A 230686-nucleotide genomic window follows, 5' to 3' on the forward strand; every position below is an offset into this window, starting at 1 on the left:
AAGGGTAATGATCTGGTCGGCGCTGGCATCGGCCTTGGTTACTACCGGCGGGGCGTTAATATCCTGCGGCAGCTGGCGCTGGGCCTGGCCCACTTTATCGCGCACGTCGTTTGCAGCGGTTTCCAGGTCGGCATCAAGGTCAAACTCAACGGTGATGTTGCTTTGCCCAACCGAACTGGTTGACGATATGTTACGGATGCCCGGCACACCGTTGATAGATTTTTCAAGCGGCTCTGTGATCTGCGATTCAATTACATCGGCGTTGGCACCGGAGTAACTGGTTGACACCGAAATAATGGGTGGGTCGACCGAGGGAAAATCCCTCACGCCCAAAAACTTATAGCCGATAATACCAAATACAACAATAACCACAGACATTACTGTTGCCAATACCGGCCGCTTAATACTTACTGAGGATAAACTCATATTGGTTTATTTAATAACTTTTAAAATTTTCAAAGGCACTTTTGGCCGCATTTGGATCAGGCCCGATACTACCACACTATCGCCAGGCTTTAAGCCTTCAATTACCTGGATCTTTGTATCGGTACGCAGATCTGTTTTTACCGGTTTTGACATGGCCTTACCATTGTGGTAGATCCAAACCAGGCTGCTTTTCAAATCGGGAATAACCGCTTCGGTGGGTAGCAAAATGGTTTTAGGAATTTGATCAAGCGTTAAATTGATCTTGGCAAAGCTGCCCGCGGTAAGGATCCCTTTAGGGTTGGGTGCCTTAGCGCGCACAGTAATAGTGCGTGAACTGGCATCAATTGAAGGGTCAATGGCATACACTGTACCCACAAAACTCTCCATCGAGCTTTCTGTCTTGAACCTGATCTTACTGCCAGGGCCAAGTATAGAAAGGTACCTTTCGGGTACGGCAAAAGTTACTTTTGCCGGATCGATATTAACCAGATCGGCAATGGGCGATGATGGCGAGAGGTAACTGCCCGGGCTCACATTCCTTAAACCGATAGTCCCCGAAAAGGGCGCACGGATCTCGGTACGGCTTATTTGTGCCTTAATTACATTTGCGGCAGCTTTTAACGAGTTTAATGATGTTAATGAAGTATCATATTCCTCCTGGCTTATGGCTTCTTTTTGAAGCAACTGGCGGTTACGGCTTTCCTGTTGCTTTGCCAATGCCACCTGGTACTGGTTTTGCTGCAACGATGCTTCCAGGTCCTGGTTGTAGACTTTAACCAGCAACTGGCCCTTTGTTACTTTAGTGCCTTCATTAAAATAGATCCCGGTAATATTACCTGCTGTTTGGCTTATCAGGCTTACCTTTTCATTGGCATCAATGGTGCCGGTAATATCAATAATGTTGTTTACGGCAGTATCTTTAACTATCATTACTTTAACTCCTACCGGGCTGCCGCTTTTTTTCTTATCACCCTTTCCCGACGCCATAGCCGCGGCCGATTTCTTTGCCCCTTCGCTAAAAAATTTATTGTAAATTAAATAGGCAACCAGCAGGGCCAGCGCCGTGTAAATAATATATTTCGTTTTCATACTTTGTTTAATCCGTGTGTGATTTAGCTTGTAGGGTTGTTTCGGGTGATATCAATGGTTTTAAATTTTTATGCATGCGGGTAAGTACGCTTTCAAATACCTGCATATCGGCTTCGGATATGCCTTCGGTAATATCTGCGTTGATGACTTCAAACGTTTCGATGATCTGCGGAACGGCCAGTTTTGCCTTATCGGTAACGCGGAGCAATTGCTGCCGCCTGTCGTTCGGGTTGTTTTCGCGGTAAACAAAGCCTTTTGCGGTAAGCAGGTTAATGATACTTACCATGGCCGATTTATCCTTGCCCAGCAGGTTTGCCAGCGCGTTTTGGGTAAGTTGCCCGTCATGAAAGTAAATGAGCGAAAGTATATAATGGTACCGGGTAACATCCAGGTGAATGGTATGCTTTACCAGTACATTCAGATACAGTTTACCTAAGCGTATCAGCTTGCGCGAAATAGGTTCAATCAGTTCCATTTACTTAAAAATCGATGTAAAACTAATAGCATAATATCAACAATAGTTGCATGTATCAACCATTTTACAACGGTGTTTAGGGCGCTGTAACGCCACATACATAACTGATTATATAATATTTTATAAATTGCGGCCATGAAACTGACCAACCTACGCACGCTATTTTTTTTAACGCTTTTTATTATGAGTACTACCATCAGCGAGGCCACCGCCAACGCTCAGATTACCTACAATGTTTCGTTTCCTGAGGCCCAGGCCCATTATGCTGATATTGAAATGCATATTACCGACCTTCAGCAAAACACCCTTGAGCTCAAAATGCCGGTATGGACACCCGGCTCATACCTGGTGCGCGAGTTCGCAAAAAACATCGAATCATTGAGCGCCGAAACCAGTGGCAAACCAGTTGCGGCACCCAAAATCAATAAGAATACCTGGCAAATTGTTACAAAAGGAATTTCATCAGTAACTGTAAAATACAGGGTTTATGCCTTTGAACTATCTGTTCGCACCAGCTTTATCGATGTATCGCATGCCTTCCTTTCAACCACCGGCATCTTTGTTTACCCGGCCAATATGCAGCATTCACCCGCTGTTATCCACATTAAACCATATAAAAACTGGGATAAAGTTTCAACCAGTTTGGAAATGGTAAATAATGATCCTTTTACACGTTTATCGCCCAATTTTGATATCCTGTTCGATTCGCCTATTGAAGTGGGCAACCAGGATGTTTTTGGCTTTGACGCATCAGGCGTTCATTATGAGATTTGCATGTATGGCGGCGGCAATTACGATAAGGAAAAATTAAAAACCGATATCCACAAAATTGTAGACCAGGAAGCGGCCGTTTTTGGCGAAAACCCCAATAAACACTATGTATTTATTGTACATAACCGCCAACGTAATGGTGGTGGTTTGGAGCACCTGAGCTCGACAGTTTTAGGAGCCTCCCGCGATAACTACACTAACGATAAAGGCTACCAAAGCTTTTTAGGCCTGGTTGCGCACGAGCATTTTCACTTATGGAACGTGAAACGTCTGCGTCCGATTGTGTTAGGCCCTTTTGATTATGACAATGAAAACTATACTACCAACTTGTGGATAGCCGAAGGTTTTACCGAGTACTACCAGGGTATCATCGTTCGCCGCACGCAGTTGTTCCCGGTTCAGAATTATTTTGATGTTTTGGAGGGCGAGTTCAATGTTCTGGAAAACCTACCCGGAAAAAATGTACAAACCGTTGCCGAATCAAGCTTTGACGCCTGGATTAAGGCTTACCGCCCTAACGAAAACTCTAACAATACTACTATTTCATACTACAACAAAGGGGCAATCATTGGTATGATGCTCGATCTGGAGATCATCAACAACAGCAAAGGCAAATACTCGTTAGATGATGCCATGAAGTACATGTACACCCAGTATTATAAAATCAAAAAGCGCGGTTATACCGATGCTGAGTTTAAAGCTGCCTTTGAAAAATTTGCAGGCAAAAAACTTGATGATTTTTATGCCAAATACATCAACGGTTTAGCCCCGGTTGATTATAATAAATATTTAGGTTATGCCGGCTACAAAGTGGTTGATGAGCTGGCCGATAAAAACGATGCTGCCTTAGGCATTACTACTGCAACAACAGGCAACAAAAAAATCATTGTAACCGGTGTACAGCGTGGTACTGCGGCTTACATAGATGGCATTAACGTAAACGACGAGATCACCGCTATCGACGGCACGCCGGTTACTAATGCTGCAACTATGATTAATGGTAAAAATCCAGGCGATAAAATTGAAGTTACTGTAACCCGCGACGGGCAAGCTATGACCTTACCGGTTACCCTGCTGAAAAGCAACCGCGTTAAATACAATATTGTAACTGTTGACAGCCCAACCGAACAGCAAATGGTTGTGAGGAAAAAGTGGTTAAGTATATAACATTGCTTTTTTAGGAAAAAGGCCGGCTGAGAAGCTGGCCTTTCTTGTTTAACGCCCGTCTCCAATCGTCATCCCGAACTTGTTTCGGGAACCCACAGGACAAGCCGCCGATTGCCTGGCAAACGTGCTACTTAGCGTGTGGGGTGCTGAAACAAGTTACCCATGACAAGAAAAAAAATGTGGTTTTTCGCAGCAGATCAGCTTCGGGTGAAAACGAGCAGAACGATGCTGGGCGGTGCGGCTGCAGGGGCATAGCAAGTTTTTGCAGAAGCGGAGGCATTGCGTGCGAGTCGGGGCAAAATAATTGCAGCCCGTGGTTCTGTTCGTTTTGCAGGGTGAAGGCCGCGCCGAGGGCTATGGGGCCAGGTTGTGCGCAAAGAAGCCTCTCTGCTGCAAGCCTTTTTGGTTACTTTTGTGGCGACAAAAGTAACTGGCCCCGCGCGGCCAAGAGCGCGACGATGTAAGTCAAATACTAATGAAGCCCGTTACCAGCCTGTCGGGGATTGCTTCATTCCTTACAGCAATGACGTGAACACAGATGTCATTTCACCTTCAGAGGCCACGGATTTAAACACTCAGCATGACGGTGAAAGGTTAGCATTTTAGAATATCCCCGTCAACAAAAAAATTAAAATATTAACACATAAGTTATATTTTTATAGCTTATGCCCTCTGCAACCTCATTAAAAAAAATACGCCCTATACAGCTTGTCGCTGTTATTTTTTTTACTGTATCCGGTGGCCCTTACGGCCTTGAGCCGCTATTAAGTTATGCAGGCAATCATGGGGCATTGATAATCCTGCTCATAACCCCGTTAATGTGGGATGTGCCAGCCATATTTACCGTGCTTGAGCTTAACAGCATGATGCCTGTTACCGGCGGCTATTACAAATGGGTAAAATATGCCCTCGGTACCCACTGGGGTTTTATTGAGGGCTGGTGGACCTGGCTCTATACTTTTGTCGACCTTGCCATTTACCCTGTGCTGTTTGTACAATACGCCGGTTTCTTTTTCCCCGAATTATTGGATTTTCAGATCCCGGTTTGTTTGGTGATCATCTGGGCATCAGCCGGGTTAAATATTTTAGGCATTATGCCGGTGGGTAGGGTATCGCTGTTTTTAAGCGCAGCTGTACTTGCGCCCATTATATTAATGATAGCATTAGGTATTTATCACCACAGCGGGCCAATGCACATTCCCACAACATCATTAAAAGGACTTAGCTTTCCGTCGTTTGGTATGGCTTTGTACACGGTAATGTGGAACTGCCTGGGCTGGGATAATGTAACCACCTATGCCGAAGAAGTTGAAAAACCCGTACGCTCATATCTTATTTCAATTTTTACAGCTTTCGCGCTGGTAATGGTGGTATACTTTTTTGCCATTTGGGTTGCCCAACAATCGGGCATTAACCACGATACATTAACCGAAAATGGGTTTCCTGCATTAGGCGTATTGATTGGCGGGCACTGGCTGGGTATAGTAGTAGCAGCGGGCGGTATGGCCAGTACCCTCGGCATCTATACCGCTGTATTGTTATCGGTATCACGAGTACCGCAGGTGATGTCTGAAGATAATTTACTCCCAAAAGGTGTTAACAAACTGCACCCGCGTTTTAAAACACCTTTTATTTCCATCATCATTTGCTCCATAGTAGTAAGTTTTATGGTATTGTGGACTTTTGCCGATCTGCTCATCATTGATGTAACCGTTTACGGCGCGGGGCTTTCTTTAGAGTATATCGCCCTCGTAAAACTCCGCGTCAAGGAGCCGATGAAAGAGCGGCCTTTCCGCATCCCGCTTAGTGTTACCGGCCTGTGCCTGGTTTTGCTGCTGCCATTTATTGTTTACAGCGTAGCGCTGGGCGGGGCATTAAGCTCAACACCGAAGGCCCTTTCGGCGGCTATATTTGCTTTGGTAGCATTATCAAGTGCGGAAGTGGCCTGGCAGGTTATCCGGCTATGCAGACCGGAACTAAAGCAGTAATTATACACGAATTGCTATCTCTCCCATAAAATTCGTGTCTTAAATTTCTTCAACGTTTCAATGATTGGATAATTGACCGGGATTTGCGTAAATTCGATCCTTTCCCGAAAACTCACATCATATGAAAATCAAACACCGATACCTGATGCTTATTGGTGGCCTTGCCATTTTAGCAGGCTGCCAGAATAATAAAAGCGTGCCGGCCGAAAAAGCTATTACCGCTGCCGAAATAAAAAAATATATCTCGGCTTTAGCCAATGATTCCATGATGGGCCGCAAACCTTTCACCGCCGGCGAAGACAAGGCGATTAAATACATTTCGGAGCAGTTTAAACTGGCCGGGCTCGAACCGGGCAACAATGGCAGTTATTTCCAGGATGTGCCCATGGTGCAGATCACCAGTACCCCATCCCCTGCCATGGAAATAACTGGCGGTAAAACGCCGCTCAGCCTGCATGCCACCACAGATTTCGTAACATTCAGCCGCCGCGAGGTTGATTCGGTAGCGCTTAAAAATTCGCCGCTGATTTTTGCGGGATATGGCGTTGTTGCTCCCGAATATCACTGGAATGATTATGCCGGACTTGATGTTAAAGGGAAAACGGTTGTGGTACTGGTGAACGATCCGGGATTTAAAAACGGCGATCCTACATTTTTCAAAGGCGATACCATGACCTACTACGGCAGGTGGACTTACAAGTATGAGGAAGCCGCGCGCCAGGGTGCTGCAGGCGTGCTTATCATCCACCAAAAAGAACCTGCAAGTTATGGATGGGAAGTGGTATCCAACAGTAACACAGGCGCCAAACTTTACCTGCAGCAAAAAGACAAGCATATGAACCGCTGCAAGGTTGAAGGCTGGATCACCGAAGATATGGGTAAAAAACTTTTAGCTGAAGTGGGCATAACCGGCGATTTCCGCGCCCTGGCCCGTAAAAAAGATTTTAAGGCCATCCCGCTTAAGCAATCAGTTACTTTAACCATCAACAACCAGTTAAAGTATTCTACATCGCACAACGTTATCGGCACACTTAAAGGCAGCTCTCAACCGGGCGAATATGTATTATACACCGCCCATTGGGACCACCTGGGCGTAGGTAAGCCTAACGCCAAAGGCGATAGCATTTACAATGGCGCGGTTGATAATGCCGATGGTGTGGCTGCTATTATCAGTGTGGCCAAAGCATTTAACATGGCCAAAGAAAAACCCAAACGCTCCATTGTATTTTTAGCCGTTACAGCCGAAGAACAGGGTTTACTGGGTTCGGAATATTATGCCACCCATCCTATTTACCCGGTTAACAAAACAGTTGCCGATCTCAACATGGATGCCCTGGGCGATTACGGCGAAACCAAAGACATAGCTGTAACCGGTAAAGGTCAAAACGATTTGGAAGATTATGTTGATGAAATAGTAAAAGCACAAGGGCTTAGCACTGTTGGCGACAGGCACCCCGGCTCTGGCAGCTACTACCGGTCGGACCATTTTAACTTCGCTAAGGTTGGTGTACCGGCTCTTGATATTAACAATGGCAGCATCAGCGCAGTACATGAGGGCAGCTACGGCGAAGCCAAACAAAAAGATTATGGCGACAACCGCTATCACCAACAGGCCGATAATTATACCGACACCATGGATGCCACCGGCATGGCACAGATAGCTAATATCCTTTATGAAGTTGGTACTAAGCTGGGCAACGAAACAATCTTCCCCGGCTGGAAAAATGGCTCGGAGTTTAAGGCGATAAGGGAGAAATCGATGAAGTAAAGGCTTTCTAATCTTAATCGTCATTGCGAGGAACGAAGCAATCCCGAACTATACAGGGCGGCCTTGCATGGTTTACCTTGAAGTCGGGGATTGCTTCGTTCCTCGCAATGACGATTATTTTTAAAAAAAAATCCACCCCGTAACAGAAGGTGGATTTTTTTATTATATAGTGAAACTATACCCTTAAAGGGATTTAGTTGCTCATTTTAGCTATGTTGAAGCTTTCGTAGGCCATTTGCCTGTTGTAATCGTTGGCGATGGTTTTGTAGTTGATGAGGTCGACAATGGTACCGATGAAACAAAAACCGGCTGTGAAAAAGTACAGGATCCCCATCCCAATCTGGTCAGTCATGAAACGCTGTACGCCTGATACGCCAAGAAAGCCGGCAAGCGTAGCAAACATGATGTCTTGAGGGTTACGCCTTTTGCTGGCATAAAATGACATGAAAGTGCGGGCCTGGTCTTCTGTTAATGAGGCGGTAGCCTGTTGCAGAAATGTATATTCTTCGGGAGTGATACCGTCAAAAGACATATATGGATTTTGATAAGCGTTCATTTCAGTAAGTTTTAAAGTTTGTGATTGTTTTATGATATAAAGGTACAGCAGCAGCCATGAAACGCCTACAGGAGATAGGTTAGCGGAGATAAGTAGTCGGTGAAATGATGGGTTTTGACGGTAAAAGTAGCGTGGAAATTTTACCGAGGATAGGAGTAGCAATAAAATGTCATTGCTGTAAGAAACGACCTGAGAAATCCCGGAAAAACCGTGATGACGTATAAAGTATATTTTGGCGATAGTGCGCTGGGGTTGCGTTAGTGATAGAAGCGGATACCAGCCTCGTGGCTAATGCCTGTGCAGTATGAGCACGGGCCGCAGGCAACGCCCAAATTTATAATATCGATCAAAAACGCACCTAATAATCAAAAACTTATAATCACATCATTATACAGAAAGAAGCAATTGCACGGAAACATGGCCACTCTGTGTAGCATGCGATTGCCACGTCGCGCCCTGCTCATACCCCCCCCGCTCCTCGCAATGATATGATTTATAAAATTTAGGTAAGGCTCTTAAACTGATTCCTTTCCAGCAGCCTTGCTTTGGTAAGCACATAAATCCGGTTAAAGATCACTGCTACAGCAGGGATGCCAAGCCAGTGGGCGCGGAACGAATTGCTGATATCGCCGTGGAAAAGATAAATAATGCTATGCCCAAGGCCGCAGCCCGGACACCAGCCTATGCCCATCAGCTTAAGAGGGCACAGAGTAAAGTGCGATGCTTCGGTTGGCGAGGTCATCGCCAATGAAAGCATCGCCGCTATCCAGAACAAAAGTTCAAAATATTTTGAAAAAAATCGTTTAATCAAGTTTGTTCGCTTTGTTGGTGAATAATAATGATACCGCGAAGGCAAGCAGTACGCCAACTATCAATGCACCAAAGATTCGTTCAGAAAAATCCTTTATGTTAGCATCTGCCGACGATATGTAGCTGATATAAAGTATTGAGCCGAAAACGGCGATGATGCCGCCTACAATTAATATCTTAAAGCTTTGAAAAAGGGCTTCCAAAAAGCCCATCTGGCCATTACACTCGTTTTTCCGATAACTCATGATGCCGAAAAAAAGACCGATAGCCGGTATAATAAATGAAAAGTATTCGACTGGGGCCACAACGTCTTTTTGCGGCATAACGCCAAGCCGTGGCATAGCAAAGATCCAGATGATACTTAGTACGCCGATGATACCCCCTGATAACACTGCATTCTTCATAATTATATAATTAAGATTGATTTATAAATCGGTATGCGCGTTTACATACATAAATTTATCATTAAAAAGTAAATAAGCCCTCATATTGTTTGCATTAATTTTTAGCCAGCGCTTTTTTATTTTGGCTTTTCTTTTTTGTTTATCTTTGCGGCGGTTTGAACATCCGTGATATATTAGACAGATATAAGGCTGATGACCGGATAAAAGCGTTGGCTACCGCGCTTAACGCATCAAAAAATCCAAGGGTACAGCTACGTGGTTTGGTGGGATCAAGTGATTCGGCCATGGCGGTAGCATTGTATTTTTTGCAGCACAAACACATGGTATTTGTACTGCCCGACCGCGAAGAAGCAGGCTATTTCCAGGCCGACCTGGAAAACCTCACCGGCAAAGAAGCCCTGCTGTTCCCCTCATCATACCGCAAGCCATTTGAGTTTACCCAGCCCGACAGCAGCAATGTGCTTGCCCGTGCCGAGGTTTTGAATGAGCTTAACCATAGTACAGAATACGGCCAGCTCATTGTTACCTACCCGGAGGCCCTGGCCGAAAAAGTAATTGATCGCTCTTCGCTTGAAAAAAACACACTTGAGATAGCCGTTGGCAATAAGCTCAGTATTGATTTCATTAATGAGTTTTTGATAGAGTACGATTTTGAACGGGTTGATTTTGTATATGAGCCGGGGCAATTTTCTATCCGTGGCGGTATTGTTGATATCTTCTCTTTTTCGCATATGCTCCCCTACCGGGTTGAGTTTTTTGGTGATTTCATTGAGTCGATCCGTACGTTTGAAATCGAGAGTCAACTATCGGTTGAGCATGTTAAAAGCATTACCATTGTTCCCAACGTACAATCTAAATTTCTAACGGAGAATAACATCTCCCTGCTTGAATATGTGGAAGCAGGCACGCAGGTATGGATCAAGGATGTTCAGTTTACGCTGGACATTATCCAAACCGGTTATAAAAAGGCTGTAAACCTTTGGAAAGCCCTCTCTGCAGATGAAAAGGCACAAAACCCCGATTGGATTGACCCCAAATTTGGTTTTACCGACGAAAAACTGATCGGTGATCAGTTGCATGATTTCCCTGTGGTAGAGTTTGGGAAGCAGTTTTTTTACCATGACGCTACCGCTATCAATTTTGATATGCGCCCGCAGCCATCGTTTAATAAAGATTTTACGCTGCTCATTCATAATTTCAAAAACAATGAGTCTGACAAGATAGAGAACTTCATCTTTACCGATTCAGCCAAACAGGTTGAGCGTTTATACGCCATTTTGGACGACCTGGACAAAACGGTAAAATTTACGCCGGTAAGCATCTCCATACGCGAAGGTTTCATTGATCACGAACAAAAGATAGCCTGCTATACCGATCACCAGATCTTTGACCGTTACTATAAATACAAAACCCGCAAGGGCTATCAGCGTTCCCAAGCTATTACGCTGAAAGAGCTCCGCGACCTTAAACCCGGCGATTATGTTACCCATATCGACCACGGTATAGGCAAATATGCAGGCTTGGAAAAGGTTGACGTCAACGGCAAACAACAGGAAATGATCCGCCTGATTTATGCTGATAATGACCTGCTGTATGTGAACATCAACTCGCTTAACCGCATCTCCAAATTCAGCGGTAAAGAAGGCTCCGTTCCCAAAATGAACAAGCTGGGTACCGACACCTGGGAACGTTTGAAGAAAACGACAAAAAAAAAAGTTAAGGACATAGCCCGGGACCTGATCAAGCTTTACGCGCTCCGTAAAGCCCAGCATGGCAATGCTTTTTCGCCCGATAGCTACCTGCAAACCGAACTGGAGGCATCATTCCTGTACGAGGACACTCCCGACCAGGAAAAAGCCACTGCCGATTTTAAAAAAGATATGGAGTCGCCCCACCCTATGGACCGCCTCATTTGCGGCGACGTGGGTTTTGGTAAAACGGAAGTTGCTGTTCGCGCGGCATTCAAGGCAGTTGCCGATAGCAAGCAGGTGGCCATCCTTGTACCAACTACTATTTTAGCCGCACAACACTACAAAACTTTTACCGATAGACTCAAAGGTTTTCCTGCCAATATTGATTATGTTAACCGCTTTAAATCAACCCGGCAGATCAAGGATACCCTGGAGAAACTAAAAGAAGGTAAAGTAGATATCATCATAGGCACACATCGTTTGGTAAGCAAGGATGTGAAATTTAAAGACCTTGGCCTGATGATCATTGACGAAGAGCAGAAGTTTGGCGTATCAACCAAAGAAAAACTGAAGCAAATGCGCGCCAATGTAGATACGCTTACCTTAACAGCAACTCCTATCCCGCGTACGCTTCATTTTTCGTTAATGGGCGCACGTGACCTTTCTATCATATCAACTCCGCCGCCAAACCGCCAGCCGGTTGTTACCGAGCTGCATGTGTTTAATGATAAGCTCATTAAAGAAGCGGTTGAATTTGAGATTGACCGCGGCGGGCAGGTGTTCTTTATCCACAACCGCGTGGCCGATCTGCCGCAATTGGGCGGCATGATCCGTAAGCTGGTACCGAAAGCCCGTATAGGTATAGCCCACGGCCAATTGGAAGGTGACGATCTGGAAGATGTAATGCTTAAATTCGTGAACCACGAGTATGATGTGTTGGTAGCTACAACCATTATTGAGGCCGGCCTGGACATTCCCAATGCCAATACCATTATCATCAACTACGCCCATATGTTTGGATTGAGCGACCTGCACCAGATGCGCGGCCGTGTGGGCAGGAGTAATAAAAAGGCGTATTGTTATTTACTAAGTCCGCCGTTGTCAACGTTGACCAGCGAGGCCCGCAAACGCCTGAGTGCCATTGAAGAGTTCAGCGACCTGGGCAGCGGCTTTAATGTGGCTATGAGGGATTTGGATATCCGTGGCAGCGGTAACCTGCTTGGCGCCGAACAAAGCGGCTTCATTGCCGAAATTGGCTTTGAAATGTATCATAAGATCCTCGACGAAGCCATACAGGAACTAAAGGAAGATGAATTTAAAGGCGTTTTCCCCGAGGATAAGCCCCGCCCATATATCTCCTTTACCCAAATTGATACCGACCTGGAGATCCTCATTCCCGATGAGTATGTAACTAATCTCTCCGAGCGATATAACCTGTATACCGAGCTTTCCAAACTGGAAAACGAGGTAGAATTACAAGCCTTTCAACAAAAACTGAACGACCGCTTTGGGCCTGTCCCCGCACAGGTTAACGGGTTGCTTAACACCCTGCGGTTGCAATGGCTGGGGAAAGCTATTGGCTTTGAAAAGATCTCGCTCAAGAAAAACGTTTTGCGTGGTTATTTTATCACCAACCAGCAATCAAGTTACTTTGAAACCGAGGCCTTCCGTAATGTGCTCGACTTTGTGAAGAACAACCCAAGGCGCACTAATTTGAAAGAAGTTAAAAATACGCTCCGTTTGGGCATTGAGGGAATTGATAGTGTTGATGAGGCGGTGAGAATGCTAAGCGAAGTGGCGGGGATAATATAATCATCTCCTGTTGTCGTATCCCCACGACAACATAATGTCTTTCTATGTATTGGAATTCCAACAATGGTGAAAAGTTTTCATGAGGACATGCACACGCAACAGCACGTCTTTATATTAAGTTCGCATAATGCGTTAACCAATCAAACTTAATGACTAAATTTCATCTGCTAACATTATCTACGGCAGCATTACTCAACAACAAACTCACTAAAAGAAACCACGGAATGCTGAGCGCTGTAAGACCCATTAGTTTCATAATTTAAAGGTATTATTATCTTGGTTTTAAGGGGAATTCCATAGTATTTGTGTGGCATCCAGCCGCTTTCCCTCAATAATATCGCGGCTATCTTTTCTTTTATGGCGCTGTCCAAATCGCCCAGTACTTCGGGATGGGAAAGCGAACCATCTTTCTCAATAATAAACGAAACGCTTACATTCTTCAATGAAATTTTTTCGCCATTTGAACCCCGGAAGCCTTTAATCTTTCTGTTTATTAAATCAATAAAAACCATGAGGCTATTTTTATACATACCCAAAGTGTTTTCTTCTGTAAAAGGGTAGGCAACACCGTTTCTATCAATCCCTGTCCCTCTGATGAACTTTCCTTTTTCGTATTGATATGTATATTTAATAGAATCGGCCTCTCCTGTTTTTCCGTGCCATATTCCTTCGGGAAGTCCATTTATAACTTCGCCTTCAAGTATCATGTTTTTAAATTCATCGTCATACACAGTCCAATGGCCTCTTCCATTTTCGCAAATTAATTTACCAGAGGGATCATAACAATCAAGGTAAAGGCTCTTGACGTAAAAAACTATCTTACCGTGTACGTTTTTTGTTCGCGAAAACAACTTACCTGTGGGATAGTATAGATACTCGTCCCCATCTTTATATCCGTTTGAATAGTGTAGTATACCTTTTCGCTTGCCATTCGGGTAAAAACTAACGCAATCTCCAGTCAATAGCATTGTAGCCTTTTTGAAATAAAAGGGCCCATCAAAATAAGACTTGCCTATAAACTTTACATTTCCGTTGGTATAGTACTCTTTAACATTTGGCATAACATCCCCTGAATCAGCGGGCAAAATGGCCCTGACATAATCGGCGCTATCAATTGTGGTTACAAGTATATCCTTGCCGTCTCTATTTAAGTTATGCTTGAAATAATAAACAATTGTATCGCGCTGCTGACAACTGGCAGATGCGGCAAAACAAAATATTGAGATAAGGAATAAAAAGGCTTTAAACATAGAATAAAAATATAGAAAATAGTCTTATTCTGAAACTCTTAAACTTTCACTGTCGAGATTGCCCCAAAATCTACAAAAAAGCTCGCATTTTAAATATGCGAGCACTTTTGTTGCTTCAATATCCACTGTAAGACGAAACTGAGTTAGCGTTCCGCTTATAAAAAATTAATAAACCGCTAAGCTGTAATTAAGCGTTTGTCCTTCTTGCAAAAACAAATTCGGCGCTTTTGCTTTGTCTGAGTCGTTGATAACGCCATCGTTATTGGTGTCTTTAAATTTCACGGAACCAATTATCGCTGCAGGTGTTTGTTTAGGGCTGCTGTCAATATCGGCCTGGGTTTTAAAAATACCTATCGGAATCAAACCATTGTAGTAGCTTTTCTGGGTTCCTTTTTCAGCAACAATGTAATACTCTCCTATATAGGCAACTACTGCAGTCGCTTTTCCTGACGCATCCGTAGTAAGTGTGTATGAGGGCGCTTCCCCGGTATTGGGTTTATTTACATCATCATACAGTTTTACTGTTGCACCTGCCGATGCAGCGCCGGTCTGGCCATCAGTTATGGTAATAGCAACAGTTGAAGTAGCCGACCCTTTTTTATCACATGAAGAAAACAAAAACGATGCTGCCATGCAGCCTGATAAAAGTAAAGATGTATATTTCATAAACCCTAAAACGAAACAAGGGAGCTATTGTTTTAATCAGTTGTTAAAAAAATTACCCATAATGTGCTATACATCAATAGCAACCACCAAATTTCCTGTTAATATCCGTTTAATCTTATCCTACTTTTTTATAAATATCTTTTAAATTACGCCCCATTTCCTTGTAATCAAGGCCATAACCTACTACAAACTCGTTTTCTATTTCAAAGCCCACATACTTAAGCTCCTCTATCTTTTTTTGAAGAGCGGCCGGCTTTAATAATAATGAGCATAACCTTAATGACGCGGGCTCTCTTTCCTTAAGTTTCTGAATTAGATAGTGAGCTGTATTGCCCGTATCAACAATATCTTCAATAATAAGTACATCGCGTCCCCTAATATCAACCGTTAAATCAATATCTTCCCGTATTTTTAGCGTACTGGAGGTGCCACCATAGTATGATGCTAATTTGGTGAAGTTAATTTCGCAGGGAATGCCCACTTGTTTGATCAGGTCGGCTATAAAAAGAAAACTGCCGCTGAGTACGCCTATAAAAACCGGTATTCTATTGCTATAATCCTCATTTAATTGTATGCCAATTTCTTTCACACGTTCTTCAATCTTATCGGCAGTTAGTAGTATCTCAAATTCCAGATCGGCTATTTGTTTTGTCATTGGGTTTAGTTTGTTTTTTAAAGGCAGTATAGTTCCGCGGTTTACATTAATCCCGGCGAAATTTGATTTTAAGCGCCTAAAATACTATTAATCACTTACAATAGCGTGAAAAATAATTGTGACATATAAGCTTATCTTTGCAGCCGAATGATTGACTATCACCTTTATACTTTACCTAATGGTATCCGCATACTGTATAAGCACTGGCCATCTGCAATTACACATTGCTGCTTTATTGTAAACGCGGGATCGCGCGACGAAGCTCCGGGACAGGAAGGCCTTGCCCATTTTATTGAGCACCTGCTGTTTAAAGAAACCGAACGCCGTAACACCAATCAGATCCTCAACAGGCTTGAGCTTGTTGGCGCCGATCTTAACGCTTATACCACTAAAGAATATACCTGCATCCACGCATCGTTGCTTAACCAGCACCTTGACCGCACTATGGATCTTTTTGAGGATATATTATTTCATTCCACGTTCCCCGATGATGAACAGGAGAAAGAGCGCGGTGTTATTTTAGATGAAATAGCTTCCTATCTTGACCAGCCGGAAGAAGCCATACAGGATGACTTTGAAGAGCTGCTATTTAAGGAACACCCCATGGGGCAAAACATTTTAGGGACGCCCGAAACTGTTGGCAGGCTTAACGGGGACGACATCCGGGGGTTTATAGCGGCAAACTATAATACAACCGAAATGATCTTCGCCGTACACGGCAATTATGAGTTCAGGAAACTGGTGGCTATGTCTGAAAAGTATTTCGGCCATGTTCCTTTAAATGAGCTTCAAAAAAATCGGGTAAAGCCAGTACAAAGTACGGGTAGTATCCATATCGTTAACAAACCTATCTCACAAACGCACTGCATTATAGGCACACAGGCTTATTCATCATCGCATGAGCATAAATGGGGTTTATTATTGCTTAACAACCTGCTGGGCGGGGTGGGCATGAGCAGCCGGCTCAACCTCGAGATCAGGGAAAAACATGGTATAGCCTATACTGTCGAATCAAATTACACCCCCTTAACCGATACCGGCATCTTTTCTATTTATTTTGGTACGGATACCGAAAAAGCAAACAAAGCCTCAAAACTGATTCATAAGGAGCTGAAAAAACTGCGTGAACAAAAGCTGGGCAGTTTGCAATTGCACCAGGCCCGGCAAAAGTTTATCGGACAAATAGCATTAGCAGAAGAAAACCGCATGAGCCTCATTATTGCCATGGCCAAAAGCATGATTGATTTTAACCGTGTTGACACCCTCGAAGAGATCTTTGCTAAAATTAACCAGGTAAGTGCCGAGCAATTGCTGGAGATCAGCAATGAAATTTTTGATAATGACCGCCTGATCACTTTGCTATTTGAGCCTAAGCAATAATCCTTTATTTTTGCAAGATGAAGTATCCTATCATTGCCTACGGTGATCCTGTTTTAAGAAAGAAAGCAACAGCCATTGAGCCCGACGAGTATCCGCATATAAAAGAACTGGTTGACAATATGTTTGAAACCATGTATGCGGCCCGTGGCGTTGGACTGGCAGCGCCGCAGGTAGGCATGTCAATGCGTTTATTTGTAGTGGATGCCACCCCCTTTGATGATGACGAACCGGAGCTAAAGGATTTCAAAAAAGCGTTCATCAACGCTACCATACTGGAAGAAACCGGTGAGGAATGGGGCTTTAACGAAGGCTGCCTGAGCATTCCGGATATTCGTGAGGATGTATACCGCAAGCCGGTTGTACGCATGTCATACTATGACGAGAACTGGAAACATCATGAAGAAACGTTTAAAGGCATGGCCGCGCGCGTTATCCAGCACGAATACGATCACATTGAAGGCAAATTGTTTACCGATAAGCTAAGCCCGTTACGTAAACGGCTTATCGAAAAAAAGCTTAACGATATATCAAAAGGCATGGTTGATGTGGATTATAAAATGAAGTTTCCCAACATTAAAAAAGGAAGATAATACTTTACCCAAAGCATATGAAGAGCCGCCACACAGCGGCTTTTTCTTTTTGTATATTTTTATAAATATTCAGCTAAACCTGTAAAAATTACAATACTATACCTCTGCATTAAACCAATCGGCGTAATTTCGGTCTTTGTTTTGGCATTTTTAATGCGTTATATTTACACAACCAATCATAAAAATCATAAACCAATGACTACCAGACGATCTTTTCTAAAAACTTCGGCGCTACTTTCAGCAGGCCTGTTGGCAGCTCCTAATTTGTTTGCATATGATAAAAAATATATAGGCTTACAATTATATACTGTGCGTGATGCTATGGCTGCCGACCCTGTTGCTGCATTGGCAAAGGTTGCCAAAACAGGTTTCACATCTGTTGAAGGTGCAACTTATACTGGTACCGAATTGTTTTATGGCATGCGCCCCGGCGATTTTGCAAATGTTTTAAAACAAAACGGCCTCATCATGCCGAGCGCGCATTACCGTTTAGGCGAGGAGCTGGTTAACGGCGAACAACAAAAAGGAACCATCATGAACGACTGGAAAAAAGCCGTTGATGACGCTGCCGAAGCTGGTGTGCAATACATGGTTTGCGCATATCTTTCACAATCTGAGCGCGGCAATCTTGACCATTATAAAAACGTGGCCAATATGCTTGATATAGCCGGCGAAACCTGTAAAGGCGCGGGTATCCAGCTTTGCTATCACAACCACGACTTTGAATTTATACAGGAAAACGGTAAATACCCATATGAGATCCTTTTGGAGAACACCGATAAAGACCTTGTAAAAATGGAAATGGACCTGTATTGGGTTAATAAAGCAAACCAGGATCCTATCGCCCTTATTGATAAACACCCGGGCCGTTTCCCTTTATGGCATGTTAAAGACATGGACAAAACGCCTGAAAAGAAATTTACTGAAGTTGGTAATGGTGTTATCGACTTTAAAAAGATCTTTACCCAGGCTAAAAAATCGGGCCTCAAATATTTCTTTGTTGAGCAGGATGTTTGCCCGGGCGATCCGTTTGTGAGCATTGCACAAAGTATCAGCTATATTAAAAAGAACCTGGTGTAATATTGCTTTTACACTGATATCCTGAAGGCCTGCATTTAAAACAAATGGCAGGCTTTTTTTATTCTACAAGGGCAATTGTTTTATAACACATTTAACGGCAAAGGAAAATGAGCGCAATCATAATCAAATACGTCATAGTCATTTTGATGGCTTCTCTTCTTTTTGCCTGTGTTGCTGAAGCGCAAACCGATAAACAGCCGATTCAGGCCCCACAGCAACATGTTACCTGCCTTTAAAGGCCCGGCGGGACTTGAAGCTCAATGATGGGAGGTTCTCTTTTTGCCCCTGTTCCTGCGCTCCCTGAACCGGTTAAAGAAAACAAAAGCCAGCAAACAAAGCACACAACCGCAAATGCCGTTCAGGCGCAGTCCATAATCGTTGCCTGGGTCTTTTCCATAAATGGTTAAAAACGCGAACAATGCAATACCCAGTGTTTGGCCCAGTTTTACAAACAGGTATTTAACCGCAAAGAACATTCCTTCCCGGTTCTCACCGGTACGTTTAGCCTCGTTCTGTGCTATTTCGGCAAGTATAGCATTGGGTAAAATACCCAGCGAGGCCAGCGGAAACGACGCACTGATAACCAGCGTATAGATTTGCACCTGTGGTGTAAATGGAAGTTTGCCCAGGAAAAATATCGCTACAAAAATTAAACTCAGTAACCCGAACGAAAAAAGCACGATAGGTTTTTTGCCAATCTTTTGCGATAGGTAATTAACCAGCGGATAAAACAGCAGTGATACCAATACCATCGTAGCCATAAGTTCTCCGCCCATAGATTCGGGCAGATTTAACAACGATTTTAAAAAAAACAGTAAGCCACTTGATATGATGCTTAATGCCATATAGTACGAAAAATCGGATATCAGGTAATATTTGAAATTCCGGTTTTCAAAGGTTTTTTGAATAGCAGGCAATAGCGGCAAGTGCGATGGGTGACCGTTTGAATACCGTTTTTCGTCTATGGTGAATACAGGCACGAGCATCACCAGCCCGGCAAATATGGCCAGCCCCCAAATGGTGTACTGTACGGCGGTATCGCGATTGAGGGTACCGGCAAAGCGTTGTACCCAGTCGGCAAAGTTATTGACCATGGCCGATAGGATAATCCCTATCACAAAACCCACCTGTTGTAATGATGATAGTTTAACCCTTTCGCTGCCCGTACGGGTAAGCTCCGGCAGCAGGGCGTTGTACGGGATAATATAGGCCGTAGCACCCATAAAAAAGCAAATAAGCGTAAAGGTAAGCCAGTAAGCGTTATGGATACTTTCGCCCTTTACCATGGGGTAAAAGGTTAATCCGCAAAATAAAGCTGCAGGTAAAACAGCCCATTGCATAAAAGGAATGCGCCGCCCACGACGGTTTTCGCTTTTATCACTTAGCGAGGCAATAAAAGGATCAAAAAAAGCATCCACCAACCGCCCGGAAGCTGTAATCACAGACATGATATTGAACAGGCCAAAAAGCAACAATTGAGGTACCAGCGTAGTAAGCCCGGCATTGTTTGGCGGCAGGTAAAAGTAAGGCAGCATCACAATGATAATATTGGTCATGATGCTCCACCCTATCATTCCGCAGGCATAAGCAAGCTGTTTGGAAAGTGGTAGTTTATTGGCTGGCATTTAATGCAATATGCAAATATTACATCAATATATAATGGAGGTTTAACCGGTTGTTTTACAACCCGGCGTAATAATCATACCCCTGTTCGGCCCAGTAATCTCGGGGTCGGGTGTTACTGAAAGAAATACTGCCTATCCGCTTCAGGTTTTTGATGCCATATTTTACAGGGATAATGAGCCTTAGCGGTGCGCCATGCTTTGGAGGTAAGGGTTTTTCGTTAACCTCATAGGCCAGCAGGGTTTGCGGATGCATAGCGCTTGGCATGTCAACGCCCACGTAATATTCCCTGTCGGGCGTTTCCATGCCTACATACTCAAACCGGGCTTCGGCATCAAGCTTAAAATGAGCTATAAAATCGCTGAATTTTACGCCGCCCCAGTGCGAAATCTGGTCCCAGCCTTCTACGCACTTAAAATCATAAATGATCTCGGTTTTAGGAAGTTTCTTTATTTCATCGATACCGATATTCAATAGCTCACCGTTCTGCTTTTTGACCGACAGTTTCCAGTTGTCTACATCAATCAAACCATCCGAGCCTATATCACTGTTGTGGCGCACCACCTTCGCCGCCATTTCCTTTGGATAGGTTTTTACCAGGTTTTTATTGCTGTATAGCTGGCGAACCACCTTTTCGTTGGCATTAAGCACCGCACGTAATGGCTTGTGGGCATCTCCTGTAATGCCCGGCACCTCATTGGGCGAAGTATAAAGCCAGCGCCAGCCGCCATATGCGGCACCGCCCAATACCAGGAAGCTGCCGAAGGAGATAAAATTGCGCCGGCTGATCTTCTGCTCAACGGTAAGCTCCTTTTTGGGGCCTTTGTTTTTACTGAAACCCTTATTCAGCTTTTTCATTAGTTTCATCGTTTTGAATTTGAATAGCGGGCTGCGGTTTTTCATCTATCACCTCAAACCCCGAAATAACCGACCTGAAATTATTCCAGCCGGCAAGTATTACCTGTACAACATGCACCAGGAAAAACAGCACATAGCCAATAGTAAGCACAAAATGCCAGATACGGGCCAGGTGGTACCCGCCGCAGAGCCAGGCCAAATAATTAAACTGTACCGGTTTGTAAATAGCCAGCCCTGTTATCAGCGAGCCAAAGCCCATAACAATAATAGCCGTATAGGCAATACGCTGGGCCGCATTGTATTTGTTTTGAGGTGGGGCCGTTTTGCGGATATGCAGGTCGTGCAAAACCACCAGCCAGGCTTCTTTAAACGAGTGCCGGCTTGGCAACAGCTCCCGCCACCGGCCCGATATAATGGTATATGTAACATACAGAAAGCCGTTCAGCGCAAAAAACCACATAAACAAAAAGTGGAAAGCCATGCCCTCGGCCAGCCGCCGGGGAATGTGCAGCGCATCATAAAAACCCTGCGGAAAAAAGCGAATAAAAGTAACACCGAAGAGCGTGAACGTGTAAGTATCGTTGGCCCAGTAAATGAGTAAGCCACTCCAGATCATGATGGTGAGGATGGGGAAGTTTACCCAATGCGTCCAACGCATTAACAGGGTGTGTTTCTCTTTAATTACTTTCATCTAAATGCTCTTAATGCTATTCAACACAACTATTGTAAGTTTTTATCTTGTTGCCCAACATCCGCCGATACTTTGAACAGGCTTTTCGATGCTGCCAAAACAACACCGTTGCTTGTATTTTGCACAAAACCTATTACTTCCCATCCCCGGGCTTCAACCCCGGCAGGTAAAGCAATAGTTGCGCTGCCATTGTTTTTGTTTAAAGGCATGGTTTGCAGGTTTCGTACAATTTGAGCGTGGGCCAATGTTCGGCCGCCGTTTTCACCACGCTCAACTTTTACAACAGCTTGTTTTTGAACCAATGCCAATGATATCACATTAGGTGCGCTCCCGGTATTGCCTTCAACTTTGTATTGTACCGAAGCTGTATTATTCGCATTAAGAGTAACACCTAAGTTTAATTGAACACTGCCGCTCCCCTGCAAGCCGCTTTTAATAGCACTGCGTAAACGCTCCTCCTGCGAGCCTACAAACTCCGTTTTACCATTAACCACAATTTGCGGTGTGTAAACCTGCGACAGGTTTAACCAACGCGCATATTCATTTTGCCGTTTAGAATAATCGGCACTGCTGAAAACGTCTTTCCAGCCAAGACGGTTCCAATAATCAACATGGTAGGCTAAAATGTAAACGGGCTTATCGCCAACTTCTTTTTGAACTTTGGCAACCAGTTCGTCAGCTGGCGGACAGCTTGAACAGCCTTCGGAAGTAAACAGTTCAACAAGGGCAAAACCTTTACCATCAAACTTTAAATTATCGTTTTGGCTGGTTTTAGCCCCGCTTTTGCAATTTATAAATGCGACAGAAACGATTATTGCACCTATAACAAACGGCACAAACGCAAATATTCTGATCTTTCTCATTTCACTTAGATTAAATGATATACGTTTTTTACTGCTTTGTCGGGTTTATGGGGATAACCTTACAATAATTTTTTACTTTTTTGACTGATATAAATATCGGCATAATATGCTCAAATCAAGGCATGTAGCGTAACTTAGCAATCATCAGGAATGTCTTGGATTAAAACAAAATAAATTTGAACTTATTTTGTAAGGATTAAGCCCAGCGCCCGACTAAGCCTGTAATTGTATTAGCATTACCGCATTTCATGTTAACCGAAACTAATGTATTAAACCCACATAAATGGGTTGCCACCTATGCCGATTACCTGTATATGTACGCCATTGTGCGCATCAACGATGAGGACACGGCCAAAGACCTTGTACAGGAAACTTTTTTGGCAGCCCTTGAAAAAGTGGACCGGTTTGAGGGCAAAAGCACCGAACGCACGTGGCTTACCGCTATCCTCAAAAATAAAATCATTGATGTGTACCGTAAAAAATCGTCGGGCTTGGCTGTAGCTTCGGCTAATAAAGCTGTGCAGGAACAGGATGAGTTTTTTGAGGAAGATAACGGCCATTGGAAAACCGAATACGCACCGCAACCTATTGCAGGAATGGACGATCAGGACCCTTTGTTAAAAAAAGAATTGAACGGCATCCTGCAAAAATGCCTTCAAAAATTACCTGCCCTGTGGAACGCGGTATTTACCATGAAACACATAGACGATGCGGCTACCGAAAATATTTGTACCGAACTGCATGTTAGCCAGGCCAACTTCTGGGTTATCATTCACCGGGCAAAAGTTAACCTGAGGGCATGCCTCCAAAAAAACTGGAATTAAACTGAAATGAGCTATTTAAAAAAAATTATATATAACTGTAAACAAGCTACTTTCCTCATCGAAAAAAAGCAGCTTAAACGGCTTACCTTCCGCGAGGAAATGGAACTTCGCATTCACCTGGCCGGTTGCGGCGTGTGCGTATTATACAATAAACAAAGCCGCGTTATTAATGATATGGTGCAGCAGCTATTTCATGATTCGCTAAAAAATGAGCTGAAACTTGATGATGCTTTTAAAGCAGATTTGCAGACAAGGATTGAAAAAGGATTGGCGTAGTCTTTACCTGTTTGCGTTTCTATTTAACATCGTCATTGCGAGGTACGAAGCAATCCCAAACTATACAGGGTGGATCTGCAAATCGGGGATTGCTTCGTACCTCGCAATGACGGGGGATTATTTTAATGGTTATCCCTATCCTTCGTATCCATTATAATAGTAACCGGACCATCATTAAGCAGGTTGATCTTCATATCCGCGCCAAAGATCCCCGTAGCTACTTTTTTGCCTGTTAATGTTTCAAGCGTTTGAACCATTTGTTCGTACATTGGGATCGCTTTATCCGGCTTGGCAGCCCGCAGAAACGACGGGCGGTTTCCTTTTTTAGTTTGGGCAAAAAGCGTAAACTGGGATATCAACAGTATATTCCCGTTAACATCGGCAAGGGCTTTGTTCATAAGCCCGTTCTCATCGCCAAAAACACGCATGCCTGTAATTTTATTAGCAAGCCACTGCATATCCTCTGGGGTATCGGCATCTTCAATCCCTAATAATACCAAAAATCCGGCACCTATTTCGCCGGTTATCTTTCCATCCACCATGCAGCTTGCCTGGGTAACTCGTTGCAGTACAGCTCTCATATTTTTTACACTAATTTCTTTTTTATTGCGGCCCACAATTTATGCTAATTTCACTAATCCTATTTGCTATAGATAAGATAATCGTGTAATTAGATCAGATTATAAACGTTATAAACTTACTCGCGCGCTATTAATATTAGTGTCAATTAGATATCATTCGTACAATTAGTGCTAATTCCATTCGTGTAATTAGTGCGTAATTAATTAAGTTCGCAACCGCTATTATGTATATCTAATTAATAGGATTTAAAATGAGTACAAAAAAAGGCTTCACTACCACCATATTACATGCCGACCGGCTTGGTAAACCCGAGCATGGTTCGTTACATAAACCCATCCACACCTCTGTAACCTACGGGCACGAGGATGTGCAGGACCTGGTTGATATTTTCCAGAATAAAAAAAGTGGCTACGCTTATTCGCGCCAGGGTAACCCTACTATTACCGCCCTGGAGCAAAAGGTAACCCAAATGGAACACGGGGTATCAAGTATCGCTTTCTCAACCGGTATGGCGGCAATTTCGGCGACGGTGATGGCCCTTATTAAAGGCACTGACCATATCGTAGCCAGCTCGTTCCTGTTTGGGAACAGCCGCAGTATTTTCCAAACTTTTATTGATATGGGCATCAGCATTGATTTTGTTGACGCCACGGCTGTTGATAACGTACGTGCGGCAATAAAAGAAAACACCCGCATGGTGTTTGTTGAAACCATTGCCAATCCAGCCACTCAAATTGCCGATCTTAAAAACATTGGCGATTTGTGCGAAGAAAAAGGCATTATGTACGTGGTTGATAACACCATGACCTCGCCATATCTGTTTAACCCAATTAATGTTAAAGCAAGTTTAGTGATTAATTCACTTACCAAATACATTGGCGGTCACGGTAATGCTCTGGGCGGTGCTGTAACCAACACCGGTTTGTTTGATTGGTCAAACTATCCAAACATTTTCCCCGGCTTTAAGGCAGTTGTAAAACCCGAGAACCTGGGCATGACCCAGATCCGTAAGAAAGGGTTACGTGACGCCGGCGGCACTTTATCACCCGAAGCTGCACATACAATATCTGTCGGCGCCGAAACACTGGCTTTGCGCCTCGACCGCGCCTGCAGCAATGCTTTAGCTTTGGCTAAATACTTCGACAATCACCCGAAAGTTAAAAAAGTATTTTACCCGGGTGTTGAATCGCACCCACAGCACGCATTGGCCGGCGAGTTATTTGCACGCTATGGCGGCTTGATGAGCATTGAGCTTGATGAAAGTATCAACTGCCTGGCATTTTTAAATAAACTGAAACTGGTGGTGAAATCAAGCAACCTTGGTGATACACGTACCCTGGCCATCCCGGTTGCACAAACCATTTTCTTTGAGCTTGGTGCCGAACGCCGCGCAGAAATGGGTATTCCTGAAAGTATGATCCGCCTGTCGGTAGGCATTGAAGACCTTGACGATTTACTCGAAGATTTCAAAACCGCCTTAGGCGAATAAATATTGGGCCTTGTGTTATTCACAAGGTCTTTTTTGTTGAATACCATTACCTGTTCACGACTATCGTAGCAGAACATAAAATAATTTTCATTGATCGATAGGGGTTTATATGCTGTTTGTTGTAATATAGACATATGAAAACCTATAAAACCTTGAAAACACTTCTTCGTGTGCTAACCCTTGCACTTATAACCGGCGGCATCCAGGCGCAAACCCGACCAGACTCTTTAACCATCAAATTACAACAGGCTTTTACGCATGAAAGCCTGCCTGGCATGTATGTGATCATGACCGATGGTAATAAAGTTAGTTACTCCCATAGTTTTGGCTATGCAGATGTGGCTAACCAAATCCCCTATTCGGCCAATACAATTCAAAACATTGGCTCGGTAAGCAAAACCTTTATTGCCGTAGCGTTGATGAAAGCTATCGAATTAAAGTATTTTACTTTAGAAACTGATATCAATGATGTTCTTCCTTTTAAGGTGACTAATCCTAACGATCCCAATGGAAAAATAACCATCAGGGAGTTAACCAACCATTCATCGGGGATTATTGACAACCCTGAAATATATCATTACTGCTATCATTTTTATCCTAAGCTGAGGACTTACGACAGTGTTTCGATAAAAACCCTGAACCAGATGGGTTTTGGTGATAAATTAAAGGATACAACTTTAGCCCAGTTCTTTTACAACTATTTATCGCCGCAAGGCCAATACTATAGTAAGGCCAATTTTGGTGAAGGCCCGGCAGGAGGCGTTTCCTCATACTCCAACATTGGCTCGGCACTGGCGGCTTATCTCATCGAGCTCAAATCAGGTCTTTCTTATGCGGAGTTTACCAAAAAATATATCCTGAAGCCCCTAAAAATGGATCATTCAGGCTGGCATGTTTCAGATATAGATTTAAAGAAACATGCCTATTTATATCTCGATCAAAAGAACCGGTTCCCATTATATGACCTGGTTACCTACCCTGATGGTGGTTTAAAAACTTCGCCCGAAGATTTGAGCAAATATTTAATGGCAATTGCCAGGCACGATAAAAAACTGCTTACTGAGGCATCTTATCAAACCATGTTCACCGCGCAGTTCAACAAGGAGCATCCGCCTAAAAATATCAACTTAACCTACCGCAACAAAGGCATATTCTGGAATTTATATACCAACGGCACCATCGGTCATGACGGAGATGATCCCGGTGTTGGTACTTATTTGTTCTTTAATTCCTCGACAGGTAAAGGAGGATTGTTTTTGACTAATAAATATTTGCTCAATAAACAGGCTATTGTTGATGTGCTGGTGAAGGAAGCAGCGGGGAAATAGGCCTGGACGAGGTGCAGTCTTAACATTGATAAACCATGTCATTGCACGAAGCAATCGCACGGAAACATAGCCGCCCTGTATAGCATGCGATTGCCGCGTCGCGCCCCGGCTTATTCCCGTTGGGCTCCTCGCAATGACATATTTTATGCTTGTTTTTCTTGTTTCCTGATTCTAACAGTCCTGGCTCTTTCCTCCTGACTCTTTATTCTTGCTGTCTTGCTTCTCTCCCTAAGCTCTTGTATCATTACCATGATAAATGCTCAGATAGCTTTCGTAGCGCGATAGGGTTATCCCCCCTTCTTCCAAAGCTTCGAGTACGGCGCAGCCGGGTTCATTGATGTGGCGGCAATTGTTAAAACGGCATTGGTTCATCCGTTCGCGCATTTCGGGGAAGAAATGGCCAAGCTCCTGTTTTTCTATGTCGATAACCCCCAATTCGCGGATGCCGGGGGTATCAATAATAAAACCACCCTGCGGCAGCTCAAACATTTCGGCAAAGGTGGTGGTGTGCATGCCTTTATCGCTCCAGTCGGATACCATGTGTGTGCGCAGGTCCAGCTCGGGCAGCAACGCATTGATCAGGCTTGATTTTCCAACGCCCGAGTGTCCGGAAAAAAGGGTTACCTTATCTTTCAACAGATCCTGCACCTGGCTGATATTGGTACCCTCAATAGCCGAAACTTCAAAACAGGGATAGCCGATGTCTTCATAAATAGCTTTATAATCGGCCAAAACTTCCAGGCCTTCATCGCTAAACAGATCCAGTTTATTAAATACCAGCCTTGCGGGAATATCGTAAGCCTCGGCAGTTACCAAAAAGCGATCGATAAAACCAAGTGAGGTACGCGGCGAGGCCAGTGTAACTACCAAAATAGCCTGGTCAAGATTGGCAGCAATGATCTGCGCCTGCTTGCTCAGGTTAATAGCCTTGCGGATGATGTAGTTTTTTCGTTGATGCAGGTTAGTGATCACGCCATCTTCCCTGTCGGGCTCCATTTCAAAATCAACTATATCGCCAACAGCGATAGGGTTGGTTGTGGTAATACCTTTAATACGGAACTTTCCCTTGATGCGACAATCTATCTTTTGCCCATCAGGGGTCTGTACCTGGTACCAGCTTCCGGTTGATTTTGTTATTAGTCCCTGCATGTTATCGAACATCAAAAGTAGCAAATTAAATTTATTGCGGATTCTGGGATTAGACTCTTATACTACCGTCAGTGCGAGGCACGAAGCAATCCCCGACTTTACAGGGCGAACCTGTAAGCGCCTCTTTACCGTTTGCGATTACTTCGTTCCTTATAATGAGGTGATTGTAAGCCATTGATTATTAAGTTTATTTTTTTGATCTGTTTTGTGATATGGGCGTTGCCTACGGCCGGGCTATCCGCTGCAAGTCCTCGCCTTTCCTGCCCGCAAACCCAACGCGCGCTGCGGGCTTTACGCTGCTATCCCTAACGCGGCCCCCACGCAATACCACTAAAACGTCATCACCTTTTTTTTCAGGATTTTCCTGATTGTTCCCAGCAATGACGCATTTTTATTTAAGGGCAGATAGTTACGCACTACTCCCTTACCCATCTTCAATAACACACAACCATTGATAAAACCTTTTACTTACCTTCCTCATTATCAAATCTATCATTTACTCACCCAACTACCTGATAATTATTACGAAAATCATAATTTGTTAAATATTCCTTGCAAATCAGAAAATAATCTACTTACTTTACAGACATTATATATGACAATTAACAACACCATTTCTACAATTATTATTACCACCGGTATAAACCTCGGAGGAAGATAATCGTATGGTGTAAAACATAAAATGAAAGCCAAAAGAAAAACCTTCCTCCGCAAAGAGGAAGGTTTTTTTGTTACAGAACGATTACAAACCCATAAATGAAAGTTTTAAAATTCGGAGGTACTTCCGTTGGATCTGTAAGCAGCATCCAAACCCTGTTAAGCATCCTGAAGGATGAAGTAAAAAATGAAGAAAAGCCGGTGGTGGTATTGTCAGCCATGGGCGGTGTAACCAACCTGCTTTCGGCCATGGCCGAAGATGCGGCAAACGGCAAAGAGTTTACCGCAGGCTTAGCCGAATTGGAGAAACGTCACTTTGATACGGTTAAAGCCCTTTTGGATGTGCAAAACCAAAACCCGGCGCTTACCCGTTTAAAAATTCACTTCAACCAGCTGGAAGAACTTTTACAGGGCGTACTTACCCTTCGCGAACTTACCCCGAAAACCCGCGACCAGGTACTGGCCTTCGGCGAACGTTGTTCAACCCTGATGGTGAGCAAAGTTGCAGCCCAGCATTTTGGCGATGTACTTTTTGTTGATGCTGCTGATGTAATTAAAACCGATAGCGCTTTCGGCAATGCCAAGGTAAACATCGAACTTACCGAAAGGCTGGTACAAGGCCTGTATACCGAAAACAAAGGCAAAACATTGATCGTTACCGGCTTCATCGCCTCAAACGATGCAGGGCAGACGACAACATTAGGTCGCGGTGGGTCTGATTATACTGCAGCCATATTCGGCGCAGCGTTAAATGCTCAGGAGGTTCAGATCTGGACAGATGTTAACGGTATGATGACTGCCGATCCCCGCATGGTGAAAAAAGCGTTCTCCTTAACCGAGCTTACTTATACCGAAGCTATGGAGCTTTCCTACTTCGGCGCCAAGGTGATCTATCCGCCAACCATGATTCCGGCATTTTTAAAGAAGATCCCAATCGTGATCAAAAACACCTTTGAGCCAGAGTTTGAAGGAACCGTGATCCGTCATGATTGCAAGGCCTCTACCCTGCCTATCAAAGGGATCTCATCCATCAATAACATCAGCATCCTCAATTTAGAAGGCAGCGGCATGGTGGGCAAATCGGGCTTTAGCGGCCGCTTATTCTCCTTACTTGCCCGCGAGCAAATCAACGTGATCCTGATCACCCAGTCATCGTCTGAGCATAGCATCACTTTCGCTGTTCAGCCGCAGGATACAGACAGGGCAAAACAGGTTATCGAACAGGAGTTTGAACTGGAGCTTGCCGCCAAAAAACTGGAGCATCTGGTTATCGAAAAAAACTTGGCCATATTGGCCATTGTTGGCGAAAACATGAAACAAACACCGGGCATGTCGGGCAAGTTGTTCCAAGCGCTTGGCCGTAACGGTGTTAACGTAAGGGCTATAGCACAAGGCTCTTCTGAGTATAACATCTCAGTGATTATCTCCGCAAACGACTTGTCAAAAGCATTGAACGCAGTACATGACGCCTTCTTTGTACAGCTCACCAAAACCCTGCATGCATTTTGCTTAGGTACCGGCAACATTGGTAAAACGCTATTTAATCAGCTTAATGCCCACACTGAGTACCTGAAAGATAACAACGGCATCCAGGTTAAAATAGCAGGTATCAGCAATACCCGTAAAATGACTTTCAACAGTGATGGCATCTCTTTAGATACCTGGCAGAATGACCTGCAATCATCACCTTACGAGGCCGATCTGCAATCGTTTATCAACAGGATGAAAGAAATGAATCTGCCAAACTGTGTGTTTATCGATAACACCGCAAGCCCTGTCCCTATCGGGTTTTATGAAGAGATCTTTAAAGCCAATATCTCGGTGATCACCTGTAATAAAATAGGTAACTCGGGCAGCTATCAACAGTACCGCACGTTTAAAGATACCGCGCGTGCTCATGGCGTTGATTTCTTCTACGAAACCAACGTCGGCGCTGGCTTGCCGATCATCAATACCCTTAAAAACCTGATGAACAGCGGCGACAGGGTGCAACGTATCGAGGCAATACTTTCGGGCACTATATCGTTCATCTTTAATAACTTTAAGGGCGATGCCAATTTCCACGATGTGGTAAAAGAAGCCCAGGACAAAGGCTATACCGAGCCAGACCCGCGTGATGACCTTAGCGGTAAGGATTTTATGCGCAAAATGCTCATCCTTGCCCGCGATGCCGGATATGCTATGGAAGAGGCCGACGTTGAAATAGAAAGCGTGCTGCCAAAAGCGAGCCTTGAAGCTAAAACTGTTGAAGATTTTTATGCAACATTAAAAACCGAAGACGCGCATTTTGCCAAACTTAAAGATGCAGCCGAAAAAGACGGCAAAGTATTGCGTTACATTGGCAAGTTAGAGGAAGGTAAAGTAACTATCACCCTGCAAATGGTTGATGAAAACCATCCGTTCTACATGCTGTCGGGCAGTGATAACATCATATCCTTCACAACCGACAGGTACCACGAGCGTCCGCTGGTTGTAAAAGGCCCTGGCGCAGGTGCCGAAGTAACAGCCGCAGGCGTATTTGCTGATTTAATAAACGTGGGCGCTAATTAGTTTAAAAACCCCCTCTTGAGAGGGGGCGCGGCGGGAATCGCGTTAGCAGGGGTGTGTTATAGTATCGATAAGTTGCATGCAGAATAACACACCCCTACCCCCTCTCAAGCGAGGAATCGCACAGCCCACGCCTAAAAGCGACATATGATAGTTTGATATTTTGAATAATGGAAGATAATAAGTTACAAGAATTAGCTCCCCCTTTAAGGAGCGGGACGCGCGATAGCATCCACGTTTTTGCTCCGGCTACTGTAGCCAATGTGGTTTGCGGTTTTGATGTGCTGGGCTTTGCAGTTGATGAACCCGGCGACGAGGTAATCATGCGTGTGACGGGCAAACCGGGCATCACCCTCAGCAAAATTACCGGCGATGACGGCAGGCTGCCGCTTGATCCGGCAAAGAATACCGTGAGCGTGAGCGTTCAGCATTACTTACAAAGCGTTGGCCGTACAGACATTGGTTTGGATATTGAGTTACACAAAAAAATGCCTATCGGCAGTGGTTTAGGGTCAAGTTCGGCCAGTACCGTTGCCGGTTTGTTTGCTATTAAGACTTTATTAGGCGATGATTCCGACCCTATAAAACTGCTTCCTTTTGCCATGAAGGGCGAAGAAATGGCCTGCGGTCACGGCCATGCGGATAACGTAGCCCCTGCTCTGTTCGGTGGCTTTGTGCTCATCCGCAGTTATGAGCCGCTTGATGTGGTGAGGTTACCGCACCCTAAAAACCTGTGGTGCGCTATTGTATTCCCGGATGTGGATGTACCAACCCGCGAAGCCCGCCAGATCATTCGCAAAAACATCCAGATGAAAGATGCTGTAACCCAATGGGGCAACATTGCCGGTCTGGTGAGTGGCTTGTTTATGCAAGATATCGACCTGATTGGCCGCAGCATGAAAGATGTGCTGGTTGAACCGGTACGTTCTATGCTGATTCCAGACTTTTATAAAATGCGCGAAATGGCTATGGAACTTGGTGCTGTAAGCTTTGGCATCTCAGGATCAGGCCCTTCAGTATTTGCCTTTACCAAAGACGAAGCCACCGCACGAGCCATCACCCAAAAGCTGCAACAGCACTTAACCGGCCTAAAGATCGGCTCAAACAGTTATGTATCAACTATAAATGACGCGGGGCCGAAGGTTTTGGGATAGTCCCAAGTCTGAAGTTCTAAGTCGCAAGTATTAAGTCAACATCATAAAAAGCCTCGTCATTGCGAGGCACGAAGCAATCCCCGATTAGCAGAGCCGCTTTGTATAGTTCGCGATTGCTTCGTACCTCGCAATGACATGGTAGGATGAGCTCTAATAAACCTAATTAAATCCGAAATCGAACATCCGAATTCCGAAATCAAAAATGAAACTCTACAGTACCAATAATACCCTATCTGAAGTATCGTTCAAAGACGCGGTTTTTAACAGCATGCCGCAGGATAAAGGCTTGTATATGCCTTACAGCATTCCACGTTTGGATGCTGATTTTATCGACAATCTTGATAAATATACCCTGCCCGAAATTGCTTTCAAAGTAGCACAAAACCTGCTTGGCGACTCTATTCCGGAGGCAGATTTGAAAGCCCTGATCGATGACGCCATTAACTTTCCGGCTCCTATCGTAAAGCTGGAAGACAATGTGTATGTCCTCGAGCTTTTCCACGGGCCATCACTGGCATTTAAAGATTTTGGCGCCCGCTTTATGAGCCGCGTCATGAGCTATTTCCTTGAACCCGGCGAAAAACAGCTTGACGTACTGGTTGCTACAAGCGGCGATACCGGCGGCGCGGTAGCCCTTGGTTTTTTAGGTGTCCCCAACACCCGTGTAACCATCCTTTATCCTAAAGGCAAGGTAAGCGGCGTGCAGGAGCAGCAGCTCACCACAAACGGCCAAAACATCCGAGCCCTTGAGGTTGACGGTACCTTTGATGATTGCCAGGCGTTGGTGAAACAGGCATTTGTTGATGATGAGCTAAACGAAAAATTCCGCCTTACATCGGCCAATTCCATCAATATTGCACGTTTGGTGCCGCAGACGTTTTATTACTTCAACGCCTATGCACAGCTATTAAGACAGGGCATCAAAAAAGTAGTGTTCTCGGTACCGAGCGGCAACTTCGGCAATATAGGCGCAGGTTTGTTAGCCTGGAAAATGGGCTTGCCTGTCGAAAAATTTATTGCGGCTACCAATGTTAATGATACCGTGCCTGAGTTTCTAAAAACCGGCGTTTATCAACCCAAACCATCGGTAGCAACTTTATCTAACGCAATGGACGTAGGCAACCCAAGCAACTGGGTACGTATTGCCGACCTGTTTAAAAACGACGCCGAAGCGCTTAAAGAATTGGTTGTTGGCTTTAAGTACGATGACGAGGAAACTGTAAAAGCCATCAACTGGGTATTTGATAACTATAATTATGTGGTTTGCCCACACACTGCTATCGCATGGCAGGCTTTAACCGATTATAAGCAGGACCATGCCGCTGTTGACACCGCCGGTGTATTCCTTTCAACCGCACATCCTTGTAAATTCCCTGACGTATTTAGCGATGAGGTTGCTGCTAAAATTGAAGTACCGGAACAGGTAAAAGAACTGGAAGCAAAAACCAAGCTCGCAGTAGCCATCAGTAAAGATTTTGCTGATTTTAAAGGCTATCTTTTAGGGGTTAATTAATTTCAGTATTTTTAGCTGCTGGAAAACCATTTCCTCCTCGTCATTGCGAGGTACGAAGCAATCCCCGATTAGCAGGTCCGCCCTGCATAGTTCGCGATTGCTTCGTACCTCGCAATGACGGGTTAGCATCAATACCGAAACATAAAATGCTTAGCAAAACCCTGATATTTATCTGCCTCCTCGCAGTTTGCCTAACCGCCTGCAGCCGTAAACAAAAGTTCGACCGTGATAAATGGGATGATGGAGATGGCCTTACGTTCGCTTATCGCCCGGGTATGGTTAATGACCTGATTGAAAGTAAACAGCTTAATAATCTTAAATATCAACAGGTGATCCATTTGCTCCACCGCCCTCAATTAAGCAGTAAAGACAGCATGGTATACGACCTTGACAGAGAATACAGCAAAGGCAAATTGATTTATACCCAAACGCTTGTTGTTTTTTTGAAAGATTCAGTAGTTACAAAAGCCGAGGTTCATGAAACCCACGCAAAGAAAAAATGATCAACACCATAATATTCGATCTGGGGGCCGTTCTAATCGATTGGAACCCGCATTATATGTACCGCACCCTGTTTGCTGATGAACAGGAAATGATAGACTTTTTGGCTAATATTTGTACCTCTGACTGGAATGAGGAACAGGATGCCGGCCGCTCTCTGCAGGAAGGTACCGATTTGCTTGTTGCCCAATTTCCAGAACACGAAGCTAATATCCGTGCTTTTTATTCCCGCTGGATAGAGATGCTTGGCGAGCCTTTTCACGATACGGTAAAGATCTTCAAACAATTAAAAGAAAGCGGTAAATACAAAATCTACGCATTGACCAACTGGTCGGCCGAAACTTTTCCGATGGCTCAGGAGCGTTTCGATTTTTTAGGATGGTTTGATGGCATTGTGGTATCCGGCGCCGAAAAAATGCGTAAACCCACCCCTGCCTTTTATCAAACCCTGCTTGATCGTTACCATGTAAATGCAGATGAGGCTTTATTTATTGACGATAACTATCGTAATATTTTAGCGGCGGAAAAAATGGGAATTGAATGTATCCATTTTACATCGGCAGAAGCTTTAGAGATAAAGCTGAAGGAGTTAGAAGTGTTGTAAAATCTTGCAAACCGGCGGCGAGAACATCTGTGATGAAGTTCTTAAAACGGGCCTATATTTCTAACGTAAGCGCCGGTAATTGCGTTACAAACGCCATACCATATTAAGTACCCGTTACAAACGGGCGCAAGTTTATGAACAATACGTATTTATTTCTGCGGGGCAATTATCCATGCTATAATTACCACAGCCAGTAATCCGCCTATAATCAAATAACTTAACGGGTGGGCAAAATTCACTGTCCAGCCCATGTACTTAATTCTTTTGGGCACAATGATCCGGCTATCATCTTTGTTGTAATAAAATACGCCGTATTTATAATTATTACTATCCTCTGTCGGTTCCATCGGTATTTATCCAAATAACTCGCTGCTCAAATACCTGTCGCCCCGGTCACAGCAAATAAAAACGATTAGCCCCTCTTCCAGTTCCTGCGCAAGTCTTACAGCCGCAGATAGTGCACCGCCGCTGCTCATGCCTGCAAATACGCCTTCTACTTTGGCCATCTGACGCGCCATTTGGGTAGCGTCTTCCTGTGAGATATCCATCACCCTATCAACCCGTTTAGCATCAAAGATCTTGGGCAGGTACTCCTCCGGCCATCTGCGGATGCCCGGGATAGACGAACCTTCAACGGGTTGGCAACCAACTATCTGCACATCGGCATTTTGCTCTTTCAAGTATCTTGAGCAACCCATGATGGTGCCGGTAGTACCCATCGCACTTACAAAATGGGTGATCTTGCCTTCGGTATCCCGCCAAATTTCGGGGCCGGTGGTTTTTACGTGGGCCATGTAATTATCCGGGTTGGCAAACTGGTTCAGCAAAAAATACTCGCCAGTGGCGGCTTTTTCTTCGGCATAATCACGGCAAAGCTCTATCCCTTCAAGCAACGTAACTTTAGCGCCAAAGGCCTCCATTGTAAGCGTACGCTCGCGGGTGGAGTTGGACGGCATCACCAGCTCTATTTCCAGGTCAAACAACCTTGCAATCATAGCCAATGCTATCCCTGTATTGCCGCTGGTAGCTTCAATCAACTTTGTGCCGGGTTTAATATCGCCGCGCTCAATAGCACTTCTGATCATGTTGAGCGACGCACGGTCTTTTACGCTGCCGCCCGGATTATTGCCTTCCAGCTTGGCGAAGATCCGCACTTTTGGATTGGGGTTCAGCTTTTTAATTTCTACCATAGGCGTGTTGCCTATCAGGTCTATCAATGAAGCCATTATATAATTTTTATAGGTAAATGTTTTATTTCTTGTGTCCGAACAATTTAATGCTCAGCCTTTTCAGGATCCGGTGATTGGGAGTATGGTATACCCTTGAATTTGGCGGTAAACTCTTGGTGAGCCAAACGTTCCCTCCTACCACACTGTTGTGCCCGATGATGGTTTCGCCGCCTAAAATGGTGGCCCCCGAGTAAATCACCACATTGTCCTCCACCGTTGGGTGCCGCTTGGTATTGGCCATACTTTTATCCACACTTAAAGCACCTAAAGTAACGCCCTGGTACAGCTTTACATGCTTACCTATTCTACAGCTTTCGCCAATAACAATACCGGTACCATGATCTATATAGAAATACTCGTCTATTTGGGCAGCAGGATGGATATCTATCCCTGTTTTAGAATGCGCATATTCTGTAAGGATCCTTGGTAACAGCGGAATATCATCGATATAAAGGCTATGCGCCACCCGGTAAAGCGAAATGGCATAAAAGCCCGGATAAGTACGGATTACTTCAAACTCACTGCGCGCGGCAGGGTCTCCGTTAAAAATAGCCTGAATATCGGTATTCAGAATACGGAACAAGTCGGGAAGGCCTTCAAAAAACTTTTTGGCCAGCTTTGAGGTATCGCAATTGCTACAGGCCTTTGTTGCATGCATAATGTCACAAAGTTCATTCTCCAGCCTTAAAAATTCATCCTTCAGTTCCTCAACCGAAGCGTATTGCTGCCCGGTTTGTTCGGGATATAGCAAATGGATCACTTTTAGCGCCCACGCTGTAATCTCCCTGTTTGAAGGCACAGCCTCCAGCCTTTGCTGTTTGGCAAATATATGTTGGTAAAAATTTTGACTCATGTTTTATGGTGGGGCTGTTTTGGGAAAACAACCAATAACAGTACAAGTTTATATAAAAGATTGTTGTTAATATGTAAAATGAGCTGGATAATTGATATTTGAGTGAATTTAACCTACGCAAAACCATGAAAGAGCAGATAATCGAAACGGTAATAAGGCTGTTTGCCGGAGCTGACGAGCGCGACTGGGGCAAAGTTAAAAATACATTTGCCGAAAATGTCGAGCTTGACTATAGTTCGATGACCGGCAATCCGGCAAGTGTTGTACCATCCGAAGGTATTATTACGGCGTGGCGCGGCTTTTTGCCCGGCTTCGACAAAACCCATCACCAACTGGCCGATTTTTATGTCATGCAAAACGGATCGGCAGCGCTTGTTCATTATTATGGCAAAGCCGATCATTTTATTGGTGATGAACTGTGGATTGTTGAAGGCACCTATGATACCGAACTTATTGAAACTGACGGCAAATGGATCATTACCAAACATAAACTTAACCTCATTAAACAGGATGGCAATCTGGACTTACCGGCGCGGGCCGCAGCCAGGATATCTGAACAGGGCTGAAACAACATGTCATTGAGTGTAGCGCGGCAATCGCACGGAAGCATAGCCGCTCTGTATAGTATGCGATTGCCGCGCTACGCTCAATGACGTGCTTCTTGATTACATCGCCTGCTCCGTCCTTTTCCTTCGGTTTAACCCAGCCTGTAAAACTACCGAGATTATAATCATCAACAGGCCTGCATAAAAGGATACGTTGAGTTGCCGGGATTCATTAAATAAAATCATTGCCAGTAAAATACTGTAAACAGGCTCCAGGTTAAAGGTTAGATTAACCGTAAAGGCAGACATTTTCTTTAAAACCTCGGCCACCATAACATACAGGCCAACCGTGCAAAAAAGCGATAAAAGCACCAAATAAATGATATCTAATGTGCCTGGTAGTATCGTTTTTGAAGGAAAAAAATAAAGATATATCGGCGAGGCCAGTATCAGCGCGACAGATCCGGCCAGCATCTGATACAAGTTCATAACAGTTGCGTCATACTTTTTAACCAAGCGCTCGTTAAAGATGGTATAAAGTGATGCCAGGAAAGATGATATTACACCGAGTATGATCCCCGTTCTGAATGAGGTATCAAAATGAAAGATCAGGCCAATGCCAGCCAGCGTAAGCATACTTAATAGTAGCTCGGTTATATTAAACGGTTTTTTGTTAACAAGCGGAGCCAGGAACGCCGTAAAAAAACTGGTGAGGCAATAGCAAACTACGCCTACAGAAACGTTGGAATATTTGATGCTGGCATAAAAGAATACCCAGTGAAAAGCTATCAATAGCCCGGCATTGCCCATTTTCCTGATATTGCTCCACGAATAATTAAATTGTGGCTTTTTGATCCACACAATAACAACCAGGAATAAAAAAGAAAACAGTGTACGGTAACAGGTGAGTAAATATTCATTTAAAGAGATTAGCTTCCCAAATACGCCTGTAAAACCCGCCAGAATGACTGCTATATGTAATAGAATAAGTGTTTTTTTCATTTCTTGCTAAAATTAAGATAGACCGGACAAACACAATGACTCATGCAATTGTCCGCATTGAATTAAATTGTTGGAAAAATGGTGTTGGAAAAAACTCAAATACAGTTGCACAACAACTGGTTTTGATTAGCAAAAAAGAAAGGTTGGTGGATCATTAAAAAAAGGCTCTGAGACAAGAAATGTCGTGATAAGGGATTTGAGGTTCTCCCCGGTGCCATATTTAATGATTGTTGCTATCATTTGTTGATGAACCAAAGATAGAAAAAGTTTTGTTTTAACTAAGGTTTTGTGATTGTCTTGTCACTTTGGCTATTACCATAAATTGAAAGTCGTTTTATAGATAACTTCTACCGAAGATAGCTTAAGCAGAAACCGGTGCATCCCCACAAGCCGAACGGCATGACACACCCATACCTTGTGTGTATAAGCGGGACACTTATATAATAAATATTTATAGTCGAGCTGCTTATATTTAGATGGACATAATTACACATTATTTCTTTTTAAATTTATCACGTGATATAGCAACACAAAAGCCGTACGCTCCGTATCATTGCATATTGATAAAAAAGCAGCAGTGTTAAATTGATACAAATTATAGAATGCCGCTAAAAAGCCCTTTTTTTAAACTTTTAATATTAACATTGTTTCTATTCCCGGGCCGGGTATATGCCTACATTCCATATCAGTTAGTTTACCTGAAAAATTATAGCGCGCCTGATGGCCTGCCCAGTTCAAGGGTTAACTATTTAATGCAGGACAGCAGGGGTTTTATCTGGCTGGCCACCGATAAAGGCGTGAGCAGGTTTGACGGCCAGCACTTTAAAAACTTCACATCGGCCGATGGGCTGGAAAACAATGAGTGTTTCCGGATTGCCGAGGATAATTATCACCGGATTTTTTTTTACTGTAATAACTACCGGGTTTGTTACTATGAAAACGGACTTATACATAAGCTTAATTCATCTCAAAAAGTAATCGTTTCACCCTTCGCCAATTTCTTTTTTAACCGTTATAATGAACTCTGTGTAAATTACAGGCTTAGTACCAAAGTATACCATTTTGAAGAGTTAAAATCGGAAAGACATGCTATCCGGCATTTGAACGGATACATTTATGGTTCTGACGGAGAAGAGATCACCCTATCTGAAAACGACCTTGACATCCTCGAAGAAGAGCTTAAGGCCGGCCAGTTAAGTTTTCAAACCGCCAATAACAATATCAAACCTTACCGGTTGGCTTTACAGCAAAATTATTTGTTACTGATCACTAAAGGCTGGGTACATGTTTATCGGTATCAAAAAAGCGGGATCATCCCGCTCAATAAAATCTTTTTTACCGGGAATGTGACTTCGGTGTACCTTACCGGCAAAAATACATTTGCCGTTACAACGGTAAAACAGGGCACCTACATTATTAACTATCTTACTGGCGAGCGGAAAAATTACCTTAATAATAACATCACTACCGCTACGGTTATTGACCGGGAAAATAATTTATGGTTTGGCAGTTATGACAAAGGTTTTTTTCTGTGTACCAATCCCGAAATAAAAATCATTAACAAAGAAAGCGGGCTGGCCAATGAAGATGTTTTAAAACTGGGTATTGCAGGAGGATATCTTTTTGCCGGGCATGTTTTAAGCACCCTCAGCTACATGAAGCTTGGAACAAATCAATCGTCATTAACCGGCATCATATCCATTAATCAAAACCGGTCTGACTTTAACCGGATAACCAGCCTGCTTACAATTCCGGGCAACAGGCTCATGATTGGTACCGATAATGGCTTATTCAGATTAGATATTTCCAATAAGAACCCGGCGTTATGGCATTCTGTAAAATACTTCTTTGGCCCTATAAAAGGAATTGCTCAACGGCCTGATAAAGAAATCTGTTTTATTTCACAAAATTCCGTTATCGCATCGTCAGGTCAGCTCAAGCATAAACAAGGCTATGCATTTGAAAACCTGCGCTTGACATCTCTTGCCTGGTATAAAAACAACATGCTAATAGGTTCACTTTACGGATTATATAAGTTTACACCTAACACAAGCAAAATTCCCTATTATGCCAAGATACTGCCCAATAAAGGGATTGATGTTGTTAAATGCCTGGCATCAAATAATGATGTATGCGCTATAGGTACCGAAGCCCAGGGGGTGTTTTTGTGGACTGGGGAAAAAATTGTTCAATTTAGATCTCCTGCTATTTTTTCAGGCGATATCCGTAAACTGGTATGGACAGATGCCCATACACTATGGGTCTGTACCGCAAACGGTGTAAGCATTATCAGTTTCCATAATAATTATCAAAATTACCGCATAAGTTTACTCAATACCAGTAACGGGCTCCCCTCGGACAACATTGCCGATGTGGTGCAGAACGGCCATGATTACTATATAGCCACAGATCAGGGCATAGCCGTCACTCAAAATTTAGGGAATACGAGCCTGCCTAAACCGGTGTTGATTAATGACGGGATAACCGGTACTCAAAGCAGCTTTACTTACGGCCGCCCTGTTGTATTTAACTGCGTTGCCCTGTCCTACAAAAGCATGGGTAAAATACAATACCGCTTCAGGCTTAAAGGGGTTGACAAAAATTGGAGCGTCGCGCCGTCCGGCGAAAAACGGTTCGACCTGCTGCCCCCCGGAAACTATGAGTTAGAAGCCCTGGCTGCCGACCGGTTTAACCAGTTAAGCCCGCCGCTCATTTTTAAATTTGCTGTTATGCCTTTATGGTACCAGCAGTTATGGCTGCAGGTGCTGGCTGTATTAAGTGCCATAATCATCGTGTTCCTGCTGGTACGGAAATATTATCAGTCCATCATCGGCTTACAAAAAAAGGATTATGAAAATGCCCTTGCCCTCCAGCGCGAACGACAGCGGATCAGCAGTGAGGTGCATGATGATTTAGGGGCAAGCATCTCCGGCATTAAGCTCAGGACCGAATTGCTCAGCCGCAAAGCGGCCGATCAGCCGGCTTTTAAGGAGATTGACGCTATTCATGAAGCCATTACCGATATATCTACCCAGGTAAGGTTAATTATCTGGAGCCTTGATGCCGAAAACGACGAAGTAAGCAACCTGGCCGGTTTTATTCATAAACAAGCCATTAAAATATTTGAATACAGCAATATTGATCTTCATGTAAATGCCGCCGTTAACGAAACCCCGGCTATCATCAGCGGCGAAAAAAGGCGCCAGGTATACCTCCTTGTTAAAGAAGTATTGAACAATATTGTCAAACATTCGGAGGCGAAAAACGCGTTTCTGGAAATCAATCTTTACAAAAACCGGCTGCAGATCAGCATCCGTGATGACGGGCGCGGATTTGACCCTGATGTGCGCAAACACGAAACCATGGGCATCCGCAATATTTACGCCCGGGCAAAAAGATTGAACGCCGAACTCAAAATTGATACCGCCCTCGGTAAAGGCACATCCATCGGCCTTAAACTAAACCTTTAGCATATACCCCATAATAGGTATTAAGAAAACCGGGATATTTTAGGAAATTAGCATTTTATATTTACCGCAAAGCATGCTCCAGATAATTTTATTAGAGGATAATTTACATTACCGGCACGGGCTGGAACAGATTATTCATGATATGAGCGGCGTAACTTTAATTGGTTCTTATTCCAATGCCGAAGCCGTATTAAAAAAAATTGATCTGCTTAAACCGGATATCTTTATCGTGGATATAAACCTTGAAGGCATGTCGGGCATTGAATTTATACGGCGGGCCAAGCCCTTTGTCCCGGATGCCGAATTTTTGATGTGCACCATCAACGACGACAATACCAATATTTTTGAATCTTTAAAAAGCGGCGCAACCGGCTATATGCTCAAAGAATCTTCGGCCGATGAGATCAGGAACGCCATTATCGAAATCGCCGCCGGCGGTTCGCCCATGAGCGCCTATATCTCGCGAAGGGTCATCGCATCATTCAATGCCGACACCGATAAACCACCTGCCCCTGCTGCCGAAAGCCTCACCGAACGCGAGGTTGAAGTACTTAACCACCTGGCCCGCGGCCTCCAGTACAAAGAAATCGCCGATCGCCTCGATATCTCTACCGGAACCGTCAAAAAACACATCCGCAATACCTACATCAAACTGCAGGTACAAAATAAAGTAGAAGCTATTAATAAATTCCGCGCATTCTGATATACCACTTTTTCAGTATTGCAGGGCTGATTGGTTAACCCTAATTTAGCCTCATAAAGAAACTAAATGGACTTGTTTAAATTAACTTCCCTGTTAGTGATCTTTAAAGCCTAAACCTTATCATTACCATAATTCGTTGCCGCCCGGCTTCGCGACCGTTTGTTATTTCACCTTTGCACATTATAATCATCAGCCTAAAAGATCAATCCCGCTTTAACAGTAAAGGGACAAACAACCAATTGGTTATTGCCCCTTTACTTTGTTCAAAACTATCTTGCGCTACCGGCACTACCGCCGGTAGCCTGTGCCGTAAAGGCAAAGCCTTAGTTTAAATACTTTGTGATATCTTCAGACAGCGGCGTAGTTTGTGACCTGAAACGGTGGATCAGCTTGCCATTTTCGTCTATCAGGAATTTTTCGAAATTCCATTTGATGTCGCCGGTAAAATCAGGGTTTGGAGCAGTTGTCAGGTATTGGAACAACGGATCGATATCCAAACCTAAAACGCTTACTTTACCGCTCATCGGGAATTTTACGTTAAAGTTTTCTTTGCAAAAGGTTTTAATGTCCTGGTTTGTGCCCGGCTCCTGGCCGCCAAAGTTATTGGCCGGGAAACCTACTACAACCAGTTTGCCTTTGTATTGCTCAGATAGTTTTTCCAGATCGGCGTATTGTTTGGTAAAGCCGCATTTTGAGGCTGTGTTTACAATCAATACTTTTTTGCCTTTGTATTTAGCCAGGCTAAAATCTTTGCCGTCGATGGTTTTCAGTTTAAAATCATATACTGAAGATGGCGCGGTGGCAAATAATAAGGCGATGATGAGTGCCAGTGTTTTCATGGTTTTTACAATTGATTTTTAATAATCTACTATAAAAGTAAAGCTAAAAATTTCTTTTAGCTAAGTACTCATCTTCTTTTTGTGTCATTTTTTGTTTTGTAACAACACTTTTATCCGTATAGCCCAACAAGTGCAGTGCGCCGTGAATAATAACACGGTGCAACTCATCGGTTTCGCCGGTTTTAAATTTGGCGCCATTTTCACGGATGCGGTCTATCGAAATAAAGATATCGCCAACTATCTCCCCCTCTACTTCCGAATTATCAAAAGTTACGATATCAGTAAAAGTATCATGATCAAGGTATTGCTGATTTATTTGCAACAGGTAGGCATCTGAGCAAAAAATATAATTAAGTTCTTTTAATTTAAAACCTTCGGCAATTACAGTATCCCTGATCCACTGTCTTAACTGCGTTTTTTGTTTTGGCTTAAAGGTCGTGTCTTCTTCAAAAAAATTAATCGCGGGCATCAGATCTTAAAATGAAGTTCAATTTCATTACCCGAGGCGTTAAAGATGCACTGATCGGCAAGGTGTTTAATGATAAACACACCGCGCCCGGTCAGGTTCTCGAGATTTTCGGGAGCTGTGGGATCGGCAAGGTTATTATAATCAAAGCCAGGGCCTTCATCGGTAACAGTCCAGATAATACGCTTGGATTCAACCTCGGCATTAACAATCACCTTTTTAGTTTCGTCCTGCTTGTTCCCATGCATAATGGCGTTAATAACCGCTTCGTTAAGACAAGTCATCATGTTGGCAAAAGTATCTTCCTCAACATGATATTTATCAGCAATTTCTTCTATCAGCTGCTCAAGCAACGTTATGCTCTCCGTTTTTGACGGCAGCTGCAACGTGTATAGCTCGCTGGTTTGAACATTTGCCTCTTCCATATTATTTGGCATTAAGTTGATCAAAGTAAGATTTTATTTTTTGTTTATAATACAAATTAAGTGCCGGAGATACCGTTCTGATTTGCTCCGTTTGCTTTGCTTTTTGTTGCTGGTACTCCTGCAGTGCCTTTATATATCCCGGTGGCAAATCCTTACCCGCATTGCTTTCCCGTTGCTGATCCTGATCTCGTTGCTGCTCGGCCTTTTCGGCCTCCAATAACCGGGTTTGTATTTGCTGCTGCCTTTTTAGCGCATCATCTGTAATCCTCCTGTTTACGAGATCACGTTCGGTTTGTTCCATTTCTTTCGAAATTTTATCTAAATTGCCCAATCTGCCGGTTCCGTCTTTATTTTCAACCTTGTCAATTTGTTGCAAAGCTTGTCTTATAATCTGCTGTTGACGCGCCATTTTGGCAAACTGCTCGCTCATATTACCATTATTATCCTGTGGGCGTTTGCCTTGGTTGCCTTGTTGCTGCATCTGCTCACGGGCCTTTTGCATATTTTGATTAAGTTGTTGCTGCATTTTTGCCAATTGTGATATGGATTGCTGCTTACCTTTACCTCCCTTGTTCATCATTTTTTGCATTTGCTCAAGCGCTTCACTCAGCATGAGGGCAAGATTGTTCATGGATGTCATGGCGTATTGCTGATTTCGATTTGCTTCCAACGTGCGCCTATCGCCCAAAAATTCGAGGGCCTGGTCAATATGTTCGTTAATACTGGTAATCTCCTTATTCACTGTCGACTGGATTTGCGGCACCCTTCTGCTAATGGCGTACAAACTGTCTTCGGCCGTTTTCAGGTTGTCTTTGATATCTTTTTGGTTTTGCGATAAAGTAACATATGAGGGATCGGTAGGGTTGGTGTTTTTAAGCGTTTGCATCAGCTTTTCCTGGTTAAACGAACTATTAACCAAACTCTTTAACAATTCCCTTAGTTGCTGGGCATCAACAGCATTCTCTTTTGATTCGCCTTCGTCGCTATCCTTTTGCATTTTTGCGGAAAGCTCCTTCATCTGCTTTGCTGCCTGCTGCTGCGATTTTGACGCCCTTGAATTATCCTTTTTTTGCAGGTCACCTATGCTTTGATCCATCTGCTGCTCAATATCTTTGGTTTCTTTTTCAGGGTTTTGATAGTCGGATTTGCGTTCGGACTGCTCATTGGCCTTCTGCAACTCATCAAAGCTTTTCTTCACATCCTGAAAATCCCGCTTCAGCTTATCTTGTTGTTGCTGCAGACCCTTCTGATCGGCAACGGGCTGTTTGGTTTGATCAGATAGTTTTTGCTGCTCATCGGCCAATTTATTCAGCTGCTCGAGGTTTTGATTGAGCTTTTGCTCAAACTCCAGCTTTTTGTAAAGTTCCAGCACCCTGTCGAGCTCCTTTTTTAACGATTTATTATCCATCTGCATTTTGGATAATTCATCACGGGTAACATCTTTCTGTTGTTCATTTAACATTTGCTGCAGGTTTTGAAGCAGCTCTTTGGTTTTTTGATCCAGCACATTATTAAACAGGTCTTCTATCTGTTTTTGCTTAGCCCTGATCTCATCCGTTTGTTGTTGGTTTTCCTGGCGGTTGTATAAATTCTTTTTGTTATCGGCCTGGATATCTTTTACAAGGTCTTCCAGGTCTTTCCTTTTTTGCATCAGGTCTTCCACCTGCTTTTTGTCATCAAACGACAGCGTGTTTTTGTTCAGCAAATTTTGATTAAGTTTTTGCGCATCGCGCTCAACCTGCCCGGCCAGCTTAATGGCCGATTGCATTTTTTCTTTTATAGCTTTTGATCCGGCATTTAACTGTTGGTTAACCTCCTTGTTATCAGGGATATTTAGTGTATGTTTTGCTGTACGCGCTGTTTTATGCCCGGCCACATCGTCGTTATCGGCAACCTCAAAAAAGTAGCTTACATGATCGCCGGGAGTAATACCCATTTCCTTGAGGTTCCAGTAGTAAAAGAAGCCGGCTTGCGTTTGGGATAGATCGGCATTAACCCTTTTTGTAAACTCCTTTGCTTTACCATTGCCTGAGGCTTCAATGCTGTAATGAAAAGTGAGTGCCGAAAAGCCATGATCGTCCTGGATCTTGCCGTTAAAATAAAACGCTTTCATGCTTACTGAATCGGGCTTTTCATCAACAGTAATAGATGGCGCTTCGTCAGTAATAACGTTGATGCGATATGTAGCCGAATCAGTTTGGTTCACTTGGGCATTAACCGGTAAAAGTTTGTAGACCGAATTTTTTAACACTCGTTCGTGATGTTCAAACAAATCGGCGCTGCTTTGCACAGCCGGATGGCTTCGGCCATTCATATCAAACATAAGCGCACTGGCATATTGAGTATGCAATTGCCAATTCACAGTTGTACCTGCAGGAATAGTCAGATCACCGGCGTTGAGCAACTTTTCATTCTTTTTATGCAAATAGGCCGGGTAGTTCAGTTCAACGTCAAAGTGCAACAGTGCCGGCTTTTGATTTACTTTGATTTCGTAAACAGCCGAACTAAAGCCATTACCCGAAAACTTAAAGCGGGTATTTTGCTGCAGGTTGCTGAACTGGTAATGAAAACGGCTGATGTTATCTTTATCCAATTTAAACGTATTCTCCCCTGTTTCAACATAAACATCCGAGGGCAGCTTATCGCCTTCCAGTTTAAGGTCGAGCTTTAAATCACTCCCCTGCACAACTGAAAGTGTTTTGTTTAATACAATAAACCTGAACGGAGCAGCAGGCACAAAATATTCGTTATGCCTGATCAATCTTTTAGTACTTTCGGTTAATACCGATGGCGCCGCCAATGCAATGATGATAATTACCCCCAGCGGACCAAGTGCCCATTTCAAATATTTGGTGTTTTCTTTCAGATTGATGGCCGATGGGAAGCTTACCGGTTTAAGCGCCTCTATCTTTTGGTCGATACTGGCTTCAATCAATGCGCGATGGTTCTCATCTTCGGCAGCAAGCTTTTTAAGCTGCAGCGTGTTAAGCAATTTATCATGAACATCATTAAAATGCCTGCCAATAATTTCGGCAGCTTCATCATGCGTTAAAGTTTTGCCCAGCTTAAGCCAGGCCAGCAGTGACGGTAAAACAAGCCAGCAAACAAGCACTGTATTAAGCAGGATAAAAAAGTAAAAAAGAATAGTACGCAGCAGGATACTGAAATTGCCAAAATATTCGCTCAGTGTTATAACCACATAAGCAGAGAAAAGACCGGCGCCTAAAAATATTAATCCACGAAGAAAATTATTGAAATAATACTTCCGGGTGAAAGTATTGATTTTGCCAAGCAAAAGTTCATAATTTTCTGTCGAGGCCATACTACATGTGGAAAAACGTTAAATACACACGCTTTATTAAACGCAAAAGCCATGTATTATATATAACACGTGTTGGTTTAAGTTAAAAATTAAAGCAATAATAATAAAATGTTAATTGTTTATGACAATTAAAAGTTGAATGTGCAGGTAAACGCATTTGAACAGGGCTAACATGGGTTAATCCTGTTCAAATTTCATGCTTATAAACGACATGAAATCAATGAATTAATTTTTTACAGAGTTAACACAAGTTGTTTTTTGAACAATTAAGCAAGCTCGAATATTCATTGTTATCGAAAAAATCAGGTGTTATCCTATTCGGTCTCTTCTACCGCTTCTTCTTCTATCCCGGCGGGCTCCAATTTATGCAACCAAATCCCGGCTATGCCGGTAATTGAATAGGGAAATATAATTACAGCAATTGAAGTTACTGCCGAAACATTTTTTTCGAAAAGCAGCTCAAAAAATGGGAGCATTGTAATTATAAGTATAGCCGTGGTTAAAAACTGCTTTACATAAAACGGCTCCTTTTTCTTTGATAAAGAATACACCGTTATCCAAAACACAAAGGCGAAGGGAATTGTAATCAGCAGGATCATATCTGTAAAAATGATATAGTCCTTTTTTATTTCGTCGATAAGGCTTATTTCTGGGTTCTCAATAATAAACCAGGATAGTGCAAGATGCAGTAATGGCGCTATGATCACCATCAGCAACCAAACTTTTAAGCTATATGTAAATGACCTGTTCATAATTTATTAAGGAAGTTAAACAAGATACAGAGCCGTCAATAAAATAACAATAGTAGCTTTTGCTATAAATGCCCGCTTAACGCAGTATTATAACTACGCGGATTTTTAAAACACCATTTTCAACGTCGATACGTGACCTCATACCCACCGACATTGATATTTTTAAAGGTTTACAGGTAAAATATAAACTGATTTTTTATATAAAATATTATATCCCTCCCGCCGAAATTTTTCTTAGGCACATAACTTAGTCGGCCGTTGGTGTTATAAGTAAATTATAAAGGTTTATTACAAAATAGCGGATACAATACGCTATTGGTGTTTTAATCATGGATTAATCATTGCTGTGTAAATTAGCGTAGAATAGGTGTTTTCACGGGTTGTTAAGCGTATAGTTAATTATTACCTTGCGTTAATTCAACCGCTACCCTATCATGACTATGCCGATCCATCTCAATACCGCCATATTGAACCATTTTAGCGTAGGCAGCGCTTGGCAAAATATTTTATTTTACGCCACCATATCAGGGCTTATATATGTCAATATTTTTTTAACCCGGCGAAAGAAAACTTATAAGGGAGCCCCGACTGCAGGGCTACATGGCGAAAAAGACGGGGCCGCTATGACGGCATCAGATAGCGCCGGCCCCGAAACCAACGCTGCTTTAAATAATGAAATAGCTACACTAAGAACCGAGCTTTTGGCTCTGGGCGAAAAATTGGAGCTTTCGTACGTGAAATCGGAAAAACTTAATGGCCAGTTATCGGAAATATTGGATAGTGTTGAATTAACAATGGTCTACGATCATACCCTTTGGGACTGGTCGCTGGATTTCAGCAGCAAAGAGATTACGCTTTCCGAATATGGCTTAAAGCTTTTCGGCTTTCCGGAAAATACAAAGCCCGTTTTAAATGAAGCCATCCATATTGTTGATCCCCGGCACCAGGCCGCACTTATGGATGCTGTTGAAAAATCATTTAACACCGGTGCCGACTTTTCAATAACCTGCCTTGTTCATCCATTAAACGGCAGCCGGTCGAAAGAAATAAAGGCAGCAGGCAGGGTTTATTATAACGAGTACGGAACACCCCTAAAACTATCCGGGAAATTTTCAATTACCCATACCGAGCTATTGATGACGAGGTGATTCGGCTTTACAGGCTCCGTTTCCGGGCGGATCTGCAAGTGTTCAATTTTTAAAAGTGTGAACACTTGCTTTTCTTTTGCAAAAGAACGCAATTGATTATCAACAACTTACATTTTGGCTAAAATGCTTTAAATGCCAACTTGAACAAAGATGCCTTGATAATCAACGAGTTACAAATTTTCATTTTTAAACGTTGAACACCCGGTTTTTAAAAATTGAACACTGACAAGATCCTGTCAGTTTATTGGGGTAATAGAGCCTGTTAAGTAACCGGCTTAATCAGCCTGGCACTTACACTTCAATCCGTTTAAAGCGCTAAGCCTGGAGATTTCGCTCAAACTGACCACCTGATTCCGTTTTAAAGTGACCACCCATTCCGGGTTCAAACTGACCAGGATATTCCGGAGCAAACTGACCACTTCTTTTTTGTGGTTAAGCTTGGATACTGTTGTCCTGTTTAAATTCCAAATTCAGTTGCCTAAAGAACGAGTTGACCGGAAGCCTCTTTATGCATGTTAAGTCGCGCTGTAAAGCCTCTATTAAAGCGAGGAGCGACCATCATAGGCAAGGGGTATCCGGTAACTCCCCAAGTACAAGAGCTTCGAAAAAAAGAAAGATGAGATAGCTTGAGCAGCATCAGGCTAAATGGAAATCGGTAAATAATTATCTTTGTTTATCCTCCTAAGGCATCGTTTGCATTTCTTTGCCAGCCAAAAGGGTGGTCAGTTTGCCACGGCATACGGTGTAACATATCTCCGAAACGCCCAATTCGTATGCAGATGGCTATAATAAAGCTACTCACTAACATAAAACTTTAAGCACAATATTCTATGTCTACACCCAAGCAACAATCAAACAAATGGATACTTCCGGTAATATTAGCAATTCTCGGAGCCATATTTGCTGACCACAATAAGGATACTCCAATTATTTGGGTAGGAATAATTGGTGGAATAATTCTCGGTGTTGTTATCAATTTTATAATCGACGTTGTGAAATCCTTTAAATAGGTTTAAAGTGTTCATTAGTTATCCATTTTGCAGCACAAGTTTAATATATGAGTCTTGAAATTAACATTACTACGGTAAACCGCAATGAAATCACTGCACCGACACCTTTGTACAAATATAGATCATGGACAAATGACCATCATAAATCTATTTTAACAGCACGAACCGTTTGGATGGCACCTCCGTCCTCTTTTGAAGATGAGAAAGAGTTTAGAAACTTTAAGCGGTACGATCTAATGAGTAATACTGAAATTTATAACAAATATCTGGCAATGTCATTAGACCATAACCCAAGTTGGACACGTCAACAGCACCGTGCTCACGCAAGAGAAATGACCAAGCATCCACCATTCAGAAATCAAAAATATCTAAAAGAGCATCAGGAAAGATCTTATAATGAATACGATAAAAGAATTGGAGTGCTTAGTTTAACAGCTATTAAAGATAGTTTTGAAATGTGGGACTATTACTCGGATAAAGGTAACGGCTTTAGTGTAGGGTTTGACACCCTAACATTGTTTAAATATATGGGTAGTGGAGGCGAGGTGGTTTATCCGCCAGATGGGCTACCTGTTATTTATGGAACAGACGATTTTATGGTAGAACGTTGGAAACAGGTTTATAATAAGGAACAGAAATGGGAATGGGAGCAAGAATATAGAGTGGAGCTATTTAATCCTAATGGATTAACCTCAACTTTAAGAAAAGTTGTCCTCCCTCCTGAATGTTACCGTGAAGTGATTTTTGGATGGAAAATACCAGAGGAACATAAAATTGCAATTCGAGAAGCATGTAAGCAAAGTGGTTTAGCAGTTAATTACTTTCAGAGCTCTCTTAAAGATGGCGTTATTATTATCGAAGCAGTAGAATAAGCTATACGCTAACCTTACCCTCTTGGTTGCTTAAGGAGGGAAAGGTTAGCTATGCTTATTTCCCGCAATAGCCATGCGCACATGCCAACGCACAGGTTATAAAGTGTTCGTTCATCAAAGCCAGGCAAATAGATATGCGAAGTTACGCTCCGTGAAATAACTGCTACGCATATATTTCCCTGCACCAATCGGAGATTGACTTGCCATACTTTTTGCGCTGTCAGATTCTGCACTCACATTCGCTCTCTCTGCCTTTATATAAATTTCGTTTATGCTTCGCTTACACTTGGTCTATCGACCAAGTGTAGCTTGCAACGCTCAATATCTATAAAGTCAGTCGCTCATAGTTAATTTGAGCTCACCAGCTAATCGCCAAAGGCTGCACAAACACAAGCTTTTATTTATAGGAAGTAATTAAATGGTTTTGTGTTTGTTTGTGTAAAACATACTTCATATCGCACTACTTGCTTCTTTATGAAGACCTTTGGCTCAATTCGCTGTGGTGAGCTGGATATACATGAATACAGTATTGAATCTGATTGAGTTCGCCCTATGAATTATTTGTCAAATTTATAAGAGTAAAATTACAAGTAGTCAAAGTCCACATAGCCCTAAGATGAATATTATTAGCGTTTCATGCCATAAATAATTAAGAATAAGAATTTATATATTTATAAAGCAAATCATCGTAAATAAATTACTCCATTTCCTAAACACAATTAAACCTTAGTTAATATGGCAAATGACAATCCCGTTTATCCTGTCCTTACAGCAACCACCTGGTGGAAGTTAAGAAAGAAATTTAATGCGTCAATACCTAAAGAGGTGTCAGCAAGCTATTTGGCAGCCGCATTAGATATGACTGAAAACTCTGCTAAAACAAACGTCATAGCTAAATTAAGATTGATAGGGTTTATTGATGAAAACAACAAGCCGACTGAAATCGCTGTAAAATGGAGGGATGACGTCGAATATCCAAAAGTTTGTGAAGAATTAATTGAGAAGCTTTATCCGTCAGAATTAACTGATGCGATTGATTCGCCATTAGAAAATAAAAATAAGGTTGTCAAATGGTTTCAGAATAAAGCGAGGGTGGGTGAAAAAGCGGCGATGATGATGGCTGCCTTCTATTTTTTATTGGTAGAAGCCGATCCCTCTAAGCAGATTAGTGCCACCCAAAGTAAGCCAGAAAAAACCGCTAAAAATGTTAAAGCAAAAGAAATAAAGGTTAAAGAAACTCCTCCAAGGATAGAACAGGACTCCCAAGTCCACATGGATTCAAATCCTAAATTAACAGGAGCATTTAAACCCACAATTCATTTAGATATTCAAATCCATATATCTCCGGACTCCTCAGTGGAACAAATTGATAAGATTTTTGAAAGTATGGCGAAACATTTGTCTGGATTTAAATTATAATAATTGTGAAAACAGATTCGATTTTAAATTTAGCTCGAACAATTAAAGAAGATATCTCCGAGTTAAATAGACCTTCTGCCCAAATCACATATGAGTATGGTCATCAAATAATTCCATTAAATTTATTTGAAAACACTCGAGACTTCCTATATAAAGTGGCTATTCAAATCAATCAAACTTATGAGCATGCTTGCTATGACGCTTGTGCTGTTATGATTAGAAGAATGTTAGAAATGCTAATTATAATTACATATGAAACATATAAAATTGATTCAGTAATTAAAGATAAAGCAGGAAATTTCATGATGCTTAGTGGACTTTTACCTCTATACATAAATCAGAAAGAATGGAATCTAAGTCGCACATCCAAAACAAGTTTACCACAAGTTAAAGACTTAGGTGATTTTTCGGCGCACAGACTCCACTACAACGCGCAAAGAGGTGATATTGATAACATACTAAATAAATTACACCTTCGTACAGTGCTTGAAGAAATGCTTTATAAAGCCAACCTGAAAAAATAAATGTAATATAGATATGAGCGAAGGCGAAATTAAAAATGAAAAAAACTGCTTTATAATAATGCCCATCTCCGACGCTGAAGGATATGAAATTGGGCATTTCAAACGAGTTTATGAATATATAATTAAGCCCGCTTGCATTGCTGCGGGATTTACACCAGTAAGAGCCGATGATATAAAAAAGACCAATGTCATTGTAATTGATATTCTCCGAAGATTGCTTAATTCTGATATGGCAATATGCGACCTGAGCGCCCAAAATCCGAATGTTCTGTATGAATTAGGAATTCGACAAGCATTTGATTTACCTGTAACCTTTATTAAAGACAATATCACAAATCGAATTTTTGATATTCAGGGATTCAGGGATATTGAATATAGCAATTCTTTAAGGATTGACGATGTAAACAATGCGATAACAAAACTCAGTGCTAACATTATTGAAACATATGAGAGCAAAGGGAATGATGTAAACTCCATTATAGAATTATTAGGAATAAGCAAAGCAAAAGTCACAGACAAAATAGAAATTTCGACAGATACAGAAATCATTTTGAAATCTTTAAACGACATATCCCTACGCTTAGGCAGCCTTGAAAATAAGTCGTTAAAATCTGTCACCAAGGAAGTAATACTTGACTTCGGCGAAACAACTCCTTTAGATAACTTTAGAATAGAAAATGAAGTTTTCGAAGTGGATGACCCCGTTGAACACGAGCGATTTGGCAGTGGTCGGATAATAAAAATAGAGCAGGACAGTATACAAGGAACCGTGGTAACGATAGATTTTATCAATGTAGGGAAAAAGCAATTGATGACTAAGTACCTTTCTCTTTTCAAGTTAAGAAAGCAGTAAAACCGCCTTTGGATTTGTTATAGTTCAAGTAGTAGATCGCGGATTTTAAACAGAAGTTCATTTCCGAAACTCATTTTAGGAAGCAAATTGCCAGAGAGTACAAAACAACTATCTCTTAAATTAATAGCTTTTAATGAATCAAGACCAAATAATTAAAATTGTAGACCCTATAATTCAACAGAGTTTAGGCGGCCAGGAAATCGAAAATTTAAAAATCGACTGTAAAACTAAGTGGTGGGATCTAAAGGATCTGTCGGGTCGGAGTGAGTTTTTAAAAGATACCTCTGCAATAGCCAACACTTTTGGTTTAGATGGTTTTATTATCATTGGCTATAACGATAAAACGAAAGATTTCAATCCTGCCCAGTTTTCAGATTGCGGTTTAAAAGACAGTGCAGATATAAGGAATTTAATCATAAGATCTATTGATATGGTTTTCGATCTAAATACATTTGATGTTACTATAGGTGGAAACAAATTAAGTGTAATCCATATCCCTCCATCAGTAGATAAGCCACATGTCTTGAAGGTATACAATCGAAGCGATAAACAAGGAATAAGAGAAGAGTTTAATAAGATTTTCATTAGAAAGAACTCTTCGAATCATGTCGCATCTAAAAATGATATTGACATAATGTACTATGATAGGAAGAATATAATTCCAGATTATAAAATATTAGTCAGTGTGAAAGCCCAATGTTTAAAAATCCTCGCTGGTCGACAAGCTGGGGTTGTCACAGATATGCACTTAGATCCGGTTTTAACATTTGAAAATCAGGGTTCAAGGCCAATGGCAATTATAGGGATCAAAATAAGATTAAGTGAATATAATGACCCTCGGCCTCATGAACAGTACACTTTCGAATCAATAAGTCTTGTCATTCCAATCATAGTACCTGTCAATAATATCGTTAATCAAGTTCCTTCTTTATACGCATTAGATCTTAATGGAATAACAAAGGAAGTAGTAGACTCGATTAACAGAAACATAAAAAATATAAAAGCAGATAATATCCAACTTACTTTAAACAGCGGAGAAGAAATCATTGTCCCTATTATAAAATATTAGAATTTATAATTATTCAGCAAAGTTAGGGCTGGTGCTTCTGAAGCGCAAGAAAGACTACGGCATAAACCCACAGGCACCACACAGCCTATTTATTCCGTTTCCCTTCTTGCTTTATCGCACCAAACCTGAGTGTTGGCGAAATAATTATTTATTCACTTAATAAAATAATCAGATGAAAAACAAGGAAAAATAACGGCATTAAATTTGTGTACTACCAGACTACTTCAAGAAAATTAACAATCATTTATTAACTACACATCAATTGGTAGATACAAACAAGTCCATAAAGTACAAGCAAGAGATAAAAACAGCTTATAACGCTTAAACAAAGCATTTACATTTTGAATTATCCCGCCAACAATTATATTTGCAGCCCGGCTATACTTAATTCGGGATGTAGCGTAGCCCGGTATCGCGCCAGCATGGGGTGCTGGAGGTCGTGGGTTCGAATCCCGCCATCCCGACTTGAACACAAACTTTAAAGAGCATGTCTCAAAGGTAGTTTTACTGATGAGGTATGCTCTTTTGATTTCTTATTGCCTGGGCTTCGTCCTTACTGCTGTCCTCAATGTTAGCTTTACGGGTTATAAAAAATCCGGATAATGATTTCATTCACAATTTCCAATATTCAATACTTTGCATGCTGGCCACAAGGCACAGCCTTGCGGCAGCGGGGGGCACTTTGATTATGCGTTTAGCTAAAAACATAGAGGCAATTATTTAGCCTGATTATCTCTTACAAACCTCACCGATTTGGGAGAGTCGATGTTATGTCCGCCGTCCACAAAGCAACCAAAACATTGCGTATAATCATCACTGGAAGTGGTTCCATACAGCCTGCTTAAAATAAACGAATAATAAGTGGCATGAAAATTAACTTTTGCAGCCGGCAATGGAGTGGAGGTTAAAAACAACGCAAGGTTTCCTGGGGTTTCGTTATATGGGCTGGCATAATATCCCGCCGGATAAGCATTAAACCCAGAAGTATTAGTTCCCTGTTTATCAGATGCCCCACGCACCTCCCATCCCGACGTAGATTTAAGCACGAGGGCCTCATTGTAATCCATTACAAAATTGCCCTCAGTATCTTTCTTGCTGGTAAAATTGCTCATTAGTTTATTAAAATCGGCAACAGTCGGTATACGCCAGCCAGAAGGCAGTTTTAAGTTCGCTAAATCGGCTTGAGTATAAAATTTCTTATAATTGGTATTGGGCACATAAAAAGTACCCTCTATACCTCCCTGTCCGTCATAGTTGACTGCCGTCCATTCTTGTTGCCCAATTTTAACAGTTGGATACACAGTGCCTGATATGATCACTCCTGAAGCTTCCTCTTTTGTTGTGCTATCTTTTTTACAGGCGGCAAATAGCATTAAAAAAGATAAAAACAAAAGCAGAAGGGGTTTCATTGGTAAGGTTTTATCCAAAACTAAACAAAAACTTAGATATTCAAAACGACACATTTTTGGGTTCGAATCCCGCCATCCCGACTTAACCACAACGTTAAAGAGCATATCTGAGCAGTTTTTTACTGATTGATTATGCTCTTTTTTGATTTTGTTGACGGTAGTGTTTAAAGGGACGTTTACGGTTTACCTCTTAACAGCAAATATAAACTGATCGATTATATCACCAATTGTTTTGACAAGCCATTGGTGATCTCTTACCGCGGAGGTAACTGGATACGGGCGAAAAATTATAGAGCAGTTCAAATAGATTGTGGCCAATCATGGCGCTCAGCTAATCGTGAACTTATATTCCTTGATTTTTTTTAACTCCGAATTAATTTGAATAATCTGCAAACCTCATAGAAAACATTTCAATCAGGCATATTCTATTAAATTAAAATAAAAAAAAAGATCTTTTTTATAGCTTAGCGTTATGTTTTTAAAAACACAACGAAGGGTCAAAAACAAACCGACATGTCAAAAAACACGATCATTCTATGAAAAAAGCTTTCCTTACCTTTCTCCTTTTCTTAATACTTACCCATGCTTTTTCCCAATCAACCGGCAATATTAAAGGTAGCATCACCGACAATTCAAAAGCCCCGTTGGAGTTGGTGAATATTATTCTTTACAAAACAAATTTCAGCGCCACCACAAATAATAAAGGCCAATACAGCATCAATAATATTCCTGCCGGAAATTACCAGGTCATTATTTCGCACATCGGCTATAAATCTGTTAAACAACATATACTCGTAAAAAACAATGACACTACTGAATTTTCCTATACGCTTCAGGCCGGCGTTATTAAGATATCTGCTGTTGAAGTACAAGGCGAAAGAGGGGTAGGGAGCATCAAGTCGTTACCCGAGATCGGCGGAACAAATATTTATTCGGGCAAAAAAAATGAAGTTGTTTTGGTTGACAGCGTCAATGCAGATATCGCACAAAATAAAGCCCGCGATGTGTTTGCAAAAGTACCGGGTATCACGTCGTGGGAGTTGGATGGTTCGGGCATTCAAACCAGTGTAGCGGCAAGAGGATTAAGTCCGCACAGGTCATGGGAGTTCAATGTGAACCAGAATGGCTACAATGTTAATAACGATCTGTATGGTTATCCCGAGGCCATGTATAACCCGCCATTGGAAGCCGTACAGCAAATTGAGATCATCAGGGGATCAGCCGCTCTTCAATATGGCCCTCAGTTTGGAGGAATGCTCAATTATGTAATTAAACAACCCGATACCACGAAGTCATTAAGCATTGAAACCGAACAAACGTACGGCTCGTTCAATACCTCAAATTCCTTTGCTTCGGTAGGTGGGAAAAAAGGCAAGCTCACTTTTTATGCTTTCTTTAATTACCGTAGCAGCGATGGATGGCGCCTTAACTCCAACTATAATTTCCTGAATGTTTATGCAAGCTTGCACTATAAACCAACAGCTAAAATGGATATTGGCCTTGAATACTCAAGAGAAAACTATATGCAGAAATTTGCTGGCGGGCTTACCGACGCGATGTTTGCTGCCGATCCGCGCCAATCAACCAGGAGCAGAAATTATTTTAACCCGATACTTAACCTCCCCGCTTTGCTTTTTAATTACGCCATCAATAGTAAAACATTATTGAATATAAAAGCCTATACTTTGTTCGGGCAAAGGAACATGGTTATTGCCAGCCCAGGCTTAGCCACCAATGCAGATACCATCAGCAAAACTACAGGCTCCTACGCGCCAAGAGAGATAAACAGGGACTTTTACAACAGCTATACTGTTGATGCACGAATGATAAAAAAATACGATCTGTTCGGCCATGAGAGTGCCCTATCGGGCGGCTTAAAATATTCCAACGCTGCTACCAACAGAAAACAAAACGGAGAGGGAAGTACAGGAACTAATTTTGACCTCACCCAAACCGGCAATTACGGTATTGCCCTGCTCTTTAAAACAATAAACTACGGGGCGTTTCTTGAAAACCTTTTCCGCATTACCGATAGGCTATCCGTTACCCCCGGCATCAGGTATGATAACCTCAAATCAACTTTAAACGGAACGGAATATAAAGTATATAAAAATTTTAATCCCGTAGCACTTTCAACCTCCAGGAACATAGTGCTGGGTGGAATCGGTGCGCAGTATAAGATCACTGAAAGCATTAATATTTATGGCAATTACTCGCAGGCATACCGACCTATTCTTTATGCAAATCTTATCATCGGATCGAGCACAGCGGTGATCGACCCGAATTTGAAAGACGCGAGCGGCCATAATGCAGATATTGGCATTAGGGGAAAGATTAAAAAGATATTGACCTTTGATCTAAGCGCATTTGAACTGAAGTATAACAACAGGATAGGAAATATAACGCTGACTGATGGCAGCGGAAAACCGTACACCTACACTACCAATGCAGGCAATGCGCTCACCAGGGGAGTAGAAGCTTTTGTTGAAGTTCACCTGCTTAATTTCAATACCGAGGACACTAACAATGATCTTTCCATATTTTCTTCTTACGCTTATAATCACGCCAGGTATTTGAATGGCAAAACAGGCGTGGTTGATCTGACTGGAAAAACGTTGGAAGACGTTCCTCAATTTGTTAGCCGCTCGGGCATAAATGGCTCTGTACATAACCTCTCCGCTACCTTGTATTATTCATATGTTGGCGGATCATGGTCGGATGCGAATAATACAGCTGCTACCAAAACAAGTCCCAATATAGGTTATGTCCCACGATATCACGTGGCCGATTTTGCCCTGGGCTATAAGTTTTCCGACAAGTACAACATCAGGATCGGTATCAATAACCTGACAGATAATAAATACTTTACCCGCCGAACAGAAACGCTCGTTTACCTTGGCAATGGTATATTACCCGGCGACGGAAGATCATGTTATGTTACATTAGGTGCTAAATTCTGACAGCAGGATATCAATCCTGTTTAGCGGCCCCGCCCGGCCTTGACTTTTCCTGGGTCGCGCTTTCGTTTGCTTACATGGTGATTAACGCGTTATCATTCAATTGCATCGCCGGGGAGCCAACTACAAAATCTTTTATTTGTAACAGACATTCTTTATGTTTTATAACAAGTTCATTGATTATCAACTATAGGGTAAATAATTATCAAAGGCCATCAAACCGAAGCACAATATATGTTCTCTATACGGCGCCCGCCCTGAATATCATAGATATAAATGCCGGGGTAATCGCCTCCTCATCCCGACTTGAAAACAACAAAAAAAGCATATCTGCACAGTAGTCTTACTGATTGGATATGCTTTTTTTATTTAACAAATGCTTATATGCCGTAATTGATAATTAGAAATTTACAGAATCATCTACTGCTTGTAATTTTAAACGTTTCCGGTCTTTCCAGCTTTTTATCCAATCTTTTGCCGGAATTTCAATGAAAAAATAACAGGCAATAGAAATACAAATAAGCGCGATCAAAAAGGTATAAAATTGCACTTCAGGATTTACTATCCGCATTTTTTTGAAGAAAAAACTCAGGAAAGATTTTATTGGGTATTGAAGTATATACATGCTATAACTCGCTTCGCCCAGCAGCATCAAATATTTATTTGAGAAAACCTTTGTGATTTTGCCGTTATTTAAGGCCAATAATAAAATAAGAGGTGCAAACAACACGGCCATTAATCCGTTATGAAAGCTAAAGTAATTATTAACGGATAATACAACCAGTAAAGCCATTACGATAACTGTAATATACCAATCATAGTTCCCCTGCCTTTTTGCCGATTTTAAATAAACAAAGCCGAGAATGTTTCCAATCATAAACTCATTAATATGCATTAATGGGAAATAGAATAACAGATCATGAATGGTTGATGGTGGAGCTGCATAATATGGTGATCGGTAAAAAAAGTTTAGTATTACCTGGGTTGTAAGCCATAAGCATAAAACCATTATTGCAACAGATTTAAAGGAAAATTTACTGTAGTAATAATTAAAAAGTAATGGAAACACAATATAAAACAATGCCTCAACAGATAATGACCAGCCGGGAGGGTTAATCTTACTGATATAACCAGGGAACCATGATTGAATAGCAAACAGCTGTAATATAAATTCCTTCACCGGCAGCGTATCTGTTATCAATAACCTAAATGCTGCCAAAATAAGCGCAAAAAGGTATACCGGATAGATCCTGGCTATCCTGTTCAAATAATAGTTTCCCGGCTTAACTTTAACATGTTTTTGCTGACCATAGGCAATGATCATCACAAATCCCGACAATATGAAAAAGTAACTTACACCAACATTTGCCTTATTGAATACATTTTGTAAAACTGGCAAATTAAACGGCCAAATATTGCTCCTGGTGTGGTATACAATAATAGCAACCGCTGCAAGAAATCTGGTAAAAGTGAGTTGGTTTAATTTCATATAGGGTAGAATATATTAATTAAAATTTTACCACAAAGGTAAATTTTTAATCTTTTATTTCTCCACGAGATATTTAATTTCCAGAAAACACCTTTTCAGCCGGATAGCTCTGGTAAATTTCTCCATACGTGCACCCGTTTAACATCAAAGAAAGTTAAATCATTTATACTATTTGCGGTATCAGCCAGGCAAATAACTGCCTGGTTCGCCTACTGGTCGAAGTTTAACGCCAGTGTAACTTCGTCCCCCAATAAAGCAAGCATCCTGCTTGAAATCTGAAGCATTACCCTGAGATCCCGCCAGATAAAAATAAAGCCTCACTATACCATAAAGTCAACCAGTGAACTTAAGCCATATAATGCGTCGGGAACTCAATACCAGTTGTTTTAGCCACATTGAATATCTATTTTAGCATCGCATAATACTAACCTTATCCATGCTACGTTACTTTCGCCTTGTCATAGTTATTTTACTACAATTACTAATATTGGGTTGTAAGGCCCAGAACAAGCATACCATTTTTCCTCCCGAAAGTTTTTCAGTTATTGAAGCAAAATTACCTGACGGGAGGCCTGTTGTTGGATCTGTTAACACCGCCTATAAAAATTACGGCGAAAAGAAAAGCTATCCGTGGTGCCTGCAAATTCACGTTGCGCTTAAGCATGATAGTGTTATGAAAAATGGGCTACCGCTTGAGTCAGAAATAGACGTTGCTAATACGCTTGAGGACGAACTAATCAATGAAACGGGTAAAGTAGTAACCCTGCATTACATTGGCCATGTCTACAACGATTCCTTCTTAGATGTTTATGCTTATATTGATCATCCCGGGAAAGCAAACCAATATCTTCAGAAAAAAACAAAAGCGCCCGATGTAAAGCGTGAGTTTTCATTTGAAATAAAACAGGATAAAGAATGGGTAGAGGTTAAACCGTTTTTAGAGTAAGTACATGACCTCTAATATTTGAGTTCCCAACTCAAGCGACTGTGCAAAAGAAAAACTCAAACCCTCAACGCCCCTCTAAAGCCCCTGGCAGCATAATATGACTCCGCCCCATTGTGGTAAATAAATATGGTGCCATAACGGAAATCGGCAAAAATGGCGCCACCAAGCTCCCTGATATTGGCCGGTGTTTTTATCCAGCTTGAGGTTTTGGTATCAAACTTTCCAAGCTTTTGCAATTCGCGGTATTGTTCTTCATTTAAAAGTTCAATGCCCATATCCTTCGCCATTTCCACAGCGCTGTTTCCGGGCTTGTGTTCTTTTCTGGCTTCCAGCGCTTCATGATCGTAGCAAACACTTCTGCGGCCTTTGGGGCTTTCTGCGGCACAGTCGAAAAAAATATATTCGCCCGTATTTTTATCGTAAGCAACAACATCGGGTTCTCCGCCGGTTATTTCCATTTCATTAAGTATCGATAGTTTTTCGGTATCGGCTTTCAGCTTTACCTGTACCCCGGCCCATTCTATGCCGGTGTGGCGGTTCATGTTTTTTTCAAAACGCGTTTTCAGTATGCCGATAAGTTCTCTCTGTAGTTCTGGTGATAGCTTCATATTTATTGCAGGTTATGGTTTATTGGTTTTTAGGTGATTTTTCAATTCCCCTCTTGAGAGGGGCGCGTAAGACAGCGCGGTGGCAGGGGTGTGTTTATGCGATTGCCTTTTCAAAGCGGAAACACACCCCTACACCCCTCTCGGGAGGGGAATCGCACAGGCCCCCGCTTTTTATTCTTCAAAACGGGCTGCATTACAAATCATTCAACCCTTTACCGTTAAGGATTTGCGGCATCCATTTTTCAACCCTCGCCTCGCGGGTTGAGGCTTGTTTGGGTTGGGAAAAATGAAGGAGATACGCTTTTTGTCGTCCGGGTGTTAATGCTTCAAATGCGGTTTTAAGGGCGGGTATGGTATTTAATTTATGTTGAAACTCCTGAGCGACGGCAAAATCTTCCGTTTGCTTTAAATTTACTTTTAGTCCTGCCTTTTCCACCTCAATGGCTTCATAAATATAGGCTTTCAGGATACTTCTTTGCCCGGCTATTTCCCCGGCATTGGTAAACCTGATCTGCCGCGCCGCTTGTACGTTTTCGGTTTGCTGAATAAGGATGTTATGGGTATCACTTAATAAAGCTCCCTTGAAAAATAAAAGCGCGCAATATTCTTTAAATACATGGATCAAAACGATGTTGCTTTCCCGAAAGGTATAACAGGGACAGCCCCATTTTAATTCTTCGGTCAATCCGCAATCAAGAACAACCGATCTCAATTGCTCTACTTCTTCCTGCCACTTCCCGGCTTTATTAAAATAAAAATCAACTTTGGGGTTCATATCGTTCATTTATTGGTTTCCCGAAATTACTTTTCTTTCGGCGGGTCTGAAATACCATGATATTACAGTAAGTACCAGTAATAGCAGCGCGGGAAATATCTCAGCTATAGCATTCCCCGCTGCAATATGCGAAAAAATCGCGCCCGACATAGCAAAGAAAAAACCCGCGTACGCCCATTCCTTTACCACCGGAAATTTAGGAATCAATACTGCTATAACGCCCAAAACTTTCCAGATGCCCAATATAGTTAAAATATAACCCGGATAACCTAAATGCGTCAAGCTATCGGCCCCTCCTGCCCCGGCCTTCGCTTTTAATAACTGTACCATTCCCGTTGATATCATCCCTAAAGCAAGCCAGATGGTAGCTATCCAATAGATAATTTTATTCCGTTTCATGATATGTGTTATTTCAATTTGTTTACTACTTCCTGCAGGCGGTTATGGGCCATATTTATACCATAGGCAAAAGGCAGCTTAAGCATCTGGTCCCTCAGTTCGGGCGTTCGGTAAACCACATGCATATTGAGCTTGCTGGTATCGTCGGTAAGTTTTTCAAACTCCAGGAACTCGAGTTGCACATCAAACGGCGCGTTATCCATTTCAAACGTGCGGGTGATCTTTTGCCCGGGGATAAACTCATGAATTGTTCCGTTGGCTTTAAAAACAACGTTACCATGCGGGTCTTTTGTTTCAAATTGCCAGCTGCCGTGCTTTTTATTTTCAAGCTTCAGCACTTTTGTTCCCATCCATTGCTCAACAATTTCGGGCTCCATGTAGGCTTTAAAAAGCAGTTCCACCGGTAAGTCAAACACTCGTGTAATGGTTAAATCCTGTTTGCCGTTTTCAGCATCTATTTTTGTTTTTTGTTCCATGTTATTTGCCTTTATAATTTTTCATAATAGTTTCTAATTTGTTGAACCTGTCTTCCCACATTGCGCGGAACGGTTCAATGAAGTCGGCCACATCTTTCATTTTTTCTGCATTAATATGATAATAGATCTCCCTGCCGTTTTGCTCCTGTTTAAGCAATTCGCACTCGGTAAGTATTTGCAAGTGTTTGGAAACGGTAGGCCGGGCGGTGTCAAAGTTTGATGCAATTACACCAGCGGTCATCGCTTGTGTGGCAACAAGTAAAAGAATGGCCCTTCGGGTTGGGTCGGCTATGGCTTGAAATACATCTCGTCTTAAATTCATCGTGTAGCTATTTGACTACAAATATAAATGTAGCCATTTAACTACGCAAATGTTTTTGTTTATTTTTTTTGGAACCTTTATCTGATGGCCCTGAATATCAAGCCCGAATATCTGTCAAAAACACATTAATTTATTTTCTGAACGTAATAAAACGAGCCCATTGCTTATTTTGTAATACATTCTTATCACGCCTTCGCTTAAAAAAGTGTAATTTTAGACCTTCTTAGCAAGGTTATACTACTGGTAACAGTAAACTATAATAATTTAATGGGTATGAATGCCATTCACAATAAAGATATTGGGACCAAACAAAAAGCGCTGGCCATTAATCTTAACCCCGAAATTTATGGCTCATTTGCCGAAATAGGTGCAGGACAGGACGTAGCAGCAAACTTTTTTAAAGCCGGGGCATCATCCGGCACCATAGCCAAAACCATGTCGGCCTATGACATGCTTTTTTCAGATGCCATTTATGGGGTACAACAAACCCGCCGTTATGTAAGCGAACCGCGGCTGATGGCCATGCTTGGTCATGAATATGGGCTGCTCATTGAACGCCTTGGTACTCAGCGTGGCGATACTTCAACTTTTTTTGCTTTTGCGGATACCATATCGGCCCTCAATTACAATAAAACAAATGAAGGCCACGGTTGGATGGGCGTACGCTTTCAGCTGGAGCCGAACGGGCAGTACAATGATGTGGTGATCCACGTTAAGCTGCTGGATAATGATAATAACCTGCAGCAGCAGGCTGTAGGGATATTGGGTGTAAACCTGATGTATGCCTGCTTTTATTATAATGAGATTCCACCGGTATTCCTGCTTTCGCTGATGGATAACCTCTCGCGCGACAGGATCCAGATAGACATGATCCGCTTTGAAGGCCCAAACTTTACCAAAGTTGATAACCGGCTCATGAGCCTTCACCTGGTAAAATACGGCTTTTCGGATGCGGCGCTATTTGGGCCCGATGGTAAAAACCTGCAACCATCTGAGGTTTTATACAAAAAGCATATCGTAATGGTACGCGGCCGTTTTCGCCCGGTTATCAACGTGCATATGGATATGTTGAACACCGGTGTTAAACAGTTTTTACAGGAATCGGATGTTGATAAGGACAATGTTGTTGTTGTTACCGAGCTTACCCTCCAGGCCCTTAAAGAACGTAACGCCGATATCAATGCCGATATTGACGAGAAGGACTTTCTCGACCGTGTAGATATCCTCGGCTCGCTGGGCCAAACGGTAATGATCTCTAATTTTCACGAGTATTATAAACTGGTGGCTTATCTTTCAAAGATCACCAAACTTAAAATGGGCGTGGTACTTGGTTTCCCTAACCTGGAGTATATCTTCTCTGAAGAACATTATAAAGATTTGCCGGGCGGCATTTTAGAGTCGTTCGCTACGTTGTTTAGCCGTAAGGTGAAACTGTTTATATACCCTACCCTGCGCGATGGCGTGATCTGGAATTGCCTGCGTTTTTACCTTCCCCCTCACCTGATTGATCTGTACCGGTACCTGATAGCCAACAATAAAATAGAAGATATCAGGCATTATAACGAAAATAACCTCAACGTTGAAACCGACAATGTGCTTGAGCTGATAAAACTTGGCGCCGATGGCTGGGAAGAGTTTGTACCTGCGGAGGTAGCTACGATAATCAAAGAACGCCGCCTGTTTGGATATGCCTCCGGGTTAGAACCGGTAAAAACACTTGATGTGCCTCCGGTGGATGGTGATCGTACAGAAATAGATATAGCTTAAAGCTAACAGCATAAGGCTCAAGGCTTTTCTTAACTCCCCTTTTGAGAGGGAGCGCGGAGGGGATGAGCGGTAGCAGGGGTGTGTCTTTGCGATTGACTTATCAAAACAGGAACACACCCCCTCCACCCCTCTCAAGAGGGAAATCGCACGGCCCCAAAACTATAAAAAGCTCATTCTATTGCTACGGCAAAACAGAAGGCTTTTGCCCAAGAATATATTTAATCCTTTCAAACTGGCCCGAAGTATCTGCTTTTAAGTCGAGCGCCTTACCATTAAGTTGTTGATAATTAACAGCTACGCTATTACCAGACGATGTAGTTTTAATCACTTCCACCGATTCAACATCCGAAGGGATCTTCGCGCCAAACCAATGATCGTCATCCTGTTGCTTCCAGGTTACTAATGTAAAAACTTCATTATCCCCAACTGCTTTGTTTCCATCAATTGCCGATTTCAAAGCCAGGTCATTCCCGTAAAGTGTTGAGGCTGTTCCTTTGGTCTTATTAACAAATGAAGTGATTACCTTCAAACCATCGAGATTATATTTCGGGGATGGTGGCAACGCAGCTTTGGTGTTGTACAATTCAACCGGTTTGTTATCGGAGCAGGCCGCAAACATTAAGCTGCATACAGCGAGTAAACTATATAATGCTTTCATGGGGTTAGTGTTTAATTGGTTGGGTAAATACAAAATCTTCGGCAGCCATCGGCTTGTGGCAATTCATACATTCTGTGGTAAACATTACATTTGCACCGCCGTACGGCACCATCTTCGGGGTCTTAAACCTCGCCCATCCCCAGCCATAGGTAGATGCATATTTTTTATCGTCTTTTATCATGTACTCCACCTGCTTAAACTCGCCGGTATGGGTGGTCCCGTCTTTATCCTGTAGTTGCGCCCAGGCCACTTTAGCAAATATGGCGCCGTTTGGCCAGGGGTGGATCTTGTTTTCTTTGATCGCTTTCACGGCAATATCATTACCGAAGATTACGCGCAGGGTGTTATTATCAAAACGCTCAGTAGTACTGATAGGCTGCCAGTTTTTATAATCGGGGATATAAGAGATGCCGTTGGCCGCTATCGGCAATTTGCTTACTGCTGTTTTGTTTTTTTGCCAATACTGATATTGCCTGTCGGCGGCATTGATAACCGCCGTATCGGCAGGCTTGCTGTGCACCATTGAAGCAAGATAGTTCTTCAAAACAGCAAGATCGGCTGCGGATACTTTTGCGCCGGTATGAGCAGCGGTATAACCCGGCAAAGGCATTGCTCCGGCTATTATTTGATTTACCGACTCCCAGAGTTTGCCTTTCTGATCGGCCGGCGCGAGCCTATTCCATTCGGAAAAATTAAGGTCGGCCCTGCCCTGTTTGATATGGGATGCCACCCCCCAGTAAATGGGGACTATTTTATCGTACCAGCGTAAATTGGTGTTGTTTGAATGGCAATCATAACAGGCACGTTGAATAATAGCCTTAACATCTGCCGGGGCTTCCAGGTCGCCCGTTACCGGCGGGTTAGGAACATCCGGGCGCACAAACTGGATGCACAAAAAGCCTGCAAATAAAATCAGGATGATAAGGAACGCTTTTCGTTGATACAAGGGTTTTCTGTTGGTTTTCATAGCCATTCGGTTTGCAATACAAAGAAAAGTACAATCCCTTATAATAAATGTAACAATTAGTTAGGCGGGTGCAAATAATCGTTGAATAAAGAAAAAAGGAAGGTGAGACTACAAATCGCGCTGCTTTTGTGCTCGTCGCCATCAATATAATCAGCATGTATGAATAAACTTTAAATTAGCGTAGCAGTCAAACGAACGCATCAATCACCCTCAAAAATGGAAGCAAGATCTATCTTACTACTAATAATTATTTCCTTTAGCGCTATTAAAGTAAATGGGCAATACAATTTTACCAAAGTTGATAACTGGCTAAATGACCACGCATCCGAAATGGGTGGCCGGGTGGTGCTTGTTGTTTATAAAAATGGCCGGGTGGTTTACAACCACGCAGTTAATGATATGAACATGAGGCAAAAATTTGTTGCCCGCATGGTAGCCCGCAAACAAGGCAAAAAGGCTGATCTGGATGACTATAAGTCTACCTCAAAGGTGGCTATTGCCAGCTGCAGCAAATGGCTTAGTGCCGCTTTGGTGATGACCTTTGTTGATGAGGGAAAGCTAAAATTGAGCGATACAGTTGGCAAATATTTGCCTGTACTATCGCAACATGGCAAGGGGGGCATCACCATTGGTCAATGCCTGTCGCACCAAACCGGGATCAAAACGCCGCCATTAAAAGAAAGTTTAGAAGATATGCGCCAGGATAACTCGATGGATGATGCAATAGCCGATATAGCAGCCTTACCGATGGAAGGTACACCCGGCAAGGTTTTTCACTACAGCAATGCCGGCTTGCAAATTGCCGGGGCTATCATCGAAAAAATCAGCGGCAAAAACTTTGAAACCTTATTTGCCGAACGTATTGCCCGGCCGCTTAATATGCAGCATACTGATTTTGGAAATACCAAAGTAGCCCTGCCCGCGGGCGGCGCCTACAGTACTCCCGAGGATTACCTGAACTTTTTGACCATGATCATGAACCGGGGCATTTTTAACGGAAAGCGTATCCTGAACGAAAATAGTATAGCCCAGATGCAGGAAAACAGGATCACCGCTGACGTTAAGATCGCCTATTCTCCTGCCGAGGCCGGCGGTTTAGGTTACGGTTACGGCAAGTGGGTATTTGATGCCCATACCGTAAGCAGTCCGGGGTTGTTTGGGAGCTTTCCGTGGATAGACAAGGATAAAAAGTACGCCGCCTTTATGATGACTTTTTATATTAAAAACGATGGCAGGCAACAGCGTTATCGCGAACTGAAACAACTGGTGGATGAAGTAGTAAAATAGTAGTTTTGCAGCCATGAAGCTGTACATAAAAAACATGGTTTGCAGCCGCTGCAAAATAATGGTGAAAACCGAGCTGGAAAAAGCCGGGCTGCAGCCAGTTTCCGTTGATCTTGGTGAGGTAGAGATTAAAGAAGCCCCTACCCCGGGTCAACTTAAACGATTGGAAACATCGTTAAATACCCTTGGTTTTGAACTCATTGACGATCAAAAGAGCCGTATTATTGAACAGATCAAAACCCTCATCATTGAGCATGTGCATTACGCCGAAACGCAATCGCCCTTAAAGCTTTCGGCGCTGCTTACTTCAAAACTTAATTATGATTATGGGTACCTGAGCAACCTGTTTTCGGCTGTAGAAGGCTCAACCATCGAAAAATACTACATAGCCCAGCGAATTGAAAAAGTGAAGGAACTCCTGGTTTATAATGAACGTAGTCTTTCCGAAATCGCTTTTCAATTAAACTATAGCAGTGTTGCCTACCTATCCAGCCAGTTTAAACAGGTAACGGGGATGACGCCATCTGCCTTTAAAGCCCTTCAGGGTAGTAAACGCACAAACCTGGAAGATATTTAAAGCACGAATTTTTCGAATTGAAACGAATTACACGAATTTATTCTGCAATGGTTCGTGTAATTCGATCAAATTGTGGCCGGCTTGCTGAGCGTTTCGTGTCGAACTGTAAATCTTATAAATCATACCCATAATACCGTAATAACTCCACTGCCGGCTCATGGTAATTTTGTATCAACAAATACAAATTATCATGACACATACCTATAATATCACCGGCATGACCTGCACCGGCTGCCTGGCTAAAGTGCAGGGCCTGTTACAGCAGGTTCCCAACATCGAAAAAGTTGAGATCTCTTTAGCCGAAGGCACTGCCGACATCACCATGAAAAAGCACGTATCAACAGGCGATCTTCAACAAGCTCTTGCTGCTTATCCTAAATACCAGCTTAGCGAAGCAGAGGTACATCATCACCATATGAGCACGACAGATGCTGCTGAAAACCGCACCTGGCTGCAAACCTACAAGCCGATCCTGCTCATTTTTGGTTATATTTTAGCAGCAGCAATAATTGCCGGACGCTATACAGGCGGATTTAACATCACTACGGCCATGCGCGTTTTCATGAGCGGCTTTTTCCTGGTATTCTCCTTTTTTAAACTGCTGGATCTTGCGGGCTTTGCCGATAGCTATGCCATGTATGATGTGGTGGCCAAACGCTGGCGCGGATGGGGCTACGTATATGTTTTTGTTGAACTGGGTTTAGGCCTTGCCTTTGCGCTTAACATTGCGCCGGTAACGGTTAACGCCGTTATGGTTGCGGTGATGACGATAAGCCTGATTGGTGTGCTGCAAAGTGTTTTCAGCAAAAGGCAGATCCGTTGTGCATGCCTTGGCGCGGTGTTTAATTTGCCCATGAGCACAGTAACTATTATTGAGGATGGGTTAATGATTTTGATGGGTGTTGTGATGTTGGGAATGATGTAAGGCAGCCAGCAAATGTCATTTCAAGGGAGCGGAAGCGGGTTTCCTCGTCCTGTTCGTTGAAATGACATTTTTTTTGTACTTTAATCTAATGCAAAACACCGCACAATTCCTTCTACAGGATTGGTTTAATATTACTGGTCGCGGATTAGTTATCACCGGCGAGATTATTCGGGGAACAATTGCAGCCGGAGACTTCGTTTGCTTTAATGATGAGGTCATCAAAATAAAAAGCGTAGAAATTGGCCATAAAAGTTCCGGCGGGTTTTTTATTGGATTGATCCTGGAAATAGAAAACCAAACCCCGATATTATCCTCGCTCAAAAAATTAAAGGGAGAGAATTTTTTGATATTAACGGCTGTCGCCGTTAATTAACTCGTTTACATCCTAAACCTCAAAGCAACCGAGCGTCCCAAAGCTTGCGCAAATTCGGGGTCAATTACCGGGCCTTCGCCTTTTTGTACCCATACACGGCGGGCGTCTTTTTGAAGGATTATTTTCTCGCCATTTAACATGATCTCAAGTTCGCTGGTGGTTGGGGTAATTGGCGAGGTATTAATTTGATACACGTGGTCGGTATCGTTAAAAGTTATTCTTAGTGGCAATCCCATCTTTATCTTCTCTACGGTAAACATACGTATCCCATGTTACAAAAGCAACAACAGGCGGCGGGCGATAACAAATTTCTACATTAACAGGTTAATTTACAGATCATTATTTTGCACATTTAATCAGGCCGCCAGCTGCAACTGAACCTTATGGATCAGGCTGTTCATGCCAAACGGCTTGTGCAAAACATCATCCGGCGCTCCTTTTTGCGGTTCATGTGCTTCGGTTTCCTCATTTTCTGAACAAACAATTACACGAAGATTTTTAGTGGCCCGGTTCAATTTAATGAGCCGGCATAGCTCACGGCCGTCCATGCTTTTATTAACAATATCCAGGATCACAAGGTCAGGGTGGCATGCTTTTATAATCCTGAAAAGTTCATGAGCATGGGTTGACGAGGCTACTTCGTAACCTTTACCAAGCAGGATGTAGGTCATTACCTCTATCATCAGCTCACTATCATCAACTATCAAAATTCGTTTTGCCATAAACCAGGTCCTGCTTTTTGTACTAATGTCATGCAAACCGCATGCCACTGATTAACTTACAGTTAACCTCTTGTCGTCCAGGCAGGGAGCTATTCCCGATAGAGCTATCTTTTGTAATGATATTTTGACAATTATGGCCTTAATGTTTAAACACAATTGATCTGTTTTATTACATTTGGCCTATAGGAAATAGATTTAGCGAGCGAAAATGGACAATATCAATATCAAAAAACTGGCAAAGGAACTCAATATCTCCACATCAACCATCTCGAGGGCCTTTAATGGAAATACTGATATTAATAAAGACACCAAAGAGCGGATCTTAGCATACGCCAAACAACATAACTATTTGCCCAACCATTATGCCAGTAACCTCCGCGATAAAAAGACCAAAACCCTGGCTGTTATCGTTCCCGAAATAGCTAACGACTTTTTTTCGCAGGCTATCAATGGCATTGAAGAGGTTGCCCGTAAAAAGGGATTCTACATTTTGCTTTACCGCACCGACGACGTTTTTGAAAAGGAAGTATCGTTTGTAAATTACCTTAACAATGGTAAAGCCGATGGCATTATCATGTCGGTATCCGGCGAGGCCAGTGACCACAACTATCTGCGCCAGCTGGAAAAAAAGCATGTGCCTGTGGTTTTTTTCGACCGCGTTTATGAGGATATTGAAGCCGCCAAAGTAACTACTAACGACTATGACGCCAGCTTCGCCGCAACCGAACATCTTATTAAAACCGGGTGCAAAAAAGTTGCTTACCTGGTGGTTAACAAAAGTATTTCGATAGGTAAAGTGCGGATGCAGGGTTATATGGATGCGCTGGCTAAGCACAAGATCGTGTTTGATGATACCCTGGTTATTGATTGCAGTAACGATGAAAAGGAAAATTATAAGATTTTGAAAAAGGCCTTACAGGTAATCAAGCCTGATGGTATTTTCAGTTCGGTTGAACGTTTGGCTTTTGCCACCTACTACGTTTGTAATGACCTTGGCATTTCGATACCTAACGATCTGAAAGTGATTAGCTTTTCAAGCCTCAGGGTAGCCCCGCTCCTTTCTCCTCCTCTTTCAACCATAACGCAACCCGCTTACGAAATGGGCGTAAAGGCAGCAACTTTACTGTTCGATGTGCTGGAAAACAACGGCTCCGCTCCTAAAAAGCAACATGTATTGAAATCAAAACTGTTTATCAGGAAGTCTTCGATTGGTGAGTAGTGAATAGTTGATTAAGAGAGTGGTTTTGTTTCGGCAGCCGCAACCACTTAACTCAATCAACCACTCACCTAATCAACCTAAAATTATGCTTCAATAAAAAGCTCGCTTTGCGGCCTGCGTACTTTTAGCATTTTGCTGTAAGCGTCGTCTTCGGCACGGAAACCTACTGCGGCAATTACCGAGGTAGTTAAGCCTTTTTCTTTCAAGCCCAGGATCTCGTCGAATTTCGCAGCGTCAAAACCTTCCATTGGACCCGCGTCTACCCCAATTTCTGCAGCTTCAGCCAATAAAACCCCTAAAGCGATATAAGCCTGTTTGTGTGACCATTCAACTTTTTGCTCATCAGTACGGCTGGCGAGGGTGCCTAATACCATTTGCTCATAACCGGCAAGGCTTTCACGGGCAATGCTGCGGGTTGAAGCAACAAGGTCAATGAATTTTTTACCAAAATCCTCATCAAGGTTAGTTAATGAAGCAAACACAAACAGAGCCGATGAATCGGTAATCTGCGATTGGTCGTACCCAACGGCACGTAATTTCTTTCTTGTCTCTGCATCCTGCACAACAATCACCTTATATGATTGCAGGCCTAATGATGATGGTGCTAACTGAATGGCTGTTTTTAAAGCCTCTAACTGTTCTGCGCTTATTTTTTTGTTGGGATCGAATTTCTTAACGGCCGATCTCCATTGTAATTTTTCTACTAATGACATGATTATTTTCAAATGTTGAAACAAATGTAGATGTTTAAACATATATGTTTAGCCATGCAATTGTAAATAGATAATTATTCCCCCTATTAAGTGGAAATAGATGACATGCCTTTAGTGCATCCTTACATACAGCTTTGGGGGTGAATTTCGCCTGACTTATCCTGTTGTTAAGCATTCGTGTCGATCACTAATTTACTCCACCCTTTATTTCCCGCGTTTTTGATCTCTTTTTTACGCTGCTCCATTACTTTTTTTATGCGCGAGCTGTAAGCCCAGCAAGTGCTTTGACGGATAGAAAGAATTTCGGAAAGTTTATGTGACGAGATCTTACCCTTGGTTGAATACATCAGGAAGATCATATAAAAAGCTTTATTGATAGGGATCCGGGTATTTTGCAGTATGGTGTAAGCTATTACCGACTCCTCATAACCACATTTTGAACACCGGCGACTGTAAGGGAGGTGGCCGCTGCCGTAATGTGTATTGCTGCATTTGCGGCAGGCATAGCCTTGCTCCCATTTCAGGTCGGACAGGAATTTGAAGCAGGTTTCCCTATCGGGATAAATACGGCTAAACTCTTCAAAGTCAACTTCGGTGAGCATTACCCTATCGTGGGTTACTTTTTCAATGTCATTATGCAGGATAATGTTATCTTTTTCGAGGAGTACATTCATGCGCGAGATCTCTTCGGCCTGTTGTTGCAGCAGCTCATTAACTGATTTAAGCTCCTCATTTTGCTCCGCTATCATTGATGACTTTTCAACCAGCTCGCGGGTGCGTTCCTGCACCTGGGCTTCAAGGCTGCGGTTCAGGGTATCTTTCAGCTCTTCGTTTTGTTTCATCTGAGCAATAATGTCCTGCTGGGCAACATCCTTTTCTTTTTTAAGGATCCGCACTTTATCGCCTATAGCAAAAGAGATGAACAGCATCTCCATAATAAAACAAATACTAAGACTGTAGTAATCAAACTCGGTAACGGGCAGCCACCAGATATTTAGTGCTATACAGCTTTTAATAACAAAGCCGGTAAGTAAAAACGTATACCCGATAACAAAGAACCGCGCCGGTTTATACCCTTTTATCAACACATAACAACCCGCATAAAAAGAAATGCACAGCGGCAAAAACTCGATGATCTTGTAGTTAAACCAGGCCATATTAATGGTAATGCAGGCCAGGAAATAAATACACCTGAAAATGATCACCCCTTTGATCACTTTATTTAAGCGCGGGGCATTAACTTTTAAATTGAGCAGGCTTTGAGCAAAAAGGATGGCAAAAATACTGGCCGAGAACAGGGCGATACCATACGCGTAATTGTTCCAGCCGGGATAGTTTGGCCAGATATACTGGTAAGCTATGCCATCGGCACACATTTCATAAAGGCCAATACTTAAGTTATAAATGATGTAATACAGGTATTGCACCTGGCGCATGGCTATGAACATCATGAAATTGTACAGGCCAAAAACCAGGATCATACCGTAAAAAACACCAAAGAAAAAATATTCGTCGAGCGCGTAACCAATAAAGCGGCTTACCGTACGCAATACCATGATCACATTAACCGAATGCCCCGAACGGATGCGGATATAATAAGCGTCATCGGGGCCCTGGTTGCTGTTGATATTAAAGCTAAAGTTTTTGTGTTTGTAAAAGCGCGCGGCAAAAGGGCGACTGCTGCCAAGCGAGGTTGCCCGGTAAGTATTGTTAACGGGCGAATAAACGGTAATACTATCGATAGTTTGATCAAAAAACTCCAGGATCCAGTTGTTGCTGGTGGCATTGGCCTTACCAATTTTTATGCGGTACCAATAAGCCGAATTGTTGTGATGAGTAACGGGGGTAGGCTCCTGGTTAGCTGCAAATTTGCCTGCTAAGTAAGCGTCGCGAATACCATCGAGGCTAAGTTTTCCGGTTGTATCCTCAAAATAAACTATCTGCTTATATTCAAAAATGTGCTGGTTTACTTTGTCGCTTATTTGAACCGTGGTTTGAGCTATGCCTGTTGAAAAGCATAAGCAAAACAATATAATACCGATAAAAGATCTCAGTAAAAGTTTAAACATAGGCTTGGGAAATGGATGTATTCCGCACCTGTAATGGTGGTTTCACTACAGGCGCGAAAGAAATGGTTGTTTGGTTAGCGTCAGGCCGGATACAATTATAATATTTTTATTTTTCTATTCCTATTAAAAGTACATTAAACAGTTATTTAAAATGTTAATTTTTAGCTATTTGTTGTTAATATCCGGGAATTACTATACATAAATAGTCACAGGCCCATTTACTAAAGTGTTCGAAGCGGTTTTTCCATCTATTTCATATTAAAGGGCCACGCCTAAAAAACAACAATGACATTTCTCATCAGGCGTATTTTTAAAGCCGGCGCGCGGTGCCTGAGCGTTTTATCATTGTTAAAACTTGATTTATCAGATAACTTAACATGACTAATATATGAACCGCTATTGGTTATAACAAGCGTATATTTGTAGTGTTAGGGCATCAAAACATCGCTTTTCAAAAATCACGATGTGCTTCATTACCAAAACGAAAACTGTTGCCTGCAAGCTAAAAACTATAAAACCGATGCAAAGCGAACATTACAATACCGGGCTTAAAAAAAGCATTCTTTTTTTATTCGCCCTGCTATTTACAGCAAGCTTAACCGTAAACGCCCAAAATATCCGGGTGGCGGCAGCTGCTAACCTGCACCCGGCAATGGAGGTTTTACAAAAAGATTTTAAGCAAAAAACAGGAATTACTATTGATGTTGTTATAGGCTCATCGGGTAAGCTGGTAGCTCAGATCAGTAATGGAGCTCCGTTTGATGTGTTTCTATCGGCAGATATGGCCTTTCCCGAAACGCTTTTTAAAAATGGTTTTGCAAAGGAAAAACCGGTAGTGTATGCCTCGGGCAGCCTGATCATTTGCAGTACGCAAAACATTGGTTTTGAAAACTGGGAACGCCTGCTGCTTTCGGCAAGGATAAAAAAAATCGCCATAGCAAACCCGGCTATAGCACCTTATGGCAAAGCCGCCGAGCAATTGCTCGGGGATAAGGGGATTTTGGATGATGCCAAATCGAAGGCCGTTTATGGAGAAAGCATATCTCAGGTAAATACTTACATTACCACAGGCGTGGCCGATATCGGTTTCACTACCCAATCGCTGGTAAAGGAACTGGGAGATAAAACACCGCTGTTTTATACGGTCGTCGATCCCAAAACTTACGACCCCATACTGCAGGGCATGGTGATCCTGAAACACGGTGCGGCAAACCCTGCGGCCGGAAAATTTTACCGGTACATTTTAAGCCCGGCCGCTAAAAGTATTTTTAAAGCCTATGGTTATAGGGTACAATAATTTGTATTTTTATCGATGGACCTATCGCCCATATGGCTCACATTAAAATTAGCAGGCATCACCACGCTTTTGCTACTGCTTATCGGGCTGCCATTTGCCTGGTGGCTTTCAAGGGGAAGATCGTTTATCAAGATCATTTTCGAAGCAATTATTACTATGCCTTTGGTGTTGCCGCCATCGGTACTGGGCTTTTATCTGCTGCTGGCTTTTAGTCCGCAGCATGGTTTAGGGAAATGGCTGCATGACACTTTTGATGTGCAACTGGTTTTTTCCTTTCCGGGCTTGGTCCTGGCTTCGGTAATTTATAGTATGCCTTTTATGGTGGGTCCTGTAAAATCCGCTCTGCAGCAATTGCCGGTTTCATTAGCCGAAGCGTCATACACATTGGGTAAAACCGAATGGCAAACGTTCAGGTATGTACTGCTGCCCAACATCAAACCATCATTATTAACCGCCGCGGTTTTAACCTTTGCCCATACGCTGGGTGAGTTTGGTGTTGTGCTGATGATTGGCGGCAATATCCCTGGTATTACAAGGGTGGCATCCATCGCGGTGTACGATTCGGTAGAGAAGATGGACTATGCCTCGGCCAACAACTATTCGCTTATTTTATTTTCCATCACTTTTGTGTTGGTGATAGCTGTTTTTATGTTCAATAAATACCAGGCGAAAGGCCCCTTAGCATGATCAGCGTAGATATTGAAATAAAACTGAAAGCCTATCATGGCGGACAATTGCTGAAGATAAAACGGCAGTTTGTTTCCGGCAGCGTTACCAAAATTTGGGGGCCTTCGGGGTCCGGAAAAACCACATTGCTTAAAATGATAGCCGGTCTGTCAGCGCCCCGAAAAGGAAAGATCGTAGCGGACGGAATTACCTGGTTTGATGATGAACAACTGATCAATTTATCGCCGCAAAAAAGACATATTGGCTTCGTATTTCAAAACTATGCCCTGTTCCCGAACATGACGGTGCAGCAACACCTGGAGTATGCCAGCAATGATACCGACTGGATAAAGCGCCTGCTGCAATTGGGACAACTGGATAACTTTACCACTCACAAGCCCGATCACTTATCCGGCGGGCAACAACAGCGGCTGGCCATTTTGAGGGCATTGGCTACCAAACCCAAACTGCTTTTAATGGATGAGCCGTTTTCGGCATTGGATAGCAAGATGAAAACTTTGCTGATGGAAGAACTTAAGCCGCTGATTAAGCAATTGGGGGCCACAACAATTATTGTAAGTCATAATTTGCAGGAGTTGGAAATATTTGATGGTGAGGTAATGAATTTTGAGGGATTGGTTTAACCCTTCATAAGCATTCCGCCTCCGCTCGGCTCCAGCCGGGTGTCAACTATAAACGGCCTCTGGCCGCCGAAGTAGACATACTTAAGTTAATAGAAAAAGTGGTGGCGTTTAAACCTTGATTATTTACTACTCTTATCTCCGTCAGATATTGACTTGATGAGGCTACCCCATGCCAGCGGGTTTAACAGCGGATTGGGTGTAAGCGAGTGCGAATTCAGGATGCTGGTGTGCATAGCCTGCGCATTGGCCGATTGTATTTCCTGGGCATCGCGGGGCAAAGTGTTATACAAGGCCGATAGGGTTGCTTTGCTGATGTTTTTGCGGGCAATCTCCAAATCATCATCAGCAAGTTTTATAGCCAGGAAATCTTTTTTAAACTCATCAGTGGTGGCCCATGGAAACACGTGAAATGTAGGCAGGTTGATGATCTGCGCTTTCAGGGATACCTGGGTAGTATAACTTTCATTTGGCAGATTGGACGGGATAACCACGGTAACCGGGGCATAGCCAACGCAGGTGAAGCGAAGGGTATCGCGCTCATGTACTACAAATGAAAAGTATCCCTTATAGTTTGATACGTTAATAATATTATGTGCCGAAGTATTGGTAATGGTTACATAAGGGATAGTGATCTTTACGCTATCGGCATTATGTGTAATACCGGTAAACTGCACAACGGGGCGGTCTTTGCTTTGTGCAAAAGCGCCCATTGAAACAAATAACAGCAGTAAACCAAATAAATATTTCATAAAACCATTAACTACTTAGCTCAACATATATTACGCTGCGAGCGCCAAAATAGTTTTTAAACTTCATCAAAAATAAGTCATATCCCCCAATTGAACCGGGGATTTAACAAATCTTAACAACTACCTTAAATTTTCGGGAAGCACGGCATTGGGGTCATCAATGTCCGTTAGGTTTATGGCCTCAATGGCGGAAATTTCGGGCACAGCTTTTTTAATAGCCTGCTCAATACCTGCTTTAAGGGTCATGATACTCATTGGGCATGATCCGCATGAACCCAACAGCTTTAATTTAACGACATTTTCAGGAGTTATCTCCTCAACAGAAACATTCCCCCCATCAGCCTCCAAATACGGACGGATAGTATCTAAAGCTGCTTCAACCTGATTTAATAAACTCATTTTTATTAATTTATAACGTTATGTAAAGTTATTAATTATTTACAATATTTTCTGCACTCAATGCTTTGGCATTTGATATGGCCACCTGCTGGGCAACACGCTCGGCCATTTTCACAAAAGCAACGGTCATCGGGCCGTCTTCTTCAAGCACCGTTGGCTTGCCGGCATCGCCCGAATCACTGATGCCTTTAATCAGCGGGATTTCGCCCAGGAACGGAACATCAAGCAGTGCCGCCAGTTTTTGTCCACCGCCTTTACCAAATATGTAATACTTGTTTTCGGGCAGTTCGGCAGGTGTAAAGTACGACATGTTTTCAACCACCCCCAGTATAGGCACATTAATAGCTGGCATCATAAACATACCAATACCTTTTTTAGCATCGGCAAGGGCTACATTTTGCGGCGTGGTAACAATTACAGCGCCTGTTACCGGGAAGCTTTGCGTTACCGTGATGTGAATATCGCCTGTACCCGGCGGCAGGTCTATCACCAGGTAATCCAGCTCACCCCAGTCGGCATCATTGAACAGTTGTTTTACAGCGGTAGATACCATCGGTCCGCGCCATGGCACCGGCTGATTAGGATCGGTAAAGAAACCTATCGACAGCAATTTAATGCCGTATTTTTCAATCGGCTCAATTCGGGTTTTGCCGTCAACCTGGCTGGCCATAGGGCGCGCTCCTTCCAGCCCAAACATAATGGGTACCGAAGGACCGTAAATATCGGCATCGATCATTCCCACCTTTGCACCAGATTTCGCCAGACCCAAAGCAAGGTTTGCCGCAACCGTTGATTTACCAACACCACCCTTGCCCGAAGCTACGGCAATGATATTTTTTACACCCGGAACCCCGGTATTTTTTTGAGTAGTTACGCGCGAGGTCATGTTGATATTGATAACGGCCTCTTTGCTTACAAAATGCAGGATAGCATTACGGCAGGCATTCTCGATCATGGCCTTAAGCGGGCAGGCCGGCGTAGTCAGGATCACCGAAAAGCTAACGTTGTTGCCATCAATATGAATATCCTGGATCATGTTGAGCGTTACCAGGTCTTTTTTTAGATCCGGTTCTTCAACGTTGCCCAGTGCCTGTAAAACTTGTTCTTTAGTAATTGTCATAATATGAGGCAAATTTATGAAAACAGGTGGTTGATTAAGTTTATCAGGAAACAATTTGCAAAAACAACCGTTTGCAGGGGATAAGATTTAGTTTAGTTTTGGATAAAATTAACAAATGAAGCGCCTTAATCCTAAATATATACGCATAGCCGCATACATTCTCGTTCCCTTAATTCTTATTCTGCTTATCGGCGGATATGTTGCCTACTCAAAACGTGGAGCCCTGCTCGAAAAAGCCATTGACAAAGCTAAATTAAAAGCAAAGAGGGATTATAATTTAGATGTAAAAATAGGATCGGCAAAGTTTACGGGCCTCAGCACCGTTTCATTCTCGGATATCAGCATCGTACCGGATGGCCGCGATAGTTTGCTGAACATCAAAAATTTTGTGGTAAGTGTACGGATAATGCCGCTGGTGCTTGGTGAGGTAAAACTATCAGATGTGGTATTGCAGGATGGCTTCATTAGCCTTGTTAATAAAAACGGGGTCAAGAATTTCGATTTTCTTTTCAAAAAGAAAAAGGACTCAACAGCCACCGATACCAAAGCCGATTTGAGCCATCTTGCCGATAACCTGATCAACCAGTTGCTTTATAAGATTCCGGATAACTTATCGCTCCATAATTTCAGGATCAGTTTTAAGAGCGACAGCGATCAGCTCAAACTTTTAGCGCAAACCGCCCAGATCAAAGACGGGCAGCTGAGCTCAACCATAAAAGTTAATGACGGGGAAGCCACCTGGCATTTCGCCGGCAAAATGCATCCGTCGGATAAGGATATCGACGTAATGCTTTATGCCGATGGCAAAAAAGTAGAGCTACCTATCATTGAAAAGAAATTTAACCTGAAGCTTAATTTTGATACTCTGCAAACCAAACTTACCGAGGAAGACCACAGCAGCGGTGAAACCAGGATCTCGGGTTCATGGTCGGTTAAAAACCTGCTTATTCGCCATCCGGGCATTTCGTCTACTGATATTGTACTCCCTGCAGCAGCAATTGATGCTGATGTTAAAGTTGGTACTAATTACATATCTATCGATAGTACTTCGCTTATCCATATAAAAAAGTTAACCGCGCACCCATACGTTAAGTACACGCTTAACCCGGTAAAAATTTATGAGCTGAAGCTCAATACCGGCTGGCTTAATGCGACCGATATTTTCGATTCATTCCCTACCGGGATGTTTGATGCCCTTGACGGGATCCAGGTTGCCGGCAAGCTGAATTACCACATGAATTTTTACATGGATTCTTCAAAGCCCGACGATTTGATATTTGACTCGGGCATGGATAAAGATAATTTCCGGATCCTGAAATTTGGACGTACCGATTTAACCAAGCTTAACAGCCCATTTGTATATACACCATATGAAAAGGGCAAACCAATGGCCCCACACCTGATAGGCCCCGAAAACCCAGAGTTTACTCCGCTGCAGCAGATCTCACCCAATTTGAGAAACGCGGTAATGACGGCCGAAGATCCATCTTTTTACACCAACCATGGCTTTGTGATGGAAGCCATCCGCAAATCAATAGCTACCGATTTTAAAACAAAGAAGTACAAACGCGGCGGCAGCGGCATATCGCAGCAGTTGGTTAAAAACGCCTACCTGAGCCGGGAGAAAACCCTGTCGCGCAAAATAGAAGAGATTCTGATTGTATGGCTTATTGAAAATAACCGCATCATGACCAAAGACAGGATGCTGGAGGTTTACTTTAACATTATTGAATGGGGCCGTAATATTTACGGTATCGGCGAGGCTTCGCATTATTACTTTGGCAAATCGCCGTCTGAACTTAGTTTGGGAGAAAGTATTTACCTGGCCAGCATTGTCCCCTACCCTAAAGGCGGTTTATACGCTTTTCAGCCTGACGGTACCTTACGACCGGGACTGCATGGCTACTTTAACCTGATTGGTAAACTGATGGCTATGAAGGGTTATACCGCCCGGGATACCAATGCTTACGGATTTTACGAAGTGCGGTTAAGGGAAGGTCTGCGCCGCCAGATTGCCCCTGTTGATACTGCTACTGCCGATAGCCTTATGAAACAAGGCGGAGCAGATGACGATGGTATTTTACCAGTTGTTGAAGAGCCTGTAAAAAGGCCTAACTTTTTCCAGCGCCTTTTTGGTAAAAAAGATACCACCGAAGAAAAGGCTGAGGAAAAATTGAAACAAAAAGAACAAACGATAAAGGAGCAGATCAAAGCCCAGATAGAAGAACTTAAAGCCGAATATAAACTCAAGATTGACGCTGTGGATACCACCGGCGGCCGGACACGAAAAGACGTACGGCAGGAAAAACGGCGGCTGAAGGATGAAGAACGGGAAAAGGAAAAAGAACTGAAAGATAAGATGCCGTAACTGAGCGTAAATGAGACGCAAAAACGGACACTCTGCTCGACAGAATGTCCGTTTTTGCGTCTTCCCTTTTTTGGCGCAAGCCTTGTGCGGCTGGCATGAGAGATGATGACTTGTGCTTTCTGGAAAAAGTTAAAATTTATATGATACCTCAACCTACATTGTATCGTCCCAAACAGTTTACAGATTAATTCATATCTAAATATATCCGCGCATATATAGCCCGAGGCTACCATCCCCCCATTTTTTCCTTAAAATTAATTGTGAAGTAAGCGTATCACAAAAAAAATTTCATCGCAACAGAAACGTTGCACAGGCTATTTAAACTAATTTTTGCCCTTTTTAACACTGTGATGCAAGCGTATTAAATTATACATAATACACTATAAATCAATTAATTATGAACATTTTTCTTGATTGATCCGTTTAAATTACTGTAGATTTGTAATGCCAATTTTAAGCTACGCATAAACCTGCTTCATGGAAAACAGTAACGGTCGGGCGTATTTACCCTGACCAATGCTTTGATATTCTTAAGCAACAGTTAAATATTGTTACAAATATTGAATTGTTGCATAGGGGCTTATGTGATATTTTTTTGAATATCAATCAACTAAATAAACAACTCAATGAAAATCAATTACCAGTTAAAGCGGTTCGCAGTCCTCACCCTGCTCTCCACCGCTGCTTTTTACTCTTGTAAAAAGAATGTGAACAACAACGAAGCACCCAATCAAAAAACAAGCGGCACCGTAGCACGGGCCGCTAACGAAGTAGTGAATGCCTGGGTTACTACTGCCGATCAATCAAAGCTTTTACAGGCACAAGCCAGCTTTAATTTTAGTGCCGATGCCGGTACTAATGCAACAACTATTACAGTAGACGAAAACCAAACCTACCAGGGAATAGACGGTTTCGGCTTTACTTTAACCGGGGGCAGTGCCGGACTACTTAACGGCCTTGGCGCCAACCAAACCAATGTGCTTAACGAGCTTTTCGGCACAGCTAACGGCCAAATCGGGATCAGCTATATCCGGATCAGCATCGGTGCCTCCGATCTTAGCTCAAGCGATTTCACCTACAACCAAACGGCCGGCGATTTTAACATGAACAACTTCAGTATCAGCGCCGAAAACCAGGACCTGCTACCGATTCTGAAAAAGATCATAGCCATAAATCCGTCTATCAAAATTATAGCCACTCCCTGGACAGCCCCTACCTGGATGAAGGTGAACACCACCGGCAACAACGGCTACACAGGCGGCAGCCTCAATACAGCAGCGGGTTATTATGACGCCTATGCCCGCTATTTTGTAAAATACCTGCAGGCCATGCAGGCACAGGGGATTACCATTGATGCCATTACCCCTCAAAATGAACCGCTTAACCCATACAACAACCCAAGTATGGTAATGCAGCCGGATGAGCAGGCCAATTTTATTAAAAACAACCTCGGCCCGCAAATCAGGGCGGCAGGCTTTCAAACCAAAATCATTGCCTATGACCACAATACCGACAGGATTGATTATCCCGAAACCGTGTTAGCTGATGGCGGCGCCAATCCCTATGTTGACGGATCAGCGTTTCACCTGTATGCGGGCAATATCAGCTCACTAACCGATGTGCACAACGCCTATCCAAATAAAAACGTCTATTTCACCGAGCAATGGGTTGGCGCACCAAGCAATTTTGGCGGCGATCTGTCATGGCATGTTAATACACTCATTATTGGCGCTACCCGCAACTGGAGCCGCAATGTTTTGGAATGGAACCTGGCTTCCGACCCAAACAACAATCCGCATACACCGGGCGGCTGCAGTACCTGTTTGGGAGGTATCACTGTTAGCGGTACTTCTATTACCCGAAATGTTGGTTATTACATTATCGGTCATGCATCGCGGTTTGTACGCCCGGGCGCTGTGCGGATTTCTTCCAATTTATCGGGCAGTATCCAAAACGTGGCCTTCAAAAATTCTGACGGCAGCAAAGTACTTATCGCCCTTAACAATGGCTCATCAAGCGTAAGCTTTAAAGTTAAATGGGGCGCGGAATCTTTTACTTACACTTTAGCGGCGGGCGCTGTAGCAACCTTTAAATGGACAGGTACGCAATCAAGCGGTTCCGCTTCCGGAGCGCCTATCGGCTCAACCATAACCCTTAAAGGATTTAATAATCAGTATGTAAGCGGCGAAAATGGCACACAGGCCATGAACTGCAACCGCGCTATAGCCTCAGCATGGGAACAGTTTTTGGTTGTTGATGCCGGCGCGAGCAAAATAGCCCTGCAATCTATGAATAAATATGTATCGTCGGAAAACGGGACACAGGCCATAACCTGCAACCGCACAACCTTTGGCGACTGGGAAAAATTTGACTGGATCCCCACAACCGATGGTAAGGTTACCCTCCGCGGCAACAACGGCAAATTTATATCCAGCGAGAACGGTACACAACCCATGACCTGTACCCGTGCAACAGCATCAGGTTGGGAAGCTTTTGGTATAAACCAATAACTACTTACAAAACCAATCAATTATTTACCAATACTATCATTATGAAACAACTTTTAAATTTTGCGAAGTGTGCCGCTACTGCATCGGCATTCATGCTTTTAATTTCGTCCTGCAGCAAGGACCTGAACAAAACCTCACCTACCATTAAAACAGCCGATGAAACGGCAGGATCAACAACCACGCCAAGGGCAGGCACACTGCTATGGAGCGACGAGTTTAACGGCACCAGTGTTAACACCAACAACTGGAACATTGATAACGGCAACCCCAATGTCAATAATGAAAAAGAATATTACCAGTCGGCAAACGCCACGGTGTCAGGCGGTTTCCTTACCATTACTGCCCGCAAGCAATCCGTTGGAGGCCAGCCTTATACATCGGCCAAACTGACTACAGCAGGTAAATTCCAGCCAACCTATGGTCGTATTGAGGCAAGCATTAAGCTGCCGGCAGTACAAGGTACATGGCCCGCCTTCTGGATGCTGGGCGCAAACATCGGTACTGTAAACTGGCCGCAATGCGGCGAAATTGACATTATGGAGCAGGTAAACACCTCCAGTACTATTTTAGGTACCATGCACTGGTACAATAACGGCGGCCACGTACAATATGGAGGCAGCACTACCACCACGCCAACAGGTTTCCATACCTACGCGGTTGAGTGGGATACCAATTCTATTCGCTGGTATGTGGATAATACGCTGTATGTAACCGGTAATATTGCCAATAATATCAACAATACCGGCGCATTTCATAATCCGTTCTTTATTATCCTTAACCTGGCCATCGGCGGCGATTTGCCTGGTAATACCATTAACGATGGCGCTTTACCCTGCAACATGGTGGTTGATTACGTAAGGGTTTATGACCTGTCGGGCAGCAGCACAAACCCTCCTATTGGTCAAACTATCACTTTAAAAGGTTTTAATAACCAATATGTTAGCAGCGAAAATGGCACGCAAGCCATGAATTGTAACCGCGCCACGGCATCAGCATGGGAGCAGTTTACTGTAGTTGATGCCGGAGGCGGTAAGGTAGCTCTTCAGGCTATGGGTAAATACGTATCGAGCGAAAACGGCACACAAGCCATTACCTGTAACCGCACCACCATAGGCGATTGGGAAAAATTTGACTGGGTGCCTACCACCGATGGTAAAGTTACATTCAGGGGCAACAACGGCAAGTTTATTTCCAGCGAAAACGGTACACAGCCCATGACGTGTAACCGGGCAACGGCATCGGGCTGGGAGGCTTTTGGCGTAAACCAATAATTTAAAATGATATATTTAGCCTGCTCTTTTTAAAAGGGCAGGCTTACTTGCTATATAAACCTGCCATGAAAAAATTTACCGGCTTTTGCTTTCTGTGGTTAATAATAGGCTTGCATACGTTATATGCTCAGTCGGCCGGAAGCAAATTGGAGTTTAATCTTACCGATGGCTATCAGCGCGAGAATTTTCACTGGTCGATAGCCGGCAATAGCAATGGTCAAAGCCCCAATGTTTTTTCGGAGCTGAAATGGACAAAGCTGGGCGGGAAAAGTCTTGCTGCCTCATTACAATATAATGTATATCAACGATTTAAAATTTATGCAGATTACGCCCGGCAGTTCATAACCTCGGGTTCGGCAAATGATTCGGACTATAGCACCGATAACCGTACCGGTAATACCTATAATGAAACATTTGATGCTGGCAAAGGACATACAAAAGGCTGGGCGCTTGGTGCTGGTTATCAGTTAATTAATAATAATTGGCTTAACCTTACCCCTTATGCAGGATACAGTGATAACCGGCAGTCCCTTTATTTATATGGTAGTGGCAACCGCTTTCCGAACTTGAACAGCAGCTACCAAACCCGATGGAAAGGCGTATTCATTAAAGCCATAGCATCAATAAAACTCATTGAAAAACTGAAGTTTAATGCCGCTATCACCTATAACCAGGTAGGCTATAATGCCCTGGGCAACTGGAACCTCATTACCACTTTTCAACACCCGGTTAGCTACCGTCACCATGCTAATGGATATGGGTTAAATATGAACGGCGCATTGGCTTATTCAATCACAAATCAGATAGCCATTCAGGCTGGTGGCGGATACCTGCACTGGCAAACAGGTAATGGTACAGATGAGCTTTATCTCAATAGCGGCGAGGTGGATAAAACACAGATGAACGGGGCGTATAGGACTGGCTTTAGGGTATTTGGGGGCTTGAAGATTTCATTTTAATTATTTCAAAATCACCTGCGTTCGGTGCTGTATTAATCAATAACTATCTATATTACAGATAATTAATATCATACGCAGCTGTCTCCCCCCGGTTTATATCGCCAGCGCAGCTATAGATCGCCGAAAAGGTTCCACGTGGCACATTGGTGCAATTACGGGCATGAATTAAATATTTATTTTTCTTTTTGTAAGACTGGTATTTATCATTTAAATGGCATCGGTGGTGGCGATGAATGAACTAAACAAATTAGATCTGCATCACGTTACTACAATTATAATATTAACTTAATTAACTCATTATCAAATATTTAATTATTACCATTCTTCTTATCAGCAGCTTCCTTAGCAGCTTTTTCCTTCTGCTTCTGAGCTTCTTTGGCTGCTTTTTCTTTATCTTCCTGAATTTTTTCCTGCGCTTTGCGGATGCTGTCCTGCCTTTGTTGTTCGCGTTTCTTCTTCTTGTTAAAGAAACCTCTCAGCAAAAAGTTATGCTGGGCTGCGGTCAAATCTTCATTAAGCGTGTTAGTGGTTTTATGAACGGTTTTGATGGTAGTACGAGCCTGTTTAACGGTACCTTCCAGGTCGCGCGCCATTTTATCGCTGTTCAACAAACGGCCAATACTGCCCTGTCCATTATTAATCTTGGCGACTATGCCGGTTAAATTTTCAGTTAATGATTCGGCGTTATCGGCCACACGGGTAAGTTTATTAATGATCTTGTCCACATCAACCGGGTTTATCGAACTTAAACGGCCGCCGTCTTCAATCTCCTCGTGGCTTACAATGCCGCCGGGTGCAATTACTACCAGCTTATCCCCCATCAAACCATCGCTGCCAATACTGAGCTTCGAGTCTTTCTTGATAAACTTTTTAACGCTTTTATTCAGTGTAAGGTCAACCCGTACCGAGCTATCGGTTACGATATTAATAGATTGTACCACTCCCACGTTAATACCTGCAAAACGTACATTGTTGCCCACCTGCAAACCGCTTACATTTTTAAACCGTCCATAAACATGAAAGGTAGAATTGAACAGGCTTTTTTGGTTGCCTATTAAAAATACAGCTACCAACAGCACTGCCAATCCTAAAAAGGTGAACAGGCCTATTTTTATTTTTTGAGAAGACGTGGTTTTCATGCTGATACGTTAAAAAATGATCTGACCATTTCGTTATCTGATTTTTCGAGCTCTTTGTACGAGCCCTCGGCTATATATTTACCATCATCCATTACCAGGATCCGGTCGGCCGTAATGCGGGCACATTCCATGTCGTGGGTAATAATGACAGATGATATCTCATACTTCCTTTGCAGCCGGTTAATCAGTTCACTGATCTCGCGGGATGTTATAGGATCAAGCCCGGTAGTGGGCTCATCATACAACATAATTTCGGGGTTAACGATCAGTGTACGGGCCAGTCCTACCCTTTTACGCATCCCGCCCGACAGATCTGACGGCATTTTATCTATGGCATCAAGCAAACCAACGGCATCCAGTACACCTTCAACCTTTTTATTAATTTCTTTCTGGTCTTTCAGCTTCAATACCCTGGTAAGCGGAAACTCCAGGTTATCCCTAACCGTCATGGAATCATACAATGCCCCGCCCTGAAAAAGGAAGCCTATCTTTATCCTAAGCTGTTTAAGCTCATCATCATCCATGGTGGTAATGTCTTCACCAAATACTTCCAGGCTGCCGCCATCGGGCTGTAACATGCCTACAACGCACTGAATAGTAACCGATTTTCCCTGCCCTGATTTCCCCAGTACAACGATATTTTCACCCTTTTTTAAATCAAAACTGATATCCTTAAGCACCTGCTTTTTACCAAAGGATTTTTTGATCCCCTTAGCACGGATCACCACTTCTTCTTTTTGAGTTGATGGTTCCTTTTCGGCTTCGGTATGATGGTTTGTTTCTTTCATCTCATTTATAAAATAACAAACTGGTGATCTGAACGGCTATCGCATCAATAATAAAAATCCACAAAGAGGCCGTTACCACTGCCGAGTTTGCAGCAATGCCTACGCTTTCAGTGCCTTTATCCGAGTGATAACCTTTATAACATCCCACAAAACCAACCGCAAACCCAAAAAGCACCGTTTTGGCAACAGCAGGCAGCAGATCCGAAAAATCAAGCGAGGCTATGCATTTATTGAAATAAAGGGAAAAACTTATACTATCGGTAAAATTGAGCGCCAGGAAACCACCAAAAAGCCCAATAGCATCGCCTATAACGGTTAACAGCGGAATCATAAAGCTGGTTGCCAGGATGCGCGTTACCACCAGGTATTGAACCGGGTTTGCACCCGATACTTCCATGGCATCAATCTGTTCGGTAACTTTCATACTGCCCAGCTCGGCGCCAATACTTGAAGCTATTTTGCCTGCACATATGATAGCGGTGATCACGGGCCCTATTTCCCGTACCAGTGATACCGAAAGGGTTTTAGGCAGCATACTTTCGGCACCAAGCTCAACCAGCGACGGCCTGAGCTGCAAAATAAGCACCAGCCCCATAATGAAAGAGGTAATACCCACCAGCATCATAGACCGATAGCCTATTTCGTAGCATTGCCTTACAAACTCCGACCATTCAAAGCCGCCGGTAAATATATTGCGGAAAAAACGCGTGAAGAACAATACATAGTCACCCATGCCTTCCAGCCATTTCCTCCATCCGCTTAGTTCCTGCTGTGCTTCCATCAGTGAATCTTAAATTATAGTAAACAACAACAAAGCAATGCTCAATTGTTTTTGAACTTTCAATAATATTCACTTTATGGATTCAGGTAAGTACTGATTATGACATCGGTACGTCAATGATCAGGAAACGGGAGGGCTCTTCGGTTATAATTGTAAGTGAACTTGTATCATAAACGCCCAGCGCATCTTTTTTGTTTAAAACCTGGCTGTTTATTTTAGCTGCTCCATCCAACACAAACACGTAAGCGCCATTGCCTTTGGTTTTAATATCATAATTTATTGTTTGCCCCGCCTCAAACTCACCCATCGAAAACGTGGCATCCTGGTTTATCCAAAGCGTGTTTTCACTTTTTTCTGGCGAGATCAGCGTAGTGAGCTCATTCAATTTAAAACGGTCTTTAAAACTCATCTGATCGTAACGGGGCTGGATATTTCTTGCTTTAGGAAAAAGCCAGATCTGCAGCGTATTTGCCGCTTCTTTATGCGAGGCATTATACTCTGAGTGGTATACACCGGTACCTGCCGACATTACCTGTACCTCACCTGCATTAACTACCCCGGCATTGCCCATACTATCTTTATGCTGTAACCCTCCTTTTAAAGGAATGGTGATAATTTCCATATTATCATGCGGATGGCTTCCAAAACCGCGGCCCGCAGCAATAATATCATCATTCAAAACGCGCAGCGCTCCGAAATTCATTTTTTCGGGATTATAATACGATGCAAAACTGAAGGAAAAATTGGCCTTTAACCAGCCTATATCGTTATGTCCCCGTTCTGATTCGGGATAAAATATTGTTTTCATGTTACTATATAATTATATGTTTAAACGCACAATATTTATTCCACAATTTAATTATGTGTAATTTTGCAAAAAATCAATAAGTAATGGCAAAAAAAGCTGTTATTGCAGGCTCAAGCGGACTTATTGGCAGTCACCTCCTGCAAATTTTATTGGAACAAGCCTATTATGATGAAGTATTGATCCTGGTAAGAAAAAAACTACCACTACAGCATCATAAATTAAAACAGCTTGTTATCGACTTTGAACAGCCCGAAACATATAAAAACGAGCTGAATGGCCACGCTTTATTCTGCTGCTTAGGGTCGACAAAGAAGAAAACACCTGATTTGGCTGTCTATCGCAGGATAGATCATGATTACCCGTTATTACTGGCACAATTGGCTAAGCAAAACGGGCTTGAACAATATCATTTGGTATCCTCCATTGGAGCCGATATAAATGGTGTTAACTTCTATACCAAAACTAAAGGGGAAACCGAGGCCGATATAACAGCTACGGGTATCCCCGCTATTCATATTTACAGGCCATCTTTTTTAGCCGGCGACAGGCAGGAAAGCCGACCAATGGAAAAGTTTTTAAACGGCTTAATGAAAGTTATAAATCCATTGCTTTTTGGAAGCTGGAAAAAATACCAAAGCATTGATGCCTCAACCGTTGCCATGGCCATGTATCTACAATCAACAAAACAAACGACTGGTGTATTTATATACGAGTCGGATAAAATAAAACAACTATCGTGAGTACTTATCTTTCTGCCGAGAACCTTGGCCATCAATTTCATGACAACTGGTTATTTAAAAATGTAACCATAGGTATTAACCGCGGCCGTAAGGTTGCGCTTGTAGGCGTTAATGGTGCCGGCAAATCAACCCTTCTAAAAATATTGGGCGGTACTATAAAACCTACCGAAGGCAAAGTAGTGCAAGCCCGCGACCTTAATATGGGTTACCTGGAGCAGGACCCTAACTTTAAAAACGCGGTTACCATCAGCGATTATATTTTTCATGCCGATGATGTACAGCAGCAGCTCATCCGCAGATATGAGGAATTGATGGAGAATGATCCTGAAAATACCAAAGCCATTGAAAAGGTAATGGAAGAGATGAGCGAGGTTGATGCCTGGGAGTATGAGTACAAAATCAAAACTATTTTAGGCCGGTTAGATATACATCATCTAAATCAGCATATCACTACCCTATCGGGTGGGCAAAAGAAACGCTTGGCTTTAGCCAAGCTGCTTATTGAAGATCCGGAAGTTTATATACTGGATGAGCCTACCAACCACCTGGATATTGATACTATAGAATGGCTAGAGAAATTACTCACTGAAGGCAATAAAACCATATTGATGGTTACGCACGACAGGTACTTCCTGGATAACGTATGTAATGAGATATTGGAGATTGATAGGGGCAAAATTCAACCGTACAATGGCAGCTACGGCTATTACCTTGAAAAGAAAGCCGAGCGTGAAGCAGCAGACGAAGCGGCATTTCAGAAAAACTCCAACCTGTTGAGGAAAGAGCTGGAATGGATGCGCCGCCAGCCCCAGGCACGTGGTACTAAGTCTAAAGCACGTATTGATGCTTATTACGACCTGGAAGAAAAAACAAAGAATGGCGGGATCCGTGACAAAGTCGAGCTGAGCGTTAAAACAGCGCGCCAGGGTAATAAGATCATGGAAATGGATCACCTGTATAAATCATTCAACGGTAACACTTATATCAATAATTTCAGTTATATATTTAAAAAGGGCGACAGAATTGGTTTGGCCGGGAAAAATGGCAGCGGTAAATCTACCCTGTTAAATATCATTACCGGTGCCTTACAACCAGATAAAGGAACTGTAGTTAAAGGAGAAACCACAGTAATAGGCTATTTCCACCAGGCAGGGATTACTTTTAAGGAAGATGAGCGTGTAATTGATATTGTAAAAAACGTAGCAGAATTTATTACCATGGCCGACGGTAAAACTATTTCGGCTTCCGCATTACTTACGTTGTTCCTCTTCCCTCCTGCCAAGCAGTATGGATTTATATCAAAACTAAGCGGTGGTGAAAAGAAACGCCTGCAACTGATGAGCATCCTAATGAAGAATCCTAACTTCCTGATACTGGATGAGCCTACCAATGATCTGGATATCGATACCTTAAACGTATTGGAAGAATTTTTAACCAACTACGGAGGTGTATTGATGATGGTATCGCACGACAGGTATTTGTTAGATAAGCTAACCGACCAGCTTTTCATTATGGAAGAAAAGGGCCATGTACGCATCTTTAATGGTAATTACTCGTCATACAGACTTGAACTGGAAGAAGCAAAAAAACAAGCAAAAAAACCCGCTACTGTAGCCCAAACAACTGCTCCAGCGGCTAAAAAAAGTAAGTTAAGCTATAAAGAAGCCAAAGAATTAGAAAACATTGAAGGCGAGATCAACGCCATTGAGACAAATATAAAAGATAAAAACGAACAACTGAACGCTTCAGGTATTGATCCTAAAAAGCTTGATGAAATACTAAAGCAAATAGAGGTTTTAAACAAGCAACTGGACGATAAAAGCGCCCGTTGGATGGAATTAACCGAGCTAAACGAAGGATAATGAAGGCATCGGATATTATAGCATCAATAGGAGTAATTATACTTTTAATAGCATTTCTGTTAAATTTAACTAAGAAGTTACCTACCGAAAGCAAGCTTTACAGCCTTTTAAACCTTATTGGCGCAGGCACCTGTTGCTATGCATCATATATGGTAAACTTCTACCCTTTTGTGGTGTTAGAGGGCGTTTGGGGGTTTGTAGCTTTAATATCATTATTCAGGGTTCCACGTGGAACATCTGTTTAATTGAGGTAATTTTGCAGTTAAGTCTGAAATTCTAAACAGTAAGTTGAAAGTACCAACGAGAAAATCAACGTAAATAAAATTAAAGTTCCACGTGGAACAAACTTGAATTGAAGTACCATTAAGTCAACATAAGACTTAAAACCTGTGACTCAAGACTTACCAAAAGTGGAACAAGGAGGATAAAATGTTTAAGAAATATAATGTAATAGTGGTGGGTGCCGGGCACGCAGGCTGTGAAGCTGCGGCTGCCGCTGCTAATTTGGGTTCATCAGTTTTACTGATAACCATGAATATGGGTACCATTGCACAGATGAGTTGTAACCCTGCCATGGGTGGTGTTGCTAAGGGACAAATAGTGCGGGAGATAGATGCTTTGGGTGGATATTCGGGCATTATAACTGATAAAACATCTATCCAGTTCCGGATGCTTAATCAATCAAAAGGCCCCGCGATGTGGAGCCCGCGTGCTCAAAGCGACCGTATGCGGTTTGCCGAAGAGTGGCGTTTATCATTAGAACGCACCCCTAACGTTGACTTCTGGCAGGACACTGTCACCTCTCTCCTGGTAAAAAACAATAACGTTACAGGTGTACGCACTTCTATAGGCATAGAAATTGAAGCAGATGCTGTAGTATTAACTAACGGAACCTTCCTGAATGGTGTGATCCATATAGGCGAAAAAAGATTTGGCGGAGGCCGTACAGGTGAAAAAGCAGCTACAGGTTTAACCGAGCAATTGGTTGAATTAGGCTTTGAAGCAGGCCGCATGAAGACCGGTACCCCACCCCGCGTGGATGGCCGAAGCCTTAACTACAGCTTGATGGAAGAACAGTGGGGCGACACAGTAAGAGGCAAATTTTCCTTTACCGATGTACCGTTTATAGAAGAACAGCGTTGCTGCTGGATTACCTATACCAATACCGATGTACACGAAACATTGAAAGAAGGCTTTGAAAGATCACCCATGTTTACTGGTCGGATCAAAGGTTTAGGTCCACGTTATTGCCCTTCAATTGAAGATAAGATCAACCGCTTTGCCGAGCGCGATCGCCATCAGATTTTTGTTGAACCGGAAGGTTTAAATACTGTCGAGATCTACGTAAATGGTTTCTCTACTTCGCTGCCAGAGGACGTACAATACAAAGCACTCACCAAGATCCCGGGCTTTGAGAACGCAAAAATGTTCAGGCCGGGTTATGCTATTGAGTACGATTTCTTCCCTCCTACACAATTAGGTTTAACCTTAGAAACTAAACAGATCAGCAACCTGTACTTCGCCGGCCAAATCAATGGCACTACCGGTTATGAAGAGGCAGCCTCACAAGGCTTCATTGCGGGCATCAATGCGCATCAAAAAATTAATGATAAACATGAATTGATCCTGAAAAGAGCAGAATCATACATTGGTGTTTTGATAGACGATTTGGTAACCAAAGGTACCGAGGAGCCATACAGAATGTTTACTTCCAGAGCCGAACACCGGTTGTTATTGCGCCAGGATAATGCAGATATCAGGCTCTCTCCTATGGGTCATGAATTAGGATTGATCAGCGATGAGCGTTTGGAAAAAGTAAATCAAAAGATAAAAAACTCAGATGATATTGTGGCTTATACCAAAAGTAAGTCCATCGATCCATCAACAGTTAACAGCCTGATGGAAGAGTTAGGTACCAGTCCGCTTGCACAAAGCACCAAACTATTCAATTTGTTGAGCCGCCCACAGGTAACCTTTAATGATCTTAAAACTGCCGACGCTCCTTTAGCCGAGTTACTTTCGGCCTATGATAAAGAAACTATCGAGCAGGCTGAAATAAAAATCAAATATGAGAGTTATTTCATCAAGGAAATGGAGATAGTTGACCGGATGAAAAAAATGGAAGACCGCGAGATCAATCCAAATTTTGATTATCACACTTTGGTATCGCTCTCCAAAGAGGCACGCGAAAAATTGATGAGGATAAAACCACGCACTTTGGGTCAAGCTTCCCGAATATCGGGCGTTTCACCTTCTGATATTTCAGTTTTGATGGTTCACGTATCGAGATAAAACGTAAATACCTGATAATTAATTAATTATAAAAAGTCCTTTAAAATCAATTATTTTCATTTTTTAATAGTAATTCTCATAAAAACATAAAAATCGCTTATATCGCCTAAAAACTATGTTAAACACAAAAACGGCTATTTTTTACAAAAATTCAATACTGATTTTTATTGTTTTATTCATTTTTGGATGCGCAGCCCAACAACCACCGCAAGGAGGCCCGCGCGACCAGACCCCGCCAAAATTGGTGAAGGCAATTCCAGGAAATAAAACCCGGAATTTTGCTGCGAAACAAATCGACCTGGAATTTGACGAATTCATCAAACTCACTAACGCTTACCAGGAAATCAGCATGAGCCCGGCCATGGAAAAGCAACCCGAGTATTCATCAAACAAAAGGAAACTAAAAATTGAGTTTAAGGACAGCCTTCAAAAAAATACTACCTACGTTATCAACTTTGGAAAGTCAATACAAGATGTAAATGAAAGTAACATCCTTAAAAATTTCACTTATGTTTTCTCGACAGGTAACCATATCGACTCCCTGAACATTACTGGTTCAGTAACTAATACCCTCACCCAGGAAAAAGAGAAAGATGTACTGGTATTTATTTTCCCGGTGAAGCAGGACACACTCTTCGGGAAAAAGAAGCCGTCTATTTTTGCCCTCACCGATTCGTCAGGAAATTTCGCTTTGAATAATTTAAGGGAAGATGACTATCGCATCTATGCCTTAAAAGAAGCAAGCCCCGATAAAATTTTTAACCGCGATGAAGAGCTGATCGCTTTCCTGAAAAAACCAATTCATCTCCGGGCCGATACTTCGAACGTCCAATTAAACTTATTCAAGCAAGATCCTGAAAAATTCAGGGTATCCGAAAAACGTTTTGATACTGATGGTAAGTTATTACTGGTATTTAATAAAGGGCTGACACAGCCGGCTATCAAAGTAATTTATCCTGCCAATGTGGATGACAGAAAACAGGTATCGTTTTCACGTACAAAAGATACGGCATCTGTTTATCTGCGTAATATGAACTTTGACTCCCTGCGTGTGGCCATTTTTGACAAGGGCAAACCTATAGATACCATCTATCAGCTTAAACGTAAAAATGAAAGCTTTACACGTGTTGTAACAACAAGCTATAACATGGGTAATGACAGTAAATTAAAACCCGGCGGCAATTTGGTGATCACGGCAAGCATCCCCATCGAAAACTTCGACCAATCGCAAATTACCTTAAACGAAGATTCTGTAGCTACAAGCGATTACACCATCCAAAAAGATACAGGCAACTATAAATTGCTCAATTTAAAATATCGATGGCGGGAAAGCAGTAAATATGAGTTGGTATTGAATGAAGGCGCATTGACTGATATTTATGGCGATAAAAACAAACGCCTGTCCAAAAAATTCCAGATCAATAAACTGGATAATTATAGCCAGCTTACAGTAAAGCTAACTGTACCTGATACCTCCAAGGCCTATGTGGTTGAGTTATTAAGTGAAGACAAAAAATTAATTCAAAGCGACCCTATAACCAAAAACACTTCATTGGTATATAAAGGGATTCTGGCCGCTAAATACTATGTGAGGATTATTTACGACGAAAATAAAAACGGCAAATGGGATAGCGGGAACGTACGTTTGAAGCGACAACCCGAAAATATCTGGCTAAATGAAAAGCTCATCACCCTGAGGCCAAACTGGGAAGCGGAGGAGCCGGTGACTATTCCAAAAGAAAAGGTTACTCCTTAAACCAGCCCGAATACATGATATAATTTTGAGGCAACTGCTTCAACATAGCCCTTTGCTCATCAGTAAGGGGCTTTATTTTTTTTGCGGGGATACCGGCATATAGATATCCAGATTCGCATATGGTGTTTTCCAGCACTACAGCGCCTGCAGCAATGATCACAAACTCGTTTACAACCGCATGATCCATTACAATAGCGCCCATGCCTACCAAAGTATGATCGTGCAAAGTACAGCCGTGTACAAGCGCGTTATGCCCAATAGAAACATTATTGCCAATATTAGTCGCCGCTTTTAAGTAAGTAGCGTGGATCACAGCACCATCCTGAATATTGGTATTATTACCGATTTTTATATAATGCACATCCCCCCTGATAACCGCATTAAACCAAACCGAGCAATTATCACCCATTACCACATCCCCTACTATAGTACAGTTTTCGGCAATAAAACAATCCTTACCCCAAACCGGGCTTTTATCTTTTACAGGCAGAACTAATGGCATAAATTAATTATTAAATTATAATTTAAAAATCCGAAATCTAAATTCCGAAATCCAAAATTTTAGTTATGTTTGGATATATTATAAGCGAAAATAGCTCAGTCGGTAGAGCGTCAGTTTCCCAAACTGAAGGCCGCGGGTTCAAATCCCGTTTTTCGCTCACTTAAATTGTTACCAAAACTTCCACCAACTCTTATCCTTCTTATTTATATCCCAATAACACTCATCGAAAGGTTCATTGGTAAAATCCTTAGTTAATTGATGGCCATATACATAAATTGAATCCTCTTCTCCATTTTCAAATCTCTTCATTACTCTTTGTACAGGAAAAATTACTCCCCCATCAGGTAGGGTAATCGACATAGTAACTTCTCCATCGGCGGCTTCATCATCTGTAAATAAAACAGCGTCGGGAACCTGTTTCTTAATAGTTTCAATAATATAAGAAGCTATAGAGAATATTGTGCTACCCAATCTATTGACCAACCGCCCTCCACGTTTTGCTTTTCCAGGGACAGAATGCTTATTGAAAAACTTATCTATTTCGATAAAACTTCTAATAGAATAATCGAGTGTTAAACCCTCAGCGGCAAAAACCTTAATAATCCAATCAGATTGAGTTTTAATATCTTCTTTAAGAGTCCCCATAAGATGTTTTATATACCACAAGATACATAAATTATGTTATCTAAAACACCGTATCCTGCACCTGCTCAGCATGTTCAGGATAATCAGTAGTATAATGTAATCCCCTGCTTTCTTTACGTAACATAGCCGATTTTACGACAATAAACGATACTTGGATCAGATTACGCAGCTCGCAAAGTTTAACCGATAGCTTAGTTTTCTTATAGAAATCTTCAGTTTCCTCGTATAATAATTTTAACCTCCGCAGAGCCCTGTCCAGCCTGAAATCGGAACGAACGATACCAACGTAGTCATTCATCAGCTTCTGCATTTCGCGTACGTTGTGGGTAACCAGGATATCTTCGTTTGACAGCTGCACGCCCTTCTCATCCCAATCCGGGATATTATCAGGGATTACATTATTTTCAAAATTCTTAATTGCATCCTCGTAGATCCTGTGTGCAAAAACCAACGCCTCCAATAGCGAATTTGAAGCCAAACGATTAGCGCCATGCAGGCCTGTTGATGAACATTCGCCGCAGGCATACAACCTTAATATAGACGACTGCCCAACATGATCAACCATTATACCGCCGCACATATAATGACAAGCCGGCGCAACAGGGATCATATCTTTGGTCATATCGATACCAATCTCCAGGCATTTAGCATAAATATTAGGAAAATGGTTCAGGATATCTTTTTTACTGCGATGCCTTACATCTAAATAAACAAAGTCTTCGCCCGATTTTTTTATCTCAGCATCAATAGCCCTTGCCGTTATATCACGTGGAGCCAATGATTTACGCTCATCGTATTCGTGCATAAACTCTTCACCGTTAGTACGCTTCAACACGCCGCCAAAACCGCGTACAGCTTCTGATATGAGGAAAGAAGGATACTCGCCGGGATTATACAAAGCTGTTGGATGGAATTGCATGAACTCCATATTACGTACCTTACCTTTAGCACGATAAACCATAGCAATACCATCACCAGTAGCGATTGTTGGATTTGTGGTAACCGCATAAATATGCCCGGCACCACCAGCAGCCATTACCGTAACTTTAGATAAGATCTTCTCTACAATCTTAGTTTCGGTATTAAACGCATAAATCCCGAAACAGGTAATATCAGTACTTGATTTACCTACCAGCTCGCCCAAATGGTGCTGCGTAATTAAATCAACCGCAAAATAATGTGTAAGTATCTCAATATTAGGGTTTTTATGAATTTCCTCTAAAAGTGAACGCTCTATCTCCCAGCCAGTTACATCTTTGTAATGTAACACACGAAACTCGGAGTGCCCCCCCTCTTTAGCCAGGTCATAAACACCCTCGTTTGTTTTATCGAAATTAGTTCCGTAATCAATAATTTCATTGATGCGCTCGGGCCCTTCTTTAACAACTGCTTCAACAACTTCGCGGTCGCAAAGCCCATCGCCACTTATTAAGGTATCCTGGATATGCTTTTCAAAAGAATCTTCTTTTTTATCCACAACCACCGCAACGCCCCCCTGGGCATATTTGGTGTTGGATTCGTCTTCGTTAGATTTTGTAACTATCAGTACCTTACCATGCTTCGCGGCTTTGAGCGCAAAACTTAATCCGGCTATCCCTGAACCCACTACAAGGAAATCAACATTTCGGGTCATATTTTAGATGAATGTGTGTAAAAGTAGTACTAATGTTAATAACAGCTGTATAACCTGTTAAGTTTATGTAAACAAAAAGTGAAAAATAGTTTACAGTGTGTATAACTCCCTTTCTCAGGTCGAATATCAATATTTTTTGAGCGACTTTTACGACGCTTTAGTCATAAAGCTAACATTTTGTCAACCCTGAAAATATTAACATAAAACTTTTTTAAATAAAAATTGATTGTCATAGATATCTAAAAATCAGCATGCTTTTTGGTGGATAAATGTTTATAAGTGTTAATAAATTGTGAAAACTAACTTTTAAAACAAAAATTACTCCGACTTTTGCACATTACCAACACCCTAATAAACAATAGTTCTTTTTAATTTAAAAATTAGTTGTTATTAATTGAATTGTGGAAATGAATACCTTCGAAGAAATAAATCTGAAAGGATACGTGGATGAAGAAATTGATCCGACGCTTGATCTTTTCGCGGAAATCGAAAAATTAAAAAAGCAAAAAAATGCGGTGATCCTGGCGCACTATTACCAGGATGGCGATATCCAGGATATTGCCGATTACATTGGCGATAGTTTAGGATTATCTCAACAAGCCGCCAAAACGGATGCCGATATCATTGTTTTTGCAGGTGTACATTTCATGGCCGAAACTGCCAAGATCCTGTCGCCAACCAAGAAGGTTTTACTGCCGGATATGAAGGCAGGTTGTTCATTAGCAGATAGTTGTCCGCCACACTTGTTCAAAAAGTTTAAGGAAAACTATCCCGATCACCTGGTGATCACTTATGTAAACTGTACGGCTGAATTGAAAGCTTTAACCGACATTGTTTGTACATCAAGCAACGCTGTGCAGATTGTAGAGAGCTTACCGAAGGATCAGAAGATCATTTTCGGACCTGATAAAAACCTTGGCGCGTACGTAGCCAAAAAAACCGGTCGCGACCTGGTATTGTGGAATGGGGCCTGTATGGTTCATGAGATATTTTCGAGAGAAAAGATCACCAAACTAAAGGAACGTCACCCGGGTGCAAAGTTGTTGGCACATCCTGAATGTGAGGACGTTATACTGGAAATGGCCGATTATGTTGGTTCAACAACCGGAATTTTAAAATATGCCGGCAGCCACCAGGACAAGGAATTTATTGTAGCGACGGAATCGGGCATTTTACACCAGATGCAAAAGGAAAACCCGGATAAAATTTTTATTCCGGCGCCACCAAACAACAACTGTGCATGCAACGATTGCCCGCACATGAAGCGTAACACACTGGAAAAGTTATACCTGTGTTTGAAAAATGAAACGCCTGAGGTAACTGTACCACAGCATATCATTGAAAAAGCAGTGAAACCGATTGAGCGCATGCTTGAGATTTCGGCACAGCTGGGATTGTAGTTCTTTGGGATTACACCGATACAAGTTGACTTCACCGATTTTTTATCAGTTGGATGGCCTTGATCAGGAAGTTATAAACCGGGGAATTGTGGAAAACCGGGAGCTATAAAATTGAAGGTATTTTTAGTGTAAAAGTGCCTTCTTGCTTGTAAAAAGGCTAAAAATCGTAAAAAATTTTTCCGCCAAAGGCGGATATAAGGTATAAAGGTAGCAGCCCGAAAACTTGGGTTATCCACATTGTTGTTAAAAAGTATAAAAGCCGAAGGGTAGCGGGAGTCGATATATTTGTTGTCCGTTTTTGGCGGTGAGAAAAATCTGGTTGGTATGCGACCAAAAAGTGTAAAAAAAATTTCCCGCCTTCGGCGGAAGGTGTAAAGCGGGTTGCGGCCTAAGATGTATAAAAATGTAAATTTAAAAGTCTCCCCTTTTAGGGAAGATTTAGAGGGGCTAATATGTTTGAAAATCAGGATAGAACCAATTTAGAGGAACTTGGCGAATTTGGCCTTATCGGTCACCTTACAAAAAATATTAAGCTTACTAACGAAAGCTCAAAAAAGGGAGTTGGCGACGATGCGGCCGTACTTGATTTTGCCGGTAAAAAAGTGCTGGTGAGTACCGATATGCTGTTGGAAGGGATCCATTTTGATTTGGCGTACACGCCGCTTAAGCATTTGGGTTATAAAGCGATACAGGTAAACCTGAGCGACATTTACGCGATGAATGGAATAGCGTCGCAGGTTACCGTGTCTATCGGCATGTCGAGCAAATTTCCGCTCGAAGCCATTGAGGAGCTTTACCAGGGGATCTATATCGCCTGTGAAAAATATAATGTGGATTTGATCGGTGGAGATACAACATCGTCAAAACAGGGACTGGTGATCAGCGTAACCTCTATCGGATATGCTGACGAAGCTGATATTGTATACCGCAATGGTGCCGAAGAAGGCGACCTGATCTGTGTATCAGGTGATTTAGGCGGCGCTTATACCGGCCTGCAACTGCTGGAGCGGGAAAAGCTGATCTACCTGGAAAATCCTAATATTCAGCCCGATCTTGAAGGTAAAGATTACATCGTGGAACGTCAGTTAAAACCCGAAGCCCGACGGGATGTGGTGGAATTGCTGAAAAGCATCGAAGTAAAACCAACCGCGATGATAGACGTATCTGACGGTTTGGCTTCCGAATTATTACACATCTGCAAGCAAAGCAACAAAGGCTGTAACCTGTACGAAGAAAAAATTCCGCTTGATCCGATGACCTTTGAAACGGCCCGCGAATTTAACCTCGATCCTACTATTTGCGCGCTCAGCGGCGGTGAAGATTATGAATTGTTGTTTACCGTGAAGCAGGCAGATTATGATAAGATCAAGTTTAAAATGGACATCAGCATCATCGGCTATATCACCGAACCATCGGCGGGTTGTAACTTGATCACCAAAAGCGGCACTGTACACGAATTGAAGGCCCAGGGCTGGAACGCGTTTAAAAAAGCCGAGTAATGCTGCAAAATATTTTCGATAAATTTTACCTTAACAATCATCCCGATGGCAAGCCGCCCGGGGCTTTTGTGAAGGGAATTTTATTGCTTTACCTGGGCTTGCTGATCCAAACGTTGAATAATTACCTGGACGGTTTCAATTTTTCGGCCATCCTGTTTGTATTCGTCGCTGTCGGCTTTTTGATCTTTGTTACCGGCGAAGGAAAGAAATGGGCCCGGATCATCCTTTCGGTTTTGATACTGCTGAATGTATTTTTCCTCGGATCATCGTTGCTGTATAGTTTCGGCATTTTACAAGATAGTTCGGCTCCCAAAAAAGCTATAGAAATGCCGGTTTACCTCATCATTTTAACCCTCGCCGAGATCATTGTTGAACTATGGGGATGGGCGCTGATGTTTACCAAAGAGGCCGATTGGTGGTTTGAAAGAAAAAATAGTTAATTATTTATAATATTCTCGTAGCCACCGCTCGGCTCCTGCCGAGCGGTGGCTGTCTAACGGCCTCTGGCCACCGTAAATAAGCAGGGCGTATACAGGCCGGAGGCCTGGTAATAGTGGCCATTCGGCAGGAGCCGAGCGGCGGCGGAAAGACATAATTAAGACATGTCATTGCGAGCGATAGCGTGGCAATCTCGTAGCTGTGCTGTCCAGAATGCAAATCCGTCCTGTATGGCGACGAGACTGCCGCGTCGCTCCTCAACTAAAACCCTTTGCTGCTACTCGCAATGACATGATTTTTTAACTGCTTACTCTTCCCCAATATATTTTTGATCTATTTGCTTGTCCGCTTTTGCTCCCAACTTTTTGATCTTTTCGGCGGTAGTTGTCAGGTTGCCCCTACCCTCTGATAGTTTATTGATAGCATTATTATAAGCCGATTGCGTTTGGTTGATATTTTTGCCAATGCTATCCATATCACTCAGAAAACCAACAAACTTATCATACATATCGCCGCTTAAACGGGCTATTTCCAATACATTACGGTTTTGGCGTTCCTGTTTCCACATACTGGCAATGGTACGCAGAGTAGCCAGCAATGTCGACGGACTAACGATCACCACTTTCCTGTCCCAGGCGTAATTGAACAGCTCGCCATCCAACTGTACGGCAATGCTGAAAGACGATTCTATCGGTACAAAAAGCAGCACAAAATCGGGCGAATTGATCTTATATAAATCGTGATACTTTTTGGCTGAGAGACCGGCAACATGCCCGCGGATGGATTCCACATGGGCTTTGGCAAATAGTTTTCGGTCGTCTTCAGTATCGGCATTAACCAACTTTTCGTACGCAATGAGAGATACTTTGGAGTCGATGATCAGGTGCTTTTCATCGGGTAGGTCGATGATCACATCGGGTTGATATCTTGTACCGTCTGTGGCCTGCATGGCGGCTTGGATGCGGTATTCCTGGTCTCTAACGAGGCCTGAGCGTTCCAGTACCCGCTCCAAAATTACCTCGCCCCAGTTACCTTGTTTTTTGTTATCGCCTTTAAGTGCTTTGGTAAGATTTTGGGCCTCATCGCTAATCTGTTTGTTGAGATCCATCAGCTGCGTGATCACCCCTTTCAGGGTGTTCCGCTCGGCCGCTTCCATGTTATAGACTTTCTCTACCTTATCTTCAAAAGCCTTCAGGTTTTCTTTTAGCGGGTTAAGAATAACATCTAAATTACTACGGTTGATATCGGTAAATTCCTTCGATTTTTCTTTGAGCAGTTTTTCGGCCACATTTTCAAATTCGCGCTGAAACTGTGTGCGTATCTGTTCTATTTCGGCCTTTTGTTCCTGTAGTTTTTCCTGCTGCGATTTATAATAGGCCCGGGCACTTTCTAAGGATTGATTGGCCTGTGCAAGTTGGGTACGCTCGTATAAAAGTTCGTCAATCAGGCGGTTCTTTTCCTCCTTTAAAAAGTTGGTAATGCTTTCTTTTTCAGCAGCTAAGCCATTAGATTTTTCTTCGGCTTTAGCCAATAAAATTTTAAACTGATCATGCTCATACCGGAGTTTGCTCAACTCCTCGGCAGAGATCAGCTCAACTGCTTTTGGTTTTTTCAGGAATAGAAAAACTGCAATCAGTAGGATGATCAGGGATACAAATACTAATATAATACCAGTCATTTATTGATAAAAATATTAGTAAAGTAAAGCATAAATTTTTATAAATACTAATAAAGTTAATCAGGAAAGGCAAGTGAATTAAGGGATGGGACTATTTTCTGTTTTAAAATTCAGGATATAGTTTTGCACAGCATAGCCATCGCTTGCCCGCATCATACCGCCGGCAATATTTATCTGGTATTCGGTATTGGGCTTCAGGCTAACTTTCATAATAATGCTTTTGTTATCATTAGCAAAGGTAAATTTTGCCGACTTAGGATAATGATCTATACCCTTGGCTCCCGGGCCAAAAAAGTACTTTATGCCATCCAATTTTTTATCAAAATCAAATATAATTTCAGTTGTGTTGGCTCTTATTGTAGTATCGCCGTTTTTGAAAGGCCTTACTGCTATTACCCGGGCACAATGTTGCTGATAGTCTTCATCGTAAAAACTGATATTTGGCGCCAATTTATTGTAAAAGACGACAATAACAGGCATAAAGCTTTCAAGTGTAGGATAAGTTTTTCTGTTTGATTGATATTGACCAAGTAAATTAACCAATGGCCGCATCCAAACAAAACCTCTGGCCAATTGCTGCTTAAGCTCTTGTTCGGCCACCAATGTATCGGTATTATGAGTTTTCAGGTAACTGATTACCGATGCCCTTACTAAGGCTTCGTTTATCATTGTTTTCCACTCGCCATAAGCTTGTTTCCGCATTTTTGTGCGCTCCTTTTCGTAAATAAGCGCACCCGCATCTCTCAATTGGCTTTCATAATTATCGGTAAGATAATTGATAAATGAATGGTTAAACTCGTGGATCAATGTAGGCAGATAAGATGCCGCGTCATAAGTAGGTAAGCCTTGCTCATCAAAAGTACCAGAACCAATAATTGCATATACTTTTTTGGTATGATCGTTTAAATAAACATGTGGCCCGTAGTTTCCTCCGCCATTTCCAAATCCTATGATAATATTGAAATTTTCGGCTGGCGCTTTACCATAAAATTTATAATACCAGGATACATCCAGCTTTTTAAACAGGACATTAAAACGGCTTTCGGCTATAGCATAATCAGCTAAATGGGCATGGAAAAACCCATCGAAGTCAGTGTCTTTATAAAATTGCTTTAATAGGACAGTAAATTTTACAGCGCTTTCCAGGGTCCACCTTTTGTCTGGTAAAGAGACTGAAAAAGGTACTAATGGTTCTAATGCCGGTGGTTCATTTAAGTGAACGGCCATTGACATAACAGCATCGTAGCTAATGCCGCTGCTGTCCCTCAGTTCCCGGGCGTATTGAATGAGCGGATGGTCAATAAATTTATCAAAATGCTCGTGAATATCCGCAACGTATTTAACATTGTCAGGTGCATTGTATTCTACGTTACCCGCTAAACGGAAAACAATGCTCAGCAATTCTACACGTTTATCAATCCGGGGCGTTGCTATAGTATTATTAGTTTGAGCTGATAACACTAAGGGAAAAAAGATGATAAGAAAAGATAGGTTTAGGTATTTCATTTAATAAAAAGGTTAAAAGCAACAAAAAAGCAAGCTCCTGAAGGTAGACTGATCAGCTAATTCTTAGTTTAATCATGAACAAAAGAAATAGTGATCAGCCGGTATTAATGCACCGGATGTACAGCCGAATCGGTATCGGCACCAAGCGTAGTGGTGTCTGCTGAATTAGTTGTAGTGTCGGTGGTTCGGGCTGTTGAAGTTTTTGTTGAATCGGCAGGGCCGCTGTGGCCTTTGGTCGCGCTGGTATCGTTTTGGCGGTTCGGGCTTTTATCCGAGCTGTGGCATGAAGTAAAGGCTATTCCGGCGGTTATAAAAAGTAGAAAGATGATTTTTTTCATGGTTGATGTTTACGGCCTAATGGTAATAATATGATCGGTTTAGTATTGTAATTTTGTTCGCTGGTATAAATTAAGCATATTCACAAATAAAAAACAATGATGAAGCAATTGATTTATGGGATATTAATAAGCTTGTTGTTTGTGTCCTGCTCAAAAAAGAGCACAGATCAACCACCGCAGCCCCACACTATAAAAGTTACGGTAAGCGCTGCAGATGCCTTTAATGTTTCATTATCTGAATATAAAACAACGGATAGCAGCCCTAAAATAGTTGATGCGAAAGCTGTTGCAAAAGGATCATCATACAACTATATTGCTACATTGAATCAAAACGACCAGGTAACCCTGGTTGTTGCATCAGACGTTAGCAATACCGTAACTTACAGAATTTACGACAATGATAAAATAGTTGTACAGGATACCGACAGGGAAGTGTTGACGCATGGCTCGGTTACCGTTACCTATAATATCCCTTAGTATAAATTATTGGGCTTTCTCTATCCTTAACCCCACATCGCTGATCTCATGAAGTGGGTTATCGCGCATGTTTTGTTCTATCTGAAAACGGTAAACGCCTTTTGTGGGGAAATGATAATCTTTACGCAAAAGCACCTGGTAGCTGTAAAGGTTGCCTGATCCCTTGCCCAGCCATTCGCCATCGGGATTGGCCAGCTTTACTTCAAAACGCGTAGTATGCATTTTTTTATCGGGCGAGATTTGACTAACCAATACAAATATGTTGGAATATTTATAGTTGCCCGTAACCCGTAAATTAAGGTATTGGTTATAGGCAACTTTTTCATCATCAACTTTAACATCAAAGTTTACGCGGTTAACGTACGACCAGTTATGATCGGCAATTTCGGTGTTGGTATCAATGATCCTGTTAGGATCGGTACAGGAACCGGCAAACAGGGTTACCAATAACAATACTGCCGGGTAAATGATATTTAAAGCCCGTTTCATTCAGGTTTTGCCTGTTGATTATTGTTGTTGTTATTATTCCGGTTTGGGCGGTTTGGCCTACGGCGCCTGTTGTTATTCCCGCTTCCCTCACCCTGTGGTTTTCCTTCGCCTTGTGGCCCCGGTTCACCCTGTGGTCTTGGTTCCCTCTGAGGTTTGGCTTCGCCCTGAGGCCGGCCCTCTCCCTGCGGTCTGTTTTGCTGCGGAGGTCTGTTACCATGAGGCCTGTTACTATTTTGCTGCTGACGGTTTCCTTCAGGACGCGGCTGCTGTGCCGGTTTTTCCTGTGGATTACCCGATCCCTGCTGAGGCTGCTGATTGGCTGGTTTGCCCTCGGCTTGCGCCTGGCCTCCGGGTTTCTGGTTTTTATTGCGGTTTTTGTTCTTCTTTTTATTGTTATTGCGCCGTTCGTCGAGGCGGGTAAGGCTGTCCTGGCCAACCACGTTTTCGTAATCGAGCGCTTTTGCGGCTGGTGTTTCAATTTCAACAATTTCACCAAGGTCTTCGGGGATCACACCATCTTTATTCTGCTGCTGAATCTCTTTAACCTTTTTTATTGGTAGTGGAACCCATGATTCTTCTCCCGGGTAGCTAAACCACATTATTTTTTTAAAGATGTCGGTTTTTTGCAGGCGGGCATCCCCTTTTTGGGTTTTAAGGGTGTTTACATTATCAGGGATGTATTTTAAGGCATCCATGTAAGTATCCAGCTCGTAGTTAAGGCAGCATTTCAACTTGCCGCACTGGCCGGCCAGTTTCAATGTATTTAACGAAAGGTTTTGATAACGAGCTGCCGAAGTAGATACGGTTTTAAAATCGGTAAGCCATGTTGAGCAGCAAAGCTCGCGGCCGCATGAACCTATGCCGCCTAAACGGCTTGCTTCCTGCCTCATGCCAATCTGCCTCATCTCGATACGGATGCGGAAGGTTTCGGCCATTTTTTTGATAAGTTCCCTGAAATCAACGCGGCCTTCGGCCGTATAATAAAATGTAGCCTTGGTTTTATCGCCCTGGTAATCCACATCACTCAGCTTCATGCTCAGGTTAAGGTCAAGCGCCAGCTTGCGCGATTTGTGCATGGTTTCCCATTCCATATCCTTGGCAGCTTTCCATTTGTCAACATCGGCAACGGTAGCTTTACGGTAGATCTTTTTTACAACATCGGCTTCCTTTACATGGCGTTTTACCATTTGCATACGCACCAGTTCGCCGGTAAGCGAAACATGGCCAATATCATAGCCACCTGTAGTTGCTTCAACAGCAACCAGCTCGCCGGCTTCGAGGTAAATATTATCGTTGTTTAAATAAAACTCCTTGCGCGAGCCTTTAAACTTAACTTCAATAACCTGGAACGGCTTATAGTTAGTTGGCATGTCCATATGCGACAGCCAATCGTAAACATCTAATTTGCTGCAACCATTAGTAAGGCAACTGCCGTTACTTTTGCAGCCCGCAGGCGAACATCCGCCACCTGTTGAGCAACTTCCACATCCCATAATTAACTTGGCATATATTGATTCCCCGCAGGGACATTTTTATTTATTAGTATTTTAATAATTTGTAAAGATACATCTAAAAATAAGATTTTGGGATTAGCGTTGCGCTCCACATGATAATGTGCTTTTTCCAGCTCATCAATAATCATTTGCGATTTGCCAATGCTCAGCACATTACTCATTTTTTGAGCCGTGTCCAGTTCCTTTGCCGGTAAATGTACCAGGCTACCCGCTCCGGCAATGAGTAAACAGCACTCGCGGATAAAGCTGGTACCGTAACGCAAAAAGTTTTTTTGGTTTTCGCGCCCCATTTTGGCAAACTGCTCCACAAAAGCCATTACCTCAATTCCCTTATTGCCAAAGCAATAGCGCAGCCACTGTACAAACAGCTCATGGTAGCTTTTGTTGTCCTGTTGCAGCATGGCCAAAGCTTCGGTCATGTTGCCATTGCTCAAATAAGCTATTTCGGCAGCGGCTTCTTCGGTTTGGTGATGGACGCTTATTAAGTGTGCCTTAATTTCATCGTACTCCAAAGCGGGTATTTTAACCAGCTGCGTACGGGATAATATGGTGTTCAGGATTTGATCCTGGTTTTGGGCTACTAATAAAAACAGTGTATTAGGCTGCGGTTCTTCAATAATTTTAAGCAAAGCATTCCCCTCTTTATCGAGGTATTCGGGCAACCAGAGGATCAGGATCTTATACTCCGATTCAAAAGGCTTAAAGCTTAGTTTTTTAATGATCTGGTGACATTCGGCAATATTGATATTGGCCTGTTTATTTTCGGCATCCAGGTATCCGCGCCAAATATCCAGGCTCAAATATGGGTTAGCCGTTAAAGCGCCGCGCCATTGCTCAATAAAAGTAAGCGCTGTATCATCTTTATGTTTTGCAAAGAAAGGGTAAGAAAAATGCAGGTCCGGGTGCATCAGTTTCTGGTATTTCCGGCAGGAAGAGCATACCCCGCATGAGTCGCCGGGCTGCTTGTCTTCGCAGGAAAGGTACTGGGCATAGGCAACAGCAAGCGCCAGGCTGCCCGAACCTTCGGGGCCTAAAAATAGTTGCGCGTGGCTTACCCGGTTCTCGCTCACCGTGTTAAGCAATCGTTGCTTTGTTGCTTCCTGTCCTACTATTTCTTTAAACTGCATTTGGTGCAAAATAGTAATTAGATATGAGATTTTAGATGTGAGATATGAGACAGGGATATTTTTTGACAATGAGTGAAAGATATTACATTTATAATTTTCACCCGTTTTACAGAGGCGATAGAGATAAATCTCAAATCTCATGTCTCACATCTAATCTCACATCTCATATCTTTACCAAATGAGAGTAATGGCTTTTGATTATGGTACCAAGCGCATCGGCATAGCGGTTACTGATCCTTTGCAGATCATCGCTACCGGGCTTGATAATATCCACCCCAATAATATCATCGAGTTTTTAAAAAAATATCTGCAATCAGAACAAGTGGAGCGTTTCATCGTAGGCGAACCAAAGCAGATGGATAATACCCCTTCGCAATCGGCCATTCATGTAAAAGGTTTTGTGAACCTGTTAAAGAAAACATTCCCCGAAATCCCTATCGAAATGGTTGATGAGCGTTTTACCTCAAAAATGGCATCAGCAACTATCGCTCAGAGTGGCATGAACAAGAAGAACCGTCAGAATAAGGAACAGGTAGATATTATATCAGCAGTGATATTGTTGCAGAGTTGGATGAGCGAGAAGTTTTAAGAATAAATACTATTTTTTTTAGCAAATTAAAAATAAAGTGTATTTTTAATTTATGGAAAACAAAAGCGTTTTTGAAGAAATTAAACATTTGAATGGTATTGGCCAGGAATATTGGAGTGGTAGAGAACTATTTAAAATACTGGATTATATCAAGTGGGATAAATTTCTTAACGTGATTGCTAAAGCAAAAGAGGCATGCACAAACGTCGAACAGGATCCGGAATACCATTTTCCCCGGGTGGAGAAAATGGTCGAAATTGGTTCTGGGGCAAAAAGAGATGTTGGTGATTTACATCTGTCGAGATATGCATGTTATTTAATTATTCAAAATGCGGATCCGGCAAAAGAGGTTGTTGCCTTGGGCCAAACTTATTTTGCTGTGCAGACAAGAAAACAGGAAATTCTTGAACAAGGGTTTGAGCAACTAAAAAGTGAAGAAGAAAAGCGACTGTATTTAAGAAAGGAAATGGCTGAGCACAATAAACATTTGGCCGATGCTGCAAGGGATGCCGGTGTGATACAGCCGTGGGAATACGCAGTTTTTCAAAACCACGGATATATGGGATTATATGATGGATTAGGAGCCAAAGAAATTCATAATAAGAAAAACTTAAAAAAAGGCCAGAATATATTGGATCATATGGGCAGTACAGAATTGGCAGCCAATCTTTTTCGTGCTACCCAAACCGAAGAGAAATTAAAACGAGAGCAGATAAAAGGGAAGAAAAAGGCAAATGATACGCACTATGAGGTTGGTAAAAAAGTAAGGCAAACAATAAAAGAATTGGGAGGAACAATGCCTGAAGATTTGCCTGCTGAGAACAGTATAAAAGGGTTAATTAAAGGAAAAAACCCCGAGTAATCACATCTTCAAAAGCGCGCAGAATTTCCACTAAAAATAAATTCCGTACATTTGCAGGATGGATATTCTCCCTAATGCCTTACTGGCTTACTTAGATGACCATTGCGACCCGGAGCCGGAGGTGCTTAAAAAGCTCAACCGCGAAACGTATATCAAGGTGTTAAAACCTAACATGCTATCGGGGCATTATCAGGGCAGGCTGCTTAGTTTTTTAAGCAAAATGGTGCAGCCTAAACGAATCCTGGAGATAGGTACCTATACAGGCTACTCGGCTATTTGCCTGGCCGAGGGTTTGGCCGACGGCGGCATCCTCCACACCATCGAAGTTAACCGCGAAATGGAGGAGATCATCACTTCACATCTTAAACTAACAAATGTTGAAAACAAAATAAAGCTGCATTTTGGGCCCGCAGAGGCCGTTATTGCTGATTTACAGGAAGATGTTTTTGATTTGGTGTTTATTGATGCGGATAAAAAGAATAATTATACTTACTTTGAATTAGTTTTTGACAAAGTCAGATCCGGAGGATTAATAATAATTGATAACGTTTTGTGGAAAGGAAAGGTGTACGGCGCTGAAAAAGATGCCGATACTGAAGGAATCCGCAAACTAAATGACCAGATAGCTGTTGATAGCAGGATAGAAAAATTGATCCTGCCGGTACGCGATGGGCTGCTGGTTATCAGAAAAAAATAAATTATGAAGAAAATCTTACTGATTACAACACTGTTGATTTCAACATTAGCTGCTTCAGCACAGAAAAATACCTCACAATCTTACATTGAAAAGTTCAAAGATGATGCCATTAAGATCATGCACGAAACCGGGATCCCGGCAAGCATCGTTTTAGGTGTAGCCATGCATGAATCGGGTTGCGGCAACAGCACCATAGCACAAAACCTTAATAACCAGTTTGGAGTAAAAGGTTATAATACCGTAGTTTATACCAAACACAACAAAAAAGTTCGTACCTCTTATAAAAGATACGAGTCGGTTTTTGACTCGTTCCAGGACTTTGCACGTATCATGACCGAGCGCAAGCAGTTTAGCCACCTGGCCGACGCGCTTACCCATTATGATTATAAAGGATGGGCAAAAGGTATTCAACGTGCCGGTTATGCCGGTAGCCGCAGATGGGCATCGCAGGTTTTGGGTATCATTAACAGGTATAACCTCAATGACCTGGATGAAAATCCGGCAAACCAAACGCAATTGGCCGACGCAACAACTAAACAGCAATAATTACGTTTATAAAATCTTAATTTGGCCCCTGGTTATATGCCACATAATAAGATTTAAGCCTCATGCGAAAAACCATATACCTGTTCATTGCTGTAGTTTGCCTCAATTCATGCTCTGCCCGCAAAAAAACCACTACAGTATCAAACCGCGATGCCAAACGCAATAACAGCATTATCCAAAAGGCTAATAAGGATGCTATTGCCAATTACCGGTCATACAACTCGTTAGAATATATTGACCGCTTTAAGGCCATCGCCATTCAGGAAATGAACCAGTATGGTATCCCGGCCAGTATCACCCTGGCGCAGGGCCTGTTTGAATCGGGCGCGGGCAATAGTGACCTGGCCAAATATGCCAACAATCACTTCGGCATAAAATGCACCAGCGACTGGACCGGCAAAAGCTATTATAAGGATGACGATAACGTGAATGATTGCTTCCGCGTTTATGATAACCCGGAAGATTCCTTCCGTGACCACTCGGCGTTTTTAAAACGTAAAAATTACGCTAAACTTTTTGAGCTGGATAAGAACGATTACGAAGGCTGGGCATATGGGTTGAAAAAGGCGGGGTATGCCACTAATCCTAAGTATCCGCAGTTGCTGATCAATATTATTGTAAAATATAACCTCGATCAGTATGACCGCCCCGAAGGCGAGATTGCTAAAATTAAACGGGAAGACCGTGTATTATCGCAGATCAACGATAGCATTGGTAAACCCGTTCAGGATACCCTTTCCAAAACCCCGCCCGACGATAAGATCTACACCGTAAAACAGGGCGATACACTATACAACATATCCAAACGTTTTGGAATAACTGTTGATGACCTGAAAGCGTTAAACAGTATGAGCGACAATGGCATTAAAATTGGCCAGAAGCTTGTTGTCGTAAAATAGAGAGTCAAGACAACAAGAATCAAGAGTCAAGAGAATTTGAGATTAGTTATCACCGAATATTTATCTTGATTCTTTACTCCTGATATTTTGGCTCTGTCTTCGAAAGGTTAATTGTTGTTAAATTGTATGATCACCCGCTGTGCAACACGTATTTTTGCATCCTCAATGAAACTGTGGACGCTTTTAATATGTTTGGCCCTGACCGCAACTAAAGTTTTTGCCCAGCAAAAAACCGTTGACGGGGTTGTGTTTGATAAAGACAGCAAAGACCGCATTGCCAAAGTTAATGTACAGAACATCACCACCGGCAAATCAATTTACAACACTTTTAAAGGTGAATTCAAGATAGAAGCCCAACCCGGCGATATGCTTGTTTTTACAAAATCAGATCATCATCCTGATACTTTGAAAGTGCAAGGCGGCGAATCACTGGCCGTTTATATGAAGCGCACTGCTATCCAGCTTAAAGAAGTTATCGTGCGTGATACCCTGCTTAACCCGCAAAAACGGCTGGCTGCAACCAAAAACGATTATACCAAAATCTTCGGCCCGCTTAACAATAAAGATTTATTGAGCTTTGGTCCTGGTGGCGCCGGTTTAAGCATTGATGCTATTTACAATGCGTTAAGCCGAAGCGGCAGAAACGCCGCCCATCTGCGCGAAACTATTGAGAAAGACTATCAGCAAAGTGTTATTGACTATCGTTTTAACCGAACTTATGTTGGCGCCATAACCAATTTAAAAGATCAGCAGCTTACCGACTTCATGTTGCGGTACCGCCCCGGTTATTACCTGGTAAAAACCGCCAGCGACTATGAGTTTATAGCCTCCATCAAAACCAACCTCAATCGTTTTTTAAAGTATAAGAAACGCCCGTATTCCCTCACCCCGCTTGTTACGCCCGAAGACAGTAAGAAGGATCTTGGCCGCGAATAAGGTTGATTAACCTTAATACAACGTTCATTTTAATATCCGGAAATTCCAATATTTTTACCCAAAAGTCGTTTTCCAGACTAAACCCTGAAGCAACATTTTTGTTTATTGTGGGTAAAAAAGGAGATTTTTGCTTTAATTTGTTTACTATGTTAAAAACAAAACCGGGATTACTAATACTCGCATTATCAGTCACGTGCGTTTTATCAGCAAAAGCACAAACCGATACCCTGAAAAAAGATAGTGTTAAAATAGACACTGCCGTACTTAATAAATACCGGATAAATTCCCGCAAAAATGCCATCCCCACGCGGGTTCGCCCCATACAGATCCAGCGCGAAATGGTACCTGTTACCATGCTCGATTATAAAGTAAACTACTGGAAAAAGGTAATCACATTCGGGCTGAACTTTAGCCAGTCGGCTTTTAGCAGCAATTATGCGGCAGGTGGCGTAAGCGCGGTGGCATTGGGTTCAAATTTTATTTATCATACCGAATATAACAAAGCGCCGTTCAGTTATGTGTCGGAGCTTAACCTTACTTACGGGGTATCAAAAAACAAAGGTCAGGGCAAGCGTAAAACCCAGGACCGTATTTATTTTGATAATAAAGTAGCTTCGCAATTATCAAAAAGCTGGTATTTTTTCGGTGCGTTGACCTTCGAGTCGCAGTTTGATAAAGGCTTTAATTATGTCGATCAAGGCAATGGCAAGTTCGATCAGCAGTATATTTCAAACTTTATGTCACCGGGTTATCTTACCGAGTCTGTCGGTTTTGAGTATAAGCCAACAGGCTGGTTCGATCTGCGTTTAGGTACCGGTACTGCAAGGCAAACTTTTGTACTTGATGATAAGATTCACATCAAGAAGCCCGATAACTACGGCGTGGATACATTAAAGACTGTTAAAAATGACCTTGCGTTCCAGGTTGTGGCCCTATTTGATAAAGATATCGCCAAAAACATCCACCTTAATACGCGTTACGCGCTGTTTATCCCCTATGCGCAATCGCCTAAGTTCATCACACACCGTGTGGATTTGGTATTATCGGCAAAGGTTAACAGGCTCATCAGTGCAACAGTTAACGGTACTCTGCTTTACGATAAACACACCGCCGCCGAAGCCCAGGGCTATGAAGGTATTGGGTTGGGGATGCTGTACCGGTTCCCGTAAGTGTTATTTATAAAACACCAATACTTTCATTTTACGTTCGGCCTTATCCAGTATAAGGCCGAGCTTGTTTACAGACTGTACTACTCCCTCTTGCGTACGCAGATCGACCGTGGTTTTTATATCGTATTTTTCTTTCAACCCGGTTTCATCCACAACCGGGCGGTCAAGGTCATTGCTCAAATAATCATTTGCGAAATTTGCCAACGACACAGATGTCCCGTTATACCCTTCCCCGCTAAAACGGATCATCGATTTATTTTGCGTTGATACCTGGAATGCCAATTTTTGGTCTGGGTTTACTCTGAGAACATAAACAGGGATTAATTTTTCGGCTATCCGGGCTTTTATAGGTAGTGACGTAAGCAGCTTTTTTTGCATGATGCGGTTGAGGCTATCCTTATCTTCGGGTTTAACTAACAGGTCAAAACAATAAAGAGAATTTTTATTATCGAAATCGCATACTGCTTTTTCATCAATCTCGTAAACGATTTGTTTAGATGAGGTAATGTCAAACGCGTCTTTATATAAAACATCTGCGCAAACATTAATATAGCTAACCCTCCTGCCTTCATATGGCGCATTGAGATAATGCCTGCCCATGCTTTGCTGCCCCTTCATGTAGCCGCGAATGGTAAAACTTTCGGCAATAGTACTATCTACACCAAAAATGTCTTTGCGGTTGTTTACAGGAACCTCTTTTACTTCGGCAGATGATTTAATGGTTTTACCGCTCATCAGGTTGTTGATAAACCGCTGGTTTACCAAATCTGTTTTTACGAGTGCTACTACCATGTGCCTGCTGTTAATGATGGCGCTTTGCCCAACAGATGAAAGCCCGAATGCTTTGTATAAAAAGAACGAGGTATCGCTGGCGAGCCACAGGGCCGACGGTTTTTTGATTAGATATTTTTTCAACCGTGTAACCGGCTCGTTTGATATGGCTATAACCCTGATTTTACCTTCATTTGCTTTTTGCAGCTTAGCCAGGGTATCCATTTCGGGAATACATGGGCTGCACCAGGTTCCCCAAAAGCTCAAAATGTAGAACGGTGCTTTAGTCGGGTCGGCAAGGTTAACGTTCAATGCCGGCGCATTAATAATTGGTTTTATAACAATGGCGGGCATGACATCGCCAGGTTTTAAAGTTTGTTGTGCCGATGTTGAAAAAAAGCAGGCTGATAAAAGAATAACAAATAGTTTTTTCATGACAGGTACGGATTTTATACCTGCAAAAATGAAGAGTGTAAAAACAAAACTGTGTTATCGGGCAAGTTAACTAACGTTATATTATGTTAACAGCGGGCCATATTTAATGCCGATGTTTTACATTTGGTTATGCCTAAAAGTACCCGATTTGTTATTGTAGTATGCGCCGTAGCCATTGCCATGGTTTTACTGCTGCAATTTTACTGGGTAAAAAACTACTATATTGTAAACCAGGCCACCTTTGAAAAAGAGGTGAACATGGCTTTTGAGGACGCATTAAAAAAGGAGTTTAGCCTCCGTTGTGATACCATCCAGCAACTGCTTGCCAAACGGCTGATGGATACTACCGAGTTTCTGATTACCAGCAGGTTTGATACAGCAGAGAAGAAGAACATTTTTACCATAGCAAACGCCCATCAGCCGGGTCAAAAGTTTTCATCTTCGGCATTAAGCTTTCGTGGCATTAATAAGGCGTTATTGCCCGGGGACACGGCTTTTAAATGGGCAATAGCCACGCGTTTTGCCTACACCATGCGCACTGAAGATCTGCAAAACCATGTTGTATACTATCGTACCCAAAATCTGGGTGGTTTTATGGTAGATAACGTCAATAAGTATGATTTTGATACAACCCGCCTAAGGCCGGTGCTTGCCCATTACCTGAAGGATAGGAACATCGAGACTCCTTTCCGGTTTTATGTACGCGAAACCGACAGCACAATGAACCGGAGCCATTTTGATGAAAAACTGCTGGCCCGCTATCCTATCATCACCAAATCGTACCCAACTTACAAGCAAAAGGGAAAAGAACAATATGTAAGGGCTATGTTCAGTAATCCTTTTTCATACATCATAGGGCGTATGGGGTATATGTTTGCCGGCTCGCTATTGCTTATCGCTTTGGTGGCTTTTAGCCTTATCTATCTGTTACGTACCCTGTTCAGGGAAAAAAGGGTGTCAGCTATCAAAAATGATTTTATCAGTAATATCACCCATGAATTCAAAACGCCCATCGCTACTGCTTCGGCTGCAATTGAAGCACTAACTGGTTTTGGTGTGCTTGATGACGCTGAAAGGACCGGGCGTTACCTCGCCCACTCAAAAAATGAACTGGAAAAGCTGTCGGCATTGGTTGACAAAGTGCTGAACATTTCAATGTATGAAAACCAGGATTTTAATATCAAACCAGAACCGGTTGATCTCGACATCGAAATAAGAAAGTTCTTAACCAACGCCACACTGCTTCCCGGAAAAGAAATTAACTGGAATTATGTAAACGACACGGGAATAAATTGCGTAACGGCCGACAAATTGTATTTTGAACATGCTGTTAATAACGTGATTGATAATGCGCTTAAGTATTCGGGGACCAATGTACAATTGCAGATAAGTATCTATATAAAAAGCAGTTTTTTAGTCATTGCCGTGAAGGATAATGGGATAGGCGTAGCGGCTAACAATCTGTCGCTGGTATTTGAGAAGTTTTACCGGGTACCCACAAACGCGCATCGGATAAAAGGTCATGGCCTTGGACTTAGTTATGTAAAAAGTATTATTGAGCGGCATGGAGGCTGGTGCAAAATGGAAAGTGAGCCAGGAAAAGGGAGTATACTAAGTTTAGCCTGGCCAATATGATTAGCCATAAAGTTTTATTAGTTGAAGATGAGCCGGTACTGGCCGAAATTGTGCAGGAAAGCCTGCAGTCGCGCGGGTTTGAGGTGGTTTATGCCGATACCATCGCTCACGCAAAAGGTGTTTATTACGATAACAAGCCCGATATTATAGTACTTGATGTAATGCTGCCTGACGGAAGCGGATTTGATTTTGCCCGGCAGATCAGGAACGTGGATACAGATTTGCCCGTTATTTTTTTAACTTCAAGATCGCTGCCTCAAGACGTGGTTGAAGGTTTTGAAAGCGGCGGCAACGACTATTTAAAGAAGCCGTTTAGCCTGGAGGAACTCATTATTCGGATAAGGGCTTTACTGAGTAAAAACAGGCTGGTGACAACTAAAAGTGCGGGCATTACCAAAATTGGCCGGTATTCGTTTCATTATCCGCAAGGGGAACTCAATTTTGAACAGAACAGCCGCATGTTGACCACTCGAGAGGGCGAAATTCTTAACCTGTTGATTATGAGTAAAAACCAACTGCTTAATCGTGATGAGTTATTGTTAAGCCTTTGGCAAAACAACGATTATTTCAGTAGCCGGAGCCTTGATGTATTTATTACCAAGCTGAGGCGTTATTTGAAAGATGACCCATCAGTATGTATCCTCAACGTTCGTGGCCGAGGATATAAGTTAATCTACTAAGTAATTGAGTTAATATAGTTCAAAATCATACCTTTGCATTCTTATAAAAAGGATTAAAGTTTTTTAATATAATGTTTGAAAATCTTTCGGATAAACTCGACAGGGCGTTCAAGGTCCTGAAGGGTCAGGGAACTATTACTGAAATAAACGTGGCCGAAACTATGAAGGAGATCCGCAAGGCCCTTCTTGATGCCGACGTTAACTATAAAACCGCCAAAGCATTTACCGATGATGTAAGGCAAAAAGCGCTTGGTAATAATGTATTAACATCTATTTCGCCAGGCCAGCTGCTTACCAAGCTCATGAACGATGAGCTTACCGCGTTGATGGGCGGTACAACGGCCGATCTGAATTTTCCGGCTACTCCTACCATCATCCTTATTGCCGGCTTGAATGGTGCTGGTAAAACAACCTTTACCGGTAAGCTTGCCAATTATTTAAAAACACAACGCAATAAAAAACCATTACTGGTTGCTGATGATATTTACCGTCCGGCGGCTATTGATCAGCTGGAGGTTTTAGGCCAGCAAATAGGTATCCCGGTGTATGCCAATCGCGACTCGAAAGACCCGGTTGCTATTGCCCGCGAAGGTATAGCCCAGGCTAAGCAGAACGGTAATAACGTGGTGATTATTGACACCGCCGGCCGTTTGGCTATTGACGAGGCCATGATGGTGGAGATTGAGCAGGTAAAAGATGCCGTAAAACCACACGAGATCCTGTTTGTGGTTGACTCCATGACCGGTCAGGATGCTGTGAATACTGCTAAAGTGTTTAATGACCGCCTGGACTTTACCGGTGTGGTATTAACCAAGCTTGATGGTGATACCCGCGGTGGTGCTGCATTATCAATCAAATCGGTTGTTAATAAACCTATCAAATTTATTGGTACCGGCGAGAAGATGGAAGCGCTTGACGTTTTCCACCCTGATCGTATGGCATCAAGGATCCTGGGCATGGGCGACGTGGTGTCGTTGGTTGAACGCGCTCAGCAGCAGTTTGACGAGAAGGAAGCAGCCGAGCTTCAGAAGAAGATCCGCAAGAACAAGTTCGACTTTAACGACTTTTACGGCCAGATCCAGCAGATCAAGAAAATGGGTAACATGAAAGATCTGATGGGCATGATACCTGGCGTGGGTAAAATGATGAAGGACGTTGAGGTTGATGATAACGCGTTTAAAGCGATAGAGGCCATTATTCAATCTATGACACCGTTTGAAAAAGCTAACCCTGAAACCATTAATCAAAGCCGCCGTAACCGTATAGCCAAAGGTTCGGGCACCGATTTACAGGAAGTTAACCGCCTCATGAAGCAGTTTGATGATATGAAAAAGGTGATGAAGCAAATGAGCAATCCCGCTGCTATGGCCAACATGATGCGCAGGATGCCTAAAATGTAAAGTAGGTATATCCTATAAAAAGAACGTCTCTTGCCAAAAGCAAGGGGCGTTTTTTTTGCCCCATTGCTGATGAACAAAATGAACATATGTATAATTTATTATACACAATTTCACACTTTTAGATGCCGGAAGTCATTAAAATGTCATTTACTGTGCAATGGCACTTGCTTTGTTTTACTGCAGCGAACAGATGAGGGCCCCAAATTTACCCCACCCCTCATATATTAATGAACTAAAAAACTAATCATGAAAAAGTTAATTAAACCCGTTTTATTGACCGCCGCGTTATTTGCATTTAAAGTTGGTTCGGCCCAGGTTAATCTTGGAGCAACTACCGCAACTAAAATAGCTACGCGGGTAGCTACACCAACTGTGAATGCGGCATCTATAGCGCAAAAAGCGGTTAACACAACCTCAACCGTAACCAACCAGGCTGCAACACAGGCTCAAAGTGTAGCAGCGCGGACAGCCGCTCAAACCCAGGCTACCACCAACCAGGCCGTAACGGGCGTTGCCGCCAGTGAGGCCGCTAATGTTAACAGCAACGTTGCCTCAACCGTAAATGCTACGGCAGGTACAACAGCTGCACAAGCCGGCGTTAGCAGCAATACCTCAGCCGCAGGTACTGTGAATGCAACAGGAGTAACAGCAACAGGCGAAAAAGCATTAACCACAACCGAAGGTGTTGCCACTAACACTACCGAAAAAGTAAGCAGCAATGCTGCCGCTTTAAGGGCTGGCGCTACAACAACTACAGGTAAAACAGCGGTGGCCGCAGGTAATAGCGCCGATGCTGTTAGCAAAAATGTGAGTGTTACCTCGTCCGGTAACCTGAACAGCACAGGTAACGTGGCAGCGGGCTCTAAAAAGCTAAATACCGGGTTCTCAAATAGCAGCGCTTCCAGTACTGCTGTAAAGGCGGGAAAGAAAAGCGTTACTGTTAAAACTTCGGGCAAGAGTTCAGCCAAGCTGAGCGCTGCCAAACAGTAATAGTATTTACATACATTAAATCAAAAAGGCCGGCACCGGCCTTTTTGATTATCCGCACTTTTTTTATTCAACATTAGCTATGAAAAAACTTAAACTTATCCTGCTGCTGGCTTTGGCCGGCCCTGCGGTTTATGCCCAGCAAAAACCTGATACCGTGGCAAAAACAAAAGAGTTGTTTGTAAATGCGGGTTTGCAATATCTTTCAAACCTTACCTATGCCGGCCGGCGCGATGAAAGCAGTGTTCCGGTGCTTCTTCCCTCGGTTACATTAGTTAGCAAGCAGGGCTTTTTTGTAAACGCTATCGGCTATTTTGATCTTAATGGCTCCAAATCAGGCACCGAAGGCCTTAGCGTTACGCCGGGCTATGTTTTCGCGTTTGATGCAAAACGGTATTATGGAGGCAATGTATCGGCCACCAAATATTTTATCACCAAAAGCAGTCCCATAATACTTTCTTCATTTAATGCCACGCTCGACGGGCAGTTGTATGCTAATCCGGATGATATTGTAAAATTTACCGCGGGCATCAGCTATAGGTTTAATAAAAATAACAGTAATGACGTTGTTAATACGGCCGAATTATCAAAAGAAATTTTTGCCCTGAAAACAGGAGTGGATAAAAAAAGCGGGCTAAAAGTTACTCCTACCGCCACGCTTTATGCCGGTACACAATCGTTCTACCAAACTTATTATACCGAATCGCAGGTTACCCGCTCGATAGAGCAGCCCCAGCAGCAAACACCTATTAATATCCTGTTTCCCAGTCAGCCAAAGCAAACTATCATAACGCAAACGGTAACGCAGCAAAACCAGCGCGAGGTAAGGCAATATAAGCTGCTTGCTTTCAGCGGATCGTTGCCTTTAACCTATGCTATTAACAAGTGGCAAATCCTCTTTACGCCCTACCTCATCAAGCCATTTAACCAGGTTGATTATGTAAAAAACACCAAAATGAACGGGCTTTACTTTTTGTTCACCACAGGGGTTAATGTAACGTTTTAGCAATGTAAAAATGTGATAAACCATATGGCCGGGAAGGGCGGATAACAGCTTGTTTTTATTAGCTTTGTTGCAGTACAAAACAAACTGAACCAAGGCTATGCGCAGGATATTTTTTGTTCTTTTATTGTTACCGGCCCTGTTTACCATGCCGGCATTTGCCCAGGTTCCAGGGGCGCAGATTGATGTTAAACATTATACGTTTGATATTAAACTTAATGACGCCGATAATAATATAGAGGGAAAGGCCACGGTTTCTATAAAGTTTTTGAACGGCGCGGAAGGGTTTAGCCTCGACCTGGTGAAAAAGAATGCTGAGGGTAAAGGCATGCTGGTATCGGCAGTGACCGAAAACGGGAAGCCGGTAAAGTTTACCCAGGACGATGAACAGCTAAAGATCAATACCCGCGCCTATAAAGGGAACACCCGCGATTATACGATAAGTTATAGCGGCATCCCGGCCGATGGGTTGATCATCTCGACCAACGCATTCGGGCACCGCACGTTTTTTGGTGATAACTGGCCTAACCGGGCCCACAACTGGCTCCCCTGCGTTGATAATATTGCCGACAAAGCCACGGTTGATTTTATTGTAACCGCGCCCGATCATTACCAGGTAGTATCAAACGGGCTGCAAACCGAAGAAAAGCAACTCGACGGAAAGCTCAAACTAACCCATTGGGTTGAAGCCGTTGCGCTGCCTACCAAAGTAATGGTTATAGGCGTAGCTGAGTTTGCAGTTGACCGCCCCGGTGATGTTAACGGAATCCCGGTTTTTACCTATGTTTTTCCGGAAAGTAAAGAGGTTGGGTTTAAAAGCTATGCTGTAGCTAAAAACATTCTCCCCTACTTTATAAAAAATGTTGGCCCTTACAGCTACGAAAAATTGGCCAACGTGCAGTCGAAAACCATTTTTGGCGGTATGGAAAATGCCGGTGCCATATTCTACTTTGAAGAATCGGTTAAAAGTCCGGATATAGAGGAATTAATGGCGCATGAAATTGCCCACCAGTGGTTTGGCGATGGCGCCAGCGAGAAAAGCTTTGGCCACCTTTGGTTAAGTGAAGGCTTTGCTACTTATATGACCAATCTTTATCTCGAAAATAAATACGGGGCCGATACCTTAAAAACGCGCCTTATCGGCCAGCGTAAAAAAGTGCTGGATTTTGAAAAAGAGCGTTTAACGCCCGTGGTTGATACCGCTGTTAAAACAAAATTTATGCAGCTGCTTAATGCCAATAGTTACGAAAAAGGCGGTTGGGTACTGCACATGCTGAGGCGCAAACTGGGCGATGATGTTTTTTGGAAAGGGGTAAGAAACTATTATTCAAAATACCAGGGCAGCAATGCCAATACCGATGATTTGAGGCGGGTAATGGAACAAACCAGCGGCAAGGACCTGAAACAGTTTTTTACGCAATGGCTGCGCAACGCCGGGCACCCAAATTTGGCGGTTAGCTGGAAGTATAATGAAAAGGATGGTTACATTACCATAAATGTAACCCAAAACCAGGCCTATGTTTACAATTTGCCGCTGGAGGTGTCTGTTGACGGGCAGCTGTTAACTGTGCCGGTAAAAGAGAAATCGACAACAGCCCGTTTCCGGGTAAAAGCCAAACCGGCAGATGTTAAGGTAGACCCGAATATAAACCTGCTGGCATCGTTTGAGGAAAAGAAATAGAAGCGGTTTTTAATGAGGGCTGTCATTGTTTGACCCTCTTTTTTTGTTACGGATAGTTATAAATTAAATATATTTTTTGATCGGTATGAAAAATATGGGCGTTGCCTGCGGCCCGTGCTATACGCTCATACTGCACCGGCATTAGCCACAAGGCCGGTATCCGCTCCTATCACTAACGCAGCCCTTTGCACTATCCCTAAGAAAAAATTTATGGCATAATAGCTATCCCACCTACGCCGCTATCACCCTGTTGATCACCTTTTCCAGGTCTTCCAGATCAAATGGTTTGGCTAAATAGCTTTGGGCGCCGGCATGGTTGGCCAGGATCTGGATATCGCTGTTTGCCGAAAAATAAATTACCGGTATTTCTTTAAGCCCTTCGGTTTTTTTGAGGGTTTGCGTGGCAATGATCCCGCCCGAATCGGGGATCCAGTTATCCATCATGATCACATCAGGCAAAATGCCCGAAACCTTTTCAACAATGTTATTGCAGTCGCTAAATGTGTGCACTTCCCACCCTTGTTCCTCCAAAATATAACTGCAAATAGAAAGGATGTCCTCGTCGTCATCAAATATGACAATTTTTTTAGATGGAGTATTCATTGGATAGTTGTATGTGAATTTATAGAAATCTTTTCATAAAAACAAATGTTTTAAATTGCAAATTAAATTTGCGCAGTTAAACAAGACTTTATATCGCCCTGATTTAAATTAACCCTATGGGTAAACTACTTCTTAACCACTACAAAATTTAATTATTGACTTTGTAACCGATTAATTACTACGTTTTATTAAAAACAGTAATATTTTTACTCATCCAATTTTAACAGCCGTATTAATTCCTGTTATCCAACAAATAAACCTGTAAATCCTGTTTCATGAACATGCAAATCAAATCGATTTTATTGGGCGCCATGCTGCTTGGCCCGGCCGCTGCAATAAACGCGCAAACAAAGGCAAGCTTATGGCTTACCCGGGCCGACAGATCGGCACTTTTTGAGCAGCAAAAAGTGCCGCTTACTTTTAAAACCGGGAACGCCGGCGGCACTACTATTACTGTTAATGATAAGCAACATTACCAGCCGATAGACGGGTTTGGATTTGCATTAACCGGGGGCAGCGCTATGCACATCATCCGCATGAATGCCGAAAGCCGGGCCGCGCTGCTTAAAAATCTTTTCGCGGTTACAGGGAATGATATTGGTATCAGTTATTTAAGGCTGAGTATTGGCGCATCCGATCTGAACGAGAAAGTATTCTCCTATGATGATATGCCCAAAGGCCAGACAGATCCAACGTTAAAACATTTTAACCTTGGCCCGGATAAAACCGATGTGATTCCGGTAATGAAACAGATCCTGGCAATTAATCCGGCAATCAAGGTATTGGGTTCGCCATGGTCGCCGCCGGCCTGGATGAAAACCAATAATGATACCCGCGGCGGCAGGTTAAAACCCGATTGTTACCCGGTGTATGCAAAATACCTGGTTAAATATATCCAGGCGATGAAGGCCAATGGAATTAATATCGATGCCATCACCATTCAAAATGAGCCATTACACCCGGGCAATAACCCCAGCTTGCTGATGGTTGCGCCCGACGAAGCCGACTTTATCAAAAACAACCTTGGCCCAGCGTTTAAGGCGGCAGGCATCAAAACAAAGATCATTGTTTACGATCATAATGCCGACAGGCCCGATTACCCTATTTCGATATTGAACGACCCGGCTGCCCGTAAATATGTGGATGGTTCGGGCTTTCACCTGTATGGCGGCGATATCTCGGCCCTTACCGATGTGCACAACGCCCATCCTGATAAAAACATTTACTTTACCGAGCAGATGACCGTTGAGCCTGAAAATCAAAGTACCATCAACATAGCCTGGCCGGTAAAAAGCCTTATTATTGGCGCAACCCGCAACTGGAGCCGTAACGTACTGGAATGGAACCTTGCCGCTGACCCTGAATATAAGCCCTACACCGACAGGGGCGGCTGCCCAATGTGCCAGGGCGCCGTTACCATTGATAAAAACCAAGTAAAGAAGAACATCGCTTATTATTCAATTGCTCACGCTTCCAAATTTGTACGTCCGGGTTCAGTACGTATTGCATCAAACAATATGGATACTTTACCTAATGTGGCTTTCAAAACCCCCGATGGCAAAAAAGTACTTATCGTAGCCAACACCAGCGATGGCGCGCAGGATTTTAACATCCAGTACCAGGGAAAAGTATTAGCTGTTAAACTTGATAAAGGTTCGGTTGGAACGTATATCTGGTAATATAAACCGGTTTAGAAAATTTAAATGCACAACAACATGTTAACATCGTTAATAAAAAATATAAAGGTGAGCTCTGGGATTAAAGTTATGCTGGCCGCAGCTCCTGCATTATTTGTCTCGTTACAAGGAAATGCGCAAACCGGCTTTTTAAAAGCCGAAGGAAAAAAAATAGTTGATGAAAAGGGGCAGAATGTATTGCTGCGAGGGATGGGTTTAGGGGGATGGATGCTACAGGAAGGCTATATGCTGCACATTAACAAAGACAGCCGGCAGTACCGCATTCGTGAAAGGCTGGAAGAGCTAATGGGCCCGGCCGAAACTAAGGAGTTTTATGATATCTGGCTGGCCAACAATACCCGCAAAATTGATGTAGACTCGATGAAACGCTGGGGATTTAATTCTATTCGCCTGCCGATGCATTATAACCTTTACACCTTGCCGGTTGATAAGGAGCCCGTTGCCGGTAAAAACACCTGGCTGGATAAAGGGTTTAAAATGACCGATGACTTACTGGCCTGGTGTAAAGCGAACCACATGTACCTGATCCTTGACCTGCATGCCGCCCCCGGCGGACAAGGCAACGACCTGAACATCTCCGACCGCGACCCGGATAAACCATCACTTTGGGACAGCGAGGCTAATAAGCAAAAAACCATCGCCCTTTGGCGTAAACTGGCCGAACGGTATAAAAACGAACCTTACATAGGCGCTTATGATATTATCAACGAGCCAAACTGGGGTTTTGATGATCCTCAAAATGATAAAAACGGACTGAAGGAAAAAACAAACGGTCCGCTAAGAAAACTGATGGTTGATATTACTGCTGCCATTCGCGAGGTAGATAAAAAACACATTATTATTATTGAGGGCAACGGTTGGGGCAATAACTATAACGGTATTTTACCCCAATGGGATAAAAACATGGTGCTGAGCTTTCATAAGTACTGGAATTTTAACGATCAGAAGTCTGTTGAGCATATCGTAAAAACACGCGACCAGTATAATATACCGGTATGGCTGGGCGAAACCGGCGAAAACTCAAATACCTGGCTTACCGAAGCTATAGGCTTATTAGAAAAAAATAACATTGGCTGGTCATTATGGCCATTGAAAAAGCTGGGCAATAATAACCCGATGGAGATCCGTTCAAATCTGAACTATGATGATGTGGCAAGGTACCTGAACACCGGCAGGAATAAACCTAACGAGAGCAATACGTATAGCGGCACCCTTGAGCTGGCTACGTATGCTAAATTAGAAAATACCATTATCCATCATGATGTCGTCGATGCTATTTTCAGGCAGCCGCACACAACCGTTACTAAGCCCTTTAAAGCCAACAAAATTGGCAACGGCACCGTGATCAATGCTGTTGATTATGACCTGGGCCGCAATGGCTATGCTTATTTCGACACCGATACCGCCGACTATCATACTTCAGGCAAACCCGGCGTAGGCAACAAAGGCCATATTTACCGGAACGACGGCGTTGATATCAGCAAAGATTCTACGAAGTATGACAGTTACTATGTAGATCATATTGAAACCAAAGAATGGACCCAGTACACAATACAGGTTAAAACACCGGGCATATACTCCCTAAGCCTCAAAGCGGCATCCGCCACTGATGATGCCAAACTATCTGTTTTAGTTAATAATATAACCCAGGCAAAAGAAGTGGTGGTTCCCAACACCGGCGGGCCAAAAAAATGGCAGGTTATTGCTGTTAAAAATATTGCTTTAAAGGCAGGCGCCAACAAAATAAAGATATTAGCTAATAACGGAGGGTACAACCTGCATTACCTGCAGTTTTGGAAAGGGAAGTAAATACAGGGACGCTATACTTATTTAAACAGCCCGGAGTATATATTATTTGCTCCGGCTGTTTATTTATCTGAGATGTAACAAATGATTTTTTTCCTTTACTGGCGTAAATATGCAGGGTTTGCCTGCGGGCAATAGCTACTTGCACTTTCGAGTTTAGCTCGTGATTTTTTTAATATTATTTTTCTGATAAAAGCTATTGTAAATAAGTGCTTTTATAGTTAAATTTATTATATCAATTATCAATGTCACCTAACATAGGGAGAAGTCGTTATGAAAAAACAAGCTACGATAGTTTGTCAGCCTGATAAGACTGAAACTACCCAACCATTACAGGTAAATTGCCCGCCATCTCATCAAAAAATGTATCGCGATCATACACATTGCGATCATGTGCATGGCAGGGTTAACAAATTTCCGATTGGCAGCAACCGGGGGCCATGCTTCTTTTAAGTTAACTGGCTATTTAATATAATAGTACAGTTGGCTGTATGGCTTAAAGTTTTGCAGGTAAACTGCTAAGCTGCATATCCCAATTTGCCCGTGCCGGGCATCAGCCCCGGCTTCGCCGGCAATTGAATAGTTTTGTATTGCCCGTTATTAAATTCCAAATTAGCTGTTGTATGGGCCAACTTTATATTGGCCTACTGGTTAATGTATTTGTATTTTTTTTGCCCATCTTGTACTTCAATTGTTTTAATAGTACTTACCGGTATTGCTTTTTTCACTGAAAGAATCTTTGACTGAACACCGATAACAGAGTCCTGGATAACCCAGGTGCGGTCGAAGTAAAAGGTTGATCGCTTGCCATTGATATCTGTAAAACGTATTTCAATAGATGGCCCGTTCTTTAACTTGTAAGGAGTTCCGTCTTTGTCGAAACATTTAATCGAATCAATAGGATAAACACTATAGGTATGCTTATGCCCAAGAGGGTCCTGGGCGGTAACCTGTCTTAAATTCACCGTTTCCAGGGTTGGCACCTGCTCCAGGAAAGTACCAACAGGCATGTAATAGGTTTTGCAGGAGCTTGAAAAAATTGTTAGTGCTGCTATAGTGATAAGGAGTAAAGGTTTGGTTGTCATTTTAAAATAGAAATATCAAACTTTAAACCCATTGGGCCATTTAACCGCGTTTTCATGATGATGTTTGCGATCTCAGCCGGCAATAAATTTACATTTAGCGGAGTAACCGGCGTTGCCACTAAATGATAATTCGGATCGTTAAAAAGACCTAAGTTTGTTTTGTCGAAAGCATAAAGTCCTTTCATTGCCATGTTTATAAAAGACGATAGATACTGCTCGTCTGCCTCTGAATTTATGATGTTCTCCAGATCAGGGTTAATAACAAACTTGGTTGTATATGGCAAGCCCTCAAAGTATTCCTGCAATACCATATTGTTTCGAGCAGATTCCGCAACAGACCGCGGTAAACAAGTACCAGCAGATATCATAAAGGCGACTTCTTTTCCGTTGGTTAAATACCAATCAATATCAAAGGCTTGCTGGTCGAAGTCGGTGTACATATTTAAGTTTTTTTATTTGAGAGTTTTAATCAGTTACTTCGTAATAACATCCTTCACTTTACTGGCGCAAGTATGAAGGGTGGCTGGCGGGCAGTTACTTGTGCCTTCTTAGTTTTTCTATAATTTAAGCCAGTAACGGATCGACTAATAAAATATCAACCAAGCCCGGTAAATCATAGTAATCCCGTGCGCTGCTGTATAAGTAATCTTCAGGTTTTTCTACAAATCCGGCCTCTACTGGGTTGTTATGAATGTAATCTAATTTTTGATGCAATACTTTATGGTTAAAAAGCATAATGGGATGATTGTCCTGTTGCCATAATTGAAACTTTTCGTTATTACTGTTTTTCGTTCCGGCGCGTTTCATCAGCCATAAAAGCCATTCCTTTCGGCTTTCAATAGGATTGTTTTCAATTGTACTTCGTAATATGGCTGCGGTGTGTTTTTTCATATCACGCAATATGTCCTCCAATTTATTGCTGTTGCTTCCAATAATCATGTGAACATGACTGGTCATAACACACCATCCATATATTTCAAGACCCTTATGCTTTTGACAATGCCTCCAACTGTCAAGCAATACCTGTTTGTATTCATTTCTTATGAAAAGGTCTATCCAATACACAACAGAAAAGCTTACAAAGTATAATTTATCCTGATCGTGAAATTTGTATTTGGTACTCATATTTTCGAATATTTAGCACAAGTAGCCTTTTCACACATTGCCATCCCTTCATACTTGCGCCAGTGGGGCGGGGGCTGATCTAATCATTCACTTCGTAATACTCATCATCTTCGTTCTCCCGATATTTTTTATAGTTTTTCATTGCAGATACAGCCGTTATAAAGTCGCGTTCTATTCTTATATCAAACTCTTCTTCTTCAAAAAACTTATTGCAATGAGGGCAGAGGTTATCTCCACTATACCCATAAACATTAACAACATTCAAATTAGCTTTGCCGATATCATTACCTCCCCAAATCAGTTTTTCACCCAGCTGATATACGAGTTGCCAGGTATCGCCAAAACGAAATTGAATAACAACCGGGCGTACCTGATCGCAGTTTCCACATTTTATTTCTTTTTTTAAAATATTAAAAGTCCCCATAAGTATCTCATCTTTACCCAGCCCAACCCTCTCTATCCAAACTCCTGAAATGAATAGCCTCAGTTAAATGCTCCGGTTTATTCTCCTCACTCACTGAAAGATCAGCGATAGTGCGGGATATATGGTAAAGGTACAAATCGCCAGATTTTCATACTTGTGCCGGAGTGCGTTGAGCAATAATTCTGGTTAGTTCTTTCACAACTTTGTCAGAGGAGTTTCCGTTAAATAAATACCGGCTACCATCAATAAACTCCAATTTCATTCTGTTTATCAGGAGCCAAGAGGTTGTTAAATGCATGCATTGATTTACATCTTTTGTAATGTCTTTCCCGAAAATGCTCTGAATAATTATAGAATTTTCAGTTAAAATTATAGTCTTTGAAATGTATGAGATTGCTGTAAAAAGTATTACAAATCCCAATAGACCCCAAATCAATTCAATAAAATCTCGACAAAAAAATCCGATAATGATCACGCAGGAAACGGATATCCAATAAGCCATGCGATTATCGTTCTTATTTGTTACACTTGAAATGGATTTGTTGCTAATCATTTATTTTTGCCTTTATACTTGTACTTATTCTCCGAACAAGAATAAAACCAAAAAACGCTACCCTTGCTGTCCGAAGTTTCCGGTTCGGATTACTCTTTCCGGAGACGCTGTCTCGTTGTACCTTACCCAGCCCAACCCTCTCTATCCAAACTCCTGAAATGAATAGCCTCGGCTAAATGTTCCAGTTTAATTTCCTCGCTTCCGGAAAGATCGGCAATAGTGCGGGATACTTTCAGTATGCGGTCGTACGCCCGTGCCGAGAGGCCGAGTTTTTCCATAGCTTTTTTGAGCAGGGTTTGGCCTGCCGCATTGATCTTACACAGGTCGCGCACCATTTGAGGGCTCATTTGTGCATTGGCATGCAGATCGGGACGATTGCCGAAACGCTCTACCTGGATTTCCCTTGCCCTGATCACACGTTCGCGGATGAGTTCACTTTTTTCGGCAGCACGGTCAGATGACAGCTCGCTGAAGTTAACCGGTGTTACTTCCACATGCAGGTCTATCCTGTCCAGCAGCGGGCCGGAAATTTTGCTCAGGTATTTTTGTACCATACCCGGCGGGCAGATGCATTCTTTTTCGGGATGATTATAATATCCGCATGGACAGGGGTTCATGCTTGCCACCAGCATAAAACTACTGGGATAATCTACCGTAAATTTAGCGCGTGATATGGTTACCCGGCGCTCTTCGAGCGGCTGGCGCATTACTTCCAGCGCGCTGCGTTTAAACTCCGGCAATTCATCTAAAAATAAAACGCCGTTATGGGCCAAAGAGATCTCGCCGGGGGCAGGGTTGCTTCCCCCTCCTACTAAAGCTACATCGCTAATAGTATGGTGAGGGCTCCTGAACGGACGAATGGTTACCAGGGCATCGGCAGCGGCAAGTTTGCCTGCCACCGAATGGATCTTGGTGGTTTCTAACGATTCATATAAGCTTAATGGAGGCAAAATAGAGGGCAGCCTCCGGGCCAGCATGGTTTTACCAGCTCCGGGCGGACCAATCAGGATCACATTATGGCCGCCGGCCGCGGCAATCTCCAAGGCACGCTTAATATTTTCCTGGCCCTTTACTTCGCTGAAATCGCTGTCGTAATTGCATAGGCTGTCGTAAAACTCTTCACGGGTGTTTACTATTTCGGGCTTAAGCTCGGATGTGCCGTTAAAAAAGCCAACGACGTCTTTAATGCTTTCAACACCGTAAACTTCCAAATCGTTTACAATGGCTGCTTCACGGGCGTTTTGTTTAGGGAGGATAAACCCTTTAAAGCCATCTTTTCGGGCCTGTATGGCTATGGGCAAAGCGCCTTTTATGGGCTGCAGACTTCCATCGAGTGAAAGCTCGCCCATGATGATGAATTTATCAAGGGTTTCGGGTTCTATCTGGCCGGATGCGGCTAATACGCCAGTAGCAATAGTAAGATCATAGGATGAGCCTTCCTTTTTGATATCGGCCGGGGCCATATTAACCACTACCTGCTGGCGGGGCATCCTGAAACCGCAGTTTTTTAGCGCCGATTCTATCCTGAAATAACTTTCTTTTACAGCCACATCGGGCAGGCCCACAATGAAATATTTTGTGCCCGATGCAATATTCACCTCAACTGTTATGGTAATAGCCTGTATCCCATAAACCGCGCTTCCAAAAGTTTTAACCAACACAGTGATAAAAGTTTAATTGAAGCGAAAGATATAGAATTTTGATGAAGTGATAAAGCGGGACCATATAAAACAAAAAACCCGCCGGTACCGGCGGGCCTTCTTATAATCACATTGTTTAATCTCATCTTAAAAATGTTCCGGCCTGGCAAACAACCAGCAGCATGGTGCAGGAAACAATCACACAAACCATCAGCATTATTGACCATGTATTGGGATTGTGTTTGCTGATGCGCGCAAAAGCGGCATTCACCTTTTTAAAGTAGCGGCTGTTCAGCAATACAAAATAATTAAGTACAAACGCGCCTGTGGCGCCCAGTAATATCATTAAGCCGGATACCGGACTTAACTGAAACCAGCCGGCGGTTAAAAATAACTGTGCAACACTTACTAAAATGGCCAGCAAAATGATCATCAAAAAGCTTGCTCCAAAAAGAGCGTTGGCTTTTGGCAATCCGCCGTGACCAAAGTTTTTAACATTCCACCTGTAAAACGTTACATAAATGGACTTGTAGGTTTCTGCTGCTTTCATAATGTTATGGTTTTAGGTAATTAATTCGGTACAAACTAATATTACTTGCGTAATATTAGTTTAAAAACGGAATTGGCAAAATTTTATTGCGGACATGCTTGACTTTTATCGCATTTGTATTCATTTATTTGGTTTGATGTTTATATCGCAAAAAAACAATGCGGAGAAAGAAATAATTTTATTCTGCATGGCTCCGGGAAAAAGGACACTTTGGTAAAATCAATGTTACAATACCCAAATATCTCCCCTTTTTGTAGCATATCAGGCAATATTAATGCTGCTTTCGTGTTATTAGAGCACATTTATAGCATATAATGCTGCCTACGGGGTTATGGATGTAGTGGTTAAGCTGAGGGAGCAGTTTTTTATGCTTTAAACGTTTAAGCTTGATATTTGTCGAATACGCGTCTATCAAAAAAATTAACCAACATGCTAACATCTAAACCCTATAACTACCTCATGATTTAAGTCTCCTATTTACCACGGCCCTACATCACCTATAACACAATTTAATTAACCTTACCTGTCTGCACCTAAACCTGGATGAAAACCATCTTTCTTTCATTAATACTGTTATGCCTGTTTTCCGGGGCCTTTGCCCAAAAGGCCACAATAAAAGGGAAGGTCACCGATTCCCTGAATAAGCAAGCTCTTGAATTGAGTACCGTCGCCGTTGTCGACCTGAAAGATACCTCGCTTATAGCTTACACCCTCAGTAAAAAGAACGGGGATTTTGAATTACAGCGACTCCCTGTTGATAAGCAGGTACGCCTGGTTATTTCCTATGCCGGGTATCAAAACTATATCCATAATTTTAATTTTAAAAAAGGCGATATAGTTGATCTGGGCAATGTTACCCTCAGCAGTAAGATGCTTAAAGAGGTGGTGGTACGTGCAGAGCGGGTGCCAGTCAAAGTAAAAAAAGACACCATTGAATTTGATGCTGCCGCTTTCAAAACCCGCCCCAATGCCGCCCTTGAAGAATTGCTTAAAAAGCTTCCCGGCGTACAAATAGATGGCGACGGAACTATTACCGTTAACGGGAAACAGGTAAGCAAACTGTTGATTGATGGCAAGCAGTTTTTTGGCTCGGACCCTAAGATCGCTACCAAAAACCTTGACGCGGCCATTGTTGCACAGGTTCAGGTTTATGACGACCGGGAAAACGATCCCGATCATTTGGTAAGTGAAACCCAGGTGCAGAAGATCATTAACATCAAACTTAAAAAGGCCATTAAAAAAAGCGTTTTCGGTAAGGTATTCGGAGGTGTGGGTTCGCGCGACAGGTACGAGGCCGGCGGATTGTTCAATATGTTTCGGGATACGCTGCAGGTAAGCCTCATTGGGTTAAGCAATAACCTTAATCATACAGCTTTCTCTCGCGATGAGCTTAATGCCGAGGGTGGTTTTGACCGCAGCGGGGGTAACACATCCTTTAACGGCGGCCGAAACTGGGGCGGCGGCATTGAAAAAATTACGTCCGGAGGGTTTAACCTTAACCAAAACTATGGCGAAAAGCTAAAGCTTAACCTGCAATATTTTTATACACAGCGGAACAACAAAATTGAATCAGCCAATTTTCAGCAGCAGTTTCTGAAGGATACAACGCTGTTAACCCGTGCTTCAAGCAGCAGGTATGCAAACAATCATACGCACACTATAAGCGGACTTGTGGAGTGGAAGCCTGATACTATCCGGAACCTGCGCTATAATCCGTCATTAAGTTATAATTCTAATAATAGCAGATCCTCGTCGTTGGGCAATACTTCAAATAATTTTGATATGCCAGTGAATAAATCGGTATCAGGCTCTGTGGGCGACTGGCATTCAACGCAATTTAACCAAAGCTTTTATTTTCATAAACGATCTAAGAACAAAAGCAAGGAGTCGTTCACTATCTCGCATAACCTCAGCATTAGCCCTAATCATAACAACAATTTCAATAATAATGATGTAGTTAATTATCAACGCCCGGAATTATCAGATAGCTTGCATAGGTTATCTACCCGCACATCAAACAATGCTTCGGGCAATCTCGATTTTAGTTACCGATACCCGCTAACCAAAAAGCTTATTGTTGATGTTATCACATCGGGCATATATAATAAAACCAGCGACCAGGTCTTTACCTTCGACCGTAAAACAGGCGGCTTTGATTCGCTGCTCACTAATCAAAGCTCCGACCTTAAACGGGATCTGTGGACCGAGAATATTAAACCGGGGATCACTTATCAGCTTAATAAAAACGCACAAATCATCGCCGGGCTTAACACTCAATGGCAGCAGATCAATAACAATTTCGCGACCAGCAGGCTTGTTCAAAATTATTTTTTCCTGTTGCCAACAATCCGTATCGAAGCTTATGGAATATTCTTGAGTTATGAGCGCCGTGTTAACCAGCCGGGGGTATCAAACCTGCAGCCTATTACTATTGTTTATAGTCCGTTGTACAGCTACACCGGTAATCCAAATTTGAGGCCCGGCATAAGCAATACCTATTACTTTAATTTTTTCAAATACTTTAATAACAGTCAGCTGGGTATTTACTCGTACGGCAACATTTCTTTGCAAAAAAGCATGGCAATTACACAGCAAACCATTCGCTCAGACGGGGTGCAAAATAGTACCACCGTTAACCGCGATGGCAGGCCGAGCTATAATTTTTCAGTTGGTGTCTCTAAAGGGTTCAAAAAGATAAAAGACTGGCAGCTCGGCACATCAGCTAATTTTTACGGCAACTATTACCAAAACCTTAATTTGCTGAATAATGTGGAAGGCTGGCAAAATACTGTTGCATACGGATTGCGTGAAAATATTAATGTTAACTGGAAAGATGTGATTGACCTGAATACCGGCGTTGGTTTTAACCAATCGAACTCCAAATATCAATACGACGATTTCAGGAGTATCAGGGTAGCTACCTACAATATAAGCAACAGCCTGGTGGTAAGGTTTCCTAAAAAAATCATCTGGGAAACCAGGCAGGATTTTAATTATAACAGCCAGGTTGCGGCAGGCTTTAAAAAAGGAGTTAACGTAGTGAGCTCGTCCCTGGCCCTGCAAATGCTTAAAAAAGACCGGGGAGAACTTAAACTTTCCGTTTATGATCTCTTTAATCAAAACGTGAGCGTGTACCGTTACATTAACACCAATTCGGTTAACGATGTGCAAAACAATACATTGAAGCGATATTTCCTGGTTACTTACAGTGTCAAGTTCAATAAGCTAAGCACTAAATAAATGTCGAAGAAAAAATAAAGGAACTGTATTAAGCTATATAGCCTCTAATAATTCAAGTAATTAAACAGGGTTAATAATCAGCGAATTAAGCTTTAGGCTTTGTGCATTCTGCTTTTAGCTATGTAAAAAGAGCCAACCGCTGTTTTTTGCCTGCTTTGTGTAACTATCCTTACTAAGGTATAGTCTTACCAGTAATCAAAGCCTCCCCCATTATGAAAACCAGGACCTACCTTTTTCTATCCATTACTATGGCAGTAATAGTTAGCTTGTCAGGACGCGCTGAGGCGCAGGACCTGCCTGGTAAACGCGATTCCATCAATTCGGTTATATTAAATGAGAAACGCGTTATTCAGGTAATATTGCCCGATGGTTATAAAGCCGGTTCGGCAACCAAATATGATGTATTGTACATCATTGACGACTGGAATATAAAATTAGGGCGCGATATCCAGCATTTTATTTTTGATGAGCACACCATGCCGCCAATGATAATTGTCGGGCTACTGAATGTTGACCGTGATAGAGATTTTTTGCCGACCCATAATAACGGAAATAAAACATCGGGCGGGGCTGACAAATTTCTAAAGTTTTTTAAAGAGGAGCTGATCCCTTATATTGATAAAACCTATCCTTCTGATGGTGATAATACCCTTTTCGGCCACTCTTTCGGCGGCGTGTTTGTTACTTATGCTTTACTGAACGAGCCGCAGCTCTTCAGCAATTATATTGCCGGCGACCCAAGTTATTGGTGGGATAATGGCGTGATGCTTAAGCAGGTTAAAGAGAAGCTGCCTGCGCTTGCAGGTAAGGGTAAGGCGCTTTATATCGGCGGGCGTGAAGGACAGGGCATGAAGGAGATGAACATAAACGCAATGGATAGCCTGCTGAAAAAAGATGCCCCGAAGGGTTTTGAGTGGGTGGTTAAAGCGTATCCAAAGGAATCGCACGGGACCGTGAGGTTGAAAAATATGTATGATGGTTTAAGGTTTGCTTATAATGACTATGGCGGTAAGCCGCTGGAGTTTCACCCATCCCGCGGCATTGTGCTAAAGAATAAGCCCATAAAGATCTGGTATTTTAATGATACCACAAAAGTGCATTATACATTCGATGGCTCGCAGCCATTGGTTACATCGCCGTTTGCAAAACCCGAAATAGAATTATCCGGCCCTGCAAAAGTTACCTTGAGGCAGATTGCCAGCCGTCCTAAATTTGACAAGAGCACCAGCGGTGATTTCAGGGAGGGCACTTACCTGCCCGCAAAACCACTCAGGAACAACTACAAGCCCGGCGGTTTTCATTACGCCTATTATGAAGGCCAGTGGGATAAACTGCCCGACTTTAAGGCGTTAAAACCGGTTAAAGAAGGTACAGCCGACAGTACTTTTGATATCAATAAACTTCCCCGGCAAAACAATTTCGGCGTAGTGATGGTTGGGCAATTTGAAGCTAAACAGGACGGTTATTATATTTTTGGATTGGGATCAGATGATGGCTGCAAAGTATACCTGAATGACAAGCTGATCATTGACCTTGATGGTTTGCACGATGCCGATATACAACGGTCATACATTGCTCCTCTAAAAAAGGGATTTTATCCCCTTCGGATAGAATACTTTCAAAAAGAAGGTGGCCGTAAGCTTGATTTTGTGTACGTAACCCCCGATAATATCGCTAAAAAGAAGATCTCGCCAATTCCCTACGCATTGCAGTATGGGCCCAGATAGGTTACTTACCGTAGAGGCTATTTAAAAACAACAGTTTTTGAATGTAGAGACGCATAATTGCGTCTCCCGCCTGCAATTTACGGTAGCTAAGACGCTTTTGAAAATCGCTTGTCCTGCGGAAGACGCAATTATGCGTCTCTAAAAAAATATTATCCCTTAGAAAGAACCCGGACCGCCCGGGCCACCTCCTCCTGGACCACCGCCCGGTCCACCAGGTCCACCGCCATCGCGATTAAACCTGCGCTGGCCGGGTTGCTGATCTGGGGCCTTGCCTGCAAACTTTTGTAAACGAAGTGTGAATGTTAGCAAGTAGTAACGCCCAAGCCTATTTACGGTAGATTGCGTAGTTATATTGCCATTTACAACCGATGTATAACCTGTGTTTTGGTTGAAAAGATCATATGCTGCTAAGCGGATAGTTGCGCGGTGATCTTTCAAAAAGCGGCGTTCAACGTAAGTATTCAGAATGTTAGGGTTTTTAATACCAAGACTTGGATCATAACCATAATTTACAGTACGGGTAAAGTCATAGCTCAGGGTCCAGTCTTTCCAGAAATAATTTTTGCCGGCCAGCCCTAAATTTAACGTGCGGAAGTTTGAGCTGCCATCAATAAGCGTACTATGGATAGAGTTGGTTGTTTTATTGATGCCATAGCTGCTGCTTGCCTCCGCATCAATAACATCAACAATATTTACCCTGAATTTTAAACCCGGGGTAAAGTTGAGATTTTTGGCTATATTTTTTAATGGAGCGGCTGATGCGGCAACGTTATTGCTATCGATGCTATTTGAGAATGCCACACCATTGGTGTAAGTTAAAGCGCTATTAAATTGCAGGGTAAATTTACGTTGGGCCCATGGTTTGGCGTATACCACATTGGCAGTGCCCGAATAGTAACCATCCGCATTTAAATAGTTGGTAAGATTGGTGCCCTCAAAGCTTTTTAGCGATGGATCTGCTGCTAACACCGCCTTACTAAATTTGCGGGGATAAGAAATAGTGTTTTGTACTATTTTATTTTGCGTTGCGGTAAAGTTGAAATTGGTAAAGAAAATATTGCCGGTTTGGAAACTGAAATTGTTATATCTCAAAGAAAAATTATTGGCAAGTTCCGGCTTCAGGTTAGGGTTACCCTGCACCGGGTAAAGCGCATTTGTGAAGTCAATAACAGGTTGCAGCTGGTTAAATGTAGGCTGGTTGCTTGATCCGTTATACAGGAAGTTTAAAGCTTTTCCCCTCGAAAAATTATAGCTGAAACGAGCGGTTGGGATCACGTTAAACGTGGTTACGTGCGTAGCCGAATCGTTTTTAAGATTGAGGCCGTTTAATGCGGCCGGTTGTACGCCAATGCCTAAAGTAACGTTGTATTTCTTTTCGATAAAACGGTAGTTCAGGCCAACGCGGTTGGTGGTAAAGTTGTATTTATAGTTATTGCTCAACCTGTCGTAATGGTCGTAAGTATTGGCGGTACTCAGCGTATCGGTTTCCCTGTCGCTGGTGGTGTTTGAGCGGTTAAATGCATAATTAAGCTCCAAATACCCTCTTTTACTTATTGGCTCCAGATATGAAATGTTTGTACCAAAGCTGGTTACGCGGCTATCGGTATAGGTTTGCTGATTGGCAGGCGCCTGGCGGGGTGCTCCATCGGCATAATCATAAGTCGGATTATCGAACTGCGATGTTTTTGATGTATTAGCGCTGATGTTAATGCTTAAGTTGCGGCCATGCCCGTTGAAGCGGTGGTTATACAAGGCGTTAATGCCATAGCTTGGTGTTGTGCCATCAGTGTGCGACAATGAAGTATATGATGGATGTGCTATTCCATCAATAGTTGTTGATAAGGATTCGTTAGCATCAGTATTAGTGCTCGAGTAGGTGAAGTTTGGTACAACTTTTAAGTAATTAATGGTATCGGGTTTCCACTCAAGGTTAAAGTTAAAGCGATGATTAATGGGATTATCTGTTTGATCGCTTTTTTGCGTACTTATACTTGGCGACTGAACGTTGTTGGTTTGGATAGATGAGCTAATGGTGTTGATAGTATTATCAGTATAGCTGTAACTTCCGTAAACAGAGAGTGTTTTACCCCACTGGTCGCGAAAGTTGGCACCGATGGCATGCGCATTGGTGATACCGTTTGCGCTGGTTGTGGAGCTGCTTGAGCCACGCAATGCATTGCCCCTGCCGCCACCGCCTCCCCCGAAACCACCTCCGCCGCCACCAGTGGCGCTGCCATAGGTAAATGTATTTACGTTGGTATTGTTAATGGTACCCAATACGGCTATCTGCTGTTCGTTGTTGAAGTTAAAAAATTTCAGATCGCCTATATAACGATTGGCATTGGTTATGCCCGGGGCTTTAGGTAAAAAATCCTCGCCGTCGCCTGCTGTGGCTTGTCCAAAATAGCCATGGTTTTTATCCTTACGGATGGTGATGTTCAGGATCTTGTCCGGTTCGCCGGTTTTGATGCCGGTAAGATTGGCCTGGTCGCCGTAATCGTCAATTACCTGGATACTTTCAACCACATCGGCAGGCAGGTTCTTGGTTGCGGTTTTAACATCTCCGCCAAAAAAATCCTTTCCGTTAACCCTTACTTTGGTCACAGACTTGCCTTGCGCGGTTACGTTGCCGTCTTTATCCACATCAACGCCCGGCAGTTTTTTTAACACATCTTCAACGGGGGCATTTTCGCGTACAGGATATGCGCTTACTTTATATTCGGTAGTATCCTCTTTTAATATCACCGGGTTAACACCTACAATGGTCACCTGGCTAAGCATATTGGTTTCGGTTTTTAAAACTATAGCGCCAAGATCAACCGGTTGGGTGCCGGCATCAAGCGAGTAATGTTTTTTAATTGCGGTGAAACCGATTGATGAAATGGTAAGGGTTAGTTTGTTGCCCTTTACTACCGGGAACGAAAATTTACCTGCAGCATCGGCAATGGCTATGGTGCTATCCCCGGCATTTGAAACCAGTTTAACACTACTTCCGGGTAAGGAAAGCTTAGTGGAATCAACGACAGTTCCCTTTACCTCCCGCCCTGTTTGAGCGTAGGAACCAAAGGCAAATAAAAGGGTAAAACTTAAAATAAGAAATAGGGGTTTCATAAACGTTTTTTCGGCGTGCAATTATTGTTTTTTTGTGTATATAGACGTAATTGAACTGCAAATGTTCAACTTAAAATCTGCTAAAAGCCCTATCAATATATTATTGTTACACATTAGGCCTGTAATTGCTTATCAATCATATTATTGTTACAAATTATTACGCAAAAAAGGCCGGGGTCTCCGGCCTTGTGGTGTTATAAAGATCAGTCAGTCAATTATAAGCGGCGGGTTGTGCTAAGTGAGTTCCGTTTGGAGGTCTTAAGGTTTATTACGAATATGTGAATAATTAGTTTCAATATTTGTTGCAGCAAATACCAAATAATGCTATTGATGCGTTAATAATCCACACAAGAAATAAACTATTGTTTAAAATGAATTTATATGATAGTAACATTGTGGCATGAAATTTCGTTATACTTAAACCAAACATTAACCTATGAACAATATTAGAAACTCGCTGCATTCAAAAGTGCACAAATGGATTGATACGATCGGTTTTAGGCTGAATACATCACAAACAAACAGCAAAAGTCAGGTTACAACCAATCATTATTTTTTTGAAACCTTTAATTTTTTCGAAAAATCGAAGAAAAACAGGCCCGAGTTAACAAAATTTTTATGCTTTGATGCTTACGGCGAAAAAATAAACGTTAAGTCGCTGCTTGATTTGCAGATTGCTTTTTTTGAAAATATAAGCCAGCTTAAATAGGCAAAGGGCTTTTTACACCCTGCCGCATAATTATTTTAAGTCATCAGCATTTTGTTAAAACAAATCCATCAAATAAAAATCCCACCCTACAAATAGGGCAGGATTTTAAGAAGGATTTTTAAGGGGTGTGCCAGATTAGTTTTCAACATTGGTACGTGGCCAGCAGTTCATACTTCCTGTTTTTTCATTCAGTATATCCTGGTTGGTGGTGTTTATACCCCTAACCATTCCCCCTGCAATATTTACAACCGGCCTTGTCGGATTAAGGGCTTCCTTTATCCTGAGGTGAAGGTCGGCATAATGAGCTGCTGTTATTGCATCGCCGCCTTTTGGCAGGCCGGTATCAATTTTCTTTAATTCGGCGCGTACCATAGGCCTGATATCAGACAAAGCGATGTTGATCGGTGTAAAGCCCCAGCTTGCCAGCTGCGCGCTTGATATACCCGGGAATGCAAAGCTTGCATCTGTATTTAACAGGTTCTTCAGGTTTTCGATATACCCCCTTTGCAGGTTGCGCTGGTAGCCGTCGGGTTTGGTTGTGCCGAATATGCCTGTATGTAAATCGGTTAATAACTGCGCAACGGTATAGGCATTAGCGCCGTTTTTGGCCTCATTGTCATACATCCGCGCCAGCCTTGAAGGGTTTAGCTCATTGCCCAGCAATGAAACCTGCATGGCTTTAATACGGTTTATCATAACACCGTTATCAAACTTGGCCAATTCGGCTTTGTTAATCAGCCATAACGGGGTTGTGTATAATTGCTGGTTTAAAAATAAAGCGGCTTCGCGCTGGCGTTCCTTGCTCACAAAATCATAAACCGCGCCTTTTTGATCATATGTTTTAAAGTTTTCGTTCATGCCGCCAATGTTGGTGGTAACATGCCCCATGTAACGGTAATACTGACCTAAAACTTCATTATATAATTCATTAAGGTCGGCATAGTCCTCATCTTTTTTGTACGTCCATTTTTCGAGGTTTGGCAAAATCCGTTTCAGGTTGGCAATACCATAGGCGCTGGCTTTCATGGCATTATCACCCAAATCTTCATTTTGCAGGCGCGGATCGATAGTGGTGCCCTGGCGACCGAAATAATAAATCGGGTTACCGGCATTCTTGTTGGTCCACACGGCTAATGTTTCTTTTTCCTGCTCCGGCGTTTTATTGCCGGGGAACCAGGTATAACCCCATTTTATTGCCCAGTTATCGTACTCGCCAATTTGCGGGTACAGATGCGTAACGCCATCGCCGGGTTGGGCTATGTAGTTAAAGCGGGCATAATCCATAATGGAAGGTGCTGTACCATGTTTATCGGTGAAGGTTTTTGAGCGTAGTGAATCAACAGGGTAAGCGTAGCTTGAGCCAAAGTTGTGTGGCAATCCTAAAGTATGCCCAACTTCATGCGATGATACAAAACGGATCAGCTCGCCCATTTGATCGTCAGCAAATTGCGCGTGGCGGGCTTTGGGGTTTACCGCTGCTGTTTGGATCAGGTACCAATCGCGCAATAGCTGCATCACGTTATGGTACCAGCCAACATGGCTTTCCAGGATCTCGCCGCTGCGTGGATCGGCCACGTGGGGGCCATAGGCGTTTTCTACATCCGATGCAAAATACCTGATCACGCTATAGCGGGCATCTTCGGTGCTAAACTGTGGGTCCTGTTTTGCTGTTGGAGCTTCTTTAGCGGTTATGGCATTTTTAAAACCGGCAGCTTCAAACGCTTTTTGCCAGTCGTTTACGCCCTGTATTAAATAAGGCACCCATTTTTTAGGTGTAGCAGGGTCAATATAAAACACAATTTGCTTTTTAGGTTCAACCAGTTCGCCTTTTGCATAAGCAATTGGGTCTTTAGGCTCTAACTTCCAGCGGTGAATGTAGGCGGTAACCAGGGCTTTTTGAGCATTGGTGCCGTAATCTGTTTGGCGCTGGCCAAAAAAGCCTACGCGCGGGTCCATGATCCGGGCTTTCATCGGGACTTTGGGCAGTAAAAGCATGGAAGTGTTCAACTCAAATGTAATCGCTGCATTACTGTTGTCAGTTGGCGACTCGCCGGCCCGGTAGGTTTTTAGTGTGCGCGCCTCAATATTTATTGGGAAGCTTTTAATGGTGTCGATATAGGAACGTGAATTATCAACCCCCATGGTTTTATAAGCCTTTTTGATATCATCAGACAAACCAATAGCGGCAATATCACCGTTGTAAAAATCGGTAACATCAATTAAAACCCCGGTAGTATCTTTATTAAAGGCTTTTACCTCAAAGGAGGCCAGTATAGCATCAAGGTTTGAGTTTTTAACCGATTGGTACATATCACTGGTGCTATCGGCACGCAACGAATAGCTGGGCACCCGGATAAATACCTGCTTATCGTGCTTTTCCCATTTCCAAACCTGGTTGTTAATTTCTTCGCCGCCATATTGCTGGCCAAATGTTTTGAGGCCGCCCGGTGTTTTTACAAAACGGGTAACCACAAGCATCTCGCGGTTAATTAATGAATCGGGTATTTCGTAGTAATATTTGCCATCAACTTTGTAAGTATTAAAAAGGCCGCTATCAGCCTTTGTTTTAGCGGGGATAAGGTCGCTAAACTTTTTAATACCTTCTTTTTTGGGGGTTCCGGTTGTTGCTGTCGCAACGGTTCCGCCGGGTGTGGTAGTGGTTTTTAGGGTAAGGCTTTGGTTTGCAGCTTGCTTCCTGGCAGCGCAAGAGCCCGCCAAAACCGCAAGTGCCAATACTGAGCCGCGTAAATAAATACCCGGCAACGGATGTCTTTTCATTTATTAAAAATAGTTTAAACCGTAAACTTATATAAAAAACAGGGCTTTTTTAGCCACAAATTGTTTTATCAATAATAATTTTACAGGTATTATTAATTATATCCTGCGTTTTAATGTCAGTACAACTTTATCAACCCGTTTGTCATGGTATACCTCAAGCAGCAGGCTTCTATCATCCTTTGATTTGAATATTTCATCAATATCCTGGAGGTTCATTCTTGAAACAGGTTTAAAATTTACCGATACGATCTCGTCGTCGCGTTCAAGGCCAATTTCATCGGCTGCCGAACCCGGTTCTACGCGGCTGATAACGATCCTGTCGAGGTGGTCGCCCGCGGCATAATACTCAAGGCCGCTCATGTCATGCTCAAACGGATCATTATAGGTTGGGCCGGGTTTTAAATACATGGCACTATCCGGATAATCAAGAATAACGGTAAATCGCTTTAAGATCCCGACGCCGAGGTTTCCATCGCGCTTCACCGACAGATTGGTTTGGTTATTGCTGTCATCAGGAAATGAAGCTATTACCCTTTTCATCCTGAATTTTCCTAAACTAAATTCGTCCATCCGACTTATAAAGCCGTTTATGGGTCCGTTTAGGCCGATGCCAAGGTTGGCCGAAGCAATAAATTTTTGCGGGAGGCCATAGGTTTTGATATAACGTTCAATTGATACCGGGTGCCCGGCGCCAAGGTCAACAACCAGCTTGGTTTTAATAGGTGCTATGCCTGGCATTATAACCCGCGCATCCACATAGGCTTTCCTGTCTTCGACAGACATGGGGATCTTATTCGCTTTTCTGAAAGGTTTAAGGTCTTTAGGCCGGCAAACGGTAACTACGCTGTCCTGGAAACTGATCTTTACGGCAAGGTTGTTAAAAAACTCGTAACCCAGCAAGCCATGAATGGGCATGCCCGCGTAACCCGAAAGGTTAAAAAGATCTTTTTTTAATATGGCAGCCGCAACATCATAACTAACCAGCCCCGGTATGGCAACATCTAAGGTTGAGGTTACATAAGCTTCAGAATCCTCCCCTTCGCCAAGCCCCGGGATTTTTAATGTACGTTTATTAGGAATACTGATAGAATCGACTAATTTAGGATCGGTTATGATCATGAGGCCTACGCCGGTATCCAATATAAAGTTAAAGGGCCCTTTGTGGTTGATCTTAAGTTGAATGATCATCAGGTTTCGTTCCAGCTTAAACGGGATATTCACCTTTTTTTTATGTACATCAAGATCAAAGTACTGGGCCCGGGCTGTGGTTATAAGGCAAAATGTTAACACAAATGCCAGCCACAATGCTCCCGGATGGCGTATTTTATAATATAGCTTGTGTAACAAAGTGGTTATAGTTGGTATATTAAATTTACGAGATTTATTTGTTAAAAAATTATTTTATTATGCGAAAGTCAACAATTTCATTTTTGTTAATTGTTTGTGTTTTATCCCTTTGTTGTGATATTGTTTATGCCCGTTCCATAAAAAAACGAAAGGTTAAAAAGCTGTTTAAGCATTCGCAGATTGTTAATGATCATTTTACCGGGTTCGCCCTTTATGATTTGGACGAGCATAAAATGATATATGAATTAAATGCCGATAAATACTTTACACCGGCATCCAATACCAAGCTTTTTACTTTTTATACCTGTTTGAAAATGCTTGGCGATTCTATCCCGGCATTGCGTTATCAAACCCGCGGTGATTCGCTGATATTTTGGGGTACGGGCGACCCTTCTTTTTTGCACAGCGATTTGAAGGGGGTAAACGGGCTTAACTTTTTGAAGAGCAGCAGTAAACACCTTTTTTATTCGCCCGGCAACTATACCGGTGAGCCTTTTGGTGCAGGATGGGGCTGGGACGATTACAATGATTATTACCAGGCCGAAATAACCGCCCTGCCAATTGAGGATAATGTTGCTCAGCTGTATGCCGATAATGACGGTAACATGCAGGTAATGCCCCAATATCTAAAACGGTTTTTAAACGCGGATATTAATTATCGCCCGGCTCAGTTTAAAGTTAAGCGCGATTTTATCAGCAATAATTTTGTGTACCCTGCCGGGGAGATTCCCAAAAACTACAAACAGGAAATCCCATGGAAAACAAGCCTGCAGCTTACCATGGCCCTGCTGCAGGATACGCTTAAAAAGCAGGTATCCTTATTGCAGGAACCAATGGCTGCCGATGCGCGGGTTATTTATAATACCAATGCCGATTCCGTTTACCGGCGGATGCTGCAGCCGAGCGATAATTTTATTGCCGAACAATTGCTGCTGGTGTGCTCGTCGGCAAAGTTTAATACCCTCAGTACCGATTCGGTGATCAATTACTCAAAAACACATTTTTTGAATGACTTGCCCGATGTGCCGCAATGGGTTGATGGCTCGGGATTGTCGCGGTATAATTTGTTTACCCCCAGAGACCTTGTAGCCCTGCTACTCAAAATTCAGGATGAGGTGAAAGATGAAAACCTGTTACATAGCATGATGCCGGTAGGCGGCGTAGCAGGTACAATTAAAAGCGCCTATAAAACCGATAACGGGCATCCTTTTGTTTGGGCAAAAACCGGATCGTTAAGCAACAATCATAACCAAAGCGGCTACATAGTTACCCGCAAAGGCAAACGCCTGGCTTTTGCATTCATGAACAATAATTTTACCCGGCCAACCCGTGAAATAAGAGATGAGATGGTCAGGATCATGACGTACATACATGATAAGTTTTAATCTCTCTGTTGGGATCCCGAAACAAGTACGAAATGAGCGGGGCTAAAACCAGGAAGAGGTTTCGTGAAAACGAAACCTCTTCCTGGTTTATATCTGTTTCCTGCCCTTTGAGGGCCGGTGGATTAACCTTTTACACGCTCAACGTAAGCGCCGGTAGCGGTATCAACTTTAACTTTATCGCCAATGTTGATGAACAACGGTACACGGATCTCCGCGCCGGTTTCAACGGTGGCATTTTTCAAAGCACCGCTTGAGGTATCACCTTTAACGGCCGGCTCGGTGTAAGTGATTTCCAACTCGGCCGAACCCGGGATAGAACCCATGATGGGCTCATCGCTTTCGAAGGCAACAATTACGTTCATGCCTTCTTTCAAAAATTTAACTGCCGGGCCAAATAATGCCTTTGGTACGTTATGCTGATCGTATGTGGTGTTGTCCATTACTACTAATGAATCACCTTCGTCATACAGGTATTGATAATCATTGGTTTCAACGCGGGCTATGTCAACCTCTTCATCGGTACGGAAACGGTATTCAACCAGTTTACCTGATTTAACGTTGCGCATACGGGCCTGGTAAAACGCGCGTAAGTTGCCCGGGGTACGGTGTAAAAACTCCTCAACCTGAACTAATTCGCCGTTGAAGCGAAGTACATTTCCATTTTTAACATCTGATGCCTTAGCCATAAAATAATATTGAGGCGCAAACTTAGTTACTTAAGCGCAAAGAAACAAGTAGTTATGTTGGTGAATGGTTGATTGGGCTGATTAGGTGAGTGGTTTCTTTGCTGGTGAGTGGTTGATAGAGTTGATTAGGTGAATCGTTTACTCTTGGTAAAAGGGTATTAAATTTTCGATGAGCATTGAATATTTAACTATTCAACCATTCTCCACTCACGCAATCAACCACTCACTACACCTTATAATCCACAATACTCAACCTGTGATTACAGAAGCCGTACTCATGTTCCTGGTTGGAGCATACGATGGTAAGGCGGCCTGCGGCGAATTGCTGAACGAGGTTTAAGTACCAGTCAACGCCCTGGGTATCCAGGTTGGAAGTTGGCTCATCCAGCATAAGCATGTGGGTATCGGCACAAAAAGCAAGGGCAAGCTTAAGGCGCTGTTTCATCCCCGACGAAAAGTATTTAATAAGCTTGTTGGCACTTTTAGGCAGGTTGAGCAGCGCGATAACCGTTTCTTTATCTATACCCGGTTTAAAGCTTTTGAATTTGAAATGAAAATCGATCATCTCGCTCATGGTAAACTCTTCTATCAGCTCAAGATAGGGAGCAGCCAGGCTTAAATGAGTAAAAACGGTGCCTATTTCAACCGGCTTGCCTTCGTTAGCAAATTCAATTTTGCCTGTAGAAGGCGAAAGGCTCCCGTTTAAAACCTGCAGTAAGGTTGATTTTCCGGAACCGTTTGGGCCAAGGATAGCATATGACTCGCCGGAAGTAAAGGTATAATCCACTCCCCTGAAAATCCAGTCGCGGTTAAAGCGGCGGCCGATGTTTTGGAGGGTGATGATCATAGGGAGCTTATGGTTGATGGTTCATAGTTCATAGCCAAAGAACCTGTTTTGGCTAATGGCTGATACTGGTCTTATGGGTTATAGTTCATAGTGATTTGCAAAACGGCCGGATGTCCGGCTATGAACCATGAACTATAACCCATCAACAATTTAAGTATTCCCAAAGCCTTTCATGATACCCCTTTGCGAGTTTTGCAGGAAGTTGATGATCTCATCGCGTTCTACACTTGGGGTAAACTCGGCCTCGATGATATCAAGTGCTTTGGTTACGTTATATTTTTTGAGGAATATGATCCGGTAGATCTCCTGGATTTCGGCTATTGTAGCAGCCGAAAATCCCCTGCGGCGCAAGCCTACAGAGTTGATACCTACATATGATAGCGGTTCGCGACCGGCCTTGGTAAACGGGGGAACGTCTTTACGTACCAATGAACCGCCCGAGATCATGCTATGCGCGCCGATTTCAACAAACTGGTGCACGGCAGATGAGCCGCCGATGAAAGCGTAATCATAAACTGTAATGTGACCGGCCAGCTGCACCGCGTTGGCAACAATTACGTTATCGCCGATAACACAATCATGCGCTACGTGTACATAAGCCATCAGCAGGCAGTTGCTGCCAATGGTGGTGGTATTTTTATCAAGGGCTGTACCACGGTTAAGGGTAACACACTCACGTATGGTAGTGTTATCGCCAATGGTTACGGTGCTTTGCTCGCCTTTATATTTTAAATCCTGCGGCGGGGCGGATACAACCGCGCCGGGGAAGATCCGGCAATTTTTACCTATGCGGGCGCCATCCATAATTACGGAGTTGGAGCCGATCCAGGTACCTTCGCCAATTTCAACATCCTTATGGATGGTAACGAATGGTTCAATTACCACGTTATCGGCAATTTTGGCCTGTGGATGGATGTATGCTAATGGCTGGATCATGCTTCAGATTCTTTTACTTTTACAATTTGAGCCATCAGTTCGGCCTCAACAACAACACGGTCGCCCACCATGCCTATACCTTTCATGGTAGCTATGCCGCGGCGGATGGGGGCAATCAGGTCGCAAATATAAATAATGGTATCGCCGGGAACTACCTTACTTTTAAAGCGGGCGTTCTCAATTTTCAGGAACAGGGTAAGGTAGTTTTGCGGATCGGGAACTGTGTTTAACACCAGGATGCCGCCTGTTTGCACCATACCCTCAATTTGTAATACACCGGGGAAGATTGGCGCGCCGGGGAAATGGCCTTTAAAAAACTCCTCGTTAATGGTTACGTTTTTGCACCCTACAACGTGGCTTTTAGTAAGCTCCAGGATCTTGTCAATCATCAGGAATGGCTGACGGTGAGGCAGCATGCCCATGATATCAACGGTGTCAAAAAGCGGCTTGGCATTCAGATCGTAAGTTTTTACCTGTTTGCGGCTTTTTTCCTTTTTGATGAGCGCTTTAATCTTTTTAGCGAAGGCAACGTTAGCTGCGTGGCCAGGCCTTGCAGCCATGATATGGCCTTTCAACGGAACCCCTACCAATGCCAAATCGCCAATCATATCCAGCAATTTGTGACGGGCAGGTTCGTTCTGGTGCCTTAGCTCAATATTATTTAAAATACCCTGTGGCGCAACGCTGATATCCTTGCGGTTAAACAGCTTGGCAAGGTGGTTAAGTTCTTCTTCGTCAACATCTTTATCAACAACAACAATAGCGTTGTTCAAATCGCCACCTTTGATGAGGTCATGCTTTAAAAGCATTTCCAACTCATGCAAAAAGCAGAAGGTACGGCATGAAGCAATTTCTTTTTTAAACTCGCCAATGGTTGAGATACTGGCATGCTGGCTACCCAGCACCTGCGAGTTATAGTCAACCATACAGGTAAAACGGTAATCATCCAAAGGCATGGCAACCATTTCAACCTTTCGCTCAGGTTCAGAGTAATGAATGTTATAGGGAATATGATAGTATTCGCGGTCGGCATCCTGTTCAACCAGCCCAACTTCGGTTATTACGTCAACAAACTGGATCGAGCTGCCATCCATAATGGGAGTTTCGGGGCCATCAAGATCAATCAGCAGGTTATCAACTTCAAGCCCAACCAAAGCGGCCAGCACGTGTTCAACAGTATTTACTGTAGCGCCGTTCTGGCTTATAGATGTTCCGCGCGAGGTATCACTCACGTTATCAACATCGGCATCAATAATTGGCGCACCGGGAATATCAATCCTCCTGAATTTATAACCGTGATTTTCAGGGGCGGGATTAAAGGTCATTGTAACGCTTTGTCCGGTGTGTAAGCCTGTTCCTGATACCGAAACCGGCGCTTTAATAGTTCTTTGTTTAACGTTCATATTTAAATTTACAGGCTAAGGCTATTCGCTTGCCTTGCCTTTACGTAGTTCTTCAATTAATTTTTCAAGCTCGTAAACCTTACGGTCAAGCTCGGGTAGCATTCGCAGCTTCGCGTGGGCACGAAGGTAATCTTTATATGGCATATTTGGAGAGCCACCCCATACCTTACCTTCTTCTGTAATAGAGCGGTTTATACCGGTCTGGGCCGAAAACTGCGATCCGTTAGCTATATTAAGATGACCGGCAAAACCTACCTGCCCGCCAATAACAACCTTTTCGCCAATTTTGGTACTGCCCGATATACCCGATTGTGCCGCAATTACAGTGTGTGCCCCAATTTCAACATTGTGGGCAATCTGGATCAGGTTATCAATTTTAGCCCCTTTACGCACTATGGTCGAACCCATGGTCGCCCTGTCGACAGTAGTATTTGACCCCACTTCAACATCATCCTCCAATATCACGTTACCAATCTGCGCAATTTTAGTGTAAGTGCCGTCGGGATTAGGGGCAAAGCCGAAACCATCGCTGCCGATAACTGCTCCTGAATGCACTATCACATTGTTGCCGATAACGCAATCAAAGTAAACCGTAGCCCCTGCAAACAGCGTTACATTGTTGCCAAGGGTTACATTATCGCCAATATTAGCGTTTGGATAGATCTTACAATTATCGCCGATGCTTACATTTTGGCCGATATAAGCAAACGCGCCGATATAAACGCCCGCTCCCACCTGTGCTGTGGGATGGATAAAGCTTGGCTGTTCAATTCCTTTTTTATCAAGCCTGAAAGTGTTGTACTTATCAAGCAGGACAGTGAACGCGCTGTAAGCGTTTTCAACCCTGATCAGTGTAGCTTTTACGGGCTCCGTTAACTGCTGATCATTATTAACAATAACAATGGAGGCGTTGGTAGTATACAGAAACTGCTCATACTTAGGGTTGGCCAAAAAAGAAAGGCTGCCGGCCCCGGCTTCCTCTATCTTGGCAAGCTGGCTAACAGTTGCCGAAGGATCGCCTTCTACAGTTCCGTTGAGCAGTAAACTTATATCATGAGCGGTAAATTGCATCGGGCAAATTTAAATGTTAAAATTGAAGCAACAAATTATTAATGAGTTATGAACACGCGTTAAAAAGTTTTGACTGTCAACGCGTTTTATTTTTCACCATTTCTTCATTTGTCGCAGATGGATAATCGGTTTCGTTTTGCTATTTGTTAAATCCAAAGTACAACGCTATTGTTTTATCGTTCTTTTTAAATAGGGGCGTTGCCTGCGGCCGGGCTTTCCGTTCCAAGTCCTCGCTTGCCCAACCCCTAATTCCAACCCGCGCTGTGGGCTTTCCACTACAATCCCTAACGCGGCCAGTGCACATTTCCGGCATTTATCCATAATGCCTTTTTATGTAGAGACGCATAATTGCGTCTCCTTTAGGACAGATCGCTTTGCCAATCCCAAACTGCAGTAACCTGCATGCGGGAGACGCAATTATGCGTCTCTACAGTGAAAACCGCCTGTTAATTCAACAACTCCTTGTTATAACAAAGGATATATTTTTTCACCGTCTTGGCCAAAGCCACAAGGTTTGAATTGTCGCTGGCGGCAGCAATATCTTTCACCTCGCCGTTCTTCATCAATATACCAATGTTGCCATCGTTTTGGTTGTAAGCGTTATTACGGATAGATGTAGTAAATACAAAGTAAGCCGCAGCTTCTTCATAACTAATGCCATACTTTTCCATCGCCTTTTGACGAAGGCTTTCAACAAAAGCTTCATCGGGGCATTCATTGGTAATATCAACCCTGAAAAGGCTGCGTTGTACCAGGTTTTTGCAAAGATGAGAAAGTACCAGGTCGGGGTGATAGGCCCACACTTTTACCGATGCCATAATATCGGTATCATCCAAACATGCAAAAGTTTCCAGGTGATGGTCCTCGTTCATGAAAGCATCCCGGCTGATGCGGTTCTTTAAAAAATGCAGCAGGGCCGGAGTAGCAAATAGTTCCTTACCCTGCGAAATCAGTTCGCGGCCGCGCCTGAAGATCTTGGTTAACACCTCCTCGCCCGCTATCACTGTTTTATGCAGGTAAACCTGCCAGTACATCAGACGGCGGGCAATCAAAAATTTCTCTATCGAGTAAATGCCTTTTTCGTCAACAACCACATGATCGTCTTTAACATTGAGCATCTTAATGATGCGCTCGGAACTGATCACCCCTTCGGATACACCGGTGAAGAAACTGTCGCGATTAAGGTAATCCAGCCTGTCCATATCCAGCTGACTGGATACCAGTTGATGTAAAAACTTACGCGGATAGGTATCATTAAAAATATCAATGGCCATGGTAAGCTTACCCTCAAACCGGGCATTAAGCTTATTCATCAGCATTGATGAAATATCTTCATGGGCAATGCCATCAATAATGGTATTTTCCAAAGCGTGAGAAAATGGGCCGTGGCCAATATCATGCAATAATATGGCAATGGTAACCGCTTCTTCCTCTTCGGCAGAGATCTGGTGGCCTTTGCTTCGCAATGTTTCAAGCGCGGTATCCATCAGGTACATGGAGCCCAAAGCATGATGAAAACGGGTGTGCAGTGCGCCGGGATAAACCAGGTGCGTCATGCCCAGTTGCTTGATATAGCGTAACCGCTGAAAGTACGGATGGGATATGAGGTCAAAGATCAGTTCGGTTGGGATACTGATAAAACCGTAAACCGGGTCGTTAATTATTTTCTTTTTATTCAATGCTGCTTATGTAAGTGCAAAAATGTAAAACAAAGGTAAAATAAGCGCGACAGGTTTGTTAAATTTTGTTAATACCTTTACTGAATAACAACAAAAGCATCTATTTGGGGTTTACTGTCTGAATCAGAATTCATAGAATTTTAGGATTCACAGAATTTAATGGTAAAAAATTGATATTTGAAAAGCATTTAACCTTATACCGGATCATTCTGAAAATTTTTAAATTCTGAAAATTCTGATTCAGAAATTTAATATACATATTATGCAAGACACCACCATTTTATGGGCCGATGACGAAATTGACCTGCTAAGACCACATATACTTTTCCTGGGCGAAAAGGGCTATAAAGTAACCACTGTTACCAATGGCTACGACGCCGTCGACTCTTTTAAGAACAATTATTTCGACCTGGTTTTCCTAGATGAGAACATGCCCGGCCTTACCGGCCTGGAAACTCTGCAGCAGATCAAGAACATCAACAATGATGTGCCCATTGTGCTGATCACCAAAAATGAGGAAGAGTACCTGATGGAAGATGCCATCGGTTCAAAAATAGACGACTACCTGATTAAGCCGGTACACCCTAAGCAAATCCTGCTTACTATAAAAAAACTGACCGAAAACAAACGCCTCGTTACCGAAAAAACCACCATGGCCTACCAGATGGATTTCCGTACACTGGGCATGACCCTTAACGAAAACCTGAGCCACCAGGAATGGGTTGACGTTTACAAGAAACTGATCTACTGGGAGCTTGAGCTGGAAAAGCTGGAAGATGCCGGCATGCACGAGATCCTGACACTGCAAAAAGCCGAAGCTAATATGCAGTTTTGCAAGTTTGTGGAGCGCAACTACCTCAACTGGATCAAAAACCCGGACCTGGCGCCAACCTCATCGCCCCAGTTATTTAAAAAGAAAGTATTCCCTAAGCTGGATGGCAAAGGTCCTTTGTTTTTTATATTGATAGATAACCTGCGTTACGATCAGTTTAAGATTATTAACCCTATTATTTCCGAATATTTCAGGTTGGAGGAAGAGGACACTTATTATAGTATCCTGCCAACAGCTACGCAATACGCCCGTAACTCGATATTTTCCGGACTGATGCCTTTGGATATGGAGCGCCGCTACCCGACCATGTGGCAGAATGACGAGGATGAAGGCGGCAAGAACTTGTACGAAGCAGACTTTTTAGCCGATCACCTGAAGCGCGTGTTGCGAAAGGATTGCAAACACTCATACCACAAGATCCTGAATATTGACGAAGGCCGGGCGCTGAATGAGTCGGTGAATAACCTCATGAACAACGAGCTTAATGTAGTGGTGTACAACTTTGTGGATATGCTTTCGCATGCCCGTACGGATATGCAGATGATCCGCGAGCTGGCAAGTGATGATGCTGCTTACCGTTCATTAACCCTGTCGTGGTTTGAACACTCGCCGTTGTTCGATCTGCTGAAATTCTTAGCTCAAAAACAGGTACGGGTGGTGATCACTACCGATCACGGCACTATCCGTGTAAAAAACCCAAGCAAAATTGTGGGCGACAGGAATACCAACACCAACCTGCGTTATAAACAAGGCAAAAACCTGAACTATAATGCCAAGGAGGTTTTCCATATCCGCAACCCGCATGATGCCATGCTGCCAAGGCTGCACATCAGCTCAAGCTTTGTTTTTGCCAAGGAGGATAGCTATTTCGTATACCCGAACAACTACAACCACTTTGTGAATTTTTATAATGAAACCTTCCAGCACGGAGGGATATCGTTAGAGGAAATGATAGTGCCGGTGGTTACTTACGGGCCGAAGTAAGAAAACGCTTTATACACCCGTCATTGCGAGGAACGAAGACAACCGACTGGAGGGAGCTTATTAATAAAACAAATTATAAGTATTAATAATCCCCTATTGGCAGGTCCGCTCTGTATAGTTTAGGATTTCTTCGTGCTACTATAACACATAAAATGGGTGTCATGGGTAGGCTCTCGAAGCATGGTGGGTAGGGCCTCTGCGCGCGAGTCTTCGACAGGCTCAGACTGACAGCCCCCTTTGTCATTAACCTTTGTGTCCTATCAAGGTCCTCAACGAGAGGACTTTGATGGGACATTTAATATTTTTTAAATCTCCCCTTTAGGGGAGATTTAGAGGGGCTAAAACTCCAGCTCCAGCAACACCGGGCAATGATCGGAGTGCTTGGCCTCCGGCAATATAGCCGCACGGCGGATCTTATCTTCAAGCGAGGTGCTGGCCATGGCGTAATCGATACGCCAGCCTAAGTTTTTACCGCGTGATCCGGCACGGAAACTCCACCAGGTATAGTTATGCGGTTCTTTATTAACGTGGCGGAAGGTATCTATAAATCCGCCTTCAATAAAGTTCTCCATCCATTCGCGTTCCTCCGGCAAAAAGCCCGATGAGTTGGCGTTTGATTTTGGATTGTGGATATCAATAGGGCGGTGACAAATATTGTAATCGCCGCAAACTACCAGGTTAGGGTGCTCCACTTTAAGCAGGGTAAGGTACTTGCCAAACTCATCCAGAAAACGGTATTTAAAAATCTGCCGGTCATCACCGCTTGAGCCTGACGGGAAATAAACGCTCATCACTGATACCTCGTCGAAATCAACCCGGATGCAGCGCCCTTCGCGGTCAAAATCCGGAATACCACAGCCGTACTCAATATGCTTGGGCAATATTTTGGTAAAAATGGCCGTACCGCTGTAGCCTTTCTTTTCGGCCGGGAACCAGTAGTGCTGATAGCCCATCTGATCTACCAAACCCAGATCAGTCAATACATCTGGCGTGGCTTTAATCTCCTGCAAACAAACTACATCTGCATCGGTAGCCTGCAGCCAGGCCAGCCAACCCTTGTTTATTGCCGAACGGATGCCGTTAACGTTATATGTAAGTATTTTCATTTGGGATTTCGGATGTTTGATTTCGGATTTGATTCAAATCACAAAACTATAATAAAATTGCGCTATCTGCCGCGGGGTTTCACCCCGTGGTGTACCATGGTTTCAGCTTTCAGCTGAATTTGTGTAAGCTGAAAGCCTACATTATGCCAACCACGAGTTACGCTATCGCTAAACTCGCGACAGCCGGTTTATTTTTTATCCGGAAACAATATCTTATCCAACTGCTTACATTCTTTTTTACTTAGCAATTCAACAGTCATCGGCACATCTGCAACTGGCCGGTCGTTAGTATCCTTTTTTACCGCAGCAATCCTATTTACCATATCAATGCCCGAAACAACTTCACCAAAAGCGGTATAGTTTTGATCAAGATGCGGAGAACCACCAACTGATTTATACCAATCTCGCTGCCATGCCGGGATCTTGCGGCCTTTAAGGCGGGTATTTTCCAGCGTATCCAGTTTGCCGTCGGTAAAGCGTTTGCCTTCCACAATATAAAACTGGCAGCCGCTTGATTCTTTTTTAGGGTTATCATCCCGCGCGGCAGCAAGTACACCGCGTTTATGAAACAGGCTATCGCGAAATTCGGCGGGGATGGTATAACCCACTTCGCCGTTACCCAGTTCAGCGCCGGGTTTTGCTTTTACCGGATCTTTTGAATCCGGGTCGCCACCCTGGATCATGAAATTCTGGATCACGCGGTGAAACAGCGTGCCATTAAAGAATCCCTTTTTGGTTAGTTTGATAAAGTTATCGCGGTGCAAAGGCGTTTCATTATACAGGCGAAGGATACAATCGCCATAAACCGTATGGATCCGCACGTACTGATTTTTAGGCGGCCCGGCAAATGCAGCCGTAAGGGTTAATAAAAGAATGCTTAGGGTAAAAAGTTTCTTCATATACCATTGATTTTTTTGATTTCGATGATTACGTTGATTTTTGACTGATGAAGATAGATTAATTGTTCCGAATGTTTTAATTCCATCCCTGGGGAGGGGTGCGGCCGGCAAGTGTGATGGCAGGGAGGGGTTTATACGCGATGCCATTAACAAGTATGAAAAACCCCTCCCTACGCCCTCCCAGGGGAGGGAGTCGCGCAGTCCCTTGCTTAAAAGCCATTTACAAACACATTAATCCGTCACCAACCACTCACCTAATCAACCCAATAAACCAACCACTACTCAGCCCCCTCCATCTCCTCAAAGTAATTTACAATGAGCGATTTCATCATCATTTCCTGTTCAAGCAGGGTATAATTCGGGATTACTTTTACGCGTTTCCAATGCGGCCAGCCATCCTGGTCAAGGCCTTCCAGCTCGTAAAAGCCCATCATGCTCATTAAGCGGCAGGTGGCGATATGCATCAGCTCTTCTTTTTGGCGCTTGCTAAACTTCCGCGGACCTTGCCCCAGCTCCTGTACCCCGATCAAAAAAAGCATCACCTTTATATCGGGCTTTTCGTTATCAAAATCCTCAGCTATCCGCTGCTGCAGCGCATCCCATTTTTTATTGATCTCGGCAGGTGTCATATTTGGCAAAGATAGATTAGTTCATGGTTCATAGTTGATGGTTCATAGTAAAAATCTGGCAAATGGCTTTTTCCTAACAAACGCCAAAGCCATGAATTATCAGCCATAGACCATGAACACCACATTATTGTTACAATGTTGCATTAATATTCTCGTTTTAATACTTATTTTTGCCGTATTCCGTTAAAGGGATGTTGACTGTGAAAAAAAAACGCTTACATATTGTATTTGCGTGGCTGCTGCTTGTTTGCTTTGCGGCCGGGCAATATATGGTTTATTCGCACCAGCACGCGTTGATCAAAGGAATCACCAAACACAGGCATATGGCTGTTGGTCAGCAAACTGTTAAAGAAAAATGTTTGCTGTGCGATGCCATGCACCATACCGATGCTGTGGCCGTTAGCAACAGTTCATTTTTTATCCCTCTTGTAACTTCTGATCATTTTTTTAAACCCGGCGATTACAATTTTGTAAGCCTTGCGCTTATCCTTGCCGCCGGCCGCGCCCCTCCGGTTATTGCTTAAGGTTACCTTACGCTTTCTTCAAAACATAGCCGTTGATCACAACGGTATTTATTGATTTTTCTTAATCTTTCATCATGAAATTAAAGCTTATAAGCTTCATTATATTGCTGTTAGTGCAGGTTTCCGCATTTGCAGATGTTATTATTGTTAAAGGCCGTGTGGTCGACGCGCAATCAAAACAAACGTTACCGGGTGCTGTGATCACGATCCCCGAATTAAAAATATCTGCCATAACCGATCCTAATGGCGAGTTTTCTTTTAAATCATTACCCAACAGGGGCAGGTTCCTATTCTCGATAGAATATGTGGGTTATAAATCCCTTACCAAAATAGTTGATCTTTCGGCCGGCACCCCGCTGATTTTTGAATTGCAGTCGAGCATTATCGAAACCCACGAAGTGGTTATTACCGGCACAGCTATCAGCGCTAATAATAAACAAAACAGCACATCAGTATCAGCTGTGGGGCGCGATGGCTTGTTAAGGCAGTCAACCAACCTTATCGATGCGCTTGCACACCAGGTACCGGGCATGTCGCAGATCACTACCGGCCCTTCTATTTCCAAACCGGTTATCCGCGGCTTAAGCTATAATCGTGTAGTTACTTTGAGCGACGGGGTTAAACAACAAGGCCAGCAATGGGGCGATGAGCACGGCATTGAGGTTGATCAATACAGCTCAGACAGAGTAGAGGTGCTTCGCGGGGCTGCTTCACTGCTATACGGATCGGACGCGCTAGGCGGTGTTATTAACCTGCTTGAGCCACTTACCCCGCCCGACGGGCAGATCAAAGGTGAGTTTTTAACCAACTACTCCACCAATAACGGCCTAACCGGAACTTCACTGATGCTTACCGGTAACGAAAACGGACTGGTATGGCGTGCCCGCGGTAGCTACAAAAATGCCTACTCCTTTAAAACACCCGATTACTATTTCCCTAACTCCGGGTTTAATGAAACCGACCTGAGCGGTATGATCGGTCTTAATAAATCATGGGGTTACTCACACATCAACCTCAGCTACTTTAAAAACAATATCGGTTTTTACGACCCGGAACCTGCTAATGGCCTCAACTTTTTGCATGACGACGGCACACCATTTACGCAGGATGAATATAAAAGCCGTACGCTTGAATACCCTAAACAGGATATCCGCCATTATAAAATAAACTGGGATAACAACTTCATTACCGAAGGGGGCAACCTGAAAGTGAACCTCGGCTACCAGAAAAACCAGCGCCGCGAGCTCGACGGACCGGATCCTTCCCTGTTCTTTGATTTGAATACGTACTCGGGCGATGTAAAATATTATGTTACCGAGGCAAGCGGATGGCAACCTGTTTTTGGCGCGAGTTCGGACATCGGTCACAGTTTAAACAAAGGCTCGGAGTTTTTGATCCCGGCTTATGATACTTATGGTGTGGGCGCTTTTGCCTATATCAAAAAAACCTGGGATAAAAACACCTTTAATGCCGGTGTCAGGTATGATTATCGTAAAAACGAGGGCAAAGGCCTGGTTGAGGATGGCGAAACCAAATTTACTCCGTTTACCAACAAATTCTCGAACGTAAGCGGAGCGTTAGGTTACACCCACGAGTTTAATGAAAACCTGAATTTCAAGGCCAATGCAGGCTCTGCCTTCCGTGCGCCAAACCCTGCCGAATTAGGATCAAACGGCGTACATGAGGGTACTTTCCGCTATGAAATAGGCAATCCTAACCTGGCGCCCGAAAGAAGTTACCAGGTTGACGCTACCCTGCAATACGACGACAAAGTTGTAAGTGCCAGTTTAGGGATCTATGAAAACTACATCCACAACTATATTTATGCATCGCACAAACAGGGGGATGTAGCACAGGCCGAAAACGAAAGCGGCAGTCTGAGCCAGTTTGATGTGTACCGTTACAACCAGGTTAGTGCTAACCTGTATGGTGTTGAAGGTAACTTTACCCTGCACCCGGTAAGTTTCATCCATTTTGAAAATACCTTTGGCTACACTTATGCCCGTAATAATACGCTCGACAGGCCGCTGGCGTTCATCCCCGCCGGTACGCTGAAAAACACGCTGCGTTTTGAGCCAACTATTAAAGGTTTGAAACAATCATACATTTCGGTAGGTATTGATAACTTCTTTAACCAGTACCGTTATGATTCCGCTTTTGAAACCGGCACCAAGGGCTACACGCTGTTAAATGCAGGCCTGGGCACAACGGTTAACTTTGGCAAACAACCAGTTAAACTGTATGTATCGGGTAATAACCTGGCCAACATCAAATACTATGACGCGCTTAGCCGTCTCAAACCCGGCCGGATAAGTTCGGAAGATCCGGAATTTGGTATTTATAATATGGGGCGCAATATTACCTTCGGTATTTATTTGCCATTGTCCATCAATTAATCATTAATAATGTTTCATATAAAAAGTCCTGCTGCCCGGCGGGACTTTTTTATTTTCCTGCCCCTCGGTTGGCGCACGTATTGTGCGACTGCCCGTGCAGGGATTACATGTACCTTCCTGGTCATCACCAGGTCAAACTCGCCGGCTGGCAGGCCCGGGGGCAAACATTTACTTCTGTCTTCTGTATTTTTCTGTATGCGTAAAATACTTATACTTCTCCTTCTGGTATCAGCTGGCATGGCGGCAAATGCCCAAACCGATACGCTTTCTATTACGCTCGAAAATGTAAAATACCCGTATCCGGTAAATTTTATGCCCATAAAAGTTGAAGGGCAGGATCTGCGCATGGCCTATATGGATGTAAAACCGGCTGCTCCAAATGGCAAATCGGTAATGCTTTTTCACGGCAAAAACTTTGGCGGCTATTATTGGGCAGATGTAATCCGCGTGCTCAGCAGCAAAGGCTACCGGGTGATTGTGCCGGACCAGATAGGCTTTGGCAAATCATCAAAAGCGTTTATTCACTATAGCTTTCATCAGCTGGCAAGGTTTAACAAAAACCTGCTGGATAGTTTAGGGGTTCAAAAGGTTACTTTAATGGGCCACTCCATGGGCGGGATGCTGGCCACCCGGTTTACGCTCATGTATCCCGGCAGGGTTGAAAAATTGCTGCTTGAAGATCCGATCGGCCTGGAAGATTACCGCACATTTGTTCCCTATGCAAGCGCCGAAGACGATTACAAAACAGAATTAAAAACCAGCTACGAGAGTGTTAAGAAGTATTATCAAACATCTTACTTCACCACCTGGAAACCCGAATACGATTATTTGGTTGCGATTGGCGCCGGCGTAAGCAAAAGCGCCGATTTTCCCCGCTATGCCAAAGTCGCAGCGCTCACTTTTGAAATGATTTACGAGCAGCCGATTTGTTACGAATTTGGGCTCATTAAAGTGCCTACAGTGTTGTTTACAGGCAAAGAGGATAAAACCATAGTAGGCAAGGCCCTGCTTAGCGACGAAGAAAAAGCCAAACATGGACAGTATAAAATATTAGGGCCCGAAACGGCTCAAAAGATCCCCGGCTGCAAACTCATCGAGTTTGATAATTGCGGGCATATCCCACATATAGAGGTTAAGGAGGCTTTTTTTAAAGCTCTGACGGCTAATTTATAATTTAGGGATTTTGAGTATTTTTGAATCAGTGCCACTAAGCATAAAAACGTCATTGCGAGGAACGAAGCAATCCCCTACTTACAGGTCCGCTCTGTATTGTTCGCGATTGCTTCGTTCCTCGCAATGACGTACTTAAATTTATTACACGTGCAACTATCTGTAAATTCAACATCTCAATTACCGCAGGCTGCCGAAGCCATCCTGGCCAACTCGGCGGGGAATAAAATTTTTCTTTTTTATGGCGAAATGGGGGCTGGCAAAACAACGCTCATCAAAGCTTTATGTGAAGAGCTCGGCGTAACAGAACAGCCAACCAGTCCTACGTTTTCTATCGTAAACGAATACACCGGCCGCGACAGCAGGATCTTTCATTTTGATTTCTATCGTCTTAAAAATCAAACAGAAGCATTGGATATGGGCTATGAGGAATATTTTTACAGCGATGCCTACTGCTTTATTGAGTGGCCCGAAAAAATTCCCGACCTGCTCCCGAACCGTTACACCAATATCCGGATCCGGGTTTTGGACAGCACCTCGCGCAGCATCAGCATGGAAAATATTTAGTTTTATCATACATCGTTTTTTCTTATCTTCAACAGCCTTAAAAAAAACACATCATGAGTTCAGGGATATATAGCGGGTTTTCGGATATTGCCAAGCAAGCAATGTTGCAGCCCCAGGAGTCGTTGCTGGAGGTAAAAAGCAAAAAGAACAAGCTATACATCGGCATTCCCAAAGAGGTTTCCTTCCAGGAAAACCGCGTGCCGTTGACCCCGCTGTCGGTAGCGCTGCTGGTTAATAACGGCCACGAGGTAATGCTGGAGAGTAATGCCGGACAGGCCGCCAATTTTTCGGATAAGGATTACAGTGAGCAGGGCGCCCAGATAGTATATGATACCAAAAAAGTTTACGAGGCCGATATCATTATCAAAATAGCCCCTCCTACCACTCATGAAATTGAGCTGATGAAGCCCGGGCAGCTCCTGATCTCTACCCTGCAAATCGCTACGCTCAAGGCCGAAAGCATTCAGGCGCTGATGGCCAAAAAGATCACCGCGCTAAGTTTTGAGCATTTGCGCGATGAGGGCAATACCCTTACGGTGGTAAGGGCCATGAGCGAAATTGTGGGCGCTACTTCCATACTTATAGCAGCCGAATATTTAAGCAATGTTTTTGAAGGCAAAGGCCTGATGTTGGGCGGCATAACCGGCGTTCCGCCAACCGAAATCGTGATTCTGGGTGCCGGAACCGTGGGCGAATACGCGGCACGCACCGCCATATCATTGGGTGCCGAGGTTAAGGTATTCGATCCGTCGATATACAAACTCCGCCGCCTGCAAAACAATATCGGCAACCGCGTTTTCACATCGGTGGTACAGCCTATTGTATTAGAAAAAGCCATCACCACCTGCGATGTGGCCATAGGCGCGCTCCGTGCCGAAGATGGCCGCAGCCCCTGCATTATTTCTGAAGCTACCGTTAGCCGCATGAAACGCGACTCGGTGATCATTGATGTAAGTATTGACCAGGGCGGCTGTTTTGAAACATCCGAAGTTACCAATCATACCCACCCCGTTTTTCGCAAATATGATGTAATTCATTATTGTGTGCCTAACATCGCATCGCGTGTGGCCCGTACCGCTACCTATGCGCTCACCAATATTTTTGCACCGATACTGCTTGATATTGGCGATATGGGCGGCATCAAAAACCTCATCTGGCAAAAATCGGGGGTGCGTAACGCGGTTTATATTTACCAGGGCCAGCTTACCAATAAACACATTGGCGAGCGTTTTTCGATTCCCTGCAAAGACCTCGATTTGCTGATCGTATCGCACAGGTAAACAGTAATATGAATCGCCGGTATTTGATATTGCTGATATTTGTCGCGTGTGCTTTGCGCGTTAATGCGCAGCATTATAAATATATCGACAGTACAAAAATTTATGGTATTGCCCGCTATAAACTACAGGTTAAAGCAAGCCCGGATAAACAGCTGGTGGAAATAAAGAAATATATCCCCGAAATTATTTTAGACCTGCGGTATGCTACAACCAACAATTTCATGCACCGCCGCATGTATACTACTGGCAAAGCTTTTGCGCGTCTGCCCGTAGTGAAGGCGCTTCAACAGGTTGAAGCCGAATTAAAAATGCAGGGACTCGGTATTAAAATTTATGATGCCTATCGGCCATATTCGGTTACCGTTAATTTTTATGAAATGGCCCCCGATACTAACTTTGTAGCCGATCCACGCAAAGGCTCGAAGCATAACCGTGGCTGCGCTATTGACCTTTCCCTTATCAATATTAAAACCGGCAAAGAACTGGATATGCCAACCGGCTTTGATAGCTTTAGCCGTAAGGCCGGGGCAAACTATATGGATTTACCGCAGCAGCAAATTACAAACCGCGAGCTGCTGAAAACAGTAATGGCCAAATACGGCTTTAAAGTGCTGTCAACCGAATGGTGGCATTATGATTTTATAGGCTGGGCCGGGTATGAGTTGCTGGATATTCCCGTTCAGAGTTTATAATATGTTAGGCAGCCCTGTTTCAAAACTTACAACTTTTATTACAAAACCATACAAAAGGCATTAATATTGCTTAACCGTACATAAGCAGGGTTAATCTACAAAAAACAGGCATGAAATTTTTAAGCAAAGCATACTTTAAACAACTATGGAAGGTTCTGCTGGCATCGTTCACGGGCTTTTCAAAAGATAATGGCTTAAAATTAAGCGCCTCGCTGGCTTATTACACCGTTTTTTCAATTGCCCCGTTATTAATTATTGTAATATCGGTAGCCGGCCTGGTTTTTGGACGGGATGCCGCAACGGAGCGGTTGTACCCCGAAATTGTTCGTTATGTTGGCAAAACGCCGGCAGCACAGATTCAGGATGCCTTAAAGCACCTTGCGCTGTCGGGGAAATCGGGCATAGCGGTTATTATTGGCGGGGTTACGCTTTTATTGGGCGCGAGCAGTATTTTTATCGAGATCCAGGATTCACTTAATATAATCTGGAGGGTTAAAGCCAAGCCTAAAAGCGGCTGGATGCAATTGCTAAAAAACCGGTTTGTGTCCTTTTCGCTCATCATTAGCCTGGGCTTTTTATTGTTGGCATCGCTTATTATTAACCTGGTCATAAGTGCCCTGAAGGATCAGATCCAACATTTTTTTCCCGGTATCGATTCTTTTACGAAAGTATTTGTACAGGTGCTAAACCTGGGCATTACCCTGGTGGTGATCACTACCTTGTTTGGCATTATATTTAAGTTTTTGCCCGATGTTAAAATCAAATGGCGCGATGTGCGCAGCGGCGCGGTATTTACAGCAATTCTGTTTATGATAGGGCAGTATCTCATCAGTCTTTATATCCAATATACCGCGCAAGGGTCGGCCTATGGCGCAGCGGGTTCTATTATTGTGATATTGGTTTGGATCTATTATACATCGGCCATATTGTACATCGGTGCCGAGTTTACCCAGGTATTCGCCGAGGCCAGCGGGAGCCATATTGAGCCCGCAGATTACGCCGTTCATGTTCAACAAACCGAGGTTGAACACCGCGTAAAAACACTTCCACCTCAAAACCCGCAGCTTGAAGGGCATTTGAAAAAGAATGAGGGAGAGAAAAAAGGATAGGAAACATTAGGGACAAAACAGGTGTTATGCTGAGCTTATCGAAGCATGGCGGCCAGGCCTCTGCGCACGACTCTTCGGTAAACTCAGGGTGACGCGTCGCCACACGAGGAGAAAAAGGGGTGTCATGCTGAATGATTTAAATCCGTTGGATTCTGAAGGAGCAATGACATCTCCTCCACGTCATTGCTGAGTTATAAAGCAATCTCTTATAGCCAGACAAGGTGCTTAGTGGTATCGAACTTGCATCGTCGCGCTCTTGGCCGCGCGGGGCCAGATACGTTTTTCGCTATTGTTCATTTTTTAAGGTGCTCAAGAAGGCTCCGCCGTTTGTCTTGACACAAAAGTATCCAAAAAGTCAAGTCAGCAGATAGGCTTCTTTGCGCTCACCCACTCCACAGCCCCGCCGGCCTTTGCCCTGCAAAACGGGCAGAACCGCGGCTGCAATATTTTGCCCCGCTACGCTCGCGCTTTCCCAATGCTTCTGCAAAACTTGCTATGCCCCTTCCTGCGCTCAAGGCCACCATTGTTCTGTCCGCTTTCACCCGAAGCTTACCTGCTGACGGGAACATTCTTTATTTATTATGTCATGGGTAGGTTCTCGAAGCGTGGTGGGCTGGGACTCTGCGCGCGACCCTTCGATTGGTGCCATGACATGTTGTAGAATCCAGACTTACGAAGTTTTCAAAACTTCGTAAGTCTTCCCCGGCTTTGTTATTTGTTCTGAACTATAAAGGGAAATGAAAATAAGACGCGTACAAATCAAATTCTGTCAATCCAAGAAAAACCGTTTAATCCCGGTTCAGTTTTGCTACGATCTCATCCGCCGTCAATTTCTCCTGAACCCCGCTTGCCATGTCTTTAAATGTCAATAACCCGGTTTGCATTTCATCGTCGCCGATAACTACCACATAAGGGATGTTTTTGTTGTTAGCGTACTCCATCTGCTTTTTGATTTTCGCACCTGCCGGATAGAGTTCGGTGTTGATATTATGGCGGCGGAGCTGCTGTAATAGAGGTAAACTATAAAGTTCGCCTTCTTTATCGAAATTGCATATAAGTACCTGCGTGGTTTGATTGCTGCCGGCCGGGAAAAGGTTTAGTTCTTCCAGTACGTCATAGATCCTGTCGGCCCCGAAGGAGATGCCGGCACCGGTAAGGCGTTGTTTGCTATCGAACATGCCGGTAAGGTCGTCATAACGTCCGCCGCCGCCAATGCTGCCCATATTTACTTCGTTGGTTTTCACCTCGAAGATGGCGCCGGTATAATAGTTTAAGCCGCGCGCAAGGGTGATGTCCAATTCAAGCTTAGCGGTTTGAAGCGGGCAGCGTTCTATATAGCCGAAAACGGTTTCTATTTCGTCGCAGCCTTTTAAGCCGATCTCTGATTGGGCTAATGCTTCCCGAAGGTTTGCCAGCTTTTCGGTGTTGTTGCCTTCCAACAGGATAACAGGTTTTAGTTTGTCGATATCGGCATCGGTAAAACCTTTTTCAAGCAGTTCTTTAATCACGCCATCGAGGCCGATCTTGTCCAGTTTGTCAATGGCTACAGTTAAATCAATGATGTTATCAGCTTTGTCTATAACTTGCGCAATTCCTGATAGTATTTTTCTATTATTGATTTTAATGCTGAAGTCTTTAAGGCCAAGTTGGGTTAAAGCTTCATCATAGATCATGATAAACTCGGCTTCGTTCAGTAGTGAATCAGAGCCTACCACATCGGCATCGCATTGGTAAAACTCACGGTAACGGCCACGTTGGGGCCTGTCGGCACGCCAAACCGGCTGCACCTGGAAACGTTTGAATGGAAAAGTGATCTCGTTTTGGTGTTGAACTACGTAACGGGCAAAAGGCACGGTAAGGTCATAGCGTAGGGCTTTTTCGGAGATTTCTGAAGTTATTCTCTTTGACGTTAAGGACTCATTTATAAAATAAATCAGTTGGCTTTCAATCTCACTTTGCTTTCCTTGCGCTGCTAATATTGTTGAATTAAGCGTATCCGAATTTGTTTTTGAATCCATCGATGCAAGAACTTTGTCCTGAAGTTGTCTTTGATGGAGTGTTTGACCTGAAAGATCTAATAGCTTTTTATATGTTAATGTTTTTTCAAGATATTCTCCGCTGTCTAATACTTTAAATATCAGTCTATCCCCTTCTTCGCCATATTTCCCCATTAAGGTTGATGAGTTTTCCATGGTGGGTGTTTCTATCTGCTGATAGCCATATTTGCGGAAAACGGATTTAATAGTATCGAAAATATAATTGCGTTTCACCATTTCGGCAGGTGAAAAATCGCGGGTGCCCTTGGGTACGGATGGTTTAATGGATGCCATGCGGCAAATGTACAAAAAAGAGGGTTATGCGATGGATTGTCGTGTCTGTTACTAAGCATGCGGGCCACAAGCCGGGAGGCTTGCGGCAGCGATAAAAAAAGAGAAGCGGTTTCGCCTGCGAAACCGCTTCTCTTTTCCCCTTTGCTAACGCCCGGCTCTTGCCGGGTGTTGACTATCAAACGGCCTCTGGCCGCCGAAGCCCCGTTATACAGGCCAGAGGCCTGGAAATAGTTGCCACCCGGCTGGAGCCGAGCGCCGGCGTAGTTTTTTTACTTATGTGTATGAAAACTCAGGCTTGTTGCAAAGCCAATGGTAACATAACCGTAGCTGTCTTCGAAAAACTGGTTATAATCATCCTGCCCGCGGTAACCTCCGCCAACCATAAGGGCAGCATCAGGCATAAACGGAAACTGGTAATAGTATTTCAGGCTGACGTTTAAACGCTTCTTAAAATCAAAAGTTGAGTAATTATCGTACTTATCGACAATATAGGTAAAGTCGAACCGGATGCGCTGCCAGTTTTGGTATACTTTTTTGTTCTTGTCAATAGGGTCGGTATAGGCTTTGGCGAAGTTGTACATACGACTACCATTAATGCGGATAAAGCCATAATGATCTTTCAAGCCTTCGGACAAGCCAAGGTTAAACAAACCGGCGTGGACCTCTAAACCCAGGTTGTCATAGCGGTTGATGATCAGGTCTTTTTTATCAAAGCGTTTGCCGCTGTAATAAGTTAAAGTATAAAAGTTGGTGGTGAACTTGCCGCTATCGCGGTTAAAGCTGCCGTCGGGATTAAGTGATGGTCCGCGTACGCCGTTGGAATGATGTGAGTAACCGAACGAAAAGAACTTTGGATTGTAAGTGTCCTCGTTCACCCTGAAATACACCGTACCGCCCGGCATAAAGCTTGGCGATTTTACCGGTGCGCCATGTGAGGCCAGCAGGCGGATCTTCACCCGTGGAGTAAAGACGAAAAAGAACCGCGACTTTGGCGTGCTGAATAAAACAAAGTTCGGTGCCAGATCGGCAGTAAGCTGGGTTTTTATTTTGTTAAAGTAATCGTTTCCTCCTTCTGATACCCGCAGGTTTTGCTCGTAAATGTAATCAAATGCCTGGTTAATCAGCCGCTTTTTCATCAGTGCGCTGTCGGCCAGTGTATCGGCCGGGGTAGCTGTGCGGGTATTCGCAGCCGTTGTGAAATTGTCAACAGTAATAAAAATAAAAAGTATGCAAATTGCTTTTAATGCAAACGTTAAACCAGATTTCTTGAAACCAGGTTTTATAAAATAAAAATTGATCAATGTAGTAAGTGTTAATTACCGATAATGCTTGGGTTATAGTTATTTATGATTAATCCTATGTGTTAAAATACGGTTAACCACAATGGCGCAATATTACCTATTATAAGTTTTTTTGCAATTGGGCATATGTCAGCATTAAGTAAATGTATCGGTAATCGGCATCTTGTGACATTAACCGGAAATTATGTGCACTTGTTGGCTGTTTCTCAACCGGCCTCAAGCCGGCGCGGGTATAGCGTTTGTTAAGCCCAGGCTTATTTTGCCCCTGGGGCAAAACAACACATTTCCACCCGGAATTATGGTGACGGAATTTTGTCAGTACGCGGCCCTATTCTTTCCGTTTAATCCCAAAAACCTTTAAAATCTATGAAAAACAGCTAAATTAAATAGGGTTTTTAAGGCCCGCATATGAAACACCTAAAGCCACTTCTTCAGGTTTTACTCACTGATAATCAGTTGTTTAGTGTTGTTTTGTGGTGTTTTGTGGTGGCTGATTATCAATGTGTTTCATAAAAAAGGCGTTCCGCTGTTTCACTCTCAAAAAATGGAACATTACTGTTTTTAAAAAAATACCGGCCGATGGTTTTTCGCTTTTTTGTGGGAATCAAAAAATTGGGGCACCTCATTTGTTACAATCAGATACCCTTTCTGTGTTATCCATCTACCATAAATTATCCATTGTAACCAAGCTTTTACCTCGGTTTTCGCAGGCTTATACTTTATTTTTGCGATAATCGTTTTAGCATTAAAAAAAAGCCGATATATTTAACCCGACCTAAAAAAATGTTCACTTAATTTGCAATTAAAACGTTTTATCAAAATATGCCCTTAAACAGTTTTATACTTTTTAAGTCAGATACCTTGTACAAAGCAAAACAATGAAACCAACAGGAGCCGCCGCAACCAACCAACGCTATTTTAATGGCGGTTCTGATACTATAAAAACAACTATAATTTTATGAAAAAAATCATGCTTGGCCTGATGGCCATCCCGGCTTTTTGCCTGTCGGTATCGGCACAAACCAAACTGTTCGATGGGAAAACCACCAATGGCTGGCACACCTACTTAAAAAAGGACGTTGTGGGCTGGAAGGTTGTCGACGGTGCTTTGCAACTCGATCCGCAGGCAGCAGAAGGTCATGGCGATCTGGTTACCGATGGCGAGTACGAAAACTACGAACTTACCTTAGAGTGGAACATCAGCAAAGAGGGTAACAGCGGTATCATTTTCGGGGTGCATGAAGACCCTCAATTTGGCGCAACTTACTTAACTGGCATGGAAATGCAGGTGCTTGATAATAAAGATGCGAGCGACAACAAAAAAGCCAACCACCTTGCCGGCTCATTGTATGATATGATTGCCCCTTCAAAAGATGTATGCAAGCCGGCCGGCGAATGGAATAAAGTGAAGCTGCGTAAAAAAGATGGTCAGCTTACTTTCTGGCTTAACGGCACCCAAATTGTTGATGTAAAAATGGGCAGCGACGAATGGAACAAAGTATTAGCTGATAGCAAGTTTAAAAACTGGAAAGGTTTTGCCCAATATCCTAAAGGCCATATTGCTTTGCAGGATCACGGTCACCTGGTTAGCTACCGTAACATTAAACTGAAAGAGCTTTAATATTTTTTATGAACAGGATGCTTATATAGTGGCCTGTTCATATCTTTACCATAACTTAAATTGTGTTTTAACATGCTCCAGGCATGTGTAATTTCCTCTCCCTATAAGAAAGAAGGATACTTTGATATAATATGAGCGATCTGCAAATTAAAAAATCATCAGCCACCTATGATGTGGTGATTGTTGGTTCGGGTGCCGGCGGGGGTATGGCCGGTTACGTATTGGCCAACGCCGGGATAAAAGTTTTAATGCTTGAGGCCGGTGCTTACTTTGACCCTGCTAAAGATTCACAACAGTTAAAATGGCCATGGGAGTCGCCGCGCCGCGGTGCCGGTACTACCCGTCCTTTCGGCGATTTTGACGCTGCCTATGGCGGTTGGGAAATCGACGGCGAACCTTACACTACCAAAGATAAAACAGAGTTTTTCTGGTTCCGCTCGCGGATGCTGGGTGGCCGTACCAATCACTGGGGCCGGATCTCGTTAAGGATGGGCCCGCGTGATTTCCAGGCCAAAGACGGCCTTACCGACGATTGGCCAATCACCTATGATGATGTTAAGCCATACTATGATAAGGTTGACCGTATGATAGGTGTTTACGGGACCAAAGAAGGTTTGGAGAACGAACCGGATGGTATTTTCCTGCCTCCTCCAAAACCAAGACTTAATGAGCTTTATATAGTAAAAGGTGCTCAAAAAGCTGGCGTTAAAATTATTCCGGGCCGTGGTTCGGTATTAACAGAAGCTTTACCGGGCAATAAAGACCGTGGCGCATGTTTCTTCTGCGGGCAGTGCGGTCGCAGTTGTAAAGTTTATGGTGACTTCTCGGCATCGTCATGTTTGGTAATCCCGGCTATTAAAACCGGTAACTTAAAAGTTATTACCAATGCTATGGTGCGCGAGGTAATAACCAACGCCGAAGGCCTGGCTACTGGCGTATCATATGTTAATAAAGAGGATATGCAGGAGTACCAGGTTAACGCTAAAACAGTTATTCTTGGTGCAAGTGCAGGCGAATCGGCCAGGATCCTGCTTAACTCGAAATCGGCCCAGCACCCGGGCGGTTTGGCTAACAGCAGTGGTGTTGTTGGTCGTTACTTGCATGACTCAACAGGCTCAAGCGCCGGTGGTTTCCTTCCACAGTTGATGGACCGCAAGCGTTATAATGAAGACGGCGTTGGCAGTGTACACATCTACTCGCCATGGTGGCTTGATAATAAAAAACTGGATTTCCCTCGCGGTTATCACATTGAATACGGCGGTGGTTTACATATGCCATCGTACGGTTTCAGCGGTGGTATCCAGAACATGAATGGTGTTGTCCCTGGTCGCGACGGTAAAATGAAAGAGGCCGGTGGTTACGGAGCATCATTGAAAGATGACTACCGCCGTTTTTATGGTACCCAATTTGGTATGGCCGGTCGTGGTACTGCTATTGCCCGTTATGATAACTATTGCGAAATTGATCCTAACGTAGTTGATAAATACGGGATCCCGGTGTTGCGTTTCCATTACAAATGGGCTCCTGAAGAAATTAAACAGGCTAAGCACATGCAGGAAACCTTCCAGGAAATTATGCATAACATGGGCGGAGCCATATACGGGCCGCCGCAAGGTCCTGAAACCAATTATGGTTTGGAAGCTCCGGGTAAGATCATTCATGAAGTTGGTACTATCCGCATGGGTAACGACCCTAAAAAATCGGCGCTAAATAAATGGTGCCAGGCGCATGATTGTAAAAACCTGTTTGTGGTTGATGCCGCTCCGTTTGTACAACAAGGGGATAAAAACGCAACATGGACAATCCTTGCATTGTCAATGCGTACCGCAGAATACATTATTCAGGAAAGAAAAAAATTAAACGTTTAACAAGCTAACATAACAATTTTATGAACAGACGTGACTCCCTCAAAGCCCTGGGCTTGGGTACACTTTCGGCAGGATTATTACTGGAGGCCTGTAAAACCGATACAAAAAAAGGCGCGGAAGAAACAACCACCGCGGCAGCCGGCGATGAAGTAGGTCGCCAGCCGTTTGAAGTTGAGCGGGATAAAAAACTGCATGCCGATAAATTTTTCACCGCCGCCGAAATGGCTACCATCACTGTGCTGGCCGATATCATTATCCCAAAAGATGAAAAATCGGGCAGCGCATCTGATGCCAAGGTGCCGGATTTTATAGAGTTTATTGTAAAAGATATGCCCGATCATCAAACTCCCATGCGTGGTGGTTTACGCTGGCTCGATTTGCAATGCCTTAACCGTTTCGGCAAGCCATTTACCGACTGCACTAAAGATCAGCAGATCCAGCTAATTGATATGATCGCTTACCCTAAAAAAGCCAAACCAGAAATGGCCCAGGGCGTAGCTTTCTTCAACCGCATGCGCGATCTTACTGCTTCGGGCTTTTTCACCAGCGAAATCGGGGTGAAAGATATTGGCTACGCAGGTAACCAACCCGGCAAATGGACAGGTGTACCTGATGATATCCTGAAACATTACGGCATGGAAAATGTGAAAGCTTCGGCTTCGATGTAAGAAGTTTAATGAATCCGTCATTGCGAGGAACGAAGCAATCCCCGATAAGCAGAGCCGCTTTGTATAGTTTGGGATTGCTTCGTTCCTCGCAATGACGTTTTTTTTATTTGTGCCAGCTACTTCAGTTCTTAACTTGGGTTTGCGTTTATAACGCGACCGGCGATACAATCACCGAACCATATTAAGCGCTCGTTGCAAACGAGCGCAAGTTTTAAACGGGCGCAGGTTTTTACTTCAACTCCCAAGCCTCCACCCCAAACGCTGGCAAATTAACCGCCAGCTTTCCTCCCTTTGCTACCGGTTTTGCGTCCCCAATAATATTAACCGGATTGCCTCCGGCTTCAAAAGTCGCTCCTGTTTCTTTATCCGACAGGTTTATTGCCACCAGTATAGTTTGTCCGGCATCCTTCCTTATAAAGCTAAAAACATGATCATTATCATTGCCGATGGTTTTATAACTGCCGTCAGCAAAAGCGGGATTTGCTTTGCGGATGGCGATCATCTGTTTATAGTAATGCCATAATGAGTTTGGGTCCTGTTTTTCTTCTTCGAGGGAGATACCATCATTAGGCTTATCGTTATTAAACTGATCTTTCCAGGGGCCGGTTTGTTTATACCACAGGGCCATGCCTTTGCCTGTATCGCTTCTGTACCATTCAAAAGCTTCCCTGTCGGGAATTTCATTGGCATCGGTAGCGCCAAAATTTGCCGTGGTGCCGGTCATGCCCAACTCCTGTCCGTAGTAAATGGATGGAATGCCGCCCATTAACAGGTTAAATGCACAGCCAGCTTTTAGTTTAGCCAGATCGCCTTTAACCGCATAGCTAAACCTCGGCACATCGTGGTTCTCAATAAAAACTACCTGTTGTTTACCGGGCGGCAGCATAGTCAGCGTTGAATCGGCATTGGCCAACAGCAGCTTTTTATCAAACGATCGGATAGCAAAACACAGCCGCAACCCAAATACCCGGTCAACGCCGCCATGTTCCAGGTATTCAGTACCAAGACTAAACCAGTTGGCTTGTTCAGCTACTATTTTAATTTTAGGGTTGATGGTCCTTAGCTTGGTTAGTAAAGGGTTCCAGAAAGTATCGAATAAATGTGGAAGACGGCCTTTATTATCCAGGTCGTCCATCATATGGTCAAGCCTGAAACCGTCTACTCCATCATCAAATTTGCCATCACCATTAGGGTCTATCCAGTAGCTGAACAATTTTAGATTATAAGCCTTAGAAGCCTCGCTGTTAAGATTTGCGGTAGTTATTTTGCGGGTTACGCTGTCGTAACCTGTCAGCCCCGTGAGGTTATATACTATGGTTGACGGCTTTTTGTTGTCCTTATCATCCCATAAAATATAATCACTGTAGTTTGATTTGGGATTTCCGAAGGCTTCTTTCCACCAGCGGGAATCTTCGGTTACATACTGGGTTTCCATATCCATATAAAATTTCATCCCCCGGCGGTGCAGCTCTTTGATCAGTTTAAGGTAGTCGGCCAGGGAGCCATATTTCGGGTCGATCTTCTCAAAATCAATGGCAAAGTAATTATGATAAAAAGCGGATTGGTAAAGTGGGGTAAGCAATATTGACGTAACCCCGAGTTCCTGTATATAATCAAGCTTTTTGCGGATGCCATTCAGGTCGCCGTGATAATCGCCATTACTATCGTAAAAACTTCGCTGGAATACATGGTAAATAATTTCGTTATTACCCAGCGCTCCCGTTTGGGCCTTAACGCCGGCGGGGATAAAGCCAAACGATAAACAGCCCAGGATAAAAAGCTTATTTAGTTTCATGGTTTGTTATAATTGGAGTTTAAAGTAACGTAAAGGGTTGATTATTAACAATAACTACAGGTGTGAAAAACTGGTGTATTTTATCCGGCGACCCTTTAAAAATATTGTCAAATGCAAGAAAAAGCGCCTGCGAGGATAATATAGGCCACTTTTTGGACAATTTGCTAAAGTTTTAGAATCATGGCTTAACCTACTTTTGTTACATAGGTTTGGCGAATCCAGCACTGCTAATATGGCAAGCTATAGTGGTTGCTATTATTTGCTCAACTGGTTTAATGGCGCATGAAAAGCGTTTAACATATCCTTCAATTATGGCTATAATATGCAAGGCGGCTATTGCCAATGGAAAGGGTGGTTTTTCGGTACAGGATATTGTGGTGAACGAACCGAAAGATGATGAAGTGCTGGTTAAAATAAAAGCAGCGGGACTTTGCCATACCGATCATGACTCGTTAAGCTGGGGAAAGCAGTTCATTATAGGGCATGAAGGTGCTGGTATTGTGGTTTCGGTTGGGAAAAATATTAGCAGTGTACTACCTGGCGATAAGGTGATCTTAAACTGGGCCATGCATTGCGGCAAATGCTTTCAGTGCCTGGAGGATAATCTGCATTTGTGTGAAGTAGCCTCGCCGGTTGCAGCCGGCGGGAATGGCTACACTCCGGGCCATGCCGGCCTTGACGGAACAACGCTTAATGGGGATCCCATTTTAAGGTCTTTCAATATCGGTACCATAGCCGGATATACTTTGGTAAAAGAGTCGGCAGTGGTGAAAAACACATCGGAAACCATGTCATTCCCTGCGGCAAGTATCATCAGTTGCGGCGTAATGACGGGTTATGGGTCTGTGGTGAATGCGGCTAAACTAAAATCAGGTTCATCGGCAGTGGTGCTGGGTACCGGCGGTGTTGGCCTTAATGTGATACAAGGTGCAAAAATTGCCGGCGCAGGTATGATCATAGCCATTGATATTAACCCCACCCGGCTTGAAATGGCTGTTAAGTTTGGTGCAACACACACTATTTTAGCCACGAAAGATGATATAGGCCTCCTTAAGGCCGCCGAAGAAGTAAAAAAACTTACCGGTGGCCGCGGGGCCGATTATGCTTTTGAATGCACCGCTATTCCCGAATTGGGAGCAGCCCCTTTAGCTATGGTGCGCAATGCCGGTACGGCCGTACAGGTAAGCGGTATTGAACAGGACATCACCATTGATATGCGCCTTTTTGAATGGGATAAGATTTACCTTAACCCGCTTTATGGTAAGTGCCGCCCGCAAATTGATTTTCGGGATATAGTACAACATTATACCAGCGGGCACTTATTACTTGAAGAAATGATTACACGTACATATTCTATAAACGAACTTGATAAAGCTTTTGATGACATGCTGAAAGGCAGGAATGCCAAAGGGGTTATCGTGTTCGACTAAAAAAGCTCATGCCATTTAAAACAACAGAAATTTCCAATCCGCAATATGAAAGTAATCAGCTACGGTTTATAACTGTAAAAACGCCCAATTTAAAGGGCCGGGGTGATATTTGCGTATACGTTCCGCCCGGAGCCAATAAAAACGAGGTTTTACCTATTGTAATATTACTGCACGGGGTATATGGCAGCGCCTGGAGCTGGGCCATGAGCGGGGGCGTTCATTTAAAAACCAATGAGCTGATTGAAAAAGGCGAATTGCCAAAAATGATATTAGCCATGCCGTCAGACGGGCTTTGGGGTGATGGCTCAGGTTATTTGCCACATAGCGGCTTTAATTTTGAGCAATGGATAGCCGAGGATGTTCCAACTGCTGTAATGGAAAACATTCCCGGTGCAAAGCAAAACTCACCGCTTTTTATAGCGGGCTTATCTATGGGCGGCTTCGGTGCTTTGAGGATAGGCGCAAAATACGGGCATAAATTTAAAGCTATCTCGGGCCTCTCATCTATAACAAGCTTGCCGCAAATCAAACTTTTTGCCGGCGAGCCCTTAAAAACCTATGCACAGGATATTGTGGCCGATGAAGATGTGTTTGCAACATTTAAAAAATACAGGGCCCAGCTGCCGCCTGTTCGGTTTGATTGCGGTATAAATGATTTGCTGATTAATTATAATCGTGACCTGCATAAAAAGCTGGATAAGGAGAAGATTCCTCATATTTATGAAGAAAACCAGGGCGGACACGAGTGGTCATACTGGGCAAAACATATTATTTCAACCCTTAAATTTTTTGCCGGTAAACTGTAGATGAGGCTGTTAATATACACTAAGGACTGGCTTGTAATGTGCGAATATCATTATTTTGTCAGTTTTAATTAGGCTGACATACCATTATTGCACTTAATAACGTTTATCTACTTTGTAGGTTAACGCCTGCAAATAGTGATAAGGTTTAGGTTTAAAGCCCCCAAGCAGCGAGTGCAAGGGGGCTTTTATTTTACAGCAGTTTTTCTGCCAATAAAATTTGATCTTTTCACCTATTTTAGTCTTTTGTTTGATATCATAAATGGGCGATCTGAAGAAAGAATTACATCAATTGTGTGTTAATCATGTGCGTAAAATCATGGAGGCCGCGGAACTTGCCATAGCCGATGCCCAAAGGGCGTCAACCGATGATACCAAAAGCAGCGCGGGTGATAAATATGAAACCGGGCGTGAAATGATGCAGCAGGAAACCAACCGCAATATGGCGCAGCTAAATGAAGCCAACAAACTATTGGTGGCTTTAAACCGCATCAATACCACCGGGGTATCGATGCATGCCGAATCCGGCAGTGTGATATTTACCAATAAGGGCAATTTTTACCTGGCAATAAGCGCGGGCGCTTTAATGCTTGATGGCAAAACTTATTTTGCGGTGTCGCCGGCATCGCCTGTAGGAAACCTGCTTAGCGGTAAAAAAGCGGGGGAAGAGTTTACCCTGAATGGCAAACGCTACCAGATCGAATCGGTAGTTTAAATTTTTGCTGCTGATTTATCTCCGGAAAATAAATTTTTGTTATGTTAATATTAAAAAAATATTGACAGCGCTTTCTTTACATATTTATTTTACAAAAACAGCACGCTTTTAAAACAAAAGCAATTAACCTTTGTATTAATAGGTTGGCTTTTTTGATTTATCTTCCCAAAACGATCAAAAAAAATATTTTTTTTAAAATAAAAGCATTCATTCACATAAACATGCAGTAATCATCAAATATCTATTACTATATTTGATGTTAACAAAACGTGGGTAATTAACAAAGCATGCCCATTAAAAACTAAATATTAATGAACATATTCGTAGGAAGTCTTCCTTTTTCTTTAGGGGAAGCCGATTTAAAGCAGCTTTTCGAAGCTTATGGTGAAGTTAACTCCGTAAAAATTATTATTGACAGGGAATCAGGAAGAAGCAAAGGGTTCGGATTCATTGAAATGGCAGATGATGAGGCAGCACAACAAGCTATAAGCGGCCTAAACGGTTCTGAAGTTAAAGGTAGATCAATTGCAGTAAGCCAGGCAGAAGAGAAAAAACCAGGCGGTGACCGCAGAAGCAGTGGCGGTGGCTACGGTGGTGGTAACCGTGGCGGCGGTGGTTACGGTGGCGGCAACCGCGGTGGCGGTGGCGGCTATTCAAGAGATAACCGTGGCGGCGGCGGCAAAAGCTGGTAAAAATATAATCTAAGGTAAAATACCGGGCTTTTAGGCCGGTATTTTACCTTAAGCATTGCATCTATAATCTACCTTCAGGAAACAACTTATTTAGGGATTTTTTTGCCTACGCAAATCTTTATGCCCTATTATTCTCCGGACAGGTTCTTTTATTATTGCATTTTTTGCGGTAGCCTTACCTCAAATACAGTCCCTTCGCCAGGTTTTGAGTAGATACTGATTGTCCCTTTAAGGGTTTCAATCAGATGTTTTACTAATGCCAGCCCAAAGCCAAAGCCGGCTTCGCCAGTTGTGCCTGCTGTTGACGCTGCATTGCCTTTCAGTATTTTTTCGATACCTTTTTCATCTATGCCAACACCACTGTCCTTCACCTGGATTTGCAGTATATGGGTATGGTCGTTCAGTTCGAGACTCAGGTCTGCATTAACATAACCGCCGGCCGGAGTAAATTTTATGGCGTTTGAGATGAGGTTCCCCGTTATTTGTAATAGTTTATTCCGGGCAAAGGGAACCCGCTCCGATTCGGATGAGGTTGTAACCGTAAGCAAAATGTTTTTATTGCGGGCTTGTGGAATAAAAAGCCGTTCAATTTTATCTTTAAATACCAGCAGGTTAAATTCCGCCCCATTGGATATGCGTTTATGATCGTTTTTATCAGCACTCAGGATCTCATCTGCAAGCTCCAGTATCGACCGCCCGCTTTTATGGATCAGGTTGGTAAACTCCAGCACTTCTTCTATCTGGTTTGCCTCTCCCTGTTCGCTGATCAGCTGGGCGAGGCCGATGATCCCGCTTAACGGCCCGCGGATATCATGAGCCACCTTTTTTTGAATTTCGCTGGCTTCAGCAAGCTTACTTTTTAGTTTGTTAATTACTTTCAGGTCTTTTAACCTGCTTAGTATTTCATTAGCAATGATCTTTAAAAGTTCAACCTTTTCGGGAGTGAGTTCTTTAACGTTTTTATCAAGCACACATAAGGCCCCGATATTATGATCGTCGCCTACCTTTAGCGGTATGCCATAATAATATCTTAATTTGGGTCCGTCGGTTACATAAAATTTATCCCGGAAACGTTCGTCATTCCGTAAGTCTTCAACCTCAAAATACTCTCCGTCTATAATAGTATACTGACAAACCGAATCCTCACGCGGCATTTGTTCGATTTCTAAACCATGACCACTGATGCTCCATTGGGTATAGGAGTCGATAAGGTTAACCAGCGAAACCTCCGTACCGGCAACCTTGGCTGCCAGCTTGGCCAGGTCTTTAAAACTGTCTTTGTGTTCGGTATAATCAAGATCAAACTCCGAAAGGCTTAAAAGCCTTTCCATTTCATTATCAGGAATTGGCGGGACAGGCATATTAATATATATTGATAATTATTATATACGTGCTTTTACCCACATAAGATTCAATGGATAATAAACAGGCGTGCATTAAATTTTAGGTAATTGTGTATGCATTATCGTAAATTTATGCCGGTTAATCACATTAACCCCCGCAACTAAAACTATATTATCAACGTAATTGTTTTAACGCACATCAGCGTTAATTAACATAAAATTGAACCCTATGAAAAAACTGCTCTTATTTACATTATTTATCGGCATAGCCACTATAACTTCTGCGCAGCGCAAAATAGTTTGCTGCAGTAATCCATCGGCAACACAGCAGTTTGCCATGCTGGCCTCCGATACCCGGTTCAAATTGTCGCACAAAAATCCTTTGCCAATCCGCTTTCAAAGCAGTATAGGCGAGGTCATCACCTACAAAACATCCGACGGGAAACAGGCATCAGCATTTTTTATGAAAGCTAAAAAACCTACTAACAATTATCTATTGGTGATACATGAATGGTGGGGCCTTAATGACTATGTAAAAAAAGAATCAGAAAAGCTTTATAATGACCTGGGTAACGTCAACATCATTGACCTTGACCTATACGACGGCAAGGTAGCTGCCACACGCGAAGACGCGGGGAAATTTATGCAAGCGGTAAATGACGACAGGGCCCGCGCTATAGTAAACGGAGCCATAGCATATGCCGGCCCCAAAGCACATATTGCTACTGTTGGCTGGTGCTTTGGCGGCGGGTGGAGTTTGCAAACCAGCTTACTTGCGGGTAAAAAGGCGGTAGCTTGTGTAATGTATTATGGCATGCCCGAACAGGATGTAAATAAACTAAAAACCTTAAACGCCGATGTGCTGGGGAACTTCGCCAATAAAGATCAGTGGATTAACCCTAAGGTTGTAGCCAAATTTGATGCTGATATGAAAGCCGCCGGAAAAAAGGTTTATCTGCACCAGTATGATGCCGACCATGGTTTTGCAAACCCGAGCAATCCTATTTATAACAGCGATGCTACCAAAGACGCTTATGCAAATACGCTGGTGTTTTTAAAAGCAAGATTGAAGTAAACAAAATTAACAGTATCGTGTTGTATGGGGCAAGCTTTGGCATGCCCCATTTTTTTGTAACATTGCATAAAAATTTATCTACTTGACACGTTCTGCTAAAAAGGTTGTTTCGTATCTTCTTAAGGCCGGTATATTGATAATTGCAGGGTGGTTTATTTACCGGCAGTTCAACAAAAAGAATAACGACCTAAAGCAGTTTGAACATTTCGCATCGCAAATAAGTACTACCCATGTTGTTATTGTTATGGGACTGGTAGTTATATTGATGTTTTTAAACTGGTTTCTGGAAGCGCTTAAATGGCGCTATGTAACCAAAACATTAATCAATATTTCTTTATGGGAAGCTGTTGAGGCGGTTTTTTGCGGCCTTACCTGGGCAGTAACCACACCAAACAGGCTGGGCGAATATGGCGGACGTGTGATGTTTTTACCCCCCCGCAAACGTATTCCGGGTATTTTTGCCATGGGCGTAGGTTCATTTAGCCAAGGTTCGGTAACCAATGTTTTGGGCGTAATAGCCATGATCTGGTTCGTAGTCAATTTTATTCATGCCAATTTATTGCTGGCCTGGGGGGTAGTTGTTATCGGCGTTGTAATTGCAGCTATGCAGCTGATATTTTATTTTCATATCAAGTGGGCGGTTACTTTGCTTGACAGGGTTCCGTTCATCAAAAAATATCACCGCTTTTTTGAAGTAATGGGCCGGTATCACACCCACGAGCTTATCAACATCATGGGTTTTAGCATTGCGCGGTATATCACGTTTTCAATGCAGTATTTCCTGGTTTTTCAGTTGTTAATGCCGCATATGGTTGTTGTACCCATGATGCTCATGCTGATGCTTTTTTTCGTGGTATCATCAGCTATCCCTTCGCTTGATCTTTTTGATATCGGTGTACGCGGCTTTACTGCTTCGCACCTGTTTGTGTATGTGACCGATCAAAATATCGCCGTAATAGCCGGTGTATCGTCAATATGGCTTATTAATTTATTTATTCCTGCTATTTTAGGATCGTTTTTTGTTTTAAAACTCAAATTCTTTTGACCGCGCTGATTAGTATTATTTCATTATTTTCCATAGGGCTTTATGTGCTGTTGCTCATCTATCTCCGGATAGGCTGGGCAAAGGTCACCACCCCTCCGGTTATCGCCCAAACATTTAGCACCAAAGTTACTGTGCTTATTGCGGCCCGTAACGAGGAAGAAAAGATTCACCTTACCATTGAAGATATTTTGGCCCAGGATTATCCCAAACACCTGGTGGAGGTCATTATTGTTGACGACCATTCAACCGATAATACCGCAGCTATTATTAGCAGTTATGCGGCACAGGGCGTAAAGCTGTTGCAACTTAAGCTTGGTGAAACACTTAACTCCTATAAAAAGAAAGCGATAGCCGAAGCCATTAAACTTTCAACAGGCGACTTAATGGTAGCAACGGATGCTGATTGCCGTATGGGTAATCAATGGCTGCGTACTATAGTTGGCTTTTATGAGCAGCATGACCTGGTTATGATTTCTTCGCCGGTAACTTATTTCCAGGAGCAATCGGTATTTGAGCGCATGCAAACACTTGATTTTTCATCGCTTATTGGTATGGGGGGCGCGTTTTTAGGTCATGGTTTTGCTGCCACCTGTAACGGGGCAAATTTTGCTTATCGTAAAGATGTATTTTATGAAGTAGGCGGCTTTGCCGGCATCGATGATCTGGCCTCGGGCGATGATGAACTTTTATTGCACAAGGTTGGAGAACGTTATCCCGGCAGGATAGCCTTTTTAAAACGGCGCGAGGCAATTGTATATACCCACGCAAAGCCTAATTTAAAAGAGTTTATGCAGCAACGGCGCCGTTGGGCATCAAAATCAACCAAGTACAAAAATAAAAAGATGGTGGCTTTTGCGCTCAGTATCTGGCTGTGTAATTTTATGCTATTGCTAACAGCCGTGCTGGGTATTTTCGATAGCTGTTTCCTGAAATTGTTTTTGCTTACTATCGGAATTAAATATGCGATAGACTTGTTATACATGACACCGATCATGAACTTCTTAAAACGGCGCGAACTGCTGTTGTACGTAAGCTTTGTTTTGCCGCTTAATATCCTTTATTTCGTTATTATCGGTTTTTTAGGGAAAAATAAGAAGTATGCCTGGAAAGGCAGAATCGTTAAATAAGCCGAAAGCTCAAGGCTGAAGGCCTAAAGCTTCATCCTTTTGCGACGAAGCATAGTTTAAGTTAATAGGCTTTGGGCTTTTCGTTTTTAACTTCCATTTATGCTTTCGGCTTCAGCTGTAATTCAGCTTTCAGCCTTAAGCTTTCTGCTTTTGGCTATTTGATTGTAAAGAAACCTGTCCTTATTGCTAATTGCTCCTATTTAAGCGATATTTAGCCAATACACATGAACTATTAACACATTGGCCGAAATTACACCAGCAAAACGCACCTGGCGTGTTTTTAAGCGTAATAAACTTGCTGTAGGCGGGCTTGTATTTATCCTGCTCACGCTGCTTGTTGCGATACTGGGCTACCTCATTATGCCCGATGATACGCCCCTGGCCAATAATATGATCATACAGCTCAGTATAAAAAAGCCGGGCTCAACCTATATGATGTTAAAGCTCAGGAAAGCGGAGGCTGTTGATACCGTAAATTTTTTCAGCAGGATGCTGTATGGGCAGCCGTCGTTTTATAAAGAAGTTCCCGTTACCGGGTATCATTTCGTTAAAGATTCTATTTACGTTAACGGATATATTGGCGATGAAGATAAGCCCGAGAAAAAAGCCTACAATATTTTTGAGGTAATGACCGGGCAAAAGCCGGTTTATAAAAACGGGAGGGTTACTTTTAATTATAACGGCCAAATTGTTGTGAGGGAAGCCAATGACGGTGTTTATCGCAGGTTTTGGGGAAGGGTTTATGAAGAAAACATTGGCTTTAAAACTTTTTGGCTTGGTACTGATGGTTATGGCCGGGATATGCTAAGCCGCCTGCTGCTGGGCACGCGGATCTCGCTTGCTGTGGGTTTAATGTCGGTTATCATCAGTATGCTGCTGGGCGTAACTATAGGTGCGGTAGCGGGTTATTTTGGGGGATGGGTTGATGCCTCATTAAGCTGGCTGATGAATATTTTATGGGCGCTGCCGGCCCTGTTACTGGTGATAGCCATATCATTTGCGTTGGGTAAAGGACTATGGCAAATATTTATAGCCGTTGGCCTTTCCATGTGGGTTGAAGTGGCGCGCCTGGTGCGCGGTCAGGTAATGGGCCTTAAACAGGTGGAGTACATCGAGGCCGCAAGGGCATTGGGTTTTAGCAACAAGCGCATTATAGCTAAACATATTTTACCCAACATAACCGGGCCGATACTGGTTTTGGCCTCCTCAAACTTTGCCTCGGCTATACTTTTAGAGGCGGGCCTTAGTTTTTTGGGTTTTGGCGCACAGCCGCCTATGCCAACCTGGGGCGGCATGATCAAGGAACATTATGGTTATATTGTTATGGATTCGGCTTTTTTGGCTATCATTCCCGGTATGGCCATTATGCTGCTGGTTTATGCTTTTAACCTGGTTACTGTTGGCTTGCGCGATGCCTTTGATATAAAATCACAAAGTACTCGTATTTAAAAATTATTTCTTCTATTTTAGTCAGCGTACTTATATCAATATGCTGAATATAGACGACGGTTCCGGCGAAGACGAATTGATCAGGCTTTTGCTCAAACGGCAGTCGGAATTAAATTCTTTATTGGAAATTACGCGGGCCATAAACAAAAATACCGCTACTCCTATCCTCATTCAAATGCTGGAAGTTATCCTGCAAAACTATTTGCAGGTAGGTAAACTCAGGTTTTTGATTGAAAAGGATGATAAATTTGCCTGTATAGCCAAGTATGGCGGCGACGTTGAATCGTCGGTAGTGCTGGCCCGTGCGTGTAAAAAGCTGAGTAAGGTTAAAGCGCCTATAGCTATTGCCGGGCACCGCGACCCTGTCCTTAAAAAATATAATTACTTTATCCCGGTATATCACAAAAGCAAGGCACTTGCCTACGCCCTTATCGGCGATTTTAATACCTCGGGTGAGATGCTTAACAATGATCTTAATTTCATCCAAACGCTGATGAACGTGATTATTGTGGCGCTTGAAAATAAAAAACTTTTCCGCGAACGGCTGCAATCAGAACGTTTTTTGCGCGAGATGGAGCTTGCCGTGGAGGTGCAAAATATGCTGATCCCCATGCGTGAACATAAGGACGAAAGTGTGGAGATCGGGGCTAAGTATCTTCCGCATCAAAACATAGGCGGTGATTATTTTGATTTTATCCGCCTTAATGAGCACGAGTTTTTATGGTGTATTGCCGATGTATCGGGGAAGGGTATTTCGGCTGCTTTACTGATGGCCAACTTCCAGGCCAGCCTGCATGCCTGGGCGGCGGTTGAAGGTGATTTGACCAATATTATTGACCGTTTAAATAAAATTGTACTCAGCAATACCAAGGGCGAACGGTTTATCACCCTGTTTCTTGCGCGATATAATCAAAAAAAACGGCGGCTTAATTATATTAATGCAGGGCACAACCCAACCATACTTTATTCAGAAGGGGGAGCCATTCCGCTTAAACTGGGTACCACCATGATTGGGGTTTTTGAAGATCTGCCTTTTTTAAACGAGGGCGAAGTTGATGTGGAGCCCGGCAGCCTGATCTTTAACTATACAGATGGGCTCATGGATTTTGAATCGCCCAGCACCAAAATATGGAATGAGGATAAATTACTTGATTTTGTGCTTGCGCATGGCGAGCTATCGCCCGATAATTTTAACCAGGCGCTGTTGGATTATTTGAGCAACGTTTATAAAAGCAAGCCCATTGATGATATTACCCTGCTTACGCTAAAAATTTTTTAAGTAAAGGATGCGTTAGCCGCATGTTGAAAAACACATCATACTAATTGTTTTACTAACACGTTTACAACTCTTATTATATTTGCCGGATGTTATCAGCCAGGTACCAGTACGAATTTTTGGAAGCAGGATGCGATGAAGCGGGGCGAGGATGTTTGGCCGGGCCTGTTTTTGCCGCCGCAGTGATTTTACCCTCCGATTTTGACCATCACCTGCTGAACGATTCCAAACAAGTTACCGAAGAAATAAGGTACCAGCTTCGTGCCGAAATTGAGGAAAAAGCGGTGGCTTATGCCGTCGCATCTGTTGATAATCTGGAGATTGATGAGATCAACATTCTCAATGCATCATTCCTGGCTATGCACCGGGCCATCGAAAAATTACATCTTGAACCCCAGTTTCTGATCATCGACGGCAACCGCTTCAAAAAATACCGGAACATCCCGCATGAGTGTATTATACAAGGCGATGGAAAATATTTCAGCATAGCGGCTGCATCTATCCTGGCCAAAACCTACCGCGACGATTATATGATGCAAATAGCGGCCGAACACCCGGAATATGAATGGCATACCAATAAAGGCTATCCAACCATTAGGCACCGCGAAACCGTAATGAAGATTGGTTTTACGCCCTATCACCGCCGCACTTTCAGGGTTACCGATCCGCAGTTAAGTATTTTTTAATGAAGTTTTGAATACCACGTTCAGGATGGTATTTTTGTTAAAAACCAAATCCACCGTTTGAAGATCCTAATTTTAACACATCGTGTACCATTTCCGCAGAATGGCGGTTACGCTATTGTGGTTTGCAATACCATAAAAGGGCTGATTGCACTTGGGCATGAAGTTGCATTGGTAGCTTTAAACGGGAAAAGATATCATGGCAGTGTACAAACAAACGAAGATGAGCTGATGCAGAAGATCAGGTACACATCATATGACATTAACATCAATATATCTGTACTTGATTCCATAACTAACCTGTTCAACAAAAAATCAAACGATGTTGATCGTTATTACAATGCCGAATTTGAAAAACTCCTGCTGCGCGAATTGCGCCAGACGGCATACGATGTTATCCAGTTTGAAGGCTTGTTTGTAACGCCTTACCTGACCGCTATGCGTAAGCATACCAAAGCCAGGTTGATTTACCGGTCGCATAATATCGAACACCAGGTATGGATGAGGCTGGCACAACGAAAAAGCGACCTGTTTAAGAAGTGGTACCTGCATTTGCTGGCCCGCCGGGTGAAAGATTATGAACTGCAGCAGCTTAATAAATTTGATGCCATTGCTGTATTTACCAATGAAGATAAAAAAACGCTGTTATCATACGGTGTTACCATCCCGGTTGATATTTTTCCGGTAGGTATTTCCCTGACCGATTATAAGCCTGATTATAATAAAACGGAGTTCCCAAGTTTGTTTTTTTTAGGTTCGTTAGATTGGATGCCCAACCGGGAGGGGATTGAATGGTTTATTGAGAATTTTTATAAAGACCTTACCGAGGGCGACCTCCGCGTAAAATTTTATGTTGCCGGACATAATATCCCCGATAGCTTTGATGATTATGAAGCGATGGGAAAGATCTTTATCCAGGGAGAGGTTGACGACGCTTCTGAGTTTGTGAATAGTAAGGCTATTATGGTGGTACCCTTGCTTTCAAGTGGTGGCATGCGGGTTAAAATAGTAGAGGGCATGGCCATGGAAAAATGTATTATCTCTACCTCATTAGGTGCCGAAGGCATCAATTTTACCAATGGCACTAATATCCTTATTGCTAATAACCGGCAGGAGTTTTATGATGCCATTGAACGCTGTATTACCGACGAAGAATTTTGCCGTAACATTGGCCTCAACGCCCGCCGTTTAATTGAAGAACAGCATGATGTACATGTAATAGCACCGGGCCTTGTTGCTTTTTATCAAAGCCTGGACGTTGATTTACCTGAATAAGGGATTCCCTATGCCATTGTTGGTGTGACAACAATTTCTCCGCTGCTACCGCCAACTGAAAACTGCCACTGCCAACTGACCTACTGCTGTTGTTGCTGCTGCTGTTGAATGATCTCCATATATCGCTGATAGCTGTTTTTAGGAAATTCGGCTACCGCGTGCATAGCCGGCGATTCGTGGGTTTTATCCTCAAAAACAATAGTATCTGCATCGTCAACAATTACTGATACTTCCAGCTTGTGGCCGTAGGCGCCTTTATAAACGCCTTTAACCGGCGAACAATCTGAAAAATTGCGGCCAACAGCCAGGCGTACGTGAGTTTCATTGGCAATACAGTTATTTGTAGGGTCGATGCCAAGCCATCCGTAGTCGGGCACATACACTTCGGCCCAGGCATGGGTTGCCCCTTCGCCGCGCATAGCACTGCTATGGGTGCAGATATAGCCGCTTACATAACGGGATGGTATTTTAAGCTGGCGAAGCATCACCATTAAAATATGGGCAAAATCCTGGCAAACGCCGGCTTTAAGCTTCCACACTTCATCCAGTGTAGTTTCAACCGTGGTAACGCCTTTGATGTACTCAAAGTTTTTGTAAACCCAGCCGCAAAAACGAAGTGCTATCTGAAAGGGCGTTTCATCTTTACGCCGTTCCTGCTCAACTATTGCCTGTAGCTCGGGCAGGCCTTCAAAATATTCCTGCTTTAGAAAATCAATATAGGGCACCATGTATTGAAGACGTTTAAGATCCTCCCATTGCTGCTCCGGAAAAATATCGTTAACCGGCAACGGGCGCTGGCGGGTAATAACAACCAGCTTTGAGTTAATGACCAGCATATTGTGCTGGTCGCTGTAGGTGAAGCTGCCAACCTCGTTGCCATAGTAATCGGTATGAGTATCAACTACCGGGTTGCCGGTTATACTTAGCTCCTGTTTTACCACTTCCTGGTATTCATCTTTTATCGGGAACAGGATGATTTGGTTGGCGCTGTCACGAACCGGGCCTTCATAAGTGTATTTGGTGATATGTTGAATCTTAAATTCAGGCATTGTTTTAATTTTTTAATTTGAGGATTTGAAAATTTGAAAATGAAAAGATAGACCGGCATTTTCAAATCTTCAAATCAAAACATCTTCAAATTGTTATCATGAATTAGCAAAGTAATGTTGGTTTAATGAATTGCCTATGCCGTATAGCTCACTCCTGATCTGGGTGAGAAACAGGTGCAGGCCTTCCTGCTTGATACTTTTTACCGAACTGTATTTGATGCGGCTTTGCAACCGGCCTATCTGAAACGACATTTCCCTGTAGTCATCGGCATTGCTGTCATTCTTCAATCTGTCGAAATAGCGCTGAATATTATTTACCGAATAAATAACCGAGCGCGGAAAATCGTTGTTCAGTACAACCTGTTCCAAAACATTTTCGGCCTCAAAGCCTTCACGGTATGTTTTTAAATACAGTTCGTACCCACCCAATGAAAGCAGCAGGTGTTTCCAGTAAGTGGTATCCGTAAGCAGATCGGGGTTGTCACTTATCGAGCTGAATTTAGTATCCAAAATATCAACCGACTGGATGGCCCGCTCCAGGTATTTGCCAATGTTCATAAATGCGCGGCCTTCGCCGCGCTCCATAGTAATCTCCACTGTGCCGTAATAAAGCATTACTTGTTTTATCAGTACGTCCAGTACCCCTATCGGGTCTTCCCAGTGCAGGGCGCGTTCCAGCCGCGGATCTTTTACGGTGTGGTAATATTCATTCAGGCATTGCCAAAGGTCTTTGGTGATGTGCTCCTGTACACCGCGGGCGTTTTCTCGTGCCAGTGTAATGATGTTGAGTATTGAATTAGGATTATTTTTCCCGGTAACCATATACTTTAAAACCGACCGGCTGTCGTTGTCCAGTTTTTCGGCTTCGCCGGCGTTTAGCCCGGCAAAAATCCTCATTACAGGTTCCCAGGTAAATTCCTGCACTGTATCCTGCGATGAGGCATAATTAATTTTGAGCATCCGCAGCATACCATCGCTGCGCTCAATATAGCGGCTTAACCAATAAAAACTTGCTGCAACCCTGCTTAACATATGATCTAAATTTCGGAATTCGGATGTTCAATTTCGGATTTACTTAGCTCCGCATCCTTCTTGTTTTTTATTTTGATTTAAAAGCCTTTTACCTTTCAGGCTAACACCCACGTGTCCTTACTACCGCCACCCTGCGAGCTGTTTACCACCAGTGACCCTTCTTTTAACGCCACACGGGTTAGGCCGCCTGGGACAATTTCAATGCCATCGGGGCCGTACAGCGCGTATGGCCTTAAATCAACCCTTCGTGGCTTTAGTTCGCCCTGCATGTAACATGGCGCCGCCGAAAGACTGATGGTTGGCTGTGCTATGAAATTACGCGGATCTTTCAGGATTTCCTTTTTATATTCATCTATTTCCTGCTCGCTTGCCGCATGTCCCATCAGCATCCCGTAACCGCCGCTGCCATTGGTTTTCTTAACCACCATTTTATTGAGGTTTTTAAATACCATTTCGCGTTCATCCGGATTGCCTAACTGGTGTGTTGGCACGTTTTTGAGTATTGGCTCTTCGTTCAGATAATAGCGGATCATATCTGGCACATAGGCATAAACCGCCTTATCGTCGGCAACGCCTGTGCCTGTAGCATTTACTATGGCTACGTTTCCTTTGCGATAAGCGCCCATAAGGCCTGCTACGCCAAGCATACTTGCCGGGTTAAATACCAAGGGATCGAGAAATTCATCGTCCACCCGGCGGTAGATCACATCAACCTGTTGCAGCCCGGTGGTGGTTTTCATGTACACCTTATGGTTGTTCACTACCAGGTCGCGTCCTTCTACCAATTCAACCCCCATCAGGCGGGCCAGCGTGGTATGCTCAAAATAGGCCGAATTATAAATACCCGGCGTAAGTAAAACAATAGTTGGGTTATGGATTTGCCGGGGTGAAAGCGCCAGCAGGTTTTTATATAGTATTGACGGATATTCGGTAACGCTGCGCACACTGCATTGCGGCAGCAGGTCAGGAAACAAGCGTTTGGTGATCTCCCTGTTCTCGAGCATATAACTTACGCCCGATGGGGTGCGCAGGTTATCTTCGAGCACGTAAAAAGTGCCGTCTTCATCACGGATAAGGTCGATGCCCGAAATATGTACATAAATATCATAAGGCACCTGGAGCTGGTACATCTCGCGCAGAAAGTGCGGACACGAATAAATAATATCAATGGGTACTATGCCGTCCTTTACAATAAACTGATTGTGGTATATATCCTTCAGAAATAAATTAAGCGCGTTAAGGCGCTGCTTGATGCCACGCTCAACAAAAGCCCATTCATCGGCAGTGATGATACGGGGGATAATATCAAAAGGAAAGATCTTTTCAATGCCTTCGCCGCTGTTATAAACGGTAAAGGTGATGCCCTGGCTCATGAAAAGGCGCTTGGCAAGCTCCTCCTTTTTGTTCAGGTCGTCGGCCGATTCCTTCGAAATGTAGTCAATAACTTTACGGTAATGTTCCCGAACATTAGCGTCTAAGTCATACATTTCGTCCCAAACATTATCAATTGGGCTGTATTTGTCAAAATAAGCTGATTCTTCCATGAAAAAATTACAATAAATTAAAAATTGACAATCAGTTATCTTTCAGAATTGTAATTTATGAAGTGTTTTTGATAAAAAAGCAAATTATTTTGAAATTTTTGAAGATATTTTAATCAAATTTTCAATTCATGGCGATTTTTAAAATATAATTCTTGTTTTTGTTGGGTCGTTAATATAAAACTGACGGGCTTTAACGTATTAAACAAGGGTATGCAATTCTCCTCCCGCTTTCCTAAAATCCGAAGGGTTCATATGTCTGTATTTTTTAAAAATACGGTTCAGGTGGCTTTCATCATTAAAACCAAGCTCGTTGGCAATTTCAACCATACGCATGTTGCTGTGCAGTAAACGGTTCTCAATCAGCTTGAGTTTGTAATTGATGATATACTGCTGCATAGTTTCGCCGGTATGTTTTTTAAAATACTGGCCGAGGTAGTTTTCAGAGATTCCGGCTTTATCGGCTATGACTTTAGCTTTTAGTTTTTCGGGGAAGTAGATGTTGGCCTGGATGTATTGCAGGATATCAAGCGTTTTTTCTTCGGTGTTCTCACTAACATCATCGGGCATGCTCATAGCCACATTACGGGCGGCGATTACTATAACCGTATTGATATATTGCTGCAGGAGCGCTTTACTGTAAAGCCCTTTTTTTTCTTTTTCACTGATGATGGCCTGCATAATGGGTTTTACAACGGCTTTGTCTTCATCGGTTTTTAATATGCATCCCGGTGCCTGGCCTGCGTTTTTTAGCAAAAAATTGAGATGCTCGGTTGTTTCGCTGCTAAGGCCGCGATCTTTAATGTAAAGTTGGTTGAAACGGATAAACAGGAACTGCGTTTCGGTTAGTATCTCAAAATAATGTGAGTCATCAGGTGTAAGTAAAAACAGGTGACCGGGTTTATAGGTAAACTTGCTTTTGTTTATGCACTGCTTTCCGGTGCCGCTTACGATATAAATAAACTCGAAAAAGCTGTGTGAGTGTTCGCTGCGGGGACAGGCGCTGAGTGGTTCGCGCAAAACAACTTCAAAAGGCTGGTATAAATTATCTTTTACCATAGTGTAAATGTACAAATGTTACGAGGAATTGTACAAGGAATATGGTCGCCTCCTTGTATAATTTTGTATTGTAATTAAACAACAACACAATGGAAACTCAAAATACAACAATGCAGGCCCTTATCGCTCCTGAAGCAAATGCGCCTTTCACAATAACCGTAGTTGACCGCCCAATTGCCTCCAAAGGCCAGGTACTGGTGCGTATTATAGCCAGCGGCGTCAGCGTATTGGATAATAAGATCCGTACCGGTAAAGGCGGGCATGCCAGGCAGCCCTTACCTGCCATTTTAGGGATGGACTTTGCCGGCATAGTTGAAGCAGTTGGTGCTGATGTAAATACTTTTAAACCTGGTGACGAAGTGTATGGCCTTGCCGGTGGTATTGGTGGGCTACAGGGTACTTACGCGCAATATGCTGCCTTTGATGCGGACCTGCTTGCTATTAAACCATCTCACTTAAGTTTCAGACAGGCGGCTTCCATGCCGCTTAATTTTATTACTGCCTGGGAAGGCCTCGTAGACAGGGCAAATGTGCGTGAGGGACAAAAAGTGCTGGTACATGGTGGTGCCGGAGGCGTTGGCCATTTAGCGGTTCAGGTAGCGAAAGCTTTTGGCGCGGATGTATATGCTACCGGCAGCGCGGCCCAGCAGCAATATATTGAAAGCATTGGCGCTACCTTTATTGATTACCGTGCCTCAACTGTTGACGAATATGTGAACAATTATACTAACGGCGAAGGGTTTGACATTGTATATGATACCCTGGGCGGAGCTACTTTAGATGCATCATTTAATGCGGTGCGTTATTATACTGGTCATGTGGTAAGTTGCCTGGGCTGGGGTGAGCATAAGCTGGCGCCCTTATCATTCCGGGGAGCTACATACTCCGGAGTGTTTACTTTGATGCCGATGCTCTCCGGTAGAGGCCGCAAACATCATGGTGAAATTATGCAGCAGGCTACAAAACTTGCTGAGGCCGGCAAAATTGTTCCGCTGGTGGACGAGCGTACATTTACATTGGCAAACGCCAATCAAGCCCACGAGATCTTAGAGAATGGTAAGGCAAGCGGTAAATTGGTGATTGACGTTGCCGAGTAAGGTGGTTCGCCCTAAAATAAGTTGACCTCTCCGTTTTCAAGGCTCAGGATTTTAAAACGGCCTGAATAACGGGCGGCTGATCAACGGCGAGAACGACCAGGGGATGGAACTTAAAATAACCAGCAGGGCAATGGTTAGCCAAATGGCCGTGGTTTTAAATTTGTCCTTATCAAGTGTTTTTCGTTTGGCTTTTGATGAGGCAACAGTGATCAGCGTAATGCCGATCAGCATCATGGTAACATGCTCCATGCCAAAAAACCTGATCTGCCGCTCGTGCACCGCCTCTTTAAAATGGCTGATGAAATAATTGGCTATCGGGCTGATGAAATACAGCCAGAGCCCAATAGTTAGCTGGATATGGGCAATATTGGTAGTAATAACCCGTACGCGGTCTTCAAATTTTGAATAGCTTTTGTTAGTAAGCCATCCGCTGTAAGCGCGATAAATGGCAAAAAGCAGGCTGGCCAAAACAAACCAGCGCGTAAGAGAGTGTAATGCTAAAATAAAAGCGTACATATATTAATGTATGACGACCGGCAAAGGAAAAGATTTTATCCGAAATAAAATTATTTTGATACCAATCCCCTTATATAAATTTCACCGGGTTTATCAGTTGAGTGCCTTCCGGCAATAGGGCCTTTGCGGGCTTCAGGCACGAGCATCCATATATTGATCGTTACATCCGGCGCCCCATCTTTATTCTTTTTTCAGGTTAGGTTTATTTCGTTGATGTCCTGCGCCGAAATGAGCATACTTTCATCGTCGACAAAATAGCCGTCAACAGCAAACCTCACATTACCACTTACTCCAAACCTCCTTTTTATATCGTCAAAAGTATTTGTTTCAATTTTCACTCCTTTTTTAAGGGTTATCATTATTGTACCAAACCTGCTTAGGTTGGCGACCTTTGCTGGAACATCCTTGTCTTTAAAAACTGTCAACCAAGCAACATCATTTGGATTTATATGGCCAAGACCAGTAATGATTTTGGAGTTAACAATAATTAATGGCTGCCGTTCCTTTGCATCAGGTAAATGGCGGTATAAGGAATCGGCGGGAGACTTAGACTGGTAGCTTTTATATGCATTAGTTGTGTCTTTAAACGAGGGGCTTTGATTGGGGTGTAACAAAGCTTTGCCGGTATCTGGCTTTACCTGCAAAGGTTGAGCTGATTTAATTTGCGGCGGTGACGTTTGAGGTAGGACTGTCTGAGCAAAAGCGGTAGTTCCATAAAACAGACACACTAAAACAGTTAAAAGATTTTTCATGGTTGTAATTTTATGGATAAGATGCAGGCGCTGTTTGATTTCCATAAATTATTCAAATTATTTATAGCGGGTTAGTAATCCACCATGTATTTCCGAACGGGTCTTTTACCCCTGCACTCCTGCCGTATGGTTGATCGGCCGGCGGCATAACGCTTTCGGCTCCGTTATCAAGGGCCTTCCGGTAAGTTTCGTCACAGTTTTCTACGTATACAAACATACCTGCATTTTGCTGTTGGTAAGTATCGGTACAATCGGCAAACATGATGGTGCTGCCATTGATGTTAACCTCGGCGTGCATAATGGTGTGTCCATCGCGCATGGTTTTAATTTGTTCGGTTGCGCCAAAAACCTTTTGGGTAAACACGATAAACTGAGCGCCGTTTTTAATAATGAGGTAAGGCATTACAGCCTGGTAATTTTCGGGAATGTTTATTGTTGCCATAATTTGTTTTTTTCTCAAAATTAGCTGTCCCCCTGTTCTCAAAATTGTAAAAACTGGACATTATGTGTTCCGGTATTCAGTTCCCTCTGCCTTGCCTGAAAAATAAAAACCCGGATGATAGCCGGTAAACTCCTTCACGTCATGAATAAAGTGCGATTGGTCGTAATACCCGCATTCCAGCGCTATTTGGGTTAGTGTTTTATCTGCATTATATTGAGTCAGGGCATCCTGAAGGCGCACCAGCCGCATATAAGTTTTAGGGCTAAAGCCCGCGGACTCCTTAAATTTACGGTCGAACTGCCTTGCCGATAAATTATAGGCATCAGCCAGTTGAGCAACCGTTCTGTATTGTTTATTATGGATCACATTCCTGATCGCTACCGCTATGCGATCGTCTTTTAACACATTTTGACGTAACCGGGCTATTAAAAATGCAGACAGGATCTCTGCCCGTTTATGGTTATTTCCGGCCACCATGATCTGCTCTTCCAGCTCCTGGCCCGGCCGGCTTAAAAACGTATCGAAATCAAATGCGAGGTTACTGGTTTGGCTGCTGGGGATGTTAAAAAAATAAGGCACTGCAAAAGGATAAATATAGGCGCCAAATATGCCAAAGCTTTCGGTTGTTATAAACCTGCGATATTGTGTAGTTTGAAATTGAATGCCTGACAGGCTTGGGCTTTGCTCATTCTTCCCATTCAATTCATTAAACGACGAACGGTAGTGAAATACCAATTCGGTACAGGCATCAGCAACAGAGCGATAAATATATGACGAATGATCCGGCTTCAGTTCATGCTCAAGCACCCAGTAAAATCTTACATAAGGTTTAAGCTCGGCCGGTGGCTGGATCGTGAAATAACGCATCGTTTTGATTTGGGATTGCGAATGTTCGATTTCGGGATTAAATAAATTTAGGGTTTTATTTAAAAGATGACCATCCGCCAGTTTAGTTATTATTCCTTCACTATTGAAAAAATGTTCAATCCGTCCTCAATCACCTATAATTATAAAACCCTCCTGAACCTCTTTAAAACGAGCGAGCACCCGGCTTAATATTGCATGCTTACTCTGTATGCTATTGTTTAATGTTAACAAAGATCTCTGAATCAGTGATATCATAAGCCAGATATGATTTGCATATATCCGCGTTGTCCCATAAGGATCAATTGTTACCCCTGTTGTCTTTTTTAAACTGGACAATACCGGCTCTAAAGTTTCAATGTCCGTTTCATCTAACTCAAATAGTTTTTGACTGAGGTGGATATCATTTATATCATAAAAATCCAGAGGCATTTTATTTCAGGATAACTTTTCTCCCAAGATGTGGGATATTACTTCGTATAATGAAACCTAAGTGAGTAAACTGTTATAATATGGTCTTCTACTTTGTAAACAATACGATGTTCCTGGTTAATGCGTCTTGACCATGCACCCGAAAGGTTGTGTTTTAGTGCTTCAGGTTTACCGATACCTTTGAACGGATCAATTTGTATTGCCTGCATCAATTGACGAATCCGTTTAAGAATAATGATATTTCCGCTCTTCTTCCAGTATTCAAGATCAGTCAGCGCTTCGTCAGTAAAATTTATAGTTTCCATATGTCATCAAGGTTAAGTTTGGTGACTTTACCTTGATGCTCTTGCTCAATTGATTTTTGCAGATGCTGAGCATTTGCTTCTGAAGAAAGCAAGTAAGCAGTATCATCCGTTATTTCACTCGTTTTATAATCAACATGCAGGGCATCCAAAAAAATCCGGATAGCAGTTTCCTGATCTGCATCTGCAGGATGTATGGTTAATGTTGTCATATATCAAATATACCCGTTTTTATTTCAACCGTCAAATCTGTCTAAAATACAACCCGATACAGCCCCTGCAAATAATGGGGCAAATCCGAAATCAAAATCCCTAATTTCGAAATTCCCTTACAACCCTTTAGTTATAGCCTCATATACCACGTCCTGAATCCTCGGCCTGATATTAAGGCTGCCCAATTTACTGGACACCGAGGGGTTCACCCTGTTTGACAGGAATACATATACCAGGTTATATTTAGGATCAACCCAGATACAGGTGCCTGTAAAACCGGTATGTCCAAAAGCCTGATCTGATGCCAGTTTTGAAGGATAATGTCTTTCGGCTATCGGGTCCCAGCGGTCAAAGCCCAGTCCGCGGCGGCTCACCGGCGATTGTTTGGAGGTGAACAGGTCAACAACCTCCGGCTTAAAATATTGGGCACCGCCATAGCTCCCCTTGTTTAAAACCATCTGGTATAATATAGCCACATCATTGGCACTGCCAAACAGACCGGCATGCCCGGCAACACCGCCTAAAAGCGCTGCAGTTGGATCATGTACATATCCATCCAGTAATGACATGCGGTACTCCTTATCGTTTTCGGTAGGGATTATCCTGTCGGGCGTAAAGCGATATAAGGGTAAGAAACCTGCAGTTTGCATCCCCAGCGGAGTATAAAAACGCTGCTGTACATAAACGTTGAGCGGTACGGCGGTAATGTTTTCAACAACCTCCTGCATAAAAAGCATGCTTACATCACTATACACGTACTGTCCCCGTGTTTTCAGCGGAGAATTCAGCATGTCGGGCAGCATTACATCTTTATAATAGTCTTTGCGCAGGTAATAATGATCAGATACTTTTGTTGGGTAAGCGGCAGACGAATCGGTACTATGATCTGTCGGTTTTACCTTTTCAAACGACTGGATATCGGGGATCAGGCCCGCCTGGTGCAGCAGCACTTCGCGGATCCGGATGTCGTTTTTATTGCTTTTACGGGCAAGGGGAATATAATCGCCAAGGGTTTTTTCCAGGCTTAATTTACCCTGGTCGGTAAGCTGCATGGTTTCCATAGTGGTTGCCGATACTTTGGTCATGGAGGCAAGGTCAAAAATATCGGTCAGCTTGTCTGGGATCACATTATCATAGGTGTGATAACCGTAAGCTTTATTAAATATCACCTTACCATCTTTAGCAACCAATACCACGCAGCCGGGGGTGGCATGCTCACGGATGGCTTCCTGTGCTATTTTATCTATTCCCTGCAGGTTAGCAGCATTTATGCCGGCTTCTTCAGGAACAGTATATTGCAGTCTCGTTTTCTCGGTAGTAAAGCCCATCCCGGTTTTATAAACCGCACTGTAGTTTTTAGCTAATTTTTGAGAGATACTTACCCCGCCGAATATAGCTTCGGCACTGTACATGGCCGACACCTCGGATACCCGTTCTGTCCAGATCACGGGGGCGGTTATAACATCAAGCTTGCTCAATAGCGAACCGCTGCCGAAAGCCGCTACAACTATGTTCTTGTTTTTTTGATTGGTGCTGATAAAATCAATCACATCCGGATTGCTTAAATCGGCATCATTTACCTGTACTATAATGGTGTTGTAAAACTTCAGGTCGGAAGTAAGATTGGCCAGCGTTTTATTACCCGAATAAGCGGCACCATCAAACAGCTGTACATTGTTATATTTATTAAGCAAGCTATCAAAAACGGCGGCGTACTGGTTATTGAAATGCACACTGGCAATTTTCAAATCCTCCAGCTTTTGCAGCGGCACCAGGTATGAGGCATTGTTAAGCAACACGGTGGAGTTACCCACCAACCGTTCTTCGGCAATGAAGGCCTGCCCTGTTAACGGCGGATTTTGCGCGCAAGCGGTATTAAATAATGCAAACCCTAATAGTACTAAAGGAACACGGCCCCATTTATTTTTTATCATATACTTTAACTCCGTTTATATAGGTTTGGGTCACTTTGGTTGCCGGGATCTCGCTGCCTTTTACTTTCATAATATCTTTATCCAATATCACAAAGTCGGCGTATTTACCGGGTTCAATGCTGCCTTTTTCTTTTTCTTCAAAATTGGCTTTGGCAGCCCAAATGGTCATTCCCTTTAATGCTTCAACCCGGCTCAGAGCGTTTTCAGGTTGAAAACCACCTTCCGGAAAACCTTTCAAATCTTTGCGCTCAACCGCTGCATAGAACGTATAAAGCGGATTAATGTTCTCAACCGGGAAATCGGTACCCAAAGGGATCCACCCGTTTTGCTTTAACAATTGTTTATAGGCATAAGCCGTTTTAAGCCGTTCGCGGCCCAGTCTTTTACCGGCCCAGTACATATCTGATGTCGCGTGTGTAGGCTGTACCGATGGGACAATACTGTATTGGCCAAACATGTCCAGGTCTTGCGGCGATACTATCTGCGCATGTTCGATACGCCACCTCAGGTCGTTTTTGCCTTTTAAATTAGCCGCATAAATCTTAAGCATTACCCGCACTGCCGAATCACCAATGGCATGGGTACACATCTGGAAACCGCGGGCCGCTATTTTTGGAGCTATTTCTTCAAAATGCTTTGGGTTACTCAACAAAAAGCCGCTCCATTTGGCCGAGTCGGCATAAGGTTTTAGCAAGCAGGCCCCTCTTGAACCGAGGGCGCCATCGGCATAAACTTTAAAAGCCCTTACATTTAAACGGGGCGTTTTAACGATTCCCTTCTTAAACAGGTAGTCATAGTTCTCCTGTCGGTCGGCCAGCATCACATACAGGCGCATTTTCAGGTCGCCTTTATTTTGCAGCTCGGCAATGGTGTTTACCATGGTATAAGGCAGCCCGCAATCATCAACTGTAGTTAAGCCAGCGGCAAAACAATTTTTCTGTGCCGATAGCAGGGCTGTATCTATAATAGCGGCTGTAGGTTCAGGGATTTTACGGGTAACTATACCAACCGCGTTGTCAATCAAAATACCGGTAAGTTTCCCGTTACTGGTTTCTATTTCGCCGCCATTAATGGTTTGCCCCGGTTTAACACCGGCAATGTTCAGTGCGGCCTGATTGGCTATAGCGGCGTGCCCGTCAACACGGCTAAGGATCACCGGCCTCATCGGGAACAGCGAATCCAGCTTTGCCTTATCGGGGAAATGTTTATTAGTCCAGTCGTTTTGGTCCCAGCCATTACCAATGATCCAGCCATCGGTATTACGCTCGGCATAAGCTTTTACCGAATCGATAATTTCGGGCCAGCCATGGGTGCCTACCAGGTTTACTTCCTGCAGGCCCATACCATATTCATAAAAATGGGCGTGGGCGTCAATAAAGCCGGGATAAACCGCGGCGCCCTGCGCGTCAACTACTTCGCGGGCGTTGTATTTTTGTTCAAGGGAATCGGCATTGCCTACTGCAAGTATCTTTCCTCCGCTTACTACAAATGCGCCTGCTGTTGTAAAATTGCTATCTACGGTGTACACAACCGCGTTTTTTACCAGCATATCGGCATTGTATTCCTTTTGTTTGCAGGCCGCTGCCAGTAATAGCAGCGCGGGCAATAGTCTCTTCATAAAGTAATTGTATGTTTATTGTAATTGTATTAAACCACAAAAGTATATACAACTATCAAATCATAAAGTTATGCCTTCAAATATTTAATTTAGCATCGAAATAGAAATTGGAGGGAGTTTTTTTTAGATGTCAGACATTATTCAGCTTTTACCGGATGCCGTTGCCAACCAGATTGCCGCGGGCGAAGTAGTGCAGCGACCGGCTTCTGCGGTAAAGGAATTGGTTGAGAACGCTATTGACGCAGGTGCAGATAAGATCCAGCTTATTATTAAAGATGCGGGTAAATCACTGATCCAGGTTATTGATAATGGCTGCGGCATGAGCCTTACCGACGCCCGTATGTGCTTTGAGCGCCATGCAACTTCAAAAATACGCAAGGCCGAAGATCTGTTCGCCATCCGTACCATGGGTTTCAGGGGCGAAGCCATGGCGTCTATCGCCGCTATTGCCCAGGTAGAGCTGAAAACCCGCCGCCATGAGGATGAACTGGGCAGTTGTATAACTATTGAAGGCTCCGAAGTGATAAGCCAGGAGCCATGTGCAACTAACGCGGGCACATCCATCTCCATAAAAAACCTGTTTTATAATACCCCGGCCCGCCGTAATTTTTTAAAGAGCAACCCGGTAGAGATGCGCCATATTATTGACGAGTTTCAACGTGTGGCCTTAGCACATCCCGAAATCTTTTTCACCCTTCACCATGATAGCCAGGAAGTTTATCATTTGCCAGGCACCACGCTTAAACAAAGAATAGTACACCTATTTGGCAATAATTATAACCAGCGGCTGGTACCTGTTGAAGAAGATACAACGATTATTAAGCTGCGTGGATTTGTAGGTAAGCCTGAGTTTGCACGTAAAACCCGCGGCGAACAGTTCTTTTTTGTAAACAACCGCTTCATCCGCGATTCGTACCTTAATCATGCTGTAACAACAGCGTTTGAAGAACTATTGCCGGATGATTGTTTTCCGTTTTATGTATTGTTCATCGATATCGACCCTTCAAAAATTGATATCAACGTACACCCTACCAAAACTGAGATCAAATACCAGGATGAAAAGGCTATTTATGCCATAATCCGGTCGGCAGTAAAGCGGTCATTAGGCAGATATAACATTACGCCCAGCCTGGATTTTGACCAGGAAAACAGCATCGAGCACCTGATAACCCCCAAACCATTTGAGGAGATCATCGCCCCTACTATTTCCTTTAATCCAAACTTTAACCCCTTTGCCGATAAAGCAGAAAAACCCAGGCAGGAGCATCCCTTTTTGAGGGAGAGCGGAGGTTATAAAAAAGACCCTATTCCACAAAACTGGGATACTTTGTATGAGATCAGTAAAAAGGAAACCCTTTTTCAGCACGAGATCCACGAGGAAAAAACCATAGCGGTTGATGAGCAGGATGTAAGTAAACCAAGCGAGCGGCAACTGTTCCAGATCCATAACCGGTTTATCCTGTCGCAAATAAAATCGGGCTTTATGCTCATTAACCAGCAGGCCGCGCATGAGCGTATTTTGTACGAACGCTTTTTACAACAGCTGCAAAATCATTCGGGGGTGAGCCAGCAAAGCTTATTTCCGCAATCGGTAACACTAAACGGTGCCGATTTTGAGTTATTGAAAGAGCTTTTGCCTGATATCCGGTCGCTGGGTTTTGACATCCGCGAATTTGGAAAAAACACTGTGGTAGTAGAGGGGATCCCGGCCGAACTGAACAACGTTGGCGAGCATGAGCTTTTAGAACATTTACTGGAAGGTTTTAAAAACAATATGGCCATCCTTAAATTAGATAAACGGGATAACCTGGCCAGGTCACTGGCCCGTAACGGCGCTATTAAATCAGGAACCAAGCTATCCCTGGAGGAAATGAACCAGCTTATCGACCAGCTTTTTGCCTGTGAATCACCTAACCAGGCATTGAATGGTAAGCCCGTAATCAGTACCTTTACGATGAACGAATTAATGGAACGATTTGAAAAATAGCTGCTGGCTAAATTATATATGAACGGATACAATCAATCGCCTTTTGCTAACCTTACACCTGTTGTTAAAAACCTGCTGATTATAAATATAATATGCTTTTTGCCATTTGTATTGTTTGGGCAATTTTATGAGGCCAAAATAGTGCCATTGTTAGGCGGCTTTTATTTTAATTCGCCTTATTTTAAGCTATGGCAAATCATTACTTACATGTTCCTGCATGGGGGGTGGGGCCATATTTTCTTCAACATGTTTGCCTTGTTTTCTTTTGGCCCTATTGTAGAATATGCTATTGGCTCAAAAAAATTTTTTAACCTCTATTTTTTATGCGGAATAGGGGCAATTCTTTTTCAGATTGCGGTACAGGGCATAGAGGTGCATGGCATAACCGGCAGCTTTACCATTGCCCATCCCTCACTTCAGTCATCTTATGCGGAATATGGTGAAAATGCTGAAAAACTTATTGATATTTATGCAACACCGATTGTGGGGGCATCGGGAGCAATATTTGGTTTGCTGATAGCTTTTGGCATGCTGTTCCCAAATCTTGAACTGATGATATTGTTTATACCTGTGCCCATCAAGGCCAAATATATCATTCCTGTATATGTAGTGATAGAGTTATTTTTAGGGGTAAAGCAATTTTCCGGAGATTCGGTGGCGCATTTTGCACACCTTGGCGGTGCGCTTATCGGGTTTTTATTAGTTAAAATTTGGCGATTACAACGGCCAAACAATTTTTATTAATAACAGTAGTTATCTTTGTAATACAGCTTTATTATGAGCACCCTTTGGCAAAATATCCACTACAAAATGCTGCGCTCCGGCAATAGGCTGAACCTGCTTATCGGCATTAATGTGATTGTTTTTCTGGCGATAAACATTTCGGCAATAGTTGAACAGTTACTAACGCATTTTGGGGGCAGTATCATTTTACTTTATGCCGATAAGTATTTAAACATGCCGGCATACCTGCCAGATTTGCTTAAACGCTTTTGGACGCCGTTAACCTATATGTTCATGCATGCAGGTATACTTCATATCCTGTTCAATATGCTTTGGCTATATTGGATGGGGCAGATATTTGAAGAGTACCTTGGTAATAAACGTACTATAGGTTTATACTTAATGGGCGGCTTGGCCGGTGCTTTGTTATATCTGCTGGCCTTAAACCTGTTGCCTGCATTTACCAGTGCTAACGCTGCGCAGAACAGTACTATAGTTGGTGCATCGGCCAGTGTAATGGCCATTGTTGTGGCAACGGCCACCCTGTTGCCCAACTACACCATATCATTAATTTTATTTGGGCCGGTAAAATTAAAATGGCTGGTATTTGTAATCCTGGTTATTGATTTTTTGGGTATAGTTGGTGCAAACGCCGGCGGCGAAATAGCCCACCTTGGTGGTGCTTTAATGGGATTTGTGTATATTAAGCAATTACAAAAAGGCCATGATTGGGTAGGCGGAATAGCCGGGCTGTTTAAACGGAAACCCAGGTTAAAAGTGGTTTCAAATAATATGGGCAAAAACGCATCCGACTACCCACGCCAGGAAGAGGTCGACCGCATTTTAGACAAAATATCACAATCGGGCTACAATAGCTTAAGCAAACAGGAGCGGGAAATTTTATCGCGTGCAAGCAAACAGGAATAAATGATAAAAAAAAAGCAAAGTATTTTTAGCAGGGTATTGTTATGGATAAACCTGTTTTTCTGTTTTGCTTTACTGATAGGATATTTAGCCCCCTCGGTTGATCCGCGCAAGTATTGGTTATTCGCTTTCTTCGGCCTTGCCTATCCTCCTATACTATTGGTTAATATAATCATGATGCTGTATTGGCTGCTGCGCAAGCGCTGGCAGTTTTTATTTTCTCTGGTCAGTATTTTAATTGGCTGGGGAGTACTTAATAACAATATCGGGTTCAGATTTAAATCAAGCTTTTCGCTGCCCCCCGGGCTCAATGTTGTACATGTCATGACATACAACGTGCATAACTTTAAACATTTTGGCTTTAATAACGATATATCAACCAAGCATGAAATCCTGGAGATCATCAATAGCGAACAGCCGGATGTGATAGGGTTCCAGGAGTTTTATACCCGAAATAAAGGACAGTATGAAACGCGCGACTCGATCAACAAAATATTAGGCAGCAATAACTTTTACTTTGAACCTTTTAGTTTTAACAGCAGTGAAGCCATTGGCATGGCTATCTTTTCGAAATTCCCTATCCTATCAAGAGGTATGATCCGCCTTGCGGCCGACAGAACATCCGGCAACCAGTGCTTATATGCTGATATAAAAAAGGGAGATAAAATTTTCAGGTATTATAATATCCACCTGCAATCCATCAATTTTAACCCGGACGATTATAAATACATCGACAGCGTATCAAAAAAAGGAAAAACCGACATTAAATCAACCAAGCGCCTGGGGAGCAAGCTTAAAATAGCTTTTATGAAAAGGGCTGAACAGGTTTTCAAAGTAAAAGCACATGCGGCTCAATGCCCTTACCCATATATTATAGCCGGCGATTTTAATGATACCCCGTCGTCATTCGCTGTTAACCAAATGGCCAAAGGCTTAAACAATTCATTCCGCGAAAAAGGCTCGGGCTTGGGCCGCACTTATAACGGCGATTTCCCCAATTACCAGATAGATTACATTATGAGCAGCCAGCAGTTTTCGGTTTTCAACTACAAGGTGATCGAAAAAAAACTTTCAGACCATTATCCTTTACGCAGCGATCTCGTACTGAATTAACATAAGTCATTGCTCTTCGTTTGTAAAAATAAACCCGAAAGCCGGCAGGCAGTAACTTAAAATTGAAAAAATCGTAAGTTTGCGCTCATGCAACAAAATTTGTTTGTTTACAACACTTTAACCCGTAAAAAAGAATTATTTAAGCCCATTAACGCGCCGCATGTTGGCATGTATGTTTGCGGGCCTACTGTTTATAGCGATGTTCACTTAGGCAACTGCCGTACTTATATATCTTTCGACCTTATGTTCAGGTACCTTACAGCTATTGGCTACAAGGTGCGCTACGTACGTAATGTAACCGATGCAGGCCATCTCGAAGGAGACGCCGGCGACGAGGGCGAAGACAAAATTGCAAAAAAGGCCAAGCTTGCACAGCTTGAGCCAATGGAGATAGTACAAAAATATACCGTTGGCTTCAGGGATGTGATGAGGATCCTGAACAACCTACCCCCAAGCATTGAGCCTACAGCTACCGGCCATATCATTGAGCAGATAGAAATGGTGAAGGAAATACTTGCCAGGGGCTATGCTTACGAGGTGGATGGTACCATTTATTTTGATGTTGAAAAATATAACAAGAGCCAGGACTATGGCATACTAAGCGGCCGTAATCTCGAAGACCTTTTAAATAATACCCGCACGCTTGGCGGCCAGCAGGAAAAACATGGCAAGCTTGATTTTGCCCTGTGGATAAAAGCCAAACCCGAACACCTGATGAAATGGCCTTCGCCATGGGGCGTGGGCTTTCCCGGTTGGCACCTGGAATGCTCGGCCATGAGCCAGAAATACCTGGGCAGCCACTTTGATATTCATGGAGGCGGGATTGATCTTGTGCCAACGCACCATACCAATGAAATTGCCCAAAACGTAGCTTGCTGCGGTACCAACCCGGCTAATTACTGGGTGCATACCAATATGCTTACGGTAAACGGGCAAAAAATGTCGAAATCATTAGGTAACAGCTTTTTACCGCACGAATTATTTAGCGGTGAAAATTCGATACTAAATAAAGGCTACAGCCCCATGACGGTAAGGTTCTTCATGCTGCAGGCCCATTACCGTAGTACACTTGATTTTGGCAACGAAGCAATGGAGGCATCCGAAAAAGGGTTTAAACGCCTTATGAACGCCTTCACCCTGCTTACCGATGGATTAAAAGCCTCTGCCACTACCGAAGTTGAAATAGCACCATTAATGGAGCGTTGCTATGCGGCTATGAACGACGATTTTAACAGCCCGGTTTTAATAGCGGAGCTCTTTGAAGCATCGCGCATTATCAATTCGGTATATGATGGTAAATTGAAAATTGACGGCGCTAATCTTGAGCAGTTAACCGCGCTTATGAATTTATTTGTGGTTGACGTACTGGGTTTACAAAATGAGCAGGCGGCTAATGACGATCTGCCAAAAGTGTTAAACTTTATTGTCGATCTGCGCAGCGGTGCTAAAGCCAATAAGGATTATGCCACGTCAGATAAGATCCGTGATGGTTTATCACAGATAGGTTTCCAGCTAAAAGATAGTAAAGAAGGGACTACCTGGAGCAAAGCCTGATAACAGGCCACGATTTTAAAGCGAGTTGTAGTAGCTGAATAATTTAGCTAAGGCAGCATCGCTTTTAAAATTAACTTTGTTGGTTTTGATATACTCCTGCATTTTATCGCCCTTGTCGCTCATTGCTGCGAGGATGGTTTTTTGCGACGGCCTGATCTTTGTCATTTGGTTATTAGCAAAAAGATAATAGCTATTGGCCGTCATGAAAGTTTTGGTGGTCACCTGCGAAGCAAAGCCCGTTGACTCAAGTACTTTTTTCTTGTAATAACGGAGCAGTTTAACCTTTCCGTCTCCTACTACCTGGTAAAAAGTTTTTGAGGTTTGATCGTCCACAGCCGGGAAGCCGCTGCTAAAGTTCATATCTGTTTGGTCACTTTCTTCAAGCGCGATGCCTTTTATTGAAAAACCTTTCACCGGGTCAACAAAGGCCTGTACCGATGAATCCCGGGGGCTCTTAAACAAAAGTTCATCCCCGTAAATATTATAGTTCAATATTGCATTAGCTATTTTGCCGTTAACGAAATAAACAGTGCCATTCAGCCAGTTATCGGTAAGGAGGGCGCTGCCTTGTATGCCATCATTGGTTTTAAGATAATATGGGCGGCCGGTATAATCAGAAAGATATTGCGCTTTTGCCTTTACACACAGCAATAAAAGTACAAATACGCAGCATAGCTTATACTTTTTCATGAAAGCAATTTATATTGATTTAAACAAAAACAGATTAGTTGGGTTATGAAGTTAAGTGTTTTTTTATTCAACTTCATTATTAAGTAAATTTAAATATTTACGCATATTTTATATGATCAAACCCGCTCTCTGCAATTATTTGCCCATATCTTCGTTTCAGGATAAAACAAAAATAATGCAATTGTTAAATTATGCTATGCTGCGTAATGCATTTTGACTATTGCGTTTCCGACTTAAAATTTATTACTAAATTGCTCCCTAAAACCCGAATATAAATATGAAGAAAATAATATTAGCTGCTACATTTATTGGTTATAGTGCTTTTGCCCTGGCGCAGGACGCTGTTAATGTAAACAAGGTAGTTAGTGTTGAACAAGCTTTTGATAAGTTAGTTGAACGTAAAGGAATAAAAGATGGTTTCCTGGCAGTTGCCGATCCCGATGGCATCATATTTAAGCCCGATGTAGTAAAGATTGTTGATTTTTATAGTAAAATTGATAAACAGGCCGGAAAGCTCAGCTGGCAGCCTAAATTTGCCCGGATCTCGGCCAATGGTGACCTGGCTTTCACCGCGGGCCCTTATATATATCAAAACGGCAAAACTGATGATGATAAAGTGTTTGGCGATTATGTATCTATCTGGCGTACTAACGCCGATGGTAAATTAAAGCTTCTCATCGACCTTGGCATCCAGCATCCTGAAGCTGAGGAAGAAGTTGTTACCGATTTTAAAGAACCCGACCCGGCGCACCGTTCAGGCCCAAGTAAGGATCCATTCGGCGCCAAAAATGTTATTATTGGTACCGATAAAACATTTAATCATGGGTTAACATTATCGGCTATGGCCAGTTATAAGGAATTTTTAAGCCCTGAGGGCCGCTATTATTTTCCCGGCTTTCCGCCAATGACCGGTACCGATGTGGTGATGAAGTTTATTAATAACGAAGCCATCAGCATCACTGCCGAAACTACCGATGGCGGCCGCGCCGCGAGTAATGACCTGGCTTATACCTATGGTCACGCCCGCATTACCAAAGGCAATGTTGTAGGCAACTACAATTATGTAAGGGTTTGGGAAATTGACAAAACAAAAAAATGGAATATCCTTCTTGAGATTTTCTCACCTATTGAGAATGAATAACCATTGTCTGAATCAGAATTTACAGAATTTTAAAATTAACAGAATAAAAAAGGCCTTGCAAATTAATCGCAAGGCCTTTTTTATGACATTCTGAAAGTTCTTTAATTCTGCAAATTCTGATTCAGACAATCAAAACAACTGCTCAATAATATCAGCTGCTGATAAGCCTTCGGCTTCCGCATGATAGCTGCGCACTATACGGTGGCTTAAAATAGGTTTGGCCACTGCCTGCACATCTTCAATATCGGGCGAGTATTTACCGTTAAGTACCGCGTGGCATTTAGCACCTAATACTAAAAATTGCGATGCGCGTGGTCCTGCGCCCCAGCTTAGCAAACGGTTAATTTGTGGTGTGGCAAACTCGCTGTTTGGACGGGTTTTGGATACCAGTTTCACCGCGTACTCCATCACATTATCGGTAACCGGAATATTGCGTACCAGTTGCTGAAAATAGATGATCTGCTGGGCGTTTAATATTTTATTTACTTCTGCTTTAGTAGTACTGGTGGTGTTCTTAACAACCAGCAGTTCCTCTTTAAATGAAGGATAGCTGAGGGCTACATTAAACATAAACCTGTCCAGCTGTGCTTCGGGCAGTGGATAAGTCCCTTCCTGCTCAATAGGGTTTTGGGTAGCCAATACAAAAAAGGGCTGTGCAAGCTTATGTGTTACGCCGGCTGCGGTAACCGCTTTTTCCTGCATGGCTTCAAGCAGGGCAGCCTGCGTTTTTGGCGGCGTACGGTTTATCTCATCGGCCAGGATAATGTTTGAAAAAACCGGGCCGTGGATAAATTTAAAATTGCGGTCTTCACCTAATATTTCAGAGCCAATAATGTCTGAAGGCATCAGGTCGGGCGTAAACTGGATCCTTTTGAAGTCAAGGTCAAGCACCTGCGATACCGTTTGCACCAGCAGGGTTTTTGCAAGCCCGGGCACACCAACCAATAAACAATGCCCGTTACTGAAAATAGAGATCAGCACAAATTTTATCACTTCATCCTGGCCTACTATTACTTTACCTATTTCGGCACGAATTTGCTGGTAGGCCTGTTTTAAAGCGTTTGCGGCTTCTACATCAGAGCTGTGTTGCATAAATTATTTAGATGATGATTTGGTTTTGGTTTCGGGTATTACGGGCGAGGGATTGGTATTTACCCATTTCTTCAACACATCATATGCCTGATATTCTTTATCAATTTTTATGAAAGTTTCCTTGCGGCGTTTTTCGAACCATTGAGATACAGTTCTGTTAACCTTATCATTATAAGCATATTCCTTAAGTTTAGGGAAATCCTGCTCTAAATTGGCTTTATGGGCATTAGTGGCCGATTTAAGCATCAATATCTTGTAGCTCTTTTTACCATCGGCGCCGGTAAACAGATCGGGTTTAGAAATGCTGCCGATTTTCATCGTATCGGTAATAAGCGCCACTTTGGGATCAAGTTTATCGGTAGGGATAAATGTTGAGCGGCTTTGTACGTCTTCGGCATTAAGCATCATACCACCGTTGTATTTAGTGTCTTTGTTGTCTGAGTAATACGCTGCAGCGCTTGAAAAATCGACACCCACATTTTTGTCTTTTATAAGTAAGTTGTAAATACTATCGGCTTTTGCTTTTGCCCTATCCAAGCTGGCCTGGGTAACAACCGGTGTAATGAGGATATGCCTCACGTGAACCTGTTCGCCGCGGCGTTCAATCACCTGTAAAAAGTGGAAACCAAAATCCGTTTCAAATACCGGGGAAATTTCACCTGCTTTTAACTTGAAAGCGTTTGCGGTAAATTCCTTCACAAAAGTGGTGCGGTCGGCAAATCCAAGGTCGCCTCCTTCAGGTGCCGAACCCGGATCCTGCGAATAAAGCCTGGCCAGTGTACCAAAGTCTTCGCCCTTTTTAACACGCTGCCTTAACTCTTCGGCCTTAGCTTTGTAAAGGTCTTTTTCTTCTTTAGTTAACTTAGGCTGAAAAACAATCTCACCAACTTCAACTTCTTTATTAAATGAAGGCAAGCTGTCCTTAGGGATTCCATCGTAATATTTTTTAACATCCTGAGGGGTAACATTCAGCTTCTCGGTAATGTGCTGCTGCATTTTTTGAGCAACCATCTGCTCTTTCAGGTCGGGCCTGATCTCATCTTTGTACTGGATAACCGAACGGCCTAAAAATGCTTCCAGTTTTTCCTGCCCGCCCGCGCGCTGCGTCATTTCACGCATACGGCGGTCAACGTTGGCATCAACATCTTCTTCCTTTACTTCAATACTATCAATTGCGGCTTGCTGGGCAAGCAGTTTTTGGGTTAACAAAGTTTGTAAAATGCGGGCCTTAACAGATGGATCGGGCTGATTTCCCTGTACCAGGAAGTTAGCGTATGACAGTTCAATGTCTGATAGCAGTATCGGGCTGTTACCAACTACCGCTGCAATTTTATCAAGTGTTTTTCCGGGTGTGGAGGCAATAACCGAATCGGCTTTAACCAGTTTTTTTGCTGCTGTATCTGATGCTACCTGTGCCTTTGCAAATGTTATTGTTAAAATAAAACTTAGTACTAATACTCCTAACTTTCTCATGTAACGCTGTTATACTAAATAAAACGGGATAGTTAACCCGTTAAAAACTACGAATTTCGGTAAAATTTATTAATTATAACCGAACAAATATTTTCTGCAAAACCAACCGGCTATAATTGTGCTAATATGCCTATAAAGCTTGAAACCGTTTAACTACTTTTGGTTAAAATTTGTTAAAGTGAAAGTTGAGAACCCCGCCGCGTTTCGTTTTTTGTTAGAGGATGAACTTTACCTGCTCAATGCAGATAAGCTGTTATATGATAAAATTACTGAATCCGAAACTCCTGCGGCAGTACCACTATCTCCTGTAACTGAAAATGCCAAACCGGCACCAGTAACCATTATTCCTTCTTTAACTCCTGAACCTCAGGTAGTAATAAAAACGCCGGTTGATGACTTTAAGTATCTGGGTAAAAACTTAAAGAACTTTTTGGTGCTTACATGGTATAAAAATGCCGGGTTTATAATAGCCGAACATTTAACCGCCCTTGAAAACATCTTGAAGCGTAAAGAACTTAGCCCTGATGATGTGGCGATATTCAATCTGGCAAATTTCAGTGAAACCAAATTCAGCCAGTTGAAAACATTTTTTAAACCAACCAAGGTACTGGTTTTGGGAGGAGACGCCCTGCCACAGGATATAAAGGTGCTTAAACCAAATAAACCGGTAACCTCAAACGGGATCACTGTGCTTTACAGTTATTCATTTGATGAGATGATGGATAATGTGGAGTATAAAAAAACCTTTTGGGAGTTGGTTAAAACATTATAATAAAACACGCCACTAAGATATATGCAGCAATTAGTTTTTGCTACCAATAACCGCCATAAGCTTGATGAGGTTTCGGCCAAGCTTAATGGCGCCATCCAGTTACTAACCCTGAACGACATTGGTTGTTATGATGATATTGAGGAAACAGGTACAACTTTTAAAGCTAATGCCTCCATCAAAAGTCACCATGTATATGCCGAATATAAGCTTAATTGCTTTGGCGATGACAGCGGGCTGGAAATTTACGCCCTGAACGGAGAGCCGGGTGTATACTCGGCCAGGTATGCGGGTGCCCATGGCAATCATGCCGCCAACATCAGTAAAGTGCTCGATAATTTGAAAGGCGAAACCAATCGTAACGCCCGCTTTCGCACGGTAATTTCCCTGATCTGGAACGGCGAAGAGTACTTTTTTGAAGGCACTGTTGAAGGTAGCATCCGGCAGGAGTTAAGCGGGAGCGGCGGTTTTGGTTACGACCCCATTTTTGAGCCCGCAGGATACGATATTACCTTTGCCGAGATGAGTATGGAGGAAAAAAATGCCATCAGTCACCGGGCAAAAGCGATGGAACAGCTGATTGCATTTTTAAATGAAGCCGGTGAATGATCGTTTTAGTACACTCAGCTTCAACTTAGCGCGTTACAATAACAGTTATTTATAAATAATAAAGGTGCTTTTTTTCTAATGGTAAAACGTTTAACTAAATTTATTCGATATTAGCAGGAAGAAACGAAACCTTAGTGGTGTAAGCCCCGTAAAATAGAGCTATAAGGAATAACCTATGAACATTATTAAGCAAATCGGTAAAATTTTATCGGAAAGGGATACCAACCCTAAGTTTATTAATAGCCTTAAAAAAGTTCGGGAAGCGGACCAGATTGCCGAATCAATCAATAAAAGGTTAACTGAATTAGAAAAACGCACCCGCCAGCAAGCGGTGAATTTATAATTACACACTTTGGCAGGATTTATGCTATTTATGCATAAAATATACTGTCATGAAAAAGTTAATTCAGACCTCAATCGCAATCTTTTCACTTGTTTTGGTCATTTCGGCCTGCTCGTCAACCAAAAGCACAACTACGTCTAATGTATCGCGCGGTAAATTTGTTGGTACCTGGACCTGCAATAATGTAAGTTACGACGGCCTTGTACAAAATGCAGTACAGAGCGTATTTGATCAGGCTCCCCCCGAAGCCTTTATTGGCAGCACATGGAAGCTCACCAACAGTGGTAACGGTATCTACACTTTAACCAACGGAACATCGCAAACCATTTTCTGGTCGGTTTATAACGGTGGTACAACCGGTACACAATTCCAGTTCAAAAAACTTTTTGAAGGCGATAAAGCCAAAAACGTATCAGAAGGATATCGTTTGGATATTGCCAGCAACGATGGCTCAACCATGACCCTGAAATCGCCCGTTACCGTAGGCAATAGCACCGGATACATTGTTTATTCGTTTACTAAAAACCCTTAATTGAGGTTAAAGGTAAAAGGCGAAAGGTTAAAGGTTTCCTTTCCAGCTGATAAAATGAAAAAGGCGAAGTTCGGAATATCTCAAACTTCGCCTTTTTCATTTTCAGCGCGAGGCCAAACCTTTCGCCTTTTACCTTTATCCTTTCACCTTCTTACTCGGCTGGTGCAAATTTTAAGCATACCGGGTTTCCGATATCAACTCTGATACCTGTTTGGGCAAGTTTGCCGGTGTTTTGGTCTATTTTAAATACCCACATGTTATCGCTGTTCTGGTTAGCCACTATCAGGAAGTTACCTGTTGGGTCGATAGCGAAATCGCGTGGGTTTTTGCCATAGGTGGACTGGCGCGCTACAAAAGTAAGCAAACCTGTTTCCTGGTTAACAGCATAAATATTGATCTCGTTAGTTTCTAAACGATTTGAAGCATACAGAAAGCGGCCATCGGGCGACAGGTGGATAGCGGCACCTGCTGTTTGGCCGGTAAAGCCATCTGGCAACATGGTAATGGATTGTTTCTGTTTCAGCTTGCCGTTATTGTAATCAAACGCGATTACGTTCGATCCCATTTCAGTTACCAGGTAAACAGTCTTTTTGTCGGCCGAAAACTCCAGGTGCCTTGGGCCTTCTCCTGAGGTAACACTTACAAAGGCCGGTGTTGCGGGTACAATACGGGGCTCTTTTGAAGGGCGGTAGCGGTAAACATTTATTTTATCGGTGCCAAGGTCATTATACAATACATATTTTTCATCGGGTGTAAGGACCGCCATATGCGCGTGTGCAGATTCCTGCCTTTCCTTGTTTATGCTATGGCCATCATCATGTACCGTTTGAATTCCGTTAGCTATTGAACCATCTTTATTCAAAGGCATTACCGCAACGTTGCCGCTCGAGTAGTTAGCTATGATCAGGTTTTTCTGTGCTTTATCAACCGAGATATGGCACGGATCGGCGCCCAGTGTTGATTGCTTGTTGATAAAAGTCATTTTGCCTGTTTTGGGCTCAAATGAAAATGCGCTTACCTCGCCTTTAGGCAGTTCGTTAACCGCGTAAATAAATTTATTATTGGCGCTTAACGTTAAATACGACGGATTATTTACGCCATCAATTTCACTGAGATAAGCCAGTTTGCCGGTTTCGGCATAAAAACGGTATACCACAATACCTTTACTTTTGCCGGTGGTATAAGTACCAACCACCAGGTCGAAAGTTTTAGGCCCTGTTTTTTTATTTTGTGCAAATGTTAGCGCCGGTGAAAGCATAGCTATGATCAAAAGAAATTTCTTCATGGGTGATTATATAAGGTCTATTTAATTAATTCACAAATAGCAAAAATACTGACAATCATATAGCTTTAAGCTTTATGTATTCAGCTTAGCCTTACAATTATTGCTGTGCAAGATAACAAAATAGACAAAAAAAATGCCCCGCTGTTTAACGGGGCGTTTTATTATTTCATCAGGTGTTTTAACTGGATCACCTCTTTTTCATCAAGGTAACGCCAGCGGCCACGCGGAAGGTCTTTTTTGGTAAGGTTGGCATAAACCACCCTGTCCAGCTTCACCACTTCGTAACCCAGGTGCTCAAACATACGGCGCACAACACGGTTTTTGCCGCTGTGGATCTGGATACCAACTTCACGTTTTGATCCACCGGCTACATACGATACCGCGTCGGGCTTAATTACGCCGTCTTCCAGCTCAAGGCCGAAAGTTAATTTATTCAGGTCGCCCTGGGTTAAGCTTTTGCTCAGTTCAACCTGGTATAATTTAGTAATGCTGTTACGCGGGTGCGATAGCTTATCGGCCAAATCACCATCGTTGGTCATTAACAACAAACCGGTGGTGTTACGGTCAAGACGGCCAACGGGGTAAATACGCTCGCGGCTTGCCTTTTCAACCAGGTGCATTACGGTACGGCGCTCCTGCGGATCATCTGTAGTTGTGATATAATCCTTTGGCTTATTTAACAATACATAAACCATTTTCTCGCGTTTCAGCGTTTCGCCGTTATATTTAATAGTATCCTTAAACGGATCAACTTTGGTACCTAACTCTGTTACCACTTCGCCGTTTACGGATACCACGCCCGCGGTAATCAGCTCATCGGCCTTACGGCGTGAGCAAATACCCGCGTTTGATATGTAACGGTTCAGGCGGATCAGCCCATCGTCTTCTGATTTTTTTGCAGGAGAATTTTTACGCCCGCGCATGGTTTTAGGGGCATCCTGTTGGTTTTCCCTGTCATGCGGTCTGTGTGCCGGCCTTTCGCCAAATGGTGATTTCTCTTTAAAACCGCCTTCACGTTTTTTGAAGCTGCCTTCGGTTCCTCTTGGTGCAAATTTACGTTCGCCCCCTGCATCACCGCCAAAGCTTCTTTTAGGTTTGCCCTCAAAACTTGCTGATGAACGGGTACGCGGAGATGAGTAAGGTTTCTTTTCGCCCTGTGATTCGCCGCCGAAACTTCTTTTCGGCCTGTCGTTATCACCGGTTGTTGGCCTGCCGCTGTAAGGTTTACGCGGGCCGCCACTAAATGACTTCCTTTCGCCTGTGCTATCGCCGCCAAAGTTTCTTTTTGGCCTGTCGTCGCTGTCGGAAGCAGGCCTGCCAGAGTAAGGCCTTGGCTTAGCGCCTGATCTTTTATCGCCAGACGATTCCCCGCCCCTAAAACTGCTTTTGGGCTTATCGTCACTGAACCTGTTGCTTTGGAATGTTTTTTCCGGCCTGGAAAGTATTTTTTTCTCTCCGTTTGGAGTAGCTTTACCTTTTGGGGTTGATGCTGATTTTTTTGGTCGGTCGTCGGATCTTGAACTCCTTGATGACGACTTTCCGGGTTTGTCGTCGCGACTACCTGCTGGTCTCTTAAATACCATAATTTTTTGTTTAGCGCTTTCGCAGCGTGAGGGTCAAAGTTACGCTTTTTTGCCAATTTTTATCTAAAAAGATCAAAAAAATATCCTCTTGCAAAATCGCCGTTTAAACGGTTTTAAACACCGTTTTTGAACCAAAAATCAACTCTAAAAAAGTTAGCAAAATGGTAAGTATTTGATTATGTGATCTGTATAGCCTACCTTTGCAGCACATTCTACCAAATGTATAGTTAAATGATAGGAAAAGAAATGATTAAAAAACACTTACTTACGTGCTCCGTAACACTGGTGCTGGTTCTCATTTCAGAGCTTAATATTTTCGGTACAACGATCATCGAAAAGGCTGCAAAAGCGGCAACTTTAAGCACCCGAACCTCAGATTTTATTTTTCTCAAAAGCTCAAAGGCAGTTGCTTACAACTTTGCCAATGAGGCTTTACCGGTTAATGACGCAAGGGTTACGCGTAAACTCAACAAATCGCTCAGGCAGCATGACTATAAAAGCGTGCAAAGCAATATATTGCACCGCAAAGCCGAGCTATGGTTCCCCATTATCGAACCAATTTTGAAGTTTTATGGTATCCCCGAAGATTTTAAGTATGTACCGCTGGTCGAGTCAGGCCTTAAATCAGGTACATCATCTAAAGGAGCGTCGGGTTTTTGGCAATTTATGCCGGGTACTGCACGTACCTACGGACTTAGAGTAGGCCATGGCGTTGATGAGCGGAAAAACCTTCGCAAGTCAACCATTGCAGCCTGCAAGTATATCAAAGAACTATACGATGAATTTAACAGCTGGACACTGGCTGCTGCTGCCTACAACAATGGCTCGATCAAATTAGCGCGTGCCATTAACAAGCAAAAAGAAGATAACTACTTTCGCATGAAGCTGAACCGCGAAACCGGTTCATATGTTTACAAGCTAATTGCCATGAAAGCAGTTATAGAGCAGCCAAAAGAGCACGGGTATGATAATTACTTTATCATTCCGCCTGCATCACAGTTGCTGGCAATTAATTAACAGCAGGTAATCATACTGTAAATTAATTAAAAGATTACATTACGGAGCACTTTGAGGCCGGTCATCCACAGTGGATGATCGGCCTTTTTTGCTTATATTTGTAGCAAACTGTTGATGGTTTAAGCCAAAAATTTTAGGAAAGCAGTGTTTTGTAAAAAACTGGTAACTATAATAATTAGCTTCAAACAATGTCAATAAATCCATATTAATAAAGTATGAGTACAAAACCTCTTGTTGACCTGGGCGAGCAAAGTGAAGTTGAAGTTTATGGTGCCCGGGTGCATAACCTGAAAAATATAGATGTTTCCTTTCCGCGCAACCAACTGGTGGTAATTACCGGCTTGAGCGGCAGCGGCAAGTCATCACTGGCATTTGATACTATTTATGCTGAAGGCCAGCGCCGTTATATGGAAACATTTTCGGCCTACTCACGCCAGTTTATGGGCGGGATGGAGCGGCCGGATGTTGATAAGGTATCGGGCCTGAGCCCGGTGATTGCCATTGAGCAAAAAACTACCAGCAAAAACCCACGCTCCACAGTAGGTACTATTACCGAGATCTACGATTTTATGCGTTTGCTTTTCGCCCGTGCCGGCGATGCTTACTCTTACACCACGGGTGAAAAGATGGAGCGTATGAGCGAAGACCAGATCCTGAAAACCATAAGTGAAAAATTTGACGGTCAGCCGGTTAATATCCTGGCCCCGGTAGTAAAGGCACGTAAAGGCCACTACCGCGAATTGTTTGAATCTATCCGTAAGCAGGGCTTTTTAAAAGTTTGGGTTGATGGCGCTATCGCGGATGTTGAACCCAAAATGCAGGTTGACCGTTACAAGATCCATGACATTGATATTGTGGTTGACCGCCTGGTGGTAAGCGAGAAGGACAGCAAACGTTTGTACACATCCGTTCAGCAGGCTTTGAAAATTGCCAAGGGCATTATCCGTATTGCCGATAAGGATAATAATGTGTCCTATTATAGTAAATACCTGATGGACCCGGTTTCGGGCATCTCATATGATGAGCCTCAGCCCAATACATTTTCGTTCAACTCGCCCTATGGTGCCTGCGAAAAGTGTAACGGGTTGGGTTATATTTTTGAGGTTGATGAAGCTTCGGTGATCCCTAACCCGAAACTGAGTATCATGAACGGTGGTTTAGCCCCTATTGGCGAGTACCGTGAAACATGGATTTTCCAGGTGTTGAAATCGCTGGCTAAAAAGTATGAGTTCTCGCTCTCAACCCCTATCGAAAAACTGAACCGCGATCAGTTGGATATGATCCTGAACGGCGCACCCGAAACATTGAGCGTTGCTGTTGAATATAACAAATGGAACGTTCAAAGCTACCAGATCACTTTTGAAGGTATTATCCGCATGCTGGAGGAACAGCAGGAACGCCGCAACGATGAAGGAATGGACGATATGGAGAACTATCGTGTACTCCGTACCTGCCCGGTTTGCGAAGGTGCAAGGCTCAAAAAAGAGTCGCTGCATTTTAAGGTAGATGGTAAAAATATTTTCGAGCTGGCCTGTATGGATATCAATCACCTGCAGGAATGGTTTGATGGCCTGGAAGACCGCCTTAACGAGCGCCAGAATGTGATTGCTAAAGAGATCCTGAAAGAGATCCGCGCACGTATAGTGTTTTTACTGGATGTGGGTTTGAGTTATTTAACGCTTGATCGTACTGCTAAAACCCTATCGGGCGGTGAAGCACAACGGATCAGGCTGGCTACACAAATTGGTTCACAGTTGATGAATGTGATGTACATTTTGGATGAGCCAAGTATCGGTTTGCACCAACGCGATAACGAACGTTTGATCAACGCCCTTAAAAATCTGCGTGATTTAGGAAACACAGTACTGGTTGTTGAGCACGATAAAGACATGATCCTGGAAGCCGACCACGTAATTGACATGGGCCCGGCAGCCGGTGTACATGGTGGCCAGGTTGTTGCCGAAGGTACTCCGGCGCAGCTAATGGAAAAGCATACGCTTACCACTTCATATATCAATGGCGAGCGGGAGATTGCGGTGCCCAAAAAACGTCGCGAAGGTAATGGAAAAACCCTGAGCCTGAAAAAAGCTACCGGTCACAATCTTAAAAAAGTATCGGTCGATTTCCCTTTGGGTAAACTAATCGGCATAACCGGTGTATCGGGCAGCGGTAAATCAAGCCTGATTACTGAAACTTTATATCCTATTTTAAATCATCATTTTTTTAGGGCGAAGAAACAACCGCTGCCTTATGAAAAAATTGAGGGGTTAGAGCATATTGATAAAGTAATTGAGATAGATCAAACGCCAATCGGCCGTACACCGCGCTCAAACCCTGCCACTTATACCGGGGTGTTTTCGGACATCCGCAATCTGTTCGTGGCACTACCGGAATCAAGGATCAGGGGATATAAACCAGGTCGTTTCTCGTTTAACGTAAAGGGCGGCCGTTGCGAAACCTGCCAGGGTGCAGGCATGAAGGTAATTGAAATGAACTTTTTGCCCGATGTGCAGGTACCTTGCGAAGAGTGCGGCGGCAGGCGTTACAACCGCGAAACGCTGGAAGTGCGTTACCGGGGCAAGTCCATCAGCGATGTGCTGGATATGAGCATTGAGGACGCTACGCCATTCTTTGAACACATTCCATCTATCTATCGTAAAGTAAAAACGCTGAACGATGTAGGTTTGGGGTATATCACCTTAGGCCAGGCCTCAACCACGCTATCCGGCGGCGAAGCACAGCGTGTTAAACTGGCTACCGAGCTATCTAAAAAAGACACAGGAAACACCTTTTATATATTGGATGAACCTACTACAGGTTTACACTTTGAAGATATCAACGTATTGTTAGGTGTACTTAACCAATTGGTTGATAAAGGCAATACTGTTTTGGTAATTGAACATAATCTTGATGTTATTAAAGTGGCCGACCACGTAATTGACCTTGGCCCGGAGGGCGGTTCGGGCGGCGGTAATATCCTGTTCTCGGGCACGCCTGAAGGTTTGTGCAAAGTAAAGAACAGTTTTACAGGTAAGTTTTTGAAAAAAGAAATGGGGTTATAAGCATTAATCAAAACTTCATAAGTTTATCTCTTAACGTAAAACCAAAACAACATGTACAGAAACTTGTACATGTTGTTTTGGTTTTATACCTTTATAAAAACTAATTTGAATGGAGATCACAACTTACACTGCCTTCAGGCAGCAACTAAAATCTTTTTTAGATAAGGTGCGGAATGATCATAAGCCTTTGGTAGTGACAAGTGCCAATGCCGAAGATATTGTTGTGATATCGAAAGCTGATTACGAAAGCATGGAGGAAACTTTCTATCTTTTAAAAAGCCCTAAAAATGCAGAAAGATTACTTCATGGTATCCAGGAATATGAAAAAGGTTTAGGCAAGGAAAGAAAGCTACTTGAAGAGTGAAGATAATTTTCCAAAACCCTGCATGGGAAGATTACCTTTATTGGCAAACGACAGATAAATCTATTTTAAAGAAGATCAACTCTCTTATCAAAGAAATAGAACGAACTCCATATGAAGGAAGTGGAAAGCCCGAACCTTTAAAACATAATTTAGCTGGCTGGTGGTCGCGCCGGATAAATCTCGAACACAGGCTAATTTACAGAGTAGAAGCAGACGCGATATTTATTCTGCAATGCAGATATCATTATTGATTATATTTTCCCTTTCCGTAGCTTTATCGTTTAAACAACACCCTCATGAAAAAAATACTACTCATGCTATTCATAGCAGGTTCGTTTGCAGCCTGTAATCAACCTAAATCAACAGACACCGCCAGCGGCATTCCAGCCAATAAGGATCTCGCCAAAGTTTTTGAAGATTATTTTCAGGACGGCTTAAAACTTTACCCGCTTAATGCAACCTACATTGGCGACAGGCGCTATAATGACTTGCTACCTAACGATGGCTCTGCTGAGTTTTTGAAAAAGGCGCATGATTATAACTCGGTTTACTTGTCGAAAGTGAAAAACTTTGACCGCGCAGAACTGAACGAAGACGATAGGCTATCATACGATATATTTACCTACGAGGTGCAACTGGCCCTTGATAATTTCAAGTATCATTTTGAGTACATGCCTTTTAACCAGTTTTATGCCCTGCCAATTACCATGGGGCAGCTGGGCTCGGGCTCTGGCGCGCAGCCCTTTAAAACGGTTGTTGATTATAACGACTGGCTTAAGCGATTATCCGCTTTCCAGATCTGGGCAGATACAGCCATAGCTAATTTTAACAAAGGCATCAAAACAGGCGTAGTGCTGCCAAAATGGTTAGTTGTTAAAATGATCCCCGAAATGCAAGACCTGGTATCAAAAGATGTAGAAAAAAGCTTATTCTACGGACCGGTTAAGAATATGCCGAAGGATTTTTCGGACGCGGATAAAAAACAGCTGACCGAGGCGTTTAAAAAAGCGATAACTACCATTGTTAATCCAACCTACCAAAAACTGGCCGATTATCTGAAAAACCAATATCTGCCCCACGCGCGCGCTACTTCCGGCTTTTCATCCCTGCCGGATGGTACTGCTAAATACACCTATTTAGTTAAACAACAAACCACTACCGATAAAACCCCGGAAGAGATTTATCAGTTAGGCCTGAAAGAAGTTGCCCGGATCCGCGGCTTAATGGATAGCATCAAAACCAGTGTTGGCTTTAAGGGAGATTTGAAGGCGTTTTTCGAACACATGAAAACCGACCCTAAGTTTACTCCTTACAAAACCCCGAAGGATGTACTTGATGCTTTTGAAAACATTCACAAACGCATGGAGCCAAACCTGAAAAAAATGTTTAACCATGTGCCTAAAACCCCTTTCGAGATCAGGCAAACCGAAGCCTTCCGCGCGGCATCGGCCAGTGCCGAATATAACCAGGGTTCGGCAGATGGTACCCGTCCCGGTATTTTTTACGTGCCGATATTAGATGCCACTAAGTTTAACACTACATCGGGCATGGAATCGTTGTTTTTGCACGAAGCAATTCCTGGTCACCATTACCAGATTTCGTTAACCCAGGAAAACGCTTCATTGCCAAAATTCCGCCGCTTTGATGGCGGGGAAACAGCCTATGTAGAAGGCTGGGCGCTGTATTGCGAATCATTAGGGAAAGAGCTTGGCTTGTACACCGATCCGTACCAGTATATGGGCGCGTTAGGCGATGAGATTCATCGCGCTATCCGTTTGGTAGTTGATGTCGCCATCCACACCAAAGGAATGACCCGTGAGCAGGCTATTAAATATATGATGGATAACGAAGCCATCAGTGAGCAAGGTGCAACTGCCGAAATTGAACGTTATATGGCTATCCCCGGCCAGGCATTGAGCTATAAAATAGGCGCACTCAAAATCCGCGAACTGCGCACCAAATATGAAAAGCAATTAGGCAGCAAATTCAATATCGCCGAATTTCATGATCAGGTGTTAAAAGACGGCGCTATGCCAATGGCGGTTTTTGAGGCTAAAATGGATGCCTGGGCTGCGAAGAAGTAAAAAGAAAATTGCTATAATACAACGCGTCATTGCGAGGCACGAAGCAATCCCCGACCTACAGAGCGAATCTGCATAGTTTGGGATTGCTTCGTGCCTCGCAATGACGCGTTTAGTTTTTAGATTTATCTATCAACTAAACACCGCCAGCACCCCAAAATAAACCAGCATACAACCCGAGCTGATGAAATTCATGCGCATGGCGTTTTTAAAATTAGCATTCGCCGTTGATTGGCCTACTTTATAAAACCAATAATTGAAAAAGAAAAATATTGGTGCGGCGCATACTATAAAGAAATAAAAGTTAAGCATCATCCCGGCCAGGTGCCAGTACCAGTAGGAAAGGGCTATCCCCGCGGCAAACAATACGCCCGAAAAAATAAAGGAGCCTTTGTAGCCTAAAACGATACTAAGCGTTTTATCGCCCCGCCTGCTATCTTCATCATGCTGATAAACCTGGGTTAAGGGGTATGATGCCCCGATGAGGCATGAACTGATAGCTCCCGGAATAATCAGGCCTAAATCCCAATGACCAAACAGGCTTGTACCGGTCAAAGCCGTGTAGGTGGTATAATAAATAAAACATCCCTGGAAAATGAACACCGTTAAAAAGCTGATGATCGGATATTTTTTTAACCGGGTAGCAGGATGGCTGTACAGCTTTGACATAATACCATAAATGAGCACCGCGAAGGCAAACTCCCAGCTAATGATAAAGCCAAGCAAAAACGCAATAACCTCCAGCAGAATGGAAAAATAATACAGGCTGAGATCTACTTCGGGAGGTTTGGCTAACAGGGCAATGCTATCTTCATCCTTATCAAAATAACTGTTATAGCCATTGCTGGCCGGGAAAGCAAGGAAATGCCAGATAACAAACACAAGTACGGCTGTTGAAGCTTTCACCACATCGACCTGGCTAAAGGCAAACAGGTATACAGGCAGCAAAAAAATAGAGAAAACAAACCGCAAATGCGCCAATGCCGACCGGGTAGGGATAAATTGTTTAAACTTCATGGCGTGTTTTTACATTATAATTACTGCCGGAGGCAACATCAGGTTGCCTGATTATGGTTATAAACATACAACCTTAAGTACAAAATTCCTTCAGTATAAATTATTATGTTTGAAACAACGTTAATGTAACATGAATAAGAAAATTTATATAGTTGTACTTTTAATTTTCGCCACGACAGCGGGCTTCGCGCAAACGGTATCTAAATCAGATATCAGCTTTAAGATTAAAAACCTTGGCTTTAATGTTGGCGGCACCTTCGGCGGTTTGCAGGCCGATATTAAGTTTAAGCCTAATGACCTGGAAGGCAGCTTTATCGAAGCGTCAGTGTTATCCAATACGGTTAATACCGATAACGAAAGCCGTGATAAGCATCTTAAAAGCGAAGATTATTTTGACGTAATTAAATATCCAAAGATCACACTAAAGTCAGTTTCCTTTAAACGTAAAAGTGGGAGCAACTATACCGGCAATTTTAACGTAACTATAAGAGATAAAACAAAGTTGATTGAAGTACCTTTTACGTATACGGAATCAGGTAATACAGCACAACTGAAAGGAAACTTTATGATTTTGAGGACAGATTTTGGAATAGGCGGCAAAAACCTGATCCTTTCAAATGAAGCCAATGTTTCGGTTGAGGCGGAGATCAGCAAATAAAACGCTTAATCATTTTTAATGGAGAGTTGCATCAGTGCTATCGGGATAGCAAATCCCGCCAATCGTATTGCCCAGCAGGATATTTACCATTTCATGGCTAACGCCTTTAGGCTGGATGCAACTAATGCAGCAAGGTTAAAGGGAATTTATGACCATTCGGGAATTGATTACCGCTATTCAGTGATCCCCGATTTTGGCTACCGCGACCCTGCCGATTTTACTTTTTTTGAGCAGTCGACCGGACTCGAGCCTTTCCCCGACACGCAGAAACGCTTAAAGCTTTACGAAAAAGAGGCCATCACCATAGCCGTAAATGCAGCTCAAAACTGTCTTCAAAATTTCAGCGGTGATATTACCCGTAACATAACACACCTGGTAACCATTAGTTGTACAGGCATGCACGCGCCGGGCATTGATATTGAACTTGTGGACAAGCTTCAATTAAACCGAGATACCGAACGTACCTGTATTAATTTTATGGGCTGCTACGGCGCCATAAACGGCCTTAAGGCGGCCGACTATATTTGCCGCGCCGAAGCCAACGCCAAAGTGCTTGTAGTAAGCGTAGAGCTTTGCACTTTGCACTTCCAAAAAGTAAACACGCTGGATAATTGGGTTGCCAACTCGCTATTTTCAGATGGTGCGGCAGCCGTTTTGGTCGAAAACACGGCTAACCGTTTAGGTAGTGGCAATTACTTTTCGCTCAAAAATTTCTATTCGGAATTTGTTATTGAAGCCCGCAATGAGATGGGATGGTATGTTGGCAATACCGGCTTCGAGATGAAACTTACCTCCAAAGTATCCAAACAAATCAAAAAACATATCAAGGCCCTTACCGACCGTTTTTTGCAAAAGGCCAAAACCCATATAGATGATATTACGGCCTACGCTGTCCATCCCGGTGGGCGTACCATTTTGGAAGCCGTTGAAGATGCGCTGGAGTTGCCGGAAGAAAGCAACGCATTCGCTTACCAGGTGCTGCAGGAATACGGCAACATGTCATCGGCAACTATTTTATTTGTGCTGGATAAAATGCTGAAAGCCGGTAATCTGGTAGATCAGAAGATATTGAGTTTCGCTTTTGGGCCGGGTTTAACGGTTGAGGGAATGATACTTGAAATGCACTAAGCCATTATGAGCGACGTAATTGTAATTGGCGGGGGCCTGGCCGGATTATTCAATGCTATATTGCTGAACCGCGCCGGACTTAAAGTTACAGTTATCGAAAAAAAAACCTACCCCATGCATCGCGTTTGCGGCGAGTATATCTCGAACGAGGTGATCCCCTTTTTGTCTTCGCTGGATATCAATCTTGATGAACTGAATGTTGCCCGCATCAACCGGCTGGAGGTAACAGCGGCATCCGGCACCAAACTTTCGCAAAAGCTTGACCTAGGCGGTTTTGGTTTAAGCAGGTTTACTTTCGATAATTTTCTGTACCAAAAAGCCCTCGCCGAAGGGGTTGACATTTTAACCGGCACGCGGGTGGAGGATATCCGTTTTGCTGGCGAAAAATTTGAAGTGGTAACTCCCGGCGGAACATTAACAACCCCGTTGGCTATCGGCTCATTTGGTAAACGCTCCAATCTCGATCAAAAACTTAAACGGCCATTTTTTTCTAAGCGCAGCCCTTACCTGGCCGTAAAATTTCATTTGCAGATGGATTTCCCACAGGACCTCATCCAGCTTAATAATTATAAAGACGGCTATTGTGGGGTAAGCAAAACAGATGGCGACAGGTATTGCATGTGCTATATGGCCCACCGCGATGAGCTCCGAAAGTATGGTACTTTACAGGCTCTGGAAGAGAACGTGATCCGCAAAAACCCTTACCTGGATGAGATCTTTCGTAACGCTAAATTTTTACTGGAGAAACCGGAAGTGATCAATGAGATCTCCTTTGAGAAGAAGGCGCCTGTTGATAACCACATCCTGATGAGCGGAGACACCGCCGGGATGATAGCTCCGCTTTGTGGCAACGGCATGACTATGGCCATTCATTCGGCTAAAATCCTTTCCGAAAAAATTATTACACACTATAAGCCGGGTAGCTTTAATGCTGAAAAGCGCGCTAACCTTGAGCAGGATTATGCCCAAAGCTGGAACAAACAGTTTGCGCAAAGGCTTTGGGTTGGCAGGCAGTTACAGCGTTTGTTTGGTAACGATAATATGACAGCCTTTACTTTAAATACGCTCAATCACCTGCCTTCTGTTGCACAATACCTAATAAGTAAAACTCACGGCCAACCATTTGTATAGTTTAAGCGTATATATTATAGAAATTTAACCCAAAGTTGATAATTGGTTTTAATAATTAATTGCCAGCTCTTGGCTTTGTACATTTGATGCTATAATATATGCCTGATTTAAGTTACCGTACAGATACACTGGAGATCATGGACGATTTTAATCTCCCCTCTGCCGAAGTAGCTCCGGTGCTTGAAGGCCTGGGGAAGATGAACGCGTTATTTGGCGGCCATAAAAACATTATCAACTTATTGAATAAATTATCTGTAAGTACGGGCTATTCTGTTAGTGATTGGGGTTGTGGCGGAGGGGACACCCTGATAGCTATTGCTAAATGGGCCGAAAGCAAACAAATCGATCTTAACTTAAACGGCGTTGACGCAGCACAGGCTGCTGTTAATTATGCC

The 230686-nt window shown here is 43.1% G+C and carries 205 protein-coding genes, 2 tRNA genes and 1 pseudogene (2 of these 208 running past the window's edge); 112 read left to right on the forward strand and 96 right to left on the reverse strand.

Translation table 11 applies throughout. From position 1 onward, the window contains the following. The 3 genes in view from ACP26M_RS21375 to ACP26M_RS21385 are tightly spaced (at most 7 nt apart) and all read right to left on the reverse strand, a layout consistent with a single transcriptional unit that may run on beyond the window. Positions 1-426, reverse strand: the beginning of a protein-coding gene (locus tag ACP26M_RS21375; protein WP_426583111.1) for an efflux RND transporter permease subunit. It extends 2733 nt beyond the left edge of the window; only the first 426 of its 3159 coding nucleotides appear in the window; it begins with the start codon at positions 424-426; its stop codon lies off the left edge, out of view. A 6-nt stretch (positions 427-432) separates the two neighbouring features. Continuing rightward, entirely contained in the window at positions 433-1515 is a 1083-nt protein-coding gene (locus ACP26M_RS21380) for an efflux RND transporter periplasmic adaptor subunit (protein ID WP_426583113.1), read from the reverse strand. Between the two features lie 7 nt (positions 1516-1522). Further along, complete coding sequence (locus tag ACP26M_RS21385; protein ID WP_426583115.1) at positions 1523-1990, reverse strand: MarR family winged helix-turn-helix transcriptional regulator; 468 nt, start codon at positions 1988-1990, stop codon at positions 1523-1525. Positions 1991-2173: 183 nt separating this feature from the next. Between ACP26M_RS21385 and ACP26M_RS21390 the strand changes: the two genes are divergently transcribed. The 3 genes from ACP26M_RS21390 (at position 2174) to ACP26M_RS21400 (ending at position 7684) form a co-directional block, all read left to right on the forward strand. Further along, positions 2174-3928 (forward strand): M61 family metallopeptidase, encoded by a 1755-nt coding sequence (locus ACP26M_RS21390; RefSeq protein ID WP_426583117.1) that lies wholly within the window; start codon positions 2174-2176, stop codon positions 3926-3928. A gap of 665 nt (positions 3929-4593) precedes the next feature. Next, positions 4594-5916 carry an APC family permease gene (locus ACP26M_RS21395; RefSeq protein WP_426583119.1) on the forward strand — a complete coding sequence of 441 codons (1323 nt, stop codon included), beginning with the start codon at positions 4594-4596 and terminating at the stop codon, positions 5914-5916. A 121-nt stretch (positions 5917-6037) separates the two neighbouring features. Beyond that, the gene (locus tag ACP26M_RS21400) at positions 6038-7684 is read left to right on the forward strand and encodes a M28 family metallopeptidase (protein ID WP_426583121.1); all 1647 of its coding nucleotides are present in this window, start codon (positions 6038-6040) and stop codon (positions 7682-7684) included. A 193-nt stretch (positions 7685-7877) separates the two neighbouring features. Here ACP26M_RS21400 and ACP26M_RS21405 read toward each other — a convergent pair whose 3' ends face one another. The 3 genes from ACP26M_RS21405 to ACP26M_RS21415 all read right to left on the reverse strand — a co-directional run bounded on the left by ACP26M_RS21405 (position 7878) and on the right by ACP26M_RS21415 (position 9454). After that, complete coding sequence (locus tag ACP26M_RS21405; protein WP_091210286.1) at positions 7878-8240, reverse strand: TM2 domain-containing protein; 363 nt, start codon at positions 8238-8240, stop codon at positions 7878-7880. A 502-nt stretch (positions 8241-8742) separates the two neighbouring features. Further along, a complete protein-coding gene (locus ACP26M_RS21410; RefSeq protein ID WP_426583123.1) occupies positions 8743-9051 on the reverse strand; it encodes a DUF2752 domain-containing protein in 309 nt (102 codons plus the stop codon). Then, positions 9044-9454 (reverse strand): DUF4199 domain-containing protein, encoded by a 411-nt coding sequence (locus ACP26M_RS21415; protein ID WP_426583125.1) that lies wholly within the window; start codon positions 9452-9454, stop codon positions 9044-9046. The genes ACP26M_RS21410 and ACP26M_RS21415 overlap by 8 nt, the downstream gene beginning before the upstream one ends. A gap of 155 nt (positions 9455-9609) precedes the next feature. Between ACP26M_RS21415 and mfd the strand changes: the two genes are divergently transcribed. After that, entirely contained in the window at positions 9610-12957 is a 3348-nt protein-coding gene (gene mfd / locus ACP26M_RS21420) for a transcription-repair coupling factor (protein WP_426583127.1), read from the forward strand. A gap of 188 nt (positions 12958-13145) precedes the next feature. Here mfd and ACP26M_RS21425 read toward each other — a convergent pair whose 3' ends face one another. From ACP26M_RS21425 to hpt, 3 genes are all read right to left on the reverse strand, one after another. Beyond that, positions 13146-14207 (reverse strand): hypothetical protein, encoded by a 1062-nt coding sequence (locus ACP26M_RS21425; protein WP_426583129.1) that lies wholly within the window; start codon positions 14205-14207, stop codon positions 13146-13148. Between the two features lie 165 nt (positions 14208-14372). Next, positions 14373-14840 (reverse strand): hypothetical protein, encoded by a 468-nt coding sequence (locus ACP26M_RS21430; protein WP_426583131.1) that lies wholly within the window; start codon positions 14838-14840, stop codon positions 14373-14375. 148 nt (positions 14841-14988) lie between these two features. Beyond that, on the reverse strand, positions 14989-15528 hold the full coding sequence (gene hpt, locus ACP26M_RS21435) for a hypoxanthine phosphoribosyltransferase (RefSeq protein ID WP_426583133.1): 540 nt from the start codon (positions 15526-15528) through the stop codon (positions 14989-14991). Positions 15529-15678: 150 nt separating this feature from the next. Here hpt and ACP26M_RS21440 point away from each other — a divergent pair, with 150 nt between their 5' ends. The 3 genes from ACP26M_RS21440 (at position 15679) to ACP26M_RS21450 (ending at position 18578) form a co-directional block, all read left to right on the forward strand. Continuing rightward, positions 15679-16908 (forward strand): M16 family metallopeptidase, encoded by a 1230-nt coding sequence (locus ACP26M_RS21440; RefSeq protein WP_426589753.1) that lies wholly within the window; start codon positions 15679-15681, stop codon positions 16906-16908. A 17-nt stretch (positions 16909-16925) separates the two neighbouring features. Beyond that, positions 16926-17498, forward strand: a complete 573-nt coding sequence (def, locus tag ACP26M_RS21445) for a peptide deformylase (protein ID WP_373615639.1) — start codon at positions 16926-16928, stop codon at positions 17496-17498. 195 nt (positions 17499-17693) lie between these two features. Continuing rightward, on the forward strand, positions 17694-18578 hold the full coding sequence (locus ACP26M_RS21450; protein ID WP_090533817.1) for a sugar phosphate isomerase/epimerase family protein: 885 nt from the start codon (positions 17694-17696) through the stop codon (positions 18576-18578). Positions 18579-18835: 257 nt separating this feature from the next. Here the strand turns inward: ACP26M_RS21450 and ACP26M_RS21455 are convergent, their stop codons facing one another. Genes ACP26M_RS21455 through ACP26M_RS21470 form a run of 4 tightly spaced genes read right to left on the reverse strand, consistent with a single transcriptional unit; the run spans position 18836 to position 22613 of the window. Continuing rightward, positions 18836-20203: an MFS transporter gene (locus ACP26M_RS21455; protein ID WP_373615634.1), complete on the reverse strand. Its 1368-nt coding sequence runs from the start codon at positions 20201-20203 to the stop codon at positions 18836-18838. 55 nt (positions 20204-20258) lie between these two features. Then, positions 20259-21068 (reverse strand): molybdopterin-dependent oxidoreductase, encoded by an 810-nt coding sequence (locus ACP26M_RS21460; RefSeq protein ID WP_426583136.1) that lies wholly within the window; start codon positions 21066-21068, stop codon positions 20259-20261. Beyond that, positions 21043-21750, reverse strand: coding sequence for a cytochrome b/b6 domain-containing protein (locus ACP26M_RS21465; RefSeq protein WP_175490093.1), 708 nt, complete (start codon positions 21748-21750; stop codon positions 21043-21045). Before ACP26M_RS21465 ends, ACP26M_RS21460 begins: the two co-directional genes overlap by 26 nt. A gap of 29 nt (positions 21751-21779) precedes the next feature. Further along, the gene (locus tag ACP26M_RS21470) at positions 21780-22613 is read right to left on the reverse strand and encodes a DUF1223 domain-containing protein (RefSeq protein WP_426583138.1); all 834 of its coding nucleotides are present in this window, start codon (positions 22611-22613) and stop codon (positions 21780-21782) included. Positions 22614-22861: 248 nt separating this feature from the next. Here ACP26M_RS21470 and ACP26M_RS21475 point away from each other — a divergent pair, with 248 nt between their 5' ends. Together ACP26M_RS21475 and ACP26M_RS21480 are read left to right on the forward strand one after the other, a co-directional pair. Then, positions 22862-23437: a sigma-70 family RNA polymerase sigma factor gene (locus ACP26M_RS21475; RefSeq protein ID WP_426583140.1), complete on the forward strand. Its 576-nt coding sequence runs from the start codon at positions 22862-22864 to the stop codon at positions 23435-23437. A 6-nt stretch (positions 23438-23443) separates the two neighbouring features. After that, on the forward strand, positions 23444-23713 hold the full coding sequence (locus ACP26M_RS21480) for a hypothetical protein (protein WP_426583142.1): 270 nt from the start codon (positions 23444-23446) through the stop codon (positions 23711-23713). A gap of 122 nt (positions 23714-23835) precedes the next feature. Here the strand turns inward: ACP26M_RS21480 and dtd are convergent, their stop codons facing one another. Beyond that, positions 23836-24294 carry a D-aminoacyl-tRNA deacylase gene (gene dtd / locus ACP26M_RS21485; RefSeq protein WP_426583144.1) on the reverse strand — a complete coding sequence of 153 codons (459 nt, stop codon included), beginning with the start codon at positions 24292-24294 and terminating at the stop codon, positions 23836-23838. Positions 24295-24545: 251 nt separating this feature from the next. Between dtd and ACP26M_RS21490 the strand changes: the two genes are divergently transcribed. Next, positions 24546-25784 carry a cystathionine gamma-synthase family protein gene (locus ACP26M_RS21490; protein ID WP_426583146.1) on the forward strand — a complete coding sequence of 413 codons (1239 nt, stop codon included), beginning with the start codon at positions 24546-24548 and terminating at the stop codon, positions 25782-25784. 134 nt (positions 25785-25918) lie between these two features. Then, positions 25919-27112, forward strand: coding sequence for a serine hydrolase domain-containing protein (locus ACP26M_RS21495; RefSeq protein WP_426583148.1), 1194 nt, complete (start codon positions 25919-25921; stop codon positions 27110-27112). Between the two features lie 228 nt (positions 27113-27340). On the opposite strand, the gene rsgA is transcribed toward ACP26M_RS21495, so the two are convergent. Then, the gene (rsgA, locus tag ACP26M_RS21500) at positions 27341-28261 is read right to left on the reverse strand and encodes a ribosome small subunit-dependent GTPase A (protein ID WP_426583150.1); all 921 of its coding nucleotides are present in this window, start codon (positions 28259-28261) and stop codon (positions 27341-27343) included. A 756-nt stretch (positions 28262-29017) separates the two neighbouring features. Here rsgA and thrA point away from each other — a divergent pair. The 5 genes from thrA (at position 29018) to ACP26M_RS21525 (ending at position 35237) form a co-directional block, all read left to right on the forward strand. Further along, entirely contained in the window at positions 29018-31468 is a 2451-nt protein-coding gene (thrA, locus tag ACP26M_RS21505) for a bifunctional aspartate kinase/homoserine dehydrogenase I (protein ID WP_426583152.1), read from the forward strand. Between the two features lie 167 nt (positions 31469-31635). Further along, entirely contained in the window at positions 31636-32619 is a 984-nt protein-coding gene (locus ACP26M_RS21510) for a homoserine kinase (RefSeq protein ID WP_426583154.1), read from the forward strand. A 202-nt stretch (positions 32620-32821) separates the two neighbouring features. Continuing rightward, a complete protein-coding gene (gene thrC / locus ACP26M_RS21515; protein WP_426583156.1) occupies positions 32822-34132 on the forward strand; it encodes a threonine synthase in 1311 nt (436 codons plus the stop codon). A gap of 146 nt (positions 34133-34278) precedes the next feature. After that, positions 34279-34635 (forward strand): hypothetical protein, encoded by a 357-nt coding sequence (locus ACP26M_RS21520; RefSeq protein WP_091176136.1) that lies wholly within the window; start codon positions 34279-34281, stop codon positions 34633-34635. Then, positions 34632-35237 (forward strand): HAD family hydrolase, encoded by a 606-nt coding sequence (locus ACP26M_RS21525; protein ID WP_426583158.1) that lies wholly within the window; start codon positions 34632-34634, stop codon positions 35235-35237. The genes ACP26M_RS21520 and ACP26M_RS21525 overlap by 4 nt, the downstream gene beginning before the upstream one ends. A 149-nt stretch (positions 35238-35386) precedes the next feature. On the opposite strand, the gene ACP26M_RS21530 is transcribed toward ACP26M_RS21525, so the two are convergent. Genes ACP26M_RS21530 through epsC form a run of 3 tightly spaced genes read right to left on the reverse strand, consistent with a single transcriptional unit; the run spans position 35387 to position 37319 of the window. Beyond that, on the reverse strand, positions 35387-35584 hold the full coding sequence (locus tag ACP26M_RS21530; RefSeq protein WP_426583160.1) for a DUF5808 domain-containing protein: 198 nt from the start codon (positions 35582-35584) through the stop codon (positions 35387-35389). A gap of 6 nt (positions 35585-35590) precedes the next feature. Then, entirely contained in the window at positions 35591-36463 is an 873-nt protein-coding gene (gene cysM, locus ACP26M_RS21535; RefSeq protein ID WP_426583162.1) for a cysteine synthase CysM, read from the reverse strand. Between the two features lie 25 nt (positions 36464-36488). Next, positions 36489-37319 carry a serine O-acetyltransferase EpsC gene (gene epsC, locus ACP26M_RS21540; protein ID WP_426583164.1) on the reverse strand — a complete coding sequence of 277 codons (831 nt, stop codon included), beginning with the start codon at positions 37317-37319 and terminating at the stop codon, positions 36489-36491. Positions 37320-37444: 125 nt separating this feature from the next. Here epsC and ACP26M_RS21545 point away from each other — a divergent pair, with 125 nt between their 5' ends. After that, positions 37445-37885 (forward strand): nuclear transport factor 2 family protein, encoded by a 441-nt coding sequence (locus tag ACP26M_RS21545; protein WP_426583166.1) that lies wholly within the window; start codon positions 37445-37447, stop codon positions 37883-37885. A 99-nt stretch (positions 37886-37984) separates the two neighbouring features. Here the strand turns inward: ACP26M_RS21545 and ACP26M_RS21550 are convergent, their stop codons facing one another. After that, positions 37985-38866 (reverse strand): DMT family transporter, encoded by an 882-nt coding sequence (locus tag ACP26M_RS21550; protein ID WP_426583168.1) that lies wholly within the window; start codon positions 38864-38866, stop codon positions 37985-37987. Positions 38867-39510: 644 nt separating this feature from the next. Here ACP26M_RS21550 and ACP26M_RS21555 point away from each other — a divergent pair. Both ACP26M_RS21555 and ACP26M_RS21560 read left to right on the forward strand, forming a co-directional pair. Next, positions 39511-42336 (forward strand): two-component regulator propeller domain-containing protein, encoded by a 2826-nt coding sequence (locus tag ACP26M_RS21555; RefSeq protein ID WP_426581440.1) that lies wholly within the window; start codon positions 39511-39513, stop codon positions 42334-42336. A 73-nt stretch (positions 42337-42409) separates the two neighbouring features. Next, positions 42410-43039 (forward strand): LuxR C-terminal-related transcriptional regulator, encoded by a 630-nt coding sequence (locus tag ACP26M_RS21560; RefSeq protein WP_426583170.1) that lies wholly within the window; start codon positions 42410-42412, stop codon positions 43037-43039. Positions 43040-43362: 323 nt separating this feature from the next. Here ACP26M_RS21560 and ACP26M_RS21565 read toward each other — a convergent pair whose 3' ends face one another. The 5 genes from ACP26M_RS21565 to ACP26M_RS21585 form a co-directional block, all read right to left on the reverse strand. Then, positions 43363-43878 carry a glutathione peroxidase gene (locus ACP26M_RS21565; protein WP_091174940.1) on the reverse strand — a complete coding sequence of 172 codons (516 nt, stop codon included), beginning with the start codon at positions 43876-43878 and terminating at the stop codon, positions 43363-43365. Between the two features lie 43 nt (positions 43879-43921). Then, the gene (gene ybeY / locus ACP26M_RS21570) at positions 43922-44347 is read right to left on the reverse strand and encodes an rRNA maturation RNase YbeY (RefSeq protein WP_426583173.1); all 426 of its coding nucleotides are present in this window, start codon (positions 44345-44347) and stop codon (positions 43922-43924) included. Next, positions 44347-44769 (reverse strand): ATP-binding protein, encoded by a 423-nt coding sequence (locus ACP26M_RS21575; protein ID WP_426583175.1) that lies wholly within the window; start codon positions 44767-44769, stop codon positions 44347-44349. The genes ybeY and ACP26M_RS21575 overlap by 1 nt, the downstream gene beginning before the upstream one ends. A gap of 1 nt (position 44770) precedes the next feature. Then, positions 44771-48091, reverse strand: a complete 3321-nt coding sequence (locus tag ACP26M_RS21580) for a DUF4175 family protein (RefSeq protein ID WP_426583177.1) — start codon at positions 48089-48091, stop codon at positions 44771-44773. 314 nt (positions 48092-48405) lie between these two features. Then, on the reverse strand, positions 48406-48843 hold the full coding sequence (locus ACP26M_RS21585) for a hypothetical protein (protein ID WP_426583179.1): 438 nt from the start codon (positions 48841-48843) through the stop codon (positions 48406-48408). Positions 48844-49277: 434 nt separating this feature from the next. On the opposite strand from ACP26M_RS21585, the gene ACP26M_RS21590 reads away from it, so the two are divergent. The 7 genes from ACP26M_RS21590 (at position 49278) to ACP26M_RS21620 (ending at position 56202) form a co-directional block, all read left to right on the forward strand. Next, on the forward strand, positions 49278-49991 hold the full coding sequence (locus ACP26M_RS21590; RefSeq protein WP_426583181.1) for a hypothetical protein: 714 nt from the start codon (positions 49278-49280) through the stop codon (positions 49989-49991). Between the two features lie 1057 nt (positions 49992-51048). Continuing rightward, positions 51049-51873: a DUF2971 domain-containing protein gene (locus ACP26M_RS21595; RefSeq protein WP_426583183.1), complete on the forward strand. Its 825-nt coding sequence runs from the start codon at positions 51049-51051 to the stop codon at positions 51871-51873. A gap of 735 nt (positions 51874-52608) precedes the next feature. Next, positions 52609-53292 carry a DUF5343 domain-containing protein gene (locus tag ACP26M_RS21600; RefSeq protein WP_426583185.1) on the forward strand — a complete coding sequence of 228 codons (684 nt, stop codon included), beginning with the start codon at positions 52609-52611 and terminating at the stop codon, positions 53290-53292. A gap of 5 nt (positions 53293-53297) precedes the next feature. After that, positions 53298-53816, forward strand: coding sequence for a hypothetical protein (locus ACP26M_RS21605; RefSeq protein ID WP_426583187.1), 519 nt, complete (start codon positions 53298-53300; stop codon positions 53814-53816). A 13-nt stretch (positions 53817-53829) separates the two neighbouring features. Beyond that, positions 53830-54669: a hypothetical protein gene (locus ACP26M_RS21610; RefSeq protein WP_426583189.1), complete on the forward strand. Its 840-nt coding sequence runs from the start codon at positions 53830-53832 to the stop codon at positions 54667-54669. A 133-nt stretch (positions 54670-54802) separates the two neighbouring features. Then, a complete protein-coding gene (locus ACP26M_RS21615) occupies positions 54803-55738 on the forward strand; it encodes an AlbA family DNA-binding domain-containing protein (RefSeq protein ID WP_426583191.1) in 936 nt (311 codons plus the stop codon). A gap of 390 nt (positions 55739-56128) precedes the next feature. Further along, positions 56129-56202: transfer RNA gene (locus ACP26M_RS21620), tRNA-Pro, on the forward strand. A 252-nt stretch (positions 56203-56454) separates the two neighbouring features. Here the strand turns inward: ACP26M_RS21620 and ACP26M_RS21625 are convergent. Then, positions 56455-57147, reverse strand: a complete 693-nt coding sequence (locus tag ACP26M_RS21625; protein WP_426583193.1) for an FISUMP domain-containing protein — start codon at positions 57145-57147, stop codon at positions 56455-56457. 536 nt (positions 57148-57683) lie between these two features. Between ACP26M_RS21625 and ACP26M_RS21630 the strand changes: the two genes are divergently transcribed. Beyond that, positions 57684-60107: a TonB-dependent receptor domain-containing protein gene (locus tag ACP26M_RS21630; RefSeq protein ID WP_426583195.1), complete on the forward strand. Its 2424-nt coding sequence runs from the start codon at positions 57684-57686 to the stop codon at positions 60105-60107. 397 nt (positions 60108-60504) lie between these two features. Here the strand turns inward: ACP26M_RS21630 and ACP26M_RS21635 are convergent, their stop codons facing one another. Further along, a complete protein-coding gene (locus tag ACP26M_RS21635; protein WP_426583197.1) occupies positions 60505-61593 on the reverse strand; it encodes an acyltransferase family protein in 1089 nt (362 codons plus the stop codon). A 436-nt stretch (positions 61594-62029) separates the two neighbouring features. Between ACP26M_RS21635 and ACP26M_RS21640 the strand changes: the two genes are divergently transcribed. Beyond that, the gene (locus ACP26M_RS21640; protein WP_426583199.1) at positions 62030-62539 is read left to right on the forward strand and encodes a DUF695 domain-containing protein; all 510 of its coding nucleotides are present in this window, start codon (positions 62030-62032) and stop codon (positions 62537-62539) included. A 56-nt stretch (positions 62540-62595) separates the two neighbouring features. Here the strand turns inward: ACP26M_RS21640 and ACP26M_RS21645 are convergent, their stop codons facing one another. The 5 genes from ACP26M_RS21645 to ACP26M_RS21665 all read right to left on the reverse strand — a co-directional run bounded on the left by ACP26M_RS21645 (position 62596) and on the right by ACP26M_RS21665 (position 65119). Then, complete coding sequence (locus ACP26M_RS21645) at positions 62596-63147, reverse strand: DUF4256 domain-containing protein (protein WP_426583201.1); 552 nt, start codon at positions 63145-63147, stop codon at positions 62596-62598. A 193-nt stretch (positions 63148-63340) separates the two neighbouring features. Further along, positions 63341-63931 (reverse strand): YdeI/OmpD-associated family protein, encoded by a 591-nt coding sequence (locus ACP26M_RS21650; protein WP_426583203.1) that lies wholly within the window; start codon positions 63929-63931, stop codon positions 63341-63343. Continuing rightward, on the reverse strand, positions 63932-64321 hold the full coding sequence (locus ACP26M_RS21655; protein WP_426583205.1) for a DoxX family protein: 390 nt from the start codon (positions 64319-64321) through the stop codon (positions 63932-63934). An 8-nt stretch (positions 64322-64329) separates the two neighbouring features. Further along, the gene (locus ACP26M_RS21660; RefSeq protein WP_176626332.1) at positions 64330-64797 is read right to left on the reverse strand and encodes an SRPBCC family protein; all 468 of its coding nucleotides are present in this window, start codon (positions 64795-64797) and stop codon (positions 64330-64332) included. A 1-nt stretch (position 64798) separates the two neighbouring features. Further along, positions 64799-65119: an ArsR/SmtB family transcription factor gene (locus ACP26M_RS21665; RefSeq protein WP_090532792.1), complete on the reverse strand. Its 321-nt coding sequence runs from the start codon at positions 65117-65119 to the stop codon at positions 64799-64801. A gap of 273 nt (positions 65120-65392) precedes the next feature. Between ACP26M_RS21665 and ACP26M_RS21670 the strand changes: the two genes are divergently transcribed. Beyond that, positions 65393-66886 (forward strand): TonB-dependent receptor, encoded by a 1494-nt coding sequence (locus ACP26M_RS21670; RefSeq protein WP_426583208.1) that lies wholly within the window; start codon positions 65393-65395, stop codon positions 66884-66886. 181 nt (positions 66887-67067) lie between these two features. On the opposite strand, the gene ACP26M_RS21675 is transcribed toward ACP26M_RS21670, so the two are convergent. Both ACP26M_RS21675 and ACP26M_RS21680 read right to left on the reverse strand, forming a co-directional pair. Further along, positions 67068-67544 carry a hypothetical protein gene (locus ACP26M_RS21675; RefSeq protein ID WP_426583210.1) on the reverse strand — a complete coding sequence of 159 codons (477 nt, stop codon included), beginning with the start codon at positions 67542-67544 and terminating at the stop codon, positions 67068-67070. Between the two features lie 4 nt (positions 67545-67548). Next, a complete protein-coding gene (locus ACP26M_RS21680; protein ID WP_426583212.1) occupies positions 67549-68511 on the reverse strand; it encodes a heme-binding domain-containing protein in 963 nt (320 codons plus the stop codon). Positions 68512-68727: 216 nt separating this feature from the next. Here ACP26M_RS21680 and ACP26M_RS21685 point away from each other — a divergent pair, with 216 nt between their 5' ends. The 4 genes from ACP26M_RS21685 (at position 68728) to ACP26M_RS21700 (ending at position 71670) form a co-directional block, all read left to right on the forward strand. Then, on the forward strand, positions 68728-69798 hold the full coding sequence (locus ACP26M_RS21685) for a serine hydrolase domain-containing protein (protein ID WP_426583214.1): 1071 nt from the start codon (positions 68728-68730) through the stop codon (positions 69796-69798). 13 nt (positions 69799-69811) lie between these two features. Continuing rightward, positions 69812-70372, forward strand: coding sequence for a helix-turn-helix domain-containing protein (locus ACP26M_RS21690; RefSeq protein WP_426583216.1), 561 nt, complete (start codon positions 69812-69814; stop codon positions 70370-70372). 190 nt (positions 70373-70562) lie between these two features. After that, positions 70563-71297, forward strand: coding sequence for a heavy-metal-associated domain-containing protein (locus tag ACP26M_RS21695; RefSeq protein WP_426583218.1), 735 nt, complete (start codon positions 70563-70565; stop codon positions 71295-71297). An 88-nt stretch (positions 71298-71385) separates the two neighbouring features. Next, the gene (locus ACP26M_RS21700) at positions 71386-71670 is read left to right on the forward strand and encodes a hypothetical protein (protein ID WP_426583220.1); all 285 of its coding nucleotides are present in this window, start codon (positions 71386-71388) and stop codon (positions 71668-71670) included. 5 nt (positions 71671-71675) lie between these two features. On the opposite strand, the gene ACP26M_RS21705 is transcribed toward ACP26M_RS21700, so the two are convergent. Beyond that, the gene (locus ACP26M_RS21705) at positions 71676-71930 is read right to left on the reverse strand and encodes a hypothetical protein (protein WP_426583222.1); all 255 of its coding nucleotides are present in this window, start codon (positions 71928-71930) and stop codon (positions 71676-71678) included. Positions 71931-72026: 96 nt separating this feature from the next. Continuing rightward, positions 72027-72392 carry a response regulator gene (locus ACP26M_RS21710; protein WP_426583224.1) on the reverse strand — a complete coding sequence of 122 codons (366 nt, stop codon included), beginning with the start codon at positions 72390-72392 and terminating at the stop codon, positions 72027-72029. A 208-nt stretch (positions 72393-72600) separates the two neighbouring features. Between ACP26M_RS21710 and ACP26M_RS21715 the strand changes: the two genes are divergently transcribed. Beyond that, the gene (locus ACP26M_RS21715) at positions 72601-73611 is read left to right on the forward strand and encodes a LacI family DNA-binding transcriptional regulator (protein WP_176626316.1); all 1011 of its coding nucleotides are present in this window, start codon (positions 72601-72603) and stop codon (positions 73609-73611) included. An 83-nt stretch (positions 73612-73694) separates the two neighbouring features. Here the strand turns inward: ACP26M_RS21715 and ACP26M_RS21720 are convergent, their stop codons facing one another. Together ACP26M_RS21720 and ACP26M_RS21725 are read right to left on the reverse strand one after the other, a co-directional pair. Further along, positions 73695-74324, reverse strand: coding sequence for an NAD(P)H-dependent oxidoreductase (locus tag ACP26M_RS21720; protein WP_354485280.1), 630 nt, complete (start codon positions 74322-74324; stop codon positions 73695-73697). A gap of 167 nt (positions 74325-74491) precedes the next feature. Beyond that, positions 74492-76393 carry a 7TM diverse intracellular signaling domain-containing protein gene (locus tag ACP26M_RS21725; protein ID WP_426583226.1) on the reverse strand — a complete coding sequence of 634 codons (1902 nt, stop codon included), beginning with the start codon at positions 76391-76393 and terminating at the stop codon, positions 74492-74494. A gap of 520 nt (positions 76394-76913) precedes the next feature. On the opposite strand from ACP26M_RS21725, the gene modA reads away from it, so the two are divergent. The 3 genes from modA to ACP26M_RS21740 are packed head-to-tail and all read left to right on the forward strand — an operon-like array spanning position 76914 to position 79000. Then, on the forward strand, positions 76914-77690 hold the full coding sequence (gene modA, locus ACP26M_RS21730) for a molybdate ABC transporter substrate-binding protein (protein WP_426583228.1): 777 nt from the start codon (positions 76914-76916) through the stop codon (positions 77688-77690). Positions 77691-77705: 15 nt separating this feature from the next. Continuing rightward, positions 77706-78377: a molybdate ABC transporter permease subunit gene (gene modB, locus ACP26M_RS21735; protein WP_426583230.1), complete on the forward strand. Its 672-nt coding sequence runs from the start codon at positions 77706-77708 to the stop codon at positions 78375-78377. Continuing rightward, positions 78374-79000, forward strand: coding sequence for an ATP-binding cassette domain-containing protein (locus ACP26M_RS21740; protein ID WP_426583232.1), 627 nt, complete (start codon positions 78374-78376; stop codon positions 78998-79000). The genes modB and ACP26M_RS21740 overlap by 4 nt, the downstream gene beginning before the upstream one ends. A gap of 119 nt (positions 79001-79119) precedes the next feature. Here ACP26M_RS21740 and ACP26M_RS21745 read toward each other — a convergent pair whose 3' ends face one another. From ACP26M_RS21745 to ACP26M_RS21755, 3 genes are all read right to left on the reverse strand, one after another. Next, positions 79120-79749, reverse strand: a complete 630-nt coding sequence (locus ACP26M_RS21745) for a hypothetical protein (protein ID WP_091174856.1) — start codon at positions 79747-79749, stop codon at positions 79120-79122. A 120-nt stretch (positions 79750-79869) separates the two neighbouring features. After that, entirely contained in the window at positions 79870-80148 is a 279-nt protein-coding gene (locus tag ACP26M_RS21750; RefSeq protein WP_426583235.1) for a NifU family protein, read from the reverse strand. Positions 80149-80179: 31 nt separating this feature from the next. Further along, a complete protein-coding gene (locus ACP26M_RS21755) occupies positions 80180-81268 on the reverse strand; it encodes an Mrp/NBP35 family ATP-binding protein (protein ID WP_426583237.1) in 1089 nt (362 codons plus the stop codon). Between the two features lie 115 nt (positions 81269-81383). On the opposite strand from ACP26M_RS21755, the gene ACP26M_RS21760 reads away from it, so the two are divergent. The 4 genes from ACP26M_RS21760 to ACP26M_RS21775 all read left to right on the forward strand — a co-directional run bounded on the left by ACP26M_RS21760 (position 81384) and on the right by ACP26M_RS21775 (position 88376). Then, a complete protein-coding gene (locus ACP26M_RS21760; RefSeq protein WP_426583239.1) occupies positions 81384-83636 on the forward strand; it encodes a transglycosylase domain-containing protein in 2253 nt (750 codons plus the stop codon). Between the two features lie 626 nt (positions 83637-84262). Then, positions 84263-86146, forward strand: coding sequence for a glycoside hydrolase family 30 beta sandwich domain-containing protein (locus ACP26M_RS21765; protein WP_426583241.1), 1884 nt, complete (start codon positions 84263-84265; stop codon positions 86144-86146). A gap of 41 nt (positions 86147-86187) precedes the next feature. Next, on the forward strand, positions 86188-87417 hold the full coding sequence (locus tag ACP26M_RS21770) for a family 16 glycosylhydrolase (protein WP_426583243.1): 1230 nt from the start codon (positions 86188-86190) through the stop codon (positions 87415-87417). 65 nt (positions 87418-87482) lie between these two features. Further along, positions 87483-88376 (forward strand): hypothetical protein, encoded by an 894-nt coding sequence (locus ACP26M_RS21775; protein WP_426583245.1) that lies wholly within the window; start codon positions 87483-87485, stop codon positions 88374-88376. 308 nt (positions 88377-88684) lie between these two features. Here ACP26M_RS21775 and ACP26M_RS21780 read toward each other — a convergent pair whose 3' ends face one another. From ACP26M_RS21780 to ACP26M_RS21795, 4 genes are all read right to left on the reverse strand, one after another. Beyond that, on the reverse strand, positions 88685-89515 hold the full coding sequence (locus ACP26M_RS21780; protein WP_426583247.1) for an MlaD family protein: 831 nt from the start codon (positions 89513-89515) through the stop codon (positions 88685-88687). Further along, entirely contained in the window at positions 89512-90303 is a 792-nt protein-coding gene (locus tag ACP26M_RS21785; RefSeq protein WP_426583249.1) for an ABC transporter ATP-binding protein, read from the reverse strand. Before ACP26M_RS21785 ends, ACP26M_RS21780 begins: the two co-directional genes overlap by 4 nt. 1 nt (position 90304) lies before the next feature. Next, complete coding sequence (locus ACP26M_RS21790; protein ID WP_426583251.1) at positions 90305-91084, reverse strand: MlaE family ABC transporter permease; 780 nt, start codon at positions 91082-91084, stop codon at positions 90305-90307. A gap of 97 nt (positions 91085-91181) precedes the next feature. Next, complete coding sequence (locus tag ACP26M_RS21795) at positions 91182-91892, reverse strand: pirin family protein (protein WP_426583253.1); 711 nt, start codon at positions 91890-91892, stop codon at positions 91182-91184. Between the two features lie 83 nt (positions 91893-91975). Here ACP26M_RS21795 and ACP26M_RS21800 point away from each other — a divergent pair, with 83 nt between their 5' ends. From ACP26M_RS21800 to ACP26M_RS21820, 5 genes are all read left to right on the forward strand, one after another. Beyond that, positions 91976-92632 (forward strand): oxidoreductase, encoded by a 657-nt coding sequence (locus ACP26M_RS21800; protein ID WP_426583255.1) that lies wholly within the window; start codon positions 91976-91978, stop codon positions 92630-92632. Further along, positions 92629-94494 (forward strand): ABC-F family ATP-binding cassette domain-containing protein, encoded by a 1866-nt coding sequence (locus ACP26M_RS21805; RefSeq protein ID WP_426583257.1) that lies wholly within the window; start codon positions 92629-92631, stop codon positions 94492-94494. The genes ACP26M_RS21800 and ACP26M_RS21805 overlap by 4 nt, the downstream gene beginning before the upstream one ends. Beyond that, complete coding sequence (locus ACP26M_RS21810; protein ID WP_208102383.1) at positions 94494-94739, forward strand: CBU_0592 family membrane protein; 246 nt, start codon at positions 94494-94496, stop codon at positions 94737-94739. The genes ACP26M_RS21805 and ACP26M_RS21810 overlap by 1 nt, the downstream gene beginning before the upstream one ends. A 184-nt stretch (positions 94740-94923) precedes the next feature. Beyond that, positions 94924-96786: a tRNA uridine-5-carboxymethylaminomethyl(34) synthesis enzyme MnmG gene (gene mnmG, locus ACP26M_RS21815; RefSeq protein ID WP_426583260.1), complete on the forward strand. Its 1863-nt coding sequence runs from the start codon at positions 94924-94926 to the stop codon at positions 96784-96786. Positions 96787-96901: 115 nt separating this feature from the next. Beyond that, a complete protein-coding gene (locus tag ACP26M_RS21820) occupies positions 96902-98542 on the forward strand; it encodes an Ig-like domain-containing protein (protein WP_426583262.1) in 1641 nt (546 codons plus the stop codon). Here ACP26M_RS21820 and ACP26M_RS21825 read toward each other — a convergent pair. Next, positions 98532-99044, reverse strand: a complete 513-nt coding sequence (locus tag ACP26M_RS21825) for a gamma carbonic anhydrase family protein (protein WP_354485252.1) — start codon at positions 99042-99044, stop codon at positions 98532-98534. The genes ACP26M_RS21820 and ACP26M_RS21825 overlap by 11 nt on opposite strands. A gap of 84 nt (positions 99045-99128) precedes the next feature. On the opposite strand from ACP26M_RS21825, the gene ACP26M_RS21830 reads away from it, so the two are divergent. Then, positions 99129-99201, forward strand: a tRNA-Gly gene (locus ACP26M_RS21830). Positions 99202-99212: 11 nt separating this feature from the next. On the opposite strand, the gene ACP26M_RS21835 is transcribed toward ACP26M_RS21830, so the two are convergent. Together ACP26M_RS21835 and nadB are read right to left on the reverse strand one after the other, a co-directional pair. Next, on the reverse strand, positions 99213-99689 hold the full coding sequence (locus ACP26M_RS21835; protein WP_426583264.1) for a hypothetical protein: 477 nt from the start codon (positions 99687-99689) through the stop codon (positions 99213-99215). Positions 99690-99729: 40 nt separating this feature from the next. Next, a complete protein-coding gene (nadB, locus tag ACP26M_RS21840; RefSeq protein ID WP_090532736.1) occupies positions 99730-101322 on the reverse strand; it encodes an L-aspartate oxidase in 1593 nt (530 codons plus the stop codon). A gap of 407 nt (positions 101323-101729) precedes the next feature. Between nadB and nadA the strand changes: the two genes are divergently transcribed. The 3 genes from nadA to ACP26M_RS21855 all read left to right on the forward strand — a co-directional run bounded on the left by nadA (position 101730) and on the right by ACP26M_RS21855 (position 104661). Continuing rightward, a complete protein-coding gene (nadA, locus tag ACP26M_RS21845) occupies positions 101730-102722 on the forward strand; it encodes a quinolinate synthase NadA (RefSeq protein WP_090532733.1) in 993 nt (330 codons plus the stop codon). Between the two features lie 452 nt (positions 102723-103174). Then, complete coding sequence (thiL, locus tag ACP26M_RS21850) at positions 103175-104221, forward strand: thiamine-phosphate kinase (RefSeq protein ID WP_112653137.1); 1047 nt, start codon at positions 103175-103177, stop codon at positions 104219-104221. Next, positions 104221-104661 (forward strand): hypothetical protein, encoded by a 441-nt coding sequence (locus ACP26M_RS21855; protein WP_426583267.1) that lies wholly within the window; start codon positions 104221-104223, stop codon positions 104659-104661. The genes thiL and ACP26M_RS21855 overlap by 1 nt, the downstream gene beginning before the upstream one ends. 305 nt (positions 104662-104966) lie before the next feature. Here the strand turns inward: ACP26M_RS21855 and rmuC are convergent, their stop codons facing one another. The 3 genes from rmuC to ACP26M_RS21870 form a co-directional block, all read right to left on the reverse strand. Beyond that, positions 104967-106337 (reverse strand): DNA recombination protein RmuC, encoded by a 1371-nt coding sequence (gene rmuC, locus ACP26M_RS21860; RefSeq protein ID WP_426583269.1) that lies wholly within the window; start codon positions 106335-106337, stop codon positions 104967-104969. Positions 106338-106415: 78 nt separating this feature from the next. Beyond that, the gene (locus tag ACP26M_RS21865) at positions 106416-107843 is read right to left on the reverse strand and encodes a DUF4932 domain-containing protein (protein WP_426583271.1); all 1428 of its coding nucleotides are present in this window, start codon (positions 107841-107843) and stop codon (positions 106416-106418) included. Between the two features lie 104 nt (positions 107844-107947). Further along, on the reverse strand, positions 107948-108181 hold the full coding sequence (locus ACP26M_RS21870) for a hypothetical protein (protein WP_426583273.1): 234 nt from the start codon (positions 108179-108181) through the stop codon (positions 107948-107950). 96 nt (positions 108182-108277) lie between these two features. Between ACP26M_RS21870 and ACP26M_RS21875 the strand changes: the two genes are divergently transcribed. Beyond that, positions 108278-108658, forward strand: a complete 381-nt coding sequence (locus ACP26M_RS21875; protein WP_426583275.1) for a hypothetical protein — start codon at positions 108278-108280, stop codon at positions 108656-108658. A gap of 6 nt (positions 108659-108664) precedes the next feature. Here ACP26M_RS21875 and ACP26M_RS21880 read toward each other — a convergent pair whose 3' ends face one another. The 3 genes from ACP26M_RS21880 to ACP26M_RS21890 are packed head-to-tail and all read right to left on the reverse strand — an operon-like array spanning position 108665 to position 111788. Beyond that, positions 108665-109147 carry a gliding motility lipoprotein GldH gene (locus tag ACP26M_RS21880; protein WP_426583276.1) on the reverse strand — a complete coding sequence of 161 codons (483 nt, stop codon included), beginning with the start codon at positions 109145-109147 and terminating at the stop codon, positions 108665-108667. After that, positions 109144-110640 carry a regulatory iron-sulfur-containing complex subunit RicT gene (gene ricT / locus ACP26M_RS21885; protein ID WP_426583278.1) on the reverse strand — a complete coding sequence of 499 codons (1497 nt, stop codon included), beginning with the start codon at positions 110638-110640 and terminating at the stop codon, positions 109144-109146. The genes ACP26M_RS21880 and ricT overlap by 4 nt, the downstream gene beginning before the upstream one ends. A 2-nt stretch (positions 110641-110642) precedes the next feature. Further along, positions 110643-111788, reverse strand: a complete 1146-nt coding sequence (locus ACP26M_RS21890) for an ATP-binding protein (RefSeq protein WP_354485241.1) — start codon at positions 111786-111788, stop codon at positions 110643-110645. A gap of 178 nt (positions 111789-111966) precedes the next feature. Between ACP26M_RS21890 and ruvX the strand changes: the two genes are divergently transcribed. From ruvX to ACP26M_RS21925, 7 genes are all read left to right on the forward strand, one after another. Beyond that, positions 111967-112377 carry a Holliday junction resolvase RuvX gene (ruvX, locus tag ACP26M_RS21895; RefSeq protein ID WP_426583281.1) on the forward strand — a complete coding sequence of 137 codons (411 nt, stop codon included), beginning with the start codon at positions 111967-111969 and terminating at the stop codon, positions 112375-112377. Positions 112378-112429: 52 nt separating this feature from the next. Next, positions 112430-113239 carry a DNA damage-inducible protein D gene (gene dinD, locus ACP26M_RS21900; RefSeq protein WP_426583283.1) on the forward strand — a complete coding sequence of 270 codons (810 nt, stop codon included), beginning with the start codon at positions 112430-112432 and terminating at the stop codon, positions 113237-113239. A gap of 58 nt (positions 113240-113297) precedes the next feature. Continuing rightward, complete coding sequence (locus ACP26M_RS21905) at positions 113298-113936, forward strand: O-methyltransferase (protein WP_426583285.1); 639 nt, start codon at positions 113298-113300, stop codon at positions 113934-113936. Between the two features lie 3 nt (positions 113937-113939). Continuing rightward, positions 113940-114482: a glycoside hydrolase family 73 protein gene (locus tag ACP26M_RS21910; protein WP_426583287.1), complete on the forward strand. Its 543-nt coding sequence runs from the start codon at positions 113940-113942 to the stop codon at positions 114480-114482. A gap of 62 nt (positions 114483-114544) precedes the next feature. Continuing rightward, on the forward strand, positions 114545-115381 hold the full coding sequence (locus ACP26M_RS21915) for a glucosaminidase domain-containing protein (RefSeq protein WP_426583289.1): 837 nt from the start codon (positions 114545-114547) through the stop codon (positions 115379-115381). A 126-nt stretch (positions 115382-115507) separates the two neighbouring features. Further along, the gene (locus tag ACP26M_RS21920; protein WP_426583291.1) at positions 115508-116317 is read left to right on the forward strand and encodes a hypothetical protein; all 810 of its coding nucleotides are present in this window, start codon (positions 115508-115510) and stop codon (positions 116315-116317) included. A 146-nt stretch (positions 116318-116463) separates the two neighbouring features. Continuing rightward, complete coding sequence (locus ACP26M_RS21925; protein WP_426583293.1) at positions 116464-117486, forward strand: DUF3078 domain-containing protein; 1023 nt, start codon at positions 116464-116466, stop codon at positions 117484-117486. 3 nt (positions 117487-117489) lie between these two features. Here the strand turns inward: ACP26M_RS21925 and ACP26M_RS21930 are convergent, their stop codons facing one another. Further along, entirely contained in the window at positions 117490-118692 is a 1203-nt protein-coding gene (locus tag ACP26M_RS21930) for a DUF3738 domain-containing protein (RefSeq protein WP_426583295.1), read from the reverse strand. Between the two features lie 129 nt (positions 118693-118821). Between ACP26M_RS21930 and ACP26M_RS21935 the strand changes: the two genes are divergently transcribed. From ACP26M_RS21935 to ACP26M_RS21960, 6 genes are all read left to right on the forward strand, one after another. After that, a complete protein-coding gene (locus ACP26M_RS21935; RefSeq protein ID WP_426583297.1) occupies positions 118822-120327 on the forward strand; it encodes a sensor histidine kinase in 1506 nt (501 codons plus the stop codon). Next, positions 120324-121007: a response regulator transcription factor gene (locus ACP26M_RS21940; protein ID WP_426583299.1), complete on the forward strand. Its 684-nt coding sequence runs from the start codon at positions 120324-120326 to the stop codon at positions 121005-121007. The genes ACP26M_RS21935 and ACP26M_RS21940 overlap by 4 nt, the downstream gene beginning before the upstream one ends. A 71-nt stretch (positions 121008-121078) precedes the next feature. Continuing rightward, positions 121079-122407, forward strand: coding sequence for a signal recognition particle protein (ffh, locus tag ACP26M_RS21945; RefSeq protein ID WP_090532696.1), 1329 nt, complete (start codon positions 121079-121081; stop codon positions 122405-122407). A gap of 246 nt (positions 122408-122653) precedes the next feature. Further along, entirely contained in the window at positions 122654-123397 is a 744-nt protein-coding gene (locus ACP26M_RS21950; RefSeq protein WP_426583301.1) for a hypothetical protein, read from the forward strand. A gap of 79 nt (positions 123398-123476) precedes the next feature. Continuing rightward, positions 123477-124400, forward strand: coding sequence for a hypothetical protein (locus tag ACP26M_RS21955; protein WP_426583303.1), 924 nt, complete (start codon positions 123477-123479; stop codon positions 124398-124400). Between the two features lie 97 nt (positions 124401-124497). Further along, entirely contained in the window at positions 124498-126078 is a 1581-nt protein-coding gene (locus tag ACP26M_RS21960) for a M1 family metallopeptidase (protein ID WP_426583305.1), read from the forward strand. A 231-nt stretch (positions 126079-126309) separates the two neighbouring features. On the opposite strand, the gene ACP26M_RS21965 is transcribed toward ACP26M_RS21960, so the two are convergent. Next, the gene (locus tag ACP26M_RS21965; RefSeq protein ID WP_090532688.1) at positions 126310-126681 is read right to left on the reverse strand and encodes a response regulator; all 372 of its coding nucleotides are present in this window, start codon (positions 126679-126681) and stop codon (positions 126310-126312) included. 275 nt (positions 126682-126956) lie between these two features. Here ACP26M_RS21965 and ACP26M_RS21970 point away from each other — a divergent pair, with 275 nt between their 5' ends. Together ACP26M_RS21970 and ACP26M_RS21975 are read left to right on the forward strand one after the other, a co-directional pair. Then, a complete protein-coding gene (locus ACP26M_RS21970) occupies positions 126957-128360 on the forward strand; it encodes a glycoside hydrolase family 30 protein (RefSeq protein WP_426583308.1) in 1404 nt (467 codons plus the stop codon). A 36-nt stretch (positions 128361-128396) separates the two neighbouring features. Beyond that, positions 128397-130187 (forward strand): cellulase family glycosylhydrolase, encoded by a 1791-nt coding sequence (locus ACP26M_RS21975; RefSeq protein WP_426583310.1) that lies wholly within the window; start codon positions 128397-128399, stop codon positions 130185-130187. 641 nt (positions 130188-130828) lie between these two features. Here ACP26M_RS21975 and ACP26M_RS21980 read toward each other — a convergent pair. The 7 genes and pseudogenes from ACP26M_RS21980 to ACP26M_RS22010 form a co-directional block, all read right to left on the reverse strand. Next, positions 130829-131269 carry a hypothetical protein gene (locus ACP26M_RS21980; RefSeq protein ID WP_426583312.1) on the reverse strand — a complete coding sequence of 147 codons (441 nt, stop codon included), beginning with the start codon at positions 131267-131269 and terminating at the stop codon, positions 130829-130831. Then, positions 131266-131709 carry a hypothetical protein gene (locus ACP26M_RS21985; RefSeq protein ID WP_426583314.1) on the reverse strand — a complete coding sequence of 148 codons (444 nt, stop codon included), beginning with the start codon at positions 131707-131709 and terminating at the stop codon, positions 131266-131268. The genes ACP26M_RS21980 and ACP26M_RS21985 overlap by 4 nt, the downstream gene beginning before the upstream one ends. A 124-nt stretch (positions 131710-131833) precedes the next feature. Further along, complete coding sequence (locus ACP26M_RS21990; protein ID WP_426583316.1) at positions 131834-132394, reverse strand: REP-associated tyrosine transposase; 561 nt, start codon at positions 132392-132394, stop codon at positions 131834-131836. 79 nt (positions 132395-132473) lie between these two features. Continuing rightward, on the reverse strand, positions 132474-132818 hold the full coding sequence (locus tag ACP26M_RS21995) for a hypothetical protein (protein WP_426583318.1): 345 nt from the start codon (positions 132816-132818) through the stop codon (positions 132474-132476). A gap of 13 nt (positions 132819-132831) precedes the next feature. Next, positions 132832-132939 (reverse strand): annotated as a pseudogene (locus ACP26M_RS22000) (ATP-binding protein); the annotation flags it as partial. 554 nt (positions 132940-133493) lie between these two features. After that, positions 133494-135032: a YifB family Mg chelatase-like AAA ATPase gene (locus ACP26M_RS22005; protein ID WP_090532677.1), complete on the reverse strand. Its 1539-nt coding sequence runs from the start codon at positions 135030-135032 to the stop codon at positions 133494-133496. Between the two features lie 121 nt (positions 135033-135153). After that, complete coding sequence (locus ACP26M_RS22010) at positions 135154-135561, reverse strand: hypothetical protein (protein ID WP_176626232.1); 408 nt, start codon at positions 135559-135561, stop codon at positions 135154-135156. Between the two features lie 543 nt (positions 135562-136104). On the opposite strand from ACP26M_RS22010, the gene ACP26M_RS22015 reads away from it, so the two are divergent. Both ACP26M_RS22015 and ACP26M_RS22020 read left to right on the forward strand, forming a co-directional pair. Beyond that, positions 136105-138801, forward strand: a complete 2697-nt coding sequence (locus ACP26M_RS22015) for an outer membrane beta-barrel protein (RefSeq protein WP_426583321.1) — start codon at positions 136105-136107, stop codon at positions 138799-138801. 248 nt (positions 138802-139049) lie between these two features. Next, the gene (locus ACP26M_RS22020; RefSeq protein ID WP_426583323.1) at positions 139050-140528 is read left to right on the forward strand and encodes a PA14 domain-containing protein; all 1479 of its coding nucleotides are present in this window, start codon (positions 139050-139052) and stop codon (positions 140526-140528) included. A gap of 156 nt (positions 140529-140684) precedes the next feature. Here ACP26M_RS22020 and ACP26M_RS22025 read toward each other — a convergent pair whose 3' ends face one another. Beyond that, complete coding sequence (locus ACP26M_RS22025) at positions 140685-143639, reverse strand: outer membrane beta-barrel protein (protein ID WP_426583325.1); 2955 nt, start codon at positions 143637-143639, stop codon at positions 140685-140687. A gap of 436 nt (positions 143640-144075) precedes the next feature. On the opposite strand from ACP26M_RS22025, the gene ACP26M_RS22030 reads away from it, so the two are divergent. Beyond that, positions 144076-144348: a hypothetical protein gene (locus ACP26M_RS22030; protein ID WP_090532667.1), complete on the forward strand. Its 273-nt coding sequence runs from the start codon at positions 144076-144078 to the stop codon at positions 144346-144348. A 135-nt stretch (positions 144349-144483) separates the two neighbouring features. On the opposite strand, the gene ACP26M_RS22035 is transcribed toward ACP26M_RS22030, so the two are convergent. Together ACP26M_RS22035 and ACP26M_RS22040 are read right to left on the reverse strand one after the other, a co-directional pair. Beyond that, positions 144484-147126 (reverse strand): zinc-dependent metalloprotease, encoded by a 2643-nt coding sequence (locus ACP26M_RS22035; RefSeq protein WP_426583327.1) that lies wholly within the window; start codon positions 147124-147126, stop codon positions 144484-144486. A 96-nt stretch (positions 147127-147222) separates the two neighbouring features. Further along, positions 147223-148473, reverse strand: coding sequence for an aspartyl protease family protein (locus ACP26M_RS22040; protein WP_354485218.1), 1251 nt, complete (start codon positions 148471-148473; stop codon positions 147223-147225). Positions 148474-148532: 59 nt separating this feature from the next. Here ACP26M_RS22040 and ACP26M_RS22045 point away from each other — a divergent pair, with 59 nt between their 5' ends. Beyond that, positions 148533-149858: a D-alanyl-D-alanine carboxypeptidase/D-alanyl-D-alanine-endopeptidase gene (locus tag ACP26M_RS22045; protein ID WP_426583329.1), complete on the forward strand. Its 1326-nt coding sequence runs from the start codon at positions 148533-148535 to the stop codon at positions 149856-149858. Positions 149859-149980: 122 nt separating this feature from the next. On the opposite strand, the gene efp is transcribed toward ACP26M_RS22045, so the two are convergent. The 6 genes from efp to ACP26M_RS22075 form a co-directional block, all read right to left on the reverse strand. Continuing rightward, positions 149981-150544: an elongation factor P gene (efp, locus tag ACP26M_RS22050; RefSeq protein ID WP_090532660.1), complete on the reverse strand. Its 564-nt coding sequence runs from the start codon at positions 150542-150544 to the stop codon at positions 149981-149983. Between the two features lie 226 nt (positions 150545-150770). Beyond that, a complete protein-coding gene (locus ACP26M_RS22055) occupies positions 150771-151391 on the reverse strand; it encodes an ABC transporter ATP-binding protein (RefSeq protein ID WP_426583332.1) in 621 nt (206 codons plus the stop codon). Positions 151392-151541: 150 nt separating this feature from the next. Then, positions 151542-152327 (reverse strand): acyl-ACP--UDP-N-acetylglucosamine O-acyltransferase, encoded by a 786-nt coding sequence (lpxA, locus tag ACP26M_RS22060; RefSeq protein ID WP_090532656.1) that lies wholly within the window; start codon positions 152325-152327, stop codon positions 151542-151544. Further along, positions 152324-153730, reverse strand: a complete 1407-nt coding sequence (locus tag ACP26M_RS22065) for a bifunctional UDP-3-O-[3-hydroxymyristoyl] N-acetylglucosamine deacetylase/3-hydroxyacyl-ACP dehydratase (RefSeq protein ID WP_354485210.1) — start codon at positions 153728-153730, stop codon at positions 152324-152326. The genes lpxA and ACP26M_RS22065 overlap by 4 nt, the downstream gene beginning before the upstream one ends. A gap of 21 nt (positions 153731-153751) precedes the next feature. Next, on the reverse strand, positions 153752-154801 hold the full coding sequence (lpxD, locus tag ACP26M_RS22070; protein ID WP_426583335.1) for a UDP-3-O-(3-hydroxymyristoyl)glucosamine N-acyltransferase: 1050 nt from the start codon (positions 154799-154801) through the stop codon (positions 153752-153754). Positions 154802-155247: 446 nt separating this feature from the next. After that, positions 155248-156480, reverse strand: coding sequence for an HD domain-containing protein (locus ACP26M_RS22075; protein WP_426583337.1), 1233 nt, complete (start codon positions 156478-156480; stop codon positions 155248-155250). Between the two features lie 262 nt (positions 156481-156742). Here ACP26M_RS22075 and ACP26M_RS22080 point away from each other — a divergent pair, with 262 nt between their 5' ends. Next, complete coding sequence (locus ACP26M_RS22080) at positions 156743-158296, forward strand: PglZ domain-containing protein (RefSeq protein WP_426583339.1); 1554 nt, start codon at positions 156743-156745, stop codon at positions 158294-158296. A 338-nt stretch (positions 158297-158634) separates the two neighbouring features. Here the strand turns inward: ACP26M_RS22080 and ACP26M_RS22085 are convergent, their stop codons facing one another. From ACP26M_RS22085 to ACP26M_RS22095, 3 genes are all read right to left on the reverse strand, one after another. Continuing rightward, complete coding sequence (locus ACP26M_RS22085) at positions 158635-159402, reverse strand: exodeoxyribonuclease III (protein ID WP_426583341.1); 768 nt, start codon at positions 159400-159402, stop codon at positions 158635-158637. 188 nt (positions 159403-159590) lie between these two features. Next, positions 159591-160301: a peptidylprolyl isomerase gene (locus ACP26M_RS22090; protein WP_426583343.1), complete on the reverse strand. Its 711-nt coding sequence runs from the start codon at positions 160299-160301 to the stop codon at positions 159591-159593. A 278-nt stretch (positions 160302-160579) separates the two neighbouring features. Then, positions 160580-160930: a hypothetical protein gene (locus ACP26M_RS22095; protein ID WP_090532643.1), complete on the reverse strand. Its 351-nt coding sequence runs from the start codon at positions 160928-160930 to the stop codon at positions 160580-160582. Between the two features lie 200 nt (positions 160931-161130). Between ACP26M_RS22095 and ACP26M_RS22100 the strand changes: the two genes are divergently transcribed. The 7 genes from ACP26M_RS22100 to ACP26M_RS22130 all read left to right on the forward strand — a co-directional run bounded on the left by ACP26M_RS22100 (position 161131) and on the right by ACP26M_RS22130 (position 168668). Beyond that, complete coding sequence (locus ACP26M_RS22100) at positions 161131-161454, forward strand: hypothetical protein (protein WP_426583344.1); 324 nt, start codon at positions 161131-161133, stop codon at positions 161452-161454. Positions 161455-161528: 74 nt separating this feature from the next. Continuing rightward, on the forward strand, positions 161529-163850 hold the full coding sequence (locus ACP26M_RS22105; protein WP_426583346.1) for a TonB-dependent receptor: 2322 nt from the start codon (positions 161529-161531) through the stop codon (positions 163848-163850). A gap of 195 nt (positions 163851-164045) precedes the next feature. Continuing rightward, positions 164046-165023: an alpha/beta fold hydrolase gene (locus tag ACP26M_RS22110; protein WP_426583348.1), complete on the forward strand. Its 978-nt coding sequence runs from the start codon at positions 164046-164048 to the stop codon at positions 165021-165023. 147 nt (positions 165024-165170) lie between these two features. Next, the gene (gene tsaE / locus ACP26M_RS22115; RefSeq protein ID WP_426583350.1) at positions 165171-165587 is read left to right on the forward strand and encodes a tRNA (adenosine(37)-N6)-threonylcarbamoyltransferase complex ATPase subunit type 1 TsaE; all 417 of its coding nucleotides are present in this window, start codon (positions 165171-165173) and stop codon (positions 165585-165587) included. Between the two features lie 53 nt (positions 165588-165640). Further along, positions 165641-166867 carry an alanine dehydrogenase gene (locus tag ACP26M_RS22120; RefSeq protein ID WP_090532635.1) on the forward strand — a complete coding sequence of 409 codons (1227 nt, stop codon included), beginning with the start codon at positions 165641-165643 and terminating at the stop codon, positions 166865-166867. Positions 166868-166875: 8 nt separating this feature from the next. Then, complete coding sequence (locus ACP26M_RS22125; RefSeq protein ID WP_426583352.1) at positions 166876-167559, forward strand: M15 family metallopeptidase; 684 nt, start codon at positions 166876-166878, stop codon at positions 167557-167559. Positions 167560-167669: 110 nt separating this feature from the next. Then, on the forward strand, positions 167670-168668 hold the full coding sequence (locus ACP26M_RS22130; RefSeq protein ID WP_426583354.1) for a YihY/virulence factor BrkB family protein: 999 nt from the start codon (positions 167670-167672) through the stop codon (positions 168666-168668). Positions 168669-169456: 788 nt separating this feature from the next. On the opposite strand, the gene hisS is transcribed toward ACP26M_RS22130, so the two are convergent. Continuing rightward, on the reverse strand, positions 169457-170998 hold the full coding sequence (gene hisS, locus ACP26M_RS22135; protein ID WP_426583356.1) for a histidine--tRNA ligase: 1542 nt from the start codon (positions 170996-170998) through the stop codon (positions 169457-169459). A 269-nt stretch (positions 170999-171267) separates the two neighbouring features. Then, positions 171268-172299 carry a hypothetical protein gene (locus tag ACP26M_RS22140; RefSeq protein WP_426583358.1) on the reverse strand — a complete coding sequence of 344 codons (1032 nt, stop codon included), beginning with the start codon at positions 172297-172299 and terminating at the stop codon, positions 171268-171270. Positions 172300-173257: 958 nt separating this feature from the next. Between ACP26M_RS22140 and ACP26M_RS22145 the strand changes: the two genes are divergently transcribed. From ACP26M_RS22145 to ACP26M_RS22155, 3 genes are all read left to right on the forward strand, one after another. Next, the gene (locus ACP26M_RS22145; protein ID WP_426583360.1) at positions 173258-173920 is read left to right on the forward strand and encodes a 3-keto-disaccharide hydrolase; all 663 of its coding nucleotides are present in this window, start codon (positions 173258-173260) and stop codon (positions 173918-173920) included. A gap of 131 nt (positions 173921-174051) precedes the next feature. Further along, entirely contained in the window at positions 174052-175788 is a 1737-nt protein-coding gene (locus ACP26M_RS22150) for a GMC family oxidoreductase (RefSeq protein ID WP_426583362.1), read from the forward strand. Between the two features lie 20 nt (positions 175789-175808). Beyond that, the gene (locus ACP26M_RS22155) at positions 175809-176456 is read left to right on the forward strand and encodes a gluconate 2-dehydrogenase subunit 3 family protein (protein WP_426583364.1); all 648 of its coding nucleotides are present in this window, start codon (positions 175809-175811) and stop codon (positions 176454-176456) included. Between the two features lie 229 nt (positions 176457-176685). On the opposite strand, the gene ACP26M_RS22160 is transcribed toward ACP26M_RS22155, so the two are convergent. Beyond that, entirely contained in the window at positions 176686-178251 is a 1566-nt protein-coding gene (locus ACP26M_RS22160; RefSeq protein ID WP_426583366.1) for an alpha-amylase family glycosyl hydrolase, read from the reverse strand. A 311-nt stretch (positions 178252-178562) separates the two neighbouring features. On the opposite strand from ACP26M_RS22160, the gene ACP26M_RS22165 reads away from it, so the two are divergent. From ACP26M_RS22165 to ACP26M_RS22180, 4 genes are all read left to right on the forward strand, one after another. Next, the gene (locus ACP26M_RS22165) at positions 178563-179681 is read left to right on the forward strand and encodes a Zn-dependent alcohol dehydrogenase (protein ID WP_426583368.1); all 1119 of its coding nucleotides are present in this window, start codon (positions 178563-178565) and stop codon (positions 179679-179681) included. An 8-nt stretch (positions 179682-179689) separates the two neighbouring features. After that, positions 179690-180487, forward strand: a complete 798-nt coding sequence (locus tag ACP26M_RS22170) for an alpha/beta hydrolase (RefSeq protein WP_426583370.1) — start codon at positions 179690-179692, stop codon at positions 180485-180487. Between the two features lie 259 nt (positions 180488-180746). After that, complete coding sequence (locus ACP26M_RS22175; protein ID WP_426583372.1) at positions 180747-181199, forward strand: 3-oxoacyl-ACP synthase; 453 nt, start codon at positions 180747-180749, stop codon at positions 181197-181199. A 311-nt stretch (positions 181200-181510) separates the two neighbouring features. Then, positions 181511-181891: an RNA recognition motif domain-containing protein gene (locus tag ACP26M_RS22180; RefSeq protein WP_090532614.1), complete on the forward strand. Its 381-nt coding sequence runs from the start codon at positions 181511-181513 to the stop codon at positions 181889-181891. Positions 181892-182043: 152 nt separating this feature from the next. Here the strand turns inward: ACP26M_RS22180 and ACP26M_RS22185 are convergent, their stop codons facing one another. Further along, positions 182044-183252 (reverse strand): sensor histidine kinase, encoded by a 1209-nt coding sequence (locus tag ACP26M_RS22185; RefSeq protein WP_426583375.1) that lies wholly within the window; start codon positions 183250-183252, stop codon positions 182044-182046. Between the two features lie 211 nt (positions 183253-183463). Here ACP26M_RS22185 and ACP26M_RS22190 point away from each other — a divergent pair, with 211 nt between their 5' ends. The 7 genes from ACP26M_RS22190 (at position 183464) to ACP26M_RS22220 (ending at position 191164) form a co-directional block, all read left to right on the forward strand. Continuing rightward, positions 183464-184309 (forward strand): dienelactone hydrolase family protein, encoded by an 846-nt coding sequence (locus ACP26M_RS22190; protein WP_426583377.1) that lies wholly within the window; start codon positions 183464-183466, stop codon positions 184307-184309. An 82-nt stretch (positions 184310-184391) separates the two neighbouring features. After that, positions 184392-185354, forward strand: a complete 963-nt coding sequence (locus ACP26M_RS22195) for a hypothetical protein (protein ID WP_426583379.1) — start codon at positions 184392-184394, stop codon at positions 185352-185354. Further along, positions 185351-186481, forward strand: coding sequence for a glycosyltransferase family 2 protein (locus ACP26M_RS22200; protein ID WP_354485171.1), 1131 nt, complete (start codon positions 185351-185353; stop codon positions 186479-186481). Before ACP26M_RS22195 ends, ACP26M_RS22200 begins: the two co-directional genes overlap by 4 nt. A gap of 240 nt (positions 186482-186721) precedes the next feature. Further along, entirely contained in the window at positions 186722-187930 is a 1209-nt protein-coding gene (locus ACP26M_RS22205; protein ID WP_426583381.1) for an ABC transporter permease, read from the forward strand. 40 nt (positions 187931-187970) lie between these two features. Continuing rightward, on the forward strand, positions 187971-189209 hold the full coding sequence (locus ACP26M_RS22210; protein WP_426583384.1) for a PP2C family protein-serine/threonine phosphatase: 1239 nt from the start codon (positions 187971-187973) through the stop codon (positions 189207-189209). Between the two features lie 86 nt (positions 189210-189295). Then, positions 189296-189892 carry a ribonuclease HII gene (locus ACP26M_RS22215; protein WP_426583386.1) on the forward strand — a complete coding sequence of 199 codons (597 nt, stop codon included), beginning with the start codon at positions 189296-189298 and terminating at the stop codon, positions 189890-189892. 57 nt (positions 189893-189949) lie between these two features. Further along, entirely contained in the window at positions 189950-191164 is a 1215-nt protein-coding gene (locus tag ACP26M_RS22220; RefSeq protein ID WP_426583388.1) for a glycosyltransferase family 4 protein, read from the forward strand. An 80-nt stretch (positions 191165-191244) separates the two neighbouring features. On the opposite strand, the gene ACP26M_RS22225 is transcribed toward ACP26M_RS22220, so the two are convergent. The 4 genes from ACP26M_RS22225 to ACP26M_RS22240 all read right to left on the reverse strand — a co-directional run bounded on the left by ACP26M_RS22225 (position 191245) and on the right by ACP26M_RS22240 (position 195845). Next, on the reverse strand, positions 191245-192213 hold the full coding sequence (locus ACP26M_RS22225) for a transglutaminase family protein (RefSeq protein ID WP_426583390.1): 969 nt from the start codon (positions 192211-192213) through the stop codon (positions 191245-191247). A gap of 96 nt (positions 192214-192309) precedes the next feature. Then, positions 192310-193245 (reverse strand): alpha-E domain-containing protein, encoded by a 936-nt coding sequence (locus ACP26M_RS22230; protein ID WP_426583392.1) that lies wholly within the window; start codon positions 193243-193245, stop codon positions 192310-192312. Between the two features lie 95 nt (positions 193246-193340). Further along, positions 193341-194789, reverse strand: a complete 1449-nt coding sequence (locus ACP26M_RS22235) for a circularly permuted type 2 ATP-grasp protein (RefSeq protein WP_426583393.1) — start codon at positions 194787-194789, stop codon at positions 193341-193343. Between the two features lie 198 nt (positions 194790-194987). Next, positions 194988-195845, reverse strand: a complete 858-nt coding sequence (locus ACP26M_RS22240; protein WP_426583394.1) for an AraC family transcriptional regulator — start codon at positions 195843-195845, stop codon at positions 194988-194990. A gap of 89 nt (positions 195846-195934) precedes the next feature. On the opposite strand from ACP26M_RS22240, the gene ACP26M_RS22245 reads away from it, so the two are divergent. Beyond that, the gene (locus ACP26M_RS22245) at positions 195935-196942 is read left to right on the forward strand and encodes a zinc-dependent alcohol dehydrogenase family protein (protein WP_426583395.1); all 1008 of its coding nucleotides are present in this window, start codon (positions 195935-195937) and stop codon (positions 196940-196942) included. A gap of 51 nt (positions 196943-196993) precedes the next feature. Here ACP26M_RS22245 and ACP26M_RS22250 read toward each other — a convergent pair whose 3' ends face one another. The 8 genes from ACP26M_RS22250 to ACP26M_RS22285 all read right to left on the reverse strand — a co-directional run bounded on the left by ACP26M_RS22250 (position 196994) and on the right by ACP26M_RS22285 (position 204015). Continuing rightward, the gene (locus tag ACP26M_RS22250) at positions 196994-197458 is read right to left on the reverse strand and encodes a hypothetical protein (RefSeq protein WP_426583396.1); all 465 of its coding nucleotides are present in this window, start codon (positions 197456-197458) and stop codon (positions 196994-196996) included. A gap of 191 nt (positions 197459-197649) precedes the next feature. After that, entirely contained in the window at positions 197650-198255 is a 606-nt protein-coding gene (locus ACP26M_RS22255) for a hypothetical protein (RefSeq protein ID WP_426583397.1), read from the reverse strand. Positions 198256-198271: 16 nt separating this feature from the next. Next, positions 198272-198652: a VOC family protein gene (locus ACP26M_RS22260; protein WP_426583398.1), complete on the reverse strand. Its 381-nt coding sequence runs from the start codon at positions 198650-198652 to the stop codon at positions 198272-198274. 60 nt (positions 198653-198712) lie between these two features. Further along, positions 198713-199519, reverse strand: coding sequence for an AraC family transcriptional regulator (locus ACP26M_RS22265; RefSeq protein WP_426583399.1), 807 nt, complete (start codon positions 199517-199519; stop codon positions 198713-198715). 467 nt (positions 199520-199986) lie between these two features. Continuing rightward, the gene (locus ACP26M_RS22270; RefSeq protein WP_426583401.1) at positions 199987-200253 is read right to left on the reverse strand and encodes a Txe/YoeB family addiction module toxin; all 267 of its coding nucleotides are present in this window, start codon (positions 200251-200253) and stop codon (positions 199987-199989) included. Then, positions 200241-200462 (reverse strand): DUF2683 family protein, encoded by a 222-nt coding sequence (locus tag ACP26M_RS22275; protein ID WP_090532581.1) that lies wholly within the window; start codon positions 200460-200462, stop codon positions 200241-200243. Before ACP26M_RS22275 ends, ACP26M_RS22270 begins: the two co-directional genes overlap by 13 nt. 117 nt (positions 200463-200579) lie before the next feature. Then, on the reverse strand, positions 200580-202397 hold the full coding sequence (locus ACP26M_RS22280) for a serine hydrolase domain-containing protein (RefSeq protein WP_426583402.1): 1818 nt from the start codon (positions 202395-202397) through the stop codon (positions 200580-200582). Then, positions 202384-204015, reverse strand: a complete 1632-nt coding sequence (locus ACP26M_RS22285; RefSeq protein WP_426583403.1) for an amidohydrolase — start codon at positions 204013-204015, stop codon at positions 202384-202386. Before ACP26M_RS22285 ends, ACP26M_RS22280 begins: the two co-directional genes overlap by 14 nt. A 127-nt stretch (positions 204016-204142) precedes the next feature. Here ACP26M_RS22285 and mutL point away from each other — a divergent pair, with 127 nt between their 5' ends. The 5 genes from mutL (at position 204143) to cysS (ending at position 210316) form a co-directional block, all read left to right on the forward strand. Continuing rightward, positions 204143-206002, forward strand: coding sequence for a DNA mismatch repair endonuclease MutL (mutL, locus tag ACP26M_RS22290; protein ID WP_426583405.1), 1860 nt, complete (start codon positions 204143-204145; stop codon positions 206000-206002). Between the two features lie 18 nt (positions 206003-206020). After that, entirely contained in the window at positions 206021-206746 is a 726-nt protein-coding gene (locus tag ACP26M_RS22295; protein WP_426583407.1) for a rhomboid family intramembrane serine protease, read from the forward strand. A gap of 33 nt (positions 206747-206779) precedes the next feature. Next, entirely contained in the window at positions 206780-207652 is an 873-nt protein-coding gene (locus tag ACP26M_RS22300; protein WP_426583409.1) for a rhomboid family intramembrane serine protease, read from the forward strand. Continuing rightward, entirely contained in the window at positions 207653-208762 is a 1110-nt protein-coding gene (locus ACP26M_RS22305; RefSeq protein ID WP_426583411.1) for an endonuclease/exonuclease/phosphatase family protein, read from the forward strand. A gap of 87 nt (positions 208763-208849) precedes the next feature. Then, the gene (cysS, locus tag ACP26M_RS22310; RefSeq protein WP_426583413.1) at positions 208850-210316 is read left to right on the forward strand and encodes a cysteine--tRNA ligase; all 1467 of its coding nucleotides are present in this window, start codon (positions 208850-208852) and stop codon (positions 210314-210316) included. 15 nt (positions 210317-210331) lie between these two features. Here the strand turns inward: cysS and ACP26M_RS22315 are convergent, their stop codons facing one another. Beyond that, positions 210332-211006: a hypothetical protein gene (locus ACP26M_RS22315; protein WP_426583415.1), complete on the reverse strand. Its 675-nt coding sequence runs from the start codon at positions 211004-211006 to the stop codon at positions 210332-210334. 277 nt (positions 211007-211283) lie between these two features. Here ACP26M_RS22315 and ACP26M_RS22320 point away from each other — a divergent pair, with 277 nt between their 5' ends. Next, positions 211284-212147, forward strand: coding sequence for a hypothetical protein (locus ACP26M_RS22320; protein ID WP_090532564.1), 864 nt, complete (start codon positions 211284-211286; stop codon positions 212145-212147). 129 nt (positions 212148-212276) lie between these two features. Here ACP26M_RS22320 and ACP26M_RS22325 read toward each other — a convergent pair whose 3' ends face one another. Together ACP26M_RS22325 and ACP26M_RS22330 are read right to left on the reverse strand one after the other, a co-directional pair. Next, entirely contained in the window at positions 212277-213239 is a 963-nt protein-coding gene (locus ACP26M_RS22325; protein ID WP_112655623.1) for an AAA family ATPase, read from the reverse strand. Positions 213240-213242: 3 nt separating this feature from the next. Then, positions 213243-214712: a peptidylprolyl isomerase gene (locus tag ACP26M_RS22330; RefSeq protein ID WP_426583418.1), complete on the reverse strand. Its 1470-nt coding sequence runs from the start codon at positions 214710-214712 to the stop codon at positions 213243-213245. A gap of 178 nt (positions 214713-214890) precedes the next feature. Between ACP26M_RS22330 and ACP26M_RS22335 the strand changes: the two genes are divergently transcribed. The 4 genes from ACP26M_RS22335 to ACP26M_RS22350 all read left to right on the forward strand — a co-directional run bounded on the left by ACP26M_RS22335 (position 214891) and on the right by ACP26M_RS22350 (position 216965). After that, positions 214891-215484, forward strand: coding sequence for a hypothetical protein (locus ACP26M_RS22335; protein WP_426583420.1), 594 nt, complete (start codon positions 214891-214893; stop codon positions 215482-215484). Between the two features lie 21 nt (positions 215485-215505). Further along, positions 215506-216090: an RdgB/HAM1 family non-canonical purine NTP pyrophosphatase gene (gene rdgB / locus ACP26M_RS22340; RefSeq protein WP_426583422.1), complete on the forward strand. Its 585-nt coding sequence runs from the start codon at positions 215506-215508 to the stop codon at positions 216088-216090. 175 nt (positions 216091-216265) lie between these two features. Further along, positions 216266-216433 carry a hypothetical protein gene (locus ACP26M_RS22345; protein WP_175490073.1) on the forward strand — a complete coding sequence of 56 codons (168 nt, stop codon included), beginning with the start codon at positions 216266-216268 and terminating at the stop codon, positions 216431-216433. A 49-nt stretch (positions 216434-216482) separates the two neighbouring features. Next, positions 216483-216965, forward strand: a complete 483-nt coding sequence (locus ACP26M_RS22350) for a hypothetical protein (RefSeq protein WP_426583425.1) — start codon at positions 216483-216485, stop codon at positions 216963-216965. 151 nt (positions 216966-217116) lie between these two features. On the opposite strand, the gene ACP26M_RS22355 is transcribed toward ACP26M_RS22350, so the two are convergent. Continuing rightward, positions 217117-218250: a lactonase family protein gene (locus tag ACP26M_RS22355; protein WP_176626140.1), complete on the reverse strand. Its 1134-nt coding sequence runs from the start codon at positions 218248-218250 to the stop codon at positions 217117-217119. Between the two features lie 161 nt (positions 218251-218411). After that, positions 218412-219833, reverse strand: a complete 1422-nt coding sequence (locus tag ACP26M_RS22360) for a pseudouridine synthase (protein ID WP_426583427.1) — start codon at positions 219831-219833, stop codon at positions 218412-218414. A gap of 231 nt (positions 219834-220064) precedes the next feature. On the opposite strand from ACP26M_RS22360, the gene ACP26M_RS22365 reads away from it, so the two are divergent. From ACP26M_RS22365 to ACP26M_RS22385, 5 genes are all read left to right on the forward strand, one after another. Then, entirely contained in the window at positions 220065-220850 is a 786-nt protein-coding gene (locus tag ACP26M_RS22365; protein WP_426583429.1) for a lytic transglycosylase domain-containing protein, read from the forward strand. A 215-nt stretch (positions 220851-221065) separates the two neighbouring features. Further along, complete coding sequence (gene uvrA, locus ACP26M_RS22370; protein WP_090532550.1) at positions 221066-223912, forward strand: excinuclease ABC subunit UvrA; 2847 nt, start codon at positions 221066-221068, stop codon at positions 223910-223912. A 109-nt stretch (positions 223913-224021) separates the two neighbouring features. Further along, entirely contained in the window at positions 224022-224276 is a 255-nt protein-coding gene (locus tag ACP26M_RS22375) for a type II toxin-antitoxin system Phd/YefM family antitoxin (RefSeq protein ID WP_090532548.1), read from the forward strand. Further along, entirely contained in the window at positions 224273-224527 is a 255-nt protein-coding gene (locus tag ACP26M_RS22380) for a Txe/YoeB family addiction module toxin (RefSeq protein WP_090532546.1), read from the forward strand. The genes ACP26M_RS22375 and ACP26M_RS22380 overlap by 4 nt, the downstream gene beginning before the upstream one ends. Before the next feature lie 45 nt (positions 224528-224572). Further along, a complete protein-coding gene (locus tag ACP26M_RS22385) occupies positions 224573-226360 on the forward strand; it encodes a DUF885 domain-containing protein (protein ID WP_426583433.1) in 1788 nt (595 codons plus the stop codon). A 129-nt stretch (positions 226361-226489) separates the two neighbouring features. Here ACP26M_RS22385 and ACP26M_RS22390 read toward each other — a convergent pair whose 3' ends face one another. Further along, positions 226490-227374, reverse strand: coding sequence for a UbiA family prenyltransferase (locus tag ACP26M_RS22390; protein WP_426583435.1), 885 nt, complete (start codon positions 227372-227374; stop codon positions 226490-226492). Between the two features lie 130 nt (positions 227375-227504). Between ACP26M_RS22390 and ACP26M_RS22395 the strand changes: the two genes are divergently transcribed. From ACP26M_RS22395 to ACP26M_RS22410, 4 genes are all read left to right on the forward strand, one after another. Further along, complete coding sequence (locus ACP26M_RS22395; RefSeq protein ID WP_426583437.1) at positions 227505-228032, forward strand: YceI family protein; 528 nt, start codon at positions 227505-227507, stop codon at positions 228030-228032. Between the two features lie 18 nt (positions 228033-228050). Then, positions 228051-229160, forward strand: coding sequence for a type III polyketide synthase (locus tag ACP26M_RS22400; protein WP_426583439.1), 1110 nt, complete (start codon positions 228051-228053; stop codon positions 229158-229160). Between the two features lie 6 nt (positions 229161-229166). Then, positions 229167-230291, forward strand: coding sequence for an NAD(P)/FAD-dependent oxidoreductase (locus ACP26M_RS22405; protein ID WP_426583441.1), 1125 nt, complete (start codon positions 229167-229169; stop codon positions 230289-230291). Between the two features lie 98 nt (positions 230292-230389). Next, positions 230390-230686 carry the beginning of a methyltransferase domain-containing protein gene (locus tag ACP26M_RS22410; protein ID WP_426583443.1) on the forward strand. The gene runs 402 nt beyond the window's last position, so the window shows 297 of its 699 coding nt (coding positions 1-297); its start codon is at positions 230390-230392; its stop codon lies off the right edge, out of view.

Origin of the sequence: Mucilaginibacter sp. R-33 (genome assembly GCF_049949235.1) — a bacterium.
Lineage (GTDB): Bacteria > Bacteroidota > Bacteroidia > Sphingobacteriales > Sphingobacteriaceae > Mucilaginibacter.

Coding starts and splice junctions, on each gene's coding strand:
- ACP26M_RS21380 (WP_426583113.1), bottom strand. CDS start 1,515: ATGAAAACGAAATATATTATTTACACGGCGCTGGCCCTGCTGGTTGCC.
- ACP26M_RS21385 (WP_426583115.1), bottom strand. CDS start 1,990: ATGGAACTGATTGAACCTATTTCGCGCAAGCTGATACGCTTAGGTAAA.
- ACP26M_RS21390 (WP_426583117.1), top strand. CDS start 2,174: ATGAGTACTACCATCAGCGAGGCCACCGCCAACGCTCAGATTACCTAC.
- ACP26M_RS21395 (WP_426583119.1), top strand. CDS start 4,594: ATGCCCTCTGCAACCTCATTAAAAAAAATACGCCCTATACAGCTTGTC.
- ACP26M_RS21400 (WP_426583121.1), top strand. CDS start 6,038: ATGAAAATCAAACACCGATACCTGATGCTTATTGGTGGCCTTGCCATT.
- ACP26M_RS21405 (WP_091210286.1), bottom strand. CDS start 8,240: ATGAACGCTTATCAAAATCCATATATGTCTTTTGACGGTATCACTCCC.
- ACP26M_RS21415 (WP_426583125.1), bottom strand. CDS start 9,454: ATGAAGAATGCAGTGTTATCAGGGGGTATCATCGGCGTACTAAGTATC.
- ACP26M_RS21425 (WP_426583129.1), bottom strand. CDS start 14,207: ATGTTTAAAGCCTTTTTATTCCTTATCTCAATATTTTGTTTTGCCGCA.
- ACP26M_RS21430 (WP_426583131.1), bottom strand. CDS start 14,840: ATGGCAGCATCGTTTTTGTTTTCTTCATGTGATAAAAAAGGGTCGGCT.
- hpt (WP_426583133.1), bottom strand. CDS start 15,528: ATGACAAAACAAATAGCCGATCTGGAATTTGAGATACTACTAACTGCC.
- def (WP_373615639.1), top strand. CDS start 16,926: ATGAAGTATCCTATCATTGCCTACGGTGATCCTGTTTTAAGAAAGAAA.
- ACP26M_RS21450 (WP_090533817.1), top strand. CDS start 17,694: ATGACTACCAGACGATCTTTTCTAAAAACTTCGGCGCTACTTTCAGCA.
- ACP26M_RS21455 (WP_373615634.1), bottom strand. CDS start 20,203: ATGCCAGCCAATAAACTACCACTTTCCAAACAGCTTGCTTATGCCTGC.
- ACP26M_RS21460 (WP_426583136.1), bottom strand. CDS start 21,068: ATGAAACTAATGAAAAAGCTGAATAAGGGTTTCAGTAAAAACAAAGGC.
- ACP26M_RS21465 (WP_175490093.1), bottom strand. CDS start 21,750: ATGAAAGTAATTAAAGAGAAACACACCCTGTTAATGCGTTGGACGCAT.
- ACP26M_RS21470 (WP_426583138.1), bottom strand. CDS start 22,613: ATGAGAAAGATCAGAATATTTGCGTTTGTGCCGTTTGTTATAGGTGCA.
- ACP26M_RS21475 (WP_426583140.1), top strand. CDS start 22,862: ATGTTAACCGAAACTAATGTATTAAACCCACATAAATGGGTTGCCACC.
- ACP26M_RS21480 (WP_426583142.1), top strand. CDS start 23,444: ATGAGCTATTTAAAAAAAATTATATATAACTGTAAACAAGCTACTTTC.
- dtd (WP_426583144.1), bottom strand. CDS start 24,294: ATGAGAGCTGTACTGCAACGAGTTACCCAGGCAAGCTGCATGGTGGAT.
- ACP26M_RS21490 (WP_426583146.1), top strand. CDS start 24,546: ATGAGTACAAAAAAAGGCTTCACTACCACCATATTACATGCCGACCGG.
- ACP26M_RS21495 (WP_426583148.1), top strand. CDS start 25,919: ATGAAAACCTATAAAACCTTGAAAACACTTCTTCGTGTGCTAACCCTT.
- rsgA (WP_426583150.1), bottom strand. CDS start 28,261: ATGCAGGGACTAATAACAAAATCAACCGGAAGCTGGTACCAGGTACAG.
- thrA (WP_426583152.1), top strand. CDS start 29,018: ATGAAAGTTTTAAAATTCGGAGGTACTTCCGTTGGATCTGTAAGCAGC.
- ACP26M_RS21510 (WP_426583154.1), top strand. CDS start 31,636: ATGGAAGATAATAAGTTACAAGAATTAGCTCCCCCTTTAAGGAGCGGG.
- thrC (WP_426583156.1), top strand. CDS start 32,822: ATGAAACTCTACAGTACCAATAATACCCTATCTGAAGTATCGTTCAAA.
- ACP26M_RS21520 (WP_091176136.1), top strand. CDS start 34,279: ATGCTTAGCAAAACCCTGATATTTATCTGCCTCCTCGCAGTTTGCCTA.
- ACP26M_RS21525 (WP_426583158.1), top strand. CDS start 34,632: ATGATCAACACCATAATATTCGATCTGGGGGCCGTTCTAATCGATTGG.
- ACP26M_RS21530 (WP_426583160.1), bottom strand. CDS start 35,584: ATGGAACCGACAGAGGATAGTAATAATTATAAATACGGCGTATTTTAT.
- cysM (WP_426583162.1), bottom strand. CDS start 36,463: ATGGCTTCATTGATAGACCTGATAGGCAACACGCCTATGGTAGAAATT.
- epsC (WP_426583164.1), bottom strand. CDS start 37,319: ATGAGTCAAAATTTTTACCAACATATATTTGCCAAACAGCAAAGGCTG.
- ACP26M_RS21545 (WP_426583166.1), top strand. CDS start 37,445: ATGAAAGAGCAGATAATCGAAACGGTAATAAGGCTGTTTGCCGGAGCT.
- ACP26M_RS21550 (WP_426583168.1), bottom strand. CDS start 38,866: ATGAAAAAAACACTTATTCTATTACATATAGCAGTCATTCTGGCGGGT.
- ACP26M_RS21560 (WP_426583170.1), top strand. CDS start 42,410: ATGCTCCAGATAATTTTATTAGAGGATAATTTACATTACCGGCACGGG.
- ACP26M_RS21565 (WP_091174940.1), bottom strand. CDS start 43,878: ATGAAAACACTGGCACTCATCATCGCCTTATTATTTGCCACCGCGCCA.
- ybeY (WP_426583173.1), bottom strand. CDS start 44,347: ATGCCCGCGATTAATTTTTTTGAAGAAGACACGACCTTTAAGCCAAAA.
- ACP26M_RS21575 (WP_426583175.1), bottom strand. CDS start 44,769: ATGGAAGAGGCAAATGTTCAAACCAGCGAGCTATACACGTTGCAGCTG.
- ACP26M_RS21580 (WP_426583177.1), bottom strand. CDS start 48,091: ATGGCCTCGACAGAAAATTATGAACTTTTGCTTGGCAAAATCAATACT.
- ACP26M_RS21585 (WP_426583179.1), bottom strand. CDS start 48,843: ATGAACAGGTCATTTACATATAGCTTAAAAGTTTGGTTGCTGATGGTG.
- ACP26M_RS21590 (WP_426583181.1), top strand. CDS start 49,278: ATGACTATGCCGATCCATCTCAATACCGCCATATTGAACCATTTTAGC.
- ACP26M_RS21595 (WP_426583183.1), top strand. CDS start 51,049: ATGAGTCTTGAAATTAACATTACTACGGTAAACCGCAATGAAATCACT.
- ACP26M_RS21600 (WP_426583185.1), top strand. CDS start 52,609: ATGGCAAATGACAATCCCGTTTATCCTGTCCTTACAGCAACCACCTGG.
- ACP26M_RS21610 (WP_426583189.1), top strand. CDS start 53,830: ATGAGCGAAGGCGAAATTAAAAATGAAAAAAACTGCTTTATAATAATG.
- ACP26M_RS21615 (WP_426583191.1), top strand. CDS start 54,803: ATGAATCAAGACCAAATAATTAAAATTGTAGACCCTATAATTCAACAG.
- ACP26M_RS21625 (WP_426583193.1), bottom strand. CDS start 57,147: ATGAAACCCCTTCTGCTTTTGTTTTTATCTTTTTTAATGCTATTTGCC.
- ACP26M_RS21630 (WP_426583195.1), top strand. CDS start 57,684: ATGAAAAAAGCTTTCCTTACCTTTCTCCTTTTCTTAATACTTACCCAT.
- ACP26M_RS21635 (WP_426583197.1), bottom strand. CDS start 61,593: ATGAAATTAAACCAACTCACTTTTACCAGATTTCTTGCAGCGGTTGCT.
- ACP26M_RS21640 (WP_426583199.1), top strand. CDS start 62,030: ATGCTACGTTACTTTCGCCTTGTCATAGTTATTTTACTACAATTACTA.
- ACP26M_RS21645 (WP_426583201.1), bottom strand. CDS start 63,147: ATGAAGCTATCACCAGAACTACAGAGAGAACTTATCGGCATACTGAAA.
- ACP26M_RS21650 (WP_426583203.1), bottom strand. CDS start 63,931: ATGAACGATATGAACCCCAAAGTTGATTTTTATTTTAATAAAGCCGGG.
- ACP26M_RS21655 (WP_426583205.1), bottom strand. CDS start 64,321: ATGAAACGGAATAAAATTATCTATTGGATAGCTACCATCTGGCTTGCT.
- ACP26M_RS21660 (WP_176626332.1), bottom strand. CDS start 64,797: ATGGAACAAAAAACAAAAATAGATGCTGAAAACGGCAAACAGGATTTA.
- ACP26M_RS21665 (WP_090532792.1), bottom strand. CDS start 65,119: ATGAATTTAAGACGAGATGTATTTCAAGCCATAGCCGACCCAACCCGA.
- ACP26M_RS21670 (WP_426583208.1), top strand. CDS start 65,393: ATGAATGCCATTCACAATAAAGATATTGGGACCAAACAAAAAGCGCTG.
- ACP26M_RS21675 (WP_426583210.1), bottom strand. CDS start 67,544: ATGAAAGCATTATATAGTTTACTCGCTGTATGCAGCTTAATGTTTGCG.
- ACP26M_RS21680 (WP_426583212.1), bottom strand. CDS start 68,511: ATGAAAACCAACAGAAAACCCTTGTATCAACGAAAAGCGTTCCTTATC.
- ACP26M_RS21685 (WP_426583214.1), top strand. CDS start 68,728: ATGGAAGCAAGATCTATCTTACTACTAATAATTATTTCCTTTAGCGCT.
- ACP26M_RS21690 (WP_426583216.1), top strand. CDS start 69,812: ATGAAGCTGTACATAAAAAACATGGTTTGCAGCCGCTGCAAAATAATG.
- ACP26M_RS21695 (WP_426583218.1), top strand. CDS start 70,563: ATGACACATACCTATAATATCACCGGCATGACCTGCACCGGCTGCCTG.
- ACP26M_RS21700 (WP_426583220.1), top strand. CDS start 71,386: ATGCAAAACACCGCACAATTCCTTCTACAGGATTGGTTTAATATTACT.
- ACP26M_RS21705 (WP_426583222.1), bottom strand. CDS start 71,930: ATGTTTACCGTAGAGAAGATAAAGATGGGATTGCCACTAAGAATAACT.
- ACP26M_RS21710 (WP_426583224.1), bottom strand. CDS start 72,392: ATGGCAAAACGAATTTTGATAGTTGATGATAGTGAGCTGATGATAGAG.
- ACP26M_RS21715 (WP_176626316.1), top strand. CDS start 72,601: ATGGACAATATCAATATCAAAAAACTGGCAAAGGAACTCAATATCTCC.
- ACP26M_RS21720 (WP_354485280.1), bottom strand. CDS start 74,324: ATGTCATTAGTAGAAAAATTACAATGGAGATCGGCCGTTAAGAAATTC.
- ACP26M_RS21725 (WP_426583226.1), bottom strand. CDS start 76,393: ATGTTTAAACTTTTACTGAGATCTTTTATCGGTATTATATTGTTTTGC.
- modA (WP_426583228.1), top strand. CDS start 76,914: ATGCAAAGCGAACATTACAATACCGGGCTTAAAAAAAGCATTCTTTTT.
- modB (WP_426583230.1), top strand. CDS start 77,706: ATGGACCTATCGCCCATATGGCTCACATTAAAATTAGCAGGCATCACC.
- ACP26M_RS21740 (WP_426583232.1), top strand. CDS start 78,374: ATGATCAGCGTAGATATTGAAATAAAACTGAAAGCCTATCATGGCGGA.
- ACP26M_RS21745 (WP_091174856.1), bottom strand. CDS start 79,749: ATGAAATATTTATTTGGTTTACTGCTGTTATTTGTTTCAATGGGCGCT.
- ACP26M_RS21750 (WP_426583235.1), bottom strand. CDS start 80,148: ATGAGTTTATTAAATCAGGTTGAAGCAGCTTTAGATACTATCCGTCCG.
- ACP26M_RS21755 (WP_426583237.1), bottom strand. CDS start 81,268: ATGACAATTACTAAAGAACAAGTTTTACAGGCACTGGGCAACGTTGAA.
- ACP26M_RS21760 (WP_426583239.1), top strand. CDS start 81,384: ATGAAGCGCCTTAATCCTAAATATATACGCATAGCCGCATACATTCTC.
- ACP26M_RS21765 (WP_426583241.1), top strand. CDS start 84,263: ATGAAAATCAATTACCAGTTAAAGCGGTTCGCAGTCCTCACCCTGCTC.
- ACP26M_RS21770 (WP_426583243.1), top strand. CDS start 86,188: ATGAAACAACTTTTAAATTTTGCGAAGTGTGCCGCTACTGCATCGGCA.
- ACP26M_RS21775 (WP_426583245.1), top strand. CDS start 87,483: ATGAAAAAATTTACCGGCTTTTGCTTTCTGTGGTTAATAATAGGCTTG.
- ACP26M_RS21780 (WP_426583247.1), bottom strand. CDS start 89,515: ATGAAAACCACGTCTTCTCAAAAAATAAAAATAGGCCTGTTCACCTTT.
- ACP26M_RS21785 (WP_426583249.1), bottom strand. CDS start 90,303: ATGAAAGAAACAAACCATCATACCGAAGCCGAAAAGGAACCATCAACT.
- ACP26M_RS21790 (WP_426583251.1), bottom strand. CDS start 91,084: ATGGAAGCACAGCAGGAACTAAGCGGATGGAGGAAATGGCTGGAAGGC.
- ACP26M_RS21795 (WP_426583253.1), bottom strand. CDS start 91,892: ATGAAAACAATATTTTATCCCGAATCAGAACGGGGACATAACGATATA.
- ACP26M_RS21800 (WP_426583255.1), top strand. CDS start 91,976: ATGGCAAAAAAAGCTGTTATTGCAGGCTCAAGCGGACTTATTGGCAGT.
- ACP26M_RS21810 (WP_208102383.1), top strand. CDS start 94,494: ATGAAGGCATCGGATATTATAGCATCAATAGGAGTAATTATACTTTTA.
- mnmG (WP_426583260.1), top strand. CDS start 94,924: ATGTTTAAGAAATATAATGTAATAGTGGTGGGTGCCGGGCACGCAGGC.
- ACP26M_RS21820 (WP_426583262.1), top strand. CDS start 96,902: ATGTTAAACACAAAAACGGCTATTTTTTACAAAAATTCAATACTGATT.
- ACP26M_RS21825 (WP_354485252.1), bottom strand. CDS start 99,044: ATGCCATTAGTTCTGCCTGTAAAAGATAAAAGCCCGGTTTGGGGTAAG.
- ACP26M_RS21835 (WP_426583264.1), bottom strand. CDS start 99,689: ATGGGGACTCTTAAAGAAGATATTAAAACTCAATCTGATTGGATTATT.
- nadB (WP_090532736.1), bottom strand. CDS start 101,322: ATGACCCGAAATGTTGATTTCCTTGTAGTGGGTTCAGGGATAGCCGGA.
- nadA (WP_090532733.1), top strand. CDS start 101,730: ATGAATACCTTCGAAGAAATAAATCTGAAAGGATACGTGGATGAAGAA.
- thiL (WP_112653137.1), top strand. CDS start 103,175: ATGTTTGAAAATCAGGATAGAACCAATTTAGAGGAACTTGGCGAATTT.
- ACP26M_RS21855 (WP_426583267.1), top strand. CDS start 104,221: ATGCTGCAAAATATTTTCGATAAATTTTACCTTAACAATCATCCCGAT.
- rmuC (WP_426583269.1), bottom strand. CDS start 106,337: ATGACTGGTATTATATTAGTATTTGTATCCCTGATCATCCTACTGATT.
- ACP26M_RS21865 (WP_426583271.1), bottom strand. CDS start 107,843: ATGAAATACCTAAACCTATCTTTTCTTATCATCTTTTTTCCCTTAGTG.
- ACP26M_RS21870 (WP_426583273.1), bottom strand. CDS start 108,181: ATGAAAAAAATCATCTTTCTACTTTTTATAACCGCCGGAATAGCCTTT.
- ACP26M_RS21875 (WP_426583275.1), top strand. CDS start 108,278: ATGATGAAGCAATTGATTTATGGGATATTAATAAGCTTGTTGTTTGTG.
- ACP26M_RS21880 (WP_426583276.1), bottom strand. CDS start 109,147: ATGAAACGGGCTTTAAATATCATTTACCCGGCAGTATTGTTATTGGTA.
- ricT (WP_426583278.1), bottom strand. CDS start 110,640: ATGGGATGTGGAAGTTGCTCAACAGGTGGCGGATGTTCGCCTGCGGGC.
- ACP26M_RS21890 (WP_354485241.1), bottom strand. CDS start 111,788: ATGCAGTTTAAAGAAATAGTAGGACAGGAAGCAACAAAGCAACGATTG.
- ruvX (WP_426583281.1), top strand. CDS start 111,967: ATGAGAGTAATGGCTTTTGATTATGGTACCAAGCGCATCGGCATAGCG.
- dinD (WP_426583283.1), top strand. CDS start 112,430: ATGGAAAACAAAAGCGTTTTTGAAGAAATTAAACATTTGAATGGTATT.
- ACP26M_RS21905 (WP_426583285.1), top strand. CDS start 113,298: ATGGATATTCTCCCTAATGCCTTACTGGCTTACTTAGATGACCATTGC.
- ACP26M_RS21910 (WP_426583287.1), top strand. CDS start 113,940: ATGAAGAAAATCTTACTGATTACAACACTGTTGATTTCAACATTAGCT.
- ACP26M_RS21915 (WP_426583289.1), top strand. CDS start 114,545: ATGCGAAAAACCATATACCTGTTCATTGCTGTAGTTTGCCTCAATTCA.
- ACP26M_RS21920 (WP_426583291.1), top strand. CDS start 115,508: ATGATCACCCGCTGTGCAACACGTATTTTTGCATCCTCAATGAAACTG.
- ACP26M_RS21925 (WP_426583293.1), top strand. CDS start 116,464: ATGTTAAAAACAAAACCGGGATTACTAATACTCGCATTATCAGTCACG.
- ACP26M_RS21930 (WP_426583295.1), bottom strand. CDS start 118,692: ATGAAAAAACTATTTGTTATTCTTTTATCAGCCTGCTTTTTTTCAACA.
- ACP26M_RS21935 (WP_426583297.1), top strand. CDS start 118,822: ATGCCTAAAAGTACCCGATTTGTTATTGTAGTATGCGCCGTAGCCATT.
- ACP26M_RS21940 (WP_426583299.1), top strand. CDS start 120,324: ATGATTAGCCATAAAGTTTTATTAGTTGAAGATGAGCCGGTACTGGCC.
- ffh (WP_090532696.1), top strand. CDS start 121,079: ATGTTTGAAAATCTTTCGGATAAACTCGACAGGGCGTTCAAGGTCCTG.
- ACP26M_RS21950 (WP_426583301.1), top strand. CDS start 122,654: ATGAAAAAGTTAATTAAACCCGTTTTATTGACCGCCGCGTTATTTGCA.
- ACP26M_RS21955 (WP_426583303.1), top strand. CDS start 123,477: ATGAAAAAACTTAAACTTATCCTGCTGCTGGCTTTGGCCGGCCCTGCG.
- ACP26M_RS21960 (WP_426583305.1), top strand. CDS start 124,498: ATGCGCAGGATATTTTTTGTTCTTTTATTGTTACCGGCCCTGTTTACC.
- ACP26M_RS21965 (WP_090532688.1), bottom strand. CDS start 126,681: ATGAATACTCCATCTAAAAAAATTGTCATATTTGATGACGACGAGGAC.
- ACP26M_RS21970 (WP_426583308.1), top strand. CDS start 126,957: ATGAACATGCAAATCAAATCGATTTTATTGGGCGCCATGCTGCTTGGC.
- ACP26M_RS21975 (WP_426583310.1), top strand. CDS start 128,397: ATGTTAACATCGTTAATAAAAAATATAAAGGTGAGCTCTGGGATTAAA.
- ACP26M_RS21980 (WP_426583312.1), bottom strand. CDS start 131,269: ATGACAACCAAACCTTTACTCCTTATCACTATAGCAGCACTAACAATT.
- ACP26M_RS21985 (WP_426583314.1), bottom strand. CDS start 131,709: ATGTACACCGACTTCGACCAGCAAGCCTTTGATATTGATTGGTATTTA.
- ACP26M_RS21990 (WP_426583316.1), bottom strand. CDS start 132,394: ATGAGTACCAAATACAAATTTCACGATCAGGATAAATTATACTTTGTA.
- ACP26M_RS21995 (WP_426583318.1), bottom strand. CDS start 132,818: ATGGGGACTTTTAATATTTTAAAAAAAGAAATAAAATGTGGAAACTGC.
- ACP26M_RS22010 (WP_176626232.1), bottom strand. CDS start 135,561: ATGAAAGCAGCAGAAACCTACAAGTCCATTTATGTAACGTTTTACAGG.
- ACP26M_RS22015 (WP_426583321.1), top strand. CDS start 136,105: ATGAAAACCATCTTTCTTTCATTAATACTGTTATGCCTGTTTTCCGGG.
- ACP26M_RS22020 (WP_426583323.1), top strand. CDS start 139,050: ATGGCAGTAATAGTTAGCTTGTCAGGACGCGCTGAGGCGCAGGACCTG.
- ACP26M_RS22025 (WP_426583325.1), bottom strand. CDS start 143,639: ATGAAACCCCTATTTCTTATTTTAAGTTTTACCCTTTTATTTGCCTTT.
- ACP26M_RS22030 (WP_090532667.1), top strand. CDS start 144,076: ATGAACAATATTAGAAACTCGCTGCATTCAAAAGTGCACAAATGGATT.
- ACP26M_RS22035 (WP_426583327.1), bottom strand. CDS start 147,126: ATGAAAAGACATCCGTTGCCGGGTATTTATTTACGCGGCTCAGTATTG.
- ACP26M_RS22045 (WP_426583329.1), top strand. CDS start 148,533: ATGCGAAAGTCAACAATTTCATTTTTGTTAATTGTTTGTGTTTTATCC.
- efp (WP_090532660.1), bottom strand. CDS start 150,544: ATGGCTAAGGCATCAGATGTTAAAAATGGAAATGTACTTCGCTTCAAC.
- ACP26M_RS22055 (WP_426583332.1), bottom strand. CDS start 151,391: ATGATCATCACCCTCCAAAACATCGGCCGCCGCTTTAACCGCGACTGG.
- lpxA (WP_090532656.1), bottom strand. CDS start 152,327: ATGATCCAGCCATTAGCATACATCCATCCACAGGCCAAAATTGCCGAT.
- ACP26M_RS22065 (WP_354485210.1), bottom strand. CDS start 153,730: ATGAACGTTAAACAAAGAACTATTAAAGCGCCGGTTTCGGTATCAGGA.
- lpxD (WP_426583335.1), bottom strand. CDS start 154,801: ATGCAATTTACCGCTCATGATATAAGTTTACTGCTCAACGGAACTGTA.
- ACP26M_RS22080 (WP_426583339.1), top strand. CDS start 156,743: ATGCAAGACACCACCATTTTATGGGCCGATGACGAAATTGACCTGCTA.
- ACP26M_RS22085 (WP_426583341.1), bottom strand. CDS start 159,402: ATGAAAATACTTACATATAACGTTAACGGCATCCGTTCGGCAATAAAC.
- ACP26M_RS22090 (WP_426583343.1), bottom strand. CDS start 160,301: ATGAAGAAACTTTTTACCCTAAGCATTCTTTTATTAACCCTTACGGCT.
- ACP26M_RS22095 (WP_090532643.1), bottom strand. CDS start 160,930: ATGACACCTGCCGAGATCAATAAAAAATGGGATGCGCTGCAGCAGCGG.
- ACP26M_RS22105 (WP_426583346.1), top strand. CDS start 161,529: ATGAAATTAAAGCTTATAAGCTTCATTATATTGCTGTTAGTGCAGGTT.
- ACP26M_RS22110 (WP_426583348.1), top strand. CDS start 164,046: ATGCGTAAAATACTTATACTTCTCCTTCTGGTATCAGCTGGCATGGCG.
- ACP26M_RS22120 (WP_090532635.1), top strand. CDS start 165,641: ATGAGTTCAGGGATATATAGCGGGTTTTCGGATATTGCCAAGCAAGCA.
- ACP26M_RS22125 (WP_426583352.1), top strand. CDS start 166,876: ATGAATCGCCGGTATTTGATATTGCTGATATTTGTCGCGTGTGCTTTG.
- ACP26M_RS22130 (WP_426583354.1), top strand. CDS start 167,670: ATGAAATTTTTAAGCAAAGCATACTTTAAACAACTATGGAAGGTTCTG.
- hisS (WP_426583356.1), bottom strand. CDS start 170,998: ATGGCATCCATTAAACCATCCGTACCCAAGGGCACCCGCGATTTTTCA.
- ACP26M_RS22145 (WP_426583360.1), top strand. CDS start 173,258: ATGAAAAAAATCATGCTTGGCCTGATGGCCATCCCGGCTTTTTGCCTG.
- ACP26M_RS22150 (WP_426583362.1), top strand. CDS start 174,052: ATGAGCGATCTGCAAATTAAAAAATCATCAGCCACCTATGATGTGGTG.
- ACP26M_RS22155 (WP_426583364.1), top strand. CDS start 175,809: ATGAACAGACGTGACTCCCTCAAAGCCCTGGGCTTGGGTACACTTTCG.
- ACP26M_RS22160 (WP_426583366.1), bottom strand. CDS start 178,251: ATGAAACTAAATAAGCTTTTTATCCTGGGCTGTTTATCGTTTGGCTTT.
- ACP26M_RS22165 (WP_426583368.1), top strand. CDS start 178,563: ATGGCTATAATATGCAAGGCGGCTATTGCCAATGGAAAGGGTGGTTTT.
- ACP26M_RS22170 (WP_426583370.1), top strand. CDS start 179,690: ATGCCATTTAAAACAACAGAAATTTCCAATCCGCAATATGAAAGTAAT.
- ACP26M_RS22175 (WP_426583372.1), top strand. CDS start 180,747: ATGGGCGATCTGAAGAAAGAATTACATCAATTGTGTGTTAATCATGTG.
- ACP26M_RS22180 (WP_090532614.1), top strand. CDS start 181,511: ATGAACATATTCGTAGGAAGTCTTCCTTTTTCTTTAGGGGAAGCCGAT.
- ACP26M_RS22185 (WP_426583375.1), bottom strand. CDS start 183,252: ATGCCTGTCCCGCCAATTCCTGATAATGAAATGGAAAGGCTTTTAAGC.
- ACP26M_RS22190 (WP_426583377.1), top strand. CDS start 183,464: ATGAAAAAACTGCTCTTATTTACATTATTTATCGGCATAGCCACTATA.
- ACP26M_RS22210 (WP_426583384.1), top strand. CDS start 187,971: ATGCTGAATATAGACGACGGTTCCGGCGAAGACGAATTGATCAGGCTT.
- ACP26M_RS22215 (WP_426583386.1), top strand. CDS start 189,296: ATGTTATCAGCCAGGTACCAGTACGAATTTTTGGAAGCAGGATGCGAT.
- ACP26M_RS22225 (WP_426583390.1), bottom strand. CDS start 192,213: ATGCCTGAATTTAAGATTCAACATATCACCAAATACACTTATGAAGGC.
- ACP26M_RS22230 (WP_426583392.1), bottom strand. CDS start 193,245: ATGTTAAGCAGGGTTGCAGCAAGTTTTTATTGGTTAAGCCGCTATATT.
- ACP26M_RS22235 (WP_426583393.1), bottom strand. CDS start 194,789: ATGGAAGAATCAGCTTATTTTGACAAATACAGCCCAATTGATAATGTT.
- ACP26M_RS22240 (WP_426583394.1), bottom strand. CDS start 195,845: ATGGTAAAAGATAATTTATACCAGCCTTTTGAAGTTGTTTTGCGCGAA.
- ACP26M_RS22245 (WP_426583395.1), top strand. CDS start 195,935: ATGGAAACTCAAAATACAACAATGCAGGCCCTTATCGCTCCTGAAGCA.
- ACP26M_RS22250 (WP_426583396.1), bottom strand. CDS start 197,458: ATGTACGCTTTTATTTTAGCATTACACTCTCTTACGCGCTGGTTTGTT.
- ACP26M_RS22255 (WP_426583397.1), bottom strand. CDS start 198,255: ATGGAAATCAAACAGCGCCTGCATCTTATCCATAAAATTACAACCATG.
- ACP26M_RS22260 (WP_426583398.1), bottom strand. CDS start 198,652: ATGGCAACAATAAACATTCCCGAAAATTACCAGGCTGTAATGCCTTAC.
- ACP26M_RS22265 (WP_426583399.1), bottom strand. CDS start 199,519: ATGCGTTATTTCACGATCCAGCCACCGGCCGAGCTTAAACCTTATGTA.
- ACP26M_RS22270 (WP_426583401.1), bottom strand. CDS start 200,253: ATGGAAACTATAAATTTTACTGACGAAGCGCTGACTGATCTTGAATAC.
- ACP26M_RS22275 (WP_090532581.1), bottom strand. CDS start 200,462: ATGACAACATTAACCATACATCCTGCAGATGCAGATCAGGAAACTGCT.
- ACP26M_RS22280 (WP_426583402.1), bottom strand. CDS start 202,397: ATGATAAAAAATAAATGGGGCCGTGTTCCTTTAGTACTATTAGGGTTT.
- ACP26M_RS22285 (WP_426583403.1), bottom strand. CDS start 204,015: ATGAAGAGACTATTGCCCGCGCTGCTATTACTGGCAGCGGCCTGCAAA.
- mutL (WP_426583405.1), top strand. CDS start 204,143: ATGTCAGACATTATTCAGCTTTTACCGGATGCCGTTGCCAACCAGATT.
- ACP26M_RS22295 (WP_426583407.1), top strand. CDS start 206,021: ATGAACGGATACAATCAATCGCCTTTTGCTAACCTTACACCTGTTGTT.
- ACP26M_RS22300 (WP_426583409.1), top strand. CDS start 206,780: ATGAGCACCCTTTGGCAAAATATCCACTACAAAATGCTGCGCTCCGGC.
- ACP26M_RS22305 (WP_426583411.1), top strand. CDS start 207,653: ATGATAAAAAAAAAGCAAAGTATTTTTAGCAGGGTATTGTTATGGATA.
- cysS (WP_426583413.1), top strand. CDS start 208,850: ATGCAACAAAATTTGTTTGTTTACAACACTTTAACCCGTAAAAAAGAA.
- ACP26M_RS22315 (WP_426583415.1), bottom strand. CDS start 211,006: ATGAAAAAGTATAAGCTATGCTGCGTATTTGTACTTTTATTGCTGTGT.
- ACP26M_RS22320 (WP_090532564.1), top strand. CDS start 211,284: ATGAAGAAAATAATATTAGCTGCTACATTTATTGGTTATAGTGCTTTT.
- ACP26M_RS22325 (WP_112655623.1), bottom strand. CDS start 213,239: ATGCAACACAGCTCTGATGTAGAAGCCGCAAACGCTTTAAAACAGGCC.
- ACP26M_RS22330 (WP_426583418.1), bottom strand. CDS start 214,712: ATGAGAAAGTTAGGAGTATTAGTACTAAGTTTTATTTTAACAATAACA.
- rdgB (WP_426583422.1), top strand. CDS start 215,506: ATGCAGCAATTAGTTTTTGCTACCAATAACCGCCATAAGCTTGATGAG.
- ACP26M_RS22345 (WP_175490073.1), top strand. CDS start 216,266: ATGAACATTATTAAGCAAATCGGTAAAATTTTATCGGAAAGGGATACC.
- ACP26M_RS22350 (WP_426583425.1), top strand. CDS start 216,483: ATGAAAAAGTTAATTCAGACCTCAATCGCAATCTTTTCACTTGTTTTG.
- ACP26M_RS22355 (WP_176626140.1), bottom strand. CDS start 218,250: ATGAAGAAATTTCTTTTGATCATAGCTATGCTTTCACCGGCGCTAACA.
- ACP26M_RS22360 (WP_426583427.1), bottom strand. CDS start 219,833: ATGGTATTTAAGAGACCAGCAGGTAGTCGCGACGACAAACCCGGAAAG.
- ACP26M_RS22365 (WP_426583429.1), top strand. CDS start 220,065: ATGATAGGAAAAGAAATGATTAAAAAACACTTACTTACGTGCTCCGTA.
- uvrA (WP_090532550.1), top strand. CDS start 221,066: ATGAGTACAAAACCTCTTGTTGACCTGGGCGAGCAAAGTGAAGTTGAA.
- ACP26M_RS22375 (WP_090532548.1), top strand. CDS start 224,022: ATGGAGATCACAACTTACACTGCCTTCAGGCAGCAACTAAAATCTTTT.
- ACP26M_RS22385 (WP_426583433.1), top strand. CDS start 224,573: ATGAAAAAAATACTACTCATGCTATTCATAGCAGGTTCGTTTGCAGCC.
- ACP26M_RS22390 (WP_426583435.1), bottom strand. CDS start 227,374: ATGAAGTTTAAACAATTTATCCCTACCCGGTCGGCATTGGCGCATTTG.
- ACP26M_RS22395 (WP_426583437.1), top strand. CDS start 227,505: ATGAATAAGAAAATTTATATAGTTGTACTTTTAATTTTCGCCACGACA.
- ACP26M_RS22400 (WP_426583439.1), top strand. CDS start 228,051: ATGGAGAGTTGCATCAGTGCTATCGGGATAGCAAATCCCGCCAATCGT.
- ACP26M_RS22405 (WP_426583441.1), top strand. CDS start 229,167: ATGAGCGACGTAATTGTAATTGGCGGGGGCCTGGCCGGATTATTCAAT.